The sequence below is a fragment of the Arthrobacter sp. GmRoot5-12 genome, assembly GCF_059739365.1.
On the sequence record NZ_AP046056.1, the window covers coordinates 1591752 to 1816198 of the forward strand.

The following is a 224447-nucleotide window of genomic DNA, read 5'->3' on the forward strand; positions in this document are numbered from 1 at the left end:
TCGGCGGCCAGGCGTTCGCTGGCCATGCCGAAGTTCATCACGTCGCCGGCGTAGTTGCCGTAGGTGAAGACGACGCCGGCGCCGGACTCGGCGGCCTTGGCCACCGAGTAGGCCTGCTGGGCGGAGGGCGAGGTGAAGATGTTTCCCACCACCGCGCCGTCGGCGAAGCCGGCGCCGACCAGCCCGGCGAAGGCGGGGTAGTGCCCCGAGCCGCCGCCGGCCAGGACGGCGACTTTGGGCTGCGCCGGCCGGTACCGGCGGACAGCGCCACCGGGAACCTGCCGAACCAGGTCGGAGTGGACGTCGCAGAAGCCTGCCAGGGCCTCCTCGGCAAACTCTGAGGGGTCATTGAAGATTTTGGTCATGGGGGTTCTCCGGCATCCGGGGTGGTCTGGGAGCTGTTGCTGCTAGTGGATGTGGCTGCCGCCGTTGATGTCGATGGTGGTGCCGGTGAGGTAGGCGGAGTCCTCGGAGGACAGGAAGGTGATGACGGAGGCCACTTCTTCCGTGGTGGCGTTCCGGCCCAGCGGGATGCCCGCGTTGATGGCGGCTTCCTGCTCCTCGGTGCTGCCCACGCGGATGTTGGTGTCCACGGCACCCGGGGTGATGGCGTTGACGGTGACGCCGGTGGCGCCCAGTTCGCGGGCCAGGGCCTTGGTGAATCCCAGGATGGCTGCCTTGGCGGCGGAGTAGGGGACCTTGCCAAAGACGCCGCCGCCGCGCTGGGCGGAGACGGAGGACATGTTCACGATCCGGCCCCAGCCGTTCTCGATCATTTCCGGCAGGAACGCCTTGGTCACCAGGTAGGTGCCGGTGGCGTTGACGTCCATGACCTTGTGCCACAGCTCAAGGGTGGTCTCCAGGAACGGAACCGGGGAGGTGATGCCGGCGATGTTGGCCAAGGCACCGACGGGCGGGAGGTTGCCGGCGGCCACCTCTGCGGCGACGGCGGCCTGGGCTGCGCTGACGGAGGCTTCGTTGGCGACGTCGATCTCGTGGCCGAAGGCGGGAACGTTGAATTCATTGCCGATTTCGGCTGCGACCTTGGCGGACTTCTCGCCGTCAAGGTCCAGGATGACGATGCCCCAGCCCTCACGGGCGTAGCGGCGGGCGGTGGTGATGCCGATGCCCCGGTCCGAAGTTGCTCCGGTGAGGACGGCGGTGCGCTGGATGGCGGTCATGGTGGTGCTCCTTGGGTTGTTCAGTTCAGATGAGGTCGGTGATGAAGCTTGCAGCCTTGGCGGCGGCGGCCGGGCGTTCGTCATGGGTGACGTCCCGGGTCTCCAGTTCCAGGGAGAAGTGGCCCGTGTAGCCGTCCGCGGCCAGCCGCTTCAGGCCGCCGGCGAAGTCGGCCTCGCCGTTGCCGATGCTGAGGTTGATGTTCCCCGGCACGGCGTCGCGCAGGTGGACATGGCTGATGCGGCCGGGGTGCCGGTCAAGATACGCCTGGACGTCCTCGCCGGCGGCGGTGATGTGGCTGAAGTCCATGACGATTCCGACGCCGGATCCGGCCAGCCGGTCGGCCAGCAGTCCCGCACGTTCCAGGTTCCAGCAGAACCGCAGGAAGTGCAGGGATTCGGTCCAGAGTTCGACGCCGAACTCTGCAGCGCGCCGGCCAGCAGCAGCGAGCTGCGCGGCAATGAGGTCCAGGTCTCCCTCGACGCTCCGGACCGGGTTGTGGTCCAGGGCGCCGCAGGGCAGCACCAGGGCTTTGGCCCCGATGTTGGCCGTGAGGGTGAGCAGGGCGTCCAGGTGGCGCCGCCTGGCGTCCTGCCCATCGGCGTCGAGGACTGCGTTCAGGTCCCCGATGTCGCCATTCACTGAACGGACCCGCACACCGGAGGCGACGACTTCCTGCGACACCGCCGCCACGGCGGCCCCGTCAAGTTCGTACGGCACGTGGTCGCAGACCCCGGGCAGGGCGCCCAGATCGATCTCCTCGAAACCAAGACCCTTCATGGTGCCCAGGGCAGTGCCCAGGTCCTGGTGCCGGAAGCTGATGGATGAGCACCCAAGTCTGGAATGGAACATCATTGATCCTTTGAATCGTGCCGAGCGGTAGTGATGGACACCACAGTAGTGGCGTTAACTGTCAACAGTCAACTCTGAAAGTCGACTGTTGACAGTGTAGATGATGTGCGTCACACTGGGTCGTACCAGTTTGTTAACAGTCGACAGCGGCGGACTTCTTCAGCCGCTTTTCGAAAGGGAACCACCATGAGCAAAGATGCTCTGACCATGCGCGGCCCGGTGCACGGCACCAAGGACGCCCGCCGAGTTGCCATCGGATCCGGCGTTGGGGCCGTCATCGAGACGTATGACTTCATCGGCTTCGGCACCGCTGCCGCACTGTACTTCGGCACCGCGTTCTTCCCCGGCAGCGATCCCGTCACCGGCACGCTTGCCTCCTTCGCCACCTTGGGCGTCGGCTTTGCGGCCCGTCCGCTGGGCGGCATCATCGGCGGCCACCTTGGTGACAAGGTGGGCCGCAAGCCCGTCCTGGTTGCCTCGCTGATCCTGATGGGCCTGGCCACGTTCGCCATCGGCCTGCTCCCCACCTACGCAGCGGTGGGGCTGCTTGCCCCCGCACTGCTCGTCTTCGTCCGCATCGTCCAGGGCCTGGCCTTCGGTGCGGAGTGGGGCGGCGCCATCCTGATGAGCTACGAGCACGCCCCCTGGAAATCAAAGGGCAAGTACACCGGGATCGTCCAGGCCGGCTTCCCCGTGGGCCTGCTGCTGGCCAACCTGACCTTCCTCTTCAGCGTCCAGCTCGGCAACGAACTCGCCTGGCGCATCCCGTTCCTCGCCAGCATCCTGCTGGTGATCGTGGGCCTCATCATCCGTTCCAAGGTTCCCGAGTCCCCGGTCTTCGATGAAGTCAAGGACAGCGGCACCATCGTCAAGGCCCCGATCGTCGAGGTCATCAAGACTGACTGGCGCAACATCGTCAAGGGCATCGGCCTGCGCATCGCCGAGACCGCCGGCTACGCCGTCTCCATCACCTACATGATTTCCTACATCAACAGCCAGCACCTGGCGGACAAGAGCCAGACCCTGATCGCCCTCTGCATCGCGTCGGCCATCGGCATCTTCGCCACCCAGGCCTGGGCAGCACTGACGGACCGCATCGGGCGCCGCCCCCTGTACGTCTGGTCCACCGCCTTTGCCGCACTGTTCGCCATCCCGATGTTCCTGCTGGTCAACACCGGCCTGTTCATTGCCATCATCATCACCATCGTGATCTCGTACGCTGTCTGCCAGAACTCGCTCGCCGGTGCCCAGGGCTCGTGGTTCCCCGAGCTCTTCCAGGCCCGCACCCGCGCCTCCGGCGCCAGCCTGGCCTACCAGATCTCCGCCATGGTCTCCGGCTTCACCCCGTTCATCACCACCCTGCTGTTCGTCAGCTTCGGCTGGATGGGCCCGGCACTGCTCTTCGGCGCCTACGCCCTGATCGGCCTCTGGGCCGCCATCGCCACCCGGGAAACCTGGGGCAAGCGCGAACGGGAGCTCGCCGACGAAGCCACCAAAAGCACCCCCAACACCGTCAACGCCTGAATGACCCGCACGCACCAAACGATCACGGAGCCAGTAATGCCTACAGATACAGTCCAGGACAACGCACTGCAGACCGCAGTGACCCCGGAACGTGTGGACAGGATCAGCGCCGCCGCCTACCGGATCCGGCACCACGCCCTGAACATGGGCGAGGTGCAGGGCCAGGGGTACGTGGGCCAGGCACTGGGCGCCGCGGACATGCTCGCCGCCGTCTACGGGGACCAGCTGAAATTCCGCGCGGATGACCCGCACTGGGAGGGCCGGGACCGGTTCCTGCTCTCCACCGGGCACTACGCCATCGGCCACTACGCCGCCCTGGCGGAGGCCGGCATCGTCCCGGTCGAGGAGCTGGAAACCTACGGCTCGGACGACTCGCGGCTGCCCATGTCCGGGATGTCCACCTACACCCCCGGCATGGAAATTTCCGGCGGCTCCCTGGGGCACGGCCTGACCATCGCCGTCGGCATGGCTTTGGGCCTGCGCTACCAGGGCTCAAGCGCCCGGGTGTTCAACTTCCTCTCCGATGGCGAGCTGGACGAGGGCTCCACCTGGGAAGCGGCCATGGGCGCGCACCACCACCAGCTGGGCAACCTCACCGCCATGGTGGACATCAACGCCCTGCAGGCCGACGGCAAGACCGACACCGTGCTCCGGACTGAGCCGGTCACCGAAAAGTGGGAATCGTTCGGCTGGTACACGCAGCGGGTGGACGGGAACGACGTCGGCGCGCTGCTGGCAGCGTTCGACAACGCAGCCGCCCAGGCCGCCGCCGTCGGACGTCCCTCCGTGATCCTGTGCGACACCAAGGTGGGCCGCGGCGTCCCCCTGCTCGAGGACCGCGAAAAGGCGCACTTCATGCGCATCGAAGAAAACGAATGGCAGACCTGCCGCGAGCAGCTCACCGCCGGATATGAAGGAAAGGCTTCAGCATGAGCACCACCACCGAGGCTCCCGATACCGCAGCCGCGGCCAAGCCGAAGCTGAAGACCTCGGCGATGATCGCATCCTTCGCGGACCCGGGACAGAAGACGTCCTCCGCGCCGTTCGGTCACGCCCTGGTCAAGGCCGCGCAGGAGAACGACAGGATCGTGGGCCTGACCGCGGACCTGGGCAAGTACACGGACATGCACATCTTCGCCAAGGCCTTCCCGGAGCGGTTCTTCCAGATGGGCATGGCCGAGCAGCTGCTCTTCGGCGCCGCCGCGGGCCTGGCCGAAACCGGCCTCGTTCCGTTCGCGTCCACCTACTCGGTGTTCGCCGCCCGCCGCGCCTACGACTTCCTCTGCCTGGACGCGGCCGAACCGAACCTGAACGTCAACATCGTGGGCGGCCTGCCCGGCCTGACCACCGGTTACGGCCCAAGCCACCAGGCCACGGAGGACATGGCGATCTTCCGCGGCATGCCCAACCTGACCATCGTGGACCCCTGCGACTCGATCGACATCGAACAGGCAGTGCCGCAGCTCGCCGCCTCCGAAGGACCCACCTACCTGCGCCTGCTGCGCGGCAACGTGCCCACCGTCCTGGACGAGTACGACTACACGTTCGAACTCGGCAAGGCCAAGGTGCTGCGCGGCGGCAACGACGTCGTCTTCATCTCCTCCGGCCTGATGACCATGCGTGCGCTGCAGGCAGCCAAGGCGCTGGCGGCACACAACGTGGACGTCGCCGTCGTGCACACCCCCACCATCAAGCCGTTCGACGCCGAAACCGTCCTCAAGGAGATCAACACCGACCGGCTCGCCGTCACCCTGGAAAACCACTCCGTGGTGGGCGGACTGTTCGAAACCGTCGCCTCCGCCGTCGTCACCGCGGGCCTGGGCAAGCGGGTGGTGCCCGTGGCGCTCCCCGACCAGTTCCTGGACGCCGGCGCCCTGCCCACCCTGCACGAGCGCTACGGGCTGGCCACAGACCGCATCGTCGCCAAGGTCCTGGCCGAACTCGGCTAAAGGCCAGGCACCAGATGGAAAATGCACGGCACCGGTCCTAAGCCGGTGCCGTGCATTCTGCCGTACTATCGAAACTACTACCGACTGTAAACAGTCGACTTATGACATTGAGGACAGAAGCCATGGCCGGACTGACCGCCCCCTTGCTGGGACTGGAAAAGAAGAGCCTGCGCGAGCAGGCGCTCTCGGCGCTGAGGACCGCCATCACCAGCGGAGAACTGGAACCCGGCCGCCACCTGGTGGAAACCGAGCTGTCCGAGATGCTGCAGATCAGCCGCGGCACCCTTCGCGAAGCCCTCCGCCAACTGGAGCAGGAGGGCCTGCTGTCCGCCGGCCCCCGCGGCAGGCTGTCCGTCCGGCACCTGGACGAAAAGGAAATCCGGGACATTTACTCCGTCCGCGCCGCCCTGGAGTCCCTGGCTGCCCGGACCCTGTGCGAACTGCCGGACCGGCAGCAGGTCACCGAATCACTGCACAAGGCCATTGACGCCATGGAGGCCGCGGCCAGCGGCAGCCTTGAGGCGCGGATCGAATCCGATCTCGAATTCCACCGCACGCTGTGCCGGCTCACCGGCAACGAAACACTGCTCCACTCCTGGGAATCCCTGGAGGGCTCCATCCGGATGTCCATCATGTTCGCCGGCCTGGAAAAAGGCGTCAGCAACATGAGCGTGGACCGGCACAAGGACATCGTCGCCGCCATCGACACCGGGGATGCCACCCTGGCCCGCAAGACCATCCTGGAACACATGGACACCGCGGCAGCCAACCTGGTGGCGTAGCTTTCGGCCTCTTTACCTTCCCGATTGGGAATCCCACGGCACTCCCAGCCGTTAACCTACTGCGCGGTAAATAACCGCGGCGTTAACGAGGGATGGTATGACCGCAAAGTTTGTGTCAGTTGAGGACGACGCCGGCAAGGTCACCCGGTATGCCCGCCACGACAACGGCGGCGGCCTCATTGCACCTGGAGCCATCGTGGCCGACAACGCCAGGATCGGCTCCATGAGCTATGTGGAACACGGGGCCAGGGTGGGTGCAGGCTGCCGGATTGGACACGGCAGCTGGATCGACCGGGACGCGACGATCGGTGACCGGACGGTGATCGGCGATGGCGTGCGCATTGGCCGGGGCACGGTGATCGGCAACCGGGTCCACATTGGCAGCCACTCAAGGATTGGTTCCAGCGTCCTGATCGAACACGGCGCCCACCTGGACAGCGACAGCACGGTGCCTGACGGCAGCGAGGTCCTCGCCGGGGCCCACTCACGCCTGGCACCGGCCCGGCACCGGCAGCACCGGAAAGTCAAAGGCGGGATAGCCGCCTAACCCGGGGCTGTAGGCTCGCGGGTTACTGGGTTACTGGGTGACTGGGTTAATGGGTCACGGGGCGGTGCTCCCGCGCACCACCAGTTCCGCCGGATAGATGACCGGTTCCGATGCCTCTCCGGGGTTTCCGATGGCGCTGACCAGAAGCTTTCCTGCCGCAGCAGCCATCTCCACCATGGGATGGGCCACCGTTGTCAGTCCCAGGCCGTTCGCCGCCTGGATGGAATGGTTATCGAAGCCGACAACCGCCACGTCGCCGGGCACACGGCGGCCCGCACTTCGAAGAGTGTCCACGACGCCAAGCGCCATGAGGTCGGACGCAGCGAATATCCCGTCCACCTCAGGCGCCGTGGACAGCAGGCGCTCCGTAGCCTCCGCACCGCCCGCCGTCGTGAAGTCCCCGTGGATGACGTGCCCGGGCTGGAGGCCGGCTTCCCGCAATCCCTGCAGCCAACCTTCCAGGCGGTCGACGGCGGCTGTCATGTCCGTAGGGCCGGCAACAGTTCCGAGCCTGGTGCGGCCGATGCCGGCCAGGTGCCGCGCTGCCAACCGGCCGCCCTCGAAGTTGTCCAGGTCCACGTAGGGAATCCCGGATGCCGTGTCCCACGGCCTGCCGATGAAGACGGTTGGCAGTCCGGTGGCTCCCAGGGTCTCCACCCAGTCGTCCGCCCGGTGATGGGACACCACGATCGCGCCGTCAACGTGACCGCCGCGCAGGTAGCGGATGGTCCGTGCAGAATCGTCCCCTGCCCGGGACATCAGCAGGACCAGCTGCAGGTCCGTATCGCGCAGTGCCTCGTTGACTCCCGTGATCACCGCAGCAAAATAAGGGTCCATCATGACCCTGGCATCAGGTTCAGGGATCACCAGGGCCACCGAACCCGCACGCCGGGTAACCAGGCTCCGCGCAGCACGGTTGGGCGTGTAGCCCAAAGCGACGATCGCGGCGTCGACGGCCGCTTTGGCTTCGGGACTCACCTTCAATCCGCCGTTGATGGCACGGGAGGCAGTAGAGCGGGACACGCCGGCGGCCGACGCCAGGTCCTCCAGCGTTGGACTTGGCCGCCCCGCCCCTGCCGGGGCCGGGCGGCTGGAGTTTGCGTTCATTACACCGACAATACGACACCTTGACCTGTTGCCGGCACGAGGTTGCTGGCCGCCGTCATGGCGTTGCCGGATGCCACCGCCGCGTACCACAAACCGCTCGCTTTCGGGACACGATTCTGGGTTGGATAGTCCACCCGGACCAGGCCGAAGCGCTGATGGTAGCCAAAGGACCATTCAAAGTTGTCCAGCAGGGACCATGCGAGATAGCCGCGGACATCCACGCCGTCTTCGATGGCCCCGTGGACGGCCTGGAGATGGGCTGCGAAGAACCCTAACCGGTCCTGGTCGTCCACGAACCCCGCTTCATTGGGAACATCATTGTAGGCGGCCCCGTTTTCGGTGATGTAGATGGGGATCCCGGCGGGGCCGGTGTAGTCTCCATGCAGCCGGTTGAGCAGGCGCCGCAGCCCCTCCGGCTGGACCTCCCAGCCCATGCCCGTCCTTGGCAGGCCCCTTGGAACCGACCGCGCCCCGTCGGCCGCCACGAAAGGGGAGGACACCGGGCGCGCTGCCTGCCCGGGGACCGACGTCGTCTCCTGCCCCGCCTGTTCCCCGGGGTCCGCCGGGTCCTTCGTGAGGGATTCACCGTGATAGTAGTTGACGCCCAGCAGGTCCAGCGGCGTGGAAATAAGATCCAGGTCACCGTCATGCACCAGGTCAGCCATTCCCAGGTGTGCGACGTCTGCCAGGAGATCGTCCGGATACTCGCCGCGGAACAACGGGTCAAGGAAAATCCTGTTGAACTGCCCGTCGATCCGCCTGGCAGCGTCCCGGTCGCCGGCGCTGCCGGGGTCCCTGGGATCGGCGACCGTCAGGTTCAGGGTAATGCCCAGGGACGTTGAAGCGTCTCGGCGCCGGAGTTCCCGGACCGCCAGGCCGTGACCCAGCAAAAGGTGGTGTGCCGCAGCAAGGGCTGAACGGGGCTCCTGACGCCCCGGGGCGTGGATGCCGGCAGCGTAGCCAAGGAAAGCCGAACACCACGGCTCGTTAAGGGTCGTCCAGATGCGGACCCGGTCCCCCAGCACGCTGTGCATCAGGGCCGCGTACTCGGCGAAACGGTATGCGGTGTCCCGGTTGGCCCAGCCGCCTTTCTCTTCAAGTGCCTGTGGCAGGTCCCAGTGGTAGAGGGTCAGCCATGGCGTGATCCCGGCGCCCAGCAGTTCATCCACCAGGCGGGAGTAGAAGGCGATCCCTTCCGGGTTGGGTGTGACGCCGTCGGGCACGCAGCGCGCCCAGGACGTGGAGAACCGGTACGCCTTCATGTGCAGCTTGCCCATGAGCGCCACGTCCTGCTTGTAGACCCGGTAGTGGTCGCAGGCCACGTCACCGTTGTGGCCGTCCGCGACGGCACCGGGCAGCCGGGCGAACACATCCCAGATGGAGTCCTCTCGGCCGCCGGTGTGTGCTGCGCCTTCGATCTGATAGGCAGCTGTTGCCGCGCCCCAGAGGAAACCCTCCGGAAATTCAAGTCGGGTGGGACTCATCCTTTGACTGCTCCTTGCATAATTCCAGATACGAGTTGCCGGCCTGCAGCGATAAAGAGGAGCAGGAGCGGGATGGTGGCCAGGACTGCGCCGGCCAGGACCACGGAGTAGTCCACGAAGTGGGCCGCCTGGAGCAGCTGCAGGGCCACCGGAAGGGTGGGGTTCGAAGGGTCAAGGACAATGAACGGCCAGAAGAAGTTCGTCCAGGTGGCCACGAAAGTGAACAACGCGAGCATGGCGGCAGCAGGCCTTGCCGCCGGGAATCCGACGTGCCAGAAGGCCTGGATCATGGAAGCACCGTCCATCCTCACAGCTTCAATCAGTTCATCCGGGAGGGCGTCGCGCAGGTACTGGGTCATCCAGAAGACGCCGAATGCGGTAACAACGCCGGGGATGATGACGGCCCAGAGGGATCCGGTCCATCCCAGTTTGGACATCAGGATAAACAGCGGGACTACGCCGAGCTGGGTGGGAACGGCCATGGTTGCGATGACAAACACCAGCAGCGCCTTGCTGCCGCGGAAGCGGAGCTTGGCGAAGGCGAATCCGGCAAGGGTGGAGAACACGACGACGGATGCCGCCGTCACGCAGGAGACCATAAGGCTGTTGCCCATTGCCTTCCAGAACGGAATGCTGTCAAAGACTTTGGCGGCGTTGGCCAGGAAGTTCCCGCCAGGCAGCAGCGGGATGCCGCGGCTCAGTGCGGTGTTGTCGTGGCTGCCCACCAGGAAGGACCAATATAGCGGAAAGAGGGACGCCAGGAGGACAGCGCCCAGGAAGCCGTAGGTGAGGAAGCCGGGCCGGCGGTCACTTCCGTGGCCCGACCTTTGTTTCCGGGTACCTGGCCCGCGCCGCGCTGCTGCCTTGGCCGCCCCTTTCCCGGCGGACTGTTCGATCATGGGAATGGAGCTCACTTGCGGCCTCCGTTGCTTGCGATGCGTTTGGTGATGAGGAAGTTGAGCAGGGCGATCAGCACGATGATCAGGAAGAGCAGCCAGGCCACGGCAGATGCCCTGCCGAAGTTGCGCTGGCCCCAGCCGAGTTCCCAGATGTACATGGTCAGCGTCTGCCACTGCCTGTCCGCTCCGCCCAGGCCGGACTGGTCGAAAACCCGCGGTTCGTCGAAAATCTGAAGACCACCGATGGTGGATGTGATCACCACGAAGATCACCGTTGGCCGCAGCATGGGAACGGTCACGGAAAAGAACTGCCGCAGCCTGCCCGCGCCGTCGATTGTTGCCGCCTCGAACACATCCCGGGGTATGGCCTGCATTGCTGCGAGGAAGATCAGCGCGTTGTAGCCGGTCCAGCGGAAGTTCACCATGGTGGCAATAGCCAGGTGGCTCGCAACGGACTCTGAATGCCACCGGACCGGGTCCAGCCCTGCCGCCGTCAACATCCCGTTAACCAGCCCAAACTGGTCCGCAAAGAGATTGTTGAAGATCAGGCCTACTGCCACCGGCGCCACGACGAAGGGGACCAGGACCCCCATCCGCCAGAACGTCCTCGCCCTCAGGTTCGCGTCCAGCACCGCCGCTATCACCAGGGCGATAACAACCTGGGGAACGGAGGACAGGATGAAGATGCTGAAGGTGTTGCCCACGGCGTTCCAGAAGTAGGGCTGGGCCACGATGAAGGCGTAGTTTTCCAGGCCCGTGAACTTCCCCTGGCCGCCGATGAGGTTCCAGTTGTGCAGGGAAACCCATGCCGTGTACACCAGCGGGAACAGACCGGTGACGGCGAACAGGATAAAGAACGGCGAGATGTAGAGGTAGGGGGACAGCTTTACGTCCCACCTGGAGACCTGCTGCGAGAAGGCCAGGCGCCGGACACTCTTCGCGCCCGCCGGACGCGGGGACTGTCCCCCGGCGCTTTGGGGCTTGACCCGGTCGGTGACAGTCATGCCTAGAGGGCTTTCACCGCGGCGGCGAACTTCTCCCAGGAGGAGGCGGCGTCGTCGGATTTGTCCACATCCACCCGGGTGAGGGCCTGCTGCATGGCGTCGTTGATGGCAAAGAACTTGGTTCCCTTGAAAGGCGTCACGTCAACGGCTTTGGCGCGTTCGGCGAAGATCCGGCCGGTGGGCGCACCGTTGAAGAACCCGTTCGTCTGGTCCAACAGTTCACTGCTTTCCAGGGCCTTCTTCTGGCTGGGGAAGGTGCCCTTGGCAGTGAATGCCTTGATCTGCTGTTCGGGTGCGGTCAGCCAGCCTGCCAGCTTCTTCGCCTCGGCCTGGTGCGCGCCCTGGGTGGGGACCGTCAGGTAGGACCCACCCCAGTTTCCGCCGCCGCCGGGGAAGACGTTGGCCACGTCCCAGCCGGCGACCCCCGCCGCGTTGCCCTCGATGACACCGAGCATCCAGCCCGGGCAAAGGGTGGTGGCGAAGGCGCCGGTCTGGAAACCGGACGCCCAGTCATCGCTCCACTGCTTGAGATGAGCTGACAGCCCGTCCTCGGTGGAGGCTTTGAGGACCTGGTTGTAGGTGTCCCTGACCTTCTGGTTCTCCGTGGCGATGACGGTGCCGTCTTCCTCCTCGTAGACCTTGTCAAGCTGGTTGCTCATGCCCTGGTAGATAGCCCCGGCGGAGTCGAACCAGGCGGACTCCGGCCTGGCGGCCTTGAATGCCTTCCCGGCTTGGAAGTAGCTGTCCCACGTGGTGCCCAGCAGTTTGGCAACTTCCTCACGCTGGGTGGGCAGGCCGGCCTTCTTGAACTGCTCAGCGTTGTAGCAGACGGCCTCAGGGCCGGAGTCGGTCCCGTAGCCAAGAAGCTTGCCGTCGGCGGTTGTGGCGGCCTCGGCCTTCCAGTCCAGCCAGCGACCTTCAACAGCGGGGTCGCTCAGGTCCGCGAAGCGGTCCGGATACTGCAGGAGTTCCGGGAGCCAATCCACCTCTACGGCCTCGATATCGGACAAGCCTGAGCCGGCAGCCAGGCGCGTCGTGAGGTTGTCCCGTGCTTCATTCGTGGTTGCCGCCTTCTTGTGCACAATGGTCACGTTCGGATTCAGGGCTTTGTATTCCTCAAAGAGCGCCTCATAGCCGAATTCGTTGAACGTGCCGACCGTGAGCGTTACGGGCTCGGATCCCGTTGCACCGTTGACTCCTGCCTTCTCGGGCGATGAGGAACCGCACGCGGTCAACGACAGGGCAAGGCACGCGGCGGCAGCCGAAAGCACGGAGAACTTGCTGGGGTTTTTCACAGGGGAAGACTCCTTCGTCAGAAATGCCCCATTGGTCCGATGGACGGTGGGGCTGGGGAGCGGTGGGGACGGGTCGGAGGCCGATCCGTGGTGGGAGCGCTCTCACCAAATGGTGTCCCATCTCACAGATGGTTGTCAAGGCGAGGTAGGAGCGCTCCCATATGCCCTTGTCGACACCCCGTTGCGGTGTTAGGCTTCCCCGACGAGAGCGCTCCCACGGCCGCGTCTTTTCGCCGCCCACATCCGTCTCGACGAATCCCACCGACGAACAGGACCAGCAATGCCGCTAGCCCACCTGCCCCAACCGCCGCGCGCCGAAAGGCCCAACGGCCCGCAACCGCGGCGAATGAAAAGCCCCCTCAGACACGTCACCGGCACGGCGGTCCTCCTGGCCGGCCTGATAGGCAGCGGAGGAGGAATGGCCGTCGCGTCGCCCGCCGCACCACAGGCATGGGCCCCGACCCAGGCAGCCGCGCCCCAGGCCCCCCTGCCGGCCGCGATCCCGGCTCCTCCACAGGCGACGCAACACCCCTTCGGACCCAATGTGTACGTCTTCGACCCCAGCATGCCGGTGGCCCGGATCCAGGCAACGGTGGACTCCATCGCGGCGCAGCAGGTGGACGACGAAATGGGGACCAAACGCTATTCCCTGTTGTTCAAACCCGGCACCTATGGAACCCCGGAGCAGCCGCTGATTGTCCAGGTGGGCTACTCCACGGAGGTTGCGGGGCTGGGTGCTGCACCCACCGACGTCACCATCAACGGGCACGTGGACGTCTACAACCGCTGCCTGTCCGCGGACAACTGCATCGCGCTGAACAACTTCTGGCGTTCGCTGTCCAACCTCACCATCAACGTCACCGGACTTGAAGGCTGCCGCAGCTCGGCGAACTTCTGGGCGGCTTCGCAGGCCTCACCCATGCGGCGGATCAACATCACCGGCGGCAACCTTTCCCTCATGGACTACTGCACGGCAGGGCCGCAGTACGCCAGTGGCGGCTTCATCGCGGATTCAAAGACGGGCGCCGTCATCAACGGCTCACAGCAGCAGTACCTGGTCCGCAACAGCAGCATCGGCAGCTGGTCCAACGGAGTGTGGAACCAGGTGTTCTCGGGCGTAAACGGGGCGCCTCCGCAGTCCTTCCCGAACCCGCCGTACACCACCCTGGCCGCCACGCCGATCAGCCGCGAGAAGCCGTACCTGACGTTGGATCAGGCCGGTCAGTACAACGTGTTCCTGCCCGCCGTCCGCCAGGACTCTGCCGGGACCACGTGGGAAAACGGTCCCACAGAGGGCCGCAGCATCCCCTTGGCCGACTTCTATGTCGCGAAGCCCGGCGATTCAGTGCAGGCCATCAACTCCCAGCTGGCCAGGGGAAAGCACCTCCTCCTGACCCCGGGGGTGTACGACGTTGACCAAAGCATCGAGGTCAAGCGGGCAGGAACCGTCGTTCTCGGGCTGGGCATGGCGACCCTCACCGCCGTCAACGGAGCGGTCCCCTTGACGGTGGCGGATGTCCCTGGTGTCGACGTCGCCGCCGTCACCATAGATGCCGGAGAGATGGAGTCACCTGCCCTGATGCGCGTCGGCAAGGCCCGCCAGGGCGCAGGGAGCGGGCCGGCCAACTCCGCCGCCCTCAGTGATCCGGTCAACCCCACCACGCTCCATGACGTGTTCTTCCGCATCGGCGGCCCGCATGTTGGCAAGGCTTCGGTCAGCCTGGAAGTCAACAGCGACAACGTCCTCCTGGACCACATCTGGGCCTGGCGCGCCGACCATGGGAACGGCGTCGGCTGGACCACCAACACCGGCGCGAACGGCGTGATCGTCAACGGCAACAACGTCACCGCCACGGGCCTGTTCGTGGAGCACTACCAGCAGTACAACGTCATCTGGAACGGCGACGGCGGCAAGACCGTCTTCTTCCAGAATGAGCTCCCCTACGACGCGCCCAACCAGGCAGCGTGGCAGCACGACGGCGTCCTGGGCTGGGCAGGTTACAAGGTGGCAGATTCCGTCAAAACCCACGAGCTGTGGGGCGGCGGCAGCTACGTGTACAACAACGTGGATCCAAGCATCCACGCCACCCGTGGCTTTGAGGTTCCGGTAACGCCGGGTGTGAGGCTGCACAGCCTTTTGACGGTGAACCTCGGCGCGGGAACGCTGGACCACGTGGTCAATGACACCGGCGCACCGGTGTCAACCGACGCCGTCGGAGTTCCCAGCTACGTAGCCGACTTCGGCTAAAGAACCCCCTCAGGACCACCGCAGGGCGCGGTGCGGCAGTCAAGGCCGCACCGCGCCCTGCTACGTGTTTCGAAGTGCCTTCCCTCGCAGCCCGGCCCCGCCCCACACGGCCAGGAGCAGCGCCACCAGCAGCAGGCCGGCGTCGCCCAGGTCGACGGACGCCAGCCACGCGGTCAGCGGATCCTCAGGGGCAAAGGCCGCGTGGAAGAACCCGGCCAAGGTAATCACCGAGATGAACAGCGCCGAGACCGCGGAAATGCCCGTTACCAGCGCGTTGAAGCCGAGCTTCCGCCGGGGATCATCCAACGCGGAGCGGTACATCCGCATCATGGCCATGCCGTTCAGCGAGTCGCACAGGGTCATCGCGGCAGCGAAGGCAAGCGGCAGCGCAAGCAAGGCGAAGGGCGGCACCCCGGCCAGCGAGGCCGCCGTCGCCATCATCAGCAGCCCGATGGTGGTGGCAGTATCAAAGCCCAGGCCGAACAGGAAGCCGATCACATAGATGCTCCCCGGCCGGCGCACCCGGGACAGCGGACGGGCGAGCAGCCGCGCCACCAGCCCCTGCGGCGCCAGGTCCCGGTGGCCAATGGTGGCGCCATCACGGGCGCGCCGGTAGGCAGAAAGTGAGCGGGTGAACGCGGAGCCGTTGAACAGTCCCATGGCCAGCAGGAACAGGCCGGACACACCACTGCCAATCAGGCCCAGGACCAGGTTTCCGGCCGTACCGTCCTGCATCAGTCCGCCCACCACGGACGCGCCGGCGATCACCAGCACGCCTGCCAGGGTCACCACTGAGCTGTGGCCCAGGCTGAAGGCGAAGCCCACGCTCACCGGGTCCTGCCCCTGGGCAACGAACCTGCGGGTGGAGTTGTCGATCGCTGCGAGGTGGTCCCAGTCGTAGCTGTGCTTCACGCCTGCGAGGTAAGCGGTGAGCACCAGCCCCGAGGACAGCGGCCGGCTTCCTGCGCCGAAGGTCCCGGCTAGCAAAAGGACGACGGCGGCGGCATGGAGCGCGGCTACCGCACCGAAAGTGAACAGCACCCGGGTCCGGAGCGGCAGCAGGTCCCGGTCACGGTAGAGGATGCCGATGCTGGTCATCAGTGCTTCCTCAGGTTTAGCGGGGCCTGGCCGTACCAGAGTCCGCGGAGCAGGTCCGTGCAGGAACGGAGCAGCAGGTTCAGTTCGTCGGTGCTGTGGGAGAGGCTCCGCAGCACCAGTCCGGTTGTGCCTGCCACGGTGCGGGTCAGGGAGATGCCGGTCAGCGATTCCCGGCCGGCGGTGAGGCCGTGGAGTTGGTCGGCGAGCGCCTGGTCCACCCGTGCGTCCACCACCACCAGCGACCCCAGGTGGCTGTATCCCTCCATGAAGCCGAGTCCGGTGACGTCGTGGAGTGGCGGCCGGATCAGCAGGTTGTCCAGTGCCAGCAGCTGCGGGTCACCATCAGCGGCCTCAATATGGATGTCGTTGCGCAGCCGGACTTCCTGGTACCGGAAGGCGGCTCCGTCGGGCGACCAGCCGGGGGTTACTACCTCGGCCATGACCAGGCTCGACGACGGCCGCAGGGTCACGGAGGTCCGCTGCCGGTAACTGGCCTGGCGGTAGGCGATGAGCTGGTCGGGCATGAGCTCCAGCCGCGCCCCCTCCCCCAGCCGCACAGTCATCCGCTGCTCTGCAAAGGACCCGGGAGTCCGGTATACCTTCGTGGCGGACTGGGTGGTCAGGAGAAGGTCGGCCCCATCCTGGACCTCAACATCAACAAGGAAGAGGTCAGCGCCAAGATACGCCCCGCCAGGATTCACGACGACATAACAAACCTGCCCGGAGTCATCGAGATAGTGAGGGCGCAGTACCCGAAGGGCCCCCTCATGGAACTGATGTGAGGCAAGGGACCGGCGGCCCCGCAAAGTGATGCCCAGCTCAAGCCGCCCCATAGGTGACTGTCCGTGGCTGGATCCGGCGGCTTCGCCGGATTTGGGCAAGTCCACGACTGCCATGTCTATTGCGCCAGGTCGAGCATCAGGACGTCGTGCCGGATCCAGTCGATGACCTTGTCCAGGCCCTCGTCAGTTTTCAGGTTGGTGAAGCAGAACGGTTTGTTGCCTCGGAATTCCTTGGAATCCCGCTCCATGACGGCCAGGTCAGCCCCGACGTGCGGCGCGAGGTCGGTTTTGTTGATGATGAAGAGGTCGGACTTGATCATGCCCTGGCCGGCTTTGCGCGGGATTTTTTCGCCCTGGGCCACGTCGATGATGTAGATGGAGAAGTCCACGAGTTCGGGGCTGAAGGTGGCGGAGAGGTTGTCGCCACCGGATTCGACGAAGATGACCTGCAGGTCGGGGTGGCGGGCTTTGAGTTCCTCGATGGCGGCGGTGTTCATGGAGGTGTCTTCGCGGATGGCGGTGTGGGGGCAGCCGCCGGTTTCGACGCCGATGATCCGGTCCACGGGGAGGATGCCGTTGGCGGCGAGGATCTTGGCGTCCTCGATGGTGTAGATGTCGTTGGTGATGGCGGCCATGGAGATCCCGCCGCTCATGTGCCGGGTGAGCCGCTCCACGAGCTGGGTCTTGCCGGCTCCCACGGGGCCGCCGATGCCGATCTTGATGGGTTCAGACATATGTCCTCCTTTGACTCAAAAGCACAGTATTTACAAGCACGGTCAGCTCATGAACATCCGGGCACGTTGGCGTTCGTGCCGCATTTGCGAGATTTCCAGCCCCGGACTGACGGCGCAGAAGTCGTCCAGCGTCAGGCGGGCGATGCTGTCGATGGCGGCAGCAACGTCGTCGTGCGCTTTCCGCAGCACCCGCTGCCCGGCGTTCTGCCCCAGGGGGATGGCGCGGACGGCATTCTGCGTCAGGGAGGTGGCGGTGGCAAAGAGGTAGGCGGCGAGCGCCTCCTGGAGCGGCACGCCCAGGGAGCGGGCGACGACGGCGAACGCCAGCGGCTGGTGCCCGGCGGCCCGGCCCGTGGTCACCAGGTCCCGGTACAGTTCCAGCGCAGGCGACGGAAACACCTCCGCCCCGATCTCCAGCAACCGAAGCCCCATTTTGATGCCCGCCTCCCGCACCTGCCGGGGCAACAGGGACGCAGAGAGCAAAGTATCCAGCTCCCCCACATCAACACCCCCGTAGAGAAAGCGGATGGCGAGCCCGTCAGAGTATGTCAGCTGCTGCCCGATGAACGCGCCGAGCCAGATACCGAAGGACTCTTCATCAGATACGAGCTCCCGCTCGATGTATGTCTCGAACCCAAGGGAGTGCGCAAACGCCCCGGTAGGCAAAGCGGAATCGACAAGCTGCTGAAGCGCCAGCTGATAGTTAGTGGCTGTGCTCAGCATGGCGGAAAGGTACAGGCATGACGCGTTCCTGGCGGGTGTAGGGGACGGCATTGTGGCGGAGGTAGTCCTCGACGGTGTGGTCGTAGGCGCACACCATGACGTCCGCCCCGTATTCGGAAGCGGCGTCGAAGAACTGGGCCTGGAGGTGGCGGTTGCCGAGGGAGTGCGCGGTGACGCCCATTTCGGAGATGGTGCGGGGTGCGATGACCAGGACGTCGGTGGGCAGCACGGACACCACGATCATGTTGGCCTCTTCCACGTGGAGGATGTCGCCGTCGCGGAGGTCCCCGGAGCCGGAGGGGAGGCGGATGCCGATTTCCTTTCCGTGGTCGGTGGTGGCGCGCTGGATGCGTTTGACCAGCTGGGAGCTGGGAAGCACCACCTTTTCCCGGTGCAGCCCGGCGTAGGTTTCGGGGTCCGGAAGGTCGTGCAGGTTGCCGAGGACTTTGTCGATGATCACGTGGGGGCTCCGGTGGGGTCTAGAACAGGAAATAACGCTGGGCCATGGGCAGGACGTCCGCGGGTTCGCAGGTGACGTCCTCGCCGTCGACGGTTACCTGGTACGTTTCCGGGTCCACCTGGATGTCGGGGGTGGCGTCGTTGTACTTGAGGTCGGCCTTGGTGAGGGTCCGGATGCCGGAGACGGCCCGGATGACCTTTTCCAGCCCCAGTTCCTGGGGTACCCCGGCGTCGATCGCGGCCTGGGACAGGAAGGTGATGGAGGACTGCTGCATGGCTTTGCCGAACGTGGCGAACATGGGCCGCATGGTGCGGGGCTGGGGAGTGGGGATGGAGGCGTTCGCGTCCCCCATCAGTGCGTAGGCGATCTGCCCGCCCTTGAGCACCAGCTCCGGTTTGACGCCGAAGAATGCGGGATCCCAGAGGACCAGGTCCGCGAACTTGCCAACCTCCAGCGACCCTACGGAGTCGGCGATGCCCTGGGCGATGGCGGGGTTGATGGTGTATTTCGCCACGTAGCGCTTGAGCCGGAAGTTGTCGCTGCCCGCGCTGCCATGGATTCCGGCGGTGGGATCTTCCAACACCCCGCGCTGCTTCTTCATCTTGTCCGCCACCTGCCACGTGCGGGTGATCACCTCGCCCACCCGGCCCATTGCCTGGGAGTCGGAGGAGGTGATGGAGAAGATGCCCAGGTCCTGCAGGACGTCCTCGGCGGCGATTGTTTCGGCCCGGATCCGGGAATCGGCGAAGGCCACGTCCTCGGGGATGTCCGGGTTGAGGTGGTGGCACACCATGAGCATGTCCAGGTGCTCTTCGATGGTGTTCCGCGTATAGGGCAGCGTGGGGTTGGTGGAGGCCGGCAGGACATTGGGCATGCCGGCAATCTTGATGATGTCCGGGGCGTGGCCGCCGCCGGCACCCTCCGTGTGGAAGGTGTGGATGACGCGGCCGTCGATGGCGCGGATGGTGTCCTCCACGAATCCGCACTCATTCAAGGTGTCGGTGTGGATGGCCACCTGGACGTCGTACTCGTCCGCCACCTTCAGGGAGGTGTCGATGGAGGAGGTGGTGGACCCCCAGTCCTCGTGGACTTTCAGCCCGATGGCACCGGCGCGGATCTGCTCGGCCAAAGGTTCGACGGCGGACGCGTGGCCTTTCCCGAACAGCCCGATGTTGATGGGCAGCCCCTCAGCCGCCTGCAGCATCCGCTGGATGTGCCACTTTCCGGGTGTGACGGTGGTGGCCTTGGTGCCTTCGGCAGGGCCGGTGCCGCCGCCGATCATGGTGGTCACCCCGCTGGCCAGGGCCGTGGGCACCTGGTCCGGGGAGATGAAGTGGATGTGGGTGTCGATTCCGCCGGCAGTGAGGATCTTCCGTTCGCCGGCGATGATTTCGGTGCTGGCCCCGATGACGATGTCCACGCCGTCGGTGATCTGCGGGTTCCCGGCTTTGCCGATGCGGAAGATATGCCCGTCCTTGAGTGCCACGTCCGCTTTGTAGATGCCGGTGTAGTCCAGGACCACCGCGTTGGTGATGACGGTGTCGGGAATGTCCTCGTCGCGGGTGGCCTGGCCGTTCTGGCCCATGCCGTCGCGGATTACCTTGCCGCCACCGAACACTACTTCCTCACCGTAGACGGTGAGGTCCTGTTCGATCTCGAGGAACAGGTCGGTGTCCGCCAGGCGGATCCTGTCACCGGCGGTGGGCCCGTACAGGTCCGCATACTGCCGGCGCGGGATCTCGAAGCTCACTGGACGTCCCCTTCCTGGCGGGTGCCGCCGTCGAGCTTTCCGTTGACCGCGTTGCTGAGCCCGAACACCTCGCGGCGCCCGGCCAGTTCGATCAGCCGCACGCTCCGGGAGTCGCCCGGCTCAAACCGCGCAGCCGTTCCCGCGGGAATGTCCAGGCGCCGGCCGTAGGCGGCGTCCCGGTCGAAGGACAAGGCAGCGTTGGCCTCAGCGAAGTGGAAGTGGGAACCCACCTGGACGGGCCGGTCGCCGGTGTTGGTCACGGCCACCTCGATCGCGTCCCTGCCCGCGTTCGCGGTCACGGGCTCCGGCCGGAGAACGTACTCGCCTGGGATCATTGCGGCTCTCCTTAGCGGATGGGGTTGTGGACGGTGACGAGCTTGGTGCCGTCGGGGAAGGTGGCCTCGATCTGCACGTCGTGGATCATTTCCGGCACGCCCTCCATGACGTCCTCGCGGCTGAGGAGGGTGGTGCCGTAGCTCATGAGATCGGCAACGGTCCTGCCGTCCCTGGCGCCCTCGATCAGTTCATAGCTGATGATGGCCACGGCCTCCGGGTAATTAAGTTTCAGGCCGCGGGACTGCCGGCGCCGGGCCAGGTCCGCGGCCACCACGATCATGAGCTTTTCCTGCTCACGCGGCATCAGATGCATGGATTTCCCTTCGACGGCCAACGGCGTGGGCTCCAGCGTAGACCCGGCACGTTTCCGCCAGGTTTCAGCAGCATCAGGCCGGTCTATCCGGAGCCTGTTTGCTGACCGGTGGGGCCTACTTGCTGAGCCCGGAAAGGATCTCCCCGCTGGACTGGACGGGCTGGCGGTAGGTAGCGGAAAGGATGCGAAGCATGTCGGCGGCGTCCTGGTCGGCTTCGGAGGCCATGGCGTCCCTGGCATACGTCACGCGGATGTTGTGCGCGAATGCATCGGCGGCGGTCTGGGCAATGCAGTTGTGGGTTGAGACGCCCGCGAGCACCACCTGGTCGGCTCCCCAGTTCCGCAGCCGGGCCAGCAGGTTGGTGCCCACGAAGGCGCTGTCGCGGGTCTTGTTCAGCTGGGGCAGGTCTTCGGTGATGAGCCCCGGCACGGACTGGGCCTGTTCACTGCCGCGGAAGATGAACCCCTGGTCGTCGTCGAGCATGCTGAGGGTCCAGGTGGATTTGTCCCGCTCGTGTTCTGTGCCCACCAGCAGCGCCTTGTGGCCGGCGGCCTTGAACCCTTCCAGCAGCCGGTTGCACTCGCTGACCACCCGTTCCCGCTGGGCTGCCAGTTCGGGGGTTTCGAAGAAAGCGTTCTGCATGCCGATGACCAGGAGGGCAATCATGGCGGCACCTTTCCGTCTCTTGAACCGGTGGCATAGGCGTACCCGCTTGCGGAGCAGGCGAAACCTGCCCGCCCGGAACTACGGCGCGGACTCGCGGATCTTTAGCTCGAACCCGGCCTCCACGTGCACGCCCGCCCCGGATGTCTCGCGCCCGGCGATCCGGTCCAGCAGCAGGCCAATGGACCGTTCCGCGATCTCGTCCATGCCCGGCGAGACGGTGGTCAGGGACGGGGACGCGAACCGGGCTTCGTCGATGTCGTCAAAGCCTGCCACGGCCACGTCCTGGGGCACCTTAACCCCGCGGATCAGGAGTTCGTGCAATGCGCCGAGTGCCAGCACGTCGTTCAGCCCGAAGACGGCGTCGAACTCCACGCCGGATGCCAGGAGGCCGGCCACGGCGGCGGCGCCGGTGTCGCGGCGCCACTCCGCAGGCACCACCAGGGCAGGGTCGAACGCGATGCCGGCTGCCTCCAGCGCCTTCCGGTATCCGTTCAGGCGCAGGCCCCCGCTGCCGGAGGTCTCCCCGGCGTTCGCCCCGATCACGGCAATGCGGCGGCGGCCGCCGGCCAGCAGGTGCGCCGTGAGCGCCGCCGCGGCTTCCCCGTTCTTCATCGTGACCAGGTCGAAGCGGGGATCCATGATGTGCTCGCCGAGCATCACCAGCGGCTTGCTGCCGGCACGCGCGGAAATGGCCTCCGCGTCAACCATCAGCGGCGTGAACAGCAGGCCGTCGGTGAGCTGCCGGAACGTCCCCTGCAGGGCGCCCAGTTCAGCGGCCGCTTCCGCGTCGGACTGCTCCACCAGCACCCGGTAACCCCGGCGGGAAGCGGCCTTCATCAGCCTGGACGCCAGCTCGGCGTAGTACGGGGCGGAGAGGTCGGACAGGACCAGCCCCAGCATGGAAGTCTTGCCGGACCGGAGGCTGCGCGCCGTGAGGTTGGCTTCGTAGCCCAGCTCCGCAATGGCATCCTGCACCCGCTGCTTGGTGGCCGGACGGATGAACTCGTAGTCGTTCAGGACGTTGGAAACGGTCTTGAGGGAAACGCCCGCCGCCCGTGCGACGTCGTTCATGGTGACTGCCATCAGCGTTCTTTTCCTGCTTTCGCCGCTGCTTTGGCGGCCTGCTTGCTGGCGCGCACTTTTGCCAGGGATTCCGGGTCCACGATGTCTGCCACTGACAGGTAGCTGCCGTCCTCACCATAGTGTCCCGCGGCTTCACGCCATCCCGGCGCATTCAGGCCGCGCTGCTTGCCCAGGAGGGCCAGGAAGATTTTCGCCTTCTGCTCGCCGAATCCGGGCAGGGCCTTGAGGCGGCGCAGCACCTCGGCCCCGTCCGGTGACCCTTTGGTCCAGATGGCCGCGGCGTCCCCGTCCCACTCGCTCTGGACGGCCTCGGCCAACGCCTGCACCCGGGCGGCCATGGAACCGGGGAAGCGGTGTACGGCGGGCCGTTCCTTGAACATCTCCACAAACGCCTGGGGGTCCTGCGCGGCGATGGCCTCCGGCTTAAGCGACCCGATCCGGCTGCGGATCTTCTCGGGCCCGGCAAAGGCCGATTCCATCGTCACCTGCTGGTCCAGCAGCATGCCGGTCAGCAGGGCGAAGTCGTCCTCGCTCAACAACTTGTCCGCGGCGGGATCGCCCGTGATGTGCAGTTCCATGCCGTCCATCCTCCCACCTGCGGCCCGCCGTCGTCATAAGGGCGCCCCTGCCCTCCCGCCCCCGGGGGGGTCAGCTGTCCACGGACAGCCGGATCATGGACCAGGACACGGCGGGGAGTTCGGCGGTGAGCCTCCCGCCGTCCACCTTCACGGTGCCGTTTTCCGATGGCAGGACGGAGGTGGAATCGTCGGCGCTGGCCTGCCAGTACGGGTCCTTGTTGGCGTAGGTCACCGCCTCCAGCAACCGGACATCGCCCAGCCCGGCCACGGCTGCGTCAAGCGTCAGTGCCTGGCCGGCGGACCGGTTGACGGCGAACACCACGGCTTCGCCCTTGTCCGCGTCATACGTGGCGACAGCGGACAGGGCGGCGACGTCAGTTGTCGTGCCGCCGCTGACCAGTGGGGATTCGACGGCGAGTTGCAGGACGGTGCCGGAGGCGTGCCGTGAGGTCAGGGCGAAGGGGTGGAAGGTGGTCTGCTTCCAGGCGCGGCCGCCCGGCTCGGTCATGATGGGGGCGATGACGTTCACCAGCTGCGCCAGGCTGGCGGAGTGGACGCGGTCCGTGTTGCGGAGCAGCGTGACCAGCAGGTCCCCCACGACGACGGCGTCCGCCACCGTGTAGGTGTCCTCCAGCAGGACGGGGGCCACGGGCCAGTCCTTGCCGGTGGGCACCTTGGACTCGTCGCGGCTCATGTGCCAGACGTTCCACTCGTCGAAGGAGATGTTCACCTGCTTGGAAGATTTCTTGACCGACTTCACATGGTCGATGTGGCTGACGAGGTCGCGGATGAAGGCCTCCATCTTGTGTCCCGCGGCGAGGTGTTCCTGCAGGTCGCCGAAGTCCTCGAAGTACTGGTGCGCCGAGATCAGGTCCACCAGCTCGTAGGTCTCCGTCAAAACCACGCGTTCCCACTCACCGAAAGTCGGCATGGTGGGCCCTGAACTGCCGCAGGCCACCAACTCCACGTCCGGCTGCATCATGCGCATGGCACGGGCAGTGTCGGCGGCCAGGCGGCCGTATTCCAGCGCGTTCTTGTGGCCGATCTGCCAGGGGCCATCCATTTCGTTGCCCAGGCACCACATCCTGATGCCATAGCCGTCCCGGGCACCGTTCGCCTGGCGCTGGCCGGCCAGCGCCGTGCCGGCGTCGATGTTGCAATACTCCAGGAGGTCCAGCGCCTCCTGGACCCCGCGGGTGCCCAGGTTCACCGCCATCATGGGTTCAACGCCGGCCTTGGCGGACCACGTGGCGAACTCGTCCACGCCCACCGTGTTGGGATCGGTGGAGTGCCAGGCCAGGTCCAGGCGCACTGGCCGCTGGTCAACCGGGCCCACCCCGTCCTCCCAGCGGTAGCCGGACACAAAGTTGCCGCCGGGGTAGCGGACGGTGGATACCCCCAGTTCGCGGGTGAGCGCGAGGACGTCCCTCCGGAACCCGTCGTCGTCGGCATCCGGGTGGTCCGGTTCAAAAATGCCGGTGTAGACGCACCGGCCAAGGTGCTCAACAAAGGCACCGAACGTACGACGGCGGACCGGCCCCACGGTGAACGACGGGTCGACGGTGATTTTTGCTGCGGCGGGTTCTGGCTGGGTCACGAAGGCATCCTCGGCTTGGTTTCTACAACGTTATAGAAACTATTGTTGGGGGGCCCGCCTCGGGAGTCAAGTGCTCCGTTGACCGGGCGGCAGCGCGGCCTCACCCCTGGGCCGCCAAGCGACCCGCTTCCCACCTGCGGCAACACGCCTGAGGGGTTTCCGCAGGGCGCGCCCAAGTACTCCCTAATCGGAAAAACAGGTACTGGTTACGCATCCACTGGGGGCTGGACGGCCATTAGGTTTTTCACAGAGACAAGACCTGTTCTGCTTTCCGGTACTTGGCTCACTAGGGGGTGTGAGACTGGCAATGCATGCACGACAGGTAAACCCAGGCTTCCCGGTTCATAGGACCCGGGTACTAAGCGGGGCCGGCGACGAGGAGTCCTTTGAGACCAAGGGCTCTCCCCCAGCCGTCGCCGGCCCTCTTTCCGCAGCGAACGCCCGCAGGACGCGCGTGCCCCATCCGGAGCCGCGCGGCCGTGAACGCGGTGCACCCCGAAACCCCGCCCTCGTGCTGGACCTGGTCAACGACGCCCAGACCCTCTCCGATTCCCTTAGGCTGCTGGTGGCCGCCTCGGCTGACCATGTGGCCGCCACCGCCGGGATTGACGTGGGCTGCGGCCTGGTGCTGCACCAGGCCAAGCGGACTCCTGCCATAACGGGCACCACCGGTGAAGTAGTGCGGATGCTGGACTGGGAACGGGAAATGGACGAGGGGCCGGTAACTGACGTCATGTCAGGCGGGCACCCCGTCGCGGTGCTCCAGCGGAACGGGGATTTCCGGTGGCAGCACTATTCGTCGCAGTTGCAGTTATCAGGGTTCGGCAGTGCCCTTGCCGTACGGCTCCGTCTGGAAGCGGACCCCGCGGAAGATGACCAAACGATCGGCAGCAGTGGCCCCGGCCGGACCGCCGCCGCACTTGCCTTCTTCGCGCACGACTCGAAGGCTTTCCCGCTGCGCGCCATCGCCGAGGCACGCACCTTTGCCGCCCTGGCAGCCAAGAGCCTGCAGATGGCCATCAACCTGCACTCCGCCCGCTCGCTGGCCACCGACCTCCGTTCGGCCCTGGACAGCCGCACCTCCATCAACGTTGCCTGCGGCGTGATCATGGCCCAGAACAGGTGCTCGTACCAGGAGGCCTTCTCCATCCTTGCCAAGGCTTCCAGCCACCGGAACATCAAGCTGCGCAAGGTGGCGGAGGAACTGCTGGAGCGGTTGCCGGAAGGTGCCCCGCACTCACACTTCGGCGGCTGACCGCGTCAGGATGACAGGGTGCCCCTGGCGATACTCACGCTGGAGTGCGCAGGATTGCCGTCCATCGGTTCGTCGGAAACATCCACCACCGGGTACTGGGAGAGGTCCAGGCCGCTGGGCACCTGGAACGTTCCGGATGTGGAGTTCATGACGCCCAGGCTGACCAGCCGGGAAAGGTCCGGCGCAATCAGCCACACCTCCTGGTAACCCTTGGCTTCATCCTTGTCCAGGCTGATTTCCAGGTTGCGGGAACCGTCGGGCGCCGTCACCACCTTGGCCGATCCTGCGGCGGAGTGCTGCGCCAGCGGCGCCAGCTGGGCAGAGGCCAGCTGCTGGGGCTGGGGCGGACGGGTCAAGGTCAACACCGCACCAACCACCACCAGGACGGCTGCGGCTGCAGCTGCCACCCACGTACCGGGGCGCTGCCACCAGGCACCTTTGGTCCGCCGGCGGACAGGGATGACGTTCGACGGCGGCGCGTCCGCAGGTGCGGCCGCCGGACCCGCGCTGTTTCCCTTGGCGGCGTCCGCCGCCAGCGGATCCTCCCGCACGGACCCCGAAAGGCCCAGTTCCCGGTGGATTCCAGCCCATACCTGTGGCCCGGGCACGGCCAGGCGGCTGGTGTCCGGTGCGGTCTTCACCGCGTCAACCGTGCGGCGCAGGGCGGCAAAATCGGCGGCGCACTCGGGGCAGGCAGCCAGGTGCTCCCGGGCACCCGGGTCCTCCCAGCCGTCGTAAAGTGCCAGGAGGCTCAACTGTTCCGGATCAAGATGCGGCATGGTCTACCTCCAATCTGCTTCGCAGGTGCGACAGGCTCCGGCGGATGTGGCTCTTGACCGTACCAAGGGGAAGGCCCAGTTTGCGTGAAATCTGCTCGTGGGTCAGGTCCTCGTAAAAGGCGAGCTTCATGATGGACCCCTGGGGCTCGCCCAGCCTCTCCAGTTCGCCGTCCAGGAGCAGCCTGTCCGCCAGCATTTCCGCCGCCTCTGTTCCCGTTCCGGCGTCTTCTCCCATACCGGCTCCGGCCGCGGCGTAGGCCTTGCGTGCTTCCCGGGCTGCCGCCGAATGGGCATCGGTGATGGCGTTCCGGGTGATTCCCACGATCCACGCCGGCAGCCTGGCCACTTGCGGGTTGAAGGTACTCCGCGAACGCCAGGCCCGGATGAAGACCTCCTGGGTCACGTCGTCCGCCGCTGCCCTGTCCGGCAGGGAACGCAGGGCAAGGGTGTGCACCAGGGGCGCGAACTCACGGTAGGCCGCTGCCAGGGCGTGCTCATCCCCGGCCAGGAAGGAGTCGGTCAGTGCGTCATCCCATCCGCGGAAAGCGTGCCCGGGAAGCGTCACAGGCAACTCCTTCCCGGCGTCGGCGCACGAGTTACATGGCTGGCCACCGGTGATGCAGAAACCAGGTTCATGCAGGAACTGCGGTGACAATGACATTGTCGCTGTAGTCCATCCGCTCGTCCAGCCATCGGCCGCCGCAGGTGACCAGCTTGAGTTCGTGCGGGCCGGACCGGCGGAACAGGGCGCCGCCGTCGAACTTGTCCTTTGCCATCAGTTCCACTCCCACCACCCGGTAGGCGAGCGGCGCGGCCCCATCCCGGCCCACGCGGATGAGGATTCCCGGCGAGAGGGACTTCAATGCCGAGAACGGTGCCCGGTCGGACGTGGTGTCGATATGGCCGGCGATGACGGCCGTTCCCTCGGCTGCTCCCGGGGCCGGACCGAATTTGTACCAGGCCGCCCGGTCGAAGGCGTCAGGGATTTCCATCGCTCCCCCGCCGGAAACTCCCCCGGGCACCACCGGCATGTCGATGGCAGTGCCCGCCACGGTCAGTGATGTTGGTGCCGGCGCCACCGCCGCGGCGGTTGGAGCCGCGGGCCGGACCGGGATGGCCCCGGTGGGAGGTACAGCGGAGCCGGCAGGGGCCGGCGCCCCCGGCGAGGGCGCCGGCTCGTGAGAGCCGGTTGCCGCGGCAACCGTGGAGGGGGCCGGCTGCCCGGCAGAACCGGTGGGACCCGCAGAACCAGTGTGACCGGGGGAACCAGTGGGACCGGCAGGACCGCAGCCGGACAAAACCAACGCGGCAGCCACCATCGCTGCGGCCGCGCCGCCTGCCGGATGGCGACGGCGGTACCCGGGTGCCGGCGTCGTGCCTGCCATCATGCCTGCCGCCTCCCTTCCATGTATGCCGGCCATTGGCGGGGCCGGTGCAGGGGCCCGTCCGTAGCCGGCCGGGCCCCTGCGGTGTGGTCCTTCAGCGGGCGTCTGGCCCGGTTACAGTTCCGCCCGCCGTGCGCGGACCGCGCGGGCTGCGCCCACCGCCCCCGCGAGGAGGGCCAGCGCTGCCAAGCCAAACCCGGCGGTGGCAACGGCAGGGCCCGCTCCACCGGCATCCGCGGACCCGTCAAGGGCACCTGGCACAGAGGCCGGTGCGGAATGCAGGCCCTCGATGGTCTGGACTGCAAGCTTCAGGTTCTGGTCGGCCAGGCTGCCCCAGGCGTAGACGATGGTGTGGGTACCTTCAGCCACCGCCACGTCGGCCGGGCCGATCACCGGGGTGGTGGTGCCTGCGGCAGCCACCGCGGCCGGGACGGTGCCGGGATCCAGGGTCAGGGTCTTTTCGTTCGGGTTGGCCAGGTTGGTGACAACGGCGGTGCCGCCTGCCAGGACATCGACGGCGGGGGCTGCGGCTGCGTGCCGGACCGTCAGTTTGCCCTTCCCGGCGGGAATTTGGGACACGTCGTTGGTGAACAGGCTGGCGGTGGGCTTGCCGTCGGCGCCGAGGTGGGCTGCGGCCGTGTAGTTTCCGTTGGCGGCAAGGGTGACGCTCACCGGACCAATGGCCGGCGCGGAGGCGTTGGCGGCATCGGCTGCCGTGATGGCGATTTCGTAGGTGCCGGCCGGAAGGGCCAGTGGCCCTGCAAGGCTTCCGGGGGCAAAGTCATCCAGGGTGCGGTCACCGTTGACCCAAACGTCCACGGTCAGTCCGGGAACGCCATGCAGCACGGACAGCTGGGCATCCCCGTCTGCTGCGTGGGCGGGACCGGCCAGAGCGATTGCGGCTGCAATGGCTGCTGCACCGGCACCTGCGGTGAAGATTTTGTTGCGCATGTCCATCTCCTTGAACGGCCCGGCTGACGGGCGTTTTCTGCTGACACTCCTACTACCGGCGCAGCCCCGGATTTGGATGCAGAATCATGGAGATTTTTTTGGCGCTTGGTGCCGTCCGCCTAGGCGCGCGCTGGAGCGGCGGTGCTGGCACGCAGGACCAGCTCCGGCGGGACCACAGTGGAGCTCACCGCGGCACCCGACTCGATTTCCTTCAGCATGATGTCCATGCAGCGGCGTCCCAGCTCCTCGAAGTCCTGGCGGACGGTGGTCAGCGGCGGCGTGAAGTACCCCGCCTCCGGCTGGTCGTCGAAGCCCACCACGGAGACGTCGTCGGGCACCCTGACCCCCGCCTCGGTGAACGCGCGCAGCAGGCCCAGGGCCATCTGGTCGTTTCCAACGAAGATGGCCGTGGCCCTGAGTCCGGAGGCCAGCTTGCGGCCGATCGCGTAACCGCTGCCCGCGCTCCAGTCCCCCTCAACCAGCAGGGAATCATCCAGGCCGGCATCCCGGAGGGCAGCACGCCACCCCTCCGCGCGCTCAGCGCCGTCCGTCCAGTCAGGCGGGCCGGCGATGTGCCCGATCTGCCGGTGCCCCTCACTGATGAGATGTTCGACGGCGAGCCTGGCGCCTGCACGCTGGTCCACCATCGCACCGCTGACGGAAGCGCTGCCGGCCGAGCCCACTGCCACCACGGGCACGGGAAGATTCATCTGCTCCAGCACTGCGAGGGTGTCCGAGTGCGGCACCAGCACGGCGATCCCGTCCACGGCCTGGTCCATGAAGTGGCCCACGGCGTTGGAGATGGCATCCCGGCTGATTTCCCGCAGGGCCGCGATACTGACAAAGTAACCGGCGTTGCGGGCGGCATGTTCAACCCCCAGCAGGGTGTTGGCCGGGCCGTACTGCGAAAGCTCGCTTGCCAGCACGCCAATGGTCTGCGAGCGCCGGGTGACCAGGCTCCGGGCCGCGGTGTTGCGCCGGTACCCCAGTTCGGCAATGGCGGCCTCCACCTTTTCCCGGGTCGCCTTGCTGACGTTGGGATGGTTGTTCACTACTCGGGAGACGGTCTGGTGGGAGACCCCCGCCACCTTGGCCACGTCTTCCAGGCGCGGCATCCGGCCCTTGCTGGTATTTGCCATGAGCCTATTGTGCCTGTTGCAGCCCCCCGCGGCGGCGTCCCCGGGCGCCGGCACAGCGCGCCTGAATCCTTGCGCGGCAGCGGAGCGATGGGAAGGATGAAGCTGATCGACTTGCCAACGAAGGAGCCGTGAGAATGACCAAATACCTGATCTCGTTTCCCAGCGGCGCCATGGACATCCCGGATGGTGGCCTGCAGGCCGTAGCGGACGCCGCGCATGCCGTGGTCCAGGAGGCGAAGGACGCCGGCGTCTGGGTGTTCGGCGGCGGCATCGACGAGAGCGTTCCGCCCGTGATGGTCGACGGCGACGGTACGGTGAGCGAAGGCACCTACCCCCAGACGGCGCAGATCGAAGGCGGCTACACAGTGCTGGAACTGCCCGGCTACGAAGCCGCACTGCACTGGGCCGCGAAGATCGCCGCGGCCTGCCGCTGCGCACAGGAAGTGCGCGCCTTCCAGTACGATCCCGCCAGCTGACCCATCAAGCCCCGCCAAACCATGCCTGCGGCGACCCCTGCGGACCTGGAGTATCCGTTCACCGGTCCCTGGCTGGTGCAGAATTCTCCCGCCAACCGGATCCCCAGCCACGGGACACGGCTTTTCGCCACGAGCCACGCCATCGACTTCACCCCGCTGGACCGGAACGGGCGGTCTGCGCCGGTCACCCTGGCGTCGCTGTTCCGGCCCGAGCCGCCGGAGCAGTTCGTGGGGTTTGGCAGGGCTGTGACAGCCCCAGCCTCCGGTATTGTCCTCGCCGCCCATGACGGGGAGCCGGACCATGCCGCCTTCCGCGGCTTTCCATCCATTCGTTACGCCGCTTCGCAGGCCAGGCGGGTGCGGGAGGGATGGCCGGGCCTTGCAGGCAACCACGTGATCATCGGGAGCGGCGCGGTGTTCATCGCCCTGTGCCACCTGCAGCGCGGGAGCGTCCGCGTCCGGCCCGGCCAGCCGGTTGAGTGCGGGGAGATGGTAGGCCGCTGCGGCAACTCCGGCAACAGCACGGAACCGCATCTGCATGTGCAGGCCATGGATTCCGCCGATCCAGCCCGGGCTTCCGGCGTTCCCCTCTCGTTCCGCGGCGGACTGCCGCGCAACGGGAACATCGTGCATGCCTGAGGCGGGGGTTACCAAGGGCCGGAGCAATGGATGGGACCGGTCAGGGCCCGGCGGTGTGGGATCCCTTGCCCGCACACCTGCTTTCCGAGCAGGATTGACGCATCGAACGGTTGGGAAAAGGCGGGGGTCATGCGCTTGGTTCAGGTCGCTCAACACGCCAGTGATCTGCAGCGGGCAGCGGAGTTTTACAGCGCCTTGCTTTCGGCAAGATACACGGCCGTGTTCGATCCGCCCGGGCTGCTGTTCTTCGACCTTGACGGCGTACGGCTGTTGCTGGAGCAGGGCGCGCCGAGTTCGCTTCTCTATCTTGGCGTTCCCGATGTGAAGCGCACTGTGGAGCAACTCAAGGGCCGGGGAGTGGAAATAGTGGCCGAACCGCGGGTGATCTTCAGCCACGACGACGGCCTGCTGGGGCCCGCCGGCACGGAGGAGTGGATGGCATTCATCCGGGACAGCGAGGGAAACACCCTGGGGCTGGTCAGCCAGATTCCCCCGGCATCGCCATCCCGGCCGTGAGGCACCCAAACGCTTGCAGGCCGGCCCGCGGACGCCCGCGCAATAGTTGGCCACGGCCCTGAAACCACCGGCAGGCCAGAGGCTGGATGCCTCTGGCCTGCGTAAACGGTGGGCCCTGTGGGGCTCGAACCCACGACCCACGGATTAAAAGTCCGATGCTCTACCAACTGAGCTAAAGGCCCCTGCCGGCCAGCCAAACACGCTGTGTCTGCCCATCCGGCCCAATCCATTTCTGGACGTTAATACTCTAACCCATGGTTCCGGCGGCTTCGCACATGGCCCAGGCGCCGTCGTCGGACGCTTTCATCCTCCTTTTGACGCCTCTTCCCGCAGGTGAAGCCGGGCGCCGCAGACGCTCGATTTCCGCCGCGGCACAGGAGTAGCGTGGGGGCATGAGCGAGCAAGCAGGAACCAGTCCTTACGGCGGCAGCAACCGGCACCACAAGCCCAAGCCTTTCGCCCCGATGGATTTCGAGCCCTTCGCCGGCGGGGCCGATCCCGCCCGCGTCTCGGAGGCCGCCCACCTCGCCGCGCAGGCCCTGGTCCGCCACGGCCGGGACAGCGATGATCCGGTGGTCACCGAACGCCTCGTGAAGCTTGCCGACGAACAGGGCCTGGAGGCCATCGCCGAGATGTGGGCCGAGAGCCCGGCCCGCTCCCTTCCCGGCGCCCTATGGCGGCTTTACGCGCTGCGCGCTGCCACGGTCCAGGATCCGGAACGCATCTCCGTGTATTTCCGCGCGGGCCGGGACACCGCGCAGGTCTCCAACGTGGTGGCCGGCGCGGCTGAACCACCCGGCGCGGAGGAAATGCGCACCATGGCCGACGCAATCCTTTCCGGCGCGTTCGACGGCGATTTCGACGTCGCGCTGGAACGGTCCGCCGCCTTCTGCCGGGTGGTGGCGCTGGGCCAGGCCACCCTTGCCGACGGCGCCGAACACGCCAACGAGGCACACGCCAGCAAGCTGACCCGCAACTCCCACCAGTTGGTCAAGACCGCCGAGGACCTGGAGCACGCCGCCAACGCGTGGCGCCTGGGCGAACTGGACTGAGTGGCCGCCGGGACCCGGTAACCGGCCGTACAGGGCTGGTTGCTTGAGCCTGCCCGGCACCCTCTGGCCCTTATTTTCGGGACGAACAAGGGCGCCGCTGTCAAGATTGACTTGGGCCGGGTGAAGTAGAAGACTGAAACCGGTGCCGAGCCGCGAAACCCCCGGGCTTCAACAATTAGCCGCCTAGAGCGGCCTACCGCCGAGAGGCGTATCCGGTTCGGCACCATTTTTCTGCCCTCTTCAGGGTGGACAATTCAGAGGTGCTCTTTCGGGCCGGTAGAGTAGGCGACAGTTGCGCGCCGGAGTCAAGTCACACGGCAGCGACCCCCGCCTTGATAAGTCCCCGGAGACCGGTAAACACGTGAAGCTGCGCCTTTTCCCCCAGGAGCCCGCAGGGCTGAACCTGCTCTCGCAGATGGCACAACAGATCGTGCTGGCCACCGCCACCCTGGCCGAAATCCTTGGCGTACCCGCGGACGAGCACGGCAACCTCGTGGAGGACATGCACAACCTCGAGGCCAAGTCCGCCGAACTGCATTTCGCCCTGCTGACCCACATGCGCACCAGCTTCGTGAACCCGCTCCCCCGCGAGGACATGTACGCCCTCTCCCGGTACCTCAACGAGGCCATGGAGAAAATGGATGCCGCCGCGGAACTGGTGGCGCTGTACAAGCTGGACCGCCTGCCCAAGCGCGCCGCGGACCAGCTGGAGATCATCAGCCGGCAGGCCGAGCTGACGGTCGACGCCATGTGCAGGCTCAACAACCTGGATGACCTTGAGGACTACTGGATCGAGATCCTGCGACTGGCCAAGCGTGCCGAGCGGACCCACCGGGTTTGGGTGGCGGACATGATCGCGGACATGAAATGGGCGCAGTACTCGCGCAACCGGGACATCGCCAACCAGCTGGTGGAGGTCACCAAGGACATGCGGCGGGTGGCCACCCAGGTAGGCAGCATCATCGTCAAGGAATCCTGAGGTGGCGGCAGTCATCTTCGCGGCGGTGGTCCTGCTGGCGGCGGCGTTTGCCTTCCTCAACGGCTTCCGCGATGCGTCCACCTCAGTGGCCCTTGCCGTCCGGAACCGGGCCCTCACCCCCAGCGTGGGCGTGCTCCTTGCCGCGTTCTTCAACTTTGTCGGCGCCCTGGTGAGCGCCCTGCTTGCCGTCGCCGCCAGCCAGACCTGGATCCATCTTCCCGCCGGGGCCGACGGGCTCACCATCCTGGTGGCCGGCCTGGCCAGCGCCTGCGCCTGGGGGCTGCTGATGTGGCGGCGGGGCATCCCCGCGTCCTCCACCCACGCCCTTGTGGGTGGTCTTGCCGGCGCAGGCCTTGCCAGCCTTGCCATCGGCGGCCCGGGGGTTGCCGGGGTGGACCAGTCGCTGCTGTTCCAAGTGGTGCTGCCCCTGGTGCTGTCCCCGCTTGTGGCCTACAGCGGTTCCTTCCTGCTGGTGTATCCGGCCACGTGGGTGGCCCGGTACACGCAGCCCAATGTGGTGAACCAGCGCTTTCGCAGGGGCCAGGCCGTTGCCGCCGGCGCGGTGGCCTTTGGCCACGGCCTGCAGGACGGCCAGCGCGTCAGCGCGGTACTGCTGCTGGCCCTCCTGGCGGCAGGCTATTCCGACGGCGGCATCCCCATGTGGGTGGCAGGACTCTCCGCAGTAATGATGACCGCCGGGACGCTCTTCGGAGGTTGGCGGATCTCGCACACCATCGGCTACAAGCTCACCAGGATCGACCCCCTGCGCGGATCGGTGGCCCAGACCTTCAGCGCACTGATGCTCTTTGTGGGCGCAATCGGGCTCCACTGGCCGCTCTCCACCACCCATACCGTCACCGCCGGGGCCCTGGGCGCCGGGGAGAACCAGAATTTTTCGGTAACGAACCGGAAGCTGGTGATCAGGATCCTGTGGCTCTGGGCCCTGACGCCCCTGGCCACCTGCGCCCTGGCCTTCGTGCTGGCCCTGGCCCTGTCCCCCGTTTCTGCCTAGTCCACCCCTGTCGAATCCACCCCCGGTGGGCCCTGGCAGCAGAGCGTGGAGCTCCCCTGTACAGGGGCACCCCCGTGACGTAGATTCGAAAAAAGCGCCCCGGGCCAAAGGTGCGGGGACCGGCGTCCGGGCCGCGTGCAGGGCCGCGGACGGGCAACCGCTGCAGCAACACGGCGGCTTGGATGCACAAAGCGGAAAAGAGCAGGCGTCATGTCTTCCCCGTATTTCCGGCGCCCCCTGCCACAGCCACGGCAACTTCAGTGCGAGGCCTGCGGAACCGGGCACCAGCTGACCATTCATGCCATCACGTCCATCGGCGCCGCCGGCGGGGACCTTGTCACGGTTTCCTACACCTGCAACGACTGCAACCTGTTCCAGGAACACAGTGCCTTCGCTGCCGACGTGGCGGCCGCCCTGAACCAGGTCCGCTGGATGGCGAAAGTGATCCTCTTCGGGGACGAGTACATCCACTGCGGCTACCCCATGGAGGAAGCGGAACACGAGGTTGAGCGGCTCTGCTATCGCAGCAGCAACACGGGCAGTGGCCTCAACGCGGTGTCCCTGCCCACCCGGGTCCTGCGCTGCCATTGCGGATTCCAGCTGGAAGTTCCGGAATAAGCCCGCCCGGGCCCGGGCGGGCGCCGGTCAGAGCTGGATGGCGGCCGGGCCATCGGTTTCGGCCATCAGGACGGCCGCGAGCTCCTCGGCGGTCAGGTTCGCCGCGGTGCAGAGTTCGTGGTGTGCCACTCCGGCCGCGGAGGCGTTGCGGACCGCCTGGTGCAGGGACTGCAGGGCGTTGTCCAGTTCCCACTGCATGCTTTCGAGGTGGGAGCTGGTGCGCCACACCTCCGACAGGACATCGCCCTCTTCCTCAAGGCCGGCCGCAGCCAGCCCGAGGTGTGGTTGAAGCTCAGGGGCCAGGGGGCCGGCGGCAAGGGGTCCTGCCAGGCCGGCGGCTGCGGCAAAGCCCTCCACGGGCAGCACGGCATCCCGGGCCGGTGCGCCCGGCCCGGGGACGGACACCGTAAGCTGTGGGCCCAGGGCGTTGCTGGCCGTCTGCGTCATGGCGAAACTCCTTTAGCTGACTTACTACTAGATTCAAAAGTATCTAGATGAGCGTACTAAACCGGCCAGTAGATCGCCAACGCTGGAGTGCCCTATCCAAAGCGGCCGGACACGTAGTCCTCAGTAGCCTTCTGGACGGGGTTGCTGAAGATCGTGTGGGTGTCGCCGTATTCGATCAGCTTGCCCGGCTTGCCGGTGCCCGCGATGTTGAAGAACGCCGTCCGGTCGGAAACCCGCGCGGCCTGCTGCATGTTGTGGGTAACGATCACCACCGTGTACTGGTCCTTGAGCTCATTGATGAGGTCCTCAATGGCCAGCGTGGAAATGGGGTCCAGGGCGGAGCACGGCTCGTCCATGAGGATCACCTGCGGCTCCACGGCGATGGCGCGGGCAATGCAGAGCCGCTGCTGCTGGCCGCCCGAAAGGCCGGAACCGGGCTTCTCCAGCCGGTCCTTGACCTCGTTCCAGAGGTTGGCGCCCTTGAGCGAGCGCTCCACCAGGACGTCGGCCTCACCCTTGGAGATCTTCTTGTTGTTCAGCTTGACGCCGGCCAGCACATTGTCGCGGATGGACATGGTGGGGAACGGGTTGGGGCGCTGGAAGACCATGCCGATCTGGGAACGCACGGTGACGGGGTCCACGCCGGGGCCGTAGAGGTTGTCGCCGTCCAGCAGGACCTCACCCTCGACGCGCGCGCCGGGGATGACCTCGTGCATGCGGTTCAGGGTGCGGAGGAAGGTGGACTTTCCGCAGCCGGAGGGGCCAATGAACGCGGTGACGGACTTGGCCTCGATGTTGATGCTGACGTCCTCCACGGCAAGGAAATCGCCGTAGTACACGTTCAGGTCCTTGACGTCGATGCGCTTAGACATGGAGTTCCTTCACTTACTGGGTATGGATTGAAGTCTAGGATCCGCCGCGGTATGGCGGAAGGGAGGGCCTGGTTACCGGCTGGCTTTGGGGGCGAAGATCCTGGCGATCAGGCGGGCCACCAGGTTCAGGACCATCACCAGGATGATCAGCACCAGCGCCGCGCCCCAGGCCCGCTGCGAGGACGGGTCCGGGTTGGAGGGCGAGGTGGGGTTGAGGATCTGGGTGTAGATGAACGTGGGCAGCGAAGCCATCCAGCCGCCAAAGACGTTCGAGTTGATGCTGGTGGCAAAACCGGCGGTGACCAGGATGGGCGCCGTCTCGCCGATGACCCGGGCAATCGCCAGGGTGACGCCGGACGCGATGCCTGAAATCGCCGTCGGAATAACCACCTTGAGGATGGTGCGCCACTTGCGCACGCCCAGGGCGTAGGCGGCCTCGCGGAGTTCGTTGGGGACGATCTTGAGCATTTCCTCGCTGGAGCGGACCACCACGGGGATCATCAGCACCGACAGCGCGACGGCGGCCACCGCACCGGTCTTGGTGCCCGGGCCCACCACCACGAAGAAGAACGCGGCAGCGAACAGGCCCGCCACGATGGAGGGGATGCCGGTCATGACGTCCACGAAGAACGTGATGGCCCTGGCCAGGCGGCCGTCGTGGCCGTACTCCACCAGGTAGATGGCGGTGAGCAGCCCTACCGGAACGGAAATTACGGTGGCAAGCAAGGTGATCTGCACCGTGCCCAGGAGGGCGTGGTAGATGCCGCCCATCACCGGGCCGCCGCTTTCCACGGCCTTGTTGTCATAGGCGCCCGTGACGCCGTTCATCGAGGTGGTGAGGAACCCGGGGTCCATAAGACCCGGGATGCCGTTCACCAGCACCGTCCAGATCACCGAAACCAGGGGCAGGAGGGCCACCAGGAACGAGCCCACCACCAGGCAGGTGGCCAGCTTGTCCTTGGCCTTGCGGGACCCTTCCACCACTGCGCTCCAGGACACCAGGCCGATGGCGAACAGGATCGCGGAGACCAGTCCCCAGCCGAACGCATTGAAGCCGACCAGGGCCAGGATGGCGGCGCCAACAATCAGGGCCGCAGCCAGGACGGCGTAGGGGGCATACTTGGGCAGTTGGCCCTTGGTGAGCGCCGACCGCTTGCTGCGGACGGGGGTAAGCGTGGAGGTCATTTAGTTGGCTCCCGAGAATTCTTTGTGCCGGGTGATGACCCAGCGGGCGATCATGTTCACGGCCAGGGTGATGACGAACAGGACCAGGCCGGCGGCGATCAGCGTGCTGACCCTGATGCCGCTGGCTTCCGGGAAGTTCAGGGCGATCTCGGCAGCGATGGTTTGGTTGCCGGACTGGATCAGGCTGGCCGTCAAAGCGCCGGAGGACAGGACCAGGGCAACGGCCATGGTTTCGCCCAGCGCGCGGCCCAGGCCCAGCATGACGGCGCTGATGATGCCCGGCCTGCCGAAGGGCAGCACTGCCATCTTGATCATTTCCCAGCGGGTAGCGCCCAGGGCCAACGCAGCTTCTTCATGCAGCTTGGGGGTCTGCAGGAAAATCTCGCGCGACAGCGAGGTGATGATCGGCAGGACCATGACCGCCAGGACGATGCCTGCGGTGAGGATTGTCTTGCCGGTGGTGGAGGCCGGACCCTGGAAGATGGGAAGCCAGCCCATGTTGGCCGCCAGCCAGACGTACGCCGGAGAGATTTCCTTTGCCAGGAACGCTGCACCCCAAGCACCGTAGACCACGGACGGAATGGCGGCGAGCAGGTCAACCACATAGCCCAGTCCGGAGGCAAGGCGGCGCGGTGCGAAGTGTGAGATGAACAGCGCCACGCCAATGGCGATGGGGGTGGCGATGACCAGTGCGATGACGGCCGCGATGAGAGTGCCGATCACGATGGGCCAGATGTAGGCGAAAAAGCCCTGGCCGCCCTGGATCTTGTCGGCGGGCGCGGTCAGGGCGGGAACTGCCTGGACAACCAGGAACAGTGCGACGCCGAAGAGGACGGCAAGGATCAGGCACCCGGCTGCCAGCGTGGCGCCGGAAAAGACTTTATCCCCGGCGCGTCCGGCGCCTTGGGTACTTGTCAGGGGGGTGGCGGTCATTCGACGGCCCTTCGAGTCGTTGCTGGATTGGGAATGCAGGGTGCAAAGCCAAGTTCCCCGCACTGCCTTCCGGCAGGCGGGGAACCCGGTTTCGCAGCGATGGCTAGGACTTGGCCTTGATCGAGTCGATCGCCTTGACAGCCTTGGCTGCGAGGTCCGAGGACAGCGGAGCGGACTTGGCCGAGTCTGCTGCGGCCTTCTGGCCTTCAGCGGAAACTACGTAGTGCTCGAAGGCCTTGACCAGGTCCACGGTCTCCTGCTTGTCGTACGTGGTGCACAGGACGTGGAAGGACACCAGGACGATCGGGTAGGCGCCTTCGATGGTGGTCTTGCGGTCCAGCTTGATGGACAGGTCGTTGGCGGCGCGGCCTTCAACCGGCTTGCCGGCGTCCACTGCCTTGGCGGCAGCATCGGCGGAGATCTTGGTGAAGGACTCGCCCACCTTGATCTGGGCCACGCCCAGCTTGCCGCTCACGGCGGAGTCGTCGGCGTAGGTCACGGCACCGGGGGTGTCCGTCACGGTCTTGACCACGCCGGAGGTTCCCTTGGCGTTCTCACCCTGCAGGCTGGCAGGCCAGACGCCGGCGGCCTTGTCGGTCCAGACGTCGGAGGCAGCGGCGGCCAGGTAGTCGGTGAAGTTCTGGGTGGTGCCCGAGTCGTCGGAGCGGTTCACCGGGGTGACCTTGAGGTCGGGCAGGGAGACACCGGCGTTCAGGGCGGCGATGGCGGGGTCGTTCCACTTGGTGATCTGGCCGCGGAAGATCTTGGCCACGGTGGTGGCGTCAAGCTTCAGGTCCGTGACGCCGGGAACGTTGAAGGCCACAGCGATCGGGGAGATGTAGACCGGGACGTTGATGGCGCCGTCGGGGCCGCAGACGGACTTGGAGGAGGCGTATTCGTCATCCTTCAGGTACGCGTCGGAGCCGGCGAACTGGGCCGAGCCGTCCAGGATGGCTTTGCGGCCTGCTCCGGAGCCGTCCGGGGAGTACTGCACGGTGGCGCCGGAGTTGGCGGAGGCAAAGTTGGTCTTCCAGGCGTCCATGGCGGCGCCCTGGGCGGAGGAGCCGATGCCGGTCAGCGTGCCGGTGACCTTGGTGCCGCCGGCGGACTGGCTGCCGGCAGGAGCGGTGCCCGTGGCATTGTCTGAACCGCAGGCGCTGAGCGCGAGTGCGCCGGCTGCGATGACAGCGATAGCCGCGTGGCGGCCGAAGCGGAGTGCCTTCACTTAGATGTACCCCTTCCAGGGTTATTCAGGTGCGGGACAGGGCCGGAGAACCCTGCTGCGCGATGCGTACGGTGTGTACCTTTCAGTAAGTTATGGGCTGCAGGTAACGGGATGGGCTGTCCAAAGTGAACGGAGGATTAACGACGGCGGGATATTGGCTGACAAATGCCGGGTCACCATTGCGCGGATCACAGGTCCGGCCGTAGTGGCCTGCCCGGGTGCTCCACCGCCACTGAATAGACTTGAACCCATGGCAATCGAAGCAGGACTCTCGGCAACCCAACGGTTCCTGCGCAGCCGCGTCCGGACCGGCCTGATCCGGAGCCGCAACTCGTTCGTCCCTGCCATCCAGATGACCGTCTGCGCGGTGGGCGCCTACGCCTTCGCGGAATACGTCCTGGGCCACTCCGGCCCGCTGTTTGCCGCCACCTCCTCGCTGATCGCGCTCGGGTTTTCGCGGGAACCGCGGCTGCGGCGCGTGATGGAAGTGGGCCTGGGCTGCACCATCGGGATCGCCGTTGGCGACCTGCTCCTGCACTGGCTGGGCGGGGAAATCTGGGTGGCCGCCGTCGTTCTGCTCTTCTCCATCCTGCTGGCGCGGTTCCTTGACAGCGGGAACATCTTCACCACCCAACTGGCCCTGCAGTCGCTGCTGGTGGTGCTGCTTCCGGCGCCGTCGGGCGGACCGTTCACCCGGAGCATCGATGCGGTGGTGGGCGGCCTGTGCGCCCTGCTGGTGACCATCCTCATGCCCAAGGACCCACGGCGGGAACCACGCCGCGACGTCCAGAAACTGCTGCACGAACTGGCGGAAGTGCTGCGGGAATGCGCCTCCGCGCTGGCCAACAGCGACTCTACCCAAGCGTGGCATGCGCTGATCCGCGGCAGGAACTGCCAGCCCCTGGTCGATGCCATGCGGCAGTCGCTGCGGGCCTCCGGGGAAGTTGCCACGCTGGCGCCCGCCTACCGCCGGCACCGGGATGAACTGGACCGGCTCAAGCAGTCGCTGGACTTCATCGACCTGGCCCTGCGCAACAGCCGAGTCTTTGCGCGGCGGCTCACCAGCGCCATCAACCACGCCGCCCTCTCGGACGAGGCCACGGACAGCATCGCGGAGGTGCTGCAGGAGACCGCTGCCGCGATTGATGAGCTTTCGCTGGGCCTTGCGGAATCGCACGACGGCGTCCGCCGCGCCCATCTGCGTACGGCCCGGCGCGACCTGAGCGAAATCGCCCTTCGCCTGCACCCCAAACTCCTGGAGGTGCAGCGGCTGGAGGGCGAAACGGTGGTGATGCTGTTCCGGCCACTGATGGTGGATCTGCTGGAGGCCACGGGGATGGACGCGGACGAGGCCAGGGACGTGCTGCCCGCACTGTAGGCGGGATGGGCCCGGGCCCAGCGCGGGGTGGGCCCGATGTCGGTGCCCGCCACTAGGGTTGGACGCATGGCAACAAAGACTTCCCGGGCCTCCAAGGCGCCCGCATACAAATGCGCCGAATGCGGCTGGACCACCGTGAAGTGGGTGGGCCGCTGCGGCGAGTGCCAGGCATGGGGCACGGTTGAGGAAACAGGCGCGGCGGTGGCGCGGACCACCGCGGCCACAACAGTCGTGGAGCCGGCGCGGCGGATCGCGGACGTGGACGCCACCACCGCGGCGTTCCTGCCAACAGGGGTGGATGAACTGGACAGGGTGCTGGGCGGCGGACTGGTTCCCGGCGCCGTCATCCTGCTGGCGGGTGAGCCCGGGGTCGGCAAGTCCACCCTGCTGCTGGACGTTGCCGCCAAGTTCGCGCGGACAGCCCAGGACGTCCTGTATGTCACCGGCGAAGAGTCGGCCGCCCAGGTGAAGCTGCGGGCGGAGCGGATCGACGCCGTCGCCGAATCCCTCTACCTGTCCGCGGAGACGGACCTTGGGCAGGCGCTGGGGCAGGTGGAGAAGATCGAACCGCGGCTGCTGATCGTGGACTCGGTGCAGACGCTCAGCAGCGCGGACGTGGACGGCAGTGCCGGTGGCGTGTCCCAGGTCCGGGAAGTGGCGGCTTCCATCATTGCCGCAGCCAAGCGGCGGAACATGACAACCCTGCTGGTGGGCCACGTCACGAAGGACGGTTCCATTGCCGGACCGCGGCTGCTGGAACACCTGGTGGACGTGGTGTGCCAGTTCGAAGGTGAGCGGCACTCCCGGCTGCGGCTGCTCCGTGCCGTGAAGAACCGGTACGGGCCCACGGATGACGTGGGCTGCTTCGACCTGAATGAAAACGGCATCGAGGGCCTGGCCGATCCCAGCGGGCTGTTCGTCAGCCGCACCAAGGATCCGGTTTCCGGGACCTGCATCACCGTCACCATGGAGGGACGCCGCCCCCTGCTGGCGGAGGTGCAGTCGCTGCTGGCGGAAAGCCCCAACTCTCAGCCGCGGCGGGCCACCAGCGGGCTGGACAGTTCCCGGGTGTCCATGCTCCTGGCCGTGCTGCAGCAGCGCGCAGGGACCCAGCTGCACAAGGACGATTCGTACGTTGCCACCGTGGGCGGGGTGAAGCTCAGCGAACCGGCAACGGACCTTGCGGTGGCCCTCGCCGTGGCGTCGGCCAAGGCCCGCAAGCCCCTGCCTGTCCGGCTGATCGCCTTCGGCGAGGTGGGGCTGGCAGGTGAAGTCCGGCCAGTACCAGGCATCAACCAGCGCATCCAGGAGGCGCACCGGCTGGGATTCACCCACGCCGTGGTCCCGGCCAGCCACACCGGCCCGGGCCCTGTGCCTGCAGGGTTTTCGGTCCGGGAAGTGGAACACCTCACGGAAGCGCTCAGCCTCCTGATCGGATAGCGGCAGGAGATTGCCGGCGCCCACGGAACGCCCTGCCTGGTTTCTGCAGGGCTTTCGGCGGGTACTGTTGGTGCAAAACCTTCTTGCAGACGGAGGCTTTTGGTTTCTGCGCGGGGGGATGCATGGCAATCAAGGAACAGCAGGGCACCGCCGACCGTGCGGGCCGCGCACGCATGGCACCTGTGCAGCCGGTTGTGTCGGACCGGATTGACGGACTGCTCGAAGGCCTGAGCATCCGGAAGCGCGTGGCCGCAAGCCAGCTGCCGGTCACGGCCACGGTTGCACTCGTGGTGATCGCCACGGCAATCTTCAGCCCGGAGACGTTCGACGACAACCTGTTCGTGGCGGCGCTGCTCTTCCACCTGGCAATTGCCGCGGCGTGCTTTGCAATACCCTGGGGCCGGCTCCCTGCAGGTGCGTTCGCCGTCATCCCGCTGCTCGACTGCCTGGCCATCGGGTTCACCCGTGAGGCGGGAGGCCCGCCCTTCAACGTCCTCAGCATCATGCTGGTGTTCCCCGTCATCTGGCTCTCCGTCCACGACCGGCCATACATGCCTGTCCTGGCCATGGCCGGGGCAGTCCTCAGTACCGTGGTTCCGTCTGTTATCCAGGGCTCCCCGGTGCTGGGGGGATCGATGATCAGGACCCTGATCCTTCCCCTGGTCCTGTCAGTCATAGCGGTGACCGCGCATGTGATGGCCACAACCATCCGGCGCCAGCGGATCAAGCTCATGGAAAACGAACTGCACCTGGGCCGAACACTCGGTGAAAGCGTCCGCCGGCAGGCCCTGCTCGACGCAGTGCTCAGGGCGGTTGGCGTGGGCGTTTGGGTGGTGGACGCCAAAGGGAACACGGTGCTGGCAAACAGGGCAATGCACGCGGACCCTGCCCTTGCCGGCGTCATCGGCCCGGCAGGGGGCCAGGCACCCCTGATGTCCGCCGACCGCTCCACTCCAGTGCCGGCAAACCTGCTTCCCGCTGCCCGCGCCGCAGCGGGAGAAGCCTTCATTGACGAGCTGTACTGGGCTGGCCCGGCGGACCGCCAGCGCGCCTATTCCGTGAGCTCGCACGGGTTTCCTCCGGCGGGCGGGCAGGAAGGCGGCGCCGTCATCACGTTTGTGGACGTCACCAGCCTGATCGGTGCGCTGGCGGCCAAGGACAACTTCGTTGCCACGGTTTCGCACGAGCTGCGGACCCCCCTGACATCCATCCTCGGCTACCTGGAACTGGTCCTGGACGAACCCGGGCATGAGGACATCCGCGACGAGCTCCTGGTGGTGCGCCGGAATGCCGAACACCTGCTGGGACTCGTCAACGACCTCATTGCGGTCGCCTCGGAACGCGTGGACCTCGCGCTGGAGCAGGCGGACCTTGCCCGGCTGGTGGCCCGGGAGGTGGACGCAGCTTCGCCCAAGGCTGCCGGCAACGGACTGCAGCTGGTGCTCGATGTGGAGCAGCCGCTTCATGCCAGGATGGATCCGGCACGGATCGGCCAGGTGATCCGGAACCTGCTTTCGAACGCCATCAAGTACTCCCCCAACGGCGGCCTGATCACCGCCCGGGCCTTCCGGACCCGGGAGGGCCTGGCCTGCTCCATCACGGACACCGGCTTGGGGATGACCGTGGAGGAGCAGGAACAGGCCTTCAGCAAGTTCTTCCGTTCGGCCCGGTCGCGTGAAACCGCCATTCCCGGCGCCGGACTGGGCCTGCCGGTGAGCAAGACCATTGTTGAGGGCCACGGCGGATCAATCAGCCTGGAGAGTGAACCCGGCCGGGGTACCAGGGCAACATTCATCCTGCCGGAATCCTGACCCCCCATCGCAGGGAGCTCCCGTGCTGCCCCTCGGGAGGAACCGCGCCGTCGGCAGGCGACGTGGGTCAGGAACCCGTGCCGGCCAGCCAGCTGGAAACGTCGCTGCGCAGCACGAGGAGGGGGCCCCCGGTGGCGCTCACGTTGCCGTTCACCACGTAATAGCCGCGGCCCGATCCGGCTCCCCCGGCGGCACGGTCCAGGGCATCCACCAGATGCCGCGGCAGGTGGCCCTGCGGCCCAAGGCTGCGGAGTTCATCGACTTCTTCGGGCGTAAGCCGCCCCAAAACCTCGGCAATGTTGGCCATGAGTGGTCCCGTCCCTTTCGACCAGAGTGCCTGGCAGAGTGCCTGAAGGAATAACCTAAAGCAGGGCCGTGAACTCCACGTTAACGGCGGACGGCAACTTCCTTTCCTGTTCCCAGCGGCTTTCTTGGAGGATCAATGCCCATTCGAAGCGCCGGCATCCTGCTGTACCGGCAGGACCCGGCCATGCCCGCCGGCGCCCGGGAGGGCCTGCAGGTGTGGATCGCCCACATGGGCGGCCCGTTCTGGGCCCGCAAGGACGCGCATGCCTGGTCGATTCCGAAAGGCGAATACAGCGAGGGCGACGACCCACGCGCTGCCGCGCTGCGCGAGTTCGCCGAGGAAATGGGCACCGCGGCCCCGGACGCCGAGTACCGGCTTCTGGGCGATTTCCGGCAACCGTCCGGAAAGCTCATCACGGTCTTCGCGGCCCAGGCCGACTTCGCCCCGGCCGTGATCAGCAGCAACACGTTTCCGCTGGAATGGCCCAAGGGGTCCGGCAGGATCCAGCATTACCCCGAAATCGACGACGCCCGCTGGTTCCCCGAGCAGGAGGCGCGGCTCAAGCTCGTGAAGGGCCAGCTGCCCATCCTTAGTGCCCTGGTCAGCGACGCCGCGCTGGCGTGAAGCCCCGACCCATTAAGAACGCACCCGTGCCTTCACGGCCAGCACCGGCCGGTCCGCCTGCATCAGGATCTGCTGGGCGTGGCTGCCGAGGATGAACTTGCCCACCTGGGTGCGGTGGCGGAGGCCGATCACGATCAGCGAAGCATCAACTTCCCTGGCCACGTCCAGGAACTCGTCCGCCAGGTCGTGCTCGTACGGCGGCTGGATGACGGTGGCATTGACTCCGGCGTCGGCCGCCTTTTTCGCGGCCTGGGCCAGGACGTCCTCCGGGGCCACGGACTTGTCCACCAGCGCCCCCTGGCGGGCGGAGTTCACGATGTACAGGTCCTTTTGCCGGAGCCGCGCTTCGGCGATCCCGGCGGCGAGGGCTGCCTCGCCGGCAGGCGTGGGGACGAACCCAACGATGATGCTCATACCTTCTCCTTGATGTTGTTGGTGCTGTCCGTGGCGGAGGCGACTGCCGCCGTCGTGCCCTTGCGCTTGGCCAGCATGCTGCGGAGGCCCGGCAGCACGGCCACCAGCACGAAGACCACCAGCAGTGTTGCCGAGATGGGGCGGGTGAAGAAGCCGGTGGCGTCGCCGCCGAAAACCAGCAGGGAGCGGCGCAGTGAGCTTTCCAGCAGCTCGCCGAGGACGAAGGCCAGAACCAGCGGACCGGGCTCGAAGCCGAACTTCTTCATCAGGTAGCCCACCACGCCGAAGAACACCACCAGGGTCACGTCGAACATGCTGTTGTTGATGGTGTAGGCCCCCAGCAGGGTGATCAGGGCGGTGACCGGCGCCAGGATGGCTGCCCGGACGCGGAGGATGCGGACGAAGATCCCCACCAGGGGCAGGCTCATGATCAGCAGCAGGATGTTGCCGATGTACATGGAGTTGACCACGCCCCAGAAGAGCTCCGGGTTCTGTTCCACCAGCTGCGGGCCAGGCGTCACACCCTGGATCAGCAGCGCGCCGAACATCAGCGCCATGGTGGCGTTGGCGGGAATGCCAAGGGTCAGCAGCGGGATGAACGACGACGTTGCCGCCGCGTTGTTCGCGGTTTCCGGGCCGGCCACGCCTTCCGGTGCGCCCTTGCCGAACCGCTCCGGCTGCTTGGCCCGTTTCTTCTCCATGGCATACGAGGCCATGGAAGCGATGGTGGCGCCGCCGCCGGGCAGAATGCCCAGGAAGAAGCCCAGGACCGAGCCGCGGGTAATGGCTCCCGATGCCTGCTTGAGGTCGGACCTGGAGGGCCAGACATTCGAGACCTTCGACGGCGCCTTGGCAGCCCGGTGCCGCTCCTCGAGGTTGTAGAGGATCTCGCCCAGTCCGAAGAGGCCCATGGCGATGGGCACGAAGTCGATCCCGTCCGCGAGCTGCAGGCTGCCGAAGGTGAAGCGGCTTTCGCCGGTAAAGATATCGCGGCCGACGGTAGCGAGCAGGAGTCCGACGGCGGCCGCGATGAGTGCCTTGGCCTTGGCGCCTCCGCTGATGGTTGCCACCAGCAGGATGCCCAGCAGCGCCAGCGCGGAGTACTCCGCGGGTCCGAAGTCGAGCGCGAAGCCCGCCACCACGGGAGCCAGGAAGGTCAGGCCGATAATCGAGGCGGTTCCGCCGATGAAGGACCCAATGGCCGCCAGGCCCAGGGCCGTGCCGGCCTTGCCCTGCCTGGCCATCTGGTACCCGTCGAAGACGGTGACCACGGAGGATGCCTCACCGGGAAGCCGGAGCAGGACGGACGTGATGGTGCCACCGTACTGGGCGCCGTAGAAGATGCCGGCGAGCATGATGATGGCGGTGACCGGCTCCACGCTGTAGGTCAGCGGAAGCAGGATGGCGATGGTGGCGGCCGGGCCCAGCCCGGGCAGCACGCCGATCAGCATGCCGATCACCACGCCAATCAGGCAGTAGAGAAGGTTCATTGGTTCCAGGACGACGGAAAAACCGTTGATCACAGGATTGAGGAAATCCACGGCGGTCTCCTAGAAGAGGTGGGGGATGGAAGTGCCCAGCGCCAGCACGAAGATCCCGTAGAAGGACGCGACGACGATGGCACTGATCACGAGGGTGGAACGCCAGGTCTCGCTGCCCAGGAACTTCATCCAGATGATGCACAGGATGAGGGCGGGAATCTCGAACCCGATCAACGGCATCAGCGCCACCATGGCGGCCAGCGTGGCCAGGCCAGTGAGGGGCGCGAAGGACATCCGGGTGAACTTCTCCGCGTCCCGGTTGTGCCGGCCCCACACCAGCTGGAAGATGGCCAGGGCCACCATCACGCAGCTGGTCAGGAAGGGCCACAGCCCCGGTTCGGGCTTCTCCGGAGTGCCAAGGCCCATGGAAACTGACAGCGCCAGGGCGGCGGTTCCGACGGCGAGCACCACCAGGGATGAGGCCGCGTTGGCGAGCGGGCCTGCAGCGGGAGGCTTTTCCTCCTCCCACTGCGCGGCCAGCTCTTCGGGGGTCAGGGCCTCGGGCAGGTCTTCCGGGCCGTCACTGCCGGGCGGAAGGGCGGAGCTGCCGCCCCGCCCGGCAGCCACTGCTGGAGTAGTCCCCATGGCCGTTACTTGTTCCCGTTGAGGCTGATGCCGTACTTCTCCACCAGGGACTTGTACTTCGCGGCATAGTCCTTCCACTGCGTTACCACTTCCTCGCCGGAGATCTCCTTGGGCGTCAGGAGGTTCTTCTTGTTGAACTCCTGGTAGGCGTCGGTCTTGAACGTGTCCTTGAATGCCGCGGCGAGCTTGTCCTTGACCTCCTGGGGAGTGCCCTTGGGAGCCGCGACCGCACGGTACTGTGCCACGGGAACGTCGTAGCCGGCTTCCTTGGCGGATGGAACGTCAGGCAGGAAGCTGTTGCGCCCTTCGGAGAAGACCAGCAGAGGGGTGACTTTTCCGGCCTGGATCTGTGCCATGGCTTCGCCCAGCTGGACAGTGGCCAGCTCCACCTGGTTGCCCAGGACGGCGGTCAGTGCCGGCTTACCACTGTCGAACGGCACATCGGTGCCCTGCACGTTGGCCTGCTTGAACAGGACGGTCTGGGCCAGCTGGCTGCCCGTGCCCACGCCGGTGGTCCCGAACGTGACGTTCCGGCCGGCGGCGGTGACGTCCTTGAAGCTCCTGAACCCGGAGCCCTGGCTGGCCACCAGCACGTAGTCGTCCTGCGAAAGTCCAGTGATGATGTCCAGGTCGTCGAGGTTCACTGCCTCGTCCTTGCTCACGGCAAGGGGGGTGATGGTGATCAGGGAGGCTGTGAGGAGTACCAGCTCCTGGCCGTCGGCCGTCTTGCCGGCAACTTCCTTGGTGGCGAGGGCGCCGTTGGCGCCCGGCTTGTTCACCACGGGCATCGGGGCTCCGAGGGTCTTGGCGGCGCCGTCTGCAAGCGCCCTGGCGATCAGGTCCGTGCTGCCGCCGGCGGCCTGTCCCACGGTCATTGTTACGGGCCCGGCCGGGTACTTGGACGGGTTGCCGGCTGCGGCTCCGCCGGCAACGTTGCCGCCGCAGGCTGTCAGTGCCAGCAGGGTGAAGGCCGACGCCGTTCCGAGAACGGCGCGGCGGGACGGGAAGTGCATCATTGGGACTCCTAGGTGCAAGCGCAGGTGCGGGCTGGGACGCCCGGTACATCTGTGAAGCGGGTCACCCCCGCCTCGCTGTGTTGAGTGTAGGGAGCAGTTATGATGCCTGTCTAAGCCCATATCTGCATCATTTGATACCCGGAAGGCATCATGTTCACTTTCGACCAACTGGCCGGATTCATCGCCGTAGCGGAGGAACTCCACTTCGGCAGGGCGGCAGAACGCCTGAATATGACGCAGCCGCCACTGAGCCGGCAAATCCAGAAACTCGAAAAGGCCGTGGGCGCCGAACTGCTGGAGCGGGACAACAGAAAAGTGGAGCTGACATCTGCCGGCCGGACGTTCCTGGACGAGGCCCGCCGGCTCATGGCACTCGCGGAGCGGGCACCTGTCACCGCACGCCGCATCGCTTCCGGCAAATCCGGCGTCCTGCGGATAGGCTTCACCGCGGCCAGCGGCTTCAGCATCCTGGGTCCGCTGCTGGAGGAACTCGCGGGCATCATCCCCGATGTGGACATCGAGCTGCAGGAACTGGTGACCGGAGACCAGTTGGCCGGGCTGCTGACGGGCGAACTGGACCTGGGGCTGGCACGGCCGCCGTTCGACCGGGAGACCTTTGACTCGCATCTCCTCTACCGCGAGTCCATGATGCTGGCCGTCCCCGAGGGGCACCCGCTGACGAAGCTGGAACGGAGCATTGCCGCGGACGATTTCAGCGATGAGCCCCTGATCATGCACTCGGCCACCCAGGCCCGCTACTTCTATGACCTGGTGGTGCGCATGCTCCCCATCCGCCACACCAACGTGGTGCACACGGTGAGCCAGATCCTCACCATGGTGTCGCTGGTGGCGGCCAAGCGCGGGCTGGCCTTCGTGCCCCACTCGGCCACCATGCTAGGTATCCGCGGCGTTGAATTCCTCCCGCTGGAGGGTGGCGACCACGAACAGGTGGAGCTGCATGCGCTGTGGAACCGGAGGGTCACCAATCCTGCGCTGTCGCGCCTCCTCCGGGACCTTGAGTTCGCCATGGAGTAATTGGCACTCCCGAGACGGTAATGCAGCAAAGGTATCAACGCATATAAAAATGCACTTAGACAGGCATCGAGGGCACTCCTACTGTGGGAACGGAAACATCAGCCTGCCGCCCGCGGCGCACACACCCAGAGGACCCACACCGTGGCAAAGTACACACCCCAGGAACTGGCGGACACGCTCAAGGAAGGCCTGCTGTCCTTTCCCGTGACCCCGTTCGATGCCCAGCTCCAGGTCGATGAGGAGAACTACCGCAAGCACCTGGCGTGGCAGGCGAGCTTTCCGGTGGCGGGCCTGTTCGCGGCCGGCGGCACCGGCGAAGGGTTCTCCCTGACTCCTGCCGAGTCGGAGCACGTGGTGCGGACAGCCGTCGACGAGGTGGGCAGCCGCATCCCCGTCCTTGCCTCCGCCGGTGGCTCCACGGCGCAGGCCATCGAAAATGCGAAGGCTGCCGAGGCTGCCGGCGCAGAAGGCATCCTCCTCCTGCCCCCGTACCTCACGGAGGCAGACCAGGACGGGCTCGTGGAACACGTCAGCGCGGTCTGCCGGGCCACCTCCCTGGGCGTCATCATCTACAACCGGGCCAACGCCATCTACCGGGACACCACGGTGGCAACCCTCGCCGAGCGGCACCAGAACCTGATCGGCTTCAAGGACGGTGTGGGCGACCTGGAACACGATGCCCGCGTTTACGCCAAGCTCGGCGACCGCCTCTTCTACCTGGGCGGCCTCCCGACCGCCGAGACCTTCGCCCTTCCCCTCCTGCAGCTCGGCATGAGCACGTACTCCAGCGCCATGTACAACTTCGTCCCCCAGTTCGCACTGGACTTCTACCAGGACGTCCGCAACCAGGACCGGGCCGCGGTGAACAGGAAGCTCAACGACTTCGTCATCCCCTACCTGGACATCCGCGACCGCGTGAAGGGCTACTCTGTTTCCATCGTCAAAGCCGGCCTTGATGCCGTGGGCCGTCCCGCCGGCCCGGTGCGGCCGCCGCTGCAGAACCTCAACGATCAGGACTTCGCGGACCTCAAAGCCCTGATCGCCACCGTTTCCTAGCCGTCGCTGCAGACACAGGAGCCCCACCATGACCCTTAACGGACATTCACTCATCGCCGGCCGGCCCGTTACCGGCGAAGGCAAAACCACCAGCGGGTTCAACCCGGCCACCAACCAGGCCCTGGAGCCCGCCTACTCGCTGATCACGGAAGAACAGTTGAAAGCCGCCACGGCAGCGGCCGCCGAGGCCTTCCCGTCCTTCAGCACCCTTGACCCGGAAACCCACGCGTCCTTCCTCGAAGCGATCGCGGACAACATCGACGCCCTGGGCGAGGAACTGATCATCCGCGCCGGCCAGGAAACAGGGCTCCCGGCGGCGCGGCTCACCGGTGAGCGGGCCCGCACCACCGGCCAGCTTCGCCTCTTCGCGGACGTGGTGCGGCAAGGCGACTTCCGCGGCGTCCGCATCGACCCCGCCCTCCCGGACCGGACCCCTCTCCCCCGGGCTGACATCCGGCAGCGGCAGCTCCCCCTGGGTCCCGTCGCCGTGTTCGGCGCCAGCAACTTCCCGCTGGCGTTCTCGACGGCGGGCGGAGACACCGCCTCGGCCCTCGCCGCAGGCTGCCCGGTGGTCTTCAAGGCCCACAACGCCCATCCCGGCACCAGCGAACTGGTGGGCCAGGCGGTGACCCAGGCCGTCAAGGACGCAGGGCTGCACCCCGGCGTGTTCTCCCTGATCTACGGTCCCGGTTCCAGCATCGGCCAGGCCCTCGTGGCGGACCCCGCCATCAAGGCGGTCGGCTTCACCGGCTCCCAGGCTGCAGGCATCGCCCTGATGAAAACCGCGGCCGCCCGCCCCGAGCCGATTCCCGTGTACGCGGAGATGTCGTCACTGAACCCGGTCTTTGTCTTCGAGGGCGCCCTCGAGGGCGACGTCGACGCCCTTGCACAGCAGTACGTCACCGCCGTCACCGGAAGTTCCGGCCAGCTCTGCACCTCCCCCGGACTCCTGTTCGCCCCCGAAGGCGAGGCAGGGGACAAACTCGCTGCCGCCGTCGGACGTGCCGTGTCCGCCTGCGCCGGTCAGACCATGCTCACCGAAGGCATTGCCAAGTCCTGGAACGCCGGGACGGAAAACCTTGGCGCGGCAGCCGGCGTCGAACTTATCGGCCAGGGCACTCCCGGCCCCACCGAGAACGCCCCGGCGCCCACCATCTTCGGCACGGGCGTCACCGAATTCACCAGCAACCACGTCCTGCATGAGGAAATCTTCGGCGCCGCGTCCCTGGTGATCCGCTACAGCTCCATCCAGGACCTCCTCCAGGCAGCCGGCCGGATGGAAGGCCAGCTCACCGCGTCCCTGCAGCTCACCGAACAGGACTATCCAACAGCGGCGCCGCTTATCCCCGTCCTGGAGCAAAAAGTGGGACGTATCATTGTCAACGGCTGGCCCACCGGCGTCGAAGTCGGCCACGCCATGGTCCACGGCGGCCCCTTCCCTGCCACCTCGGACTCGCGCACCACCTCCGTTGGAACCCTGGCGATCAACCGCTTCCTGCGTCCCGTGGCCTACCAGAACCTCCCCCAGGAACTGCTCCCGGCAGCCCTGCAGGACGCCAACCCCTGGCACCTCAACCGGCGCATCGACGGCGAAGTGGTTTCCGCCGCAGAGAAAGCAGAGAGCAACGCATGAGCAACCAGCCCACCATTGCCGCCATCGAAGTTGTACCGGTAGCCGGCTACGACAGCATGCTGATGAACCTCAGCGGCGCCCACGGCCCTTTCTTCACCCGCAATGTGGTGATCATTACCGACTCGGACGGCCGCACCGGCCTCGGTGAGGTTCCCGGCGGCGAAAAAATCCGCGGCACCATCCAGGAAGCCGGCGTCCTGATCAAGGGCAAGCCCGTGGCCCGGTACCGCTCCCTGCTGCGGGAAATCGCCGCGGGATTCGCGGACCGGGACGCCGGCGGGCGCGGGCTGCAGACGTTCGACCTGCGCACCACCGTCCACGCCGTCACCGCCGTCGAGTCCGCCCTGCTGGACCTGCACGGCCAGTTCCTCGGTGTTCCCGTCGCAGAACTGCTCGGCGACGGGCAGCAGCGGGCGTCCGTGCCGATGCTCGGGTACCTGTTCTTCATCGGCGACCACACGCGAACCGACCTGCCGTACCTGGTGGAGGAGTCGCCGTCGGACCGCTGGGAAAAACTCCGGCGCCAGGAGGCCATGACTCCGGAAGCCGTCGTCGCGCTGGCCGAAGCCGCCCAGGAACGCTATGGCTTCTCCGACTTCAAGCTCAAAGGCGGCGTGCTGTCCGGCGACGACGAAGTGGACGTGGTCACGGCACTCGCCAAGCGGTTCCCGGAGGCCAGGGTCACGCTCGACCCGAACGGCGGCTGGCTGCTGGAGGAGGCAATCCGGCTGGGCAAGCGGATGCAGGGCGTGGTGGCGTATGCAGAGGACCCCTGCGGCGCCGAAGGTCGGTTCTCCGGCCGCGAAGTGATGGCCGAGTTCCGCCGGGCCACCGGACTGAAGACCGCCACCAACATGATCGCGACGGACTGGCGCGAAATGTCGCATGCCATCCGCAGCAACGCCGTGGACATCCCGCTGGCCGATCCGCACTTCTGGACCATGCACGGCTCGGTCCGGGTGGCCCAGCTGTGCAACGAGTTCGGCCTCACCTGGGGCTCGCACTCCAACAACCACTTCGACATCTCGCTGGCCATGTTCACCCACACCGGAGCCGCCGCCCCCGGTGGGATCACGGCACTGGACACGCACTGGATCTGGCAGGACGGACAGGGCCTCACCAAGGAGCCGCTGCAGATCAAGGGCGGCGCCATCGAAGTCCCGGCGGCTCCCGGCCTGGGGATCGAGCTGGACCGGGACGCGCTGGACAAAGCGCACCAGCTGTACCTTGAGCACGGCCTGGATGCCCGTGACGACAGCATCGGCATGCAGTACTACATCGACGGCTGGTCCTTCGACCCCAAGCGGCCGTGCCTGGTCAGGTAACGGGCCAGACCACGACAGCAGGTAACGAAAGCCGGCAACCGCAAGTCCTGTAAGTTTCTCCAAGGCCCCCGCCTTGCCAACACCCCTCCCAAAGGAAACATTCAATGAAGTCTGTGGACAACGCCGTCCTGGACCTGGCATCTGCCACCAGGAAATTCTTCAAGCGCGTGCTCCCGGTCATGCTGGTCATGCTGGTCTGCAACCAGCTGAACCGCTCAAACATCGGCTACGCCCAGGACCACCTCCAGGCTGACGTGGGAATCGGCGCCGCCGCTTATGGTTTCGGTGCCGGCCTGTTCTTTATCGCCTATGCCATCTTTGAGCTCCCCAGCAACGTGATGATGGAAAAATACGGCGCCAAGGTCTGGCTGACCAGGATCATGGTCAGCTGGGGCATCGTCTCCTTCCTGATGGCGTTCGTGCAGAACGAGACCATGTTCTACGTCCTGCGGTTCCTCCTGGGCGCCGCAGAGGCCGGCTTCTTCCCGGCCGTCATCTTCTACTTCGCCCGCTGGGTTCCTGCCGGCCAGCGCGGGAAGGCGACGGCGGTCTTCATAGCCGGTTCCTCGGTTGCCGCGGCGATTTCCGGCCCCATCGCCGGCATGCTGCTGAGCCTCAACGGCGCCCTGGGAATGCGCGGCTGGCAGTGGCTCTTCGGGTTCGAGGGCATTCTGTCCGTCCTGGTGGGCGTCACTGTGTTCTTCCTGCTGGACGCGAAAATCGCCGACGCCAGGTGGCTCTCCCCCGCCGAAAAGGACGCGCTGTCCCAGGCCATCGATGCGGAGGACGCCGGGCACGCCAAGGCGGAGAGCGGAAAGGTCAACCGCTGGAAGATGCTGCTGAACCCGCAGATCCTGCTCCTGTGCGGCATCTACTTCGCCATCCAGCTGTCCATCTACGCCAACACCTTCTGGCTGCCAAGCATCATCAAGCGGATCCCCGGGACCACCGACCTCTCCGCAGGTTTCCTCTCCTCCATCCCCTGGATCTGCGCCGTGTTCGCGATGTACTTCGCGGCGAAGTGGCAGGACAAGGCCAGGTCCAGGAAGCCCCTGCTGGTGGTCGCGCTCCTGGTGGCAGCCATCGGTACCTACGCGGCGGCCGTGGCCTCGCCCGGGCTGGCGCTGGTGTTCCTGGCCGTAGCAGCCATGGGGTTCAAGAGCGCCTCACCGCTGTTCTGGACCATCCCGCAGTCCGGACTGCACCCGCTGGTGCTGGCTCCGGCCATCGCCATCATCAACTCGCTGGGCAACCTGGGCGGGTTCGTGGCACCTTTCGGTTTCGGCATCATCAAGGAGCAGACCGGCAGCGTCATTCCGGGACTATTCGCCCTGGCTGCGGCTTCGGCGGCGGCAGCCGGCCTGGTCTACTTCCTGAAGGAACGCCGCAGCGGGGCTGAGGCGTCGCCCGAGACGCCGGAACTGCCCAACACGGCGCCGCTCCCCAGCAGGGCCTAACCCGCGGTAAGCACCAGCGCCACGCTGTGGCCGCCAAAACCGAAGGCATTCACCAGCCCGGCCGGGGCATAACCCGGCGGAAGCTGGTGGGTGCCTTCGGTGAGGACGTTAAGGTCCACTTCCGGGTCCAGCGCTTCCACGTTCAGCGTCCCGGGGACCTTCCCGGTCCGCAGCGCTTCGAGGACCACGACGGCGGCCAGGGAACCGGCGCCGCCCAGCAGGTGGCCGGTATGCCCTTTGGTGGAAGTGACCGGCACGTCAGCGCCGAAGACGGCGTTGATTGCCTGGCCTTCCAGCCGGTCCCCCACAGGGGTGGAGGTGGCGTGCGCGTGGACGAATCCGATATCAGCCGGCCGCATGCCCGCCGAGTCCAGCGCCTTCTGCATGACCCGCCGCTGCATGGCGGGGTCCGCGGCCACGATGTCGTTCGCGTCGGAGGTCACGGCTCCGCCTGCCACGGCACCAAGGACGGCGGCGCCGCGGGCACGGGCGTGCTCCTCGCTCTCCAGCACCACCACGCCGGCGCCCTCTGCGAGCACAAACCCGTCGCGGCCGCCGTCGAACGGGCGCGAGGCCAGCTTGGGGTCATCCGACCGGGTGGACAGGGCACGGATCTGGGAGAAGCCGGTGATCACAAGGTCGTTGACGGAGGCGTCCACGCCGCCGGCAATCACGACGTCGGCTGCACCGGAGCGGATCATCTCGGCTGCCTGGACAATCGCCTCGGCCCCGGAGGCGCAGGCGCTGACAGGCGTCCGGGCGCCGCCACGGGCGCCAAGGTCGATGGACACCCATGCGGCCGGACCGTTGACCATGAGGCGGGTGAGGGTATGCGGCGAAACCTTCCGGGGGCCCGATTCGGCCAGCACCCGGTCCTGCTCGATGGTGGAACCGAGCCCGCCGTAAGCGGAGCCGATCACCACGGCGAACCGCTCCGGATCCACCTCGGGGGCGCCGGCCTGCGCCCATGCCTCGCGCGCCGCGATCAGCGCCAACTGGCCGCACCGGTCCATCCGCTTCATCTCGCGGGTACTGAGGTGCTCCGAAAGGTCTGCGGTGACCTGCCCTGCGATTTTGACGGGCAACTGCCCTGCCCAGTCCTGCTCCAGCGGCCCGATCCCGGACCGGCCCTCAAGCAGGGCCTCCCAGGTTTCCTTGACGCTGGAACCCAGCGGGTTGATGGTGCCGGCGCCGGTGACCAGCGCGCGTGGTTGTACTGCCGTCATGGTTGGCTACTTTGCGGGGTTATGGGTGCCGATGGGCACGAGCGTCAGGTCGGGGTGGTTCTTCTCGATCCGCCGGAGCGCCCAGACGTCGTTGAACAGGGCGAGGTATTCGCCGTCGGACCGCAGCAGCACCTCCGCGCCCGGGACGTTTGCCAGCGCGGGCATGGCATCCGCAGTCGAAATCCTGGCCAGGGAGTAGGGCAGGCGTTCCAGGCGCATGGGTGCGCTGAAGTCGTGCGCCATGCGGTCCTCCACCACTTCGAACTGCATGGGCCCGACGGCGGCAAGCACCGGCGCCTGGTCACCGCGGACGTCGGAGCGGAGCACCTGGATGACGCCCTCGTGTTCCAGCTGCTCAATGCCGCGGCGGAACTGCTTGAACTTGCTGGGGTCCTTGGACCGGGCCACCTGGAAGTGCTCGGGGGCAAACAGCGGGATGGCCGGGTATTCCACCGGGTTCTCAAGGAACAGGCTGTCGCCCACGCGCAGCGAGGACGCGTTGACCAGGCCCACCACGTCACCGGGGTAGGCCTCGTCAATGACTTCGCGTTCGCGGCCGAACACCTGCTGTGCGTACTTGGTGGCGAAGGACTTGCCGGTGCGGGTCTGGGTGACCACCATGCCGCGCTCGAAGACGCCCGAGCAGACGCGGATGAAGGCCACGTGGTCGCGGTGCGCCTTGTTCATGCCGGCCTGGACCTTGAAGACGAACCCGGAGAACGGGGATTCCACGGGACGGGGGTTTCCGTCCACGTCGGGGCGGGGCGCTGCCGGCGGGGCGAAGTCCACCAGCGCGTCCAGCAGTTCCTTGACGCCGAAGTTCAGCGCAGCGGAACTGAACAGGATGGGGGTTGCCCTGCCGGCGTGGAAGGCGTCGACGTCGAACTCCAGGTTGGACTCAATCACCAGCCCGGCCTCGTCCACCGCATCAGACCAGTTGCTGCCCTGGTTTTCCGCCGCTTCCTCGGGAGTGAAGTACTCGGTGATGGCGATCTGCGCTCCGGCGTTGTTGCGCTGGAACCGGGCGAAGCGGTCGTTGCGGAGGTCCCAGACGCCGCGGAAGTCACCGGAGATGCCCACGGCCCAGGTCAGCGGCATGGGCTGCAGCCCGGTGCGCTCGGTGATCTCGTCCATCAATGCCAGGGCGTCCAGGCCCGGGCGGTCCCACTTGTTGATGACCGTGATGATGGGCAGGTTGCGCTGCTTGCAGACCTCGAAGAGTTTCATGGTCTGGGTTTCCAGGCCCTTGGCGGCGTCCACCAGCATCACGGCGCAGTCGACGGCGGCGAGCACGCGGTAGGTGTCCTCGGAGAAGTCGGCGTGGCCGGGGGTGTCCAGAAGGTTGATGACGGTGTCCCGGTAGGAGAACTGCAGGGCCGCGGAGCTGATGGAGATGCCCCGGTCCTTTTCCATCTGCATCCAGTCCGAGACTGTTTCCTTGCGGTTGGCCTTGCCACTGGAAGCGCCCGCGGTGCCGATCACCTTTGCGTGCAGCGCCAGCGCTTCGGTGAGCGTTGACTTGCCCGCGTCAGGGTGGGAGATGACAGCGAAGGTCCTGCGGCGGCCAGCCTCTTTGTGGATACCGGAGATCCGGGCGGGGGTCAGGACATCTTGGGACACGGTGCTACTTTCGCTGCGGTTGTGGCTGCCCAGGTGTCTTTCGGGTACTGCGCTGCGACTCGAGGGCGGGGAAGGTGATTGGCAAACGGCCAAAGTACAGTTTATCGCAGGGCTGCAAACCGGACGGGTTCCGCTTAACGCGGGCGAAACCGGACGTTCAAGGCGGCGAAATGCGGGGCAGTTAGCTTTGGGCGCATGATGCATGGCGCCACTTTCACCGGCAACCTTTTTTTCGACCCCCTGGCCACCAACCTGGGCGCCAACGCGGGTGCGGTCCTTGGCACCGCCGCGGCCCAGCCGCCGGGTTCGGCCCTTCCTACCGGCCCGTCCCGGAAACGGGGAGTGCAAACAGCGGCTGAACACAAAGCACTCCGTGCCGCTTCACTGTCGAAAGTCAGCCGGGATTTGGAGCGGATGCTCAGGGACCGGAAGCGCTGACGTCCCCGCGGCGGCAAAACCTGGCAGGCATGGGGGTGCCCGGCAACGGATACCCGGCAACGGCATGATGGGTTCATGCGCAGCATCGAGTTGGTCTTTGACGGCCCCACCGAATCCCTGGTCAGGGCTGACTGGGCGCGGCTCACGGCCGCCGGCCTCCCCAGCCTGGCAGGGCATACCTCCCCCAGCAACAGCCCGCACATCACCCTTGCGGCAGGCACGGATCTGGTTGCCGCCCGGGAAGGTCCCTGGGAGGTGCTGCCCGTGGATGTCACCTTCTCCGGAGCGGTCGTCTTTCCCGCCGGCGCAGGAAAATATGTCCTTGCCCGCGCGGTGCTGCCGACTGCTCCCCTGCTGGACCTGCACGGAATCCTGCACCAGGGCCTGTCAGGGGCGCTGCCGCTGACGTGTCCGGGGGCCTGGACACCGCACGTCACCATCTCCCGGCGTATTCCCGGCCATCAACTCGGAACGGCGGTGGACCTGCTGGACCTGCGCCTCGAGGGCCGCTGCACGGGAGCGCGGCTCTGGGACAGCAGCACCAGAACAGTCACACCCCTGGGAGCCTCCGCCTGAGCAACCCGCTGAAAGGCAGAGCTAAGGCCGGGCAGGGTCAAAGCCGGGGCAGGGTTGAAAATGGCGGGGGTCCAAAGCGGCGAAAGTGGCTGCCCCGCAATGCCCCCAACCAGCGTTTTTGCCGCCGTTCCGGGCACCCCCTAATGGGGCACTTTGGGGCTTGCCCGTGCGGAAGTTGGGTTTCTTACCCCTATCATTGAGCTTGCGGGAATCAGTGCACTTTTTGATCCTGCCGGCAAACTGCGGACGCCGGCATTCCTGCGGGTGGCGGTCCGCACCTTTGAAGGGAAAAACCTATGGCGCGGAGCCCCGAAGAATCGCTGAGGGCCACTCTGGGCAGGGTTGCACCCGGAACGCCCCTCCGCGACGGCCTGGAACGGATCCTCCGCGGACGCACCGGCGCACTGATCGTCCTCGGCTCCGACCGCACCATCGATTCCATCTGCTCCGGTGGATTCGATATCGGCATCGAATTCTCGCCCACCCGGCTGCGCGAACTGGCCAAGATGGACGGCGCCATCATCTGCGACAAGGATGCCGGCAACATCCTGCGTGCCGCGGTCCAGCTGGTCCCGGACTCAAGCATCGAAACGCAGGAATCGGGCACCCGCCACCGCACGGCGGAACGGGTGGCCAAGCAGACCGGGGTCCCGGTCATATCCGTGAGCCAGTCCATGCAGATCATCGCCCTGTACGTCAACGGGTTGCGGCACGTCCTGGAGGGCTCGGAAAACGTCCTTGCCCGCGCCAACCAGGCCCTGGCCACCCTGGAGCGCTATGTTGCCCGCCTGGACCAGGTCACCAGTTCGCTCTCGGCCCTGGAAATCGAGGCAATGGTGACGGTGCGCGATGTGGCCGTGACCCTGCAGCGGCAGGAGATGGTGCGCCGCATCTCGGAGGAAATCTCGCAGTACGTCCTGGAACTTGGCGAAGACGGCCGGCTCCTCTCGCTCCAGCTCGACGAGCTCACCGTGGGCCGTGGACCGGGCAGCGACGTGATCATCCGCGACTACGCCAGCCCCAACGCCTCCGCGGAGGACATCGAAAAGGCCGTCAACGAACTGGTCAGCCTGGGCCCGACAGAGCTGATCGATCTCGGCAAGATCTCCGCGATCGTGGGGTTCGCGGGCGGCGAGGCAAACCTCGATGCCGTCGTCCAGCCCCGCGGATACCGGCTCCTGTCCGGCCTGAAGGCGGTTCCCAAGGCGGTAGCGGACCGGCTGGTGGACCATTTCGGTGGCCTGCAGTTCCTCATGGCGGCCACCATTGACGACCTCATGACCGTTGACGGCATCGGCGACCAGCGCGCCCGCACCGTGCGTGAGGGGCTCAGCCGGATGGCCGAAGCAAGCCTCCTGGACCGCTTCCTGTAACCCCAAGCCCCAACCCCACGGCCCGCTCCCACCATGCCGGCGGGATGCGTCAGTTCAGCTGGAAGACGGCCTTTGGACTGGCCCGCGAGCCAAGCTTGGCGGTGAAGATGTAGTAAGCGCCACCGCCGCCGGGTGCCGCCGCCACGGCCTTGCAGCCATCGGCACTGCGGGTCCGGTTCCATGGAAAGTTCGCGGTTTCGCTGGCGCCGGGCGCGATCACCTTCACCAGGTCCTCGCTGGACGCCTGGCAGTCCTTGGACGAGAAGATCCGGTCGGAACCGCTGGTCACCAGGAATTCCATTTGCGAGGTACCGATGTTGACCTCACAGGGGACGGTGCCGCCGTTGGTCACCTTCAGGGTGAGCATCGGGTTTTCCCCCGGCCCATAGGCGGGCTTGTCAGTGGACGCCGAAACAGCCACCAGGTTCTGGTTGCAGGAGGGGGCAGCGGAGGCAGTGGCCGACGGCGTGGCGGACGGGGTTGCCGACGCGGACGCAGAGGGACTGGCGGCAGCAGACGGGGAAGCCTGGGAGGTGTCCGGATCGGCGGAAGACGGCTGCGTGGAGGACGCCTGCTGCGAACCGCCCTTGAAGGCACCGGCCAGGGCAAAACCACTGATCACGAGCGCAATCACCAGCAGGAGCGCGCCGCCAACAACCAGGCGGCGGCGGCGGTACACGGCGGGGCTGGGCTTCCGGACGCTGCTGGAACCGGATGCCGTGCCGCGTGCTGGTGAATCGCCTTGCCTGCCCATCCTCCTAGGCTAGGGAACGCCGCCGGATCTGCACTGCCACCACGCCGCCGCAGGCCCATCGCACTGGTCACACCCCGGTTTTCAGCCCGCCCGAACCTATCCACTACAGTGTTGGCATCGACACTGAAACCTCCACCGCCGCCCGCGCCGCGGTCGCTCCCACCGGCCCTGCAGACCTGGAGTTGCTCCATCACCGGATCAACTCCTGGTTCGCCGGAATCGCCCGGGACCTGCCCTGGCGCGAACCTGGCTGCTCGCCGTGGGGTGTGCTGGTCAGCGAGATCATGCTGCAGCAGACCCCCGTGGTCCGGGTCCTCCCGGTCTGGCACGAGTGGCTCAAGCGGTGGCCCACGCCGGCCGGCCTGGCCGGCGAACCGGCAGGTGAAGCGGTCCGTTCATGGGGCCGGCTGGGCTACCCCCGGCGTGCCCTTCGCCTGCACGCCGCAGCCACAGCAATCGTCGAGGACCACGGCGGCCATGTCCCCGGCACCTACACGGAACTGCTGGCCTTGCCCGGAGTGGGCAGCTACACGGCCGCCGCGGTGGCCGCCTTCGCATATGGCCGCCGCGAGACTGTGGTGGACACCAACATCCGGCGGGTGCACGCCCGCCTGGTGTCCGGCGTCGCGCTCCCCGCGCCTGCACTGACCGCTGCGGAGATGCGGTTGGCCGCCGCCCTGTTGCCGGACGACGACGAAACCTCCGTGCGCTGGAACGCTGCGGTCATGGAACTGGGGGCGCTGGTGTGCACGGCCCGGGCACCCAAGTGTGCTGCCTGCCCGGTGAAAGACTCCTGTGCGTGGCTCGCCGCGGGTGAGCCCCCGCCGTCGTACGTTCCCAAAGGCCAGGCGTGGCACGGCACTGACCGCCAGGTCCGCGGTGCGGTGCTGGCCGTGCTGCGGCTGGCCGAAACTCCCGTGCCGGCCGACATGTTCCAGCGCGAGCCCGCCGACCTTGGGTTCACCGCCGAGGGCATCGGCGTGCCCCTCGCCGCGCTGCACCGGCTCAACTCCGCCCCCGAGCAGCTGGAGCGGGCGCTGGCGGGACTGCTGGCGGACGGCCTCGCCGAGATCCACGACGGCGGCTACCGGCTCCCCGCCTGACCTGCTGGACCCTCAAGGGCCAGGCCGGGATGGCATACTTCTTGGTGACCGGAACCGGGGGGAGCCATGAAAACCATTCTGTACATCGTGTGGGCATTGTTCGTTGCCGCCGCGATATTTTCGCTGGTCCGTGCGGCCCGCAGGACCAAGCGCCAGGAACAGCAGATGGCGGCCTGGCCCAAGGTACAGGCGACCGTCACCGGCAGCACCACCGGCTGGACCAGCGGCGTGGGCGGCGCCAACCGGAACCTCCGCCACTACCCCACCTACCAGTTCACCGATCCGCAGGGCACCCTCTTCATGGGCAAGTCGGAGATCTCCGGGGTGGAGCAGCCTGTGCCGGGAGCCCTCATCGAGGTGGCCTACAACCCGCAGAACCCCAACGAATCCCTGCAGGTTTCCTCGGAGCCGCGCACCGCCATGGGCTGCCTGATCGCGTTTTTCTCGGTCTTTGCCATCGCGCTGTTCTGGTTCATCGGCATCTTCCCGCTGGGTTAGGCCGTGGAGGCATAACAATGCTGCCTCCAATTGACGCCGATCCGGCCCTGCGCGGGCCCGCCCGACGTAGCCTGAAAGCATGCACAAGCCCGGACTGCTCCTGGCATTGACGACCGCGCTCATCTCCGCCCTTATCTCCGCCTGCGGGCCTGCCGGCAGCGCCTGCCCCGCGATCGCGCAGGCCACCGCCGTTTCCATCACCGTCAGCGCCGGCTACTCGCCGAAGGTGGCGGCGCTGCACGTCCGCGCCTGCCAGGACGGCACCTGCAAGGAGTCCGACGTCGAACTCCGCCCGGGCAGCACTTCCGTGGACGCGGGGTGCAGCCGCGAGGGCGCCTGTTCGGCCACTGCCTCGCCCGATGGCACCAAGACCGCTGTGCTGATGCTGGATACCCTGACCGAATCGCCCATGACGGTGACCGTGTCCGGTGCAGCGCCGGAGGGAACCGCACTGCCGGTACGCACCCTGGAATTCAGGCCGCAGGTGGCCTACCCCTTCGGTGAACAATGCGGCAAGGTCCTGTCTGCGTCCGTCGTCCTGGACGACGCCGGACTGCACCAGCAGCCTGCATCCCGGTAACTGGACCGGGCGGCACCGGACTAGAACAGCACGGGCTGGGTGAAGGTTTCGCCTTCGGCAGTTCCGGCCGCCGGACCGCCACCCACGGGCTGGGCGCTCCAATCGAAGCCGAGTTCGGCGAGCAGTTCCTCCACGGAGATTTGGCCGTCCAGCACTTCGATTTCCTGGGGGTTCTCTGCAAGCGGCCGTTCCATGCCATCGAGCTTATTCGCAGGAACCCGCCATCGGGCTTAGGGCTCGCCGAAGCCGGCCTGCACCAGGCCGCCGACGTACTCCACTGCCCGTTCCGCATCCGCCCCCCACGCTTCCACGTGCAGCACGGTGCCCTTGCCGGCGCCGAGGGTCATCAGCCCCGTCATGGACGCGCCATCCACCCCGTTGATGGTGACCTCGGCATCCAGCGAGGCCAGGCCCCCTGCCACTTTCGCGGCCGGCCGGGCGTGCATCCCGGCCTGGTTCACCAGTTCAAAGTCGCCGGTGGAATCCGGTGCGGCGCTGCTGACAGGTCCCTGCCCCGCTCCCCCGGTCCGTACGGGTTCCGGCCGGCGGGCCGGACCGCCTGCCGCTTCAGCCGCCGCCCGGACCGCCTGCACATCGGCTCCGCCCTGGGCGGCAACCGCAGCAGCCACCAAACCTTCCACCAGCGGCGCGTCGGCGAGCAGGACGCCGGCGGCATCCTCCAGGAACTCCAGCGCCGCTTCGGCCGTCATCACCGCTGATCCAAGGTCCGTCAGGATCACTGTGCCGTTCCCGCCGGGCTGCACTCCGGGCTGTTCCGCGCCGGCCTCTTGTGCATTGCGCTGTTTATCGCCGGCCCGTTCAAGGGCTGCGAGCACTTTCTCCAGGCTGGTGCCGATCCTGCCGTCGTCGGTGCCGCCGGCGGGCAGGATCACCACGTCGGGAGCCATCTGGGCGGCAAGCTCCACGGCGCCGTCGGCGATCTTTTCGCTGTGGGACACCACCACGATGCTTACGGTCACGCAGCCGCCCCAACGGCCGCACGCAGGATCAGCGCACTGGACACAGCGCCGGGGTCCCGGTGGCCGGCGCTGCGTTCGCCAAGGTAGCTGGCCCGGCCTTTCCTTGCGATGAGGGGATCGGTGGCCACTGCCCCGGCCTCGGCGGCTTCCGCGGCTGCCACCAGGACGCCAAGGACGTCCGTGCCGTCGCCGTCAGCCGCGGCCCGGGCCGCATCAACTGCCGGCGTCCACGCATCCACCATGGTCTTGTCGCCGCTCTCCGCCTTCCCGCGCGCCACGATCCCGTCCCGGGCAGCCTCCAGGGCAGAGGCCAGCCCTGCCGGATCAATCTCGGGCGCGTCGCCGAAGGCGGTGGCGGCGCGAAGGAACGCGGTGCCGTAGAGGGGACCGGCGGCTCCGCCCACCTTGGACATCAGGGTCATGGCCGTCATCTTCAACGCCGCCCCGGGCGTCTCCGGCGTGGATTCGCCCAGCTTGGCCAGGACGGCCTGGAAGCCGCGGTCCATGTTCTCACCGTGGTCCGAGTCCCCGATGGCACGGTCCAGTTCGATCAGTTCAACGCGGTGTTCAGCCATGGCCTGCGCGCACAGGGTCAGCCATTTCACGGCCCAGTTGGCGTCCAGGACCACGGTCACACGCCCCAGCGGAGGGCGGCGGTGTGCACGGGTGCATCCCACAGTTCCGTGAGCTCGTCGTCCAGCCGGAGGACCGAAATGGAGCAGCCCTGCATCTCCAGGGCCGTGATGTAGTTGCCCACCAGCGACCGTTCCACCGTGGCACCTGCTTCGGCGAGCACCTGCACGGCCCGCCGGTACACGATGTACAGCTCGCTCAGCGGTGTGCCGCCCATGCCGTTGACGAACAGCAGCACCCTGTCCCCCGAACTGATCTTCAAATCAGCCAGGACCGGTTCCAGCAGGCGGTTGGTGATGCTGTCCGCGTTTTCCATGGGGATGCGGTGCCTGCCCGGCTCGCCGTGGATGCCAATGCCGATCTCGATCTCATCCTCTGCGAGGTCGAAACTGGGCGTGCCCGCGTGGGGCACGGTGCACGCGGACAGGGCCACGCCCATGGTCCTGACATTGGCGTTGACCCGTTCGCCGATGGCAGCGACGGCGTCCAGGTCGTCCCCGCGCTCGGCGGCGGCTCCTGCGATCTTCTCCACCAGCACTGTGCCGCCCACCCCGCGGCGGCCGGCCGTGTACAGGGAGTCCTCCACGGCGACGTCGTCATTGACCAGGACGGTGCGGACGCTCACGCCCTCCGCCTCGGCCAGTTCGGCCGCCGTCTCAAAATTCAGGACGTCGCCGGTGTAGTTCTTGACGATGTGCACGACGCCGGCACCTGAGTCGACTGCCAGGGTGGCGGGAAGGATCTGGTCCGGCGTGGGTGAGGTGAACACCGCCCCCGGCACCGCGGCGTCGAGCATTCCCTTCCCCACGTAGCCGGCATGCAGCGGCTCGTGGCCGCTTCCGCCGCCGGAAACCAGCCCCACCTTGCCGGCCACCGGCGCGTCCTTGCGCCTGATGTAGATGGGGTCTTCGCTGACCGTCACCAGTCCGGCGTACGCCATGCCGAAGCCCTGGACAGCTTCCTGGACAACGGATTTTGGATCGTTGATGAGTTTCTTCACGGCGTTGCTCCTGGCTGTGCTCCTGAAGGGTGTGTTTTCCGACCCTACTACCGTCATCGCAGGTGGCGGTAGGTTCTTCCTGCCCGGGTTTGCCGCCCGCTTCCCGGAACCGCCGGCCCGGGACGCAGCAAAGGGACAGCCCCCAATGACTGTCCCTTTCCTGAGGCCCCCCACATACCGGCCTGCAGTAGTTTATCCATCAATTCGAGTAAAGCCAATACGGCAGTCCCCCGTGCTCCCGCGGTTGGCATTGAAGGGTGCGGAACAGCGTCAGAGGGTGCGGATCATCCGGGTGTTGCCCAGGGTGTTGGGCTTGACCCGGGCCAGGTCCAGGAACTCCGCCACGCCTTCATCATGGGAGCGCAGCAGCTCCGAGTACACTTCCGGGTCCACCGCCGACTGGTCCGCCATCACTTCGAAGCCGTGGCGCTTGAAGAAGTCCACTTCGAAGGTGAGGCAGAACACCCGGGAGACACCGAGGGCACGGGCCTCCTCCAGCAGGCTTTCCACCAGGACGTGCCCCACCCCTTTGCCGCGCCATTCGCCCGAAGCCGCGAGGGTGCGGATTTCCGCAAGGTCCTCCCACATCACGTGCAGGGCGCCGCAGCCGATCATTTCGCCGTCGCTGGACTCGGCAATGCGGAACTCCTGGAGGCTCTCGTAGTACGCCACCGTCTCCTTTGCCATCAGGATGCGCTCCTCTGCCAGGGGCGCCACCAGCTTCTTGATGGCAGGGACATCGCTGGTGCGTGCTGGGCGGATGTGGAAGGAGTCGGTCACAGAGCTATCCTACGAGGCGAAGGAGGCTGGGACATTTGCGTAGCTTGCGTCAAAGCTGGGCCCACGCTGGTGAGGGTCCCCGGCCGAGCTTGCGAGGCAGGGGGCCAGCGGGGAGGAACGAGCAGCAAGCGGCAAATGCCCCAGCCTCCGAGCCGGAGTATCCAACAGCTTAGAGTCCGAGTTCTGCCGGCAGTTCGATGTCCTTGCCCAGGACGTTCCGTGCCAGGAACCACTCCACCACCTGGTACCAGACCTTGGCGTGCTGCGGCTGGAGGACCCAGTGGTTTTCGTCCGGGAAGTACAGGAACCGGTGCGGGGTCTGCCCGTCCTGGTCCGCCGCGAGCCGGGACTTGGACAGCAGCTCGTACCAAAGCCGCAGGCCCTCGCCGATGGGCACCCTGTAGTCCTTGTCCCCATGGATCACCAGCATGGGCGTGCCGATGTTCTCCGCATGCAGGTGCGGCGAGTTCTCGAGTGCCATCTCCTCGGTCATTTCCTTCAGCCAGTACTGGGAGGCGTCCGTGGTGGGCCCGAACTGGTCCAGGGCCCACAGGCTGGCATGGGTGACAACTGCCTTGAACCGGTCCGTGTTGCCTGCAACCAAGTTGGCCATGTACCCGCCAAAGGAGCCGCCCATCGCCGCGGTCCGGGACTCATCGACGTCGGGCCGTTCCACCGCCGCATCGGTCACGGCCATCAGGTCGGTGAAGGGCGCCTTCCCCCATGAGCCCCAGCCCCGCTGGATGTACGACTGCCCGTATCCCGTGGACAACGCGGGATCCGGCAGCAGCACCGCATATCCCCGGGCAGCCAGAAGCCACGGGTTCCAGCGCCACGTCCAGGCGTTCCAGGATCCCAGTGGACCGCCGTGGATCCACAGGAGCAGCGGCGCCGGCTCACTTGCGGAGGCGCCCTCCGGCAGGGCCAGGTAGGCAGGCACCCGGGACCCATCGGCCGCGGCGGCCGCGATGCGTTCCAGCCGCCCCGGGAGGCTGGGACGTTCCGCAGGAGCCGGGAGGCGGGTTGTTTCCCCTGTGGCCAGGTCGATCCGGACGGCTTCGGCCGGAAATTCGTAGGAGCTGCGCAGGGCATACGCGCTCCGCCCCTCTGGAGAAATGACGACGTCGGAATATGCCGCGGCGTCCTGCGTCACCCGGGTGACGCCAACCTCAGCGGCAGCCGACGGAATGCTGACCCGGAAAACCGGCGACGCGCCGTCGTCGTCCGCTGTGACCAGGAGGGCAGAGCCATCGGGGAGCCACGCTGCAGGCTTGGGCCAACGGTCCCAGTCGTGGGCCAGGGGCTGCAGGCCCGCGGCGTTCCCGGCGGCCCCGCCGGAGACGTCCAGGAGGTGCATCTTGATGTCGGGGGCCTGCTGCGGGGTGGAGTCGCTTTCGCTGACCACCACCAGGGTCCGGCCGTCAGGGCTGACCGGACCCGGGAAGTAGCTCATTCCCTCCTGGTCCAACAGCACCTTGAGCCCGCCGGATGCCACATCCACCGCCACCAGGACGGACCTGCTGTCCGCCTTGGCCAGTGGTTTGGTGTAACTGCTGTAGATGGTCTTGCCGTCAGGGCTGACCACGGTCTCCGCTTCCCGCAGCCGGGGCCCGGCGTCCGGCGTCAGGTTACGCAGGACCAGCGGGGCGGTGGCGTCAACCGTTGCCGGTTTGCCGGGCGCCTTGTCCTCCCCCGCTTCCACCGCAAAGATCCGCGGCTGGCCCGGCCCCAGGTCCGCGTCCCAGTATCGGACCGGATATTCGCTGTGCAGGATGGCAGAGACTTTCCGGTCCTTGCGCGACTTGCGCCGGTCGGCGTCGTCTTCCTCGTCCGTTGACCCTGCCAGGACCTCGGCGGTGACGAACGCTGCGTCCGCGCCCCTGGCCGTCAGCACTTTGCTGATGCCGCCGGGCCGGCTGAGGGCCACCCTGGCTTCCCCGCCGTCCGCCGGAAGCACCCACAGGGCGTTCACCGGCTCCTCGTCGGGGCTGTCCGGGTCGGGACGCGCGGACGTGAAGTAGACGTCGCCGTTGGCCGAGAAAGCGGCACCGGCTTCGCCCTTGGCACTGCGCGTAATTCGCCGCGCATGCTTCTGCCCGGCCGGGTCCAGCTCCCACAGTGCAGTGGCGAACTCGGTGCCTTTGCCGTTCAGGGTGCTGACGGTGGTGACCAGCCGCGAGCCGTCCGGGCTCAGGGCCAGGCCGCTTACCCGCGGGATGGACAGGTAGTGGTCGAGGTCGTGGAAAGGGGTTAGTGGTTGCTCATCCGGGATCGCCGGTTCCAAGTTAGCCATGCCCCCGATTCAACACGTTTTGTGTCCTGGAGCACAGCCGCCACGCACTGCCCGGCTGCGCGCCCGGGTGCGTTTTCCGTGGCTGGGTTCGCTCCGGCCCCGGCGGCGGACCCAGCCAGGGATGAAAGCGCCGGACCCAGCCGGCGGAGGGGTGGTTAACAAGCGGAAGCCCCGCCGCTCCTTGCGGAGTGGCGGGGCTTTGGCTGTGGAGACTAGACGCTCGGGGCGATCTCCGGGATGCGCGGCTTGGCGTTGCCGGCGAAGGTGAACTTCGCGTCGTCGCCTTCGCCTTCGACATCCACCACGACGATGTCGCCGGGGTGGATCTCGCCGAAGAGGATCTTCTCGGAGAGCTGGTCCTCGATCTCGCGCTGGATGGTGCGGCGCAGCGGCCGGGCACCCATGGCGGGATCGTAGCCGCGGGTTGCGAGGAGCACCTTTGCGGCCTTGGTGAGCTCGATGCCCATGTCCTTGTCCTTGAGGCGCTTCTCCAGGCGGGTGACGAACAGGTCCACGATCTCGATGATCTCGTCCTGGGTCAGCTGCGGGAACACCACGACGTCGTCAACGCGGTTCAGGAACTCGGGACGGAAGTGCTGCTTGAGCTCCTCCGTCACACGGGCACGCATGCGGTTGTAGCCGGTCTGCGTGTCGGTGCCGGACTGGAAGCCGGTGGCAACGCTCTTGGAGATGTCCCGGGTACCCAGGTTGGTGGTCATGATGATCACGGTGTTCTTGAAGTCCACCACGCGGCCCTGGGAGTCGGTGAGTCGGCCGTCTTCCAGGATCTGCAGCAGCGAGTTGAAGAGGTCCGCGTGGGCCTTTTCCACTTCGTCGAACAGCACCACGGAGAACGGACGGCGGCGGACCTTCTCCGTCAGCTGGCCACCCTCTTCGTAGCCCACGTAGCCCGGAGGGGCACCGAAGAGCCGCGAGACGGTGTGCTTCTCGGAGTACTCGGACATGTCCAGGGTGATGAGGGCGTCCTCTTCACCGAACAGGAACTCCGCGAGTGCCTTTGCGAGCTCGGTCTTGCCGACGCCGGTGGGGCCGGCGAAGATGAACGAGCCACCGGGGCGCTTGGGGTCCTTGAGCCCTGCACGGGTACGGCGGATGGCCTGCGACAGTGCCTTGATGGCCTCGTCCTGGCCCACCACGCGCTTGTGCAGTTCGTCTTCCATCTTGAGCAGCCGCGAGGACTCTTCCTCGGTCAGCTTGAAGACGGGGATGCCGGTGGAGTTGGCCAGCACCTCGGCGATGAGATCCTCATCCACCTCGGAGATGTCGTCCATGCCGCCGGACTTCCAGTGGCGTTCCTTCTCCGCGCGCTCGGAAATCATCTTCTGTTCCTTGTCGCGGAGCGAAGCGGCGCCTTCGAAGTCCTGCGCGTCGATGGCGGATTCCTTCTCCATCTTCAGCTTGGCGATGCGCTCGTCCATGGCCTTGAGCTCCGGCGGAGCGGTCATGCGGCGGATGCGCAGCCGGGCGCCGGCTTCGTCGATCAGGTCGATCGCCTTGTCCGGCAGGAAGCGGTCCGAGATGTAGCGCTCGGCAAGGCTTGCAGCGGAGGCCAGGGCGCCGTCGGTGATGGTGACCCGGTGGTGCGCCTCGTAGCGGTCGCGCAGGCCCTTGAGGATCTCAATGGCGTGCGCCACGGAGGGTTCCTTGACCTGGATCGGCTGGAAGCGGCGCTCCAGGGCGGCATCCTTCTCGATGTGCTTGCGGTACTCATCCAGAGTGGTGGCGCCGATGGTCTGCAGCTCGCCGCGGGCCAGCATGGGCTTCAGGATCGAGGCTGCGTCGATGGCGCCTTCGGCGGCACCGGCACCCACCAGCGTGTGGATCTCATCGATGAACAGGATGATGTCGCCGCGCGTGCGGATCTCCTTGAGGACCTTCTTCAGGCGCTCTTCAAAGTCACCGCGGTAACGGGAACCTGCCACCAGGGAACCGAGGTCCAGGGTGTACAGCTGCTTGTCCCGGATGGTCTCCGGAACGTCGCCGCGGACAATCGCCTGGGCCAGGCCTTCGACGACGGCCGTCTTGCCGACGCCGGGCTCACCGATGAGGACCGGGTTGTTCTTGGTGCGGCGGGAAAGGACCTGCATGACGCGTTCCATTTCCTGCTCGCGGCCGATGACGGGGTCCAGCTTGTTCTCGCGCGCAGCCTGGGTCAGGTTGCGGCCGAACTGGTCCAGGACCACGGAACCGGCGGGTGCGCCTTCGGGCTGTCCGCCGCCGACGCCTGCGCCGGTGGTTTCCTTGCCCTGGTAGCCGGAGAGGAGCTGGATGACCTGCTGGCGGACCCGGTTGAGGTCGGCGCCGAGCTTGACCAGCACCTGGGCGGCGACGCCTTCACCCTCGCGGATCAGGCCAAGCAGGATGTGCTCCGTGCCGATGTAGTTGTGGCCCAGCTGCAGGGCTTCGCGCAGCGAGAGCTCCAGCACCTTCTTGGCGCGGGGGGTGAAGGGGATGTGGCCGGAGGGGGCCTGCTGGCCCTGCCCGATGATCTCCTGCACCTGCTCGCGCACGCCGTCGAGCGAAATGCTCAAGGACTCAAGAGCTTTGGCGGCAACGCCCTCACCCTCATGGATCAGACCCAAGAGGATGTGTTCGGTACCGATGTAATTGTGGTTCAGCATGCGTGCCTCTTCTTGGGCAAGCACAACTACGCGACGGGCACGGTCCGTAAATCGCTCAAACATTTCGCCACACTCCTAGCTACGACGTACTTTGATGCTACGTGGCCGGTCCGAAGTTGTGGAGCGTGTTCGCCACAGGGGAAACATGGGTCTTCCGGGAATATTGCCGCGCCCCCTTCCACGGACTTCGGCCGCCGGGCAGCAGCGGGCAAAGGAGCCCTCCAAGAAGCCCTTGTCCCGCGCCGGGTGATGGGCCATTCTTGGCCCTAACGGCGGCCTTGGCCGCTCCAGCGGGAGCAACATGGGCAGCGTGGATCAGCGGGGAGGGCGGGAACATGTCGCAGGTGGACCTGGAACGCGTAAGGCGCCCGGCGGGGGTTGCCCTCGCGGCCGGCGCGGTTTGGCTGGCCGGCATCAGCCCGGTGCCGGGGGTATACCTGGAGCCCGACGCTGCGCGGCGGCTGGACATGCTCCGGAAGGGGCAGCGCTGGTGGGTTGCGGGACAGCATGTGGCGGCGGCGGGAACGGCTGCCATGCCCGCGGCATTTGCCCGGCTGGCCCTGGCCCTCCCGCCCGGAAGGAGCAGGGCACTCGCCGGCACAGCCGCCGTCGCACTTGCCGCCGGGGCGCCGTTATTTGTGTCCGAACTTGCAATGCGTGCGTCGGACCTGGAGCGTTTCGCGGCGCGCCGCTTCCCGGCGTGGCCGTTCCACGCCTATGCGTGGCTGCATGTGCTCGCGCTCGGGTCCCTGTCCGGCACCCTGGCAACCTTGCCGCACCGGAAAAAGGAGGCGGCAGCGCTGGCCCTCGCCAGTGCCGGGTGTGGAGTGGTACTGGCGAAAACAGGCGATATTCCGCCTTTCGTGTTCTATGTCGCCGAGCAGTTTGCTGCCGGCAGCCTGCTGCGCCGTGAATCGCACAGCGGTGAATCCCCGGCTGCGGCGCGGGAGTAATTACGCCCGTACCGCTAAATACCTGCACCCAGCCAAAAAGCCCTGCCTCCCGAAGGTGGGAAGCAGGGCTTTTTAGTCAGGCCACGCGCGTACCTAGGAATTTGCCTTTTGGTAGGCTTCCTGGATTTCAGCCTGAATTCGGCCGCGGCTGTTAACGGTGTAGCCGTTATCCCGGGCCCATTGCCGGATTTGCGCCGAATCGTGGCTGCGGCCACCGGCCGGAGCCTTCGCCCGCTGGGCGGTGCGGCCTCCGGAAGCCTTGCGTGCAGCGTTGATGAACCTCTCCAGTGAAGACCGAAGTTCAGCGGCATTGGCTGCCGACAGGTCAATCTCGTAGTTGACCCCATCGAGGCCGAACTTAACATTCTCGTCTGCGGATCCCCCATCCAGATCATCAACGAGGATGATGTTTACTTTCTGTGCCATTAAAGGTCTTCCTCTTGGGTTTTCAGAAAAGCAGGATGTTTCCCAAAAAAATTATGACTCTTATCTTGGCAACGCGTCAAAGCGCCTATTGGTTCCTTGGGGATAAAACCGGAAAGAAGGGGGTTTATCTATTTGGATTCGGGGCCCGGGCGGTCCGTGGGCTGCACCGGCAGGGAATCCGCCTCAGCCTGCGCACGGGCCTCCGCCTGGCGCTCGGCCTTGTCCGCGTTGAAGATTGCCTTCATGGCGAACCAGAACAGCAGGCCCACCACCAGGGAGGGCAGGATAACCGCTACGTATTCCATGATCAGTGCCCTTCGGGCTTCAGCAGGGGGAACAGGATGGTTTCGCGGATGCCGGCGCCCGTGAAGAGCATGACCAGCCGGTCGATGCCCAGGCCGATGCCGCCCATGGGAGGGGCGCCGTATTCCAGGGCGCGCAGGAAGTCCTCGTCCAGCTGCATTGCCTCCACGTCACCGGCGGCTGCGTGCAGGGACTGCTCGGTGAGCCGTTCGCGCTGGATGACGGGGTCGATCAGCTCGGAGAAGGCGGTGCCGCGCTCCATGCCGCCGATGATCAGGTCCCAGGCCTCGATCAGGCGGCCGTCCTCGCGGTGCGGGCGGGCCAGCGGCTGGGCGGAGGGCGGGTAGTCGTAGACGAAGGTGGGGTTCAGCAGGGTGGGCTCCACGATTTCGCCGAAGAGTTCCACCGCCAGCTTTTCGGCGTCCCACTTGGGGTCCGCCTTGACGTCGTGCTTTTCCGCGATCTCCCGAAGCACCTCAACGGGCGTCTCCGGCGTGATCTCCTGCCCCACGGCGTCGGAAAGTCCGGGGTAGACGGCCAGCCAGCCCCACTCGCCGTCGAGGTTGATCTCCCCCGCCTCGGTCTGAAGGACGCGTCCGGCACCCACGGCGTCGGCGGCGTCGAGGATGATCTCCTTGATCCGCTCTGCCATCACGAACTGGTCCGCCCAGGCCTCGTAGCACTCAAGGGTGGTGAATTCGGGGCTGTGGGTGGAGTCCACGCCCTCGTTGCGGAACACGCGGCCCATGTCATACACGCGGTCGATGCCGCCAACAACGGCGCGCTTGAGGTACAGCTCGGTGGCGATGCGCAGCGTCATCTTCTGGTCGAAGGCGTTCATGTGGGTTTCGAACGGCCGGGCGAGGGCGCCGCCGTGGACCAGGTTCAGGATGGGGGTTTCCACTTCCACGTAGCGGTGCCGGAACAGCGTTTCGCGGATGGAGCGGGTGATGGCGGCACGGGTGTAGACCATTTCGCGGGCTTCGTCGCGGACCATCAGGTCGACGTAGCGCTGGCGGACGCGGGTTTCCTCGTTCAGGTCCGCGTGCAGGACCGGAAGCGGGCGCAGGGCCTTGGAGGCCATGGACCAGGAGTCCGCCATGATCGACAGCTCGCCGCGGCGGGAGGAGATGACCTCGCCCTTGATGAACACGTGGTCGCCGAGGTCAACCAGGGCCTTCCAGTCGGCGAGCGCCTCCTCACCCACGTTGGCCAGGCTCAGCATGGCCTGCAGGCGGGTGGCTTTGCCGTCGGTGCCGCCTTCCTGCAGGGTGGCGAAGCAGAGCTTGCCGGTGTTGCGGATAAAGACAACGCGGCCGGTGACGCCCACGGTGTCGCCGGTGGTGTCGTCGGCCTCGAGGTGGGCGTACTTTTCCCGGATCTCGGCGAGCGAATGCGTCCGCTCCACCCCCACGGGGTACGCCTCCGTGCCGCGCTCAAGAAGTTTGGCGCGCTTTTCCATGCGGATCCGCATCTGCTCGCTGGCATCAACGGGCTCCGGGGCGTTCTTGGGCGAGGGGGTGTTTTGGGAAGTCACAATCATCAAGTTTACCGGGCATTGGGTGCCAGGACTTGCAGCTGGCCCGCAGGCTCACACCCTGGGATGGACGGGTGAAAGAACGGGTACTTCCAGCGCACGACGGCGGCAGGCTGGCTTTGTACAGCTACGGCACCGAAGACGCGCCCGGGCAAAAGCGGGTGCTGCTGATCGGCGGCGCGTTCCTCACGGCCCTGATCTACCGCCAGTTCTCCATCGCCCTGGCGAAAGGCCTGGGAGAGGGCTGGGCGGAGCGGTGGCGCTGAACACCGTGCAGGAGTTCACCGGAACCGCAAAGGTCCGGACAGGCTTGCGGTGTACGACGCAGCAGTGAACATCGACGGCAGCATCGACACCGCGTGGCTGGACGGGTTCGAGGACGCCGTCAACGGCGGCAAGGTGGGCCACGCCCTGGCGCACATGAAGAAGGCCACCAGCCCGGGCTACAAGGAAACGGCGGAGCGGCTGCACCAGGCAGTTCCAGGCAGCACTTACCAGCTCTCCCCCAAGTGCTTCCACGGGTCCATTCCGGCGGCCGTCAAGGAGCTTGTGACCGACATCGCGGCGTATTTCACGGGCGGGCATCCGGACGGCGGAACCCGCCCGGATGCTGCCGGTACTATCCCCGCTCGCCGCGGCTGAACCCGGCCAGGGCCGCCTCCCCCAGGTCCCGCCACACGGTCCGCGGCTTCGGTTCCACGCTCCGGTCCGCCAGCCAATCACCCCAGGCCGTGATGTCCTTCCCGCCCGCAGCGGCAACCGCATCACAGGCGAACCCGACGGCGCTGGAACCGTCCGAAAGCTCCACGGATCCCAGGAGCATGGGTTCCGGGAGGGCGGCCAGGAACGTCCCCAGGGCCGCAGGGGACAGCAGCCACCGCTCCCCCACCAGTTCCGCGCCGTCGTCGGACCGGTAGACGCCTGGCTTTGCCGGCACCGTGTCCAGCGCCACCATGCGGTAGCGTGCGGCGGTCCGGACCGGACCATCCCACGAGGCCCCGAGTTCCTCCAGCTGCGGTGCCAGCGGCTGGCCCTTGAGGTGCGCACCCACCACCACCAGCGGCACGGCCGTTGCGCCCGCCGCCAAAGGCCAGGGCGTGGACGACGACGGGTGGGCGCCGGTGCGGCCAACTTCCGCTGCTGCGCCCGGAGCGAAGAGGGCGGGAGCGTCCGGGGTTAGCTCCAGGCGGCGGGCGATATCGGCCGCCACGGCATCGTCGAAGGTCCGGCCGACCACCGTGAGGCCGAACTGCGCGCCGTCCACTTCCCCGGCAGGGACAGCCACGGCACAGAGGTCGAACAGGTTACAGAAATTGGTGTAGGTGCCCATCAGCGAATTCACGCCTACCGGGTCCGCGGCCACCTCAGCCAGCGTGGGGTGGAAGGGCGCCGTGGGAACCAGGAGGGCATCGAAGCCGGCGATCCGGGCCAGCGCCCTGGTCCGCAGTTCCTCCAGCCGGGCGGTATCGGCAACGTACCGGGAGGCGGAAACGGTACCGGCCGCCCGGATGATGCCCGCCACGGTGGGATCGATGCCCGCCTGGCCGTCAGTGCCGGCGTCGTGCTTTGCCAGGAAGGCCCCCACCGCAGCGTGGCGTTCGGCCACCAGCGCGCCCTCGTACAGCAGCCGTGCTGCCTGCAGGAAGTCGTCGAATTCGATTGCTTCGGCATCCACCCCGCTGGACCGCAGGCGGTCAACCTGCCGCTGGAATTCCGCGGCCCACTCAGGGGGCAATGCGGGCAGGCTGGCGGGAAATGCCACGCGGGGACGTGCCGGCGCGGCCAGTTTGATGTCCGCAGGCCAGGACCGGGAGTTGCCGGCCATGAAGCCCATGGCCAGCTCGGCGGTGGACAGGTGCCGGGCAAAGATGGTGACGGCGTCCCAGGACCGGCAGGCGGGCACCACTCCCTCCGTGGAGACGGCGTTCAGTGTTGCCTTGATGCCCACGATGCCCTGCAGCCCGGCGGGCACCCGGCCGGAGCCCGCCGTGTCCGTGCCGATCGCGATGTCCACCAGTCCCAGTGCCACCGCCACCGCGGAGCCGGAGCTGGAACCGCCGGAAATGTACTCCGGCCGGCGCGAATCCCGGACGGCGCCGTAGGGGCTGCGCGTCCCCACCAGCCCGGTGGCGAACTGGTCCAGGTTGGTGGCGCCCAGGACCAGGGCACCGGCGGCGCGGAGGCGGGCCACCGCTTCCGCATCCTTTTCCGGCGTGTAGGCAAAGCCAGGGCAGGCTGCCGTGGTGGGGATGCCCGCCACGTCAACATTGTTCTTGACGGCCAAAAGCAGCCCGGCCAACGGCAGATCCGCGCCACCTGCCACGGCGGCGTCGATCGCGGCAGCCTCCGCCAGGAGGTCCTCGCCGCTGCGGACCGTGATCCAGATTTCAGGCCGGTTCACTGATTCCAGCGCCGCGAGTGCCGCCTTGGCGCGACTGGTGGCACTGCTGTTGGTTGCCGAGCTCATACTGCTGCCTCTTCCAGTTCCTGGGCGTCGTCTGCCAGTTCAAGGCCCAAGTCGGCGCCGAGGACCACTACCGCCTCGCCGGCCACCACCTGGGAGCCGGCGGCCGGCAGGACGCGGAGCACCACGCCCTCGCACGGCGCTTCGAGGACCGTTTCCATCTTCATTGCTTCCAGCGAGACCAGCGGCTGGCCCTTGGCGACACGGTCGCCGGCCTTGACGTCCACCTTCCAGACGCTGGCGGCGAACGGTGCGGAGATGAGCGATCCGCCGTCGGGAACCACCACGTCGTCAACAGCGGGGGCCACGACGGCGGCGAGCGCGTCCGCCCGGTCGAACTCGCCGGCGTCGGCCCAGGCCTGCCGTTCCACCGCGAACGCTGCGCCCTGCTTCTCCCGGAACGCGTCGATGGACTGGCTGTTGTCGGCAAGGAACTGTTCGTGCTCGGCGAGGGAGAACGTGCCCTCCTCGATCTCCACGCCGCGGCCGCGTCCTGCTGCCATGTCCGCGCGCAGGTCGAGGACTTCCTCGGGGCTGACGGGGTACCAGGAGATGCGGTCGAAGAACCGGAGCAGCCAGGGCGAACCGGGTTCGAACGGGGCCGAACCGGCGTACCGCGACCACACCTGGGTGGTGCGGCCGACGAACTGGTAGCCGCCGGGGCCCTCCATGCCGTAGATGCACATGTAGGCGCCGCCGATGCCCACCGCGTTCTCGGGCGTCCAGGTCCGGGCGGGGTTGTACTTGGTGGTGACCAGGCGGTGGCGGGGGTCCAGCGGGGTGGCCACGGGGGCGCCGAGGTAGACGTCGCCCAGTCCCAGGACCAGGTACTCGGCGTTGAAGACGGTGTCGAAGACGTCGCTGACGGAGTCCAGGCCGTTGATCCGCCGAATGAATTCGATGTTCCACGGGCACCAAGGGGCGTCGTCGCGGACGCCTGCCATGTAGCGTTCGATCGCTTCGCGGGTGGCCGGATCGTCCCAGGACAGCGGCAGCCGGACGGTGCGGCTGGGGACCACCAATTCTGAGCTGGCGGGCAGGGCGGCCTCGATTTCCTGGACCAGGTCCAGCAGCCGCCCGGTGGGGAGGACGGACGGGTCCACCTTGATCTGCAGCGACCGGATACCCGGGGTGAGGTCCACGATGCCGGGTACCCGGAGCGCTTCGATGTGCTGGTGCAGGGCGTGGACCCGGGCGCGCAGGCCCAGGTCCAGCACCATCTCGCCGTATTCCACCAGCAGGTTGTCGTCTCCGGAGCGGCGGTACGTGACCGCGGGCCGGTCGGAACCTTCCGGCACCCGGCCCAGCACGCCGTCGTCGCCGTCGCCGCGTACCGTGCGTGCGGGACGGCCGGCTGCCGGGCTCACCGCCGGGAGGTGCGCTGAAAGATTGCCGGACCAGCCGGCGTCGCCCGGGAGCACCAGCTGGCGGCCGGGTCCCAGGTCCCTGGCCGACGGCGCCTGGCTGGCTTTGATGGGCACGAAGCGGACTTTGTCCCCCGGGCGCAGCTGGCCGAGCTTCCAGCGTTCAGCCGTCACCACGGTTACGGGGCAGACGAAACCGCCCAGGCTGGGGCCGTCCGGGCCGAGCAGGATGGGGGTGTCGCCGGTGAAGTCCAGGGCACCCACCGAGTAGGCGGTGTCGTGGATGTTGGAGGGGTGCAGGCCTGCTTCGCCGCCGTCGGTGCGTGCCCAGCGGGGCTTGGGGCCGGTGAGGCGCACGCCGGTCCGGGCGGAGTTGAAGTGGACCTCGTACTCCGCGCTGTACAGTTCCTCGATGTCCTCACGCTGGAAGAATTCCGGGGCGCCGTGCGGGCCCTCGGCCACGGCCAGTTCCCAGGTGGAGGTGAGGGCGGGACGGCTGTCGAGGGGCACCGCTGCCGCGGCGGCTTCCTCGGGTGCGCCGGCGGCAGGCTTGACCGTCCGCAGCACATCGCCCGCGCGCAGGACCCGTCCGGCGTGGCCACCGAACTGGCCAAGGGTGAAGGTGGAGGCGCTGCCCAGGTACTCGGGAATGTCCAGGCCGCCCTGGAACAGGATGTAGCCGCGCAGGCCCTTGCCGGCTGCGGTGCCGGCGTCGAGCGTTCCGCCTGCCGGGACCGTCACGGGCGTCCAGGCGGGCACCTCCGTTCCGTCAACTGTCACAGCCACTTCGGCGCCGGTAACGCAGACGGTGGTGGCGTGGGTGAAGGTCAGGCTGGGGCCGGTCATGGTGAACTCGAGGCCCGGGGCGCCTTCGGGGTTGCCCAGCGCGGTGTTGCCAAGCCGGAATGAGAGATCGTCCATGGGGCCGCTGGGCGGAACGCCGATCTGCCAGAGGCCGGTGCGGCCGGGCCAGTCCTGCACGCTGGTCTGCAGGCCGGGCCGGCCCACGGTGATGCGCGGCTCCGGGTCCCCCACGTTGTCCAGGGTGCTGGTGGAGTGCTGAACGCTGCGAACCACCTCCAGGCCGGTGGCGGCGCGGAGCAGCCCTAAGTTGGTCTCGATGCCGTCGATCCGGGTGTTGCCCAGCGCTGCGGCGAGGAGGTCGAAAGCTTCGGTGCGGTCAGTGCCGGAGGTGATGATCTTGCCCAGGAGGGGGTCGTAGTTGGTGGAAACGTCGGTGCCGGTTTCCACCCAGGCGTCCACGCGTGCTTCTGCCGCCGTGGGGTAGGCGGCGTTGGTGACGGTTCCGGCGCTGGGCTGGAAGCCCCGGGCCGGATCCTCGGCGTAAACGCGGGCCTCCACGGCGTGGCCGGTCACGGGCAGGCTGTCCGGCACGTCCGCAAGGACTGCCTGGGCCTGGCTGCCGCCCTGGGCCAGTCGGAGCATCCATTCCACCAGGTCCACCCCGGTGACGGCTTCGGTGACGGGGTGCTCCACCTGGAGCCGGGCGTTGACTTCCAGGAAGGAGGCTTCCTTGCGGGCGGAGTCGTAGACGAACTCGACGGTGCCGGCGGAGCGGTAGTTAAGGGAGGCGCAGAGGGCCCGGGAGCTGCGGTGCAGTTCTTCGCGCAGTTCGTCCGGGAGGTCGGGTGCGGGTGCCTCTTCGAGGACTTTCTGGTGGCGGCGCTGCAGGGAGCAGTCGCGGTCCCCCAGGCTGACCACGCGGCCTTCGCCATCGCCAAAGATCTGTACCTCGACGTGCCGGGCGTTCTCCACGTACCGCTCGGCGAAAACCCCTGCGGTGCCGAAGCTGGCACCCGCCAGGCGGGCCACGCGGGGGAAGCTGTCCACAAGCTCGGCCTCGTTGCGGCAGACCGTCATGCCGATCCCGCCGCCACCGCCGGTGGCCTTGAGCATCAACGGGAAGCCAACCGCGGTGCTGGCCGCAACGGCGTCGTCCACGTCCTCAAGCAGCCCTGAACCGGCGATCATCGGCACCCCGGCTGCCCGGGCGGCGTCGCGCGCTGTGTGCTTGGTGCCGAAGATGCGCAGTTGCTCCGCGGTGGGGCCCACGAAGACAAGTCCCGCCGCTTCCACGGCCTCGGCGAAGGCCGCATCCTCGGAGAGGAAGCCGTAGCCGGGGTGGATGGCGCCGGCGCCGGTTTCCTTTGCCGCCGCCAGGATTGCGTCCACCCGGAGGTAGGATTCCTTGGCCGGCGCGGGCCCCAGCAGTACAGCCTCGTCGGCGAGCCGGACGTGCTTGGCGCCGCGGTCCGCCTCGGAGAAGACGGCAACGGTGCGCAGGCCCAGCCTGCGGGCGGACTCAATGATGCGGCACGCGATCTCGCCGCGGTTGGCGATCAACAGTGTGTCGAAGGTGTTCGGCGTGTCAAAGGGGTTCACAGCGCAGCCTCCGGCCGGGTGACGATCATGCGGACGGGGGTGGGGTTGAAGCCGTTGCACGGGTTGTTGATCTGCGGGCAGTTGGAGACCAGGACCAGGGTGTCCACCTCCGCCTTCAGTGCCACGCGCTTTCCGGGGGCGGACAGGCCGTCAACGATGCCCAAGGCGCCGTCCGGGTCCACCGGGACGTTCATGAACCAGTTGATGTTGGACACCAGGTCCCGTTTGCCCAGGCCCCAGCGCGAGCCCTCGATCAGGAAGTTCTCCACGCAGGCGTGCTGTTCGCGGGTGTGCTGGCCGTAGCGGAGGGTATTGGATTCCTGTGAGCAGGCGCCCCCGATGGTGTCGTGCACGCCCACTTCGTCTGCAACGACGGTCATCAGGGCAGCGCCGGTGTCGGCGCGCAGGACCGAACCGGTGGTGAGGACGATGGACTGCTGTGCGGCGATGGTGGCTGCCGCCGAGTAGCGCACCGTGGTGTCGGCCGCGGCGTACAGCAAGCAGTCAACCGCCTGGTTGCCTTCCAGGTCCACGATGGTCAGCACGTCGCCTGCTGCCACCACGGCAGACCAGGGGCCGCGGGCTTCGACGAACTCATCAAGTACAACGGCGCCAGGGGCCAGCGCGATGGCGGCGGCGTCCGGGATGGGCGTGGTGTCAACGGCAGTGTTCATCGGGCGTTCCTTGCGGCGAGGTCGTGTTCGGTGTTGCGGAGGGCCTGCAGGTGTTCCGGGGCCAATGGTCCGGCCAGGTAGCCGGCCTCCAGTGCCGCCAGGTCCTGCGGCGCGTGCCAGGCGACGATGTCGACGGCGGTCCCCGCAAAGTCAGCGCGCGGGTCCAGGGGGTGGGCGGTGTTGGCCAGTACCAGCACGGTGTCCAGCTGGAGCAGGAGTTCGACGGCGGCACCGGGCCCGGCGCTTCCGGTAAAGGTAATGCTGCCGGCAGGGTCGACCGTGATGCCTTTGAAGAAGGAGATGGACGGCGCCACGTCGCGGGTGCCCAGGCCGTTCTTGAGGGCGCCCAGGGTGAGCAGTTCGCGTGCTGCCGGGGAGGGGCTGTGGGCGGTTCCGGCGCCGTACTTGGCGGTGTTGCAGGCGAGGGTGGTGGCGCCGGTGAGTGCGTCATGCCGTGACGACGTGTCCGCCACGATCGTTGCCATCAGGCGGCCGGCATCGGACAGCAGCGGGTGCCCGGCGGCGGGGTAGGCCTGCCACGGGACCTTGACGGTGTCGGCGACGTTCAGTCGTTCGTGGGTGGCCCCGGCGCGGTACAGAAGTGCGTGCACGCAGGCGTCGCCTGCCGTGTCGGTGAGCCGGACCCGGGTGCCGCGCGCCAGGGACATGGTGGTGTAGCGGCCAAAGGCGACGGATTCCGCCCATGTGGGGGACGCGGCGTCGGCCCCGTCCACTCCGGGCAGTCCGGCCAGAAGGTGCGCGGGCGCGGACGCTGCCGGTACGTGGCGCATGGTCTCAGCGGTCCTGCCGTGCTGTTCCCGGGCATGGGCGCGGGCACCGGCCGTGGTGGCCGTCCCGGCGGCTGGCGTTTCGATGGTCTGTGTCATGTCAGTCCTGTAGGTCTTGGAAGCGTGGCTTGCGGAAGCGTGGTTTTTTGGATGCGGGGCCGCGGGTCAGGCCTTGGCGGCCAGGTTCCTGCTCCGGACCCAGATGCCCAGGAGCAGCACCGCGGTGACCATCAGCGGCGCGGACCAGAGAAGGAGGCCGTTCTCGCCTGTGGGGTCGTACACCTCGGGCCGGGGCCATGCCAGGTTGACCACCATGACACCGCCGTAGAGTACGGCGAGGATGTTGACTGGAAGGCCCCAGCGGCCCAGGGAGAAGAGGCCTGCCGGCATGGTCTGCCCCACCCGGTTCCAGTCGCCGCGGAGGCGGTTGACCAGCTGCGGGACGGTGACCAGGAGGTAGGCGAGGTAGACCATCACGATGCAGACGCTGCACAGGGTGGTGAACAGGGCGGCGTTGCCGACGTTGATGGCCAGCACGGCGACTGCAAGGGCGCCGATCACGATGGAGGGCCACATGGGGGTGCCGCGGGTGGGGTGCACGGAGGAGAGCAGGGCCGACGCCGGGAGCTTGCCGTCGCGGGCCATGGAGAAGACCAGGCGGGAACCGGCGGTCTGGATCGCCAGGGTGCAGACGAAGATGGCGATGGCGACATCCACCAGCAGGACCTTGCCCCAGAAGGTGCCCAGGACCGCGGTGAGGACGTAGGGCAGGCCTTCGGTGGCGAGGCGGCCGTCGTCGAGGCTGGGCGCTGCCATGAGGGCGGTGATGATCATCAGCGCGCCGCCGATGCCGGAGATGAGGAGGGCGGAAAGGATGGTCCGGGGTGCGGTGCGGCGCGGGTCCTTGGTTTCCTCGGACAGTTCACCGGCGGAGTTGAAGCCCACCATGACGTAGGCGGCCATCAGCCCCGAGACCAGGAAGGCTCCCACGGCGCCCAGGTCCGATCCCTGCAGCACGGTGGTGTCCGCAACCACGTCGGGTCCGCGCTGGGCGGCACTGACGAGGGCCAGGATGACGGCAGCGACGCCCACGATCTCGCAGGTGACACCCACGGAGTTGACGTGGGCCATCAGCTTCACGCCCAGGGAGTTGATGATGGTGGTGGCGACCAGGAGGACGGCGCCGAGGACCACGGCGTTGGAAGCGCCGGTCACCGTGTTGAGCGCGGAGTCGCCGCCCACCACCTGGAAACCGTCCCAGAGCTGGGGCAGGACCACCTGCAGGGCGATTGCGGCAGCAGCTGCGGTGACCACCTGTGCGATCGCCATGAACCAGCCGGCGAACCAGCCTACGCCTTCCCCGCCCACGCGCCGCGCCCACTGGTAGACGGCACCGGACAAGGGGTAGCGGGCCGCAAGTTCGGCGAAGTTCAGGGCCACGAGCAGCTGGCCCACCAGCACTACGGGCCAGGTCCAGAAGAAGGCCGGCCCGGCGAAGGAGTAGCCGAACGCGAAGAGCTGGAAGATGGTGGTGAGGATGGAAACGAACGAGAAGCCTGCGGCAAACGAAGCGTAGCGGCCGAGCTTCCGGTGGAGGGTGGGCTGGTAGCCAAGGGACGTCAGGTCTGCGTCGTCCTGGTGGACGGTAGGGAGAACGGTTGATGTCATCGGGAATCTCCGGGGCTGGAAAGGGATCTTGGGGGCGAAGCCTCCCGGCACTGCAGCGCTCGGCCGAAGGCTGCGGATTACCGGTCACTTGATAGTTTTCCAGCGGGATGTCCCCAAACAGTTTCGCCTCTGTAAAAGGCGGATAGACATCCTGTTTCCGGCAGATTTCCGTCCCCTCACAACGTCCGGGCGTCATTTCCGCCGCGCCCGGCAATGCAAGAATGGGGCCGTGACTTCAGCCGGACCGGGACGCCCCCGCCACCAGCAGCCCTCGCGGCCAGGTGCCACCGCCCGCGATGAAATCCTGGACGCCGCGGCGGAGCTTTTCACCACCCACGGCTTTGCCAGCACCTCCACCCGGTCCATCGCGGACGCGGTGGGCATCCGGCAGTCGTCCCTGTACCACCACTTCAAGACCAAGGACGACATCCTCGAGGACCTCCTCGAGGGGACGGTGTCCGGTGGGCTGACGTTCGCACGCTCGGTGGCCGCGCTTCCTGCCGACGCACCTGGAACCGAAAGTCCGGCTGGAAGCCGGCTGCACGCCGTCGCGCTTTATGACGGCACCCAACTGTGCAGCGCCCGGTGGAACCTTGGCGTGCTGTACCACCTGCCCGAGGTCCGGAGCACCCGCTTTGCCCGGTTCCTCAACAACCGCCAGGAACTCAGGCGGCTCTACGGGGAACTGGGCGCCGGGTTGTCAGCCTCCCCGCACGGACCCGACGGCGGCGACTTCACCTTCCGCCTGGTCGAATCCCTGATCTACCTCCGCGCGGACGGCGCGGCCAACGCCGAATCGGCACTGCAGGCCGCCGACGCCGGGCTGATCCTGTGCGGGCTCGGGGACCGGCTGCCGGCCATCCGCGCCGCGAGCCAGGCCATCATCGACCGCCTTGCCTGACCTCCGGGCCGCCGGTGGCCGGGATGCCCCGCCCGGCTTGCTCGGCTAGGCTCGGAACATGACGCGAGAGAACATCAGGACCCCCGACGGCGGCACTGTGGAGCTCTTCTCCACCGGCGCTGAGCTTGCTTCTGCCGGTTCGGGCGTGGTGGTTGTGCCGCCTTCCATGGTGACCGCCGCGGATTACACCAAGTTCGCCCAGAAACTGAGCGCCTCCCTGGGCCGGCCCGTACACACCTTCAACCGGCGCGGCCGCGGATCCTCGTCACCGCAGCCCGAGGACTACACGCTGGACGTGGACATCCGGGACCTGGACACGGTGATGAAGCACACCTCCAGCACCGACGTCTTTGGGCACAGTTTCGGCGGCGCCGTCGCACTGCACGCGGCCCGGACCCTTCCGGTGGAGCGGCTGGCCGTCTACGACCCCGCGGTCTCGGTGAACGGCAGCGTCACGGCCGACTGGATCGTGGAGTACGAGCGTGCCATCGCCGCAGGAGACCATGACCGCGCCCTCGCCGTGATCCAGCGCGGGCTGGAAGCCGGCGGCTCCTTCTCATCGCGCATGCCGCTGTCCATGCTGACCCTGGCCAACAAACTGACCGCCGGCACCACCGAGGGCAAGCAGCAGCGCGAGCTGATGCGCACCGGAGTCCGCGAGATCAAAGCCATCATTGCCGCCGACATGCCGGCCGAACCGTTCCAGGCGCTCCCCCTGGAGACGCTGATCGTGGTGGGCGAAAAGAGCCCCGCCTACTTCGGCATCGCCTGCGGCCAGATCCACGACGTGCTTTCCGGCTCCAGCTACACCATCCTGCCCGGGCTGGGCCACGACGGCGCCATCAAGGCCCCGGACAGGCTGATCAAGGAACTGAGCGACTTCTTCGCCGGCTAGCGCGGCCTGGGCTAATGTCCTGCGCCGTGGCCCGCGCCGGCGCCTTCGGTCTTGCGCATCATCGCTGAAAGCACGACGGCGGCAAGGGCTATGACGGTTGCCGTCAGGAAGGCGGCGCTCATCCCGGCGACGAGTCCCGACGTCGCGCTCACAACCGCGAAGATTGACACCAGCAGCGCCGTTCCAGCGGCACCGGCCACCTGCTGGGTGGTGCTCATGATCGCGGAGCCGTGCGAGTAAAGGTGCGGCGGGAGCGGGTTGAGCCCGGTGGTGAAGGCGGGGGTAAACAGCAGCGCGAGGCCGAAACTCAGCCCAACGTGCAAGGTGACGATCCACCACACCGCTGTTCCGGCGTCGAGCATTGAAAACTGCCAGAGGGTCACCACCATCAGGACGGACCCGGTAATGGTGAGCGGCAGCGGACCCACCTTGTCGAACGCCCGGCCGATGACCGGGCCCAGCAGGCCCATGGCCAGGCCGCCGGGGAGCAATGCCAGGCCGGTTTCCAGCGAACCCAGGCCCCGGACCTGCTGGAGGTAGAGCGGCAGCAGGATGACGCCGCCGAACAGGGCCATCATGGCCACCACCATCAGCAGGACGGAGACGGTGAACATCCGGAACTTGAAGGCGCGCAGGTCCAGCAGCGGCGCGGCTGCTTTCTGGAGGCGCACCTGGCGGAGGACGAAAACCGTCAGGGCGGCCACGCCGATGACCAGGGCTGCGATGGCGCCGGCACTGGGGCCGGCCTGGCCGCCATGGCCGCCGCCGATCTGGCTGAGCCCGTAGACCAGGCCGCCAAAGGCCGGGACGGTAAGGATGACGGACAGCACATCCAGCCTGGCCTTTTCAGGCTTCCCCACGTTGGTGAGGTATTTGGCGCCGATGGCCAGCGCCGCCAGGGCAACCGGCAGCACGAAGACGAACATGAAGCGCCAGGTGAAATGCTCCAGGATCAGGCCGGACACTGTGGGACCCATTGCGGGTGCCACAGAGATGGCAATGCTCACGTTGCCCATGACGGCGCCGCGCTTGGCCAGCGGGACCAGGGTGAGGATGGTGGTCATCAGCAGCGGCAGCATGATGGCGGTGCCGCCGGCCTGGACAATGCGCGCCAGGAGCAGGACCTCGAACCCGGGAGCCACCGCCGCAAGCGCCGTTCCACCCGCGAACAGGCCCATGGCCAGCATGAAGACGGCGCGCGTGGACAGGCTCTGGAGGATGAAGCCGGTAGTGGGGATCACCACCGCCATGGTTAGCATGAACCCCGTGGATAGCCACTGGACCGTGGGAGCGTCCACGCGAAGGTCCACCATGAGCCGCTGCAGGGCGACGTTCATGATGGTCTCGTTGAGGATCACCACGAATGTCGCCACCAGCAGCGTGCTGATGATGGTTACCGATTCACGGGACATCTTCTCCGGCGCTGCGGACTGGGTTCCTTTGCGGGTTTCAGCGCGTATTCCTTCGCCCTGAACGGGCTTGCCGCTGGCGTTCGGAGAGACTTCGGTAGACATGGGTGTTCCCTCAGGGGTTTTTGGAAGTGATGCACGGCCGGCGCCGCTGCAGATGCAAACACTCTACCCGCTGGAGTAATTCCTCCATACGGGTTTTTCAACCCTGAGGGAACATTGGGGGTCAGGCGGTCTGGCCCGCGTGCTGGCCTTCGGAGATCTCTTCCACCAGCTTGTTGTTGAAGGCCGGGAGGTCGTCCGGGTTCCGGCTGGTCACCAGGCCCTGGTCCACCACCACTTCCTGGTCCGTCCAGTTGGCGCCGGCGTTCTTCAGGTCGGTTTCAAGCGTGAAGTAGGACGTGACGTTCCGGCCCCTGATGACTCCCGCCTCGATCAGCAGCCAGGGTCCGTGGCAGATGGATGCCACGGGCTTGTGCTGTTCAAAGAAGCTGCGCGTGAAGCTCTGGGCATCCTTGTCCACCCGCAGGTGGTCCGCGTTGACGACGCCCCCGGGAAGCACCAGGGCGTCAAAGTCCGTGGCATTCGCCTCTGCCACGGTGAGGTCGACGTCGAAGGTGTCGCCCTTCTCGGTGCCGTTGTAGCCCTGCAGCTTGCCGCTCTTGGGTGCCACCAGGGTGGGCTCGCCGCCGGCATCCTTCACTGCCTGCCAGGGGCTGGTGAGCTCCACCTGCTCCACGCCGTCAGTGAGCAGGAATGCCACCTTCTTGCCTGCGATGCTGTGCTCTGACATTGATCCTCCTCATGCTTGCGGTTGCACGCTTTTGGCGCACAGGTCCCGCTTCGAGAGTTGTTTGCCTGACGCTTTCCAGCCTAGGAAAGTTGAAAGTCATAAGCAAGCTGACTATTTACTGTCCGGGGTACGTGCTTCGTTCGGTACGGCGGCTGCGCCGGCAAGGACGACGGCGGCACGGGGCTGCACGCTGGCGGGTTGTCTGCGGGCCTTCGGGTTCCTTCTGCGCACGGCATAGGGAGCCGTGAGTCCTGCGGATTGTGCCTTGGCGCCCTTTTCGCTGCGGATATCTTTTGGCGCTGCGCATCTTCCCTTTCGCGCGGCATATTTGGGGTGCGAAAAGGAATGTGCGTGTCGACAAGGCGTACGACGGCGGCACGGGGCTGGCACGCTCGCGGCACCTTGGCTGCGGCTGACGTTGGGGTACGGGCAGGAGCCTGGGGGCAGGGCTGGTCGGCAGGCCTGATTGTCAGTGCCTCGCTGGATGATGTGGGTATGGGAATCGGCACGGGTGTTGGGGTGGTGTTGGAGGGTGTTTCTGCCTCTGTTGCTGCCCTCGATGCTCTTACCCGTGAGGATCATTTCCTTGCCGCCGGGTCCGGTGTTGGTGCTGATGTCGATGTGCTGCGGCGGCGGTATGAGCTCCGGCTGCAACGGCTGGAGGCAGTCTCCCGGGTCGAGGCTCAGCTCGCGGCGGTGAAGGCCCGTGACGCGGCAGAAGCGGTCGAGATCCAGCAGGCACTGCTTGCCCCCGACGCCCCGGTGGATGAGCGCATGTTTTCGGAGATGTCCGCGGTGGAGGAGATCGCCGGAGTCCTGACAGTGAGTTCCGCGGCCGCGGGTGCTTTGGTGGAACAGTCCCGCCGGGTGTGTTCCCTGCCGCCGATGATGGCTGCCCTGTCAGCCGGTGCCGTGTCGTGGCAGCATGCCAGGATTGTCGCCGATGAAACCGAGGGGCTCACCCCGGACGGGGCTGCTGCCTTGGTGGCGCACTTCTTCGACCCCGACGCGCCCAACCCCGCCCGCGGCGCCGCGCCCGGTGAACTTGTCCCTGCCCGGTTCCGCGCGAAGGTCCGCGCCTGGCGGGAACGCCACCACCCCGAAACCCTCGAAAAACGCTACGCCAAAGGCGTCGCGGACCGGCGGATGGAATACACCCCGGACCGCGACGGCATGGCCTGGCGCTCGCTCTACCTCCCCGGTGACACCGCCTGCGCCATCTGGAACCGCACCACCGCCACCGCCCGCGGCCTCCAAGGCCCCACCGAAACCCGCACCCTCACCCAACTCCGCCCCGACATCGCAGCATCATTCCTCCTCGGCGCAGGAATCACCACGGCCACGGCCGAGGCTGCTGTGGGTGGGGCTGCACGGGCTACTGGTGATGCTGCGGGAACGGGCGCAGGCAGCGTTTCCGGCACAGGGAGCACTGGTGGTGTGGGCAAGGTTCCCACCCCTCGGGCCGATGTCCTGGTCACCGTCCCGGTCTTCGCCCTGCTCGGACTCACCGATGAGCCGGCGGCGCTGGACGGCCTGGGCCCGATCCCGGCGTCGATGGCGCGGAGGCTTGTCGCGGACGGGGCGGAGTCGTTCTACCGGGTCCTGGTCGACCCCCGCGACGGGGCACCACTGGAGATCGGACGCACCCGCTACCGGCTCCCCGAAACCATCAAACAATGGATCCGCATGCAGGACCGGAAATGCACCTTCCCCGGCTGCACCAACCACACCCCCGACAACCACACCGACCACCTCACCGCCTGGGACCACGGCGGCAGAACAGACGTCCGGAACCTGGCCCAGCTATGCCCCAAACATCACCGTTTGAAGCACGCCCGCGCCTGGAACCCGGATCCCGCGACGGAACACGGACCGCCCGGCTGGACCTCACCCACCGGCCGCCACTACAACCCCGAACACCAAGACCCCCAACCAACCCACTGGCCACAATGGCCCATGCCCGCTGCTGCAACCCCGGGTGGAGATCCCGGCCCGGAGCACCCACAGTGGGAACCAGACGACGACACCTTCATAGACCTCAACGACCTGTCACCCGAAGACCCCCTCTGGGCAGACTTCTACACCACGCCATTCGCGCCCTTTCCGGACCGCGTTGGCGCCGGGCAGCAGTAACTGTGGCGCCGGAGCAATGCATCGCGTCGTACCTTATGCCTCGCCTCGGACGCCTATGTCGCGTCAGGCGCTATGCCCGGTGGTGCTCGATGAGCCAGCGCGCCATCTGCTGGGCGCGCTGGGCGGCCTGGAGGTCACCCTCGGTGGCTGAAGTTATGGAGCCCTTCATCAGGATGTGCCAGGAACGCGAAAATTCCTCCGGTCGGGCCAAACCGGCTTCCTCCGCCAGCCCCCGGACGTGCCCGCGGACCTTCGCCAGGTAGTCGATGCTCGCCTGGCCCAGAGGGTGGGAGGGCCCCATCTCCAGCAGGACATTGATAAAGGCACTGCCTTCGAAATCGTCCTGCTGGAACCAGTCGCCCAGGACGTCGAAGATCGCCAATAGTTGCTCAACGGGAGTGCTTCCCTTGCTGCGGGCCTTGGAAATGATGCTGTCCTCCGTCCACTGCTTATCCCGCCGTTCCAGGAAGGCCAGGACCAGCGAATCCTTGGATGGGAAATGCCGGTAGAAAGTCGCCTTCGCTACACCCGAACGCTCGATGAGCTCGTTGACGCCCACAGCCCGGATCCCCCGGCGCGAGAAGAGCTCGTACGCCACGGACAGGATCCGTTCCTCCGGGCTCGACTGGCCGCTCGGCGAAGCCGGCGCCGCTGGGGGTGGCACTGGCGATTCCGGCCCTGACGATGCTGGGGACGATGAATTTTCGGGCTCCGGGTTCGTCACGTCCATGGGGTAATTCTGTCATGAGACAGACTTGTCTTCCCCGTTGTAGTGTTTGTCCTACGTGCAGTGCATTCGAACGTCGCGGTGGTTCCCCGGCCACTGCAGCTTGATGCAAGGAGGCCACTATGACCGTAGAGCGGTCGGTCCAAGGCGTGCCGTCGGCTCCCGAGCCGTGGATCCCCAGTGATACTCCTGTGGAGATCCGCCAGTTCGCCATCGAATCCCTGCGCTGGCAGGCGCAGGAGATTATCGACGAACAGCTTTCCAGCACGGATCCGGCCGAAGAACTCTCCAGGGCACGGCTTCGACAGTTCGTTGCACGCAACCCCGGCCGTCCGGAAAAAGCACTCCTGGAACAGCTGATGGCCAGCGAGGACGGGCTTGCCCCTTAACCCGCCATCCTCGTTCCCGGCGCTTCAGCCCGGCTGGAGGCCAGTGAAACAAGAAGTCAGGAACTGAGCGGCATATTGTCGATCAGCCGCACCGGGCCAACCTTGGCGGCGATGAGCGCCAGGGCCTCACCCCGGAAGGGAGTCTCGCGGCAGTTCTCGGCCAACGGTTCAAGGGTTCCCGGATCCACTACCTCGAAGTAGTCCAGTTCCACCAGTGGCTGGGACCTCACAAGCGCCAGCGCGGAGTCCAGGTCCAGCGGCTCATGCGCGTTTGCCCGCTCCTCCAGCAGCCGCAGGGCCCTGGACAGGACAAGCGCGGCCTCCCGCTCGGCGTCGGACAGGAAGCGGTTGCGGCTGGACAACGCCAAGCCGTCCTCCGCCCTGACCGTGGGCACGCCGACGATCTCGACCGGAAAGTTCAGGTCGGCAGCCATCCGCCGGACCAGGGCCAGCTGTTGTGCGTCCTTCTGCCCAAAGTAGGCCCGGTACGCCGGCAGGCCGCCTGCTTGTGAAGCCCCGTCAGTGGAACCGGAAGGAAGGCCCGCTGCCGGCATTCCGTAGTGCAGCAGTTTTGCCACAACGGTCAGGGCGCCGTCGAAGTGTCCGGGCCGGGAAGCGCCCTCCCACTTCTCCCCCAGGCGGCCGGAGGTAATCCGGACCAACGGCTCCCCACCGGGGTAAACCTCCTCCACGGACGGCGCGAACACCAGGTCAACACCCTGTTCCTCCAGCAGCGCAAGGTCGGCGTCCAGCGTCCTGGGATAGCGGTCCAGGTCCACAGCGTCGCCGAACTGCAGGGGGTTGACGAAGATGCTGGCCACCACAACGTCATTGTGCTCGACGGCGGTGCGCGCCAGAGCGGCATGGCCTTCGTGGAGTGCGCCCATGGTGGGCACCAGGCCCTGCGAGGTCCCGCGCCTGGCGCCAAGGAGCCTGGCGCTTTCCGCGTGCAGTTCGTGAACGGTTTTGACGAGTTGAATGGACATTCAGTCCTCCTTTGGATCGAGGGCCTCGTGCAGCCCCTTCAGCTGGTCAGGTTTCAGCAGTCCGCGTCCTTCTGCTCTGAGGGCAGTGGCCCGGGCCATCGCAAGGTAGGCCTCAAGCACATCACCGTGCCCGCCGCCGTCGAGCTCCCGCAGAGCTTCAGCATGGGCACGGACCGTCCCCACGTCCCCTCGGGCCACCGGGCCGGTCAGCGCAGACTCCCCTGAGGCCAGCGCGTTTTCCAGCGTGGCCCTCAGCAGCGGACCAAGCATGCGTTCGGGCGCCTCCACGCCAACCTCCCGCAGGAGCTGCGACGCCTGCGCCACCAGGGTCACCAAATGGTTGGAGCCGTGCGCCAGGGCAGCGTGGTAAAGCGTCCGGTCCGCCTCGGCGATTGCAACCGGTTCCGCCCCCATCTCCACTACCAGCGCCTGGGCGATGGGCAGCATGGCGGCATCGGCCGTCACCCCGAAGGTGCAGTCCAGCAGCCGGGTGAGGTCCAGGCTCATTCCGGTGAAAGTCATGGCCGGGTGCAGCGCCAATGGAATGGCACCGGCGGCGCGGACGGGATGCAGCACGCCGACGCCGAACCGACCGGAAGTGTGTGCCACAAGCTGGCCGGGCTGCCATGCCCCAAGCTTCGCCAGGCCCTCCACCAGGCCCGGGAGGGCGTCATCCGGCACTGCCAGCAACACCAGTTCCGCGCGCTCAACGATGTCCTGCACTTCCAGGATGGGCACGCCGGGCAGTAGCGCTTCAGCCCGTTCCCGGCTTGCGTCGGACACCGCCGACACCCCGACGACGGCGTGCTCGGCTGCGCGCAAAGCCGCGCCAAGCACGGCTCCCACCTTGCCGGCGCCGATGATTCCGACGCCGAGTCGTCCGGGCTTAGCCATGCTGCTGGCCTTCCTGTTGGTGGTGGGTGCGGGTTTCGCCGGCCGCCGCCTGGGACATCGGCGCGGCAGGGGTCGGCCCGGCGGGCAATTGCACGCCCAATTGCATGCCATCCGGCAGCGTGGGCGCAACTGCCGGAACAACCTGCCGCAACCATTGTTCGGTGGTTTGCCGCTTCCGGGCCAGCCGTGCGCGTGCTGACTGGTCGTCGAAGAGTTGCCTGGCTTCGTCCAGCCCGGCCTGCCTCAGGCGAGGTATTACCGGCCCGGCGGTTGTATGCAGGGCCAGGTCCGCCACCCGGAACCGGCGCGCCAGGGGCCCCTGGTGCAGGGCCAGCGACTGCGTCCGCTGATGGGGAACCAGCACCAGCAAACGCCACCACCGCCCGGAACGGATCAGGAGGGCCGTGTCCGTTGACGTGAACCCGTTCCGGCGCCACGCGAGGGGCGCCAGCAGCCGGGCCCGGCGCGGCGTGGTGACGAATCCGCCGTCGGAATCCCTGCCTGCAAGCCCGGCGGTGAACACCAGCTCCGGCCGGTCCGTCCCGGGGTCCGGCAGGACCAGCGACAGCATTGCCATGACGTCGGCAAGCTTGCCGACGGGCAGGAGGATGGTCCTGGTGTTGCCCTCGACGGCGTTGCCGGAAACCCCGTAGCCGGCCGCATTCACCTGCATCCGATACCAGCCGAACGGCCGCCACAGCGGAGGCTGGGCGATTTTCACCGCCTGGATCCGGCCGGGCGGAAGCGTCTGCGCCTGGGTGTCCAGCAGCCCGTACCGCAGCCGGATGCCGTCGGGCGAAACCGCTGCGGTGAAGTTGAATCCCTTGTTGAAATAGTTCCAGTAGCCGGCGGCAAGGCCCAGGGCCGCGGGCACCAGGTAGAAGTAGAACGCGCGGTTGTCCGTCAGTGCCGACAGAACCACCGACGCAATGCCGCCCACCACAATGAAGACGCTTTGCTCGCTGAGGATCAGCGATCCGAGAAGGCGCGACGGCGGCACGGCGAGGACAGTGATTTCCGGCGCCTCGGGTGCGGGTTGGGGAAAGCGTCCCGGCCCCTTACTATCCCCGGAAAAACCATCCGGGGCGGAACCAGCGCCGGCACCGGTATGGGAACCGGCGCCGGAGACTGCTCCGGAAGCCTGCGCCAGGATGGTGGCACGAAGCTGGCGGGCGTCATCGATCTTCAGGTAGGCCAGGCGCACCGCTGATTCGCCGGCGTCGGCCACCTCGAATTTGAGTTCGGCCAGTCCGAAGATCCGGGCCAGCAGGGGCTGCACGATGTCAATGGCCTGCACCCGGTCCAGCCGTGCCTGCCGGTGCTGGCGGAAGATGAGCCCGCTGTTGACCCGGACGTAGCCACCGGATACCTGGTACTTGGTGAAGTACCAGGTAAGCACGAATCCCAGCACCGCCACGGCCAGCACCACGGCCCCGCCGCCCAGCAGCCATGGGGCGCGCCTGGCGAACCCCTCCTCGAACACGGGCTGGCCCTGCAGTGTCCGCTCGAAGAGGTCCCGGCCGAAGAAGAACGTGATGGCTGCCAGGGCAACCCAGCCGCGGACGAACGGCGAGGCGGGATGCACGCGCAGCCATTCGCCGTCGGGCGTTCCGTTGGTTTGCGGGCCGGCCGCAGCAGGCGGAACCGCTGCCTGCCCGGGCAGCTGGCCGTCAGTGGTCACAGCCCTGCCAGCCTGGCTTCGCCGCGGGCGGCCAGCTGTTCCCGGAGCCGTGCGCCCTCCGCTGCCGGCAGGCCCGGGATGCGTGCGTTCGTTCCGGGTGACGCGGTGTGCAGCTTCACGGTGCACAGGCCCAGCGCGCGTTCCACGGGTCCGACGCCGATGTCCACGTACTGCATGCGGCCGTAGGGGACGGCCATGGTGCGCTGGAAGAAGATCCCGCCCCGGATCAGCAGGTCCTCGTCGCGCTCGGCGTAGCCGATGGCCCTGACCTGCCGCGGAATGAGCACCAGCCGCCACAGGGCAGCCAGGAGCGTGGCGGACGGAACAGTGATGGCGAGCCACAGCGGCGGCCACCGCCACCAGCCCAGGAGGACAAACAGCAGCGGAGCGGCCAGGACCACTACGGTGACAAGGTTGGCCACGGCCCATTCCACCAGGCGGACTGTGATGTATTTCGGTGAAACCCGCTGCCAGGCGATACCCGGCGGGTCAATCGCCTCGGTATGCATATTCGCCTTCCCCGGCGGCTTCCCCGCGGGCAGGGCGGCCCTTCTTCCCGTCGAGGCTGTTGGCGTCGCCGTCCTCCGGGGGGATCTTGCAGAAGCGCTCCACGAGGAGCCCCACCACGATCATCACCAGGCCGCCGCCGGCCATGGCCAGGGCCAGCCAGGTGATGCCCTGGTCGCTGCGCAGGCTCCAGATCCGCAGCTGGTCCAGGAAGATGCCCACGTGCCAGCCCAGGAGCACCGTTCCAGCGTAGGCGCACGCCTGTGCCAGAATCAGCGTCCGCGCGGCCAGAAGGGGGTCCAGCTGAGTCTTCGTGGCCGTGCTGTTGGGCTTGAGGCTGTTGCGCCACCGCAGCACCCGGATACCCAGAATCAGCGTGATGGCAACGATGACGCCCATGGTGGCCAGCGCTGTGGCGGGCAGGACAGGCGTGGCCATGCTGTACCGGCTGGTGACTACCGTGGCTGACCAGCCCGCCACGGCGAGGATCACGCAGATCAGCAGGAGGCGCAGCGGGTTGATCGGCTTCATCGCTCCTCCACCGCTCCCGCCGTGGGCATGCCGTCAAAGTCGCCGAACCCGTCGAACGGCGACAGGTCCTTGAAATCCTCTGCCCGGGCTGCCAGGGCGCTGATCCGTTCGCCGTCCAGCGTAGCGGCTGGTTCGATAAGCGACCAGGGGTAGAGGACGAAAGCCCGCGACGCGGCGCGCGGGTGCGGCAGGGTCAGCGCAGGATCATCGCTGCGGAGGTCACCGTAGGTGATGATGTCGACGTCGAGCGTCCGCGGCCCCCAGTGGACCTCGCGGACGCGGTGGTGCTTGTTCTCCACCGCCTGGCAGTGTTCCAGCAGTTCCTGCGGGCTCAGGCTGGTTTCCACCGTGATGACCATGTTCAGGAAGTCCGGCTGCCCGGCCGGGCCGCCTACGGCTTTGGTCTGGACTATGGGTGAAACGGCAAGGAGCCGGACCTCCGGCGGATCCACCAGGTCCCCCACAGCCTCGGTCAAGGTCTCGTTCCGTTCACCAAGGTTGCTGCCCAGGGCCAGCACGGCCTTGGTATAGGTCCCGTTCACGTCTGCACCCCGGCCAAGGCATGGCCAGCGGGGACCAGTGCCCGGTGGACGGTGACAGCCACGTCCCCGAAAGGAACCGCGATGGGAGCCTGCGGCTTGTGCACGGTGATGTCCACGGCCTGGAGCTTGAATTCGGACAGGAGGCTGTCGGCGATCCGCACTGCGAGTGCCTCGATGAGGTTGAGTGGTTCGCCGGTGATCCAGTCGGTGATACGCTGCGCCACCTCGCCGTAGTGCGCGGTGTCCCGCACATCGTCGGACTTTGCCGCTTCGGTGAAGTCCAGGTGGAGCACTGCGTCCACCACGAAAGGCTGGCCCTCCCGGCGTTCGAAATCAAAGACGCCGTGATGGCCGACGGCGGTCACTCCGGTCAGCGTAATCCTGTCCATGGGTCCCCCGGCCCTATTGGTTTTTGGGTACGGCTTGTGCCGTGGATGCTGCGGCCATGCGTGCAGCCACCTTGACGGCGTCAAGGCTGGACCCCACCTCGTGCACACGGACGGCCCAGGCCCCGCGGTAGGCGCTGATGGCTGTGATCGCCGCTGTGGCCCCGTCCCGTTCCTCCGGGGCGGCGGACTTGCCGGCCACCGTCAGCAGGGTGCCGAGGAAGCGCTTGCGGGAAGCGCCCACCAGGACCTTGTGGCCCAGGCTGTCCAGCTGGTCCAGGTTCTGCAGCAGTTCCCAGTTCTGGGCATCATTCTTGGCGAACCCCAGGCCGGGGTCGATGATGATCTGTTCCTGGCTGACACCGGCGGCGTAGAGCTTGTCGCGGACTCCTGCCAGCTCGGCCACCACTTCACCGGCAACGTCCGTGTACTCGGCGAGGGAGTTCATGGTACGGGCGTCCCCACGGCGGTGGGTGAGGACGTACGGCACCTTGGAGGCCGCCACGAACTCGGCCATTTCGGGCTCGATGCTCAGGCCGGAGATGTCGTTGATGATAGCTGCGCCGGCTTTTACCGCCGCTGCCGCCGTCGAGGCATGCGTTGTGTCGATGCTGACCAGTGCGCCGGCCTTCACCAGGGCCTCGATCACCGGCAGGACGCGGCGCTGTTCTTCTTCCGGGCTGACGTCGTCAGCGCCGGGCCGGGTGGATTCGCCGCCGACGTCGATGATGTCCGCACCCGCGTAAAACATCCGCAGGCCGGCGGCGATGGCGGTGTCCGCCGTGGCGTGCTTCCCGCCGTCGCTGAAGGAATCGGGGGTGACGTTGAGGATTCCCATGACCAGGGTGCGGTCGGTGGGCAGGCCTTCGAAGCGCGCGGCCGGGCGGGGCTTGCGCAGGATGGGCAGCGGGGAGGTTGCGGGCCCCGTTCCAGGGGCTGCAGCGAGTGAATCCATGGTCTGTAGTTACCTTCCGAGGATGAGGCTCATGGCTTCGGCACGGGTGGCCGGGTCATGAAGCTGCCCGCGGACCGCACTGGTGACGGTCTTCGCTCCGGGCTTGCGGATACCGCGCATCGACATGCACATGTGTTCGCATTCAACGACCACGATGGCGCCACGGGGCTTGAGGTAGCGGACCATCGCTTCGACGATTTCAGTGGTGAGGCGCTCCTGCACCTGCGGGCGGCGGGCGTAGATGTCCACCAGGCGGGCCAGCTTGCTCAGCCCGGTGACCTTGCCGTCGTGGGACGGAATGTACCCCACGTGGGCCACCCCGTGGAACGGCACCAGGTGGTGCTCGCAGGTGGAGTAGAACGGGATGTCCTTGACCAGGACCAGTTCCTCATGGTCCAGGTCGAAGGTGGTGGACAGCACGTCAGCAGGATCGTGGTGCAGTCCCGCGAAGACCTCGGCGTACGCCTTCGCAACCCGCTTCGGGGTGTCGCGCAGGCCGCCGCGGTCCGGGTCCTCGCCAATGGCAAGGAGGATCTCGCGGACGGCCGCCTCGATCCTCGGCCGGTCCACCTTTTCGCGTTTCGAATGGTGGGATCCGTCCTCCGCCAGGTGTACGGCGGAGGCGGGAACGTCGTCGTCGTCGAAAGAAGTCACAGGGAAAGCTTAGCCGCGAAGGGTGTCAGGCCCCGAGTCGGAGGTGCCTCCGTGAAACGGAGCGTCCTCCGGAACGCCCTGCGAGTGCGGCGGCTGGGCGTCCAAAGGCTCGTCCAGCCGGGCCTTCTTTGCCTCTTCCTGCGCCTCGCGTTCCGCCCTTTCCTGGCGGGACTCCACGGGGCCTGCCATCTGGACAGGACGGGTTTCCTTGGACAGCCACACTTCGCGGAAGTCGCGCTTGCGCACGTCGCGGAAGATGTCGGCAATCTCGGACTGGTTGAGGGTTTCGCGCTCCAGCAGCTCAAGGGCCAGGATGTCCAGGATGTCGCGGTTCTCGGTAAGGATCTCGTAAGCCTCGTCGTGGGCCTGCTCGATCAGCCGGCGCACTTCCTCGTCCACCACGTAGGCGATCTGGTCCGAGTAGTTGCGCTCGTGGCCGGCGTCGCGGCCCAGGAAGGGTTCGCCGCCGCCCTGGCCCAGGCGGACAGCGCCGACGCGTTCGCTCATGCCGTACTCGGTGACCATCTTGCGGGCGGTGCCGGTGGCCTTCTCGATGTCGTTGGAGGCGCCGGTGGAGGGGTCGTGGAACACGATCTCCTCGGCAACGCGCCCGCCCATGGCGTAGGCCATCTGGTCGAGGAGTTCGTTGCGGGTGATGGAGTATTTGTCGTTTTCGGGGACCACCATGGTGTAGCCCAGGGCCCGGCCGCGCGGAAGGATGGTGATCTTGGTGACCGGAGCCGAGTTCCGCAGGGCTGCCGCCACCAGGGCGTGGCCGCCTTCGTGGTAGGCGGTGATCTTGCGCTCGTGTTCCTTCATGACGCGGCTGCGCTTCTGCGGGCCGGCCATGACTCGGTCAATGGCCTCGTCCAGGGCGCGGTCGTCAATCAGGTTGGCGTTGGAGCGCGCGGTGAGCAGTGCGGCCTCGTTGAGGACGTTGGCGAGGTCTGCGCCGGTGTAGCCGGGCGTCTTCTTCGCCACACCCTTCAGGTCGACGCCGGGCGCCATCGGTTTGCCCTTGGCGTGCACCTGCAGGATCTGGTCGCGGCCAATGAGGTCCGGCGCCTCCACCGAAACCTGGCGGTCGAAACGGCCGGGGCGCAGCAGTGCCGGGTCCAGGACGTCGGGCCGGTTGGTGGCGGCGATGAGGATCACGTTGGTTTTGACGTCGAAGCCGTCCATCTCCACCAGCAACTGGTTGAGGGTCTGCTCGCGTTCGTCGTTGCCGCCGCCGATGCCTGCACCGCGGTGGCGGCCAACGGCGTCGATCTCGTCCACGAAGATGATGGCGGGCGAGTTGGCCTTGGCCTGTTCAAAGAGGTCGCGGACGCGGGAGGCGCCGACGCCGACGAACATTTCCACGAAGTCCGAGCCCGAGATCGAGAAGAAGGGGACGCCGGCCTCACCGGCCACTGCGCGGGCCAGCAGCGTCTTGCCGGTGCCGGGCGGGCCGTACAGCAGCACGCCCTTGGGGATCTTGGCGCCAACGGCCTGGAACTTGGCAGGCTCCTGCAGGAATTCCTTGATCTCCTGCAGTTCCTCGACGGCCTCGTCCGCGCCTGCGACGTCGGCGAAGGTCACCTGCGGCATGTCCTTGCTGACCATCTTGGCCTTGGACTTGCCGAACTGCATGATCTTGGAGCCGCCGCCCTGCATCCGGGTCATCAGGAACCAGAAGAGGGCACCCAGCAGGATGACGGGGATCAGGAGGGAGAGCAGGCCGGAGAACCAGTTGCTTTCAATCGGCTGGTCGGTGAAGCCCTGGGCCGGCTTGGCGTCGGTGACAGCCTTCACCACGTCCTGTGCGCGGGCGTCAACGAAGAAGAACTGGACGCTCTTGCCTTTGTCCTGCCCGTCCACCTGCAGGTTGTCCTTCAGCGTGAGGTCAACGCGGTTCTCGCCGTCGAAGATCTTGGCCTGCTCCACCTTGTTGCCGGAGAGCAGTTCCAGGCCCTTGTCCGTATCGATGCGGGCGGCACCGCCGGGGGCGAGCGTTGCAAAGGCCACCAGGAGCAGACCGACCACAACGACGATCCAGATGCCCGGGCCTTTGAAGAAGTTCTTAGCTTTCATCTGTTCGGGGGCTGGCCCCGTCCCTTCCGGTAGTGCTTCACGGCGAGTAGTCTGCGCGCGTGATGGTGCTGCGTCAGCTTCTAGCTATACACCGTCCGGAGTACATCACGCATAGCGAAAAGCAAAAGTTCCCTGTGGGCGTAGCAGTGCCGGGACAGCCCAGGAGTTGCCCACATGGCGCGGTTTTACCGGAGTACGGCGGCGGAGTGTGCGGCGCCGCTTACTCGTAGACGTGCGGGGCCAGGGTGCCCACGAAGTCAAGGTTGCGGTACTTTTCGGCGTAGTCCAGGCCGTAACCCACCACGAACTCGTTGGGGATGTCATAACCGACGTACTTGACGTCGATTTCCACCTTGGCGGCTGTGGGTTTGCGGAACGCCGTGCAGATCTCCACGGACGCGGTGCCGCGGGACTCCAGATTGGTCTTGAGCCAGGACAGGGTGAGGCCGGAGTCGATGATGTCCTCGACGATCAGCACGTCCTTGCCCATCAGGTCGGTGTCCAGATCCTTCAGGATGCGTACCACGCCGGAGGACTGGGTGCCCGAACCGTAGGAGGACACTGCCATCCAGTCCATGGAGATGTGGCTGTGGAGTGCGCGGGCAAGGTCAGCCATGACCATGACGGCGCCCTTGAGCACGCCCACCAGGAGGATCTCGCGCCCTTCGTAGTCCTTGTCGATCTGCGCAGCGAGCTCGGTGATCCGCTGCTGGATCTGCTCCTTGGTGTAGAGAACGTGCTTGAGATCTGCCTGGACGTCGTTTGAATCCACCAATGGCTCCTGTTTAGATGCGGGGTGCGACTATTTTGCGGGCGGTTTTTGGGACCGGAATACTAGCTTCCCACAGCGCGCCCGTTCGCGGGGAACAGAACCGGGGCCGCCCTGGGCACCCGGCACGCCGGCGTCCTTTGATCCCTCCAGCTGTGCCAGCGACAGCCGGTACACGCTGACGCCGCCGGGAAGCTCCACCGGACCCGCCGAACCCTGGCGCCGCAGCAGCGCTTCCGCCGCCAAAAGGCGCTGGTAGCTGGGCTGCTGGCCGCCGACGTCGGCCGCTGCCTTGGCGATCACACGGAACCTGATGGCCGGGGCCAGGGCACGCAACGCCTCCTCGGGCAGCGCCAGTGTGCCGCCGTCCCGCTCCACCAGGGAGGCGAAGGTGCTTTCCGCCACAGCCTCCAGGTAGTCGGCGTCAAGCTGCAGGATGGCGGCAGTCCGGGCCAGGGATTCGGCAACCCCGGGGCCCAGGTTCTCCTCGAGGTGCGGAAGGACCTCCACGCGGGTCCGGGAGCGTGCAAAGGCGGGATCGGCGTTGGTGGGATCGTGCCAGGGATCCAGGTCCTCCACCGCGCAGATCTCCTCGGTGTCCGCCCTGCGCAGGCCGAGGAACGGGCGCAGCAGGACACTGTTTCCGGCGCCTGCCCGGGACGGCCGCATGCCCGCGAGCGAGCGGGAGCCGGAGCCCCGGGCCAGGCCCAGCAGTACCTGCTCCGCCTGGTCGTCGAGCGTGTGGCCCAGCAGGATGGCGCCGGCGCCCTGTCCCGCCGCGGCGGCTTCGAGCGCGGCGTGCCGGGCTTCGCGTGCGGCGGCCTCTGGGCCCATACCGGCACCAGCCACCGTGACCGTGCGGATCTCAACCGGTGAAAGGCCCAGCTCCTCCAGGGTCTTGGCGGTGCGCGCGGCAATGTCGCCGGACCCCTCCTGCAGCTGGTGGTCCACCACCACGGCTCCCACGGTCAGCGGGCGTCCGTCCACATGCCCGCGCCGGGCAAAGTACGCAGCGACGGCGGCCAGCGCCAGGGAATCGGGGCCTCCGCTGCACGCCACGACGACGTGGCCGGGATATCCGGCATCGGCGAGCGCGTTTTGCAGCATCCTGCGCGCAGTCCCGACGACGGGCGCGAGCCTTCCGGGCCGGCGCCGTCCGCTGCGTGGCCCGGCGGTGCCGGCAGGCCACTCAGTCCCGGGTACAGGTGTGTCCGTCAATCAGTGACCCATCCGCTCAAGCCACAGCTTGGCGTCGTGGATTTCGGGCTCGGTAGGCAGGTGGTCCACGGACTCCCAGACTTTGTTGAAGCCGTCCATTCCGGCCACGTCCACCACGGCCCGGACGAAGCGGGCGCCGTCGGAGTACTGGCGCATCTTGGCGTCCAGGCCCAGGAGGCTGCGGATGAACTTCTCGATCACGCCCCGGTCCTTGCCGCGGTCGTTGAACCGCTGCCGGATGGTCTTCACGGACGGGACGATGCTGGCGTCGACGGCGTCCATCACCACGTTGGCGTGCCCTTCGAGGAGGCTCATGACGGCGGTGAGGTGCGAGATGGCGGCCTTTTCCTCCGGATCCTGCAGCAGGTCCAGGATGGCGCCGCGGCCGGGAGTGTTTCCGGTGGCGGAGCGGTCCTTCAGGGAGCGGGCAGCAGCGGTGGCGCGCTCCATCAGGGTGTCGACGTTGCCCAGCAGGTGGCCGCTGAGTTCGTCGATTTGTTCCAGCATGTGGTGCCGCAGCCAGGGGGCGGCCGCGAACTGGACACGGTGGGTTTGCTCGTGCAGGCAGACCCAGAGCCGGAAGTCCTCGGGCGTGACGTTGAGTTCCCGTTCCACCGACACGATGTTGGGGGCCACCAGCAGGAGCCGGCCGGCCGCGGGAGCCGTGGAGTTTTCTGCCAGCGCCGCGAAGGGATCGTACTGGCCCAGGACCTTGCTGGACAGGAAGGCAAGCACGGCGCCCAACTGGCTGCCGGTGATGGCGCCGCTGACCTGGGCGGCAGCGGGGCTGAGGCTTCCGCGGCGGCTGTCCAGCATCTTCTGCATGGCGGGTTTGAGCATCACCGCGAAACTCTGCGTGTTGGCTTTGGCCCAGGACGCGCGGTCCACCACCAGCACCGAGGAATCGCGAAGGTCGCGCGCCGCCTCCAGGCCGGTGATGTCGTGCACGTGCGGAACGGAAGCGTCCGCCAGCCGTCGAAGGCTGTCCACCGCTTCCCCGATGGCCTTTTCATCGAGCTCCGGCCCGGCGGGAGCCAGCCGCGCTGCGGCAGACGCAGCGAGGTCCCAGTTGATCAGGGACTGGGCTGTTGGGGACAACGTCGATGCGGATTCGCGCGCAGTGGACTCCATGGTTCCCATCAGAACACAGCAGGCTGGGGATCGTCCTTAAGTTCGCTGACCGGCGAACTTGCACAGCCCCGGCACAGGAGGCCAAAAGCGCCGTCCCAGTCCAGGCCCGCACGTTGGAAGTGCAGGAAGAATCCCCCTCATGGAGTACCAATGGCAGCCGTGCTAGCGGCAGCCGCAGCCCGCCAGCGCCGTGGCGGCCCGGTCCAGGGCTTCCTTGTTGCCGGCCGCGCCCGGGGTCAGGCCGTTGCCGATGAAGGAGAAGACCAGGAGCCGCCCGTCGGAGTCCACCACATATCCGCTCAGCGCCAGAACGGTGTTCAGTGTCCCGGTCTTGGCGCGAACCAGGCCGGCACCGCCGGACGTGGTGGCATCCCCGTAGCGGGTGTCCAGGGTTCCTGACAGGCCACCAACCGGAAAGCCGTCCAGGGCGGCCCGCAGCCTGGTGTCGGCGCCGGTGCTGATGGCCCGCACCACGTCTGTGAACTGGCGGGCCGCAACCTGGTTGCCCATGGCCAGCCCGCACACATCCACCAGCTTCACGGCGTCAGAGGGGATGCCCGCTGCCGCGAGTTCGGCCGCGACCACGGCCGTTGCACCGTCATTGCTTCCGGGCCGGCCGGTGGCCAACGCGGCCATCCGGCCCATGGTTTCGGCAAGGTAATTGTCAGATACCTGCAGCATCAGGTTCACCTGCTCAGCCACGGTGGCCGATTGCACGGCCGCCAGGGCTGGGGCGGCGGCTTGGGACGCGCCGGGTGAGCGTTCGACGCCGGCCGCCACGGTGAGGCCGGCCCCGGCACCTGCCGCACGGAGCCGGGCCGCGAACTCCTCCGCGGCGGTTATGGAGGAATCCTGGGGCCGGGGGCCGGTGGTGACGGCGGGGTCGAAGCGTGCAGAGTTGAGGGCCAGGGGGTACAGCGGCGCTATTTCGCCCGCTTCCACGTCGCCGCTCTGCCAGGCCGGATTCAACGCCGCGCCGGTGAAGAGGGAGTCATCCACCAGCACCTGGATGTCACCGGCAGTACCGGCGGCCTGCAGGGCCTGCACGGTGAGGGCTGCAAGCGTGGCCAGGCCGGCATGGCCCATCGCCTGGCCTGGCCGCGACTCCCCTGCGCCCAGGAGGACGTCGCCGCCGCCCACCAGGACCACCTGGCCGGGAGCAGGGCCCTCCACCACCTTCGTGCTGAACCGGTGCTCCGGCCCCAGGGTGCGCAGTGCGGCCACCGCCGTCAGCAGTTTAAGGTTCGACGCCGGCACCCGGCTTTCCGCGCCGCCCCGGTCAAAGAGGACCTGGCCCGTGAGCGCGTCCTGCACCATGCCGGTGAAGGTACCGCCGCCGTCGGCCTTCAATGCCGGGTCCACCTGGGCTGCCACCGCTGACGGAAGGGGCACTGGGGCGGACTGCTGAAGCGGGGCGAGCGCCTGCGGGGCGGACAGGGTGGCGGGGGCCTGCTGCCAGACGGGGGGCGCCGGGGCGGATTCGGGGGCTTCCGCACCAAAGACCCCGGCGCCAGAGACCCCTGGGCCCAGGAATCCGGGGGCCACCAGCAGGGCTCCCGGGAGGGCGAGGACAAGCAGGATCAAGGCCGCCAGGGCCAGCGGCCAGGGCTTGCGCGGCCCTACCGCGGGGGGCCGGCCAGGGCTGCCGGGGCGCCCGGACCGATGCGCGCGCAACGGTTCCTGGCCGGTTGTTTTGGTCATGCTGGTGCTGGTCCTCAAGTCCTGAAATTTCCCCACAAGTTCCTGATTCCAGGGCCTCTCGCTATATCCTCAATAGTAGTCGGCGGCACCGACACTCTTTTTTGTGGGCCCGTCAAGTGTGCCGCGCACCCCCTGCAATTGCCGAGGAGCATTCCATGAAGCACGACGTGACCATCGAGATCCCCAAGGGATCGCGCGTCAAGTACGAAGTTGACCACGAGACCGGCCGTGTCCGCCTGGACCGCGTCCTCTTCACCTCAATGCAGTACCCCACGCACTACGGGTACTTCGAAAACACCCTCGGCGAGGACGGCGACCCGCTGGACGCGCTGGTGCTCCTGCAGGACTTCGACCTGCACCCCGGCGTCATCGTCGAGTCCCGCCCCATCGGTGTCTTCAACATGACGGACGACGGCGGCGGGGACGCCAAGATCCTCTGCGTCCCCGTGGATGCCCGCTTTGACCACATCCAGGAAGTCAGCGACGTCAACGAATTCCTGATCAAGGAGATCGAGCACTTCTTCACCCGCTACAAGGACCTGGAGCCCGGCAAGTGGGTCAAGGCCGAGGGCTGGGGCGACCGCGCCGCGGCCGAAGCCGAGCTGGAAGCCTCCATCAAGCGTTACGTGCCTGCGTCGCACTAGTTCCACCGTCGCACTGGTTCCACCGGCGCACTGGTTCCACCGGCCACCGCCTTAGGGCGGCCAGGCCCTGAATCCCCGTCTGCCGGACAAGTCCCCGCTTCATGCAAGGGGGATAGGTCCGGAAGGCGGGGATTTGTCGTTGTCCCCACAAAGGTAAATCTGTGGAATCGTGGGGCTGTGAGTTCTGAGCCAGCACTGACTTCCCAGCTCTTGTTCCATCCGCCCTGCGGCCCTGTCGCCGGCTGGCGGGACGGCGAGGTTATCCGCGCCACAGGGATCCCGTACGCCGCGGCCGCACGGTTCCAGCCGCCCGTGCAGGTCCCGGACTGGACCGCCGAGCTGTCCGCCACATCCCTCTCCCCTGCCTGCCCCCAGGCTCCCGTGCCGTTCCTCGACGACGTCCTGGGCACCAGATACGGGGAGCTTCCGGGGAGCGAGGACTGCCAGAACCTTTCCATCACCATGCCCGGCGACGTCAGGCCGGACGAAAAACTGCCCGTCATGGTCTGGATCCATGGCGGCTCCTACACCACCGGCTCCGGGGACCTGGCCATCTTCGACCCCACCCGGCTGGTGGCCGAGAACCGCGTCATCGTGGTCTCCGTGACGTACCGGCTGGGGCTGTTCGGGTTCCTGGCCACACCCGCGGGACGTCCCGGCAACCTGGGGCTCCTGGACCAATTGGAGGCATTCCGGTGGGTGCAGCGGAATATCCAGGCCTTTGGCGGCGACCCCCGCCGGGTCACCGCATTCGGCCAGTCCGCCGGTGGTGACGCGATCGCCCACCTGATGGCCACACCCGAGGCGCCCACACTCTTCCAGCGCGCCATCATCCAAAGTGCACCGCTGGGCATCACCCGCGGGCGGGCCAAAATGAACCACGCCATGGGCATCGCCGCCGAATCGGTCACCGAACAGACACCGGCCATGGACGTGGTGGCGGTCGAGGAACAGGTCGCCCAGGTGGCCAAAAAGTTCGGCATGCTGGCTGCCATGCCCTTTGGCACACAGTACGGGCACGATCCACTCCCGGAGGAAGCCGGGATCGAAGCGGCGTGGGACCGGACGGCGCCCGCCATCGAGGTGCTGATCGGCCATACCTCGGAGGAGGCGCGCCTGTTCCTTCCCCGCAGCCCTCGACTGATGCGGCTGGCCGGGATCCCCTTGGTGGGTCAGCACGCCGTGCGTGCCATCGACTGGGTGGTCACCGAAACCGTGTACGGCCGGGCAACGCGCCGGTTCGCCCGGCGCCACGCCAAAGCGGGCGGAAACGCCCACCGGTACCTCCTGACCTGGCATGCCCCCGGCAATATCTTTGGCGCGGCCCACACCGTGGACCTGCCCCTGCTGCTCGGCACCAGGGAAACATGGGACGGGGTGGGACTGATCGCCGGCGCCCGCTGGGAGGACGTGGAGGCGGCTGGCCGGAAGATGCGGGCCCTGTGGGCCGGTTTCGCCCGCGGCGCCGACCTTGGGAAGTCCGGCGGCATCACCGGAGTCCTGCAGTATCAGGCAGCCTGAGAGCGTGAAAACGCTGGGCGTGGACCTGGCGGCGGCCACCAGGAAGACCGCCGTCGCGGTGATCGAGTGGGAGCCAGATACGGCCCGGCTCACCCACCTGGCCCTGGACGTGGACGACCAGGACATCGTGGAGCTGTTCGGCTCCTGCGACATGACCGGCGTCGACTGTCCGGTGGGCTGGCCCGACGCGCTGATCCCGTTCCTTACCGGGCACCTGAACTTCGACGCCGATCCCGTCCTCGAGTACGACGGAATTGCCGGCCGGAGGCTGCTCGCCTACCGGGACACCGACCGCTTCGTCACGCGCGAAACCGGGCTGATCCCGCTCAGCGTCTCCGCCGACCGGCTGGCCCATCCTGCCATGCGCTGCGCCGTGATCCAGGCAAAGATCGCCGCCCTGCACGGCCCACAGGCGCGTGACGGCTCAGGACGCCTGGCCGAGGTCTACCCGGCAGCATCCCTGAAGATCTGGGGCCTGAACGGGCGCGGCTACAAGGGCCGGGGCGTCCCGGAAGCCGAACGTCTCGGCCTCCTGCTGGCGGCCCTCGAAGAGCAGGCGCCATGGCTGGACATGGGCGGGCACCGGGGCACGCTGGCCGGTTCGGACGATCTCTTCGACGCCGTCATCGCTTCCCTGACCGCCCGGGCCGCCGCCCGTCGTCGTACGCTCTTGCCGGACGGTTCCCATGCGCAGGCAGCGCGCAGCGAAGGCTGGATCCACCTGCCCTCCTGCACGCTGGACGAACTCCGCAACTAGGTGGGGGTCAGCCGCCCAGCTTCCAGTTCCGGATCTCCTCCGGGTCCTCGCCGTGGGTGCGGGTGTGCTCGCGCGCCCGGTTGCGGCGGTCCTGCAGGTCCTGGCGCAGGAGCGAGTGCTTCTCAGCCAGGCCGGGTACCCGGTCGATCGCGTCGATAGCCAGCGTGAACCGGTCGATTCCGTTGAGCATGGCCATGTCGAACGGTGTGGTGGTGGTCCCCTCTTCTTTATAGCCGTGCACGTGGAGGCCCTGCTGGTTGGTCCGCCGGTAGGCCAGCCGGTGGATCAGCGCCGGGTAGCCGTGGTACGCGAAGATGACCGGCTTGTCGGCGGTGAAAATCCCGTCGAAGTCATGGCCGGGGAGGCCGTGCGGGTGCTCGCTGTCGTCCTGCAGCCGCATCAGGTCCACCACGTTCACCACCCGCACCTTGAGTCCGGGCGCGCCCTTCCGGAGCAGTTCGGCGGCCGCCACGGTCTCCACGGTGGGGACGTCACCGGCGCAGGCCAGGACGACGTCGGGCTCCTCGCCGGGCACCTCGGAACCGGCAAACGTCCAGATCCCCAGGCCGCGGCGGCAATGGTTGGCGGCATCGGCCGGACCGAGCCAGGCGGGTGAGGGCTGCTTCCCACTCACCACGATGTTCACGTAGTCCGTGGAGGCCAGGCAGTGCTCCATGACGGAGAGCAGGGTGTTGGTGTCCGGCGGCAGGTAGACCCGGATGACCTCGGCCTTCTTGTTCACGGCGTGGTCGATGAAGCCGGGGTCCTGGTGCGAGAAGCCGTTGTGGTCCTGCTGCCACACGTGCGACGACAGCAGGTAGTTCAGGGATGGCACCGGCTGGCGCCAGTGCAGCTTCCGGGAGACCTTCAGCCATTTGGCGTGCTGGTTGAACATGGAGTCGACAATGTGGACGAAGGCCTCGTAACAGTTGAAGACGCCGTGCCGGCCGGTGAGGAGGTACCCCTCCAGCCAGCCCTGGCACAGGTGCTCGCTCAGCACCTCCAGGACCCGGCCGGAGCGCGCAAGGTGCTCGTCGACGTCGTCGATCCTGTACTGCCACACCTTGTCGGTGACCTCATAGACGTTCTGCAGCCGGTTGGAGGCCGTCTCGTCCGGGCCGAACAGCCGGAAGTTATCCATGTTCTGCGCAATCACGTCCCGCATCCAGGATCCGAGCGTAACCATGGGGCTGACCCGCTCGGTGCCCGGGCTGGGAACCTCCACGGCGTGGTCGCGGTAGGAGGGCAGCTTCAGCGCGCGCCTCAACAATCCGCCGTTGGCATGCGGTGTGGCACTCATGCGGAAGTCGCCCGTGGGCGCACCTTCGGCGACGTCGGGCCGGAGCCGGCCGTCGCCGTCGAACAGTTCCGCCGGCCGGTAGGACTGCAGCCACTCCTCCAGCTGCTTCAGGTGCTCGCCGTTGGTGCGGACCTCGGACAGCGGCACCTGGTGCGCCCGCCAGGTGCCTTCCACCTGCAGCCCGTCAACCATGCGGGGTCCGGTCCAGCCCTTGGGCGAGCGCAGCACGATCAGGGGCCAGCGGTGTCCGCCCTCCCCCGCCTCTTCACCGGAAGCGTCCTGCCGGTGGGCATCCTGGATGGCCTTGATATCCGCCAGGCACCGGTCCAGGACGCCGGCGAAATCGCGGTGCGCCTTTTCGGTGTCGTCCGGGTCCGCCACCGTGACGAAGTACGGTTGGTGCCCGTATCCGCGCAGCAGCTGGTCCAGCTGGTCCTGGGGCATCCGGGCCAGGATGGTGGGGTTGGCGATCTTGTAGCCGTTCAGGTGCAGGATGGGCAGGACGGCACCATCCACGGCGGGATCCAGGAAGTTGTGGGAGTGCCAGCTGGCGGCCAGCGGACCGGTTTCCGCCTCGCCGTCGCCAATCACCACGGCGGTCACCAGCTGCGGGTTGTCGAACACCGATCCGTACGCGTGGGCCAGGGAGTACCCCAGCTCCCCGCCTTCGCTGATGGAGCCGGGGGTTTCCGGGGCCGCGTGGCTGGGGATTCCGCCGGGGTAGGAGAACTGCCGGAAGAGTTCGGCCAGGCCTGCCTCGTCATTGCCCACGTGGGCATAGATTTCGGAGTAGGTCCCCTCCATCCAGGCATTGGCGACGACGGCGGGACCGCCATGGCCGGGACCGGCGACGAAGAGCATCTCCAGGGAGTCGCGGCGGATCACGCGGTTCAGGTGGGCGTAGACGAAGTTGAGTCCGGGGGTGGTGCCCCAGTGCCCCAGCAGGCGGGACTTGGTGTCCTCTGCCTGCAGCGGTTCCCGCAGCAGGGGGTTGGACCGGAGGTAGATCTGCCCCACCGAAAGATAGTTGGCGGCCCGCCACCATTTGTCGACGAGGCCCAGGTCTTCCTGCCCCGGCCCCTCCTGCCGTGCGCCGCCCTGCTGCACGTCGTCCTGCTGCATCTCATCCTGCCCAGTGCTGCCGGCCATAACCATCCTCACGTCGGGTGTGCCGCTGCAGGCGGCCGTTCCCCCATGGCAACAGATGGAGGGGCAGGCAGGCAAGCCCCGCCGACGGGCTTTCCGCTCTTGCCACCCCGCGCCAGCCGGCATGGGCTCGCCTGGGCCGGGAAAATCTCCTGCCCAACCGGCAACCGGGCCCTGCAATCGGCCGTTCCGTAGTTCCTACTTCCGGGTAGTGTGGATCCAGAAATGTTCACGTTGACCATCAATCAGACGGACAGCCGGCGCGACGGCGACCAGGTGCCGCAGCTGCTCAAGGCGCTGCGGCACATCCCTGCGCGCCTGGACTTCGACCGGTCGGTGGAGGACGAAGTCCAGGGAATCGTCGACTGCCCGCACCAGGCCGTGGATGCCGCACTGATCGCACTTCGCAGCGGGCACTGGTACGTGGGGATCGGCGCGGGGCCGGTAAATGAGCCGCTGCCCAACCAGATCAAGGACGCCTCCGGCCACGGTCTGGTGTACGCGCGCCGGGCCGTGGACAGGCTCCGCAGCAGCAAGGAGCGGATCCCGGTGGCGGTGGAAGGACCGCTGGCCGATGTCGCCCACGACGCCGAGGCCATCCTCAGGCTGCTGGGCCATATCGTGCGTGACCGTTCCGATGCTGAATGGCGGGTGCTGGACCTGCTGACCCCCGGTGTCCGGGGGCAGCAAAAAGCCGTGGCGCAGGAACTGGGCATCACCACCCAGGCCGTCAGTAAAGCGGTGGCCCGGGCGCAGTGGAACGAGGAGCACGGCGCCCGGCCCGCAGCTGCCAGGTTGCTGGCACTGATCCTCGAAGCCCGGTAGCCAGCTGACTGTCCTGCCAGCTCTCTTTAGTTACCTTCAGGGCAGGCCTAGTTGCCGGCGGCTGCCATCACGGGCTCGCCGTTGAAGTACTCCAGTTTCCAGCCGTCCACCGCGTGGTGGTGCGCCAGGTTCAGCACCGCGTTGTCCACGCTCGCCAGGGTCTGGCCAATGGCCCGGCTGAGGCTCACGCGCAGCAGGGTGCCGTGGGTGACCACCAGCAGCCGCTGGCCGCGGAACTCCTCCGCCAGCGCCTCAAGTGCGGCAAGGCCGCGGCCGGCGGCCTCGTCTTCACTTTCCGCGCCCTTGAAGCCGCCCGGAATGCGCAGCGCGTCCAGCTCGGGTCCGGCCTGCATCCCTTCGGCCGGGCCGAAACTGCGCTCGGTGAGTTCCGGAACGCGTCGGGAAACCGCCAGCCCGAGCCCTTCGGCAATCAGGTCTGCGGTTTCCGCGGCACGGCTGAGGGGCGACGAAACGATTGCGTCCCATTCGTACGGGGCAAGGACGGCGACGGCGTCCCTCGCCTGGCCGCGTCCGACGTCGTTCAAGGGGATGTCGGTGGCTCCCTGCAACCGGCGCTCGGCATTCCAGTCGGTCTGGCCATGGCGGACGAGGGCGAACGTCGTAAGGGTCATGCTTCTATTCTGCCTTGACCCAGGACGCGGTCCGGAATCGGGACGGACGGAAGTACCCCGGCCTAGAGGAGGCTGCGCAGCACGTGGGCGGCGCCGTCGTCGTGCACTGAATGGGTGACCTCATCAGCGGCGGCCACCACCTCCGCCGGAGCCTGGCCCATGGCTACACCCCGGCCGGCCCAGGTGAGCATCTCGATGTCGTTCCGGCCGTCACCGACGGCGACGGTGAGGTGCTCTTCAAAACCAAGGCGGACCCGAAGGTTTTCCAGGGCGCTGGCCTTGGTCACCCCTGCGGCAGCGATATCCAGCCACGCAGTCCATCCCACCGAATAGGTCACTCCCGCCAGGCCCACGTGGTTGATGGCCTCGTTGAACTCCTCCGGCGTGTTTTCGGTGCTGAAGAGCACCACGCGGACGGCGGTGGCTTCCAGCATGGTGTGGAAGTCCACGCCCACGGCCTCCACCCCGAAGCTGGCGTCCTGGAACCGCTCGGTGGAGAGGAAATTGCCGTCGGCATCCTCGAGTGCGTACTTGGCGGACGGGAGGCGCTCCCGGAGCGCACGCAGGGCCGGAGCGGGATCGAACGTGGCCTTGTGGATCACTTCGTAGCCGTTTTCGAGTTCCGGGTGGAGCCGGAGCGTTACGCCGCCGTTGCAGCAGACGGCGTATCCGCGCTCGATTCCGATCTTCTCGATGATGGGAAGGGTGGCGTTCAGGGAGCGTCCGGTGGCGATCATCACCTCGTGCCCCGCTGCAACCACGGCCTGGGCGGCTTCCCGCACATCAGGGGACATGTGGCCGTCGTGGTTCACCAGGGTGCCGTCCACGTCCAGGGCGACCATGAACTTCTGGTCCACACCGGCGAAGCCGAGGGTGTTGGTGTTGGTGTTGTTGTTCGGATTGTTGTCTCGCCGGTCATCGTTGCCGGCGACTGAGGTTTCAGTCAGCGTTGTCATCCACATAGTGAACCAGACGTAACTGACACGCGCTAGGACGCAGGACACAGGTTTATTGAACTGTTGGTAAACACGGCGGATTCCCACATCCCGGCGATCCCTCGCGCAGCAGATCCCCCGGGGCGGACGAGTCCCCGTCTTCCCTGGACCAACAGTCCTCACCTCGTTCGCACATCCGTGCCTTCACGGTTCTGATTAGCGAACCAGCTTCTGATTCGCGGGCGAGGACGTGCCGCAGCCCGGGCGGAGTCCGGTTGCCAGGAGCGGGCGGAGTCCGGCTGCCAGGAGCTTGCACCGCAGCCGGCCGGGGTCCGTGAGGTCAGCCCATCGCCAGCGAACAAAGCCGTGGCCCAGCGCCCGGATCCGGTCCTCGCGGAGCTTCTCCCGATATACGGCCTCGTCAGCCGTCATCCCGTCACGCAGGGCGGCCTGGACGTACTTCCCCTTGCCGTCGAACTCACCCACCACCCCCTGGGAAGGCCACCAGAAATCGCTCCTGCCGATGAAGCCGTTGCCGTCCTTAAAGACGTGTTGAAGTTCGGGCTGTTCGAAACCAAGGAACTCAAAGATGGCCCGGCTGTACGACTCCCCAACGGACTCCGGCTCGGGGCTCGCCAGGGCAGCGACCCGCTCCGCGCGGCGCCGGGCAGCCGCAGACGGAAGAGCCGCTATGCCGGCGGCAATGCCCGGCACGGACAGAAGGCTGGCACCACGATCCACAAGGCCGTCGGCCAGGAGTTTGCGGGCGGCCCCGTCTGCGAGTACCAGTGCCTGGCTCAGGTTCGTGGAGGAAATGACATCCACGGTGGTCTCCATGAGTCCTGTGCAGAGGAACTCCCCATGGCGGACAGGTTCCAGCACGCTCTTGAGCCGGTACCTAAGCGGATAGGAACGCGTGCGGCGCACGTCTTGGGCCGTTCCGTCCCCGCCCAGGACCAACAGCGGCGATTTCCTGATGCCGCTTCGGCCGGGCAAGGCAGTCGCCAACTCCACGCACGGTGGCGTTCCCAGCGTCGGCAGACCGCTCGCCACCGCTGCCGTTTGCCCGCACAAAACGGCACCTTTGACCGATCTGGCGAGTGACGTCGTCGTCCATGCGAAGCGCCGGGACGGCAGCGCGTTGAGCCAGTCCTCGGTGGAGACGTAGAAGCCGCGCCGAATCCGCACCAATTGCCCTGCTTTGAAGGCGCGGTGCACGCCGTCGGTGCCGGCGCCCGTGCGGAGAATGGCGGCAGTATCAATCAGTCCGGGTGGCATGTCCATTCCAACAGGATGTTGGACCATGGAAGCGCGGTCACCGGTCCGCTGCCTGTATGTGGACAAGCGACCGTCAGGCCTAAGCATGTTCGCGGATCAGAACCATGAAGGTCCTGATCCGCGAACAAGCTTATGAAAGCTCCCTTAGAGAACCGGCAGGACCTCGAGGCCGCCCAGGTACTTCTGCAGCGCCTTGGGCACGTTGACGGAGCCGTCCGGGTTCTGGTGGTGCTCCAGCAGCGCCACGATCCAGCGCGTGGTGGCCAGGGTGCCGTTCAGGGTGGCCACTGCCCGGGTGCCCTTGGCGACACCCTCGGAGTTCACCACGCGCTCACGGATATTCAGGCGGCGCGCCTGGAAGGTGGTGCAGTTGGAGGTGGAGGTCAGCTCGCGGTAGGCGCCCTGCGTGGGAACCCAGGCTTCGCAGTCGTACTTGCGTGCGGCGGAGGTGCCGAGGTCACCGGCAGCGGTGTCAATCACGCGGTACGGCAGCTCGCACTTGGCCAGCATTTCCTCTTCCCATGCCAGGAGGCGCTGGTGCTCGGCGGCGGCCTCTTCAACAGTGGTGTAGATGAACATCTCCACCTTGTTGAACTGGTGGACGCGGATAATGCCGCGGGTGTCCTTGCCGTGCGAGCCGGCCTCGCGGCGGTAGCAGGAGCTCTGGCCGGCGTAGCGGATGGGGCCCTTGGAGAAGTCCAGGATCTCGTCTGCGTGGTACCCGGCCAGGGCAACCTCGGAGGTGCCCACCAGGTAAAGGTCGTCTTCGGCGAGTCGGTAGATCTCGGCGTCGTGCTTCACATCGAAGCCGGTCCCCTGCATGGTCTCGGGACGCACCAGCGTGGGGGTGATCATCGGGACGAACCCTGCCTCGATGGCCTGGTCCATGGCCATCTGCAGCAGGGCCATCTCCAGCCGGGCACCCACACCGCGCAGGAAGTAGAACCGGGCACCGGAGACCTTGGCACCGCGTTCCATATCTATGGCACCGATCAGCTCGCCAATCTCCAAGTGGTCGCGCGGCTCGAAGTCCGGGAATTCACGGGGGGTGCCGACGGTCTTGACCACCACGTAGTCGTCCTCGCCGCCCTCGGGCACGCCGTCCTCAATAAGGTTGGGGATGGTGCGCAGGAGTTCTTCCTGCTTGGTCTGCGCGGCATCGGCCTCGGCAGACGCAGCCTTAACCGAGTTGGCGAGCTCCTTGACCTCTGCCAGCAACGCCTGCTTCTCTTCACCCTTGGCCTGCGCCACCTTCTTGCCGAACACGTTCTGCTCGGCGCGGAGGTTTTCAAAGCGGATCAGGGCAGCGCGGCGGGCGGAATCCGCGGAGATGATCGCGTCCACCACTGATTCGTCCGCGCCACGGGCACGCTGGCTGGCACGGTATTTCTCCGGGTTTTCGCTGAGGTCTTTTACGTCGATCACCACACAAGGGTATCCAATACCGCGCACGACGGCGGGCGGCAGGGTGCGTGCCCCCACGCGCCGCCCGCACGGCTACTGTTGAAGCACCATGAGCGACTGGATTCTCTACCTGCTGATTGCGGTGGCGCTTGCCTTCGCCACGTCCAGCTGGTGGGGGGTGCGCCGCCTCAAAGCACTGCATATGCGCAGCACCGTGGCGGGGGAAGTTTACGACTCCGGGCTGGCGCAGCAGCGGGTGGCCGTGGTCCTGAATCCAATCAAGGCGCGGGCCGGGGAAGCGAGGGAAATCATCCAGCGCGCCTGCCTGGCAGCCGGGTGGGAGGAGCCTGTCTTCTTCGAGACGACCGCGGAGGACCCCGGCTTTTCCCAGATGCAGGCCGTCCTGGCCGGCAAGCCGGACGTCGTCCTTGCGGGCGGCGGCGACGGTACCGTCCGGGTGGTGGCCGAGGCCCTGGCGCACACGGACATTGCCATGGGTTTGATTCCACTGGGTACCGGCAACCTGCTGGCGCGGAACGTGGACCTGGATGTTAACGACCTTCACGGCAACGTCCAGACAGCACTGTTCGGCCGCCAGCGCTACATCGACACCGCACGGATGGCCATCGAGAACTCCCGGACCGGCCACTACTCCGAGCACATCTTCCTGGTGATCGCCGGGATAGGCATGGATGCCGAGGTCCTGGCCGACACCAATGACGGGTTGAAGAAGGCGGTGGGCTGGCTCGCGTACACGGAGGCGGGCGTACGCCACCTGCCGGGCCGGCGAAAGAAGGTTTCCATTGCGCTGGACGGAAACCCGGAGCAGGTAAGGAATATCCGCAGTGTGCTTTTCGCCAATTGCGGCCTTGTCCCCGGCGGCATCGACCTGATCCCGCAGGCCATGATCGACGACGGCATGCTCGACGTTGTGGTGATGAGCCCCCGCAGCGCGCTGGGGTGGCTGCTGATGTACGTGAAAATCATGTTCAAGCACAGCGGCAAGCTGCCCATCATGACCGTTTACCGGTCAGGCAGGGTGGTGATCAAGTGCCCCGAACCCATGCCCACACAGCTCGACGGCGACACCTCGGGTGAAGCCACGCAGCTCACCGTCCAGGTTCTGCCGCGGTCACTCCTGGTCCGGGTCAAGCGGGACGTCCATGGCAGCAGTGCCACGGCGGTGCGTTAGCAAAGGTGCGTTGACAAAAGAGCGCTGACAGCGCTGTTACGTGACAAAAGCAAGAGTGCTGCGCGGCTCAGGCGCTGGCCTGCTTCTTTGCATCGGCGGCCGCCTTGGCGGCAGCGTGGGCTTCAGACTGCTCGCGGATCATGGCCTGCTCTTCCTCGAAGCGCAGGCGGTCGGCGCGGTCAGCGTCATCCCCGTCCCAGTCCTGGTTGTCAGCGGCCGGCTTGGGGTTGACGATCATCCCCTGGCCGTCGTTCTCAGTGCTGCTGGTCATGACCCTCTCCCTTCGTCAGGGGCCATACCCCGTGTGGATCAAGCAAGCATACGCATTGTCCGCAGCCCGCGGAAGTAGTTCCCAAGCCATTTGCCTACGCTCTGGGCGAAGCTGCGGAACCGGTTTCACCTGCGAAGGATTCTGCATCGAGTATGGATTCAACCCATGATTGGGCCGCAGAGAACGCCGCGTCGGAGACATAGGCCGGGACCGGCGTCTGCTGCTTGTCTGCCCGGGCGTACGAGCCAAGGAAACGCGTCCCCGGGCTGATGCGGTGCAGCCCCGCCAGCGCGTCGGCCACCCTCGCCTCGCCTGCGTGGCCGTCGGCATCAATGCTGAAGAAATAGTGTCCCAGGTACTGCCCCGTGGGCCGGGACTCGATCCGGCTGAGGTTGACGCCGCGGCTGGCGAACTGGTCCAGGATCTCCATCAGGGCTCCGGGACGGTCCTCCGGAAGCGGCACCACAACCGTGGTTTTGTCCGCACCGGTCCGCGCCGGCAGGGCCCCTGGCAGGCTCACCAGGATGAAGCGGGTGACCGCACCCGGGTTGTCACCGATATCCTCCGCCAGCACGGACAGTCCGGCATGTTCGCTGGCCACCAGCGGCGCGCAGATGGCCGCGTCGTAGTGGCAGTCCGCCGCCAGCAACCCCACGGCCGCGGCGGCGGTCGAGGAGCCGGGAACGTATTCCGCATCGGGTATGTTCTTGTCCATCCACAGCCTGCACTGGGCCCAGGCGTGGCCGTGCGTGGAAACGCGCCGGACATCTTCCAACCGCGCACCGGGACGGGTTACCAGGACAAAGCTGATGGGAATCAGGACCTCGCGGATGATCCGCAGTTCCTGGCCGGTGGCGATGGCGTCCAGCGTGGCAGTGACACCGCCCTCCACCGAGTTCTCGATGGGGACCATGGCGGCGTCGGCCGCACCTTCACGGACCTTCCCAAGGGCGGAGTTGACGTTCGACGCCGGGATCCTCACCGCCTCAAGGGCATCGGGTACCTGGAGGAGGGCAGCCTCGGTGAAGGTGCCTTCCGGACCCAGGAACGTGTAGGTGCGGGAAGTACCGGCCACTAAAGCACCAACGGCTTGAGTCCGTTGTCCGAAACCAAAGGTTTGCCGGCCTCCAGCCACTGGTCCATCCCGCCCGAGACGTTGATGGCGGAATATCCCTGCCCCGTGAGCCATTGGGCAACGCGGAAGGAGCGGCCGCCCGTACGGCAGATGACATAGAGGTCCTCGTCCGGATCGAGCTCACCCAGCCGGGCCGGGATCTGGTCCATGGGGATGTGGAGTGCGCCGTCAGCGTGGCCGGCGACCCATTCGTAGTCCTCCCGGACGTCCAGGATCACCGCGTCAGCGGGAATGTCATGCACGGGGACGGTATCGAAGTCACTCATCGGAGTCCTGTCTTGGCGGATCAGATTCAGGTTTAAGCCTAGCTCTTCCGCCCCCTTCCACCGTGAACAGGTATGCAAAGAGCCCCGGGTTAGGCTGGTGAAGCCCAAGGAGGTTTTCATGTCCCAACAGCCCGCCGCCCTCCCCGCACCCCCGGCTCCGGCCGCCCGCACGGAACGGCCTGCCGGTGCGCAAACGGAGTCCCGGTTCCGTGACTGAACTCCATGAGCTTTCGGCACTGGCCCTGCGGGACCTCCTGCGGAGTGGAGCAGTGTCCGCCGCGGAGGCCGCCGCCCATTTCCTGGCCCGGACCGGCCAGCGGAACGCCCTTCTCGGCGCCTTCATCACCGTGACCGCGGAACAGGCCATGGACCAGGCCAAGGCGGCCGATGCCCTGCATGCCCGCGCCGACGCCGATGACCTGCCTGTGCTGCACGGCATGCCCCTTGCCTTCAAGGACCTGACGGACGTGGCCGGGGTGGTGACCACGCACGGCAGTGCCGCCCTTGACCACAAACCCGCCCCCGCCGACGCTCCGCTGGTGTCCCTCTTCAAGGATGCCGGCGTGGTTTCGCTGGGCAAGACACAGGTACCTGAATTCGGACTGACGGCCTACAGCGAAAACCGCATCGCACCGCCGTCGCGCAATCCCCATGCACCCAGCAGGAGTTCGGGAGGTTCGTCCGGCGGCAGTGCAGCGGCCGTGGCAGCGGGGCTGCTGCCTTTCGCTCCGGGGACCGACGGCGGCGGGTCAGTCCGCATCCCCGCGGCAGCATGCGGCCTGGTGGGCCTGAAGCCGGGCCGGGGGCTGGTGGCAGCCGGGGAAAGTGCCGGCGATCCCGCGCGGCTGGTGGTGCCCGGTCCCCTTGCCCACAGCACGGAGGACGCGGCGCTGATGATGGACGTCATGGTCCCGGGAAACCACTACCTCCGGGCAGTGCAACAAGACGAGCCGCCGCGGCTGCGGATCGGCGTCACCCTGGACAGCCCGTGGTCCGGCACGTTTCCCTTCACGCCCGAACAGGAAGCCCTGGACGCGCTCCGTGCCGGTGAGGCCCTCCTGGAACACGCCGGCCACAGCCTGGGTGATGCATCCGTCCGCTACGACAACCGTTACCCGGATGCCTTCACGACGGCGTGGACCGCCGGGGTGGGCGCAGCCAGGATCAGTCCGACGCGTGAAGCTCTGCTGGCCCCCTTGACGCGGACCTTCCGCCGTCGGGCACAGCAGCGCAGCCCCGCCAAGCTCGCGGAGGCACTGGCATTCCTGAGGCAGTTCCAGCATGACACGGTGGCGCAGTACGGGCAGTGGGACCTGATGCTGATGCCGGCCCTGGCGCAGACGCCGCGGCCGGTGGGATGGTTCACCGGCACGGCGCATGGCGGGGAGCGCTGGCCGTCGGCGCAGTGGCCCGGGGACGCCGACGGCGACTACCGGAAGCAGTGCGAATACGCCCCGTGGTCCTCCATGGTGAATGTGTGCGGCCTGCCGGCCATCACCGTTCCCGTGCACTGGACCGGGGGTAGCGCCGGCAGTGGACTTCCCATGGGAATCCAACTTGTTGGCCCCATGGGCTCCGAAGCCCTCCTCCTGCAGGTGGCCCACCAGCTGGGCTACTAGGGAAACTTCGGGAAGCTCCACGCCGGAGGGCAGATGTTGACCTGCTCCTAACACCGGCTTAATCCGCTGGTAACCCTGGCGGCGCACACTTGAAGGAGCACCTTTCAGCACCCTCCATTCGCCCTCCGCCCGATGAGGAGTTGCCCCACCATGAACGTTGAACACCCTGCCCCAGGCACCGAAGCCACCATAACGGCAGACGACGGACGTCCAGACATGAGCAACTCGAACGTCAGGGAAGACCTGGCGATGACCGGCCGGTGCGCGCTGGTCCACCTGCCCACGGGACGGACCTGCCTCCTCCCCCTCCGGCATCAGGGGCCCTGCGAGTTCCACCGCCCGCAGGAGGCACAGGACGTGGTTGACGGCGCCTGACAATCGCGGACATTGCTCCTGCGGCCGCTGAGGCCTCTGGTGCGTTCGTTGCCCCTGGACTGGGTTGGCGTATCGACTCCCCCGCCAATCAGGAGGACGATTAAAGGGCAGTCACCATGAGGAGGTCTGTGATGTGCTACGCATCGAACAAGGACTTCGGGTGGGGCGCCAGGAAAGAAACCAAGCGCCGGCCTGAAGCCGAAACGGAAGCCCCTGCGGAAACTCCGGAGGAGCCGGTCAAGGCACCGGACTTCACGTTCTGGGCCTTCCCCAACTGGCGCAGGATGCCTGCGCCCCGCACCCCCTCCGCCGAACGGAGCAAGGAGAGGGTCTGACCCAGGCGGTGAGACCCGGGCCGGGCTGACCGGACCGAAAATGGTCCGGCCAGACTGCCGGAAGGAGGGGTTCTCACGTGAGGGCCCCTCCTGGCCGACGGCTCCCCCGCACCCTTTTCCTGCGCAGGTCATTGCGCCGGTCATTGCGCCGGTCATGACGCAATTCCTAACGCAGGACGCGGTACCGGTCGTTGTGCCGCGTCAACCGGGGCGTCTATGGTTAGACAATAAGCATGCTTAGCATTTTGGGAAAGGGGACGGACATGAGCGCAGGACAGTACACGCCAGGGCCGGAAGGCCGGCAGGAACCGGATGCCACCACGCCGTCGAACGCAGCGCAGCCATCGGGAGACCGGGCCGCAACCTACGGCGGCGCGCCGTCCTACGCACCGGACGCGGGGGGAACAGTCGGAACAACGGGGACACCGGCCACCGGGACAGCGGCGACGGGCCGTGGAGTCCCTGAACGCAAGGTCACCCGCGCCGGAGTCATCTGGGCAGGTGTAGTGGCATCCTTGGTGCTCCTGATCCTGCTGATCGTCTTCATCCTGCAGAACCAGGACCAGGCCCTGGTCCGGTTCCTTGGTTTTGAGGGGTCCGTCCCGCTGGGGATGGCACTGTTCATCGCTGCCGTATCAGGCGGCGTCTTGGTGGCCGTGGCAGGCGGAGCGCGCATCCTGCAGCTGCGCAGGAACGCCCACCGGACCAGAGTCCAGTCCAGGAGGTAGTCCCTTGGCAGCGGGTGCCGCCCGCCGCCGCGGGCGCTTCCCGCCACTGAAAGGCTGACCGCGGTGGGCAAGGTGGTGGTGATGAACCATGTGACGCTCGATGGCGTCATGCAGGGACCGGGGCGCCCGGACGAAGATCCCCGGGGAGGATTCACCGGCGGCGGCTGGGCCGTTCCGCGTGCCGACCAGGCGACGGTCCAGAAGATGGGCGGGCGCATGGGCGCCGGCCACGCCTTCCTCTTTGGACGGCGCACCTACGTGCAGCTCCTGTCGTCATGGAACGCCCAGGGCGCTCCATTCAAGGACGCCCTGAACAACACGCCCAAGTACGTCGCCTCCGGTGACCCCGCCTTGAAGCTTGAGTGGCCAAACTCAACGCTCCTTCGGGGGGACGTTCCGGCGGCTGTGAAGGATCTCAGGGAAACCTTCCCCGGGAACCTCGTGATCATGGGCAGCGGAGTGCTGATCCGCAGCCTTATGGCGGCAGATCAAATCGACGAGTACCTGCTCATGATCCATCCCCTGGTGCTGGGCAACGGTCACCAGCTTTTCGCCGGGGGAACAAAAACGCCGCTGCGGCTCCTCGAAGCCGAACACACCGCCACGGGCGTCATTATGGCCCTCTACGTGCCGGACCATCCGTAGGAAGCGCCGGAACCGATACTCCGGCACCTCCCGGGCGTGCCCCACGACCAAGTGGCAACCGTCAGCTGCCGCCGAGGGATGCGAACTTCCGCGCCCGGGCAGCCACGAGTTCCGGCACGGGAACGCCGGCCACCGAGCCCAGCTCAAACTCAATCGCCCGGGCCATCCGGGTGCAGAATTCGCGCGGCTCCAGAGAAGCATCGTCCCGCTCATCCACAATGTGGTCCACCAGGCCGGTCGCGTACAGCGCGGCCACGTTCACTCCCTGCGCCTGGGCCATGGCCGGGGCGAACGCGGTGGTCCGGTGCACGATGGCGCTGGCACCTTCCGGAGGAAGCGGTGAGAGCCAGCTGTGCTGGGCGGCGATGGTCCTGTCCGCGGGCAGCAGTGCCAGCGCACCTCCCCCGGCGCCCTGGCCAAGCAGCACGGAGACCGACGGCGATTCCAGACCGATCAGTTCGTGCAGCGAGCGCGCAATTTCGCCGGCAAGTCCGCCCTCCTCCGCCTCCTGCGACAAAGCAGCGCCGGCGGTGTCGATCACGGTGAGCAGCGGCAGCCGCAGTTCCTCCGCCAGCTTCATGCCGCGGCGCGCCTCCCGCAAGGAACCCGGTCCCATCCCGGCGGCGTCCTTCCGAAGCGGGCGGGCGTGGCCCAGGACGATGCAGGACTGGGTGCCAAAGCGCGCCAGTGCCAGCAGCAACCCGGGGTCCTTCTCCCCCTGTCCGGTTCCGTTCAGGGGGAGAGCGTCGGTGGCGCCGACCTTCAGCAGCTGGCGCAGGTCCGGCCGCCGGGGACGCCGGGAGATCCCAATGGACGTCCAGGCGTCAACTGTTGAAGGCCGGACGTTGAGGGTCTCGGGAGGCGCAGGGCGGGCAGCCACCGGGCCCCCGGGAGAGAGGATGTCCAGTGCCCGGCCCACCAGGTCTGCAAGATCGCCGGGTTCCACCACGCCGTCGATCAGTCCCTTGTGGAAGAGGTTCTCCGCCACCTGCACGTTCTCCGGGAACGCCTCGCCGTACAGCGCCTCGTACACACGGGGACCCAGGAAGCCCAGCAGGGACCCAGGTTCCGCCACGTTGATGTGGCCCAAGGAACCCCACGATGCCATGACGCCGCCGGTGGTGGGGTGCCGCAGGTAGACCAGGTACGGCAGGCCGGCCTGGCGGTGCGCCCGGACGGCGCCGGTGATTTTCACCATGGACAGGAACGCGAGCGTCCCTTCCTGCATCCGGGTTCCCCCGGACGCAGGACCGGCCAGCAGCGGCAGCCCCTCCGCGGTGGCGCGTTCGACGGCGGCAACGATCCGTTGCGCCGCCGCGTGGCCGATGGAGCCGGCCAGGAAGGAGAATTCGCTGACGATCAGCGCAACGCGGCGGCCGCGGATGAGGCCGGCGCCGGTGACCACCGACTCATCGGCGCCGCTGCGTTCGCGCGCTTTTGCCAGGTCGCGGGCGTACTCGTCAGAGACGTCCGGCTGTTCCGGTTCGGTGTCCCAGGAGACGAACGAGCCCTGGTCCACCACGGCGTCCAGCAGTTCGGTTGCGGTCAGGTGCCGCACCTTTTCCTTCGTCGGCATGCTATTTGGCCCCCGCCGTTGCAGAAGCCAGGCCCAGCCACTCGCGGATTGCCGGCCCGTCCTCGTCCAGCAGCGGCGGTGCATCGTGCTGGGTGGGGGTGGTTTCGGCCGCATCCCCGGGAGCGAAGAACCGCAGCGGCGGGCCGGGCAGGCTCACTTTTCCGAGCAGCGGGTGGTCCACATCCACCACCAGCCCCTGGGATGCCACCTGCTCCCAGGCGTACACCTCGTCCAGCGAGCGGACCTTCCCTGCCGGGATCCCGGCGTCGTTCAGTTTCGCCAGCAGTTCCGCCGCACCGTAGCCGGCAAAGGCGCGTTCGACGGCGGCAATCACCCCCGCACGGTTCCGCACCCTTTCGACATTGCTGGCAAAGCCGGGGGCACCCGGCTCCAGGCCAAAGGCCGCAGCAAAGGACGCCCACAGCTTCTCGCTGCCGACGCTGATCTGTACGCTGCCGTCCTTGCAGTTGAACAGGCCGTAGGGGGCGATGGACGGGTGGTGGTTGCCCTGGGCCTGGGGAACTTCGCCTGCAACGGTGGTCCTGGTGCCCTGGAAGGCATGGACGCCGATCAGCGATGCCAGCAGCGACGTGCGTACCACCTTGCCCTGGCCGGTCCGGGTCCGCTCCACCAGCGCCGCGAGCACGCCGAAGGCGCCGTTCATCCCGGAAAGCAGGTCGGCAATTGGAACGCCGACGCGCTGGGGGTCGTCCGGCCCTGACCCGGTGAGGGACATGAGTCCGGCCTCGCCCTGCAGGATCTGGTCGTAGCCGCTGCGCTGGGACTCGGGCCCGTCGTGGCCAAAGCCGGTTATGGACAAGATCACCAGCCGCGGGTTGATCTCATGCATCGCCGCGGTGGAGAAGCCCAGCCGGTCCATGACCCCGGGCCGGAAGTTTTCGATCACCACGTCCGCCCGCTCCAGCAGGCCGCGGAGCACCGCCTGCCCGTCGCCGCTCTTCAGGTCCAGGCTGATGGACTCCTTGTTGCGGTTGCAGGACATGAAGTAGGTGGACTGGAGGTCGTCTTCGGGGCCGACGAAGGGCGGCCCCCAGCCGCGGGTGTCGTCACCGGTTCCGGGGTTCTCCACCTTGATGACGCGGGCGCCGAGGTCCGCCAGCATCATGCCTGCGTGGGGCCCGGCCAGTGCGCGGCTGAGGTCGACGACGGTGTGCCCGGCCAGGGGGCCTTGGCGGTTCTCGGTGCTCATGGTTTGGGTTTCCTTTCTGGAACGGGTGGCGGACGGCCGCCGGTGTGGGGCAGCGGCGGCTAGAGCCAGCCGGGCACCACCAGCGCCAGCCATGCCAGGACGGGGCCGGCCACGATCACGATGCCGCTGTAGCCGAGGATCCGCTTGTAGAACTGGTCCTTGTCCACGCCTTCCGGGGCATTGGCCAGAACCAGCGCGCCGTTGGTGGAGAACGGTGAGACGTCCACGATGGTGGCGGACACTGCGAGGGCGCAGATGACGCCGACGGCGCCGATCTCGCCGGTGGAGAGGAACGGAACCGCGAGCGGGATGAGCGCTGCAAGGATGGCGGTGGAGGAGGCAAAGGCGGATACCACGGCACCGATGAAGCAGATGATGAGGGCGGCCAGGAGCGGCATTCCCATTCCGGCAACGCCGCTGGAAACGAACTTGATGGTTCCAGCTTCCTCCAGCACTCCGACGAACGTCAGCATGCCGCAGATCAGCAGCACGGTGGACCAGCTGATCTTGTTGATGGCCCCCTTCTGGGCTGCGGGTGACACCAGGGCCAGCACAATGGCGATGGTGATGGAGACGAAGCCGACGTCCATCTTGAAGCCAAGGGCCACGACGGCCAGCACGATCAGGCCTGCAATGGTGACCAGCTGCGGAATCCGCTCTTTGCGCTCCTTGGTGGCCGCGACGCCGTCGCCTGCGGGGTCCCTGGGACCGTACATGCCGGAGCCGAAGCCCTTGAAGGGGACGTCGGCGCCGGCTTTGGCGCCGACGCTGACGGCCATCCGTGCCTCAGCTGCCTGCTCCACGAACTGTCCCACCTTGGAGGACATGAGGTTCCTGCCGCCGAGGACCACGAAGAGCACCAGTGCGATGACCAGGTTGAAGATGAAGCTGGACAGGAACAGCGCGGTGGGGCTGAAGGCAAGGTCCGTCTTGGCCAGGATGCCGTTGACGGTGACACCGTAGACGGCGATGGGCGAGAAGCCGCCCGCCTGGGCGCCGTGGATCACCATCATGCCCATGAGCAGCGGGCTGATCTTGTACTTGCCGGCGAAGCTCAGGGCGATGGGGGCAATGATGGCGACGGCGGCGGGAGACAGGGCGCCCACGGCGGTGATGACGGCGGTGATGGCGAACATGACCCACGGGATGAGGGCAACGCGGCTGCCCACCAGGCGGACTGCGCCGCGGACCAACAGGTCGATGGTTCCGTTGTTCTGCGCTATGGCGAACAGGTAGGTGACGCCGACGATGGTGAGGAAGAGGCCGCCGGGAAAGTTGGCCAGGATCTCGTTGGTGGACATGCCCAGCACCAGGGCGCCGAGCAGGAACGCGCCGACGAAGGCGAGCGCGCCCATGTTGAGGGGCAGGACGGTGGCGAGCAGGAACATCGCCGCGAGGATGATGATCGATAAGACAGGAGCGGACATCGTTGGTCCTCCGTTGGGGGAAAGAAAGAATGTGACGTGAGTTACTGGCTCACTGGACTAGCCTCTTAGACAGTGAGTCTATCTGTCAATAGACGAAGGAGGTATTCTGGTCCCTACGACCCCGAGGGAGGGCTTTGTGGAGAAGACAGCACGGCTGGGCCTGGAACGCGTCACGCGGCCCCGGCTGTACGAGCAGCTGGTGGAGCAGATCCTCGCCTACATCGAGTCCGCCCAGCTCCGGCCGGGCGATCTCCTGCCGGCGGAGCGCGACCTTGCCGAACGGCTTGGGGTTTCCCGCGCCACGCTGGCGCAGGCGCTGGTGGCCCTGGAAGTGCTTGGCGTCATCGACGTGCAGCACGGCACCGGCGCAGTCCTGGCCCGGCGGCCCAGCGTAGCCTCGGTCATCAAGGGCCTGCGCGAGCACCAAAGCCGGCTGCCCGAAATCGTGGAGGCGCGCAGCACCCTGGAAGTGAAGCTTGCCGCCCTCGCCGCCGAACGCCGGACCGGCCAGGACCTTGCCGCCATCGACGATGCCCTGGACGTCATGGCCAGGGAAATCAACGACGGCGACCGCGGCACCCACGGCGACGAACTGTTCCACCAGGCCATCACCGCGGCAGCACACTCGTCCGTCCTGGCACAGCTGATGGCCTTCATCGCCGAGATGATCCTGGAAACGCGGATGGAGTCGCTGGGGCAGCCCGGCCGGCCCGAACAGTCCCTGGCGTCGCATCGGAAAATCGCCGATGCCGTCCGGGCCCAGGACGCGGCGGCGGCCGCGGACGCCATGCTGGCGCACATCGAGCTTGTCTCGGACGTGGAGCTGCTCCGCTAGCCAGGCCGCGCGACACGCGGAGGCGTCTGGTTTCCCGGACAGCAGGACCCGGTTGCGGGTGTTGGCCGGCCGCCAAACCCGGTGTGATGGACCCTACGTTTCCATCACTGAGGAGTTAGGCCATGGCCGGAGGCAGTACCGCCGTTGAGGCACGATCGATCGACATGATCCCACCGGGCGAGCGGCACGGACACCCGCGCGGCCAGTTCACCCTGTGGTTTGGTGCCAATGCCCAGATCACCGCCATCGTGGACGGCGCCCTGGCCGTGGTGTTCGGCGCGGACGCCTTCTGGGCAATAGTGGGCCTGCTGGTGGGAAATGTGCTGGGCGGCGCGGTCATGGCCCTCCACTCAGCCCAGGGTCCCAAGCTGGGCTTGCCGCAGATGATCTCCAGCCGCGCCCAGTTCGGCGTCTACGGGGCCGTGATTCCGCTGGTGCTGGTCATCCTCATGTACGTCGGGTTCGCCTCAACAGGCACCGTCCTCTCGGGGCAGGCGATAAACCTCATGCTGGGAGTGGACGCGCCCGCCGTCGGAATCCTGGTCTTCGGTGCCGCAACGGCCCTGCTGGCCATCCTGGGGTACAAGTACATCCACGCGCTGGGCCGCATCGCCACCGTACTGGGCCTGGCAGGCTTCCTGTACCTGACCCTGGCGGTTGCCACCAAGTTCGACATCACCCAGGTGATGATGGTCAAGGGCTTTGAATGGCCCACGTTCCTCACCGCCGTTGCCCTGGGTGCCGGCTGGCAGCTCACCTTCGGCCCATACGTTGCCGACTACTCCCGCTACCTTCCCGCGGACACCTCGGAACGGAAGACCTTTTGGTACACCTTCGCCGGCTCGGTGGGCGGGGCGCAGTGGGCCATGACCCTGGGCGCCCTGGCCGGCGGACTCTCCGCCGCCAAGCTGGGCGGGGACTTCCTGAAGAACCAGGTGGGCTACATGGGCGATCTCGCCGGCGGCGGGCTGATCGCCATCTTCATCTACCTGATGATCGTCACCGGCAAGCTGACGGTTAACTGCCTGAATGCCTACGGCGCCTTCATGTGCGGCGTGACCATCAGCACCGCCGTCAACCGGAGGGATACCGTCTCCAAAGCCGTGCGGATTGCCTTCATCGTGGCGGTAATCGGCGCCAGCGTGCTCATCGCACTGTTCGCCAGCAAGGATTTCCTGAACCTGTTCAAGAACTTCGTCCTCCTGCTGCTCATGGTCTTCACGCCCTGGTCCGTGATCAACCTGGTGGACTACTACAAGGTCTCCCGGGACCGGCTGGACATCCCCGCCCTCTACAACCCGGACGGCCGCTACGGCCGCTGGAACGTGGCCGCCCTGGTTTCCTATGGAATCGGCGTCGTCATCCAGGTCCCGTTCCTGGCGCAGGCGCTGTACACGGGCCCCGTCACCAAGCTGCTGGGCGGCGCGGACATTTCCTGGCTGGTGGGAATCGTTGCCACCCTGGCCGTCTACTACCCCTGGGCCAAGGCCACCAACCGCGCGCCGGCGGAGACCATTTACCCCGGGTATCCGGTAGAGGTGCCCGCCACCGCAGCAGTCAAGGGGTAAGGCACGACGGCGGCAGAAGGCACGACGGCGGCACGGGCGCAGGTGCCCGGCCGCCGTCGCCGTGCTTTCCCAGCCGGCCAGGGCTAGAAGGTGCCCGTATTGGAACCGGCGGTGCCGGCGATCGCCAGGCCGATGATGAGCAGCAGCCAAAGGGCGCCGTAGCCCAGGAGGCACAGGTAGCCCAGCACCAGGCCGGTGATGGACATCCCCCTGCCGGAGGGTTCGCGCCGGAGGGCCAGGTGGCCGGTGATGATGGCGGCAAACTGCGGAAGCAACAGCCAACCCGTGATGACCGAGGCGATGCCGCAGACCATGCTTGCGATGCTCAGGGTCTTCGCTTCCACCGGCCGGCCATAGTAGGACGGCTGGCCGAGATACTGCGGCTGGCCGTACTGGCCCTGGTTGTAGGAGCCCGGGTTGTACTGGGGCTGGCCGTACTGTCCCTGCCCGTACTGTCCCCGTCCGTACTCGGCCGGCGGCCGGTAGCTGGGCCACGGCGAACCGTCACGCTGGTAGTCAGGCCCCTGGGATTGCTGGTTACTCATGGTTTCTCCCCTGCGGATCTCGGCTCCAGCCTACTTCAGTGCAGGACCAGGCGGATGGCCAGGGCCAGCATCAGCACACCGATGGCAGCATCAATCCAGCGCCACGTTCGCGGGCTGCCGAGCACTCCAGCCAGCGCGCGTGCCCCATACCCCAGGGCGGAGAACCACAGCACGCTTCCGGTGACTGCGCCTGCGGCAAAGACCCAGCGCAGATCGGCTCCCTGCTGGTTGGCGAGGCTGCCCAGCAGCACCACGGTGTCCAGGTAGACGTGCGGGTTCAGGAAGGTCAGGGCGGCCGTGGTGGCGATCACCGAGTTCTTCGACTTGGGCGCCTGCTCCGCCAGGGTGGAGGGTTTAACCGCCGCCATGAAGGACCGCGCGGCGAACCACAGCAGGTACGCGGCGCCGGCCCAGCGCAGGACTTCCAGCGCCTCGGGGAACCGGGTGACCAACGCCCCGATGCCGGCCGTGCCACCGACGATGAGCAAGGCGTCGCCGGCCACGCAGACGGCCACCACCGCCCCGATGTGCTCGCGCCGGATGCCCTGGCGCAGCACGAAGGCGTTCTGGGCGCCGATCGCCACGATCAGCGCCATCCCGGTGAGCATTCCCGTTATTCCGGCAGTCCACATACCTACTGACAGTAGGATCCGCATGGTATACAGGCAAATGAATGATTCTTGGTATTCATTAGGATGTCTTCATGAATCTTGAGCACCTGAAGGCCCTCGTGGCTGTCATCGACGAAGGAACGTTCGAGGCAGCGGCCGATCTGCTCCGGATCACGCCGTCCGCCGTGAGCCAGCGGATCAAGGCACTGGAAGCGTCGGTAGGCCAGGTCCTGGTCCGCCGAAGGCTGCCCTGCACGGCCACCGACGCCGGCGCGCTGCTGCTGCGGATGGCCCGCCAGGTGCAGGTGCTGGAAGCGGAGACGGCGGCGGCACTGGGCGCAGGGTCGCCGGCCCGGGCCCAGCTGCCGGTGGCCGTCAACGCGGACTCACTGGCCACGTGGTTCGTCCCCGTCCTGCATCAGGCCGCCGCGTGGGAGGACTCAGCCCTCGATCTCCATGTCGAGGACCAGGGCTACAGCAGCCAGCTGCTCCGCGAAGGCGAGGTCATGGGAGCGGTGACGTCGGACCCTGTCCCGGTGAGCGGGTGCAGGGTGGAACTGCTGGGCTCCATGCGGTACGTTCCGGTGGCCACCCCCGGGCTGCGCCGGCGGTTCTCCGTGTCCGGCGGCGTGGATTGGGCGGCAATACCGGTCCTGAAATTCAACACGAAAGACAACCTGCAGGAGCAGCTGCTTACGGCCAGGAGCCTGCGGCAGCTTCCCCCAACGCACACCGTCCCTTCGTCCCAGGGATTCCTCGCGGCAGTCAAAGCCGGTTTGGGCTGGGGGATGATTCCGGAGCTCCAGCTCACGGACGAGCTGGAGTCCGGCGCCCTGGTGCGGCTCGAGGACGGCCCCCACCAGGACGTGGCCCTGTACTGGCAGGCCTGGACCCTGGACTCGGAACGGCTCAACCGGATGACCGGAGCGGTCCGCGCGGCCGCAAAAGACCGGCTGCTGCCAGGAGATGCGCCGGAGGCTAGCGGCCCAAGTAGGGCAGGATATAGACGGCAAAAATGACGAAGGCCGCCAGCAGGGCAAGCTTCCCTCCACTGGTGCCGCCATGCTGCTGCGCTTTGCCGTTCCTGCCGCGGCGCGCCGATCCCGCCGACGCCCCGGTCCGCGTTCCGGCCGGCGCTCCCGCCCTGTGCCCTGTGGGTTGTCCTGCCTTCGTTCCGCGCGGGGGGAGGGCCCGCCCTGCGGGGTGCCGGGATGCACTTTGGCTGCGGCCCGTTTCGTCCGGGGAGCCGGGCTTCCCGCGGGGATTTGCTGCGGGGCCGGCCGGGGGCAATGCTCCCGCCGGGCGCACCACGGTTCCCGGCCGCACGCTGCGAAAAGCGGTGATGCCTGGTTCCTGTTCATGGGTGAGCTGCTGGCCCAGGTGCGCGTACAGGCCCACCACTGTTTGCTGGTCGAGCACGGCCGGCAGCGCTTCGATGGCTCCCACCACCCGATGGGAACCGGCCACGGCAACGTCGGATTCAGTCACCCCGAAAAGGTCGGGCTGCGCGGACATGCAGATGAGTGGACGCACCAGGCGGCGGTGCGGCGGAGTCAGCACCGAGGCCACGGCAGCACACTGGGCCAGGGCCCCTTCCACTGCCTGGGTCCGCGCAAAGCGGCCCTGCCACAGCACCCCGGAAGCCACCCGCACCTCACCGGTCCAGTTCTTCGAGTCGATCACCACCACGCCGCCGGGGCCCACCAGGACGTGGTCAAGGTTCGCTTTGGGCCGGCCGGGCCAGTGGACATCGTGGAGGACGTACCAGCCGCGCGGGACCAGTTCGCTGAGCTTGTCGGCCACCACCCGCTCCCCTGCGGCGCCGGCATCCCACGCCTTCGTGGAACGTTCGGCCTGGTCGAGTTGGCGCTTCAGCCTCGCAACGCGCTCGGCAGCCAGCCTGGACTGCTCCGCTGCCCCGTCTCCTGCCCCCATTGGACGTCCCCGTTTCCTAGCCGGACAGGACTCCGGCGGCGGCCCGCCGTCGTCCGTCCCTTTCCCTTGTTTCCTGGAATTTTTTGAAAGGTAGCAGGGCGTCAAAGGGCCGGTATATAGGTACTTTCCGGGCCGGGTACTCAGGTGGACTACTTGGTTTGACGAGCACATTGCGCGTCACAGGGTCCGGATTATGGGCGGGTCGTTTGGACTCCTGCCAGGTTCTGGCATGCTGGAGCCATGGCTAGCCGCGCGGGTACAGTTGCCCAACCCCAGGACCTTGTTGACATCACTGCGCTTCTTGACGCGTATTACGACGTTGCGCCGGACCTGGGTGATCCCGGCCAGCGCGTCGTCTTTGGCACCTCCGGGCACCGGGGCTCCAGCCTCAAGGCCTCGTTCAATGAACAGCACATCGTTGCCATCACGCAGGCAATCGTGGAATACCGGGCTGCGCAGGGCGTCACCGGCCCGCTGTTCCTGGCCAAGGACACCCACGCACTGAGCGAGCCCGCGCAGAACTCCGCGCTGGAGGTGCTCGCCGCGAACGGCGTCCAGGTCCTCGTCGACGCCAGGCACGGCTACACCCCCACCCCGGCGCTGAGCCACGCCATCCTGACCTACAACCGGAAAGCCGCACCGGGCGCCCCGCAGGCCGACGGCATCGTGGTGACCCCCAGCCACAACCCGCCCGGCGACGGCGGCTTCAAGTACAACCCCCCGCACGGCGGCCCGGCGGACTCGGATGCCACCGGCTGGATCGCCAACCGCGCCAACGAGCTGCTGGAGAACGGGCTGCGCGGCGTGAAGCGGATCCCGCTGGCGGACGCCCAGGCCGCAGACACCACCGGCAAGTTCGACTTCCTGAGCAGCTACGTGGACGATCTTCCGTCCGTACTGAACCTGGACGCCATCCGCAATGCCGGGGTCCGGATCGGTGCCGATCCCATGGGCGGCGCGTCCGTGGACTACTGGGGCGAGATCGGCGAGCGCCACCACCTGGACCTGACCGTGGTGAACCCCACGGTGGACCCGCAGTGGGCCTTCATGACCCTGGACTGGGACGAGAAGATCCGCATGGACTGCTCTTCGCCGTCGGCCATGGCGTCGCTGATCCAGCGGATGTCCGACGCCGCCGCCTCCGGCCAGCCCGCATTCGACGTGGCCACGGGCAACGACGCCGACGCCGACCGCCATGGCATCGTCACCCCGGACGGCGGGCTGATGAACCCCAACCACTACCTGGCCGTCGCCATCGACTACCTCTACCGCAACCGCAGCGGCTGGAACCCCGCCTCGGTGATCGGCAAGACGCTGGTGTCCTCCTCCATCATCGACCGCGTGGCCGAGAGCCTGGGCCGCAAGCTCGTTGAGGTGCCCGTTGGCTTCAAGTGGTTCGTTCCCGGCCTGCTCTCGGGTGAAGGGGCGTTCGGTGGCGAGGAATCCGCCGGTGCCTCCTTCAACAAGCTGGACGGCAGCGTCTGGACCACGGACAAGGACGGCATCCTGCTGGCACTGCTGGCCTCGGAGATCACCGCGGTCACCGGCAGCTCCCCGTCCCAGCTGTACAAGGGGCTGACGGACCAGTTCGGCGCCCCCGTCTACGCCCGGATCGACGCCGCCGCCACCCGCGAGCAGAAGGCTGCACTCGGCAAGCTGTCGCCGTCGGACGTTACCGCCACGGAACTGGCGGGCGAGACGATCACCGCCAAGCTCACCGAGGCGCCAGGGAACGGCGCGCCCATCGGCGGCCTGAAGGTGGTCACCGAAAACGCCTGGTTCGCGGCCCGCCCGTCCGGCACGGAGGACGTGTACAAGATCTACGCCGAGTCCTTCAAGGGCGAGGAACACCTGAAGCAGGTGCAGGCGGAGGCCAAGGCGCTGGTGGACAGCGTCATCGCCTAGTACTGCGAAGGTTCCTGGCTCCACAACCGGAGGATGCGCCTGATGGCGTGGTCGCCGCCGGGCGCCATGTCCACCAAAGCCACGCGGTCAAGCACGACGGCGTCGCCCCGGTGGAGGCGCTTGGCGTCCGGGCCTGGGGTGGCCTGGTGGGAGACGTGCGGCCGGTAGCCGGACAACGTGTGGCGCGGCGTGAGGATCCTGCCGCCCGCGTCCACCACCACCTGCACCAGCCGCTCATGCAGTTCCTGCAGGGCGGGGTGCGGCTCCACCAGGTTGACGGGGACGGACCCGTTGCGGCCAAAGGCGGCGTCCTCCCCCACGGTCAGCTCCGCGCCAAGCGCTGCGTTGGCCGGCCCATCTGCAAGCGCGGCGATGCTTTGGGCGACGTCGGCACCGTCCGTGGCGGCGGCGTCGAACCTCACCAGGGTGACGTGCAGCGGCCACTCCGTCCGCAGAAAAACTTGGCCGTCCGCCACCGGTTCCACGAAGGCCACAAAAATGAGGTTCCGCATCGGCATACGCCCAGTCTCCCACCGGCCCACCTCCACGCCTCTGAACGCCCCATCACATCCCGCCCAAAAAACCCAAACGCCCCATCACCAGGTGATGGGGCGTTTGGAGAAAAGACGCAGGAAGTGATGGGGCGTCAGACGGTGCGGACAGCCTCGTCGTAGGAGAATTTGGGCTTTGCCTCGCCCCAGGCGTCCTCGCCCGGCTGGCCGATGTTGACCACCAGGAAGCTCTTCTGGTCGCCGGCCGGGAAGAAGGCGGCGTCGATGGCGTTGAAGTCAGCGCCGGTCATGGGGCCGGCGGCGAAACCGAGCGAACGGACGGCCAGGATGAAGTAGCCGGCCTGCAGGTGGGCATTGTTGTTGCCCGTGGCTGCGGCGAGCTGCGGGTCGGCGTCGTACATGGCCTTGGGGGCGTTGTAGCCGGGGAGGAAGTCGTCCCACTTGCCGGCCCAGTCGGTGTCGTAGCTGAGGATGGCCACCAGCGGGGCGGAAGCCGTCTTGGCCTGGTTGCCGCGGGACAGGGCATCCACCAGGGTGGCGCGGGCCTCAGCCGAGCGGACATAGGTGACGCGCAACGGCTGGGAGTTGAACGCGGTGGGGCCGAACTTGGTGAGCTCGTAGATGGCCTGGGCCTGCTCCTCGGTCACCTCGCCGGTGAAGGAGTTGGCGGTGCGGGCCTGGGCAAAGATGGCGTCCACGGCTGCCGAATCGATAACCGCTTCTTCGTGGGCAATGGTCATTGGCTTACCTTTCGCTGCGCCGCCCGCCTGCAGGGGTGGCCTCTGATGCTTTCCATAGTTGCAACTTCAACTGCTTTCCTCCTCTTCCCGTGACGCCGGGTGACCTTGGCCACAGCGGGCCCGCACAAACACTTGGCGGTATTCTGGAGCGAGTTGATCTTCGCCCCCTCGCGGCACCCCCTGAAAGGCATTCCTTCCCATGAGCATGCTCGGAATCAAATGGAAGCTGCACGGCACCGGCAAAACCATCAAGCCCGGCCAGGTGGTGGCCCCGGATGAGCGGCTGGCGTGGCCCCTGACCATCGGCGTGGGCATGCAGCACGTGGTGGCCATGTTCGGCGCCACCTTCCTGGTTCCCATCATCACCGGGATGCCGCCCGCCACCACGCTGTTCTTTTCGGGGATCGGCACGCTGCTGTTCCTGGTGGTCACCAAGGGCCGGGTGCCCAGCTACCTGGGTTCAAGCTTTGCCTTCATTGCGCCCATCACCGCCTCGCAGGCGCAGTTCGGCATCCCCGGCGCCCTGGGCGGCGTGGTGCTTGCCGGCGTCACCCTGGCCCTGGTGGGGGCCGTGGTGCAGAAGTTCGGCGCCGGCTGGATCAACCGGTTGATGCCGCCCATCGTCACGGGTGCCATCGTGGCACTGATCGGCCTGAACCTTGCCCCCGCCGCCAAGCAGAACTTCGACGCCGCCCCGATTACGGCCCTCATCACACTGGTCACCATCATCCTGGTCAGCGTCCTGTTCCGCGGAATCCTGGGCCGGCTCAGCATCCTGGTTGGCGTTGTGGTGGGCTACCTGGTGGCCATGCTCCGCGGCGAGGTGAAGTACGACAAGATGGACGCCGCAGCCTGGGTTGGGCTGCCGCATTTCCAAACCCCCGAGTTCCACATCGGCGTCCTGGGCCTGTTCGTCCCGGTGGTCCTGGTGCTGGTGGCAGAGAACATCGGCCACGTGAAGTCCGTTGCCGCCATGACAGGACAGAACCTCGACGGCGTCTCCGGACGCGCGCTGATGGCAGACGGTGCTGCCACCGTGCTGGCCGGCCTGGGCGGCGGATCGGGCACCACCACGTACGCGGAGAACATCGGCGTCATGGCGGCCACCAAGGTGTATTCGACGGCGGCCTACTGGGTGGCGGGCATGTTCGCCATCCTGCTCAGCTTCTCGCCGAAGTTCGGCGAACTGATCGCCACCGTCCCGGCAGGCGTGCTGGGCGGCGCCGCCACGATGCTGTACGGCATGATCGGCATCCTGGGCGTGAAGATCTGGGTCCAGAACAAGGTGAACTTCTCCAACCCGGTCAACCTGACCACTGCCGCAGTGGCCCTGATCATCGGCATCGCGGACTACACCTGGACCATTGGCGACCTGAAGTTCACCGGCATCGCCTTGGGTTCTGCTGCCGCCCTGGTGATCTACCACGGCATGAAGGCCGTCGCGAAGGCGCGCGGAACGGTGGCCGAACCCGAAACCGAGCAGGGCGTACTGCCTCCGGCAGCGAAGGCCGCGATGAAGGCCGCGGCCAAGCGCTCCCCCAGGAAGCGCTAAGCCACCCTGCCGGTTTCCACCCCGGGGTCCACTCCAGGCTGTCCGTCATAATCCGGTCCGGAGGTCCTGGCCGCGGGATGTCCGGGCGGGAAGGGACCGGGACGGCCAAGGCCGAACACCGGGACCGGCTGCGGCCGCTTGGCCGCCAACCCGCTGACCTGGTGGGGCCGCATCCGCTTCAGCACCCACGGCACAAAGTACTGCTTGGCCCAGACCAGGTCTTCGGCCCGGGCCTGCGTCCAGCCGTGCGCGGGAAGCGGCCGCGGCTGCAGCGGCCTGAGCGTATGCGGTACGCCCAGGGCGTTGAGGGTGGCCACCGCTACGGAATGGTGGCCCAGCGGGGACAGGTGCAGCCGGTCCGGGTCCCACATCAGCGCATGCTGCAGCTCCGGCAGGCACCAAAGGTCAACCATGATGGCGTGGTGCCGGGCCCCGATCCTGTGGAGATGTTCGTTGTAGACCGCCACGCGGCCGCGGATCTTGCCGAAGACCGGCGTGTTCCCCCAATCGGGACCTGCATACAGCAGGATGGTGGCGCCCGTGTCAGCCAGGATACCCACGGCCTCGTCGATCTTTTCCGCCAGCTTGTCCGGGTCGCCGTGGCGGAACACGATGTCGTTGCCACCGCCGGACATGGCAATCAGGTCGGGCTTCAACGCCAGGGCCGGTGCCAGCTGCCCGTCGAGGATTTGCCGCAGCAGCATGCCGCGGATGGCCAGGTTGGCATAGGCGAAGTCCGGCTGGCTGTCCGCCAGTTCCTCCGCCACGCGGTCAGCCCAGCCCCGGAGGCCGCCCAGGCTGTGCGGCTCGGGATCGCCGATCCCTTCGGTGTAAGAGTCCCCCAGGGCGACGAACCGGTGCCAGGGGTGCCTGCCCGGTCCTTCCGTGATGGAGCGCAGTTCCTGTTTCCCGATGGTCATGCTGTCCTCCCTTCCGCAGCAGGCGGGGGTTCCGTCCCCGCCGCAGCGTCCTTGCGGGCCGACCTTCCGGTTGGAAAGTCCCGCCCCGCCGGCGACGGCCGCGGGAGCTCCGCCACGCCGTCGTACGTTTCCTGCCGCAGCCCCGACGGCTGCCCAACCCCGAGGTCCATCCCTGCGGGGGCCACAACGTTCAATGCCACGTCCCGGAGATCCAGCTCGTGGTGCAGCGCCTGCGTCTGCAGGAACCGCAGCGCACCCTCCCGGGTGAGTCCGTATTCGTTCATCAGGCTGCGCACGGCGAGGTCCACCAGGACCAGGGAGCTTTGGACGACGGCGAGACCCGCCGTCGTTTCCGCGCGTTCGGCCACCCGGACCACAACATGCATGGCCCGCGCCACCTCACGGGCATAGCTTTGGCTGCGCACCAGGTCATCGCTGGTGAAGGCGTGCGGGAAAGGCGCGTAAAGATTGATGGCGGCACTGGTCCCGCCTTCGGTGAGGATGGGGACGGAGAGCAGGGACTGCACCCCATGGGCCGCGGCAGCGCTGGAATACCCCGGCCAGCGGCGGTCCCGGCTCAGGTCCGACACCAGGACGAATTCTGCGGTGCGCATGGCTTCCATGACCGGTCCGTCAGCGAACGAGCATTGCTCCCGGTCCGCTTCGCGTGCCTGCTCCGTACTGGCTGCGATGGTCCGCGCCGTGCCCAGGCGGAAGAGGGTGGCCGCCCAGCTGATGCTGCGGCGCTCACCTTTGATACCCGCCATGAAGTCGCGGGTGACGTCCCGGAGGTAGTCTTCGACGTCCTTGCTGTCGAAAACCGGCTCCGGGGTAACTGGAAGCGGTCCCCAGCCAACCTGCCCCGTGGGTTCAGCGGCCATGCTCCAGCCCTGCTATCAGCGCACCGGGCCCACTGCAAAACCTTGCTCTAAGAATACGACCGCTGGCCGCCATAGTGGGCAAAGTTGGCGAAACAAGGGGGAAAGGGGGATTCGCAGAATGGGGCAGGCGTGGGTAGGCTTCAGGCGCACCCCAGCATCGGTCTGCCGGAGAGGAGCCGCTTTGGACACCCGGAAACTGAAGTACTTCCTGGCGGTGGTAGACCACGGTGGATTCAACCGCGCGGCAGAGCACCTGCTGATCGCCCAGCCGTCCCTGTCGCAGACCATCGCCGGACTGGAGAAGGAGCTGGGCGTGCCCCTGTTCCACAGGATCGGCCGCCGGGCTGTCCTCAGCGACGCCGGCAGGGAGTTGGTGGGTCCAGCGCGTCTGGTAATGCGGGACCTGGCCGCGGCACAGTCCGCGGTGCAGGCTCTTCGCGGCATCCGAAGCGGGCAGCTGGACATCATCACCATGCCCTCACCGGGAATTGAACCACTTACCTCAATGATTGCCGCCTTCACCCAGACCTACCCGTCGGTCCGGCTGAACGTTGGGGCCGCGTTCACGCCGGAGGAAGTGGTGGAATCCGTGCGCAGCGGCAGCACGGAAATAGGACTGGCCGGTTCCCCCACCGCCATCCGCGTTCCCGGCGTCGAAGTATTGGCGCTGGAGCGGCAGCCCCTGATCCTCATCGTTAACCCGCAGGCGGACACTTTTGGTTCCGGTGACTCGATTGTGCGGGAGGACCTTGGCGGCCAGCGCATCATCGCCAGCCAGCGCGGTTCCCTGATGCGCTGGCTCGTGGACGATGCGCTGGCCCAGGGCATCGAAGCCGAGATTGTGGTGGAGGTGGCCCACCGCACATCCATCCTCCCCCTCGTTCTCGCCGGCGTGGGGCATGCGGTGATGCCTTCCTCGTGGGCACCCACCGCGCACAAGGCCGGCCTGCGGACGCTCCTGATCGAACCGGTCTCGCACCTGGAAGTAGCCATCCTGAGCCGCAAGGACGACCTCACCCCTGCGGCGTCCGCCTTTCTGGAAGTCGCCAGGCAGCACGCGGAGTAGCCGCGGCACAACCCATCGGCGGCTCCGGCAGCGCAGTTTAGGGCTCAAAAGGGCGTTATCGGAGCATTGATCACTGGATCGATAGGCGGTTCCTATCAGCTGGATCGAATCTTGGTCTTGGACGCTGATGGAGCGGGCCGCGTCTACTTGAGGAGGAAGAAAAGCAGCGTGATCCCGGCAACAGGACACACTGCCCACACTCAACGAGGAGGTAGCCACATGGGCGCCAACCAGACATTCAACATCGCTTCGATCCCCGCGGACGGCGTAGGCAAGGAAGTGGTCGCCGCTGGCCGCCGCGTCCTGGATGCGCTGGCCGAAAACTCCAACGGCAGGTTCGCTTTCGATTGGACCGAGTTTCCCTGGGGCTCGGAGTACTACGCCAGGACCGGACAGATGATGGACCCCAAGGGCCTGGAAGCCCTGAAGGACTTTGACGCCATCTACTTCGGCGCCGTCGGCTGGGAAAACGTCCCGGACCACATCAGCCTCTGGGGGCTGCGCCTGAACATCACCCAGAACTTCGACCAGTGGGCCAACATCCGCCCCGTTAAGTTCCTCCCCGGCGTGCAGTCCCCGCTGCGCAAGGCAGACAACACCGAACTCGACTGGGTTGTGGTACGCGAAAACAGCGAGGGTGAATATGCCGGCCTGGGCGGCCGTAACCTCAGCGGCCGCGGCCCCGGCAACGAGGTGGCGCTGCAAACCGCACTGTTCACCGAAAAGGGCTGCGAGCGCATCGTGCGCTTCGCGTTCGACCTGGCCCGGACCCGCACCGTGAAGAAGGTTTCCTCCGTCACCAAGTCCAACGCCCAGCAGTACGGCATGGTCCTGTGGGACGAGGTCTTCAACCGCGTGGCCCTTGACTACCCGGACGTCCAGACCGAAAGCGTCCTGGTGGACGCCATGAGCGCCAAGTTCATCCTCAAGCCCGAGGACCTGTCCGTGGTGGTGGCCTCCAACCTGAACGCCGACATCCTCTCCGACCTCGGCTCCGCACTGGCGGGCAGCCTGGGCCTGGCAGCCAGCGCCAACCTGAACCCGGAGCGCCGCTTCCCGTCCATGTTCGAACCCGTCCACGGCTCCGCTCCGGACATCGCCGGCCAGGGCATCAGCAACCCGATCGGCGCCATCGCCAGCGCCGCCCTGATGCTGGACCACTTCGGCCTGCACGGGGAAGCACGCCGCGTTGAAGCCGCCATCGAAGCGGCCACCGGCGCGGGCCACCTGACGCGCGACGTGGGCGGCACTGCAAACACCGAGGACGTCACCGAAGCCATCATCAAGGCCCTGACGCTCACTCCGGCAGCTGTCTAGGCAAGCAGTAACCTCCGGCGCCGCCATTCGGTCGCCGGTGCCACGCCCGGGGCGGGCGGTGAAGCAGCGCTGCCGCCCGCCCCGCAGCAATCTCTTCCCCAGAACATCCTCCAGCGACATTCCAACAATGAGGTAGGAATCATGGACCACAACAGCACCGCCGCAGCTGCAACAGCGGCCCCGAAAACCCGGTGGTACCGGCAACTGTACTTTTGGGTACTGACAGCGATCGTCATCGGCATCCTGGTGGGCTGGCTTGCCCCGGCAACCGGTATTGCCATGGAACCGATCGGCATCACGTTCGTCAACGCAATGAAGATGCTGATCGGACCCATCGTCTTCCTCACGATCGTGGGCGGCATCGCCAGCGTCGCCGACCTGAAGAAGGTGGGCATGACCGGGCTGAAGGCGCTCACGTATTTCCAGGTCGGCACCATCTGCGCCCTGGCATTCGGACTGGTGGCCATCAATATCTTCCGGCTCGGCGAAGGCGTGAACGCCGACCCCGGCGCCATCAAGACTTCCGACTCGGCCGCCAAGCTGATCGACGCCGGCGCGCACCAGGAATGGTGGCAGTTCATTACCAACATCATCCCCACCAGCGTCGTCCAGCCCTTCGTCGTGGGCGACATTCTGCAGATCATCTTCATTGCGGTTGTCTTCGGGATCGCCCTGAACGCCATGGGCAAGGTGGGCGCCCCGGTCCTTGACGGCGTCCAGCGCCTCACCGCTGTGATGTTCAAGATCCTCAGCTTCATCATGAAAGCGGCGCCACTTGGCGCATTCGGTGCCATGGCCTTCGCGGTGGGTAAGTACGGCGTCTCATCCCTGACCAGCATGGGCGGCCTGATCGCGCTCTTCTACGCCACTTCCATCCTCTTCGTGGTGGTGGTCCTCGGCTCGGTCATGGCCTTCCTGAAACTGAACATCTTCAGCATGATCCGGCACCTCAAGGAGGAATACCTGCTCATCCTAGGCACCTCCACTGCCGAGCCTGCCCTGCCGGGGCTGATGCGCAAGCTCGAGCACGCCGGCGTCAAGAAGGAAACGGTGGGCCTCGTAGTCCCCACGGGCTACAGCTTCAACCTGGACGGCGCCGCCATCTACCTGTCCCTCGCGGCCCTCTATATCGCCCAGGCCACCAACACCAGCCTGACCATCGGACAGCAGCTGGGCCTGCTCGCCGTCATGCTGCTGACCTCCAAGGGCGCAGCCGGCGTGGCGGGCGGCGGCTTCATTGCCCTGACCGCCACACTGGCCACCATCGGTACCATCCCGGCGGCCGGCATCATGCTCATCTTCGGCATCGACAAGTTCATGTCGGAGTGCCGTGCCCTGGTCAACTTCACCGGCAACGCGGTGGCCACCCTGTTCATCGCCTGGTGGGACCGCACGCTCGACGCCGACCGTGTCCGCCGCGTCTTTGCGGGCGAAACCGTGGAACCTGTGCCCGCGCAGACTCAGGCTCAGGCTCAGGCTCAGGAACTGCATGCCGGGGCCGGCCCCAACGACGACGACCTCCACCAGGTGCCTGCCCCAGGGAAGGATTCGGCCGGCGTCGGGCATCCCCTCCCTGCCGACCGCCGCCCCGCCTACTCCGAGACCGTCTGACATGTCCACTTCCACCCCCTCCCTCCGCGCCCTCATCGCGCCCGACAAATTCAAGGGCAGCCTGACCGCCCATGAGGTGGCACACGCCCTGGCGGCCGGACTCCGGTCCGTCGCCGGGGCCCACCGAACCATCCAGTGCGACCTGCTCCCCCTGGCCGACGGTGGAGACGGCAGCGTGGACGCCGCCGTCTCGGCAGGGTTCGCGCGGCACACCTGCCAGGTCACCGGGCCGACGGGGCAGCAGGTGCAGGCATCCATCGCCTTCGACGGAGTCACCGCCGTCGTGGAAGTGGCCAACACCTGCGGGATCTCGCTCCTGCCCCACGGCACCCTTGACCCGCTCAACTCCTCCAGCCGCGGATTCGGCGAAGCCATCCGCTTCGCCCTCAGCCTTGCCCCGGCACGAATCGTGCTGGCGCTGGGCGGCAGTGCCAGCACAGACGGGGGCACGGGGATGCTGTCCGCCCTGGGCTACACCTTCACCGACACCGATGGCCACCGCCTTGAAGGGACAGGGCGCAGCCTCTTCCGGATCCGCTCCGTCCAAGGCTCCCCCCTTCCAGGCCTGGTGGCGGCTGAACTGATCGTTGCCAGCGATGTCTCCAATCCGCTATGCGGTCCTGCCGGCGCTGCTGCCGTCTTCGGGCCCCAAAAGGGGGCGGTGCCGGCCGATGTGGCCAGCCTGGACGCCGGGCTGGTGCACTTCGTGGCAAGGATGGAAGGCGCGGGATTTGCTTCCGCCCGCGAACTGGCCGGACACGAGGGAGCGGGCAGCGCCGGCGGATTGGGCTTCGCCTGCCTGCTGCTGGGCGCGCGGCAGGTATCGGGAGCGGACTTCTTCCTGGACCTGCTGGACTTCGATGGCCGCAGGGACAACTGCGACCTGGTCATCACGGGCGAAGGCAGCATCGACTTGCAGACCCTCGCCGGGAAGCTCCCGGCTGCCGTGGCCCGCCGGTCCGGCACCCGGCCCATCATCGCCGTCGCCGGCCGTTCCCTGCTTCCCCGCGAACGCTGGGCGGACCTGTCCCTGGCACGGGTGTACGCCCTGGCCGACTACACCAGCCGGGACTCCGCCAAAGACCCAGGGTTGTCCACCGCCCTCCTCCAGCAGATTGGCCGGGACATCGGACAAAGCATCCACTAGCCCAGGCACGTTTGTCCCCTCCACCGGCTCCGCTGAGCAGTAGCATCGGGAGAGGGAACGCCGAATACTCCCTGTTGCCCTGGGTACGTTTCCTTGGGCAAGGGGTCTTGGAGCATCCATGCCAGCACGGAAACGAGCAATGGAAAGAGGAGCTTATGCCTGAGCCGGGCACCAGCGGGAACACTTCGGAAGCGGATGCAGCCGCCCCCATAGGGGAAGTGGAAGCGGGCGCTGCGGAGCCGTCAACGGAACTGGACGTCAATTTCGACGAGCAGTTCTTCGCGGCCAGGCCAAAGGCGCTGCGGCCCATCGCGCGCCGGCGCCAGTTCGTCGGCAGCAGGCCGTCCTTTGAATTCGACGGGCGGAACGCGGCGTACGTGGACTGGCTCCGCAACCAGGCGATGCTCGGGGATGCGAACACGCTGGCCCGGCAGCTGTCCGGCCAGGCCAGCATGTGGCAGAACTCGTACGCCCATCCCAACCCGCGGGCCGCCGTCGAACGCGCCTCCGTGTGGTTCACCGCCTACCCGCTGTCCTTCATCACCCCGTCCGGCCAGTCATTCCTTTCGGCCCTGGGCGATCCGGCCATGTGGAAGGCGTTCCGCGAAATCGGCATCCGCGGAATCCACACCGGGCCCGTGAAGCTCGCCGGCGGCATCAGCGGCTGGTCCCACACACCCAGCGTGGACGGGCACTTCGACCGCATCAGCATGGCGATCGACCCTGTTTTCGGCACCGAGGATGAGTTCCGGCGGATGTGCGAGGTGGCCGCCGAGCACGACGGCACAGTCATCGACGACATCGTCCCGGGCCACACCGGCAAGGGCGCGGACTTCCGCCTGGCCGAAATGAACTTCCGGGACTACCCCGGCATCTACCACATGATCGATATTCCGGAGGAGGACTGGAACCTGCTCCCGGACGTCCCGGAGGGGGCGGACTCGGTCAACCTCAGCCCCGACTCCGAGCAGGCGCTGCAGAAGGCCGGCTACATCATCGGCAGGCTGCAGCGGGTCATCTTCTACGAACCCGGGGTGAAGGAAACCAACTGGAGCGCCACGCGGCCCATCGTGGATACCACCGGCAAGACCCGCCGCTGGGTCTACCTGCACTACTTCAAGGCCGGCCAGCCCTCCATCAACTGGCTGGACCCCACCTTCGCCGGAATGCGCCTGGTGGTGGGCGATGCCCTGCATTCGCTGGTGGACCTGGGCACGGGGGCGCTGCGCCTGGACGCCAACGGCTTCCTGGGCGTGGAGAAGAGCGCCGAAGAACAACCCGGCTGGTCCGAGGGGCACCCACTGTCCGAGGCAGCCAACCAGCTCATCGGCTCCATGATCCGCAAGGTGGGCGGGTTCTCCTTCCAGGAGCTGAACCTGACCATCGACGACATCAAGGCAACCTCCGATGCCGGCCCCGACCTGTCCTACGACTTCATCACCCGGCCTGCGTACCACTACTCCCTGGTCACGGCCGATACCGAGTTCCTGCGGCTGACCCTCCGGCTGTCGCTGGAAATCGGCGTGGACCAGGCATCGCTGGTGCACGCCCTGCAGAACCATGACGAACTCACCTACGAGCTCCTGCACTTCGCCGCCGGGCACCGGGACGAGATGTTCGAGCTCAACGGCGAGGAACTCACCGGGGCGCAGCTGGCCGAACAGGTCCAGCAGACCCTGCGGGAACGGCTCACCGGCGAAAACGGGCCCTACAACGCCGTCTTCACCACCAACGGCATTGCCTGCACCTCGGTGAGCTTCATCATGGCGGCCCTGGGCATCAAGGACCCGTCCACCACCACCCCGGAGCAGGAAGCCCAGATCCGGGACGTCCACCTGCTCCTGGCCATGTACAACGCCCTGCAGCCGGGCGTCTTTGCCCTTTCCGGCTGGGACCTCACGGGCATCCTGGCCCTGGACCGGAGCAGCGTCCGCGAGCTCACCTCGCAGGGCGATACCCGCTGGATCAACCGCGGCGCCCACGACCTCATGGGAACCAGTCCGGACGCCACCACCTCGTCCGCCGGGATGCCCCGGGCCCGCAGCCTGTACGGGCCGCTGCCCGAACAGCTCAAGGACCCGAACTCGTTCGCGCGCCGGCTGCAGCGGATCCTCGCCGTGCGGGAAGAGAACGGGATCGCCACCGGCACCCTGCTCGACGTCCCGGACGTTTCCAACCGCAGCGCACTGGTGCTGGTCAACCGGCTGAAGGACGGCAGCCTGCAGGTCACGGCGCTCAACTTCTCCGGGCAGGACATCGCCGGCAGCATCCAGTCCAACGAGCTGCCGTCCGGCGCCAACGTCAAGGATCTGTTCAGCGGCGAGACGGTGGGGCAGGTGGATGACCTGCACAGCTTCTTCCTGGAGCTGCCCGCGTACGGCGGCACGGCACTGATCCTGGCCGAAGCGCCCGAGCCGGAGGCGGAGGCGTAGAGCCCACGCCGGGTAGGCCGGGGATTCCCGGCTTTACCCGGCGATGGCGCCTGCCAGCGTGGCTTCGATGACGGCCGGCGAGAGGACGTACTGGGTGACCAGTTTGCTTGCGCCAAGGACCGCCGCCTGGCTCCCGGCGCGGGAGCCGTTGATGCGCAGGTGCGAGGTGGCCAGCGGCGGGGAGCGCCGGTACACCACCTCGCGGATGCCGGCCACCAGGTGCTCGCCCGTCTCGCCAACGCTGCCGCCCACCACAATCACGGACGGATTGAGCAGGTTCACCACGGTGGCCAGAACCTCGCCGATGTCCCGGCCGGCCTGGCGCAGCGCCTGGATGGCCTGCAGGTTGCCGTCGGCGGCGAGCCGGAGCACGTCCGAGCCCTTTGCCACGTCCAGTCCCTGGTCCCGGAGGGAGCGCACGACGGCGGGACCGGACGCCAGCGCCTCCAGGCACCCATAGTTTCCACAGGCACACAGGACATCCGCGCCGCGGGCCACCTGGACGTGGCCCAGGTCGCCTGCCGTGCCGTTGGCGCCACGCTGCAGTTCCCCGTTGCTGATGATGCCGGAGCCGATGCCGGTTGCCACCTTCACGAAGAAGAAGTTGTTGTGTTCGGGCCAGTGCGCGGACTGCTCCCCCAGCGCCATGATGTTCACGTCGTTGTCCACCAGCACGTGGACGGGCAGGGAGCGCTGGACGTAGCTGACCACGTCGAACCCGTCCCAGCCCGGCATGATGGGCGGCTTGACGGGCTTGCCGGTGTCATGTTCCACGGGCCCGGGCAGCCCGATGCCGATCCCGGCCAGTTCCGCAACGGTCCGTCCGGTGGACGCCAGCAGTTCCTTGCCCTGCGCTACCACCTGGTCCAGCACGGCTTCCGGCCCGTCGGCCACCTGCTGCGCCAGCCGGTGTTCGGCCAGGATGTTTCCGCCGAGATCCGTCACCGCAACGATGACGTGCGTGGCGCCCACGTCCACGGCCAGCACCAGGCGGGCTGACGGGTTGAAGGCAAAGCGCGACGGCGGCCTGCCGCCGCTGGAGAGCGCCTCACCCGCGGGACCCACCAGGCCGGACAGCATCAGCGCATCGATCCGCGAGGCGACGGTTGAGCGGGCCAGACCCGTGCTCAGCGCAAGCTCGGCGCGGGTGCGGGCCCGGCCGTCACGAAGCAGTTGGAAGAGGTCCCCGGCGCGCGACAGGCTGCCGACATCGGACTCTTTTCCGGCCTGCTTACCTGTCACTGAAGTCATGTCTAAGTCATAACACTCTTACTTTCTGCTGTCACCAATCAGAAGAATGACGCGCAACAAACAACTTTTGCTTGACGTGCGTCAAAAGTAGTTCTACGTTGTGACTCAAGGCACATTCGCGGATCCGATGGTGAACATCAGCCGCACTGATTCCGGCACCGTAATCCGCTTACACCCCCAGAGTCCGCTTACAAAGAGGTAACTGACCTTGTCCCAGCAAGCAGCGTCCCAGCACGCAGCGCCGGCAGACCGGCCGCTCCTCGGCGTCGGCATCCTCGGCGCCGGGCCCGTCACGCAGGCCATCCACCTCCCGGCACTGGCCCGCCTCCAGGACATCCTGGAAGTACGGCACATCATGGATGTGGATGCCGCCGTGGCCTCGTCGGTGGCGGCCCGCGTTGGCGCCACGGCCGGCACCAGCATGGCTGCCCTGCTGGACGATCCCGCCGTGGACGTCGTGGCAATCTGCAGCCCCCACCAGTTCCACGCCGACCAGGTCATCGCCGCCTGCAGGGCCGGCAAGAAGGCCGTCCTCTGCGAAAAGCCTTTCGCCATGAACGCCGAAGAGGCCGCCCGCATCTCGGCCGTCAGCTCCGAAACCGGGGTCCCAATCGTCGTCGGGGCCATGCACACCTTCGACCCCGGCTGGCTCGCGGCCGAACAGAACTGGGGCGACCTTCCCGGGCAGGTCCACACCATCCGTTCCTCCATCGTCCTGCCGCCCAATGCCCGCTTCGAGGACTTCGCCACCGAGATCGTCACGCGGCCGGCCGCAGGCCGGCCCGACTACTCGGACCCGGACGTCATCAAGTGCGCGCTCCGGGGCGGGATCATGGGCCTGGCCATCCACGACCTGCCGCTGGTCCGCCGGTTCACCCCGGACTTCACGGACCTCGAAGTCCTCCAGGTGTTCCACGTCCGCCCGTTCGGCTATGCCGTTTCGCTGCGCACCCCAACCCGCGTCATCGAACTGCGTGCCGTCATGAACGGCACCTGGAAGCCCGAGTGGACCTTCGAGGCCATCGGGGACGATGCGGCCCTTCACATCGACTTCACACCGTCGTATGTCCAGGCCGGCTCCGCAGTGGCCACCCTCACCCGCGGCAACGGCAGCGATACCCGCACGTTCGGCCCGTACGGCCACAACGGTTATGAGGGCGAATGGCGTGAACTTGCCGGGCTTGCCCGGGGAACCCGCCAGGCACCCGCCGCACAAACCCTGATCGACGACCTCACCTTTGCCCTCGCCATCGCCGACGCCACGGCAGCAAGCGCCGGGGCGGGGCATGCCGGTGCCGCGGAAAAAGCAGGAGTTACGCCATGAGCGGCCAGTACACGGTCTCGGCATCACCTGCCGCGCGGGAAGAGGGCGCGGTTACCCAAACGGTGGCCTCACTGCCTGCAACCTTCGGCCCGGCTCCGGAGAGCCGGCAGGGCACGGCCGACGTCCTGGTGGTCGCAGGCGGACCCGGCTGGACCACCGAAGCCCTTCACGCCGTTGCCGCCGGCGCCCGCGGCGTTGTGGTGGCCAACCCGGCGCCCGAGGACACCACGGAACTGGCCGCCGCGGTTGACGCCGCAGGAACCGCCGTCGTCCTGGACCTCCGCTGGGCCTCCAACCCCGCCCTGGTGGCGGAAGGCAGCACCCCGGACGCCCGCGACGCAGTGCGCAGTACCCTGGGCAGCGCGTCCCTGCTGGACAGCGTTGCGACGGCGGCCCCCGGCACCGACCCGCAGCGGCTCCTGGGCGAACACCTCGCCGCGCTGCTGGCCGTCAGCGGACCGCTCGACGGCGTAAGCCTCCTCCGCAGCGACGCCACGGGATACACGGTGGCCGGCAGGCTGGCCAACGGCGCGCCCTTCACCGCCCAGGGCGTGCTGACCGCTGCCCGCCCGGCCGCCATCGACATCCGCCTCTACACCGCCGACGGCGGGGTGTACGTCCAGGTCCCGGATCCGGACGCCGCCTGGCCGGCCGAAGTCCGGGTCACCGGAGCCCATGGCGAACTTTTGCTTCCCACGCTTTACGAATCCGCCCACCGGTCAGCGTGGCGGCGCCTGAAGGACCATCTTGGCGCCGGCACCCGGCCGGACGATCTGGCCGGGTTCGCCCGGCTGACCGACCTCTACGCAACCCTCGCTGCCACGTAACCAGACCCACCGATACGCAACCTAAACAGCAGTCCAGTCCCACCTCCACTCTCGACGATGAGCAGGACCGCACCAACGGCGCACTGCGCCGGCCGGTCCCGAAAGGACACATCATGAACGCAACTTCCGAACAGCGCCGCCCCTTCTCCCGGCGCGGTTTCCTGGGCCTGACGGCTGCCGCCGCCGCAGCACCCCTCCTCGCCGCCTGCGGCGGCGGCTCGGCATCGCAGGGCGGCGGAGGCGGCGCGGGCGGAACGGTCAAGTTCTGGGACATGCCGTGGGCAACGCCCGCCTACAACGACGCCGCCAAGGGCATCGCGGAAGGTTTCTCCGGAGCCAACGGCGCCAAGGCCTCGTACCAGATCATCCAGTGGAACAACTTCTACCAGACCTTCTCCTCCGCGATCGCCTCGAAGACGGGCCCGGCTGTCTCCACCGGCGGGGGCTTCCAAGCCTTCCAGTTCGAGCAGCAGGGCCAGATCGCGTACGCGGACAAGGCGATCGAGAAGCTGAAGGCCAATGGCCAGTTCAACGACTTCCTGCCCGGCGTGCTGGACCCCTTCAAGTCGGACAAGGGCTACGTGGCCGTCCCGTGGCAGCTGGACATGCGCGTCTTCTGGTACCGCAAGTCGCTGTTCGAGAAGGCAAACGTTGCCCTCCCCACGGACTGGCCGTCCCTGCTGGAAGCGGGCAAGGCCCTGAAGAAGGTGGGCGCATTCGGCTTCACCACCGGCGCAGGCGCGGGCAACAACTACGCCAACCACTCCATGATCATGATGATGGTCAACAACGGCGGCGGTGTCTGGAACAAGGACGGCGAGCTGGACCTGATGAACGACCGCAACGTGGAGGCCATGGAGTTCGTCCTGGAACTCGTGTCCAACGGCATCGTCGACCCCGCCGCGGTCAGCTACACCACGGACAACATGTCCGCCCAATGGAAGGACGGCAAGGCAGGCTACGGCCTGTTCCAGGTCAACGTTCCGCAGCGTGTGGGCGATACCTCGGGCGACCTGCTGGTGGCTGACCCCATCAAGGGTCCGCACGGCGACAAGGCAACGATCGTCTTCCCGAACAACATCATGATGTACACCAACACCCCGTCGCAGGAAGCCTCGGAGGAGTTCCTGGTGTACTACCTGGGCCAGCTCAAGCAGCTGTGGCAGAAGAAGCTGATGTCCGCCCTGCCGGTCTTCAAGTCGATCACGGAGATCCCCGAGTTCGCCAACGACCCCAACAACGTCAAGATCGTCAAGGACTGGCAGCCCATTGCCAAGACCTTCGCCGCCCAAGGCAGCCGGCTCAATGCGAACCTGGCGGCCCTCGACGGCGGCCAGGCACTGAACCAGTTCAGCCAGACCATCATCACCGGCAAGGCCGACGCCAAGACTGCCCTGCAGACTTTCCAGTCCGGCCTCGAGTCGGTCCTGAAGAAGTAGGACCGAGCGCCCATGTCCAGCACTACCACCCAGTCCGGCCTGTCACGGGCCCGCCGGGGACTCGCCCCCGGCGGGTCTGGGTCCGCCCCCGGTAAACGCAGGAGCAAGCTCTCCGCGCAGGCCACCAAGACGTTCTTCTGGCTCCTGCTTCCCTCCGTGGTCCTGCTTGTCCTGATCCACGGCTACCCGCTGATCTACGCCGCCGTCCAGGCCACGCATGACGGGGACCTGCTCCAGACCGGCAACTTCGTGGGCGCGCAGAACTTCGCCACCGTCCTCAGTTCGCCGGCGTTCTGGAAGGCCGCCCAGTTCACGCTCTGGTTCACCATTGTGGGCGTCTTCGGATCCTGGCTTGTAGGCCTGGGCCTCGCCCTGCTCCTGCGTACCAGGATTCCGGCCGGCAACACCTTCAAGGTCCTGCTCCTGCTGCCCTGGGTGGTGCCCGTCGTGGTGTCCTCCACCGCCTGGAACTGGCTGGTGGCCACCCCGGACAGCCTGGTTCCGTCCCTGTTCCGGAACCTGGGCCTGGGCACACCGCTCTTCCTGGCGGACCCCACCCTGGCCTCGGTCACGGTGATGGTGTTCAAGGTCTGGGTCAGCTTTCCCTTCATGATGATGATGATCTCCGCGGCCCTGGCCTCCGTGGACAGCACCGTCTACGAAGCGGCCAGCATGGACGGGGCCAGCCGCTGGCAGCAGTTCAGCCAGATCACCCTGCCCCTGATTGCCCGCTCCAACTACATCAGCTGGATCCTGATGACCATCTTCTGCGTCAACGACTTCCCCACCATCTACCTGCTCACCGGCGGCGGCCCGGTCAACGCCACCACCTCCCTGGTGGTCCTGGCGTACCGGACCGTGTTCCAGGACTTCGCCACCGGCCCCGGCGTGGCCATCGCCTTCCTCATGACCATGACCCTGGTGGTCATCTCGGTCATCCTGTACCGCCAGATCCGAAAGTCGAGCGTCGAATAATGAGCGCAGTACTCCACGCCCATCCCGAATCCGGCCCCACGCTCGGCGTCGATGCCGGCAAACGCCGCAGGGTCCTCTCCGAGGCGGGGCAGCGCGGCCGCTGGTGGCGGTTCGCCGCGATCCTCATCATCACGGGGATCGTGCTGGTGCCCATCATGGTCACCATCCTCCTGGCCTTCACGCCCGGACCGAACAGCACGGCCACCGGCCTGACCTTTGAAAACCTCGGCAACGTCTTCTCCAAGACCCTGGCCGCCACCTGGCTGAAGAACAGCCTGATCACCACCCTTTCCACGGTGGTGGTGTCCGTGGCGGTGGCCGCACCTGCCGGCTACGTCCTCTCCCGGGGCCGCAGCAAGGCAGTTTCCGGATATTCACTGCTCCTGTTCGTGATGCAGTCGCTGCCCATCATCACGTCCGTGGTGCCGCTGTTCATCCTGTTCGCCGGCATGGGCCTGGTGGACAACCTCCTGGGCCTGACCATCATCTACGTCGGCTCCACCATGACGGTTGCCACCTGGATGATGGCCGCCTACTTCGATTCCATCCCGATCAGCCTGGAGGAGGCGTCCTGGATCGATGGCTGCTCCGTTTTCGGCTCCTTCACCAAGGTGGTCCTGCGGAACTCCCTGCCCGGTGTCCTTTCCACCGCGATCTTCGCCTTCCTCCTGGCCTGGAACGACTACCTGGTGGCCATCGTGTTCCTGCGTTCGAATGAAATCTTCACCCTTGCCATGGGCGTGCAGTCCTTCTTCCAGCAGAATGCAACGGACTGGACCTCGGTCATGGCCCTGGCCGTGGTCATGATGCTCCCGCCCGTCATCGTGTTCGCCGCCCTGAACAAATACTTCAGCGTGGGCGGCATCGGCGGCTCGCTCGCCGGCCGCTGACCCCAACCCCAACGACCTCTACAGAACCGCTAAGGAAACCCATGTCCTACTCACTGCAGCTTTACACGCTCCGCAACGCCATTTCCGAGGATCTTCCGGGGACCATCAGGAAGGTGGCGGAGATCGGCTTCACCCAGGTTGAGCCGTACAACTTCGTGGCCACCGCCAAGGAACTCGGCGCCGCCCTGAAGGAGTACGGCCTCACCGCGCCGTCCGGCCACGCGCCCCTGATGAGCCAGGACCAGGACGAAATCTTCGCGGCGGCCAAGGAACTGGGCATCACCACCGTCATTGATCCTTTCCTTCCCGCCGAGCACTGGCAAAAGGCCGAAGACATCCAGGCCACCGCCGAAAAGCTCAACGCGGCCGCCAAAAAGGGTGCTGAATACGGCATCCGCGTGGGCTACCACAACCACGCCTGGGAACTGGAGTCCACCATCGAGGGCCGCACGGCCCTGGAGTACTTCGCATCCCTGCTGGACCCGGAACTGGTCCTGGAGGTGGACACCTACTGGGCAGCCGTGGGCGGCCAAGACCCCGTGGAACTCCTGGCCAGGCTGGGCGACCGGGTCAAGTTCATCCACATCAAGGACGGCCCCCTGAACAAGGACAATAAGGCCCAGCAGCCCGCAGGCCAGGGCAAAGTGCCCGTGATGGAGGTCATCGCCGCAGCAAAGTCGCTGGAGGTGGGCGTGGTGGAGTTCGATGACTATGCCGGCGACATTTTCGATGGCATCGCCCAGAGCCTTGCCTTCCTGAACAGCGACACCGACAGCAACACCGCAGCCGAAGGAGCCAACGCGTGAGCACCCCCGCAAGCAAGCCGGCCCGCACCGGGCCGGTGGGCGTTGGCGTCATCGGCGCCGGCGTGATCAGCAAGCAGTACCTGGACAACCTGACCGCGTTCCCGGACCTCAAGGTCCACGTGATCGCCGACCTCTTCGAGGAAGCCGCCGAGGCCCGGGCCAAGGAGGACGGCGTCCCGGAGTGGGGCGGCGTGGACAAGGCCCTGAACCACCCCGACGTCGAGATCATCGTCAACCTCACCATTCCCGCCGCCCACGTGGAGGTGGCCACCGCCGCCGTCAACGCCGGCAAGCACGTCTGGACGGAAAAGCCGTTCTCCCTGGACCGCGAATCCGGGCTGGGCCTGCTCAAGACCGCCGACGCCGCCGGGATCCGCCTTGGCTGCGCCCCGGACACCTTCCTCGGGGCCGGCATCCAGACGGCCCTGCGCCTGATCCAGCGCGGCGACATCGGCACGCCGCTGACGGCGATGACCACGTTCCAGACCCCCGGCCCGGAATCCTGGCACCCCAACCCCGCGTTCCTCTTCCAGCACGGCGCCGGCCCGCTGTTCGACATGGGCCCGTACTACCTCACCACCCTGGTCCAGGCCTTCGGCTCCATCCGCAAGGTGGCCGCCGTCGGGTCCAAGGCCAAGGATGTGCGCGTGATCGGTTCCGGGCCCAAAGCCGGCGAGGAGTTCACCGTCGAGGTGCCCACCCACGTCTCCGCGATGGCGCAGTTCGAATCCGGCGCCTCCTCACACAGCGTCTTCTCCTTCGAGTCGCCCCGGACCCGGATGGGATTCGTGGAAATCACCGGGACCGAAGCCACCATCTCGCTGCCGGATCCCAACTACTTCACGGGCGACATCAAGCTCTGGCGCGCCGGCGACGAGGACTGGACCACCGTTCCGGCCACCGGGCCCGCCAACGGCCGCGGCATGGGCGTGCTGGACATGGCACGCTCGCTGCGGGCAGGAACAGCCCACAGGGCCACCGGCGAACTGGCGTACCACGTCCTGGACACCATGGTCTCGATCTCCGAGTCCATCGATGCGGGCACATTCGTGAACGTCGAAAGCTCGGCCCCGGTATCCCCCGCCCTCCCCGAGGACTGGGCACCGGAAACCGCCACCCTCTAAATCCAGCACGTAGTCCAGCCAGCAGGAAGCACGCAGGAACGCATCATGACCACACCCGCACACCCGTCCGAACCTTCGGCCTCCCAACCGGCTCCCCGCCCGCTGGGTGTAGCCGCGATCGGTTACGCCTTCATGGGCAAGGCCCACTCCAACGCGTGGCGGAACGTGGCCAGCTTCTTCGACGTCCCGGCCTTCGAGCAGAAGGTCCTCGTGGGCCGGGACGCCGGCGCCGTCGCCGAGGCGGCGGCCAAGTACGGCTGGGCAGAATCAGCCACCGACTGGCGCACGGTGATCACCCGGGACGACATCGACATCGTCGACATCTGCGCCCCGGGGTGGATGCACGCCGAGATCGCCATCGCCGCCCTGGAAGCAGGCAAGCATGTCCTGGTGGAAAAACCCCTGGCAAACACCCTCGCGGAGGCCGAGCTCATGACCGCCGCCGCGGCCAAGGCCCGGGCCAAGGGCGTGCAGTCGATGATCGGCTTCAACTACCGGCGCGTCCCGGCACTGGCACTGGCGAAGGAGCTCATCGCCGAAGGCCGCCTGGGCACGGTCCGGCACGTCCGCGCCGCGTACCTGCAGGACTGGCTCGCCGACGCGCAGGCCCCCATGACCTGGCGGCTGCGGAAGGAAACCGCCGGATCCGGCGCGCTGGGGGACATCGCCAGCCACGCCATCGACCAGGTCCTGTTCCTCCTGGGCGACCAGGTCACCGAGGTCAGCGGCCGGCTGAACACCTTCGTGGGCCGCCGCCCCGGCACGAACGGCATCGAGGACGTCACGGTCGACGACGCCGCCTGGGCCACGCTGTCCCTCACCTCCGGGGCGGTCGCCTCAGTCGAGGTCTCCCGGGTGGCCACCGGCAGGAAGAACTCGCTGCAGATCGAGGTGTACGGGGACAAGGGCAGCCTCCTGTTCGACCTGGAAAACCTCAACGAACTCGGCTTCCTGGATGCCACCGTCCCGGTCCGCGAACAGGGCTTCCGCCGGATCCTGGTCAACGAGCCGGAGCACCCGTACCTGGACGCGTGGTGGCCGCAGGGCCATATCATCGGCTGGGAACACACCTTCACGCACCAGGTCCGCGACTTCCTGCTGGCCATCCGGGACGGAAACCAGCCCTCGCCGTCGTTCGAAGAAGGACTGAACGTCCAGTACGTCCTGGACGCTGTGGAGGAATCCGCCGCCAACAAGAGCACCCTCACCGTCGTCCGCCACTAGCACCCCCGTCTTCCAAGGAGCCCTGCATGCCCCGCCCGTTCACCCTGTTCACCGGCCAGTGGGCCGACCTGCCCTTCGAAGAAGTCGCCCGCCTGGCCTCCGGCTGGGGCTACGACGGCCTGGAAATCGCCGTCTCCGGCGACCACCTGGACGCCTGGCGCTGGGACGAACCCGGCTACGTCGAGTCCAAACTCGAAATCCTGGACAAGTACAACCTCAAGGTCTGGGCCATCTCCAACCACCTCAAAGGCCAGGCCGTCTGCGATGACCCCATCGACTTCCGCCACCAGGCCATCGTCGGCTCCAAAGTCTGGGGCGACGGCGACCCCGAAGGCGTCCGCACCCGCGCCGCCGAGGAAATGAAACACACCGCCCGGCTCGCCAAAGCCCTCGGCGTGGACACGGTCGTCGGGTTCACCGGCTCCTCCATCTGGCAATACGTGGCCATGTTCCCGCCCGTCCCGGAAAAAGTCATCGACGCCGGCTACCAGGACTTCGCCGACCGCTGGAACCCCATCCTGGACGTCTTCGACGAATGCGGCGTCCGCTTCGCCCACGAAGTCCACCCCTCCGAGATCGCCTACGACTACTGGACCACCGTCCGCACCCTCGAAGCGATCGGGCACCGGGCAGCGTTCGGCCTGAACTGGGATCCCTCGCACATGATGTGGCAGGGCATCGATCCCGTCTCCTTCATCTGGGACTTCAAGGACCGGATCTACCATGTGGACTGCAAGGACACCAAGATCCGCCAGACCGGCCGCAACACCGTCCTGGGCTCCCACCTGCCCTGGGGCGACCCCCGCCGCGGCTGGGACTTCGTCTCCGCCGGACGCGGCGACGTCCCCTGGGAAGCCTCCTTCCGCGCCCTCGCCGCCATCGGCTACAACGGGCCCATCAGCATCGAATGGGAAGACGCCGGCATGGACCGCCTCCACGGCGCCCCCGAAGCACTCACGGCCCTGAAAAAATACGACTTCCCCGCCTCCCAAACCAGCTTCGACGCCGCCTTCAGCAGCAAGGACTAGGACGAACTGACGTGGTCCGCACCCTTCAACCAGGCCAGCGCTGCGAGGTGTGGACCGCGTCGGTCACCGGCGAATCCTCGCTGGTCTTCCGCACCGGGGACATGCTGCTCGAGGCGCCCAACTGGACCCTCGACGGCCGGGCGCTGATCCTTAACGGAAACGGGGAACTGTGGCGGCTCAACCTGGCGGCCGGTTCGCTGGAGCCCCTCCCACTGACCGGCGCCCCGGACCTCAACAATGACCACGTCCTGGACCCTGACGGCAGCAGCATCTTCCTCTCGGGCGAGGACGGCCACATCTACCGCGCACCACTGGCAGGCGGGCGGGCCACCAGGATCACGGACGACGACGGATCCTTCCACTTCCTCCACGGCGTCAGTCCGGATGGGCGCAGGCTGGCGTACGTGGACATTGCGGCGGGAGACTTCACGCGGCCCGGCCGGCTGCGCACCATCCCCGCTGGCGGAGGCCCGCCCTGGGACGTGGAGGTGGGCGGGGGACACTGCGACGGGCCCGAGTATTCACCCGATGGCGACTGGCTGTACCTCAACACGGAGTCGTTCACCACGGCACCCGGCCATGCCCAGCTTGCCCGGGTCCGCCCGGACGGCAGCCAGTTCGAGCGGCTCGTCAGCAGTGACACCGTCGACTGGTTCCCGCACCTGTCCCCCGACGGGCGCCTGGCCAGCTATGTGCGCTTTCCCGCTGGAACCCGGGGCCACCCCGCAGACCTGCCGGTCGACGTCGTCCTTGTCTCCACCGGCGACTGGACCGCGCCGCTGCACACCTGGCCGGCGTTCGGCGGCCAGGGCACGCTCAACGTCAACAGCTGGGCGCCGGATTCGAAGCGGTTCGCGTATGTGGCCTACCCGCTGGACACCGCGCAGGGCCACTAGGGCCTGGTCACACAGCGTCCTCGTTCAGGACCACGTCGTACGCCTCTACCCGCCGGTCCGTCACGGTCGTGGGCGATTCAAGGTGGACCGCGCCGGACGGCAGGATCCCGGCCCCGCCGTACCGTTCCATCACCTGCCACTGCGCCACCACGTCCTCCCCGGCGTGGTCTGCAGGCAGCGTGCTCCAGAAACGGAAGCCGCCGGCGTCGTCCAGCGCCTCCCTGCGGTAGAGCACACAGCCGCCCAACCAGGCCACGTGGTAGGGCACCCACTCGCCGGGCTGCAGCGACAGCTCCGCGCTGACGTGGCTGAGGTTGGCGGCGCTGTGCAGCGGCCAGCGTTCAAAACCCGGGGCACCCGGACGGATGCGCTCCGGAGCCACCGGTCTGTTCCAGGCCTGGAAGGAGGCCGTCTGTTCCGGCCTGCGGTCGTCCAGGAAGGACAGGCCCTGCGGTGCCATCCCCACGAAACCGCACTGGAGCTGGTCCAGTGCACTGCTCAGCCGTTCCACGGCACCAGGCTCCAGCCAGACGTCGTCGTCCAGGAAGAGGCACTGATCCGCGGTGGACTGGTCCAGCAGGAACTGGCGGTGTTCGGCCAGTCCGCGCCGCGGAAGGTGCCGCAGCAGCGTGACGGGCCGGCCCTGCGCCTGCAGCACCCGCACCATGGCGGCGGCAGCGGGATGGTCCCAGGCCGGCTGTCCGGCTGACTGGTCGCTGATGACGACGGCGAACGCGGGCTCGGACTGTGCGGCCAGTCCCGCGAGGGTGACGGCGAGTTCGGCAGGCCGGTTGCAGGTGGGCACCAGGACGTCCACCGCCACCTTGTCCGGCCGGTCCTGCGGCCGCGCCCACTGTTCGGAAGATCTCCTGCCCACAGTCCACCTTCCTGGCGTTGACGTTGGTGCCGGCGGCAGCGCAGGCTGCTTGCTGCTGCCTGCCGACGGGATGGGGTTCCGCGTGTTCCGTACCCCGAGGGACGGGATGTATTCGCCTTGGCGGAACCGCAAAGGCCCCCGCTTCCACTGCCCGGGGGCAGCGGAAACGGGGGCCTTTGGTCAGGAGGCTTTATCCGGCGTCGAAGCTCTCGTCGTCGTCATTGGGCGACTCTTCCTTCGGAAGGTCGTTTCCGCTGCCGTCCGGAAGGCCCGTCGCTTCCTGGCCCGACTCCGAGGACACCGGCGCCGACCCCTGGGAATCGTCATTGGACTCGTCGATCTCGGCCGCGCTGGACGGAAGATCCATGTCGTGCGGGACGGGAGCCTGGCCCGCGCCCGACTGCGGTTCGTTCGTGTCCGCGCCGGCCGTGGACGCGCCGCCGCCGGACTGCTGGCCACCCTGCGTGCCTGCCGCCTCCTGCTCGGCCGTGGGGGTGCCGTAGCCGCCCGGAGCCGTCTCGGGTTCAGCCTGCTGGTTTTCCTGCGTCATGCTTCCTCCTGTTGTTCGTTGCCGATATTGCTGGTCTGGTGATGCCGGCCTGGATGCCCCAGCGGGTGGGACCCCCATTAAAGCCCCTTGCCGCCCGTGACCGGGAGGACTGCACCGGAAATGTAGGACCCGTCCTCGGATGCGAGCAGCACGTACGCCGCGGCAAGCTCGGCCGGCTGCCCCGCGCGCCCCAGCGGCGTGTCCTGCCCGAAGGAGGGGAGCTTGTCCGGCCATTCGGTGGCCGGGATCAGCGGTGTCCAGATGGGGCCCGGGGCCACGGCATTGACGCGGATCCCCTTGGGACCCAGTTCCTGGGCCAGGGCCTTGGTGAACGCCACCTGCGCCGCTTTGGTCATGGCGTAGTCGATGAGCCCGGGTGACGGGTTGAAGGCCTGGATGGAGGCCGTGGTGATGATCGAGGCACCCGCCTTCAGGTGCGGCACGGCCGCCCGCGCGGACCACAGCAGCGAGTAGAGGTTGGTGCGGAAGACCCTGTCGAACTCCTCGGTGGGGAGCGTCTCGAGGCTCTCGCGGTTCTTCTGGTACGCGGCGTTCAGGACCAGGATGTCGAGGCGGCCGAATCCGGAGACCGTCTCCTCCACGATGCGGGTGCTGAACTCCTCCTCACGTCCGTCACCGGGAAGCAGGAGCGCGCGGCGGCCGGTTTTCCGGATCCATTCCGCCGTGTCCTGCGCGTCGTCTTCCTCCTCAGGCAGGTACGAGATCGCGACGTCGGCCCCTTCCCGGGCGAAGGCGATGGCGGCAGCCTTGCCGATGCCTGAGTCCCCGCCCGTGATGAGGGCTGCCTTGCCGTCGAGCTTGCCGTGCCCCTCGTAGCTGCGCTCCCCGTGGTCGGGTTTGGGGTCCATGGGGCCGGTCAGCCCGGGCTGCTTCTGTTCCTGCTCGGGAAACGGGTCCGAGTGGTAGCCGCCGCGCGGATCCTTCGGCTGGTCTGTCTGCTTGTCGGTCTCGCTCATAGTCCGCCTGCCTGTGTCGGTTGACCTGTGTCGGTGCGAAGGGCCCGCCGTGCTCCGGCCCTTCGAAGCTATCCCGGGCGGAGGACCAAGTCCACCGCCCAAGACTAATAATCAGTAAACTTATCAAATGTAGGAGCACGCGCAACGGCCTGCCTTGTTTCTGGGTACGGGAGGAGTAGAAAGAAAGCCTGGGCCGCGGCCGGAGAGGAAGGAGGGCCGATGTCTGAGGTTGAGGACTACACGGGCCGGACGGGACGCAATGAAACCCGCGAGGAGCAGCTTGACCGCAACTGGGCGGAACTCCTGCAGGAGCTCCGCGTACTTCAGACCGGGGTGCAGATCCTGGCCGGCTTCCTGCTGACGCTGCCGTTCCAGCAGCGGTTCGAAAAGCTGGACGGCTGGGAGGTTGGCCTGTATCTCGTCAACGTCGTCATCGCCGCGCTCACCACGGCCTTCATCCTCCTCCCGGTCAGTGTGCACCGCCGGCTTTTCCGCAAGCGGCTCAAGGAAACACTGGTCTCCAGCGCCGACAGCATCACCAAGATCGCACTGGGCGGCATCGCCCTGCTGAGCGCCGGAACAGCCGCCCTGGTGTTCGATGTTGCCGCCGGGCGGTCTGCCGGCGTCACGGCCGGGGGTGCACTCCTGGGCGTCATGGTGGTCATGCTGGTTTTCGTTCCGCTCCGCCTGAACAAGCGGGCTACAGGCAGGATCCTCCCGCCAGCATCGGACAAGGAGTAAGACATGCGCAAATGGGCAAGGGAACATGGCCTGCTGCTGGCCAACCTGGGCTGCTTCCTGGCGTTCTTCGTGGGCATGATCCTCTCCGGAGCCGCTTCCTACAGTGAAGACCAGCAGGCCCACGGGGAGCCCGCCGTCTCGGTCCTGGAGTTCCTGGGCACGGGCGCCTTCGTCGAGGCCACCTTCGAGAACTGGGAATCGGAGTTCCTGCAGATGGCCATGTACGTGGTCCTCACCGTGTTCCTGTTCCAGAAAGGCTCATCCGAATCCAAGCCAATGGGCAAGGAGGCGCCGCAGGATGAAGATCCCCGCCAGGCGGCCCTGCGGAAGGCCACGCCCTGGCCGGTGCGGCGGGGCGGAGTGGTGCTCAAGGTGTACGAGCATTCACTGTCGATCCTGCTGTTCTCCCTGTTCCTTGGCTCGTTCTTCCTGCACGCCGCCGGCGGTGTGGACGAGTACAACCAGGACCAGCAAAGCCATGGCCAGCCCGCCATCACGTACCTGCAGTACCTGGGCACCAGCCGCTTCTGGTTTGAGTCCTTCCAAAACTGGCAAAGCGAGTTCCTGGCCGTCGCGGTCCTGGTGGGCGCGTCGGTCTACCTCCGGGAGAAGGGGTCCCCGGAATCGAAGCCAGTTGCCGAACCCCACTACGAGACCGGGACCTGAAGGCCCGGCCCACCTGGCCGATCCAACACCCGGCCCAATCCAGCCGGCAATCCAACCAGCCCCACCCAAGTGGCCGTGGGCTAGGCCCCTTCGAGTACCTGGCTTGTTGCCCAGGCCAGGTACTTGCCGGCGTTCGCCACAGCGTCCTGTGGGCTGGATGCGACGTCCAGCAGCTGCGCCGCGGAAACCACGCCGTGCCCGGCAAGGTCCTCAAGGGTCACCAGGATCCTGCCGGCCACCACGATGACGGGAATTCCACGTTCCCGGGCTGCGTCCGCGAGCGCGATCGGCGCCTTGCCGGTGAGTGACTGGGAATCCATGGATCCCTCACCGGTGATCACCAGGTCTGCCTGGTCCAGCTGCGCGGCCAGGCCGGTCAGTCCGGCCACCAGTGCGAAGCCGCCTTCCAGCGTGGCGTCGGTGAAGGCAAGGAACGACGCCGGGAAGCCGCCGGCGGCGCCGGCGCCTGGGACGTTCACGTCCCGGCCCGTTGCTTCCCGCAGCACTGACGCCCAGTTGCGCAGCCCGGCGTCGAGCATTTCCACGCTGTCCTGGTCCGCGCCCTTTTGGGGGCCGAAAACGTGCGCGGCACCGGATGGCCCGTACAGCGGGTTGCGGACGTCGACGGCGATGCGGAACGTGGTTGCAGACAGCCGCGGGTCCAGCCCGGTGGTGTCCAGGGCGACGATGTCCGCCAGGGAACCGCCGCCCAGGGGCACCACGTTCCCCGCGCCGTCCAGGGGCTTCAGGCCGAGGGCGCGCAGGGCGCCGCTGCCGCCGTCGGTCATGGCCGAGCCGCCCAGGCCCAGGACGATCTCGGTGGCGCCCGCATCCAGTGCGGCAGCAATGAGCTGGCCGCAGCCATAGCTGTGGGCACGCAGGGCGTTGGCGGGCGTTGGTTCCATGTCCGCCAAACCGGAGGCCTGGGCCGTTTCGATCACTGCCGTAACCTTGCCGTCCCCGGCCTTGTGGATGGCCCAGGCAGCGCCCAGCGGGGCAAGGATGGGCCCCACCACGGCGTTCAGCCGCTCTTCGTAGCCTGCGGCCACGGCCGCCTCAAGGGTGCCCTCGCCACCGTCGGCAATGGGGAACTGCGTGACGACGGCGTCCGGGTACACCCGCAAGGCGCCTTCCGCGATGGCAGCGGCAGCCTCGGCCGCCGTCAGGGACCCCTTGAACTTGTCCGGAGCGATAAGAATGCGCATGCGCTCCATCATGCCAGCAAGCCGCCGGAAAGCGCTTGCCAGATCCGCGATATGGACTCTGTGACTGCCCCACGCTCAGGAGAACAGCCAGCGACAGGCACCAGGGGCCTACGCTTCGCGCCAGTCGTTGCTGGTGATGTGCGATCCCGCCTGCGGACCCATCTGGAGCATCCCGCCGTCGACCACCCACGCCGCACCGGTCACGTAGCTGGAGGCAGGCGAGGCGAGGAAGGCGATGACGTCGGCGATCTCCCGGGCCTGCCCGGGCCGGCCCAGCGGCACCCCGGGGCGCTTCGTCGTCGTCGGGTCCTGGTCCTCCTGCCCCGTCATTGGCGTGGCAATCTCCCCCGGCGCCACCGTGTTGGCGGTGATGCCGTACTGGCCCAGCTCCAGGGCGAGCGTCTTCATCAGGCCGCCCAGGCCGTGCTTGGACGCATCATAGGCAGACGATCCGACGCGCGGCTGGAACTCGTGCACGCTGGACACCGCCACCAGCCGGCCGCCCTTTCCGGCCTTGACCATGCGCTTTGCTGCCGCCTGCAGGCAGACGAACGCGCCGTTGAGGTTCGTGTCCAGGATCCTCATCCAGTCATCGATCCCCATGTCCAGGAACTTTGTGCTCGCACCCGTCCCGGCATTGTTCACGAAGACATCCAGGCCGCCCAGCTCCCCGGCGAGTTCATCGATCACGCCGGCAGCGGCGTGGAGCTCGGTGGTGTCCAGCTGCCGGACCACGGCCTTGCGCCCCAGGCCGCGGATTTCTTCGGCGGTGCCCTCGGCGCCTGCCTTATCCGAATGCCAGGTGACACCCACGTCCATGCCGGTGCGGGCGAGCGCCACGGCGGTGGCCTTGCCGATTCCTGAGTCTGAAGCGGTGACGATGGCGGTGGTGGGCGTGAAGTTGCTGGTATCCGGCATGGCGGGGCCTTTCGTCAGGTCTGGCGGGTCTTGTCAGGGCGGCTCTGGTTCGGGCAGGGCGGCTCTGGTTCGGGCAGGCCGGCTCTGTTCAGGCCGGGCGGCGGAGATCGGGCTGGTAGGACTCGTCGGCGGCGGTGGCCGGGCTGCCGCCGGCTTCCCGGGGCTCCGGCTGCGGTTCGGGCACGGCCATCAACGGAACCGCGAAGGTCACCACCGGCCGGGCACCGCCGTCGTCCGCCGACCTGATGGTCAGGCTCCTGGTGCCGGGCGGCACCGACGGGGTAAACACCTGCAGGTTGCGGGAACCGACGGTGGCCGATTCCTGCAGGGTATATTCCGTGCCGAAGTGGTCCTCCACGATGAGGTGCGGTTCAGCCGCGTCATCCGAGGGAAGGTGGATGTTGACCACCAGGCCGGATGCCCAAACCTCCACTGAGAGGATAGTGAACTCCGTGGCGGAGGTGACGTGCCGCCCATAGGTGGGAGGAAGGAGCATCCGGCGCAGGGCGCCGGATGGAATGAAGTTGCTCATGATGGTTCCTGTAGGTCTTGCGCCGGCGGTCGGGTGGCGGCGCCGGAGGGTGATCCGGTGGCGGCCGAACGTGGTGGCGCGGGTGCGGCTTAGGCGTCTTCGCGGTCCGCGGCATCCGCATCGCGGATCCGGTTGCCTTTATCTCCTGCCATGGCAGTCTTCCCTCCATCCCCAGCTAACTAGTAAGTCTACTTACCATAGAGCCTCCGGATCCGGCCCCTGTCAAGGGGATGGAAGGCAGCCTGCGGCCGGGCTGCGGGGATATGCGTGAAGTCTGCGGAATCAGTTCGAACACCCCACTGCCAGGGCTACCGGCGGGGGCGGACCACCGCGTAATACCCGGGCACCCTGTCCTGGCCCGGCACGCCGGTCACCGGGTTGGTTTCGATGGCCACATGGCCATCCTCAAGGAGTTCCCAGTCCGACGCCGGGAACGCACGTTCGCGCTCTTCCGGCCCGAAGTGCCCCGGCATGGGAAGCCCGCGGATGGCCAGCTCCAACGGCGCCGGAATGCCATGCGTGCTTGCCCCAAGATGGGTGACGTACTCCAGCGGGTTTCCCTGGAAGTTGGTTTCCGCCATGAAGACCGCCCCGCGGCCGCCCACCAGGATCCGCAGGTTGTCGACCATCGCCGTTTGGTGGGCCGGATCGAGGACATGCAGCACGCCGCGGATAAAGACGTTGGCGCCGTCAGGGTTCAACTGGAAGGACTCCGCCAGTTGCCCGGCAGCACCCTCCGCCGTCATGTCCCTGGCTTCAAAGGCGGCGTTTGCGATTCCTGCGGACTCCGCCCGCGCCCGGGCAACAGCATGGGGTGAGACGTCCACGCCGATGACCTGTGGAAAGATCCCGGCGAGCGCGCGGGTGAAGCTGCCGTGCCCACAGCCGGTGTCCACAACGGGAAGCGCAGGGTCCAGGTAGCGAAGGAGGCTGTCCTGGTAGCCCTGGAACTCATGGTTGCTCCCCGAGTCCCACAGGACCTCGCCGCCCGGACCGGTGGAAGTAATGCCGGCCCAGTACCGGTCCCACGCCTTATGCCGGTCCTTGGGGGCGCTGCGTGAGAGCCTGATGAGCTTGGGGATCATCAGGTACTTCTGCCAGGTGGACCGTGGCGACTTTGTTGGAGACACGGCTCAAATATATGGTCCTGCCCGTCCCGGTGGCGGACCTTCGGCAACATTACGGCGTGCCACAACTCCCTGGCAGCGCGGAAAGCGGGGGTAAGGGTGCGCACGCCGTGGACCCGCTTCGCCCGCATCCCCCTAGAATGTAGTCAACTGGGAGGGAAGGGAGCACTGTGACGGCTGTCCCGAGTGACGCGCGCCTGCCCCGCACGGCCGTCGTGGCCGATCCCGACGCAGGCCGGAGGGCCCGTAACGCCCACGCGCTGCGCGACGCCGGATACACCGTCCTCGAAGCCACCGACGCCGGCAGCCTCGCCGCGGTGCTGGACGGCGGTGAACCGTCAGTCGTCGTCGCCGATGCCTTCCTCTCCGGCGTCCTGTCCACCACCACGTCCGCTGCCCCGGTCCTGGTGATGGTGGACCTGGACAGCCCCGCGGAGATCGCAGCTGCCAACCCGCCAGGTGTCCACGACTGCATCACCAAGCCGCCTGCACCCCAGGAGCTGGTGCACCGCGCGTCCGTCCTCATCGACCAGGTATCCCGCCGCCGCGCCTCCAGGCAGGAAGCCGAAGCGCTCCGGGAGCAGTTGCGTGAAGTCTCTGCCGCGGTGCGCGCCACCAACGACCCCCAGGAAATCGCCAACCACGTCGTCGCGGGATTCGGCCGCACCTTCAAGGCCGACCACGTTGTCCTGGCAACCTTCGAGGATCACCGCGTCCCCGTAATCACGGCCACGTGGCACAGGCGGGGCCTCGCGGAGCTGCCCGCTGACGCCCTTCCACGCGAGGAAGAGGCCCGTGCCACGGCGGACATGCTCTGGGCCGGGACCGAGACGCTCTCCGCCGACGGAAACGAACCGGCCGCCCGCAGCGAGGCGAGGCCCGGCCCCGGTCCCGCCATCGCTGGAGCCGCCTCAACCCTGGCGGTGCCCATCGGCGAAGGAAATTCCTCCCTGGGCATCATCTGGATCGCCATGATGGACCGGCCCCGGACCTGGTCCAGCGCTGAACTGGGGCTGATCCAGCACGTGGCCGGCAACGCCGCCTACGGCCTCATCCAAAGCCACCTGATCAGCAGCCAGCAGCAGGTGGTCAAGCAGCTGAGGGAACTCGACAAGGCCAAGACTGACTTCCTGGCAACGGTGAACCACGAGCTGCGGACGCCGCTGACCTCGATCATGGCGTACCTGGACATGATCCAGGAAAGCACCGAGCATCCGGTGTCCCGGGAGGTCCACCAGATGCTGGACATCGTGGTCCGCAACACCGAACGCCTCCGCACGCTCATCGAGGACATGCTCAGCGTCTCCCGCGGCGGGCTGGACAACGCCGCGATGCAGCTGGCACCCGTGCGGCTGGGTCAGACCCTGGATCTGGTGGCCGCGGCGCTCCGTCCGCTGGCCACGCTGCAGAACGTCACCATCGACGTGGACCCCGTTCCGGAGGATCCGGAGATACTCGCGGACGAAGTGCAGCTGCAACAGGTCTTCACCAACCTGGTGTCCAATGCCATCAAGTTCACGCCCAGTGGTGGACGGATCGAGGTGGGCAGCGAGTCCCATGCCGCCGCGGACGGCTCCAAATGGGCCACCGTGCGCATCGCCGACACCGGCATCGGCATCTCGAGCGATGAAATCAACCACGTATTCACCAGGTTCTACCGCGCCTCCAACGCGATGAACGGCGCCATCCCGGGAACAGGCCTGGGCCTTGCCATCTCCAAGGACATCGTGGACCGCCACGGCGGCCGGATCGACGTCGCCTCCACCCTGGGCTCCGGGACCACTGTCACCGTCAGCCTTCCCCTCGGCACCGACAACGTCCAGGCCAACTAGGCGCCGAAGGAGGACCTGCCATGTTTGCCGACGACGATCCCCGGCTTTCGCAGCTGCTGGAAGGTATTGTCCGGCTGGCTTCCGGGGACCTCAGCTCACGGATCGAGGTCTCACCCGCCCGGGATGAACTGGACGCGATCATCATGGGCACCAATCTCCTGGCCGAGGACCTGCAGATCATCTACGAGGAGCTCGAGCAGCGGGTGCAGGTCCGGACCCAGCTGCTGCACGAGGCGCACCTTGAGATGCAGAAGATGGCAATGCAGGACCCGCTGACCGGCCTGGCCAACCGGTCCGCACTGATCGAAGCACTGCGCACCGCCCTGGAAGCCCGCACCGCGGCCGGCGGCGAGCCGGCGGATGAAGGCCCCGCCATCTTGCTGATGGACCTGGACGCGTTCAAATCCATCAATGACAGCCTGGGACACACGGCCGGCGACCAGGTCCTGGTGACTGTGGGCGAAAGGCTCCGGACCGCGGTCCGCGCGGCGGACGTCGTCGCCAGGCTGGGTGGTGACGAGTTCGCGATCGTCATGCCGTCGGCGTCGGCAGACCAGGCCGCCATCGTGGCGCACCGCATCCTGGCCGCGCTCACCGAACCCATCGAACTGCCCGGCCGCAGCGTGCGTTGCGGTGCCAGCATCGGGCTCAGCGTGGGCAGTGAAGGCCACAGCCCGGAGGACATGCTGATGGAGGCCGACGTCGCCATGTATGCCTCCAAGGCCGAAGGGCAGAACAGGCTGCACCGGTTCGAGCCGGCCCTGCTGCTGATGCGGCGGCTCCGCAGCCAGCTGGTGGACGACCTGCGGGCCGCCATCAAGGATGACGCGCTGACGCTTTACTACCAGCCCGTGGTGGAGCTCGCCACGGGACGGATCGAGGGCGTGGAGGCACTGGTCCGCTGGAACCACCCCACCCGCGGCTTCATCATGCCGGACGAGTTCATTCCCCTTGCCGAGGAGGCGGGACTGATCTCGGAACTGGGCCTGTGGGTGCTCAGGACGGCTGTGAGGCAGCTCCGGGCCTGGATCGACGCGTGCCTGCTGGACAGCACGTTTTCCGTGCGCGTCAATATCTCCGCCACGGACCTGCAGAGCCTGCAGTTCATCGAGGACGTGCGGAACGTGCTCCAGGAGACCGGGGTCAGGCCCGACCAGGTGGTCCTCGAATTGACCGAAGTGGCCATCGTCAAGGGCAATGAACTGGACCGGTACTCGCTGGGCGGGCTGCGCGGCCTGGGCGTGGGCATCGAAATTGACGATTTTGGCACTGGCTACTCTTCCATCAGCTACCTCCGCCGGCTGCCCGTGGACCGGGTCAAAGTGGACAGAACGCTGATTACCGGGCTGGAGACCGATCCCAGCCAGCCCGCCCTGGTGGCCGCCGTGCTGCAGCTGGTACGGGCGTGCGGGCTGGAAGCCGTATGGGAAGGCGTGGAAACCGCTGAGCAGGCGGAAATCCTGCGCGGGCTTGGCTGCCGCAGCGCGCAGGGCTACTACTTCAGCCGTCCGGTTCCGCCGGACCAGATACCCCAACTGCTGGCTGACCAGCAGGAAAGCGCTAACCAGTAACGCAAAACTACTGCGCTTTTGTGGCCGCCGTTATACGATCAGCGTGCGGTGTCTGGTTTTTCGCCGCCGCGAAATTCAGGTCTGGCAACACCGTACTTTAATAAGGCGTTTGGAAATTTGAACATTATTGGGCCATCGGGTCATTACTTCGTCAACTGGGGGCGTTGCTAATGTCGGTTCGGGTACAGGCATGGGGAATTATCGCTGCCGTGCTGGCGGATACGGATCCTGCGGGAGCCGCTGTCCGGCAACGGCTGAGCAGGAGCCTCGACGAGAATCCAGGCGTGCCGGAACGCGCTTTGCTGGAGTATCTCCTGGAGACCCGGCGCAGCGATGCCAACACCGTGGAAACACTGGAAGCGGCCAGGGACATGCGCCTCACAGCGCCCACCCTGCCGCCGCAGTTCGCTGAGCAGCTGGACGCCATCCGCAGCATCTCACGGATCAGCGCCCTGCTCGAGAACCAAATGCTGATGACCGCATTCCAGCCCATTTACGGCCTGGAAGGAAAAACCGTGGTCGGCGCGGAAGCCCTCTCGCGCTTCGTCAGCGATGACGGTGCCGCTGCAGAACTGTGGTTCGCCGAGGCCGCGGCCGTGGGCCTGGGCGCAAACCTGGAGTTCTCGGCTTTGGGATCCGCCGCGGCGGCAGCCCGCGACCTGCCGGACAACCTTTATGTGTCCCTCAATATTTCGCCCACCTCCTGCATGGACCCGCGGCTGCCGGAACTGTTCGACCATATTGAACTCCCCATCGACCGCATAGTGCTCGAATTGACCGAGGACATTCCGGAAGAGGAATATCTGCAGTTCATTTCCGCGATCAATCCACTGCGGGAAAAGGGCCTGCGGATTGCCGTCGATGACACCCACACCGGGGCCGGCGCCCTCAGCCGCATGATCCACCTGCGTCCAGACTTCCTCAAGGTGGGACGCAACGTGATTGGCGACGTCGACAAGGACGGCCTCCAGCGGGCACTGTCGGCCTGCCTGGTGGACTTCACCGACCAGATCGGCACCATCCTGGTGGCTGAGGGGATCGAAACGGTGGGCGAACTCAAGGTCCTCACCGAACTTGGCATCAGCGCCGGCCAGGGTTACCTGCTGGGGCGGCCGTCAGTGCGGCCCCAGGATTGGGCCAACTGGAACACGCGGCTGGACGTGGACGGCCTGGAGCGCCATTTGGCGGGACCAGGGGAGTCGCGGGGCCGCCATGGCAAAGAGACTTCCTGACACACACCACGCTCACACCTAAGGCGAGCAGCGCGGCGCATGGCATGACGCCAGGCGCCGCGCCTGCCATTTGACCGCTATTCGGAGTGGCCCTGGTCCCGGCTCATCTGGTCCTCTGCCGGCGGCGTCTCTCCCGGGGGCACTCCCCCGCCCGGTTCCAGCCCGGTGACATTGCCCTCCGCCGGGTCGGGGTTTGGCGAACCGGCCGCCTCCCTGCTGCGCTGCTCCGCCAGGTGCGGCTGGGCGGCGCCAACGTCTTCCTTCCCCGGGCGGTCGGGGTTCGCGGGGTCATTCTCCGGATGGTAAGTGCTCATGCTGGTCTTCCTTCCTCTCCGGCTGCGGTCCGATTCCCCAGCACTGGACTAATTGTAAGCATGCTGATAATTCTGGAGGAGTAGGGCCGGTATGCCGCTGGGCGCCGGCACGCAATGTCGGAAGGAGCAGTCAGATGGGAATCGGCGACAGCATCGGCAAGGCAGCAGAAAACGCCATGGAGGACCTGGCCGGAACATCCAAGCCGACGGAGAAGATGGATGTGCCCGACCCCACGAACCCCAATGACGACGTGGAAGTCCACTCGTCCCTGAGTGAAGGTTCAAATGCCATGGAGGCGGAGAAGCAGAAGGCGCCCGGCCTCAAGACAGGGGCTGCCCCGGCACCGGTCTCCAACCGTCCCCTGGGCGGTGACACCGACGAAACTGACCCTGGCCAGGCGGACCGCGACGGCCTTACCGGCGACGCCACCGCGCCGTCCGGAGGCTAGGAACCCGGCGCAGGCGGGTGGCCCTGCGGCCACTCCCCGCGCTCCATGAGCACTTCGCGAAGCAGGTCCGCGCGGTCCGTGACGATGCCGTCCGCGCCCAGGTCGAGGAGGCGGTGCATTTCCGCGGCATCGTTGATGGTCCAGACGTGCACCGCCAGGCCAAGGGCGTGGGCGCGGCGGATGAACCCGGCGGTGACCACAGGGATCCGTCCATAGCGGACGGGGACCTGCAGCGCATGGACGTCCCTGAGCACCCGGCGCATGAGCCGGTGGAACACCGGGCGTGGAAGCACGGGGCCCAGCAGGGTGAAGAGGGCATTGGAGGACACGCCGGCGGAGGAGGCAACCGGCCGGCTGAGCAGTTTCAGCACCGCCCGCCGTCGACGGTCCGAAAAACTGGTGACCAGCACCCGCTGGTGCACTTGGTGCCGCTCGATGGCGGCGGCCGTGCTGTGGACGGAGCCCCAGTCCTTGACGTCCAGGTTCAGCCGGGCGTGTGGCAGCTGGGTCACCAATTCATCGAACGTGGGGATGGGCTCGCGGCCGTTGATCCTGGCCTTGGCGACGTCCGCGGCCGGCAGGTCCGCCACGCGGCCGCTGCCGTCGGTCAGGCGGTCCAGGGCTTCATCGTGGAAGAGCAGCAGCACGCCGTCGGCCGTGGTGTGCACGTCCGTTTCCAGGTACCGGAAGCCCAGTTCGACGCCGGAGCGGAACGCGGCCATCGAGTTTTCCAGCCCCTCAGCCGAGAACCCGCGGTGGGCCATGGCGATGGGTAGCTGCCGCCCGGCGTCGTCCTTGTGCTCGAAAAAGGGCAGGGTCACAATGTGAGCGTACCCGAGCCGCGCGGGGTTGGGGCCGGCGGGTCAGTCAGCGCAGTCGGTTTCCCCGCATGGCACAATGTCCACCCCGTCGCCGCAGTGCAGGAGCGTCCGGCCGCGGCCCCCGTCCAGGTGGACCCAGACTGCCGTGTGGTCGGCGGTGATGGTGTCCACCACGCCGCCCGCCTCAAAACCGGGAGAAAGCAGGACGCGGACCCGGTCGCCCTGGCGCAGCTGCTTCCAGTGCGGAGCCGGGGTTGCTGGCCGGTGCGGCCCATCGGCCATGTGCTGTTTGACGTTCCTTGCCATGGTTGCCCCCTATGAGCCGGCGTAAGTAGTGCCCGCTTTCCATGGTTCACGCTAGGGGGCGAAGGTAAACGCCAGGTGAGCGGCAGCTGTGAATACGGGGGCTGCTGCGGTCAGGAAAACTGGACGCCCAGGGAGGCGAGCCGCGCCTCCAAAACCTGGGCCACGCCGTCGTCGTCAAAATGCGGTGCCTGCTGCCCCGCCGCGCGGATGGCCTCCGGATGGCCGCTGGCCATGGCATAGCCGTGACCCGCCCACCGGAGCATCTCGATGTCATTGGGCATGTCGCCGAAGGCCACCACATCCGCGGCGTCAATGCCCAGCCCCGAAGCGTACTCGGCCAGGGTAACGGCCTTGTTGACCCCCGGCAGGGAGAGTTCCAGCATGGCAACGCCGGGCGAGGAGTGGGTCGTCGCGGCCAGGTGCTCGACGGCGGGTGCCACCTCGGCGAGGAAATCATCGGGTGTGCCGTCGCGGACGATGGCAAGGAATTTGACCACCGAATCGTCACTGGTGAGCGTGTCCTTCAGCGGGGCCGGGGTGAATTCGGCCAGCAGCTCGCTGGATTCATTTTCGATGAAGCCCGGTTCCAGATGGAATCCGGTGAGCGTTTCCGCTGCGAACAGGGCCGCGGGGCGGAGCGCCTTGATGATGCCGCGGACCTCCAGGACGGTGTGGATCGCCAGGGTGCGGGCGGAGACCAGGCGGTCCGCCTCCAGGTCCCAGACCACGGCACCGTTGGAGCAGATCACCCGTCCCGTGTGGCCCAGCTGCTCCTCGAGGGGGTGCAGCCAGCGCGGCGGACGGCCCGTGACAAACACGAGCTCGACGCCGGCATCGCGGCAGGCGTGGAAGGCGCGGATGGTGCGGGGGCTGATTTTTCCGTCGTGCCCAAGGATCGTTCCGTCAATATCGCTTGCTACCAGCCGCATGATGCCAGTCTACGTGGGGGTTTGTGCACCGTCGCCGCCGGGGCGGCCGCTTCGGGTCCGCGGGCTGTCCAGGGACGGCCGGGGTGGTGCCGTTGTCAGCCTCCGGGTCTACACTGAAACTATCGAACATATATTCGAATAAAAGGTGTGTTGTGGGCGTTATTATCGGTCCCCGCGTGATAGATGCGGGCGCCTCGTTGTTCTCGGTGCTGATCTCCCCCGTGGCGGTGGCGGCAGGGTTTCCGTCTCCTGCGCAGGACTACTTTGACGGGCGGATCGACTTGAACGCGCACCTCATCAAGGACATCACCAGCACCTTCGTGGTCCGGGTCACCGGGGACTCCATGGAGGGCGCCGGCATCAGCGACGGTGACGAACTGATCGTGAACCGGGCACTGGAGCCGAAGGACGGGTGTGTGGTGATTGCGGTGCTGGACGGGGAGCTGACGGTTAAGCGCCTCCGCATCACCGGCACCGGCGTGGTGCTGCAGGCGGAGAACCCCAAATATCCGGATATCCACGTCCCCGCCCTGTCCGAGCTGACCATCTGGGGTGTCGCCACCAGGTGCCTGCACCATGTCTGAGATATTCCACGTTTGAGGAGCAGCATGCCTAAGCCGGTGCTCATGCGGCGGATGCCGCAGATCGCCCACGTGGATGTCAACTGCTTCTACGCCTCCGCGGAGCGCGCCTTCGACCCCTCCCTGGAGGGCCGCCCGCTGGTGGTGCTGTCCAACAATGACGGCTGCGCGGTGACGCGCTCCCCCGAGGCGAAGGCCCTGGGCATCGCCACCGGCGAGCCCTGGTTCAAGCTCGCGCCGCGGGCCAAGGAGTGGGGCCTGGTGGCGAAGTCCAGCAACTATGAGCTCTACGGGGACATCAGCTCCCGGGTGATGGAGCTGCTGGGCAGGTACTCGGCGTGGCTGGAGGTTTACAGCATCGACGAAGCGTTCCTGGGCGTGAAGGGAAAACCCGACGAGCTGCTGGCCCTGGGCCGCAGGATGAAAGAGGCCGTGCGGCGGCACGTGGGGGTGCCGGTCTGCGTGGGCATCGCCCCCACCAAGACCCTGGCAAAGCTCTGCAACAAGTGGGCCAAGAACAACGCCGCTTTTGGCGGGGTCTGCCTCTGGGAGTCGGTCCCGGCCGACGTTCGCGAGGCCCTCATGGGCCGGTTGCCGGTGGACGAGGTGTGGGGCATTGCCGGGCGGCTGATGAAGCGGCTCAACGTGTTGGGCATCTTCACCGTGCTGGACCTGGTCCGGGCGGATCCGGTGGCGATCAGGGACAAGTTTTCGGTGGTGCTGATGCGCACCGTCCTGGAACTGCGCGGCACCCCGTGCATTCCCATGGAGGAGGAGCGCGTCGGCCGCGACCAGCTGATATTTTCCCGTTCCTTCGCCACTCCCGTGACCACCGCCGCCGGCCTGCGCGAGGTTCTGAGCATCTACGGGCAGCAGGCGAGCGCCAGGCTGTCCAAGCACGGACTGCAGGCGAAAGTGCTGACGGCCTTCGCTGCCACGTCCCCCTTCAGGGATTACGAACAGGCCTACCCTTCGGTCTGCGTCTCCTTGCCCATGCCCACCGCGGACCCACTCCTGCTCACCAAAGCCGCCCACGCGCTGCTGCCCAATATCCGGGATGGACTGAAATATGCCAAAGCGGGCCTGATGCTCACCGACCTGCGGCCCACGGGAAACCAGCCCCCGCTCGAACTGTTCGAGAACCGGCACGAGGAACGCGGCATCGGGCCATTGCTTGAGGATGTGAGCCGCCGGTTTGGACGGGGGTCCATCGGGCTGGGGCATGCGGGCATCAAGTCGGGCCTGGACTGGACCATGAAGCGGGACATGCGTTCGCCCCGTTACACCACGCACTGGGACGAGCTCCCCCTGGTGAAGGCCGCGTAGGGGCACCAGGAGGGCCGAATCAAGACGCTCCGCGACGATTTTTAACGCCCTGCTACGCCGCATTGAGGCTTCGCGTCTCCCCGTGAACCACTGCGACACGAATGATTGTGGGGCCGCCGGGCGCTCCGTAATCTCGTCTCAGCATCAGCCCCAGCAAAGGATTTCCCCATGGCAAACCCGCAGGACAAGAGTCCGCAAAACCAGCAAGCATCCACCCGCATCGTCGCCGGCGGGTCAGCCAAGCCCCAGCGCCCGCTCGGCCTCAAAATCGGCATCGCGGCAGCCGCGCTGGCCCTGATCGGCGGGGGTGCCGCCGTCGCCTCCGCCGTCAACAACGGCACCGCTGCACCGGCAGCCGACGTGGCGCCCGCCGGCAACCCGGCGGCCGAGCTGAAGCTTGGCTACTTCGGCAACGTCACCCACGCCCCCGCCCTGGTAGGGGTCAGCAAGGGCTTCATCGCCGATGAACTGGGCAGCACCAAGCTCAGCACCCAGGTGTTCAACGCCGGCCCCGCAGCCATCGAAGCGCTGAACGCCGGCGCCATCGACGCCACCTACATCGGCCCGAACCCGGCCATCAACTCCTTCGTGAAGAGCCAGGGCGAATCCGTCAACATCATCGCCGGTGCCGCGGCCGGCGGCGCACAGCTGGTGGTCAAGCCGGAAATCGGCTCCGCTGCAGACCTGAAGGGCAGGACGCTCGCGTCGCCGCAGCTCGGCGGCACGCAGGACGTCGCCCTCCGGGCCTGGCTTGCCACCCAGGGCTACAAGACCAACGTGGACGGCAGCGGGGACGTGGCCATCAATCCCACCGAGAACGCCCAGACCCTAAAGCTGTTCCAGGACGGCAAGCTCGACGGCGCGTGGTTGCCTGAACCGTGGGCGTCACGGCTGGTGCTGACGGCCGGAGCGAAGGTCCTGGTCGATGAAAAGGACCTGTGGGATGGCACACTGTCCGGCAAGCCGGGCGAGTTCCCCACCACCATCCTGATCGTGAACCGGAAGTTCGCCGCCGACCACCCGGACACCGTCAAGGCGCTCCTGAAGGGGCATGTGAAGTCGGTCGAGTGGCTGAACGCGGCACCGGCCAACGAAAAGGCAACTGCCATCAACGCCGCGCTCAAGGAAGCCGCCGGGGCCGAACTGAAGGCCGACGTCATCGACCGTTCACTGAAGAACATCGTCTTCACCGTGGACCCGCTCGCCGGAACCTACCAGAAGCTCCTGGCCGACGGCGTGACTGCCGGCACCACCAAGCAGGCGGACATCAACGGCATCTTCGATCTGCGGGCCCTCAACAGCGTCTCGGACGGGAAGACCTCGGCAGCGGGGCTTGGCAAGGAGTAGGCCCTCCCTCCATCGGTTGCTCCGCAGGTGTCCTTTTGAGTCCTCAGAGCGGCACTTGCGGAGCAGCCGATTCGACTCCTAACCCTCTTCGCCAGTTCCCAGCCGGTCCATCTCAGCCCGCGTCGGCGGGTTGGCGCCGGGCCGCGACACCGTGACAGCCGCTGCACGGGCAGCATGCGCAAGGAGTTCGGCCAGCCCTTCGGCGGGCAGGTCGCGCAGCGCCCCGCGGTTCTGCGCGCCGTCCAGGTCCCGGTCCACCAGGCCGGACAGCAGCGCCGCCATGAAGGAATCCCCAGCCCCCACGGTGTCCGCCACGTCAACTTTCGGTGCGGGAACGGACGCTTCGCCGGCGCGGCACACTCCCCACGGCCCATCCGCGCCCCGGGTCACCACCACAAGCGCCGGCCCCTCCGAGCCTCCCAGGGCCAGCCACTTCCGCGCCGAGTCCAGGACGTCCTGCCCCGGATAAAGCCATTCCAGGTCCTCGTCGGAGGCCTTGACCACGTCCGCCAGGGTGACGAACTTCTCCGCCTGCCGCCGCGCGAAGTCCACGTCGGTGATGATGCTGGGCCGGCAGTTGGGATCGAAACTGATGGTGGCCGAGGGGTGGGCGTACTCGACGGCGGCCAGGACTTCGGTGGCACCAGGCATCAGCATCGTGGCTATCGAACCCGTGTGCAGCAGCGTGGTGCCCTGCAGCATGAAGCCGAGCCGGTCCGCGAGGCCCGGGAGCTCCCAGGTGAGGTCGAACGTGTAGGTGGCGGCGCCGTCGTCGTCAATCAACGCGGTGGCCACGCTGGTGGGCAACTCATCCGGCGGTACCGGCAGCATGACGGAACTGGCGCGCAGGTGGGCAGCCACCGAATCGCCGTACGCGTCCCGGCCGTAGCGGCCGATGAACTGCACCGGATGGTCCAGCCGGGCCAGGCCCACGGCAACGTTCAGCGGGCTGCCGCCCACATGGGCCTCAATTCCGGAGGCGCGCTGGACAACGTCAACAAGGCCTTCGCCGATCACTGTGAGCATGGTCATACTCTGCCAGAAAGCGGACCGGTCAGCAGGTCGTGTCAGCGGAGCAGCCGGCCCACCAGTTCCCGGCACGTGAGATACGCCTCCGCCGTGACGTCGATCAGGGCGAAGTGGTCCCCCGGCACCCTGACCAGCTGTGCCGGCACGGGTCCGGCCTGGCTGGCCTCAACATAGGTGGTGGACATGCTGAGGGGGACGTCGTCGTCCCCCAGCGCGTGGACGGCATAGACGGGAATGTCCAGCGGCAGCGCGGCCATGGGGTCGGCCATGCGGTGGCGTCCGGGAAATTCCGACGACGGCCCGGCCAGCAGGTTTGCCACCGCACCATCGCTGAGGCTGAGCCGCTCGGCCCCGCCCAGGTTGAGGACCCCCGACTGGCTCACCACCCCGGTGAAACGGACGCCGTCGGTGCTGTTTTCCACCTGGCTGCCCTCTGCGGGTCCGAGCCCGTCCAGCCTGTTCCTGCCTGCCGCCCACACCGCCAGGTGCCCGCCGGCGGAATGGCCCAGCGCCACTACTCTGCCCAGGTCCAGCGCGTGCGGTGCTGCCAGGTCGGCCAGCTTGTCGATGCCGGCCAGGATGTCCTGGAAGGTGCCCGGCCAGCCGCCGCCGTTGCCGGCACGCCGGTACTCGAGGTTCCAGGCCGCCATGCCGTGTTCCGCCAGGTCCTTGGCCAGCGGCTCCCCCAGTTCGGCCCCGTAAGTGGAGCGCCAGTACCCGCCGTGGATGACCACCACCACGCCCCGGTGCCTCCCGCCAACCGGAAGATCGGGAAGGAAGAGTTCGCCCCACTGGCTGGGGTCGTCGCCGTAGTCATGGCGGTAGCGTCGCGTCACACTGGCCCACTTTAGCGGCCCGGATCGCCGGAAGAGCCCCGTGTTTCCGCGGCCAGGCCCATCAAAACTGGGCCAGAAGCGCGCGGTGCCGCCGTGCCCTGCCGTTTAGCCCCTCACTTTTCTGGGCACGGTCCCTGGCATGGAGGAACCTGCAGTGACCACCCAAGGGTCAACGGTGGAAGATTGGACGCGCGCGCTGGCGGAATCCACGGGCTCACCCGGCGGAGGGGCGGGGACAGGGCTGATGCTCGCCGTCGCCGCCTCGCTGACGTCCATGGTGGCCGGCTACAGCGGGGACGACGGCGGGGAGCCGGCCCGGATACGCGCCCGGGCGCACGCACTGCGCCAGGAAGCCCTGCGGCTGGCAGATGACGACGCGTCCGCTTCCAAGGCGTTCGGCGCCGCCTTCCGGCTGGACCCGGGCCCGGAGCGGGACGAGGCGATCCGTTCCGCGTCGCTGGAAGCCGCGGCGTCCTCCGCCCTCTTGGGCGAACGGGCCATCGGGGCCATCGACGACCTGGGCTGGCTGGCAACCAACGGCAACCGGTCGCTGGTGGCGGATGTCGTGGTCGCGTTTGGTGCCCTTCGGGCTGCCGTTGCCGGGGCACGCACCAACGTCAGCTTTGACCTCGGGTCCCTGCGGTCCGCCGGTGCAACCCTGGACCAGGTCCGCGAACAGCATCCGGACCTGTGGGCCGCCGTCGAGAAACTCAACGGAGCCATGGAGCGCATCGACGAACTGACAGCTGCGATTGACCACCGCGCCGCCCCCACCGACGCCGCCTGACACCGGGATACTGGTACAAACCCAGGAACCAGGGAGGGCCGCGCATGGCACGCGTTTTCATCACCGGATCCACCGACGGGCTTGGCCTGGCCGCGGCGGAGACGCTGCTGCAGGACGGCCACGACGTGATCGTGCATGCGCGGTCCTCCCGGCGCGTCCCCGCGGTGCAGCACCTGCTGGACCGCGGGGCGCACTGCGTCACCGGTGACCTCGCGGTTGCACAGGAAGTCCGGCAGATCGCGGACCAGGCCAACGCGATCGGCGGCATCGACGCGGTCATCCACAACGCGGGCGTACTCAACGGTGCGGCCCTGCTCCCGGTGAACGTGGTGGCCCCGTACCTGCTCACCGCCCTCATTCCCGGCCCGCGCCGGCTCATCTACCTGAGCAGCGGCATGCACCGCGGCGGCAGCACCGGCCTGGACGGCCTGGACTGGGCAGGACGGACGACGACGGCCTCCTACTCCACAACGAAGCTGCACGTCACTGCGTTGTCGGCAGCGCTGGCCCGCCTTGTCCCGCATGTCGCCAGCAACGCCGTCGACCCCGGCTGGGTACCCACGCGGATGGGCGGCCGGTCAGCTCCGGATGACCTGGAATTGGGGCACCGGACCCAGGAGTGGCTGGCCACCAGTGATGATCCCGGGGCCCTGGCCAGCGGGGGCTACTGGTACCACCAGCACCGGCAAACGCCGCATCCGGCGGCCACCGACCCCCGGTTCCAGGACGCCCTCCTGGCCCGCCTTGCGGACCACACCGGGGTCACCCTCGACGCGCTGGCCTAGCCCTTCACGCGGGGGCCGCCAGTTCCCGGATGGTGATGCCGGAAAAGATGGCCGGGCCGCCGTCGGTGTACAGCGAGATGCCGGTATCGCCGTCCGCAAAGTGCACCTGCTGCGACAGCACAGTGTGGCCGGCGTTAACGAACACTTCCACGCTCTGGGTATCCACCAGGACGCGCAGGTGGACGGACTTGGCGTTGAGGTCGATGGGCGCCGCCGCCCGTGTGTAGGGCACCAGCGAGTAGCCGGGGAGGTCCGAGGGCGCCCGGTCAACGTACAGTTCGGCCCCATACTTGCCGATGTTCGTGTGGCGGGTCCCGTCCGCCGAGCGGCCAACGGAGACCCCCACATTCGTGGCCGCCTCCCATGAGATGTCGAGCTCCAGCTCGTAGGCGCGGCCGTTCCAGGGCAGGACGGCACTCCCCTCCACGGTCCGGTCCGGGAGCCCGGTGGTGGCCGTGGCATAGCCGGCGAGCGCCCTGACGGGGCTGCTCAGCAGGCTGTACCAGCCCCCTGCCTGGCGCTCCAGGCGCAGTTCGCGCACCACCGAGTTCTGTCCGTTGTACCCGTCCGTGGCATCGGTGGGGACATCCCGGGCGGCGTACTTCCAGTTGTTCATCCAGGCAACGGCGTAGCGGCGCGTCTCCGGTGCTTCGGCCGCAGGCCAGGTCACCGCCGCGTACCAGTCCCAGCCCCAGTCCAGCCATTGCGGATTGTCCACGTCGTCGGCAAGGAACTGGTTACCGTCCCAGGTTCCCGTCCAGTAGGCGTAGGTCATGGGCAGCCCGATGCTGTACGCATCCATGCTGGCGCCAAGCACCCAATGCCAGGTCCCGTCGTCGGCCTTCATCTGGAACAGGTCCGGGCACTCGATGCCGCCCAGCGCGTGGTTGGGGTAGTCGAAGTTGCGCTTCAGCTGCCAGTCCCGCAGGTTCACCGACGTGTAGAAGGCAGCGTAGCGCGCCCGGCCAATCACGCACACCCACTCCCCGCGGGCCGCGTCCCAGTGGATCTTCGGGTCGCGGAACCATTCCGCATTTTCAATTTCCGCCTGGGTAACGGCCGTACGCCCGTCGGTGTTGGCAATGACCGGTTCGGGCAGGGAGGTGAAGGTGTAGCCGCCGTCCGTTGACCAGTAGAGGTACTGCTCCTGGTACTTGCGGATGCCGCCCGTGGGCTGCGTTGCCAGCACAACGACGGCACCGGTTCCGAAGCCTGCGGTGTTGGCGGTGTCCACCACCGCGGAGCCGGACCAGACAGGAAAGTCCGGCTGCAGTGGAAGGGCAACCCCGTGGTGCGTGAAGGCCACACCGTCCGCGGTGGTGGCGTGGTCCCAGCCGCCGGGGCCGTTGTTCTGCTCGGAATGCAGGTAGTAGAGGTGGTAGGTGCCGTCCAGGTGAACCGGACGCTGCGGGTCGCAGAGCCAGCCCGACGGCGGAGTCATGTGGTAGGCGGCCCGCAGTGAGGTTTGGGCGCGCGCGGGGACGGTCAGTCCGTTGCCCAGGAACAGTGCGAGCGCGCCTGCTCCTGAACCTTGCAGGACGTGGCGGCGGGACAGGGCGTGGGTCATCGTTGACTTCCTCTCATGGCCGGCGTCATCGCCGGGGCGCTCGACGGCGCCGGGACCCTCGTCAGCCCAGGACTCACCGCCGTGCTTAAGCGCTTTAGCAGGAGAGGGTAATGTCCATCCACTCGACTGGTCAAGCGTTTCAGCAAAATGGCGCCCGTCACAATGCGGCCGAAAACGACCGGGGAAAGTATTTTTGCTAAAACGCTTGATCAAGTGGCGCATTCCACGCTACCTTCGTGGTGATCAAACGCTTTAGCAGAAATGGACATCACCGCTGATGAGCTATCCCGTCTTCTTCCAGCCCGCCGATGCCTGGGTTGGAGACCTTATCCCCTTCCAGAAGGACGGCGAGTTCTGGCTGTTCTACCTTCACGAAGTCCGGGCCGAACCCAAGCCGGGCACCGCCTGGAACCTGGTGACCACCAAAGACCTCACCCAGTTCCAGGACCACGGGGTGGCCCTCCCCCACGGAACAACGGAGGAGCCGGACTTCAACTGCTACACCGGCAGCATCGTGGCCGACGGGTCTGGGGTGCACCACCTGTTCTACACCGGACAGAACCCCGCCAACCTCGGCACCGACGGGCTGCCCCTGCAGCTGGTCATGCACGCCACCAGCACGGACGGCATGGACACCTGGACCAAGCACCCCGGGCTCACCTTCGGGGCACCCACCGGGTATGAATCCGCTGACTGGCGGGACCCCTTCGTCTTCCGCGACGAAGCCGCCGGCCTGTGGCGGATGCTGCTCGCCGCCCGCCACTCCGACGGGCCCGAGCGGCGCCGCGGCGTCATCGCCCAGTGCGTCTCCACCGACCTGATGACCTGGACGCACACGGACCCGTTCTGGGACCCCCGCCGCTACATCACCCACGAGTGCCCGGACGTCTTTGAATGGAACGGCTGGTGGTACATGGTCTACTCGGAATTCTCCGAAACCTTCACCACCAGGTACCGCATGGCCAAGAGCCCCACCGGCCCGTGGACCGTCCCCGCCCTGGACAGCGTGGACGGCCGCGCCTTCTACGCCTCCAAGACGGCAGAGCGGGACGGCCGGCGGTTCTTCTTCGGCTGGATTGCCAGCAAGGAAGGGAATTCCGACGACGGCGCCTGGCAGTGGGCGGGCACCATGGCGGTCTTGGAGGCGCGGCAGAACCCGGACGGGACTTTGGCGTTCGGGTTCGCCGACGAGCTGGTGGACAGCTTCTGGGACGACGTGCCGCTGGAGCTTGAAACCGGGCTGCCCTTCCGGCTGGACGTGCCGGACGGCTACGGCGCCGCCGTCGCCACCAGCAACCTGCCCGCCCAGTTCCATGCCAGGGCGGTGTTCGATATCCAGGCCGGAACCACCGAATGCGGAATGCTGCTCCGCTCCAGCCCGGACGGTGACCGCTCCTACGTCCTCCGCCTCGAACCGAAGCGCGGGCGCCTGGTGTTCGACCGCTGGCCCCGGACCATCACCGGCGACGCCCAGTGGCACGTGTCCGGCGATGTTCCCTTCGCCATCGAACTCGAACGCCCCTGCAACCTTCCACCCGGCCGGCACACGCTGGAAGTGGTGGTGGACGGGGACCTCTGCGTCGCCGTCGTGGACCGCCAGGTGGCGCTCAGCACCCGGATCTACGACCTTCCCGCCGGCGCAATCGGCGTGTTCGCCGGCGAAGGATGCGTTACCGTCACCGACCTCGAAGTACGCAAGCGCACCGACAACTGAATACCACTCCTCCGTTCCACCTGACCCGTTCCACATGATCCACTCCAATCAAGGGAGATTGCCGCAATGAAGAACCTGTTCCGCGCTGCCGCCGTCGCAGCAGTCACCGCCCTGGCCCTGACCGGCTGCGGGGGCGGAAGCTCCACCAGTTCCACCAACGTCGCCCCCACCGGCGAGATCAAGCCCCGCGAAATTTCGTGGCTGCTGTCCCGCCCGGCCGACGGCGCGGTCATCAACATCATGAAGAAGCTGGCCGACGACTACGGCAAGGACCACCCGGGCTTCAAGCTGAACCTGATCACCACCCCGGACCGCCCCTCCTACATCCAGAAACTCGAAACCCTGGCGGCGGCCAACAAGCTGCCCGAACTGTTCGACACCGACGCCACTCCGTTCGCGCAGCAGCTGGCGAAGCAGGGCAAGATGCTGGACGCCGAGAAGCTGCTGAAGACACTGGACATCTACGACAAATACCGCCCCGGGGCCCTGGACTACCAGCGGTTCGACGACGGATCCCTGTACATGATCCCGTTCCAGTACGAGCTGGAATACATCTGGTACAACAAGGCGCTGCTGGCAAAGGCCGGGGTGGCCGTGCCCAAGTCCCTGGACGACATTCCCGCCATGTGCACCGCCCTCCGCGGCGCCGGCATCACGCCGATTGCCATCGACGGCCAGGACCAGTGGCCGCTGGAACGGTACGCCGCCTACCAGCCCTTCCGGGCAGCCGGACCGGAGTTCGTCCAGAAACTGAAGAAGGGCGAGGCCAAGTTCACCGACCCCGCAGGACAGAAGACCGTCAACTGGCTGGCGGAACTGGGCAAGGCCAAGTGCTTCCAGGACGGGTTCTCCGCGCAGGGCTATTCAGACGCGCAGAACCAGTTCACCTCCGGCCAGGCCGCCATGTACAACATCGGCACCTGGGAATTGCCCAGCCTGGCCACGGACAAGCTCAACCCTGCCGTGCGCGACGACATCGACTTCTTCACCCTGCCCACCACAGCCGGCTCGGTGACGACGGCCAACGAGTTCGTGTCCCCGTCGGGCATCGGCATGGCGGTCAACGCCAAGACCTACGATCCGCTGGTGAGCGACTTCCTTAAGTTCGCCCTGCAGAAGTACCCCGCTGAATACGCCGCCACCGGGGCACTCTCCCCCACCACCGACGTCGAAACCGCCATTCCTGCCAACGCCACGCCGCTGTACCGGAAGGCGCTGGACCAGGCCAAGGATCTGGGCGCCAAGCAGGCCATGCCCTGGGACACCCAGCTGGACCCCACCACCAACGGGCGGCTGCAGCAGGAGCTCGTCCTGCTGGTCCAGGGCGAAATCACGCCCCAGCAGTTCACGGAGACCATGGACAGCACCATCGCCCAGAACGCCCCCAAGTTCTTCAAGTAAAGGCCAGCCATGCTCCCCAACAGGATGCTTCCCAACAGATCGAGGACCTCAGTCCTGGTCTTCCTGCTCCCGCCGCTGCTGCTGTACGGCGCGGCCGTCCTCTTCCCCATCCTCCAGTCCCTGTTCCTGAGCTTCTTCTCCTGGAACGGCATCAGCGACATGGAATTCGTGGGACTGGAGAACTACCTCCGCATGTTCACCGCGGACGACATCTTCTGGCGGGCGTTCCTGAACGCCCTCCTCTACCTGGCCATCTGCCTGGTCCTGCAGCTGGGAGGTGCCCTGGTGGTGGCCAGCCTCCTTACCTCCCTCCGCCGCGGACGGGAGCTCATCAAGACCCTGTACCTGCTGCCTGCCGTGATCTCCACCGCGGCCATCGCCTTCCTCTTCGTGCGGATCTACTCGCTGGAGCCGGTAGGCCTGCTCAACCAGCTCCTGCACTGGATCGGGCTGGGCAGCCTGGAACGGCCCTGGCTCTCGGACGTCAATACCGTCCTGGCGGCCGTGTCCGCGCCGGAAGGCTGGCGCTTCACCGGGCTGTACATGCTCATCATCTACGCGGCGCTGCTGGCGGTGCCCAAGGAGCTGGAGGAAGCCGCGGTCCTTGACGGCGCCTCCCGGTGGACCCTGTTCACCAGGATCCGTTTCCCGTACATCCGCCCGGTGTGGATCACCACCACGATCATGGCCACCACCTACGGGCTGCGCGGCTTCGACATCCCCTACCTGATGACCAACGGCGGTCCGGGCCAGTCCTCGGAACTGCTCACCACCTACATGTACAAGACCGCGTTCACCAGCACGGACTTCGGCTACGCCAGCACCATCTCGGTGTTCATCGTGGTGGAGTGCCTCGTGGCCGTCGGCCTCATCCTGTTCCTGCTCAAGCGGAAGGCAGACGCATGATCACCCAGGCAGCCCCGCCCACCCGGCCCGCCGCCGTCGTCCCGCCCACGCCGGCCGCACCACGCCGCAGGCGCCGGCCGGACCTGTTCCGGACCCTGTCCCGCGTGCTGATCATGCTGATCGTGATCGTGCAGGTCTACCCGCTCGCGTGGCTGTTCCTCACCAGCCTCCGCACCGAACACGACTTCGCCACGGGCGACCCCTTCGCCCTGCCCGGCGCCCTGACGTGGGACAACTACGCCAGGGCATTCGAAACAGGCGACCTGGGCCGGAACATCCTCAACAGCTTCGTGGTGACCATGGGCGCCAACATCCTCATCGTCCTGCTGGGCATGATGGCCGCCTACGCCATCCAGGTGCTGGGCTTCCGGCTCAGCAAACTGGTCCGCGGGCTGTTCCTGATCGGCATCATCGTGCCGGTCCAGATCGCCCTGGTCCCCCTGTTCATCGACTACTCCACGGTGAACCTGCTGGACACGTACCAGTCCATGATCATCCCGCTGGCCGGGTTTTCCCTGCCCATGTCCGTGTACCTGTTCTGCTCGTTCTACGAGTACATCCCCAAGGAAACCTATGAGGCGGCCTCCCTGGACGGCGCCGGGCCCTACCGGATCTTCGGGCTGATCACCCTGCCGCTGTCCCTGAACACCGTGGTCACGGTGGTGCTGGTCAACAGCATCTTCATCTGGAACGACTTCATCTTCGCCAACACGTTCGTCCTGTCCGAGGAGCTGAAGACCATTCCGCTGGGCCTGCAGAACTACATCGGCGCCATGGGCAAGGTGGACTGGACGGCAACCTTCGCCGCCGTGTGCGTCACCATCACGCCGCTGCTGCTGGTGTTCCTGGTGCTCAACAAGGCCATGATCCAGGGCCTCGAAAGCGGGGCGACCAAGGGATGACGGCCACGGCAGGCAGATATACTCCAGACGGAGGCCAGAAGATGTCAACGGAGAACAAGCCAGGCGGGCCGGCGCCCACCGCCCAACCGCCGCGGATGCCAGAACGCGCCCATCCGGTGACCCTCCGCGAAGTGGCCGAAGCCGCCGGAGTCTCCACGGCCACCGTGTCCCTGGTGGTCAACAAGAAGAAGAGCGCCAGGATCGCCGAGGAGACCCGGCAACGCGTCAAGGACGCCATCCGCACCCTCGGGTACCGGCCCAACGCCATGGCCAAGACGCTGGTCAGCGGGACTTCGAAGTTCATCGGGCTCGTGGCCGACGGCGTGGCCACCACCCCCTTCGCGGGCCAGATCATCCACGGCGCCCAGGACGAGGCGTGGAAGCACGGGTACGCCCTGCTCATCGCCAACACCGAGGGCAACGGCGAACTGGAACAGGACGCCATCAAGATGATGCTCGAGTACAAGGTGCGCGGCATCCTGTACTCCACCTGGTTCCACCGGCAGACCGAGATCCCGGAGCCGCTGCGCGAAGCCGAGTTCGTCCTGGTCAACTGCTTCTCCGACGAGCCCGGCACCCGCGCCGTGGTTCCGGACGAGGTCCAGGGCGGCCGCTCCGCCACCGAAATCCTGCTCCGGAACGGCCACCGCCGCATCGCCTTCATCAACGCCACCATTCCCGCTCCGGCCAAGGACGGACGCCTGGCCGGCTACCGCGAAGCCCTCGAGGATGCCGGGGTGGCGTTCGATCCCGGGCTGGTGATGGAGGCCTATCCGGACCAGGAGGGCGGCTACGCGGCAACCGCGGAACTCCTCAAGCGCGACGTGACGGCGGTGTACTGCTACAACGACCGGATGGCCATGGGCCTGTACGACGGCCTGCGGGAGCGGGGCCTGTCCATCCCGGACGACATGGCGGTGGTGGGCTTCGACAACCAGGAGGTCATCGCCGCCCACCTTCGCCCGCCGCTGTCCACCGTGTCCCTGCCGCACTATGAGCTGGGCGCGGCCGGTGTGCGGACCCTCCTGGGCATCGACGCCGCCACAGACGGGGCCGCCAAGATCCACTGCCCGCCAGTGGAGCGGGCCTCGGTCCGGGCCCAGGCAAGGGCCTAGCCTCACCGGCTGGCCCCGCCGGCGGCGTCAGGACGCGCGGAGGCGGCGTTCGACGTCGGCCGTGTCCGGGTACGCTGCCTGGGTCCCTTTGCGGGTGGTTGCCAGGGCCGCGGCAACGGAGGCGAAGGCGGCGGCATCGGCGAGCGCATCCCCCGCCGCAAGCCGCACGGCAACTGCTCCCGTGAACGCGTCCCCGGCACCGGTGGTGTCCACCGCGTGCACCTGGGTGGGTTGAACGGACGTCACGCGGGAGCCGGGAGACGCCAGCGAGTCCAGCACCACGGAGCCCTGCGAACCGAGCGTCACCAGCACCTGCTGGATGCCCCGGGCGGCAAACCGCTCCCGCGCCGCTTCCCACTCGTCGGCTGGCGCGCCGGCACCCGGCACGGAAACACCAAGGAACAGCGCGGCCTCGTGGGCGTTGACCAGCAGCACGTCAGCCAATCCGGCCAGGGCTGACGGAATCTCCGCGTAGGGCGAGAGGTTCAGCAGGACCGTTGCGCCGGCGTCGTGCCCTGCCCGGGCTGCGGCCAGCACCGTGTCCATGCCGACCTCAAGGCAGAGGCTCACCACGGCGGCCTCCTCCAGCACGTCCCCGGCGTCCGCGACGTCGGCCGGGGACAGAGTGCCGTTGGCCCCGGCGGAGATGATGATGTTGTTCTCGCCACGGGCGTCCACGGCGATGACCGCGACGCCGGTGGGCTCAGTGGAGGTCCGCACGTGCCCCACATCCACGCCGGCCCCTGCCACCGAGGCCTCGAGCATGGCCCCGTTGGCGTCCTTTCCCACGGCACCCACCAGGCTGACGTGGCCGCCCAGTCGGCCGGCGGCCACCGCCTGGTTGGCGCTCTTGCCGCCCGGGTTCACGGCAAATCCGTTGCCCTGGACGGTTTCGCCCGGCTGCGGCAGGCGTTCGCAGTAGATGGTGAGGTCGGCGTTGAGGGAGCCGACGACGACGATCCGGCCCGTGCTGCCGGCCGCGGTACTCACGGGGTCACCTCAGCTTCAACCGGCTTGGGGATCAGCAGGGACGCGGCGAAGGCGGCGACGGTCAGTGCCAAGCCGGCGACCACGACGGTGAGGTAGGAGGCCTTCGCGTCGCCAAGTACCGACGTCGCCACCAGCACGGCCGGCAGGATCAGGAAGCTGAGGCCTGCGCCCAGGTTGAACGCGCCCGCGTTCATGCCGGGCAGGAAGCCGGGGTTTCCGGCGGGCGAGAGGACAACACCGAGTCCGTTGAGCATGATGTTGACCGTACCGGCGTACATGATGCCCAGCAAGACCGTGCCGGCGATCATCAGGGGCAGGCTGTCCAGGCCCAGGAAGGCAATCAGCGCCAGTGCGGCGATGCTGCCCAGGAGGCCGATCCGGAGCACCCTGGTGTAGCCAAGGACCGGAGCCAGTTTTCCGCTGATCGGGCCCACCAGCCAGCCCAGCAGGGCGTACGGGGTGAGGATGATCAGCGACATTTCGGTGGGGCCCACGCCGAACCCGGGGTTGGCGGCCTGGACGTAGGCGGGAACGATGCCGTTGATGACGGCGAAGATGCCGGTCATGGTCAGCGTGGTGGTGAGCAGCGGAGCCCAGGTGGAGCGCTGGCGCAGGTGCACGGTTTCCACCATGGGCTGCGCGGCGCGCTGTTCGGTGCGCCAGAAGGCGAAGAACGCGACGGCGGACACCAGTACCAGCGCCAGGCTCAGCATCAGCGTTGTGGCGGAGAAGCCGCCCACCAGCTTGGAGGCCTCGTTCAGTGCGGTCAGCAGGGCGCCGACGGCCACCACGATGAAGAACACGCCCAGCCAGTCCATCCGGGTGCCGGCGGCAGGCTTGCTTTCCGCCGCGAGGACCATGATCAGGGCGGTGGCGGCGGCGGCCAGCACCACCATGAGCCAGAAGATGCTGCGGAAGCCGAAGTGCTCCGCGAAGTAGCCGCCCACGAAGGAGTCCACGCCGGCCACGCCGCCGTTGACCGCGGTGATGAGGCCCATCAGGGTGCCGTATTTCCGCGGGTTGCTGACCGCAGAACGCAGCATGATCAGGCACAGCGGCACGGTGGGTCCGCTGACGCCCTGGATGATGCGGCCCACGAAGAGCCACGTGACGTCCGGGGCGAGCGCCGCGATGACGGACCCCGCGGCCATCAGCACCATCATGCCCACCAGGACCTTCTTGCGGCCCACGATGTCGCTGAGCCGGGGCAGGAACAGGGAGAAGAGGGCGGCGGCGGTGAAGAACCAGGTCTGGGAGAGGCCGATGACGGCCTGGTCGGTGTTGAGCTCCTCGCCCATGGTGACCAGGGCGGGGCTGAGCATGGAGGCGTTGAGCTGGAAGGCCACGCAGGCTGCCAGCAGTGCGGTCATGAGGGCGGCGACGTTGCCGCGGCCGGTCTTGGTTTCGGTCATCGTGGCAGTCATTTACTTGACCCCTCCGGCGGTGAGGGAGGCACTGGCCTGGCGTTCGACGTCGGACGCGTTGCCTTTGGTGATTGGCTCGCCGATGCGTTCCAGCGCGTCGGTGACCAGGTCCCAGAAGCGCGCGTGGTCCAGGTCCACGGCCACACTGGTGTGGCAGTCGGCGGGGGCGGGGGCGCGGAAGTCCGCCACGGTCATGCCGAGCGTGAGGGCGCCCTGCAGTTCGATGTTGACCGGCACCTTGCGGGTGCTGACGATGCTGGGGTCGATCACGTAGGCCACGGCGCACGGATCATGGACCGGCGGGTGATCGAAGCCCTGCGCGTCCTTGTAGGTGTGGGCGAAGAAGTCCATCAGCTCGGTGACGAATTTGGCCGGGGTGGTGCCGATGGCGGCGATCTTTTCCACGACCTCGGGGGTGGCGAGCGCCTGGTGGGTGAGGTCAAGACCCACCATCACCACCGGCCATTTTTCATTGAAGACGATGTGCGCGGCCTCGGGGTCGATGATGATGTTGAACTCCGCCACGGCGCTCCAGTTGCCCACGTGGTAGCCGCCGCCCATGAGGACCACTTCCCGGACGCGTTCCACGATGCGCGGTTCCTTGCGGGCGGCCATGGCGATGTTGGTCAGGCCGGCAGTGGGGACCAGGGTGACGGTGCCGGGCTCGTGCGCCATGACGGTGTCGATGATGAGGTCGACGGCGTGGCGCGGGTCCAGTTCGATGGTGGACTCCGGCAGTGCGGGGCCGTCCATGCCGCTTTCACCGTGGATGTCCGGCGCGGTTTCGATGCTGCGGACCAGGGGCCGCGGGCAGCCGGCGGCGAAGGGGACGCCGGTGATCCCGGCGATGGTGCCGACGGCCAGGGCGTTGCGGGTGACCTTTTCAAGGGTCTGGTTGCCCACCACCGTGGTGACGGCCAGCAGTTCAATGTTCGGGCTGCCGTGCGCCAGCAGCAGGGCCACGGCGTCATCGTGGCCGGGGTCGCAGTCCAGGATGATCTTCCGGGGCTTTGGGTGGCTGTCTACGGGCCGGGGATCTAGTTCCACGATGGTTCTCCACGTCATTGGGGCCTGCCGGGGAGGCAGGGATTCAGTATTCCGGGAGTGATCATGGCAGGCTTTTGCGGCTGACGTCAAACGCTTAACGTTGGGAGGTGTTGCCGCACGTCAAACGCTTGATGCGTTGCTGCCCCTGGTGTTCCCTGCGGCGGATAGGATCGAAGTATGGATTCCGGGGAACAGGTGCAGCAGCGGGCGCGGCCCCGGCGGGTGACGGCAGCCATGGTGGCGGCGCGGGCCGGCGTCTCCGTGGCCACGGTGTCCTTGGTGGCCAACGGCAAGACGGCGGGCCGGGTGTCCGAGGACAACATTTCCCGGGTGCGGGAGGCCATCGCCGAGCTGGGGTACGTGGTGGACGGCATCGGGAGCTCGCTGGCCAAGGGCGTCAGTTCAATCGTGATCCTGGTGGCGCCGGACATCTCCAACCCGTTCTTCGCCAAGGTGATCGGCGGGGTGCGGGAATCCCTGGGGCCCAACTACCAGCTGCTGCTCTCCGTCACCGATTCGGGCGAATTCCCCAAGGCCGACGACGTCCGGAAGCTGATGTCCCTGCGGCCGGCAGGGCTCCTGGTTGACGCACCGAACGCGGACTTCCTGGCCGATCTGTCCGTGGCCGGGCCCCTGGTCCTGCTGGACGCACCCGGCCTGGAATCGGTTGCTCCCGCGGTCAATCTGGACGTCGCGCAGGGCGCCCGGGAGTTGGCCGCCCACCTCGCCGGGGCCGGGCACCGGCGCGTGGCCTACCTGGACAGCGTGACCGGAACCGAAACTTTTGCCATCCGCCGCGAGGCGTTCCTGGCCGAAGCGGCCGCCCGGGGCATGGCGGTGGATCCGCAGCATATCCCTGCCACCACCATCGACGTTGGCGAGGCCGCGGCGGCCTTTGCCGCAGCGTGGCCGGACTGGCAGCGCCAGGGGGTGACCGCCGTCGTCTGTGCCACGGACACCCACGCCTACGGTGTGCTGCAGGAAGCCCGGGTGGAAGGGGTCCGGATTCCGGAGGAGTTGGCGGTTGCCGGCTTCGACGACCTGCCGTACTCCGCTACCAGCAGCCCGGGCCTGACCAGCGTGCACCTGCCCGCGGCGCTGCTGGGCCTGAAGGCCGGGGAGCAGCTCCGCCGCCTGATGGAAGGCCGGCCGCTGGAGCAGGAGGAACTCATCCTCGAGAGCTCCCTGGTGGTGCGCGGGTCCACGTCGGCCGCCGAAACGTAGGGGGCCCAAAGGCTTCCTGTCGGACCCCCGCCGTAAGCTGGGACCATGCCGAGTAACTGGGAAAACCTGGACGAGCCGCTGCGTGAGTCGGTGCAGCACAACGTGGAGATCTATGAGCGCGTCCGGCCTGCCCTGAAGCTGGTTACCCGGGACGTTTTGCTGGTTCTGCGGGACATGCTGAAGGACAGCGAGGTCACGCCGCTGTTTGTCACCGGCCGCACCAAGACGGTGGAATCGTTCAAGGAGAAGATCTCCCGCACGGAAGAGCCGCTGGAACCCGGCGGCCGGCGGCTCCTGAAGTTTCCGGACCCGTTCCGCACGCTGAATGACATGGTGGGCATCCGGGTGATCACCAAGCTGCCGGCCGAGAACGCCGCCGTGGCCAACATCATCAAGCGCCAACGGCAGCTGTTTGACTGCCGCGGCGACCGCGAGAAGGACATCGGCTCCATCGAGAGCGGCACATACGGGTATTCCAGCCGCCACCTCATCCTGCGCACCATCCAGAACGAGGCCGTCAAGGAATACCAGCAGGTCTTCAACCCGGACCTGCAGCCCAACGGCAGCTACTTCTTCGAGTGCCAGATCCGCACCATCTTCGCCCACGCATGGAGCGAGATCGAGCACGACATCCGGTTCAAGGCCGAGGACCCTCGCGCCTGGACCCCGCACTTCGACCGGCAGTTCACCGCCACCGCGGCCATGCTGGAAACCGTGGAGACGGCCTTCGCCGACCTGCACGAACGGTATGAGGAAGTCCGCAGCTTCTGGGACGTGGACGGCGAAGGGGCCGCCCCGCTCACGCCCAACCGGATCCGGGACGTGTGGCGCACGCTGCTCCCCCACGTTGACCGCAAGGTGGACGACGACTGGGGCTGGGCCGCCGAACTCCTCGCCGCGCACGGCCTGAACCAGACCATGCAGCTGGCCGGGCTGCTCAGTGCCAACCGCATCACGGAGGTCCGCAAGGCCCTGGACCACCGCTACTCCCCCGGGCCGGACCGGCTCCTGGACGACCTCCTCCTGTGGCAGTACGGCACCAAGCACATCGACCTCACCGCGGAAGGGCCCGACGCCGTCCCGCACCCGCGGCGCGACAGCCTCCTGCGGCGGCTGCGGCAGATCGAACGGTATCGGATGACGAAGAAGTAGGGGTAGGTACCTTGACGGCCGTTTATATGGATCGAACCCGCGACCTGAACCAGATTCCCTGAACGATTGGGAGGTTATTGGGAAGGCACGGCAGCTAATCCGAGAAGTCGACAGCACTCCTCTGGTCCACCTGACGCCGTTCTTTTACCAGCACGCCTATGGAGCTGAGGATGACCACCCTTGACCTTCTTCGTATGTTGGGACAAGAGGCCGACGGACGCAGCAGACTCTGATCAAGGCCTAAGGGCCGATAGTTGATCTTGTGTAAAGCTGGCGCTGAGAGGGGTCCCCGCGCCCCTCCCCGGCGGTTCAGGAAAGGCTGTGGATTGCCCCGGCCCAGCGGGGGCCCGAGACGGCCCGGCGGACCGCCCTGGCGCGGGTGTGGAAGTCGATTTTTGGCATGCGCGGGGAATCGTCAGTTTGACTGCCGGGGTCAGTCCAGGTGGCCGGCGGTGCCGCATTTGTGGTTGTTGTGCTGTGGTCGGTGATCAGTCCCATGCCGGCATATTCGCGCACGGCGGCGATGCCGGCAACGGCGTCGGTCTTGGTATCGAAGGGCTTGGACACTGCCATGACAGTTCCATCTGGTGCTGTGAGCCGGAACCTGAACGCAGATTCGGTGTCGATAAATAGTTCGAACATTCCTGCCATTCCGATCCTTTCGTCTGCGGGATCTTGTGGCGGCATCTTTGCCGCCAGACAGGAGCGGCGGCATCGTTGCCTCCGTTTTCCCTGGTATCCCGCCGTCCAAATTTTCATCAATTCAGCGCGCGTTCCTCGAGTTTCTCGTGGGACCGCTTGCCGGCGCAAGATGTCGCCCGGCATCCAACAGAAGTGATCACCTGCTCTCGGGTGTCCAGTCCACGCGCACGTTCCTCGTGGGTTCACGAGACAGCCTCAGTGCTCGGCAGGTCGTCAACATATGTTGACCCACCCCCTGGCGTCAACTAATGTTGACGCATGGAGGTGGATCGGATGAAGACTTTGGTTGCATCCATGGACGGGAAAGGACCGGCTGAAGCCCTGCAGGCGGTCGCCCAGCTGCAGAAGGAAGTCGGGCGAACAGAAGCGTCACTGGTCAGGAAGGCCCGGCAGGCCGGCCTTTCCTGGGAAGCCATCGCGCTGTGCCTGGGCGCGAGCAAGCAAGCCGTCCACCGTAAATACGGAAAGCGCTAGGTGCTGCTTCCGATCCTGGGCTGCGACCGCCCAGGATCGGAAGGCAGCCACTCCCCTGCCTCGGCTAAGAAAACGTCTCTGACCGATAGCCGACGTTATGTCAAGTAGAGAACGGCGTACTGCATCAGTTGCATCATTTTGGGACTTTGTGCACTGGCCGTCGGCCGCCCGGTTCTGCCGTTTCCGGGGCTCAGCCTTCGCACTCGATGCAGTACCACTGGCCATTGCTTTGCCGTGCCAGCTGGGACCGGTGACGGACCAGGAAACAGGATGAGCAGGTGAACTCGTCCGCACCCTGCGGGATGACCTGGACGATGAGCTCCTCGGAGACGATTTCCCCGCCGGGAGTCAGCCCTTCGTCCAGGGCGTCCGCTTCATCGAGCTCGGTGACGACGCTGCGGGCATCCGGAGCGCTGGCGGACTTCAACGCCTCCAAGGAACTCTCCTGAGATTCCTTGACGTCGGAGCGGACTTCGTCGTAGTCGGTAGCCATGTTTGGCGGTTCTCTTCTCTGTTCTCTGTCGGCTTCCTGTCTGACCAGAGAGCAACGTACACCATGGCGGCGTTGTTTCCCGGGAAGAGCGTCCCGACACGTGCATCAGCGGCGATGGCTTTGCCGTGCCGCCCGTGGACAATCCACCGGGTGCGAGCCGGTCCGCCTGCGCGGAAGTCTTGACGTGTTTCCTTGCCCGAGCTGACACTCGTTCATACCTAAGGGTTGGAGGCCGGCGAGCATGGACAGCGAATCGGTTACGTGCGGGTCAACACGCTTGACCAGAATGAGCGACGTCAGCTGGAGGGCGAGGTCCTGGACCGGCTGTTCACCTACAAGGCCTCCGGCAGGGACACCGCGCGGCCGCAGCTGAACGAGCTGCTGCGGTTCGTCCGGGACGGGGACACCGTTGTTGTGCACAGCATGGACCGCCTAGCCCGGAACCTCGACGATCTGCGCGCACTGGTCCAGGGACTTACGTAACGAGGGGTGCAGTTGGAGTTCCTCAAAGAGCATCCTGTCTTCACCGGCGAGGACTCCCCCATGGCGAACCTTATGCTGCCGTCATGGGTGCCTTCGCCGACTTCGAGCGGGCCCTGAGCCGGGAACGCCAGCGCGAAGGCATTGCCTTGGCCTAGCAGCGCGGCGTCCACAAGAGCCGGAAGAAGACGCTCACACCGGAGCGGGCGGCCGAACTCGTCCACCCCGCCGGCAATGGCATCCCGAAAGTCGTCCTTGCACGTGACTACGGAATCAACAGGGAAACCGTCTGCCAATACCTCCGTCAAGCAAGAGTGGAGTAAGCCCGTCTCCTCCCCCGCGGAAAGCTTCTCTGCTCCAAGCAAATTCTGCGCCCAACGATGGAACGAATTCATTTACTGCCTTGAGCTTATATCTGCCTGCTCGCAATCCATCCCCTGGGTCGATACCCTTGGCACGATGACAAATCCTGAAGACTGGATGGACATCAAGGTTTGCGCAAATTGTCCTCTTGGAGCCTGGAAATCCGCGCTGTCGGTGCTTGTATCTAGGATGATGAAGCACACGTATTCTTGGTTCAAGGTGGGGGAATGGCGCAAGAGTTCATCGCTGGTCGGTACGCGGAAATTATTGGTAGTCGGCGGCAGGGTGGACAGGGTGACGTTTTCAAGGCTGTCGACCTTGTCGACAACGGACGATTTGTTGCCGTCAAGGTAATCCCAGGAACGCAAGACCCTATAAATACTGTCTTCTTTCATAGGGAGACGGATGCCCTCGCCAGGCTCGATCACCCGAATATCACCGGTCTTCTCGATAAGGGTTTCGACGCCTCGTTGGGCGTTTACTACATCGTGCTCGAGTGGATTCCGAGCACCTTGGTCGATTGGCTAGCGGCTCTCGATGAGCCCCCTGGGTGGGACGATTTGTGCGAAAATGTCGGGCTTCCCCTCTCACATGCCCTGGCCCACGCGCACGCTCAGAATGTGCTCCACCGGGACATCAAACCAACAAACATTCTTTGGGACGGGAGCAAGCCGCTTCTGGCTGACTTTGGTATCAGCAAGATCAAAAGCCAAGTTGCAGCTCCAGGTGATGCAACAGTTGTCGATCATGCTTCAACTCCCTTTGCACCACCTGAGCGAGTAACGAAGGCAGCTTCGAATAGGGATGTTCATGGACTGGCGGCAACCCTTTTACGCTGTCTTGTTCCTTTCGAGTTAAAGACGTATTCGGACATCGACAGGGCACTTTCGGATAGTCGCGACGGCATTGACGTCCCCGACCGCGCCATGGATCTCCTGAAGCGCTGCCTGAGCAATGACCCGAGCGTCAGGCCGAAGGACGGCCAGATTTTAGACTTCGAGCTGCGGAAGATGCACACCGATAGAAGCAGGAAATGGCGCGCCCAGACCCAGCTGGTGCTGACGCTTGCACCGCAAGCAAGAGCGCAACTGCAACGTGAACGTCTGGACCTAAGCCCCGAGCAAACTGTCGAAACCCTTATGGGTAGTGCGACGTACGCCGTGCCCCGCAGGTCCGTGTCGATGCCAGGGCCGGGGGCACCTCTTACACCCGATGAATTTGATCTTGTAGGAGACGAGCTGCTTCTTCATGTGCAACACACGAGTCAGGGCATGGTGTGCAATCGAGCAGGCGTCCGTGACTTTTACGAGTTGGAGCGCCGCCGGCGAATGCCCGGAGCAGTACTCCTTCCGTCGGACGAATACATCTGGACGGCACGACCACCAAGGCAGCAGCTTGCTGCAATTCAAGCGGCCAGGGCATTGCGTAGCCTTCTGAGCCAAGCCATCCAGGATGCTGAAGACCGTGAAAGTGAACGATTTCGCCAAGCGCGGCTCGACGGGTGGTCACGGCTCATCGAGGCTAAGGAGGAATTGGACCGGAAGCTGGAAGACCCGGTCGGTTACAGCCTTGAGTCCCGTTCATGGAACACTGCGAAACTGCGATTGACCAACGAACCTCGCGAGGACATCGTTGACCAGGATCTGCTGGCCCGCGATAACTCACGTCCATCCACGATCAACGTGCCCTGCAACGTGGAGGAGGTTGACGGTGATGAAGCCCTCGTCCGAATAAATGGAAATCCTGACGATTTTCCCGAGGACGGTCTCCTCGTCCGCAACCGCACTGCCTCTACCTCGGCTGTGCGACGGCAACGAGAAGCACTCGGCGCCATCCGAGACGAACGAAGCCTCCGCACGGATCTACGGAGTCTCGTATTAGATCCATCAGGAAGTTCCCCTTCTCGTCCGGTCGAATTTGCATCCCAGCACGTGAACCTCGACGATGACAAGCGCGTGGCGGTGGCAAACGCCCTCGGTGCCCCGGATCTCTTTCTGGTGGAAGGTCCCCCGGGAACTGGTAAGACCTCTTTTATATGTGAGCTGGTTGCACAGCATCTTCAGGCCCGGCCAAACGACCGAATCCTGCTCGTAAGTCAGATGCACGTTGCGTTGGACAACGCAGTAAGTCGCTTAGACAAAGCCGGTGTATCTGGCATCGTCCGTCTTTCCACACGTGAGGATCGGGTTGCCGTAGACGCGGCTCACCTACTGCTACCGAATAAGTTGCGGGCTTGGATCGCGGAGGTCAGGCAGCGGGCTGCGCAGGGACTCGAACAACTCGTTGCTTCGGCTGGGGTCTCAGCCCCACGCCTCCACCTTGCCTTCGCTGCTGAGGAAGCTGCCGCCGCATTAAGACTGAAGGACCGCCGCCAAGAGGAGCTCGAAGCATTCGACTCCGCGACAGGCGACGATGACGTCGCGGACGAACTGCGGGATCGGCTCACGAGAGCTGAGCAGGCCGCTGATGCGGCAGTAGAGGCAGTTCAGGCCCACGTGGAAAGGCAGGGTGTAAGAGTCGATGTACCGCTTAGCATAAGTGGGCTCACACAACTGTCCACATCCTGTTTGGACGGCCAGGCGGAGGCCGAAAATCTGAGGGACATCATGCATGCCCAAGCAGATTGGCTCGCCAGTCTCCAGGATCCCCGTTCAGCTGAATTGCTCTTCTTACCTAAACAATCTGTTATCGCTGGCACTTGTATGGGCTTCCTTAGCAACCAGAACGTCCGCGACATCGACTTCGATCTTTGTATCGTCGACGAGGCTTCCCGAGCGACGTCGACTGAACTCTTCGTGCCGATGGTCCGTTCAAGGCGGTGGGTTCTCGTTGGCGATACTAAGCAACTCCCACCCATGCGCGAAGAGGTCATGGATTACCCTGAAATTGTCGAAGCCTATGATCTCAACGAACTCCTTGGAACTGATTCCCTCTTTAGTATCTTGGTGGCTGAATCACCCCAAGAGTGTCGGGCCAGCCTCATCACTCAGCACCGAATGGCGCTTCCCATAGGGAATTTGATTTCCAAGACCTTTTACGGCGAGCAGTTGGTGCATGACCCACATCCCTCCCTAGACGGACATGCGCTTCGTGACCAATCTCGGGTCGTTTGGTATTCGACTAGCAGACGAGAGAAACGATATGAGGACTCGTCACAGGTTAGAAGTTCCTCTAACTCAGTCGAGGTTGATATCGTGTGCGACCGCCTCCGCCAGCTCGACGAAAAGGTCGCCAAAGGTGAGGTCCGACGACTTGACGGAGCCTCCGTCGAGGTTCTAGTTCTCACGGGATACCAGCGACAGCTTCTAATGCTGGATCGCGCGATCCGAAGTCTCCGGCTTCCCCACCTCGAGGTCAAAGTAAAGACAATCGACGCGGTGCAGGGACAGGAGGCCGACGTCGTCATTTTCTCCGTCACCCGGAGCAATGCTCGTCTCGAGATGGGGTTCCTAGCTGAATCCTTCGGCGAAGGACGCATCAACGTGGCGCTCTCTCGGGCGAGGGAACTTCTGTGGGTTGTAGGAGACTCGGAGTTCTGCGCTGCCAAGGATGGGCCACTCAAGAGAGTGCTTGAACACATCAGCAATGCCAAGGGCTGTGGAATGGAGTTTGTGTGACTGACGCACTGGTTCGAGCAGCCCGCCGACACGCCCACGCAATTCCCGGCCACCTCCTCGTGGCCGCCGAGCCCTGCGCTATCCCGGCTTCCGTACTTACCGTCGACGTGTTGGCAGAGCGAGCAACTGACCTTGGCGTGGCGGAGCGATACACCCTACTGGCGGTCTCAAAGGGAATAAACACCCTAGAAGAGCTTTCCTGGTTCTTAGGCCTTGAGAGTACCGACACGGCCAACGTAATCAGTTCTTTGCTGCAACTCGAGATGATCGATTACCGGGCACAGGACAACAAGCAGCGCAACATTCAACTATTGCCTCCTGGGCTGGACGCCGTGGACGGCGTAGTAGCCGCAGCTCCCAAAGTTGTCACCCTGTCGGTCATGTTCGATCGGATTACCCGCACTCCTGTCGCGTGGACAAAGAGATCCCTTACACGTGAGTGGGACGCGAGGAACACGGAAGGCCTCTTTAGGCTGCCGCCGGCGACAGGTGAGCCGGTAACTATAGACGAACTCTCTCCAGCAAACCTTGGCCCTATCTTGGCGGGCAGGAACCAGGTCAACAGGATCCTTGGCGCGCTAGGCGTCACGGAGAACCGGAGGTATTTTAAGGAAGCCACTCTGCTGATCTATAAGGGGATTGATAATGATTCAATTCGTCTTGGCATCGACATTGACGGCATTTGGAGCCCGGACCACGAAGTAGCTCTTGAAAGGATGGGCGTCGCCGAACGACTCGGTATCCGAGTTGAGGGGCCGCAGCCCTTGCCACCGAGCGACCTTTCCCTCGGCTTCCCTGAGCCTGCCAAAAAGTTGGGGCGTGACGAGGTTCTCCGACTACAAGCCCTGGCCGATACGGTGGAACAAGCGACGGACGGGGCTAGTGCTACAACTGACGACCAGCTTGAGGCTGGGAAAACCATTGAATCAGCGGCAGTCCGGTGGTTAGGAACATACGAGCATCCGCTCATTCTCGATGAGGCTTTGACGAAGAGCCGGAGGCGGCTGCTCATCATCAGTCCATGGATAACGAGTGCGGTGGTAACGAAAGAGTGGATCCGCCAGCTTGAGAGGCTGGCACACAGGTGTCCAGTGACCATTGCTTGGGGTTACGAGGACAACCCGAAAATCGACTCGGCTTTGGCCGGCCTTCACGCAGCAGCCGGCAGAAAGAATCAATTGGCAGTAGTGAGGTTGAAAAACACTCATGCCAAAGTTCTAGTCGGCGATGACTTTTACGTAACCACAAGCTTCAACTGGCTTTCATTCAGGGGTGATAGCAGCCGGCGCTATCGGATGGAGGAAGGGACTCTAATTCGCGATCGAGCTCTTGCTGATCAAGCTTACGAGAGGTACCTGGACCAGATCCGACAGCAGGCCATAGAGGTAGTTGGAGACCTTCCCGAGCCTCGGGGAAGGTCTGCTTCTCGCGCCGCACCAATGGTCCCGCCTCAAACGGCTGCGAATCATACTCGAAAGAATCGGGAGGGCGTGGAAAAGCCTTCGGTGGCTAGGAAGCAGCGAAGAACCCCAAATGAGGAAGATTGGTCGCGGCTTAAGGTCGGAAGCACCATCGCGGGAACAGTCAAGAACCTCACGAACTTTGGAGTTTTCGTAACTCTTGGAGATGGAATCGACGGACTAATTCACAACTCTCGACTGCCACAGACAATGAATGGGAACCAAGTGAGCAAGTTTGAAGTTGGGCAAAGTATTTCCGTGAAGATTCTTGAGATCCAGCCCGAACGTAACCGGGTCTCGCTCGGGATGGCGTAGCGGCCAAACGCGCAAGGAGTCGCAACCTTACAGAATCTCCATTATCGGCGTTAGGGCACTCGCTCGTTCACTGTGAACGGCCTCCTAATGATCCCATGCGACCGGCCTCGGTCACGGCATCACAGCTCAAAGCCCCTGTGGGCTGCACTTAGGCCTTGCTGAGATCTGCCGTCAGCTCGGCCCGCAGCAGCCCCGCAGTTTTTGGAATCTGCCCAAACAGCGCCAGGGACGCGATTCCCGTCCATGGCCGCGGGCTAACTGGCTGTGGCATCTTTTGCTGCTTGAAGGGTCTTGCCTATGGCGGCAGAGTGTTGTGGCGCGTCGACAATTCGGCCAGCACGTCCGGCCCGACAGGACCACCTATGCATGGGATCGAAGGTCCACTCGATGTCGATAGAAGCGTCCCGTGCGTCGAAGCGTCAGCCGCCCCCGTTGGCGGTGTAGCCCTCGGCGATCAGATCGTGGAGATGATGGAGCGATGAATCATCAGCTAGGGCGGCCCCCCGGACCCAGCTGAACGCTAGTGCGGCGAGGAAAAGGTCGCGGCCACGCACCGAAGGGGATGCCTTGCCGTCACGCTGGGCGGCGGCCAAGAACTCGTCGGTGTACTCAATAAATCCATAGCAGGTCGTCGCGAGTGGATTTTGTTCTTCCAGCAACGCGTTGCGCAACGGCTCAGGAAGGCCGTCAAAGGCAGCGAAGTAGCTCTCGAGGGCCGCCAGCCAGAGCTTGAGCGCGGCGCCGCTGTCGGCGAGCGTTTTAATGCGGGCGCGTTCGCCATCGAGCCGAGTGTTACGGTCCTGCAGGAGTTCGGCGAGCAGGTCATCTCTCGTGGGAAAGTGACGATACAGGGTGGCCGAACCCACACCTGCACTGCGCGCGACTGTTTCCAGTGAGGCATTCACCCCATGGTTGCTGAAATGCTTCTCAGCTTGGTTGAGGATCTCCGAACGGTTCCGCTCCGAATCAGCACGGGGACGTCGGCTTTGCACTCCGCCAGCATAAATCACAGGGCTCGCCTCTCATCCAATCCGCACACCGCATTAGAGCGCATTCTGTACGTCGACAGCCTGCTCGCGCGGGAGCACTGCCGTCTACCAACCTCAAAACTATACGCCCTGTAACCGCAGGCGTACGCGGTAGGGCGAGCGGCACGAGAGCCACCCCAGGGGCGGGCCAAGCAATTGCTGACTGCACGCCGGACGGGTTCGGTGGCCATTTTAGGATGCCCCGCCATGCAGTGCCCTGCTCGTGCATTAGCGATGATCCTTTCGCTGGCGGCGAAAGCGGCATGTACGTAACTTGCTAAACGGGGCATGACTCCGTTTACATATATGGGGGCACCCCCCGTTTATAGCCGGCCAAGAGATCGGCGCGGAAGGTAACCCGTTCAGGAAGCGAGCACCCGCATGACCACAAGCGTCACCTCATCCGTTCCGGGCTCGGAACCGGACCCCATCGTCCCGTCCGAGACTGCTGCAGCTCCACCGGTTAGCGAGGAGGTTCGCACGAGGACGGGCCTTTCCCGCGGGGACAAGCTCGTCCTAGGCATCCTGATGGCGTCCGCCTTCATCGTCCTTACCAACGAGATGCTGCTCGGAGTCGCAATCCCGACCCTCATCACGGATCTAGGCCTAACCGCGTCCACGGCTCAGTGGCTTACAACCGGCTACCTGCTGGTGATGGCGGTGCTGATACCAACCACCGGCTACATCATGCGCTCGTTCCACTTACGGACGATCTACCTGACATCGATGTCGCTGTTCATACTTGGGACTGCCCTCGGCGCCGTCGCACCCGGATTCGGCCTGCTTTTCACCGGCCGGATCGTCCAGGCCATCGGAAGCGCGGTGTTCCTCCCCCTGCTCATGTCGACCACGATGCGACTGGTCCCCGTGGAGCGCCGCGGTCGGTTCATGGCAATGGTCGTCGTGATCACCTCCGCCGGCCCGGCTCTGGCCCCGGGCATTTCTGGCCTGGTCCTATCCCAGCTTGGATGGCGGGGGCTCTTCTTCGGCATGCTTCCACTGGCACTGCTCGTGCTCGTGCTCGGTGTACTCAGGCTGAAAAACGTCACCACCCCCGAACAGGGCAAGGTGGACGTTTTTTCCGTCATGCTGTCGGTTGTCGGATTCGGGGCTCTCATCTACGGCTTGGCAACTATGGGCGAGTCGATCGGCGGCCACCCTGTGGTTCCGCTCTTCGTGCCGATCGCCGTCGGGGTCATGGGGATAACGGGATTCATCGTTCGCCAGGCGATCTTGCAGCGCAGTGGTGAGCCGCTGCTCGACCTCCGCATCTTCCGCGCCGGCGGCTTCGTCCTTCCGCTCGCAGCGATGCTCGGACTGACCCTCACCGGTTTTGGTAGCGGAGTAATCTACCCACTGGTCCTGACCAGCATCCGCGGACTCGAGCCGCTCAACATCGGTTTCCTCCTCATCCCCGGAGGTGTGACTGTAGCCATTGTCTCGGCCATCGGAGGGCAGGTCTATGACCGTGTCGGGCCTCGTCCGCTTGTTATCTCCGGTGCGCTCATCGTGGCCGCGTCATTCGCCATGATGATGCAGGTGACTTCCGAGACCACAACTGGATTCATTGTGGCTGCGAACATCATCATGTTCGTTGGGCAGGCATTGATGTGGACCCCCCTGACGACGGCCGCCTTGTCGGCGCTCACACCAGCCCTTTATCCCTTCGGCAGCGCCGCATTTGGAAGCATCCAGCAGCTCGGTGGCGCCGTCGGAACTGCAGTGCTCATCTCCGCGTACTCCCTGGGAGCAGGGTCCAGCCATACGGGTTCGTTGACTCTCGCACAGGCGGTTTCAGCAGCGCAGGCTGCATTCACTGCCGGGCTCGTCATCGCCTGCCTCAACTTCTTCGTTGTCCTGTTCGTCCGCCGGCCCGCCCCGATGCAACGCAATACTGACCGGAACCTGGCGTAGGTTCCGCCTGTCGCTTTGCCCTTTCGAAAGGAATTCCTCATGACCATCCTTGTCAGCGGCGCAAGTGGCCGCCTTGGCCGCCTCATCCTCGAGCGCCTTATTGCCCGCGGTGTTGCGGCCTCGGACCTCATCGCCGGTGCACGCTCCCTGGGAAAGCTGGAAGACCTGCGCGCGCGGGGCATCCGGACCGTCGTCTTCGACTACGATGTTCCGGCGACACTGAGTAAGGGGCTAAAGGGTGTCGATCGATTTGTCCTCGTGTCGGTCTCCCAACCTGACACACCTGTGACACAGCATGATGCGGTCATTCGGGCTGCAGCCGCGGCGGAGGTCAGCGCACTTGCCTACACCAGCGTTTACCGCGCCTCTGAGAGCACGCTTCCGCTGGCTCCCATACACGCCGCTGCAGAGCGAGCCATCACCGCTACAGGTCTTCCCGCCGTGATTTTGCGGAACAACTCCTACACGGAGCTCTATCTCGGACCCGTCATCCGAGCACGAGAGACGGGCGTCATTACATCCGCAGCTGGCGGGGGCGCATCGCCGCAGCAACGCGCCCCGACTTCGCTGAGGCCGCTGCCGTTGCCATCACCGACGACGCATATCTCGGTCGAACCCTTGAGCTCTCGGGCGACACGGCATTCACCCACGCAGATCTGGCAGCGGCAGCTGCGGAAATTTGGGAGCGCGAGGTCACGTACCGGGCGCTGTCCGAGGAACAACTGATTGCCGAGTTCTCCACCATGGGACTCGACGCGAAGACCGCGAAGCTCCTCGCCGCGATCGATGCTTCAATCGCAGCCGGGTACCTGGACTCCTCTGACCGCACCCTGAGCGAAATGATCGGCCGCCCGACCACATCCCTGATAGACGCAGTGCGCTCCGGTCTCTGATCCGACTGCCGGAGCCGTCGTGCCAGTCATCCGCAGACTTGCAGGAACCCCCAACCAAAACAGGAGTACACCATGTCCCAACGCACCGACCGACCCCCCGTTGACCCCGCTCTCCAGGAAGTCCTCACGGCTCTTGCCGAACAACTGCCGGCATCAATGACCGAGGAAATGATCCCAATGATGCGCGCCGGCTCACCGGCAGATGTCATGCCGGAGACAATCGCCGCGCACAATCTCGTGCAACGTGATACCACGATTGACGGCTACGAGGGAGGGCCAATCGTCGTCACAACCATCGCCCGGTCTGATCACGCCGGACGCGGCCCGGGCTTCCTTCATGTCCATGCTGGAGGGATGGTGGCCGGCACTCGGACGACCGGCCTGGCGCCAATACTTCCTTGGATTGTGGAGCATGATGCGGTGATGGTAACCGTGGAATACAGGCTCGCTCCGGAGTTCCCCGACCCGTACCCGGTCGAAGACAGCTACTCCGCACTCGTATGGATGGCCGAGCACGCAACCGATCTCGGCATCGACCCTGACAGGATCATGATCATCGGAGCCAGCGCAGGAGGCGGAATTGCCGCCGGGACGGCGCTGCTCGCACGCGACCGCAGCGGCCCGAACCTGACCGGCCAACTGCTGATCGGCCCCATGATCGACGACCGCGATAGGACCATCTCCACCGAACAATACGACGGCATGCCACCCTGGGACCGGAAGACCAACCGTATGGGTTGGAAGGCTCTGCTCGGTGACCGCAGCGGAACAGACAACGTCTCCATCTATGCCGCACCCGCCCGGGCCACAAACCTCACCGGACTTCCGCCCACCTACATCGACTGCGGATCCGCCGAAGTGTTCCGGGACGAGGACGTCGCCTACGCCAGTGCACTCTGGGCGGCCGGCGTGCAGACAGAACTCCACGTCTGGGCCGGAGGCATCCACGGCTTCGACTTCGTGGCACCGGACGCCGCAGTCTCCCGCGCAGCTCGCGCAGCACGCACTGCCTGGGTGGCTCGACACCTAGGAGACAAGTAGCCCGGCGGCCCCGCACCTTCAAAGGGTGCCGGTCCGATCTTCACCCGGACGGACGAATTGCCAGATTCGTTGTTTTCCTCGCCGATGAAAACCAGGCCTCGCATATCACCGGACAGGTCTGGTTCGTCAAAGCCGATCGGTGGGTTAGCGCAGCAGGCGGACCATCGCCGCGCGCCGCGGGATGAGCAAAGTGGCGCCAGAAGCTCCCGGCCGGCTCGCCGCCCCTAGGTGTAGGTTGACTCGCGAACCCTGCCAAGGCCGCGTCTGTTGTCACCCCGGTGCGAAGGGCCGGCGCCCGCCCATTGAACCAAGATCTGGTTGAAAAGGTGTCGCCGCCAACGCCCCACGGTCGGCACGAGGATCGTTCGGATCTACAGGCTGTGTCCCTCCGCCGCCGTCAGGCTGGCCACGCCTGCATCGAGCCGTCAGCCGTCTAGAGGCCCGGGACTGTCGCAGCCCTTCGTGATCGGATTGCGGAGGTGACGAAACGATGAGTCTTCAACTCCGGGCCGGCACCGAGGGGGAGTCCCTTTTCTTAGTCTGAGTTGCCCCTGGGGGTTCGGGGGCGTGTTCGGTGAAACCGCAGTACCTCGCCGCGCTCGTACTTTTCCGGGCACGCGGTCGCACCTCAAATTAGGAGCCTCTTTTACACACGCCCAAGGGCTAATCTCAGTCGAAGAAGGGGGTTGCTATTTTATTCAAATAGCACCCTATTTTCTGTTCAGCCTGAAATGGTGTAGCAGCATCGCTACGTCATGCTCTGACGAGTCTGTCAGGAATCGTCCACGCCCTCACACTTTAGCGATCCAAGGGAGCATCGTTATGAAAGAAGCAAAGACCCGCGCCAACCGCGCATTGATTGGGTGCATCCTTCTAGTTTCAATGAACTTCGGCACCTTCATCGTGCTCTCGAACTACATCGGCGGGCTATCCGTGCAGTTCAGCGCAACGGTCGGCCAGATTATCTTGCTATTTTCTATCTCATCGATTGGCAGCTTAATCGCAAACCTCAGCCTTGCGCCCATGTTCCGACGCATGAGAATCCGCTCAATTCTCCTGATCGGAATCTCCTGCTATGCGGCCTTCTTCCTCCTTATGGCTTTCTCGACCTCGCTTCCGCTGCTCTATGTCGCTGCCCTGCTCTTCGGGATGGGTGTGGCTGGCTGCGGATTCGTCGTAGCCCAGGCCGTCATCATGTGGTGGTTCGTTCGCGGTGTTGGGAAGAAGATCAGCTATCCCTCCATCGCCTACCCGCTGGTTTCCCTTGCTCTCTCCCCGGCGATTGCCTGGGGTATTGAGTCGGCTGGTTTCACTCCGACACTCTTGGTGCATGGGCTCGTTTGCGTTGCGGTGATGCTGTTTGCTGCTCTTGCGCTCATCCCTGAGCGACCCGAATTCTACGGACTGACCGCGTACGATCCCGCACCGGGAACGAGGCTTGATGCCTCCTCGGCCGAAGTTCGGGAGGCCATCCGGGAGGCATCTGGAACAGGAGCGGAAGCACCTTCCAACTCTGTCGTCAGCATGCCATCAGTGGAATTACCGGCAGGCATGACACTCAAACAAGCATTGAGGACGCCTTCGTACTGGTTGGTGAGCATCGCCGTATTCTTGATCGTCGGTGTGGCCACGGGGTTCGGTGGACAAGCGGTCGTAATCTTCGAGACCGCTGGCGGCGTTACAGCCATCGCTGCCGCTTTTATTCTTTCCGTGAAGAACCTCGCTGCAATGGCCTGGAACTTCGCTTATGGTGCTCTGGCTGACCGTATCGGCGGTAGTTCCGCCGGTCTTCTCTTCGGCCTGGGCGTCATGGTCTTCAGTTCAATTGCGGTATTCGTATCCGGGACGGGGGGAGCGATCTTCATCGCCGCAAGCCTCGCGATCACGCAGTTCGGGGGAATGTACGCCGCCATAATTCTCCCCCGGATGTTCGGGCTGAAAGAGTTCGGAAGCATTCTTGCTTCAATCAATGTGAGCGCAGCACTCGGTGGCGCCGTCGTCGGAGCTCTCGGTGGTCTTATCTACGACGCCACGCTCAGCTACACAATGTACTTCATCTTTTTCGCAGCAGCGGCAGCAGCTATGGTGGTCCTCCAGGTCATGGCTACACGCCCGCGAGCCCTGAATCGCCTTGCGGAGACAGCTGCCGCGGAGCCAATCGAGGAGCGAATCACAACCTGACTTCCTGAAGGAATGGCCACGTGGTCGCCGAGCAAACCTGAAGATCTCTAAGACAAGCCGGATCGATACGTCGCTTCTTTGAGAACCCCGCGAAAGTCGTAAGTATCTGCGAGGACTGAGCCTCAAGCCGAACCCGCTTCGTCCGAATGACCGGGGATTTGCGCACGTTGACCCGCCCACGACGAACGCTTCGGCTGAACGCCTTCTTACGCCTCGTCGCGCGCTGTTGCGATGCTTCAACACGAGCACCTTCCGAGGCAGGTGCTCGTGTTGAAGCACTGGCGTATGCGGCTGTTATGCCCGGCCGCACGCAGGCAATACTTCTTCGCGATCCGAAGTTCAGGGCGGGCACATGCAGATACCAACCTGGAATTCAACCGAGTAGCCGCCCGCGAGACCCACTTCGGAAAATGCAGGCCTACACGCGCAAAAGGGTCGGGTCCTGACCGGACTGGTCGAGCGGGCCGGTGGGCGCCTATGAGTTGCGGAATGCATTGGCAGAAAGGTGGATTTTCCACCGGGCCACCTGTTGAACTGCCGGCGTGGCAACGTGCGAGCCGCGGCAAACGACGACGCCCACGTCGAACGGGCGAACTGGCCCCTGGGCGCGAGTCCTCGGTTACCGAGGTTACGACAGGGCGAGCTCAGCTGGGGCGGCCCAGATTTCCAGATCTAGCTCGAACGCAAAGGTTTATTGCGGTCGGTCGAACCCGCGGTCCCGCCCGCAACTAGTCGGAACCCGTTCTGATCCGGCAGTGATTCGGGAAATCGCTGAGGCCCATCCGCCTTGGCCCAATCCGAGCCATCACGACGCAATGGCAATCGTATCGCGCATGCAACTTGCAACTTACCGCACGGCAACGACTTGGTCCTGAAACCACGTGATCTGAAACCCATCAGCGAGGGCGAGATCACTTCGAGAGATCCTGCCGTGTCAACCTCCTCGCGATAGCGATCCGAGTGTTGCCCCTCTTCCCTATGGCCCTGAGACTGTTCGTGTCAGCGCTGGTCGAAAAATGAGCCATTTCGTGGGCGTTTCATCTCTGCCAATTGCAACTCCAAAACGCTCAGGTGTTTGCAACGACTGCTAGACGCCAAGCCGTCACAATGGCTCACTTTTCAATCGTCACCGACAGTTCGCCCCCTACCTCCGCCAACAAGGTATCCATAGCAGGAACGGCATAATTGCTGGCCTCAATGCTGAGGCGCGGGCAGCACGATGGATCCCGGCAGAACCTTGCTGCGGTGCCTAGGGGTGGCCAGCTGCAGCAATTCGCCGTCCCAAGGGCTGCCACCCTCAGGACGATCCCTAAGGGAGGTCCTCCGGCATCCTTCACTAACGCATCAGTTCACGACGCATTTATTACCCCGGTGGGGCTGAAATTCTGCATCACGGCGGTAAGCCCCCGGCCGACCGCCAGCAGTCCGGATATGCGACGGACCGCGTGTCAGCGGAGCCCATAGAGGACAGGCCTTCTTCCTCTGAAAATACGAGAAAAGGACCCGCACCACCGAGCGGTACGGGTCCTTCCTGGTTTTGCTGAGGCCGACCTCGTCCTGTTGAAGGAGAAGGACGAGGTCGCTCGGATGAGCTAGGAGGTAAAAGGGGCTTCAAGGTCATCCAGGAGATTGGGCGGCTCAGCAGCGTCCGGGAGGTAATAGGACTCCTCCATGTAGTGGATAAACCGCCATTGGCCATCGTCGTCAAGCTGGAGCACCGCAGTGACGCGGGCAGCAGCGACTCGCGGTTGGTCGGATTCGATGCTGCGAATGCGCCATTTCACGACGAAGATCGCGAGCATCGTGTCCGGCGCAATTTCACGAATCCAGGATCTGGGGATGGAGACGGAAGCGTCGACGATCCTGGAACGAGTGCGCGCCAGGTGACCTGCGATGCCAGTCCAACCTGACAGAATGTCGTCCAATTCCGGGGCCATGTAGGTGGTATCCGCAGATCGCGCCCACAGACTGGCCAGCGCGTCCCATTGCAGGGCTTCCCAAAATTGCTCGAATCGCTGGAGCACGGTCTGAACGTCGGATTTTTTAGTGGTCAGGGGCATGGAGGGATCTTTCGACATCAGTAAGGTGAGTTCATTGTCGCGAAGCGAGCTTCGGCGCCTGAAGCCTTCAGCTGTTGATCAATTCCTGCAGCTACGAGTCGTTCCCCGTTGGCAAGAGTGAGCATGGTGAATCCGAGTTCGCGGAAGGTGTGGGCGAGCGTTGCATCCCCTGCATGAAGGGCTGCAATTTTCCTCGTCCGCTGTGCGGCGCTGGCGATGAGGCTGAGTGCGGCTCGCATGGGCTCGGACGGTGGGAACTGGTTTGCGCCGTGTCCCAGAGCGATACCGAGGTCGGTTGGTCCTACGTAGCAGCCGTCGATGCCGTCGACGTTGAGGATCGCTTCGGCATTGTGTAGCCCGCTTTCGGTCTCGATCATGGCGAGGATGGTGACTCTCGAGTCGAGCTCGGACACGTCGCGGCTAAGCCATGTCGAAACAGGCCCGTAGCTTCGTTCTCCCCGGGGAGGGTAGTGGGCTGCTCGAGCAATCATCTGTGCCTGCTCCACAGAGTTGACCATTGGGACGATGATGCCGTCCGCACCAAGGTCGAGGGCGTATCCGATTTTCTGTGGGCTTGAGTCAGCCACACGAACGTAGCGGGGAACGCTGCTGGGTACTTCGAGCATTCGGCGAAGGGTGTGGTCCTCGATGCCATGTTGGCAGTCAATGCCGACGAAGTCTGCGGTGCTGCGTTCGATGGCCCTCAGCACTCCGATGTCATCGTTGGCGACCCAGAAGCCGTCGGTGGTCTTCCCGGGCGGGATGTCAGTGGACATGATTAGCTTCTGCGCTGTGATTCGGAGCAGCCGCCGCTGCGGTGGAAGCTGTCTTGTTGTGCCGAAGTACGCGAGCTGCAATGCCGGTGAGAACTAGCAGGATAAGGCCGGCAGAGGCGAGGACGGTGAAGCCGGTGACATACGCCCCGGGGGCAGCCAGTGTTTTGTCCCCCAGGGTGACAGTCTGTGAGGCAAGGATTGCTGAGAACATGAGGGGCCCGGCGGCGAGTCCGACGGACTTCATCACCTGGTTGACGTTGCCGGCTTCGCTTGTGCGTTCGACCGGGACGCCGGTCATCAGCAGGATTGGGATTGCGGCATAGAGGAAGCCTGACCCGATAATCGCGATTCCGCCTCCGACGGCCAGTAGGAGGGGTGAGACCACGGGTGACAGCAGCAGAATCAGAGCTCCTGCCAGGACGAAAAAGCTTCCTGTGCCGAGCGCCGTGGGGACGCCGAATCTCCGAGTAAGGATTGAGGACAGTGGGCTGGCAAGGGCACCGCCGAGAATGCTGGCGGCACCCATGACTGCGGCGGTTGCGGCTGCGCCGAGACCCATACCAAGTCCTGCACCCGGCGGTGACTGTAGAGCGACCACGAGGACAAGCCAGAAGGCCAGCACGCCGAAAGCCATCACCAGCATCATAGTGTGGGCGACGGCTACCCGGCCGTCCTTAAACGTACGGAAGTCGACTGCCGGGTGCGGGCTACGAAGCGAAAGAACGACAAATGCGGCGAGGGCAACGGCACCCGCCATGATGAGTGCGATGACTACTGCTCCGTTGGCCTTACCGATGAGGGTGATTCCCAGGAGAATGGCGGCGACGGCGGCGGCAAAGATCAACCCGCTTCCCAAGTCGACGTCGCGGAGCTTGCCTGAGGCCGGGCTCGCGGGGAGCAGAATCCATACGAGGATCACGGTAAGTGCCGCGAGGCCGGCGCTGAAGGCGAAGATCGCCCGCCACCCGACCCCGTCGATGAGGAGGCCGGCTACAAACTGGCCTATGGGCCCGCCGATGAGGGCTGTACCCGAGAGCAAAGACAGCACCATGGGCAGGTTGCGATCACCGAGCCGCTCGCGGGCGATGCCGAAGGCGAGCCCGAGGATGGCCCCGGTGGTTCCCTGGATCGCCCGGCCCAGAATGATGCTGGGGAGAGTCGGCCAGAGGAGAGCAACCATTGATCCCGCGGTGCCGAGAAGCAAAGCGGCGATCAGCACACGCTTTCGTCCCAGCACGTCTCCGAGCCTGCCCGCGGTTGCGGCGGTGGCCGCTGCGACCAGAGCATATCCGGTTATCGACCATCCGACAGTGACGGGATCGCCGAAGTCGGCATAGAGGTGCGGCAGGGCGAGCTGAATCATGTTCTGCTCGAACGCGTGATTCATCTCCGCCAGCATCAACAGACCGATCAGCACGGGAGCGCTGACTTGTGTCCACGCGCGAGTTTCGCTCATTCTTTGACTCCTTTGTCTGCGAAACGGTGTAGACATGGGCTGATGTCCACGTCTGGGCAAGGGGTCGTGAAAGGTGAAGGACCGAGCTGCAGCCCTCCACCTTTCACGGGGATCGTTCAGAGGTCGAGGACAAGCCGGCCCGATGCGCATCGGGATACACAGATAGCCATCGTGCGGTCTTCATCGTGCTGCTCGGGAGACTTTGCCGAGTCAAGGTGCACGGGTGTGCCACTGACTACGCGCGTTTCGCACGTGCCGCACATCCCTTCTTCACATGAGGTAAAGACCAGAACGCCGGCCTCGCGGGCGACATCGACGATCGTCTGATCTTCCGGAACGGTGAGCACAAGTTCGCTTTCGACCAGCTCAATCTCGAAAGTCCCTGTTGGTCGACTGTCACTGACATCGCGCGCAACGAAGCGTTCCAGGTGCAGGTCACGGGCTGGCTTGCCCACGGCATCGAAGGCCCCCACTACGGCATTTAACAATGGCTCGGGTCCGCAGGTATAAACGAGTGCCTCACCGCTCTCGGCCAAGACGTTCTTGAGCGGAATGAATCCTCTCTCGTCCTCGGGATAAATGTTGACCCTCTCGCCATATGCCAGCAGCTCCTCAAGGAACGCCATTGATGAGCGGGTACGGCCCCCGTACCAGAGTGACCAGTTGGCACCGTTCGCTTCGGCGGCACGGATCATCGGCAATAGAGGAGTGATGCCGATGCCGCCAGCCACGAACACATAAGTTTCCGAGTTGCGGAAGGTGAAGTTGTTCCTGGGCCCGCGGATGCGTATCTCTCCACCGGCCGACAGTGAGCCGTGAACCTCCAGGGAGCCTCCGCGACTGTTCGGGTCGAGCAGGACGCCGAACCGATATTGGCTGCGGTCGCCGGGGTCGCCGGCGAGCGAGTACTGTCGCACTAATCCGGATCCAAGGATGAAGTCGACGTGGGCGCCGGGAGTCCACTCTGGCAGCAGCGAGCCGTCCGTTGCCGACAACCTGATTTCGGCGACGCCATCGGCGGCAGCCCGTTTCATGGTGATCGTGGCATCGATCTCGGTTTCGAGTGACGTTGCCGTGCTGGATGTTGAGATGCTCATGGTTAGCTTCCGGTGATTGCCTGAGCGCCGATGGCGTTCAGGGCTGCGGTGTTCCCGAGCGCACGGAGCCGAGGCTCGTAGAGATCGGCGGCATTCCGGGACAGGATCCGCTCCCGGCCCTCTCTGGAGAGCCCGCTGGGCAGATCGGCCGGGCTCATCGAGGACCAGTGCGGGTAGTTACTGCCGTAGATCAGGAGCTCTTCAGCCCGACTGACTTCCAGCCATGCCTTCTCTGATGCCTGGTCTGTCGGGGCTTCGAAACGGCTTGTGCGGAAGCGGAAATGGTCCAGGTGCTCGGACGGCGTGTCGCTGACCCAGGGGGTTTCATGCCGGGAGATCCCCCAGTCCCCGTCCATCCGCCACAGGAACGGCATAAGCAGGTCGAAGGCACCGTCCCCGAATACGACGCGGAGGTCCGGAAGGCGGTCAACAACTCCTTCCAGGATGAAACTGGCCAGGTGGTACAGGCCGGAGATGTTCTCCTGGGAAGCGTACTCGATGTGCTTGGTGGGATAACCGGCCATGGTCGGCTTGTAATTCGCCGCCGCACCGCCGTCCGCATGTATGACAACGGGAAGCTTCAGTTCCGCAGCAGCCTTCCAGATCGGAAAGTAGTTGCGGTGGCCGTAGGGGCGCCACGCGTCCAGCGGAACCCCGACCTGCACCATACGTGGATGGTCTGCCCACTTCTCGATTTCTGCGACCGCCTTATCGGGGTCTGTTGGGTTGACGCGGATGGTGCCCAGGAACCGATCCGTGGACTCGGGCGCGTCCAGCCAGGATTTCGCAAGCCATTGGTTGGTGGCGGTGCACAGTTCGGTGGCCATGTCGACGTCCGGTTGCGGACCACGGGTAAGGGGAGACAGCACGCCGACGCGGGCGTTGTCCCGGTCCAGTTTCGCCAGAATCTTGGCAGGACTAGACCCGGGAAGCGCTGACGCGTCGTCTTCCGGACGAGCCTCCTCAAGGTATTCCCCATAGGGTGCGCTACCGGTAGGGGCGGTGTACATCTGACGAAGCACACCGGGCATGTGTCGCTTACTTGCCCAGGGCTCGGACATCCACAGGTGCGGCTCGACCTCGGAGCGCCAGAAGGGTGTCACGCAGGTGTCGATGATGGGTGCGTTTTCGGACATTATTATGCAACTCCAAGCAGAATCACGTAGCCGTCCTCGACGACCACTTCGTAGCTTCGGACCTTTACTTTCGCGGCGGCGGCTTGCCCGGATTCGAGTTCGAACTCCCACCCGTGCCAGGGGCACTTGATGAACTCGTTCTCGCGCGAGAATTTTGACGAGTAGGGCTCCTCCCCTGCCGTCGTTTCACCGGTGAGCTGCCCGACACACATCGGACCGCCCCGGTGCGGGCAGTAATTAGCGATTGCCGACAGCTTGCCGTCGATGTTGTAGACACCGACGCCGAACTTGCCGACGGGCACGACGACCATTGACCCGGGCAGAAAGTCTTCGATCTTGGCAACGACAGTGCGCGAGCCGACTGTTGTGGAGTTATTTGCTGACATCAGTCGGACCCCACAAATTCGTGCATGACCTGGAGCGTGTTGACCTGGGAGATGACGTGCCCCGAGCTGTCGACCTTGTTTTGGTTCACGCCGTGGCTGTACCGCGTCATGGGGTCGGCGGTGAGGTCGAGTTCGTCGACGGGTCGGAACTCCGGCAGGTTGTACAGTTCACGGGCGTTCTCGAACAGCACCTTGTCCCGCCAGCTGGCCGGGAGGCGTCCGGCAATGAAGCGCGGGTCGTCGTAGTCCCAGTGTGGGTAGTCGCTCGAGAACATCAGCATGTCCTGTAGTCCGCCGGCTTCGATCAGCTTGATTACGTCCCGGGGGTTCTTTGGCTCCTCGAACGGTTGGGTGGTGATCCGAATCTGTTGGCGGATGGAGTCGCTGGGGCGGCGCTTGACGTTGGGAACCTCAGCGCCGAGCTCTTGCCAGTAGCGGTCGAACCGCCACATTGCCGGTGTGAGCCAACTGAAGCCGCCCTCGACGAAGACCACACGCAGGTCGGGAAGCTCGTCGAAGACACCGTCGAAGATGAGGCTGGCGAGGTGGTTGACGTAATAGTGCGACCACGAGCCCATGACTTCGATGTGGTAGGAGCTGTAACCGACGGGAGTCATCGACTGCATCGAGCCTTCGCGCGTGATGTGCATCGCGATGGGCAGACCGAGGCGGGCAGCCTCCCGCAGGACCGGGCGGTACAGGGGATGCCCGATGGGATGCACGAGCGCCTCCGGTGCGAACTGAACCTGGGGAAAAAACCCGTGCCCGACCCATTTGTTCATCTCGGCGATCGCTCCGGCCGGGTCACCGGGTGAGATGCGGATACCTGCGCGGTAGCGACCGTGCGAGTTGTTCGCAGACCCCAGCCAGTCGGCAGCAATGTACTCATTGATGCCAGTGCAGCGGGCAGTTTCCCATTCGGCGTCCCACCACTTTGCTCGGGTCAGGGGAAGAAGCATCGCGTAGTCTGTGCTGGATTCCTGGAAGACCTGTTCGGCGTAGAGCTGCTTGTCTTCACCGGGACGCATGCCCGTAACCAGCGCGTCAGTCCGTGCGGGGGTCGGGGACGCGTAGAAAAGGCGGGCATTCTCCACGTCCGCGGCCCTGTTGGTGTAGTACCTGGACCGCCACGGCTCCGGGATGTAATCGATCATCTCGTGCATGGGGACGTCCGGGTGCGTGTCCGCGTCGATCGTGGCGACGCGCTTCTGGTCGCCGATCTTCAGGTCGCTCGTTTCTTTCGTCATTGAGGAACCTCCTTGTCCGTCAAATAGGAGCCTATTTCCAGCCACTCGGGCCGTTGTAGTTGATGAATCTACGCGTGATACTGGTCATAAATAACGTCCTATTTAGGAGGTCAGAGATGATCGGAACGGGTGAATTCGACAAGGCCGGCGCAGTGACAGCCGAAAGGATCCAGAACTGGATCAGCAATGAGGGCTGGCCGATTGGGTTGCGTTTGGGAACCGAGCCGGACCTGATGGCCCGCTTCACTGTGAGCAGGGGGGTGTTGCGGGAGGCTCTCAGGATGCTTGAGCAGCAGGGCGTGGTTGAAACCCGGCGCGGACGGGGAGGTGGGGTGGTGGTTTCTCAACCCTCAACAGATGCGGTTGTTGAAGCGGCCATTCCTTACCTCCGGTTCCGCGGGGTTCGGACGAATCACACCTTTGAGGCGCGTCGTGCGCTCGAACTGTCGATGGTGCCGCTGATCATCGACCGCATGAACAATGACAACGCCCGCACCCTGGAACAGTTCCTGGAATGGGAAGGGACACTCGCCAAGGCACCAGACGAATTCTTCGAACGAAAACACACAGCCTTCCGCGGATTCCACACCATCCTCGCAGCGCTGACCGGCAACCCGGCACTTGAGTTGTTCGTCCACGTCCTGGAGTCGCTCACGTTCGCCGCTTACCGCCGAAACCGGGATACGGGGCAGATCCAGTTGGAAGACAACACGATCTACGAGCGGCACTGCGCCGTAGCAGCGGCACTCATCGCAAAGGACGCAGACCGCGCCCTGCGCGAGCTCGACGAAGCGATGGCTTTGGCGCGGGACCTTTACGGGGAACCGGACCCTGTCGAACGTTTGAAGACCCGGGCGGCCAGCATCCTGCTACCCGATAAATAGGACACCATAACGCTCGTCAGCTAGTGCCAATGTTGTCCATGCAGTCCGCACGGGCTGTTCGGCTACGGAGCCTTGATACTCGGCTCCTCTAAACAAAAATAGGAGCCTCCAACGATGACGATGGCGAGCAACCCGGCAGAGTTGACGATCATGTCTGACCAGCCAAAAGAAAACGAAGCGTGGTCCAACTGGGCCCAAAACTTCACTTCGAACCCGGCGTTGACTTTTTACCCTGATTCCGAGACCGGAGTGGCCGATGCCGTCCGAGTGGCACTGCGCGAGAACCTCACCCTGCGCACGGCGGGCAGTAGCCTCTCCTTCTCTCCGCTGGTGACAACGCAGGGCGTTCTGCTGCACCTCGACAAGCTCACGGGCATCACTTCCATTGACGAGACGAAGCAGCGCGTTCGGGTCCGGGCGGGTACAACGATCAAAAACCTCGCGGCGGAATTGTGGGAGCGCGGCTGGTCGCTGAGCAACCAGGGCATCATTTGGGAACAAGCAATTGCTGGTGCTTTGAACACCTCTACGCACGGAACGGGCAGGGGCCTTCGCGGATTCTCCTCGATGCTGACCTGGGTGCGTCTGGTCGACGGCCGCGGCGAGATCATCGAGATCGGTGAAGATGACCCCCGCCTCCACGGCGTTCAAACCGGCCTCGGACTCATGGGCGTGTTCCTTGAAGTTGAGCTCAACATTGTCCCGCGCTTTTTCCTGGAAGAAAAGTTCCAGTTCCCGCACTGGGATGTCGCAGCGAATGCGTGGGAGAACGAGGTTGCGAATAACCGTAATCACGGCCTGATGTGGCTCAAAAGCGACACCTCAGCTCAGGAATACAGCCTTCCGTCTCCTGACGGCGAGAGTATGGCGAACCGGACTGTCTACTTCCAGGCCAACGAGATTGACCAGATTCCAGAAAATGAATGGTCCGATGTGCTTGGTGCCCGCCGGGGCCCCGCATACCGCGTGCTGTCGGCGCCCATCGGCGAGGGCGCCAAATTGTTCTACGAACTCGAATACGCCGTTCCGTACGAGGACGTCCTCGAAGCAGTGGCCCTTGTTCAGCGCCAGAGCGAGGCCCACCCAGAGCAGAACCACCCGATCTTCATGCGGGTAATAGAAGCCGACGACTCGTGGATGTCGCCGTTCTACCAGCGGAAATCAGCCACGATCTCGGTAGCTGGAATGCCGGGCACCGACTACTGGCCTTTTCTGCGCGCCGTACATAACACGCTGCTGCCGTTTGCACCCCGGGCCCACTGGGGCAAGCTCCATCTCATGACCCGCGAGCAGCTTCAGAGCGCCTATCCCAAGTTTGACGACTACGTCGCACTCCGACGTGAGCAGGATCCAAACGGCATCTTCCTCAACGACCACCTGCGGCCCCTATTCGGATAAATTCCCGCGGGGCCGGAGCAGCATTAGGACGCGCCGGCCCCATCTGGCCAAGGTCCCCAGATATCCACAGGTCGGCACCTTTTGAACCCAGAAACGATATCGTGCACGCCCTGCTCACCGCCGCCGCCGCAAACATGAAAGCAGATAAAAGTGAACAGAATGACCGGTAAAGGAGCTGTTGTTACCGGGGCAGGCTCTGGGCTCGGACGGGCCGCCAGTATGGCACTGGCGAGGGAAGGCGCAGCCGTGCTCCTCGTCGACATTGACGCTGCGGGGCTACAAGAGACCGCTGAAAACATCCAGGCGGCAGGCGGGAAATCCATCGTCTTCATAGCTGACGTTTCCAACGCCCAACAGGTGCGTGACTACGTGACCTGCGCACAACAGGAATTCGGGACCATCGACGCGTTCTTCAACAACGCTGGAATCATCGGGCCGCAAGCGCCCCTGGTTGAGTACCCCGAAGACGGTTTCGATAAAGTCATGGCCATCAATGTCAAAGGCGTCTTCCTCGGCCTCAAGTACATGCTGCCCGTCATGATGGCCCAAGGGTCCGGGGCCGTCGTCAATACCGGCTCTATGGCTTCCGCAGGCGCTTTACCCGGCAGTACAGCGTACGCGGCAGCCAAACATGCAGTCATCGGGCTGACCAAGACCGCTGCTGTCGAGACGGCCACGACCGGCGTACGCGTTAACGCAATCCTTCCGGGCAACATCAAAACAAAGATGGCACTGGCCGGCGCTCCCGGGCAGACGATAGCTGAAAAAGAAGCCATCCTTGGTGCAACGGTTCCCCAGGGACGGGCGGGTCAGCCCGAGGAAATCGCAGAGGCGGTTTTGTTCCTTGTCTCCGACCAGGCCCAGCACATAACAGGGGTTCAGCTGCCTGTAGACGGAGGAATTACCGCGCAGGTCTACCCCAGGGCCACGACTTCCCGCGCAACGTCTCTGACCTGAACACCAGGCTACAAAATTCCTTACTCCGTACCAGGAAGCCAAAGTCCGAGCACCAGATTTCCCAACCGGAGAAATCAGTCAGCGCACTGCCGCGCCACCCGGCACGGCGTCCAACGCACAACACAAAGAAGGAATCACAATGCGAACACTCCGCCTGCATGGCCCCCGAGACGCTAGGATCGAGGACGTAGAACGACCCGACCTACGACCCGGAACGGTCCGTATAGATGTCTCCTACGCCGGCATTTGCGGATCCGACTTGGCCCTCTACCAAGACGCGCCGGTTCCGCGGGACTACGCAAACCCAATAATTGGGGAAACGGGCCCTCACAGCCTCGGCCATGAATTCGCTGGCTACGTCGTCGAGGTCGCAGCCGATGTCGAATCGCTCACGATAGGTGACCTCGTCGCGGTGCAACCAAACTTTGCCGACGGGACGTGCCCATCCTGCCTGTCGGGGCACCCCAACATGTGCGACAACTACGCCTTTATTGGAATCCACGGCTGGGGCGGCGGTTTCAGCGAGTCGCTTGTCGTGCCGGCGGACCACGCCTTCAAGCTGCCGTCCGAATTTGCGCCCGAAATTGCTGCGCTCATTGAGCCCTTGGCGGTCGCATGGCACGCGGTGAACACCGCTGTCCTACCCGACGGCGGAACGGCCCTTGTGGTCGGCGCCGGACCCATCGGATTGAGTCTGCTGCTTTGCCTTAAGGCCCAAGGCGCTGGAACGGTCATCGTCAGTGAACTCAGCGAGGTGCGCAAACAGCTCGCGCTGGAGCTCGGCGCAGACCTAGTCATCGACCCACGCGAGGAAGACGTCGCACAAGCCGTATTGCGGGTCACGCACGGACGCGGTGCCGACGCTTCGTTCGACGCCTCCGGAGTCGGAAAGGCGAGCCTTCAGGTCGCAGTAGATTCACTCGCACCCGCCGCTCGAGCAGTTATCGTTGCAGGATTTCATCACGACGTACCCCTGGACGTCATGCCTTTCCTCTTCAAGGAAAAGATCCTGACCGGCTCGTTCGCCTACACCGCACAAGAATTTGAGGCAGTGCGCGATGCCATCGTCGACGGCCGGATTAAACCGGAACGCCTCATCAGCAGCACGATCAGCCTCTCCGAAGTCGTCGAAAAGGGCATCAAACACCTGCTAGGAGACGGACGCTCCTCAGAAGTCAAAATCCTGGTTAAGCCCTAATATGCCAAACCCGCTGGATCCGCATTACACGTCAACCACCAGTGCAGCGTGCAATGCGGATCTCCGCGTCCTGCACAAATGGCCCATGCGGCGGAGTCCCCGTGGACTTGGGCAGTCATACCCGTTGATTCATCATGTATCCAGGGCAGCTTAGGAAGCGACATGAGTTCAGCAGCACCATCTGGAACTCCGTGGATGCCGAAAATTGTTCCTCAAGATTCTCGGTTCCGAACGAGTTATACACACCAAGTCCATGACTGGTCCGACCTCCGAGGGGCAACTGTGGAAGTTCGACTTGAGGGAACATATCTCAGAACCGGTTGCGTGGAAGAAGCAACCGCCGAAATGCTATGGCTGGCGCAGGATGGCGTCGAATCGAGAATGCTTATTGATAAATTCAATGGCTACGAACTCTGGATCGATCCCCAGCAACTTCCCTTCTTAAAACGCAGAGGATAGGACCCGAGCCGGTCCTTAACTGGCTCTTCAGAATTGAGAGTGTAATCGGCGCTGCCGCGTGAGAAGTCCGGGGCGGGGAGGTTGTTTCGGCTGGGGTGAGGGCCTTGGGAGAGAATCGGATTGTCTAGATCGTGATTTTTCTACCGCAAGGCCCTCGTGTTTAACGCTACCTTCCAAAGCCCTGACCTGACCACATTCTGCCGCCTCGACGGACTCGGACTCGAAGTGACCGGGCAGCATGTCCGCCCGGGCCGCGCCGTCCTTGCCTGCCGTGTTGTTGATCCTGATGACTGGTGCCGGAAGTGCGGGTGCCAGGGCGTTCCCCGTGACACGGTGACCCGTCGGCTGGGCCATGAACCCTTCGGGTGGCGGCCGACCACACTGCTGGTCAGCATCCGCCGCTACCGCTGCGCCGGGTGCGGGCACGTCTGGCGGCAGGATACTTCCAAGGCTGCCGAGCCGCGGGCGAAACTCTCCCGCCGGGGGCTGCGCTGGGCGTTGGAAGGCGTCGTCTGCCAGCACCTCACGGTCGCCCGGATCGCCGAAGGACTCGGCGTCACCTGGAATACCGCGAACAAGGCCGTCCTGGCCGAAGGACGGAGGGTCTTGATCGATGATCCGCACCGCTTCGACGGGGTCAAGGTCATTGGTGTTGATGAGCATGTGTGGCGGCACTCCCGCCGCGGAGACAAGTACGTCACCGTCATCATTGACCTGACCCCAATCCGCGATGGCACGGGCCCGTCCCGCCTGCTGGACATGGTCGAGGGCCGCTCGAAACAAGCCTTCGCGACCTGGCTCCAGGAACGCCCCCAAGAATGGCGGGACGGGGTTGAGGTCGTGGCCATGGACGGGTTCTCCGGGTTCAAGAGCGCCGCGGCCGAGGAACTCCCCGACGCGGTCCCGGTGATGGATCCCTTCCACGTCGTCCGGTTGGCCGGCGATGCCCTTGATTCGTGCCGGCGGCGGGTTCAGCAGCAGACGTGCGGGCACCGCGGACGGGCCGGGGACCCGCTGTATTCGGCTCGCCGGACCATCCACACAGGCGCGGACCTGCTCACCGAGAACCAACGCCAACGCCTGGAAACCCTGTTCACCGCTGATACGCATGTTGAGGTCGAAGCCAGTTGGGGCGCCTACCAGCGCATGGTTGCCGCTTACCGGGAACCAGACCGGGCCAAAGGTCAGCAGATGATGCAAGCCGTGATTGACTCCCTCAGCAGCGGCGTCCCCACCGCGCTGACCGAGCTCCGAACTCTCGGGCGCACCCTCAAACGACGGGCCCAGGACGTGCTGGCATACTTCGAGCGACCCGGCACATCAAACGGCCCAAGTGAAGCGATCAATGGGAGACTCGAACACCTACGAGGATCTGCCCTCGGCTTCCGGAATCTCACCAACTATGTCGCCAGATCGCTGCTGGAATCCGGCGGATTCAGACCGAAACTACACTCTCAATTCTGAAGAGCCCCTTAACTGCTTGATGACCATCTCGAGAATTCCGGTCTGTTGCAGTGCCAGGTAAGTGACGGAGACGTAGGCCAGAAGAGAGGAGCCGGGCAGTTCGTCTTGCCGCGATGCCGGCGCCTTAGGGAGCACCGATACAACGCAGGCTGCGCCGCACTGTGCGACGGCAGGATATCTGGCTCACGCATACCAGCCTCTAAATAGGGCCCTCTTTAATGGCAGCACAGAGGCTAGCATTTTCTTCCGTGCATGGCCTGTCAGAGGCCAGAGAACTTATATAAATGCCTATTTTTAGGCGAAGGAGACATCACCATGGCACGGTTCACAGGGAAAGTTGCACTCGTAACGGGAGCGGCATCCGGTATCGGAGAAGCGATAGCGAGGAGGCTCCACGCAGACGGGGCGACAGTCATCATCGCCGATGTCTCCGAGGCCCGCGACGAGATCGCGGAATATTTGGGCGAAAGGGCCATCGCACGAAGGCTCAATGTCGCAGATGAGGCAGACGTGCGCGCCACGGAGAAATGGATAATGGCGGAGTACGGGAAGCTGAACATTCTTGCCAACAACGCCGGCATCGGCGGAGCACAGGCTCTGACGCATGAGTATCCGGTTGAAGAATTCGACAAAGTGATGGCGGTCAACGTCCGCGGACAGTTCCTGGTCCTCCAGGCCGGACTACGACTGATGCTGGCCAACGACGGTGGCGCTATCGTGAATACGGCGTCCGTCGGCGGTTTCCGCGCCACCCCGACCTCGATTGCGTACATAGCTTC

General features: G+C 66.2%; 213 protein-coding genes, 1 tRNA gene and 2 pseudogenes (2 of these 216 cut by a window edge). 99 read left to right on the forward strand and 117 right to left on the reverse strand.

All coding sequences use genetic code 11. The annotated features are described in order from the left end of the window. The 3 genes in view from AC6JAM_RS07190 to AC6JAM_RS07200 are tightly spaced (at most 42 nt apart) and all read right to left on the reverse strand, a layout consistent with a single transcriptional unit that may run on beyond the window. Positions 1-365 carry the beginning of a dihydroxyacetone kinase family protein gene (locus AC6JAM_RS07190; RefSeq protein WP_268002455.1) on the reverse strand. The gene continues 1384 nt to the left of window position 1, outside the view, so 365 of the gene's 1749 nt are visible here — the first part of the coding sequence; it begins with the start codon at positions 363-365; its stop codon lies off the left edge, out of view. 42 nt (positions 366-407) lie between these two features. Further along, positions 408-1181, reverse strand: coding sequence for an SDR family NAD(P)-dependent oxidoreductase (locus AC6JAM_RS07195; RefSeq protein WP_018770888.1), 774 nt, complete (start codon positions 1179-1181; stop codon positions 408-410). A 25-nt stretch (positions 1182-1206) separates the two neighbouring features. Beyond that, on the reverse strand, positions 1207-2031 hold the full coding sequence (locus tag AC6JAM_RS07200) for a sugar phosphate isomerase/epimerase family protein (protein ID WP_056388308.1): 825 nt from the start codon (positions 2029-2031) through the stop codon (positions 1207-1209). 186 nt (positions 2032-2217) lie between these two features. Between AC6JAM_RS07200 and AC6JAM_RS07205 the strand changes: the two genes are divergently transcribed. The 5 genes from AC6JAM_RS07205 to AC6JAM_RS07225 all read left to right on the forward strand — a co-directional run bounded on the left by AC6JAM_RS07205 (position 2218) and on the right by AC6JAM_RS07225 (position 6833). Next, positions 2218-3555, forward strand: coding sequence for an MFS transporter (locus tag AC6JAM_RS07205; protein ID WP_018770890.1), 1338 nt, complete (start codon positions 2218-2220; stop codon positions 3553-3555). 36 nt (positions 3556-3591) lie between these two features. Further along, positions 3592-4488: a transketolase gene (locus AC6JAM_RS07210; protein WP_134165267.1), complete on the forward strand. Its 897-nt coding sequence runs from the start codon at positions 3592-3594 to the stop codon at positions 4486-4488. After that, the gene (locus tag AC6JAM_RS07215) at positions 4485-5504 is read left to right on the forward strand and encodes a transketolase family protein (RefSeq protein WP_018770892.1); all 1020 of its coding nucleotides are present in this window, start codon (positions 4485-4487) and stop codon (positions 5502-5504) included. The genes AC6JAM_RS07210 and AC6JAM_RS07215 overlap by 4 nt, the downstream gene beginning before the upstream one ends. Positions 5505-5626: 122 nt before the next feature. Further along, entirely contained in the window at positions 5627-6286 is a 660-nt protein-coding gene (locus tag AC6JAM_RS07220) for a GntR family transcriptional regulator (protein WP_018770893.1), read from the forward strand. Between the two features lie 97 nt (positions 6287-6383). Continuing rightward, positions 6384-6833: a DapH/DapD/GlmU-related protein gene (locus tag AC6JAM_RS07225; RefSeq protein ID WP_497934379.1), complete on the forward strand. Its 450-nt coding sequence runs from the start codon at positions 6384-6386 to the stop codon at positions 6831-6833. Positions 6834-6887: 54 nt separating this feature from the next. Here AC6JAM_RS07225 and AC6JAM_RS07230 read toward each other — a convergent pair whose 3' ends face one another. Genes AC6JAM_RS07230 through AC6JAM_RS07250 form a run of 5 tightly spaced genes read right to left on the reverse strand, consistent with a single transcriptional unit; the run spans position 6888 to position 12622 of the window. Beyond that, on the reverse strand, positions 6888-7940 hold the full coding sequence (locus tag AC6JAM_RS07230) for a LacI family DNA-binding transcriptional regulator (RefSeq protein ID WP_497934380.1): 1053 nt from the start codon (positions 7938-7940) through the stop codon (positions 6888-6890). Then, on the reverse strand, positions 7940-9424 hold the full coding sequence (locus tag AC6JAM_RS07235; protein ID WP_497934382.1) for a glycoside hydrolase family 1 protein: 1485 nt from the start codon (positions 9422-9424) through the stop codon (positions 7940-7942). The genes AC6JAM_RS07230 and AC6JAM_RS07235 overlap by 1 nt, the downstream gene beginning before the upstream one ends. Continuing rightward, a complete protein-coding gene (locus tag AC6JAM_RS07240) occupies positions 9421-10338 on the reverse strand; it encodes a carbohydrate ABC transporter permease (RefSeq protein WP_497934383.1) in 918 nt (305 codons plus the stop codon). Before AC6JAM_RS07240 ends, AC6JAM_RS07235 begins: the two co-directional genes overlap by 4 nt. Next, on the reverse strand, positions 10335-11327 hold the full coding sequence (locus AC6JAM_RS07245) for a carbohydrate ABC transporter permease (protein WP_056388319.1): 993 nt from the start codon (positions 11325-11327) through the stop codon (positions 10335-10337). Before AC6JAM_RS07245 ends, AC6JAM_RS07240 begins: the two co-directional genes overlap by 4 nt. A gap of 2 nt (positions 11328-11329) precedes the next feature. Beyond that, positions 11330-12622, reverse strand: coding sequence for an ABC transporter substrate-binding protein (locus tag AC6JAM_RS07250; protein WP_018770899.1), 1293 nt, complete (start codon positions 12620-12622; stop codon positions 11330-11332). Positions 12623-12968: 346 nt separating this feature from the next. On the opposite strand from AC6JAM_RS07250, the gene AC6JAM_RS07255 reads away from it, so the two are divergent. Next, positions 12969-14870 (forward strand): pectate lyase-like domain-containing protein, encoded by a 1902-nt coding sequence (locus AC6JAM_RS07255; protein ID WP_497934384.1) that lies wholly within the window; start codon positions 12969-12971, stop codon positions 14868-14870. 60 nt (positions 14871-14930) lie between these two features. Here the strand turns inward: AC6JAM_RS07255 and AC6JAM_RS07260 are convergent, their stop codons facing one another. The 12 genes from AC6JAM_RS07260 to arfA all read right to left on the reverse strand — a co-directional run bounded on the left by AC6JAM_RS07260 (position 14931) and on the right by arfA (position 24991). Continuing rightward, a complete protein-coding gene (locus AC6JAM_RS07260; RefSeq protein ID WP_268002450.1) occupies positions 14931-15968 on the reverse strand; it encodes a HoxN/HupN/NixA family nickel/cobalt transporter in 1038 nt (345 codons plus the stop codon). Further along, the gene (locus tag AC6JAM_RS07265) at positions 15968-16801 is read right to left on the reverse strand and encodes an urease accessory protein UreD (RefSeq protein ID WP_497935936.1); all 834 of its coding nucleotides are present in this window, start codon (positions 16799-16801) and stop codon (positions 15968-15970) included. Before AC6JAM_RS07265 ends, AC6JAM_RS07260 begins: the two co-directional genes overlap by 1 nt. Positions 16802-16866: 65 nt before the next feature. After that, entirely contained in the window at positions 16867-17484 is a 618-nt protein-coding gene (gene ureG / locus AC6JAM_RS07270; protein WP_488315225.1) for an urease accessory protein UreG, read from the reverse strand. Between the two features lie 42 nt (positions 17485-17526). Next, positions 17527-18207: an urease accessory protein UreF gene (locus AC6JAM_RS07275; protein WP_497934385.1), complete on the reverse strand. Its 681-nt coding sequence runs from the start codon at positions 18205-18207 to the stop codon at positions 17527-17529. Next, a complete protein-coding gene (gene ureE, locus AC6JAM_RS07280; protein ID WP_018770905.1) occupies positions 18188-18667 on the reverse strand; it encodes an urease accessory protein UreE in 480 nt (159 codons plus the stop codon). The genes AC6JAM_RS07275 and ureE overlap by 20 nt, the downstream gene beginning before the upstream one ends. 19 nt (positions 18668-18686) lie before the next feature. Further along, positions 18687-20417 (reverse strand): urease subunit alpha, encoded by a 1731-nt coding sequence (gene ureC / locus AC6JAM_RS07285; protein ID WP_497934386.1) that lies wholly within the window; start codon positions 20415-20417, stop codon positions 18687-18689. Next, on the reverse strand, positions 20414-20752 hold the full coding sequence (locus AC6JAM_RS07290; protein WP_018770907.1) for an urease subunit beta: 339 nt from the start codon (positions 20750-20752) through the stop codon (positions 20414-20416). Before AC6JAM_RS07290 ends, ureC begins: the two co-directional genes overlap by 4 nt. Before the next feature lie 11 nt (positions 20753-20763). Beyond that, entirely contained in the window at positions 20764-21066 is a 303-nt protein-coding gene (locus AC6JAM_RS07295) for an urease subunit gamma (protein ID WP_026266013.1), read from the reverse strand. Between the two features lie 115 nt (positions 21067-21181). Continuing rightward, positions 21182-21733, reverse strand: coding sequence for a cysteine hydrolase family protein (locus tag AC6JAM_RS07300; protein WP_497934387.1), 552 nt, complete (start codon positions 21731-21733; stop codon positions 21182-21184). Between the two features lie 78 nt (positions 21734-21811). Next, positions 21812-22816 carry a LacI family DNA-binding transcriptional regulator gene (locus AC6JAM_RS07305; protein WP_018770910.1) on the reverse strand — a complete coding sequence of 335 codons (1005 nt, stop codon included), beginning with the start codon at positions 22814-22816 and terminating at the stop codon, positions 21812-21814. Beyond that, on the reverse strand, positions 22816-23403 hold the full coding sequence (locus tag AC6JAM_RS07310; protein WP_018770911.1) for an HhH-GPD-type base excision DNA repair protein: 588 nt from the start codon (positions 23401-23403) through the stop codon (positions 22816-22818). Before AC6JAM_RS07310 ends, AC6JAM_RS07305 begins: the two co-directional genes overlap by 1 nt. A gap of 61 nt (positions 23404-23464) precedes the next feature. Beyond that, complete coding sequence (gene arfA / locus AC6JAM_RS07315) at positions 23465-24991, reverse strand: arabinosylfuranosidase ArfA (protein WP_018770912.1); 1527 nt, start codon at positions 24989-24991, stop codon at positions 23465-23467. A gap of 454 nt (positions 24992-25445) precedes the next feature. On the opposite strand from arfA, the gene AC6JAM_RS07320 reads away from it, so the two are divergent. After that, positions 25446-26246 carry a GAF and ANTAR domain-containing protein gene (locus AC6JAM_RS07320; RefSeq protein ID WP_497934388.1) on the forward strand — a complete coding sequence of 267 codons (801 nt, stop codon included), beginning with the start codon at positions 25446-25448 and terminating at the stop codon, positions 26244-26246. 5 nt (positions 26247-26251) lie between these two features. Here AC6JAM_RS07320 and AC6JAM_RS07325 read toward each other — a convergent pair whose 3' ends face one another. The 5 genes from AC6JAM_RS07325 to AC6JAM_RS07345 form a co-directional block, all read right to left on the reverse strand. Then, positions 26252-27025, reverse strand: coding sequence for an anti-sigma factor (locus tag AC6JAM_RS07325; protein ID WP_268002444.1), 774 nt, complete (start codon positions 27023-27025; stop codon positions 26252-26254). Next, on the reverse strand, positions 27012-27590 hold the full coding sequence (locus AC6JAM_RS07330; protein ID WP_497934389.1) for an RNA polymerase sigma factor: 579 nt from the start codon (positions 27588-27590) through the stop codon (positions 27012-27014). Before AC6JAM_RS07330 ends, AC6JAM_RS07325 begins: the two co-directional genes overlap by 14 nt. 67 nt (positions 27591-27657) lie before the next feature. Further along, positions 27658-28413: a sortase domain-containing protein gene (locus AC6JAM_RS07335; RefSeq protein ID WP_495635127.1), complete on the reverse strand. Its 756-nt coding sequence runs from the start codon at positions 28411-28413 to the stop codon at positions 27658-27660. Positions 28414-28524: 111 nt separating this feature from the next. Further along, positions 28525-29361: a DUF4397 domain-containing protein gene (locus AC6JAM_RS07340; protein WP_144600967.1), complete on the reverse strand. Its 837-nt coding sequence runs from the start codon at positions 29359-29361 to the stop codon at positions 28525-28527. Positions 29362-29480: 119 nt separating this feature from the next. Continuing rightward, entirely contained in the window at positions 29481-30500 is a 1020-nt protein-coding gene (locus AC6JAM_RS07345) for a LacI family DNA-binding transcriptional regulator (protein ID WP_018770918.1), read from the reverse strand. Between the two features lie 134 nt (positions 30501-30634). On the opposite strand from AC6JAM_RS07345, the gene AC6JAM_RS07350 reads away from it, so the two are divergent. From AC6JAM_RS07350 to AC6JAM_RS07360, 3 genes are all read left to right on the forward strand, one after another. Next, positions 30635-30976: a YciI family protein gene (locus AC6JAM_RS07350; RefSeq protein WP_056388341.1), complete on the forward strand. Its 342-nt coding sequence runs from the start codon at positions 30635-30637 to the stop codon at positions 30974-30976. 21 nt (positions 30977-30997) lie between these two features. Beyond that, positions 30998-31615, forward strand: a complete 618-nt coding sequence (locus AC6JAM_RS07355) for a M23 family metallopeptidase (protein ID WP_056388343.1) — start codon at positions 30998-31000, stop codon at positions 31613-31615. Between the two features lie 129 nt (positions 31616-31744). Next, positions 31745-32131 (forward strand): VOC family protein, encoded by a 387-nt coding sequence (locus AC6JAM_RS07360; RefSeq protein ID WP_018770921.1) that lies wholly within the window; start codon positions 31745-31747, stop codon positions 32129-32131. A gap of 109 nt (positions 32132-32240) precedes the next feature. Here AC6JAM_RS07360 and AC6JAM_RS07365 read toward each other — a convergent pair. Then, positions 32241-32313, reverse strand: a tRNA-Lys gene (locus AC6JAM_RS07365). A gap of 210 nt (positions 32314-32523) precedes the next feature. Here AC6JAM_RS07365 and AC6JAM_RS07370 point away from each other — a divergent pair. From AC6JAM_RS07370 to AC6JAM_RS07385, 4 genes are all read left to right on the forward strand, one after another. Continuing rightward, positions 32524-33183: a hypothetical protein gene (locus tag AC6JAM_RS07370; RefSeq protein WP_018770922.1), complete on the forward strand. Its 660-nt coding sequence runs from the start codon at positions 32524-32526 to the stop codon at positions 33181-33183. Between the two features lie 361 nt (positions 33184-33544). After that, positions 33545-34162 (forward strand): DUF47 domain-containing protein, encoded by a 618-nt coding sequence (locus AC6JAM_RS07375; protein WP_018770923.1) that lies wholly within the window; start codon positions 33545-33547, stop codon positions 34160-34162. Position 34163: 1 nt separating this feature from the next. Then, positions 34164-35174, forward strand: coding sequence for an inorganic phosphate transporter (locus AC6JAM_RS07380; protein ID WP_142069482.1), 1011 nt, complete (start codon positions 34164-34166; stop codon positions 35172-35174). Between the two features lie 210 nt (positions 35175-35384). Further along, positions 35385-35792: a hypothetical protein gene (locus AC6JAM_RS07385; RefSeq protein ID WP_018770925.1), complete on the forward strand. Its 408-nt coding sequence runs from the start codon at positions 35385-35387 to the stop codon at positions 35790-35792. 27 nt (positions 35793-35819) lie between these two features. Here the strand turns inward: AC6JAM_RS07385 and AC6JAM_RS07390 are convergent, their stop codons facing one another. From AC6JAM_RS07390 to pstS, 5 genes are all read right to left on the reverse strand, one after another. After that, on the reverse strand, positions 35820-36239 hold the full coding sequence (locus AC6JAM_RS07390) for a hypothetical protein (RefSeq protein ID WP_018770926.1): 420 nt from the start codon (positions 36237-36239) through the stop codon (positions 35820-35822). Between the two features lie 92 nt (positions 36240-36331). Continuing rightward, complete coding sequence (pstB, locus tag AC6JAM_RS07395) at positions 36332-37111, reverse strand: phosphate ABC transporter ATP-binding protein PstB (protein ID WP_018770927.1); 780 nt, start codon at positions 37109-37111, stop codon at positions 36332-36334. A gap of 72 nt (positions 37112-37183) precedes the next feature. Continuing rightward, entirely contained in the window at positions 37184-38296 is a 1113-nt protein-coding gene (gene pstA / locus AC6JAM_RS07400; RefSeq protein ID WP_497934391.1) for a phosphate ABC transporter permease PstA, read from the reverse strand. Then, complete coding sequence (gene pstC / locus AC6JAM_RS07405; RefSeq protein ID WP_018770929.1) at positions 38297-39229, reverse strand: phosphate ABC transporter permease subunit PstC; 933 nt, start codon at positions 39227-39229, stop codon at positions 38297-38299. A 103-nt stretch (positions 39230-39332) separates the two neighbouring features. Continuing rightward, on the reverse strand, positions 39333-40454 hold the full coding sequence (pstS, locus tag AC6JAM_RS07410) for a phosphate ABC transporter substrate-binding protein PstS (RefSeq protein ID WP_018770930.1): 1122 nt from the start codon (positions 40452-40454) through the stop codon (positions 39333-39335). A 250-nt stretch (positions 40455-40704) separates the two neighbouring features. On the opposite strand from pstS, the gene AC6JAM_RS07415 reads away from it, so the two are divergent. From AC6JAM_RS07415 to AC6JAM_RS07425, 3 genes are all read left to right on the forward strand, one after another. After that, positions 40705-41832 carry an FUSC family protein gene (locus AC6JAM_RS07415; protein ID WP_018770931.1) on the forward strand — a complete coding sequence of 376 codons (1128 nt, stop codon included), beginning with the start codon at positions 40705-40707 and terminating at the stop codon, positions 41830-41832. 66 nt (positions 41833-41898) lie between these two features. Further along, the gene (radA, locus tag AC6JAM_RS07420) at positions 41899-43272 is read left to right on the forward strand and encodes a DNA repair protein RadA (RefSeq protein WP_497934392.1); all 1374 of its coding nucleotides are present in this window, start codon (positions 41899-41901) and stop codon (positions 43270-43272) included. 122 nt (positions 43273-43394) lie between these two features. Continuing rightward, the gene (locus AC6JAM_RS07425; RefSeq protein ID WP_497934393.1) at positions 43395-45083 is read left to right on the forward strand and encodes a sensor histidine kinase; all 1689 of its coding nucleotides are present in this window, start codon (positions 43395-43397) and stop codon (positions 45081-45083) included. A 67-nt stretch (positions 45084-45150) separates the two neighbouring features. Here the strand turns inward: AC6JAM_RS07425 and AC6JAM_RS07430 are convergent, their stop codons facing one another. Then, the gene (locus AC6JAM_RS07430; protein WP_018770934.1) at positions 45151-45390 is read right to left on the reverse strand and encodes a hypothetical protein; all 240 of its coding nucleotides are present in this window, start codon (positions 45388-45390) and stop codon (positions 45151-45153) included. Positions 45391-45525: 135 nt separating this feature from the next. Between AC6JAM_RS07430 and AC6JAM_RS07435 the strand changes: the two genes are divergently transcribed. Next, positions 45526-46014 (forward strand): NUDIX hydrolase, encoded by a 489-nt coding sequence (locus AC6JAM_RS07435; protein ID WP_497934395.1) that lies wholly within the window; start codon positions 45526-45528, stop codon positions 46012-46014. 12 nt (positions 46015-46026) lie between these two features. Here the strand turns inward: AC6JAM_RS07435 and AC6JAM_RS07440 are convergent, their stop codons facing one another. From AC6JAM_RS07440 to AC6JAM_RS07455, 4 genes are read right to left on the reverse strand one after another with little or no spacing between them, the layout of a single operon-like run. Beyond that, on the reverse strand, positions 46027-46428 hold the full coding sequence (locus tag AC6JAM_RS07440; RefSeq protein WP_497934396.1) for a universal stress protein: 402 nt from the start codon (positions 46426-46428) through the stop codon (positions 46027-46029). Further along, a complete protein-coding gene (locus tag AC6JAM_RS07445; RefSeq protein ID WP_018770937.1) occupies positions 46425-47969 on the reverse strand; it encodes a tripartite tricarboxylate transporter permease in 1545 nt (514 codons plus the stop codon). Before AC6JAM_RS07445 ends, AC6JAM_RS07440 begins: the two co-directional genes overlap by 4 nt. A 9-nt stretch (positions 47970-47978) precedes the next feature. Beyond that, positions 47979-48554, reverse strand: a complete 576-nt coding sequence (locus tag AC6JAM_RS07450; protein ID WP_051081421.1) for a tripartite tricarboxylate transporter TctB family protein — start codon at positions 48552-48554, stop codon at positions 47979-47981. 5 nt (positions 48555-48559) lie between these two features. Next, positions 48560-49570: a tripartite tricarboxylate transporter substrate binding protein gene (locus AC6JAM_RS07455; RefSeq protein WP_497934398.1), complete on the reverse strand. Its 1011-nt coding sequence runs from the start codon at positions 49568-49570 to the stop codon at positions 48560-48562. Positions 49571-49720: 150 nt separating this feature from the next. On the opposite strand from AC6JAM_RS07455, the gene AC6JAM_RS07460 reads away from it, so the two are divergent. The 5 genes from AC6JAM_RS07460 (at position 49721) to AC6JAM_RS07480 (ending at position 56076) form a co-directional block, all read left to right on the forward strand. Beyond that, positions 49721-50605: a LysR family transcriptional regulator gene (locus tag AC6JAM_RS07460; RefSeq protein ID WP_056388362.1), complete on the forward strand. Its 885-nt coding sequence runs from the start codon at positions 49721-49723 to the stop codon at positions 50603-50605. 141 nt (positions 50606-50746) lie between these two features. Further along, a complete protein-coding gene (kdgD, locus tag AC6JAM_RS07465) occupies positions 50747-51661 on the forward strand; it encodes a 5-dehydro-4-deoxyglucarate dehydratase (RefSeq protein ID WP_377204385.1) in 915 nt (304 codons plus the stop codon). 28 nt (positions 51662-51689) lie between these two features. Beyond that, complete coding sequence (locus AC6JAM_RS07470) at positions 51690-53294, forward strand: aldehyde dehydrogenase (NADP(+)) (RefSeq protein WP_377204384.1); 1605 nt, start codon at positions 51690-51692, stop codon at positions 53292-53294. After that, positions 53291-54619, forward strand: coding sequence for an enolase C-terminal domain-like protein (locus tag AC6JAM_RS07475; protein WP_377204383.1), 1329 nt, complete (start codon positions 53291-53293; stop codon positions 54617-54619). The genes AC6JAM_RS07470 and AC6JAM_RS07475 overlap by 4 nt, the downstream gene beginning before the upstream one ends. A 104-nt stretch (positions 54620-54723) precedes the next feature. After that, positions 54724-56076, forward strand: a complete 1353-nt coding sequence (locus AC6JAM_RS07480) for an MFS transporter (RefSeq protein WP_134165293.1) — start codon at positions 54724-54726, stop codon at positions 56074-56076. Here the strand turns inward: AC6JAM_RS07480 and AC6JAM_RS07485 are convergent. Both AC6JAM_RS07485 and AC6JAM_RS07490 read right to left on the reverse strand, forming a co-directional pair. Further along, the gene (locus tag AC6JAM_RS07485) at positions 56073-57302 is read right to left on the reverse strand and encodes a beta-ketoacyl-[acyl-carrier-protein] synthase family protein (protein ID WP_018770945.1); all 1230 of its coding nucleotides are present in this window, start codon (positions 57300-57302) and stop codon (positions 56073-56075) included. The two genes, AC6JAM_RS07480 and AC6JAM_RS07485, sit on opposite strands and share 4 nt — an antisense overlap. A gap of 6 nt (positions 57303-57308) precedes the next feature. After that, positions 57309-58922: a peptide chain release factor 3 gene (locus AC6JAM_RS07490; RefSeq protein WP_134165294.1), complete on the reverse strand. Its 1614-nt coding sequence runs from the start codon at positions 58920-58922 to the stop codon at positions 57309-57311. 195 nt (positions 58923-59117) lie between these two features. Here AC6JAM_RS07490 and AC6JAM_RS07495 point away from each other — a divergent pair, with 195 nt between their 5' ends. The 3 genes from AC6JAM_RS07495 to disA all read left to right on the forward strand — a co-directional run bounded on the left by AC6JAM_RS07495 (position 59118) and on the right by disA (position 61309). Continuing rightward, positions 59118-59360 (forward strand): hypothetical protein, encoded by a 243-nt coding sequence (locus AC6JAM_RS07495; protein ID WP_056388374.1) that lies wholly within the window; start codon positions 59118-59120, stop codon positions 59358-59360. Between the two features lie 75 nt (positions 59361-59435). Continuing rightward, a complete protein-coding gene (locus tag AC6JAM_RS07500; protein WP_497934399.1) occupies positions 59436-59936 on the forward strand; it encodes a 2'-5' RNA ligase family protein in 501 nt (166 codons plus the stop codon). Between the two features lie 296 nt (positions 59937-60232). Continuing rightward, entirely contained in the window at positions 60233-61309 is a 1077-nt protein-coding gene (disA, locus tag AC6JAM_RS07505) for a DNA integrity scanning diadenylate cyclase DisA (protein WP_018770949.1), read from the forward strand. A 49-nt stretch (positions 61310-61358) separates the two neighbouring features. Here the strand turns inward: disA and AC6JAM_RS07510 are convergent, their stop codons facing one another. Further along, positions 61359-62063 carry a hypothetical protein gene (locus AC6JAM_RS07510; RefSeq protein ID WP_497934400.1) on the reverse strand — a complete coding sequence of 235 codons (705 nt, stop codon included), beginning with the start codon at positions 62061-62063 and terminating at the stop codon, positions 61359-61361. A gap of 176 nt (positions 62064-62239) precedes the next feature. Here AC6JAM_RS07510 and AC6JAM_RS07515 point away from each other — a divergent pair, with 176 nt between their 5' ends. The 3 genes from AC6JAM_RS07515 to AC6JAM_RS07525 all read left to right on the forward strand — a co-directional run bounded on the left by AC6JAM_RS07515 (position 62240) and on the right by AC6JAM_RS07525 (position 64244). Further along, positions 62240-63166, forward strand: a complete 927-nt coding sequence (locus AC6JAM_RS07515; RefSeq protein WP_043425267.1) for an iron-sulfur binding domain-containing protein — start codon at positions 62240-62242, stop codon at positions 63164-63166. Positions 63167-63232: 66 nt separating this feature from the next. After that, positions 63233-63664: a DUF3592 domain-containing protein gene (locus AC6JAM_RS07520; protein WP_134165297.1), complete on the forward strand. Its 432-nt coding sequence runs from the start codon at positions 63233-63235 to the stop codon at positions 63662-63664. A 79-nt stretch (positions 63665-63743) separates the two neighbouring features. Continuing rightward, complete coding sequence (locus AC6JAM_RS07525) at positions 63744-64244, forward strand: hypothetical protein (protein WP_056388378.1); 501 nt, start codon at positions 63744-63746, stop codon at positions 64242-64244. Between the two features lie 20 nt (positions 64245-64264). Here the strand turns inward: AC6JAM_RS07525 and AC6JAM_RS07530 are convergent, their stop codons facing one another. From AC6JAM_RS07530 to AC6JAM_RS07560, 7 genes are all read right to left on the reverse strand, one after another. After that, a complete protein-coding gene (locus AC6JAM_RS07530) occupies positions 64265-64438 on the reverse strand; it encodes a hypothetical protein (protein WP_018770954.1) in 174 nt (57 codons plus the stop codon). 36 nt (positions 64439-64474) lie between these two features. Next, the gene (locus AC6JAM_RS07535; protein ID WP_497934401.1) at positions 64475-65224 is read right to left on the reverse strand and encodes an HPr family phosphocarrier protein; all 750 of its coding nucleotides are present in this window, start codon (positions 65222-65224) and stop codon (positions 64475-64477) included. After that, positions 65221-65853 carry a dihydroxyacetone kinase subunit DhaL gene (gene dhaL, locus AC6JAM_RS07540; protein WP_026266016.1) on the reverse strand — a complete coding sequence of 211 codons (633 nt, stop codon included), beginning with the start codon at positions 65851-65853 and terminating at the stop codon, positions 65221-65223. The genes AC6JAM_RS07535 and dhaL overlap by 4 nt, the downstream gene beginning before the upstream one ends. Positions 65854-65855: 2 nt before the next feature. Then, positions 65856-66857 carry a dihydroxyacetone kinase subunit DhaK gene (gene dhaK / locus AC6JAM_RS07545; protein ID WP_497934402.1) on the reverse strand — a complete coding sequence of 334 codons (1002 nt, stop codon included), beginning with the start codon at positions 66855-66857 and terminating at the stop codon, positions 65856-65858. 270 nt (positions 66858-67127) lie between these two features. Further along, positions 67128-67637, reverse strand: a complete 510-nt coding sequence (locus tag AC6JAM_RS07550; RefSeq protein WP_018770958.1) for an amino-acid N-acetyltransferase — start codon at positions 67635-67637, stop codon at positions 67128-67130. A gap of 169 nt (positions 67638-67806) precedes the next feature. Next, the gene (locus AC6JAM_RS07555) at positions 67807-69930 is read right to left on the reverse strand and encodes a S9 family peptidase (RefSeq protein WP_497934403.1); all 2124 of its coding nucleotides are present in this window, start codon (positions 69928-69930) and stop codon (positions 67807-67809) included. 212 nt (positions 69931-70142) lie between these two features. Next, on the reverse strand, positions 70143-72635 hold the full coding sequence (locus AC6JAM_RS07560) for an ATP-dependent Clp protease ATP-binding subunit (protein ID WP_026266017.1): 2493 nt from the start codon (positions 72633-72635) through the stop codon (positions 70143-70145). A 272-nt stretch (positions 72636-72907) separates the two neighbouring features. On the opposite strand from AC6JAM_RS07560, the gene AC6JAM_RS07565 reads away from it, so the two are divergent. Then, positions 72908-73525: a hypothetical protein gene (locus AC6JAM_RS07565; protein ID WP_142069538.1), complete on the forward strand. Its 618-nt coding sequence runs from the start codon at positions 72908-72910 to the stop codon at positions 73523-73525. Between the two features lie 93 nt (positions 73526-73618). Here the strand turns inward: AC6JAM_RS07565 and AC6JAM_RS07570 are convergent, their stop codons facing one another. From AC6JAM_RS07570 to lysS, 3 genes are all read right to left on the reverse strand, one after another. Then, on the reverse strand, positions 73619-73951 hold the full coding sequence (locus AC6JAM_RS07570) for a histone-like nucleoid-structuring protein Lsr2 (protein WP_018770962.1): 333 nt from the start codon (positions 73949-73951) through the stop codon (positions 73619-73621). 128 nt (positions 73952-74079) lie between these two features. Beyond that, positions 74080-74256, reverse strand: coding sequence for a hypothetical protein (locus AC6JAM_RS07575; RefSeq protein WP_018770963.1), 177 nt, complete (start codon positions 74254-74256; stop codon positions 74080-74082). Between the two features lie 2 nt (positions 74257-74258). Continuing rightward, a complete protein-coding gene (gene lysS / locus AC6JAM_RS07580) occupies positions 74259-75797 on the reverse strand; it encodes a lysine--tRNA ligase (protein WP_497934404.1) in 1539 nt (512 codons plus the stop codon). 68 nt (positions 75798-75865) lie between these two features. On the opposite strand from lysS, the pseudogene AC6JAM_RS07585 reads away from it, so the two are divergent. Beyond that, positions 75866-76433, forward strand: a pseudogene (locus AC6JAM_RS07585) (hypothetical protein). On the opposite strand, the gene atzF reads toward AC6JAM_RS07585, so the two are convergent. The 5 genes from atzF to AC6JAM_RS07610 form a co-directional block, all read right to left on the reverse strand. Continuing rightward, positions 76411-78258, reverse strand: a complete 1848-nt coding sequence (atzF, locus tag AC6JAM_RS07590; protein WP_497934405.1) for an allophanate hydrolase — start codon at positions 78256-78258, stop codon at positions 76411-76413. The pseudogene AC6JAM_RS07585 and the gene atzF sit on opposite strands and share 23 nt — an antisense overlap. After that, positions 78255-82022 (reverse strand): urea carboxylase, encoded by a 3768-nt coding sequence (gene uca, locus AC6JAM_RS07595; RefSeq protein WP_497934406.1) that lies wholly within the window; start codon positions 82020-82022, stop codon positions 78255-78257. The genes atzF and uca overlap by 4 nt, the downstream gene beginning before the upstream one ends. Continuing rightward, the gene (locus AC6JAM_RS07600; RefSeq protein ID WP_134165304.1) at positions 82019-82696 is read right to left on the reverse strand and encodes an urea amidolyase associated protein UAAP2; all 678 of its coding nucleotides are present in this window, start codon (positions 82694-82696) and stop codon (positions 82019-82021) included. The genes uca and AC6JAM_RS07600 overlap by 4 nt, the downstream gene beginning before the upstream one ends. Then, entirely contained in the window at positions 82693-83583 is an 891-nt protein-coding gene (locus AC6JAM_RS07605) for an urea amidolyase associated protein UAAP1 (RefSeq protein ID WP_497934407.1), read from the reverse strand. The genes AC6JAM_RS07600 and AC6JAM_RS07605 overlap by 4 nt, the downstream gene beginning before the upstream one ends. A 66-nt stretch (positions 83584-83649) precedes the next feature. Next, positions 83650-85152 (reverse strand): amino acid permease, encoded by a 1503-nt coding sequence (locus AC6JAM_RS07610; RefSeq protein ID WP_134165306.1) that lies wholly within the window; start codon positions 85150-85152, stop codon positions 83650-83652. 229 nt (positions 85153-85381) lie between these two features. Here AC6JAM_RS07610 and AC6JAM_RS07615 point away from each other — a divergent pair, with 229 nt between their 5' ends. Beyond that, a complete protein-coding gene (locus AC6JAM_RS07615) occupies positions 85382-86053 on the forward strand; it encodes a TetR/AcrR family transcriptional regulator (RefSeq protein WP_056388396.1) in 672 nt (223 codons plus the stop codon). 58 nt (positions 86054-86111) lie between these two features. Then, positions 86112-86948: an alpha/beta fold hydrolase gene (locus AC6JAM_RS07620; protein ID WP_018770971.1), complete on the forward strand. Its 837-nt coding sequence runs from the start codon at positions 86112-86114 to the stop codon at positions 86946-86948. An 11-nt stretch (positions 86949-86959) separates the two neighbouring features. On the opposite strand, the gene AC6JAM_RS07625 is transcribed toward AC6JAM_RS07620, so the two are convergent. After that, a complete protein-coding gene (locus tag AC6JAM_RS07625; RefSeq protein WP_144600985.1) occupies positions 86960-88462 on the reverse strand; it encodes an MDR family MFS transporter in 1503 nt (500 codons plus the stop codon). Positions 88463-88583: 121 nt separating this feature from the next. Further along, positions 88584-89150 (reverse strand): type 1 glutamine amidotransferase domain-containing protein, encoded by a 567-nt coding sequence (locus tag AC6JAM_RS07630; RefSeq protein WP_134165307.1) that lies wholly within the window; start codon positions 89148-89150, stop codon positions 88584-88586. Between the two features lie 495 nt (positions 89151-89645). Here AC6JAM_RS07630 and AC6JAM_RS07635 point away from each other — a divergent pair, with 495 nt between their 5' ends. Continuing rightward, positions 89646-91283 carry an HNH endonuclease signature motif containing protein gene (locus AC6JAM_RS07635; protein WP_497935938.1) on the forward strand — a complete coding sequence of 546 codons (1638 nt, stop codon included), beginning with the start codon at positions 89646-89648 and terminating at the stop codon, positions 91281-91283. A gap of 70 nt (positions 91284-91353) precedes the next feature. On the opposite strand, the gene AC6JAM_RS07640 is transcribed toward AC6JAM_RS07635, so the two are convergent. Then, a complete protein-coding gene (locus tag AC6JAM_RS07640; protein ID WP_026265928.1) occupies positions 91354-91947 on the reverse strand; it encodes a TetR/AcrR family transcriptional regulator in 594 nt (197 codons plus the stop codon). Between the two features lie 185 nt (positions 91948-92132). Between AC6JAM_RS07640 and AC6JAM_RS07645 the strand changes: the two genes are divergently transcribed. After that, positions 92133-92399 (forward strand): hypothetical protein, encoded by a 267-nt coding sequence (locus AC6JAM_RS07645; RefSeq protein WP_018770249.1) that lies wholly within the window; start codon positions 92133-92135, stop codon positions 92397-92399. Between the two features lie 56 nt (positions 92400-92455). Here AC6JAM_RS07645 and AC6JAM_RS07650 read toward each other — a convergent pair whose 3' ends face one another. From AC6JAM_RS07650 to dacB, 14 genes are all read right to left on the reverse strand, one after another. Continuing rightward, entirely contained in the window at positions 92456-93385 is a 930-nt protein-coding gene (locus AC6JAM_RS07650) for a 4-phosphopantoate--beta-alanine ligase (RefSeq protein WP_018770250.1), read from the reverse strand. Beyond that, positions 93386-94279 carry a Rossmann-like and DUF2520 domain-containing protein gene (locus AC6JAM_RS07655; protein WP_497934408.1) on the reverse strand — a complete coding sequence of 298 codons (894 nt, stop codon included), beginning with the start codon at positions 94277-94279 and terminating at the stop codon, positions 93386-93388. Next, complete coding sequence (locus AC6JAM_RS07660) at positions 94272-95960, reverse strand: PH domain-containing protein (protein WP_497934409.1); 1689 nt, start codon at positions 95958-95960, stop codon at positions 94272-94274. Before AC6JAM_RS07660 ends, AC6JAM_RS07655 begins: the two co-directional genes overlap by 8 nt. Beyond that, positions 95957-96469: a PH domain-containing protein gene (locus AC6JAM_RS07665; protein ID WP_018770253.1), complete on the reverse strand. Its 513-nt coding sequence runs from the start codon at positions 96467-96469 to the stop codon at positions 95957-95959. Before AC6JAM_RS07665 ends, AC6JAM_RS07660 begins: the two co-directional genes overlap by 4 nt. After that, positions 96450-96998 (reverse strand): DUF3180 domain-containing protein, encoded by a 549-nt coding sequence (locus AC6JAM_RS07670; protein ID WP_134165310.1) that lies wholly within the window; start codon positions 96996-96998, stop codon positions 96450-96452. The genes AC6JAM_RS07665 and AC6JAM_RS07670 overlap by 20 nt, the downstream gene beginning before the upstream one ends. Continuing rightward, positions 96995-97540: a 2-amino-4-hydroxy-6-hydroxymethyldihydropteridine diphosphokinase gene (folK, locus tag AC6JAM_RS07675; RefSeq protein WP_018770255.1), complete on the reverse strand. Its 546-nt coding sequence runs from the start codon at positions 97538-97540 to the stop codon at positions 96995-96997. Before folK ends, AC6JAM_RS07670 begins: the two co-directional genes overlap by 4 nt. Next, positions 97537-97929, reverse strand: coding sequence for a dihydroneopterin aldolase (folB, locus tag AC6JAM_RS07680; RefSeq protein WP_056388411.1), 393 nt, complete (start codon positions 97927-97929; stop codon positions 97537-97539). Before folB ends, folK begins: the two co-directional genes overlap by 4 nt. A 13-nt stretch (positions 97930-97942) precedes the next feature. Further along, entirely contained in the window at positions 97943-98881 is a 939-nt protein-coding gene (gene folP, locus AC6JAM_RS07685) for a dihydropteroate synthase (RefSeq protein ID WP_018770257.1), read from the reverse strand. A gap of 9 nt (positions 98882-98890) precedes the next feature. Then, positions 98891-99535, reverse strand: coding sequence for a GTP cyclohydrolase I FolE (gene folE, locus AC6JAM_RS07690; protein ID WP_018770258.1), 645 nt, complete (start codon positions 99533-99535; stop codon positions 98891-98893). Positions 99536-99544: 9 nt separating this feature from the next. After that, positions 99545-101608: an ATP-dependent zinc metalloprotease FtsH gene (gene ftsH, locus AC6JAM_RS07695; RefSeq protein ID WP_018770259.1), complete on the reverse strand. Its 2064-nt coding sequence runs from the start codon at positions 101606-101608 to the stop codon at positions 99545-99547. A 220-nt stretch (positions 101609-101828) separates the two neighbouring features. Continuing rightward, positions 101829-102380: a hypoxanthine phosphoribosyltransferase gene (gene hpt, locus AC6JAM_RS07700; RefSeq protein ID WP_018770260.1), complete on the reverse strand. Its 552-nt coding sequence runs from the start codon at positions 102378-102380 to the stop codon at positions 101829-101831. 30 nt (positions 102381-102410) lie between these two features. Further along, complete coding sequence (gene tilS, locus AC6JAM_RS07705; protein WP_018770261.1) at positions 102411-103484, reverse strand: tRNA lysidine(34) synthetase TilS; 1074 nt, start codon at positions 103482-103484, stop codon at positions 102411-102413. A gap of 111 nt (positions 103485-103595) precedes the next feature. Next, the gene (locus AC6JAM_RS07710) at positions 103596-104726 is read right to left on the reverse strand and encodes a zinc-dependent metalloprotease (protein ID WP_026265930.1); all 1131 of its coding nucleotides are present in this window, start codon (positions 104724-104726) and stop codon (positions 103596-103598) included. 162 nt (positions 104727-104888) lie between these two features. Then, positions 104889-106427, reverse strand: coding sequence for a D-alanyl-D-alanine carboxypeptidase/D-alanyl-D-alanine endopeptidase (dacB, locus tag AC6JAM_RS07715; RefSeq protein ID WP_497934411.1), 1539 nt, complete (start codon positions 106425-106427; stop codon positions 104889-104891). 155 nt (positions 106428-106582) lie between these two features. Here dacB and AC6JAM_RS07720 point away from each other — a divergent pair, with 155 nt between their 5' ends. The 3 genes from AC6JAM_RS07720 to AC6JAM_RS07730 all read left to right on the forward strand — a co-directional run bounded on the left by AC6JAM_RS07720 (position 106583) and on the right by AC6JAM_RS07730 (position 109349). Then, positions 106583-107071 carry an inorganic diphosphatase gene (locus AC6JAM_RS07720; protein ID WP_018770264.1) on the forward strand — a complete coding sequence of 163 codons (489 nt, stop codon included), beginning with the start codon at positions 106583-106585 and terminating at the stop codon, positions 107069-107071. 177 nt (positions 107072-107248) lie between these two features. Then, complete coding sequence (locus AC6JAM_RS07725) at positions 107249-108592, forward strand: carboxylesterase family protein (RefSeq protein WP_497934412.1); 1344 nt, start codon at positions 107249-107251, stop codon at positions 108590-108592. A gap of 4 nt (positions 108593-108596) precedes the next feature. Beyond that, the gene (locus AC6JAM_RS07730) at positions 108597-109349 is read left to right on the forward strand and encodes a DUF429 domain-containing protein (RefSeq protein WP_497934413.1); all 753 of its coding nucleotides are present in this window, start codon (positions 108597-108599) and stop codon (positions 109347-109349) included. Between the two features lie 7 nt (positions 109350-109356). Here the strand turns inward: AC6JAM_RS07730 and AC6JAM_RS07735 are convergent, their stop codons facing one another. Then, entirely contained in the window at positions 109357-111798 is a 2442-nt protein-coding gene (locus AC6JAM_RS07735; RefSeq protein ID WP_497934415.1) for a phosphoketolase family protein, read from the reverse strand. Positions 111799-112020: 222 nt separating this feature from the next. On the opposite strand from AC6JAM_RS07735, the gene AC6JAM_RS07740 reads away from it, so the two are divergent. Further along, on the forward strand, positions 112021-112620 hold the full coding sequence (locus AC6JAM_RS07740) for a hypothetical protein (protein WP_056388417.1): 600 nt from the start codon (positions 112021-112023) through the stop codon (positions 112618-112620). A gap of 47 nt (positions 112621-112667) precedes the next feature. On the opposite strand, the gene AC6JAM_RS07745 is transcribed toward AC6JAM_RS07740, so the two are convergent. The 4 genes from AC6JAM_RS07745 to serS all read right to left on the reverse strand — a co-directional run bounded on the left by AC6JAM_RS07745 (position 112668) and on the right by serS (position 116890). Further along, complete coding sequence (locus AC6JAM_RS07745; RefSeq protein ID WP_018770269.1) at positions 112668-113252, reverse strand: histidine phosphatase family protein; 585 nt, start codon at positions 113250-113252, stop codon at positions 112668-112670. Between the two features lie 62 nt (positions 113253-113314). Continuing rightward, positions 113315-114208 (reverse strand): HAD family hydrolase, encoded by an 894-nt coding sequence (locus tag AC6JAM_RS07750; RefSeq protein ID WP_497934416.1) that lies wholly within the window; start codon positions 114206-114208, stop codon positions 113315-113317. Between the two features lie 195 nt (positions 114209-114403). After that, positions 114404-115471, reverse strand: a complete 1068-nt coding sequence (locus AC6JAM_RS07755) for a hypothetical protein (RefSeq protein ID WP_488315257.1) — start codon at positions 115469-115471, stop codon at positions 114404-114406. A 138-nt stretch (positions 115472-115609) separates the two neighbouring features. Next, complete coding sequence (serS, locus tag AC6JAM_RS07760; RefSeq protein ID WP_026265933.1) at positions 115610-116890, reverse strand: serine--tRNA ligase; 1281 nt, start codon at positions 116888-116890, stop codon at positions 115610-115612. Between the two features lie 88 nt (positions 116891-116978). On the opposite strand from serS, the gene AC6JAM_RS07765 reads away from it, so the two are divergent. Beyond that, positions 116979-118061, forward strand: coding sequence for a diacylglycerol/lipid kinase family protein (locus AC6JAM_RS07765; protein ID WP_018770273.1), 1083 nt, complete (start codon positions 116979-116981; stop codon positions 118059-118061). 67 nt (positions 118062-118128) lie between these two features. Here the strand turns inward: AC6JAM_RS07765 and AC6JAM_RS07770 are convergent, their stop codons facing one another. The 3 genes from AC6JAM_RS07770 to AC6JAM_RS07780 all read right to left on the reverse strand — a co-directional run bounded on the left by AC6JAM_RS07770 (position 118129) and on the right by AC6JAM_RS07780 (position 119733). Beyond that, the gene (locus AC6JAM_RS07770) at positions 118129-118332 is read right to left on the reverse strand and encodes a hypothetical protein (protein ID WP_018770274.1); all 204 of its coding nucleotides are present in this window, start codon (positions 118330-118332) and stop codon (positions 118129-118131) included. 94 nt (positions 118333-118426) lie between these two features. After that, positions 118427-119407, reverse strand: coding sequence for a prephenate dehydratase (pheA, locus tag AC6JAM_RS07775; protein ID WP_018770275.1), 981 nt, complete (start codon positions 119405-119407; stop codon positions 118427-118429). Further along, a complete protein-coding gene (locus tag AC6JAM_RS07780) occupies positions 119407-119733 on the reverse strand; it encodes a rhodanese-like domain-containing protein (protein ID WP_056388424.1) in 327 nt (108 codons plus the stop codon). Before AC6JAM_RS07780 ends, pheA begins: the two co-directional genes overlap by 1 nt. Positions 119734-119942: 209 nt before the next feature. Here AC6JAM_RS07780 and AC6JAM_RS07785 point away from each other — a divergent pair, with 209 nt between their 5' ends. The 5 genes from AC6JAM_RS07785 (at position 119943) to AC6JAM_RS07805 (ending at position 123435) form a co-directional block, all read left to right on the forward strand. Beyond that, on the forward strand, positions 119943-121352 hold the full coding sequence (locus tag AC6JAM_RS07785) for an amidase (RefSeq protein ID WP_134165319.1): 1410 nt from the start codon (positions 119943-119945) through the stop codon (positions 121350-121352). Between the two features lie 150 nt (positions 121353-121502). Then, positions 121503-121727 (forward strand): hypothetical protein, encoded by a 225-nt coding sequence (locus tag AC6JAM_RS07790; RefSeq protein ID WP_018770278.1) that lies wholly within the window; start codon positions 121503-121505, stop codon positions 121725-121727. Between the two features lie 131 nt (positions 121728-121858). Continuing rightward, the gene (locus tag AC6JAM_RS07795) at positions 121859-122062 is read left to right on the forward strand and encodes a hypothetical protein (RefSeq protein WP_018770279.1); all 204 of its coding nucleotides are present in this window, start codon (positions 121859-121861) and stop codon (positions 122060-122062) included. Positions 122063-122325: 263 nt separating this feature from the next. Beyond that, positions 122326-122790 (forward strand): LapA family protein, encoded by a 465-nt coding sequence (locus AC6JAM_RS07800; protein ID WP_018770280.1) that lies wholly within the window; start codon positions 122326-122328, stop codon positions 122788-122790. An 81-nt stretch (positions 122791-122871) separates the two neighbouring features. Next, positions 122872-123435: a dihydrofolate reductase family protein gene (locus AC6JAM_RS07805; RefSeq protein ID WP_497934418.1), complete on the forward strand. Its 564-nt coding sequence runs from the start codon at positions 122872-122874 to the stop codon at positions 123433-123435. A gap of 61 nt (positions 123436-123496) precedes the next feature. Here the strand turns inward: AC6JAM_RS07805 and AC6JAM_RS07810 are convergent, their stop codons facing one another. From AC6JAM_RS07810 to AC6JAM_RS07820, 3 genes are read right to left on the reverse strand one after another with little or no spacing between them, the layout of a single operon-like run. Beyond that, positions 123497-125011, reverse strand: coding sequence for a carboxyl transferase domain-containing protein (locus AC6JAM_RS07810; RefSeq protein ID WP_497934420.1), 1515 nt, complete (start codon positions 125009-125011; stop codon positions 123497-123499). A gap of 1 nt (position 125012) precedes the next feature. Beyond that, positions 125013-126221, reverse strand: coding sequence for a CaiB/BaiF CoA transferase family protein (locus AC6JAM_RS07815; RefSeq protein WP_478222544.1), 1209 nt, complete (start codon positions 126219-126221; stop codon positions 125013-125015). Between the two features lie 59 nt (positions 126222-126280). Beyond that, positions 126281-127648, reverse strand: coding sequence for an SLC13 family permease (locus AC6JAM_RS07820; RefSeq protein ID WP_018770284.1), 1368 nt, complete (start codon positions 127646-127648; stop codon positions 126281-126283). A gap of 136 nt (positions 127649-127784) precedes the next feature. On the opposite strand from AC6JAM_RS07820, the gene AC6JAM_RS07825 reads away from it, so the two are divergent. Next, positions 127785-128483, forward strand: a complete 699-nt coding sequence (locus AC6JAM_RS07825; protein WP_488315262.1) for a FadR/GntR family transcriptional regulator — start codon at positions 127785-127787, stop codon at positions 128481-128483. 122 nt (positions 128484-128605) lie between these two features. Continuing rightward, on the forward strand, positions 128606-130051 hold the full coding sequence (locus AC6JAM_RS07830) for a purine-cytosine permease family protein (RefSeq protein ID WP_488315263.1): 1446 nt from the start codon (positions 128606-128608) through the stop codon (positions 130049-130051). Positions 130052-130134: 83 nt separating this feature from the next. On the opposite strand, the gene AC6JAM_RS07835 is transcribed toward AC6JAM_RS07830, so the two are convergent. Beyond that, entirely contained in the window at positions 130135-130596 is a 462-nt protein-coding gene (locus tag AC6JAM_RS07835; RefSeq protein WP_478222546.1) for a DUF4190 domain-containing protein, read from the reverse strand. Between the two features lie 35 nt (positions 130597-130631). Then, positions 130632-131228, reverse strand: a complete 597-nt coding sequence (locus AC6JAM_RS07840) for a LysE family transporter (RefSeq protein ID WP_026265934.1) — start codon at positions 131226-131228, stop codon at positions 130632-130634. A 71-nt stretch (positions 131229-131299) separates the two neighbouring features. Between AC6JAM_RS07840 and AC6JAM_RS07845 the strand changes: the two genes are divergently transcribed. Continuing rightward, complete coding sequence (locus tag AC6JAM_RS07845) at positions 131300-132226, forward strand: LysR family transcriptional regulator ArgP (protein ID WP_018770289.1); 927 nt, start codon at positions 131300-131302, stop codon at positions 132224-132226. On the opposite strand, the gene AC6JAM_RS07850 is transcribed toward AC6JAM_RS07845, so the two are convergent. Next, the gene (locus AC6JAM_RS07850) at positions 132186-133142 is read right to left on the reverse strand and encodes a nuclease-related domain-containing protein (RefSeq protein WP_018770290.1); all 957 of its coding nucleotides are present in this window, start codon (positions 133140-133142) and stop codon (positions 132186-132188) included. The two genes, AC6JAM_RS07845 and AC6JAM_RS07850, sit on opposite strands and share 41 nt — an antisense overlap. A 240-nt stretch (positions 133143-133382) precedes the next feature. On the opposite strand from AC6JAM_RS07850, the gene pgm reads away from it, so the two are divergent. After that, the gene (gene pgm, locus AC6JAM_RS07855) at positions 133383-135047 is read left to right on the forward strand and encodes a phosphoglucomutase (alpha-D-glucose-1,6-bisphosphate-dependent) (RefSeq protein WP_018770291.1); all 1665 of its coding nucleotides are present in this window, start codon (positions 133383-133385) and stop codon (positions 135045-135047) included. Here pgm and AC6JAM_RS07860 read toward each other — a convergent pair. Both AC6JAM_RS07860 and AC6JAM_RS07865 read right to left on the reverse strand, forming a co-directional pair. Further along, a complete protein-coding gene (locus AC6JAM_RS07860; protein WP_018770292.1) occupies positions 135044-135559 on the reverse strand; it encodes a 2'-5' RNA ligase family protein in 516 nt (171 codons plus the stop codon). The two genes, pgm and AC6JAM_RS07860, sit on opposite strands and share 4 nt — an antisense overlap. Before the next feature lie 134 nt (positions 135560-135693). After that, the gene (locus AC6JAM_RS07865) at positions 135694-136299 is read right to left on the reverse strand and encodes a malonic semialdehyde reductase (protein WP_018770293.1); all 606 of its coding nucleotides are present in this window, start codon (positions 136297-136299) and stop codon (positions 135694-135696) included. Between the two features lie 199 nt (positions 136300-136498). On the opposite strand from AC6JAM_RS07865, the gene AC6JAM_RS07870 reads away from it, so the two are divergent. Beyond that, the gene (locus AC6JAM_RS07870) at positions 136499-137851 is read left to right on the forward strand and encodes a uracil-xanthine permease family protein (protein WP_056388450.1); all 1353 of its coding nucleotides are present in this window, start codon (positions 136499-136501) and stop codon (positions 137849-137851) included. Here AC6JAM_RS07870 and AC6JAM_RS07875 read toward each other — a convergent pair. Both AC6JAM_RS07875 and AC6JAM_RS07880 read right to left on the reverse strand, forming a co-directional pair. Beyond that, positions 137848-138771, reverse strand: a complete 924-nt coding sequence (locus AC6JAM_RS07875) for an SGNH/GDSL hydrolase family protein (protein WP_056388452.1) — start codon at positions 138769-138771, stop codon at positions 137848-137850. The genes AC6JAM_RS07870 and AC6JAM_RS07875 overlap by 4 nt on opposite strands. Continuing rightward, a complete protein-coding gene (locus AC6JAM_RS07880; protein ID WP_018770296.1) occupies positions 138768-139652 on the reverse strand; it encodes a GAF domain-containing protein in 885 nt (294 codons plus the stop codon). The genes AC6JAM_RS07875 and AC6JAM_RS07880 overlap by 4 nt, the downstream gene beginning before the upstream one ends. Positions 139653-139833: 181 nt before the next feature. Here AC6JAM_RS07880 and AC6JAM_RS07885 point away from each other — a divergent pair, with 181 nt between their 5' ends. The 5 genes from AC6JAM_RS07885 (at position 139834) to treS (ending at position 147225) form a co-directional block, all read left to right on the forward strand. Continuing rightward, positions 139834-140718, forward strand: coding sequence for a LysR family transcriptional regulator (locus AC6JAM_RS07885; protein WP_224084198.1), 885 nt, complete (start codon positions 139834-139836; stop codon positions 140716-140718). A gap of 219 nt (positions 140719-140937) precedes the next feature. Further along, entirely contained in the window at positions 140938-142035 is a 1098-nt protein-coding gene (locus AC6JAM_RS07890) for a tartrate dehydrogenase (protein WP_224084197.1), read from the forward strand. 141 nt (positions 142036-142176) lie between these two features. Then, positions 142177-143646, forward strand: a complete 1470-nt coding sequence (gene dctA / locus AC6JAM_RS07895) for a C4-dicarboxylate transporter DctA (RefSeq protein WP_224084196.1) — start codon at positions 142177-142179, stop codon at positions 143644-143646. A 1-nt stretch (position 143647) separates the two neighbouring features. Further along, positions 143648-144793, forward strand: coding sequence for a glycerate kinase (locus tag AC6JAM_RS07900; RefSeq protein ID WP_224084195.1), 1146 nt, complete (start codon positions 143648-143650; stop codon positions 144791-144793). A 155-nt stretch (positions 144794-144948) separates the two neighbouring features. Further along, complete coding sequence (treS, locus tag AC6JAM_RS07905; RefSeq protein ID WP_497934421.1) at positions 144949-147225, forward strand: maltose alpha-D-glucosyltransferase; 2277 nt, start codon at positions 144949-144951, stop codon at positions 147223-147225. Positions 147226-147258: 33 nt separating this feature from the next. On the opposite strand, the gene AC6JAM_RS07910 is transcribed toward treS, so the two are convergent. Then, on the reverse strand, positions 147259-148476 hold the full coding sequence (locus AC6JAM_RS07910) for an ROK family transcriptional regulator (protein WP_018770298.1): 1218 nt from the start codon (positions 148474-148476) through the stop codon (positions 147259-147261). A gap of 208 nt (positions 148477-148684) precedes the next feature. Here AC6JAM_RS07910 and AC6JAM_RS07915 point away from each other — a divergent pair, with 208 nt between their 5' ends. The 10 genes from AC6JAM_RS07915 (at position 148685) to AC6JAM_RS07960 (ending at position 159009) form a co-directional block, all read left to right on the forward strand. Further along, positions 148685-149800, forward strand: coding sequence for a Gfo/Idh/MocA family protein (locus AC6JAM_RS07915; RefSeq protein WP_497934422.1), 1116 nt, complete (start codon positions 148685-148687; stop codon positions 149798-149800). Beyond that, positions 149797-150627 carry a hypothetical protein gene (locus AC6JAM_RS07920; protein ID WP_497934423.1) on the forward strand — a complete coding sequence of 277 codons (831 nt, stop codon included), beginning with the start codon at positions 149797-149799 and terminating at the stop codon, positions 150625-150627. The genes AC6JAM_RS07915 and AC6JAM_RS07920 overlap by 4 nt, the downstream gene beginning before the upstream one ends. Positions 150628-150740: 113 nt before the next feature. Then, positions 150741-152066, forward strand: coding sequence for an ABC transporter substrate-binding protein (locus AC6JAM_RS07925; protein WP_497934424.1), 1326 nt, complete (start codon positions 150741-150743; stop codon positions 152064-152066). 12 nt (positions 152067-152078) lie between these two features. Next, positions 152079-153041 (forward strand): carbohydrate ABC transporter permease, encoded by a 963-nt coding sequence (locus AC6JAM_RS07930; RefSeq protein WP_223993356.1) that lies wholly within the window; start codon positions 152079-152081, stop codon positions 153039-153041. Next, positions 153041-153931, forward strand: a complete 891-nt coding sequence (locus tag AC6JAM_RS07935) for a carbohydrate ABC transporter permease (protein WP_497934426.1) — start codon at positions 153041-153043, stop codon at positions 153929-153931. The genes AC6JAM_RS07930 and AC6JAM_RS07935 overlap by 1 nt, the downstream gene beginning before the upstream one ends. Positions 153932-153972: 41 nt before the next feature. Beyond that, on the forward strand, positions 153973-154737 hold the full coding sequence (locus tag AC6JAM_RS07940; RefSeq protein WP_497934428.1) for a sugar phosphate isomerase/epimerase family protein: 765 nt from the start codon (positions 153973-153975) through the stop codon (positions 154735-154737). Then, the gene (locus tag AC6JAM_RS07945; RefSeq protein ID WP_497934429.1) at positions 154734-155861 is read left to right on the forward strand and encodes a Gfo/Idh/MocA family protein; all 1128 of its coding nucleotides are present in this window, start codon (positions 154734-154736) and stop codon (positions 155859-155861) included. Before AC6JAM_RS07940 ends, AC6JAM_RS07945 begins: the two co-directional genes overlap by 4 nt. Before the next feature lie 45 nt (positions 155862-155906). Next, a complete protein-coding gene (locus AC6JAM_RS07950; protein WP_495635094.1) occupies positions 155907-157085 on the forward strand; it encodes a Gfo/Idh/MocA family protein in 1179 nt (392 codons plus the stop codon). A gap of 26 nt (positions 157086-157111) precedes the next feature. After that, the gene (locus AC6JAM_RS07955) at positions 157112-158113 is read left to right on the forward strand and encodes a sugar phosphate isomerase/epimerase family protein (RefSeq protein ID WP_495635093.1); all 1002 of its coding nucleotides are present in this window, start codon (positions 157112-157114) and stop codon (positions 158111-158113) included. An 11-nt stretch (positions 158114-158124) separates the two neighbouring features. After that, positions 158125-159009, forward strand: coding sequence for a TolB family protein (locus AC6JAM_RS07960; protein WP_497934430.1), 885 nt, complete (start codon positions 158125-158127; stop codon positions 159007-159009). A 7-nt stretch (positions 159010-159016) separates the two neighbouring features. Here the strand turns inward: AC6JAM_RS07960 and AC6JAM_RS07965 are convergent, their stop codons facing one another. The 3 genes from AC6JAM_RS07965 to AC6JAM_RS07975 form a co-directional block, all read right to left on the reverse strand. Continuing rightward, positions 159017-159886 carry a glycosyltransferase family 2 protein gene (locus AC6JAM_RS07965; protein ID WP_497934431.1) on the reverse strand — a complete coding sequence of 290 codons (870 nt, stop codon included), beginning with the start codon at positions 159884-159886 and terminating at the stop codon, positions 159017-159019. A 190-nt stretch (positions 159887-160076) separates the two neighbouring features. Then, positions 160077-160436, reverse strand: a complete 360-nt coding sequence (locus AC6JAM_RS07970; protein ID WP_056388472.1) for a hypothetical protein — start codon at positions 160434-160436, stop codon at positions 160077-160079. A gap of 77 nt (positions 160437-160513) precedes the next feature. After that, positions 160514-161413 carry an SDR family oxidoreductase gene (locus AC6JAM_RS07975; protein WP_056388474.1) on the reverse strand — a complete coding sequence of 300 codons (900 nt, stop codon included), beginning with the start codon at positions 161411-161413 and terminating at the stop codon, positions 160514-160516. 219 nt (positions 161414-161632) lie between these two features. Between AC6JAM_RS07975 and AC6JAM_RS07980 the strand changes: the two genes are divergently transcribed. After that, entirely contained in the window at positions 161633-162154 is a 522-nt protein-coding gene (locus AC6JAM_RS07980; protein ID WP_018770312.1) for a DUF6328 family protein, read from the forward strand. A 3-nt stretch (positions 162155-162157) separates the two neighbouring features. Then, entirely contained in the window at positions 162158-162820 is a 663-nt protein-coding gene (locus AC6JAM_RS07985) for a DUF6766 family protein (RefSeq protein ID WP_134165340.1), read from the forward strand. Positions 162821-162900: 80 nt separating this feature from the next. Here the strand turns inward: AC6JAM_RS07985 and AC6JAM_RS07990 are convergent, their stop codons facing one another. The 4 genes from AC6JAM_RS07990 to AC6JAM_RS08005 form a co-directional block, all read right to left on the reverse strand. After that, positions 162901-164025: a glycerate kinase gene (locus AC6JAM_RS07990; RefSeq protein ID WP_056388612.1), complete on the reverse strand. Its 1125-nt coding sequence runs from the start codon at positions 164023-164025 to the stop codon at positions 162901-162903. Between the two features lie 108 nt (positions 164026-164133). Then, the gene (locus AC6JAM_RS07995) at positions 164134-164943 is read right to left on the reverse strand and encodes an SDR family oxidoreductase (RefSeq protein ID WP_497934433.1); all 810 of its coding nucleotides are present in this window, start codon (positions 164941-164943) and stop codon (positions 164134-164136) included. A gap of 88 nt (positions 164944-165031) precedes the next feature. Further along, positions 165032-165475 carry a hypothetical protein gene (locus AC6JAM_RS08000; RefSeq protein ID WP_018770316.1) on the reverse strand — a complete coding sequence of 148 codons (444 nt, stop codon included), beginning with the start codon at positions 165473-165475 and terminating at the stop codon, positions 165032-165034. 308 nt (positions 165476-165783) lie between these two features. Continuing rightward, positions 165784-166560 (reverse strand): class I SAM-dependent methyltransferase, encoded by a 777-nt coding sequence (locus tag AC6JAM_RS08005; RefSeq protein ID WP_497935939.1) that lies wholly within the window; start codon positions 166558-166560, stop codon positions 165784-165786. A gap of 212 nt (positions 166561-166772) precedes the next feature. Here AC6JAM_RS08005 and AC6JAM_RS08010 point away from each other — a divergent pair, with 212 nt between their 5' ends. The 3 genes from AC6JAM_RS08010 to AC6JAM_RS08020 all read left to right on the forward strand — a co-directional run bounded on the left by AC6JAM_RS08010 (position 166773) and on the right by AC6JAM_RS08020 (position 171237). Then, positions 166773-168434, forward strand: coding sequence for an ATP-binding protein (locus AC6JAM_RS08010; protein WP_497934434.1), 1662 nt, complete (start codon positions 166773-166775; stop codon positions 168432-168434). Between the two features lie 20 nt (positions 168435-168454). Continuing rightward, positions 168455-170005 carry a putative bifunctional diguanylate cyclase/phosphodiesterase gene (locus tag AC6JAM_RS08015; protein ID WP_056388484.1) on the forward strand — a complete coding sequence of 517 codons (1551 nt, stop codon included), beginning with the start codon at positions 168455-168457 and terminating at the stop codon, positions 170003-170005. A gap of 170 nt (positions 170006-170175) precedes the next feature. Then, positions 170176-171237: an EAL domain-containing protein gene (locus AC6JAM_RS08020; protein WP_026265935.1), complete on the forward strand. Its 1062-nt coding sequence runs from the start codon at positions 170176-170178 to the stop codon at positions 171235-171237. A 77-nt stretch (positions 171238-171314) separates the two neighbouring features. Here AC6JAM_RS08020 and AC6JAM_RS08025 read toward each other — a convergent pair whose 3' ends face one another. Further along, positions 171315-171551, reverse strand: a complete 237-nt coding sequence (locus tag AC6JAM_RS08025) for a DUF6480 family protein (protein WP_018770321.1) — start codon at positions 171549-171551, stop codon at positions 171315-171317. A gap of 134 nt (positions 171552-171685) precedes the next feature. Here AC6JAM_RS08025 and AC6JAM_RS08030 point away from each other — a divergent pair, with 134 nt between their 5' ends. Further along, positions 171686-172000, forward strand: coding sequence for a hypothetical protein (locus AC6JAM_RS08030; protein WP_134164780.1), 315 nt, complete (start codon positions 171686-171688; stop codon positions 171998-172000). Here AC6JAM_RS08030 and AC6JAM_RS08035 read toward each other — a convergent pair. The 3 genes from AC6JAM_RS08035 to AC6JAM_RS08045 form a co-directional block, all read right to left on the reverse strand. After that, complete coding sequence (locus tag AC6JAM_RS08035; RefSeq protein ID WP_134164781.1) at positions 171997-172821, reverse strand: glycerophosphodiester phosphodiesterase family protein; 825 nt, start codon at positions 172819-172821, stop codon at positions 171997-171999. The genes AC6JAM_RS08030 and AC6JAM_RS08035 overlap by 4 nt on opposite strands. A 42-nt stretch (positions 172822-172863) precedes the next feature. Next, on the reverse strand, positions 172864-173127 hold the full coding sequence (locus AC6JAM_RS08040; RefSeq protein WP_018770324.1) for a hypothetical protein: 264 nt from the start codon (positions 173125-173127) through the stop codon (positions 172864-172866). A gap of 110 nt (positions 173128-173237) precedes the next feature. Next, positions 173238-174056 (reverse strand): Cof-type HAD-IIB family hydrolase, encoded by an 819-nt coding sequence (locus AC6JAM_RS08045; protein ID WP_056388493.1) that lies wholly within the window; start codon positions 174054-174056, stop codon positions 173238-173240. Between the two features lie 152 nt (positions 174057-174208). Between AC6JAM_RS08045 and AC6JAM_RS08050 the strand changes: the two genes are divergently transcribed. The 3 genes from AC6JAM_RS08050 (at position 174209) to AC6JAM_RS08060 (ending at position 177310) form a co-directional block, all read left to right on the forward strand. Next, positions 174209-174640, forward strand: coding sequence for a LexA family protein (locus AC6JAM_RS08050; RefSeq protein ID WP_018770326.1), 432 nt, complete (start codon positions 174209-174211; stop codon positions 174638-174640). Between the two features lie 24 nt (positions 174641-174664). Continuing rightward, positions 174665-175963, forward strand: coding sequence for a Y-family DNA polymerase (locus AC6JAM_RS08055; RefSeq protein WP_186447809.1), 1299 nt, complete (start codon positions 174665-174667; stop codon positions 175961-175963). A gap of 168 nt (positions 175964-176131) precedes the next feature. After that, entirely contained in the window at positions 176132-177310 is a 1179-nt protein-coding gene (locus AC6JAM_RS08060) for an ABC transporter substrate-binding protein (protein ID WP_056388496.1), read from the forward strand. Between the two features lie 78 nt (positions 177311-177388). Here the strand turns inward: AC6JAM_RS08060 and AC6JAM_RS08065 are convergent, their stop codons facing one another. After that, positions 177389-178336, reverse strand: coding sequence for a carbohydrate kinase family protein (locus tag AC6JAM_RS08065; RefSeq protein ID WP_495635087.1), 948 nt, complete (start codon positions 178334-178336; stop codon positions 177389-177391). A gap of 41 nt (positions 178337-178377) precedes the next feature. After that, on the reverse strand, positions 178378-179175 hold the full coding sequence (locus AC6JAM_RS08070) for an alpha/beta hydrolase (protein WP_497934435.1): 798 nt from the start codon (positions 179173-179175) through the stop codon (positions 178378-178380). A gap of 139 nt (positions 179176-179314) precedes the next feature. On the opposite strand from AC6JAM_RS08070, the gene AC6JAM_RS08075 reads away from it, so the two are divergent. Then, positions 179315-179962 (forward strand): cyclodeaminase/cyclohydrolase family protein, encoded by a 648-nt coding sequence (locus AC6JAM_RS08075; RefSeq protein WP_497934437.1) that lies wholly within the window; start codon positions 179315-179317, stop codon positions 179960-179962. Positions 179963-180006: 44 nt separating this feature from the next. Next, the gene (locus tag AC6JAM_RS08080; protein ID WP_495635085.1) at positions 180007-180747 is read left to right on the forward strand and encodes an SDR family NAD(P)-dependent oxidoreductase; all 741 of its coding nucleotides are present in this window, start codon (positions 180007-180009) and stop codon (positions 180745-180747) included. A 4-nt stretch (positions 180748-180751) separates the two neighbouring features. On the opposite strand, the gene AC6JAM_RS08085 is transcribed toward AC6JAM_RS08080, so the two are convergent. Further along, positions 180752-182314: a glycoside hydrolase family 32 protein gene (locus tag AC6JAM_RS08085; protein ID WP_497934438.1), complete on the reverse strand. Its 1563-nt coding sequence runs from the start codon at positions 182312-182314 to the stop codon at positions 180752-180754. A 277-nt stretch (positions 182315-182591) separates the two neighbouring features. Between AC6JAM_RS08085 and AC6JAM_RS08090 the strand changes: the two genes are divergently transcribed. From AC6JAM_RS08090 to AC6JAM_RS08110, 5 genes are all read left to right on the forward strand, one after another. Then, entirely contained in the window at positions 182592-184028 is a 1437-nt protein-coding gene (locus AC6JAM_RS08090) for a family 43 glycosylhydrolase (protein ID WP_497934439.1), read from the forward strand. A gap of 66 nt (positions 184029-184094) precedes the next feature. Then, positions 184095-185429: an ABC transporter substrate-binding protein gene (locus AC6JAM_RS08095; protein WP_497934440.1), complete on the forward strand. Its 1335-nt coding sequence runs from the start codon at positions 184095-184097 to the stop codon at positions 185427-185429. Positions 185430-185453: 24 nt separating this feature from the next. After that, on the forward strand, positions 185454-186335 hold the full coding sequence (locus tag AC6JAM_RS08100) for a carbohydrate ABC transporter permease (protein WP_497935941.1): 882 nt from the start codon (positions 185454-185456) through the stop codon (positions 186333-186335). Then, positions 186332-187237 carry a carbohydrate ABC transporter permease gene (locus AC6JAM_RS08105; protein ID WP_018770337.1) on the forward strand — a complete coding sequence of 302 codons (906 nt, stop codon included), beginning with the start codon at positions 186332-186334 and terminating at the stop codon, positions 187235-187237. The genes AC6JAM_RS08100 and AC6JAM_RS08105 overlap by 4 nt, the downstream gene beginning before the upstream one ends. Before the next feature lie 41 nt (positions 187238-187278). Next, complete coding sequence (locus tag AC6JAM_RS08110; RefSeq protein ID WP_497934441.1) at positions 187279-188352, forward strand: LacI family DNA-binding transcriptional regulator; 1074 nt, start codon at positions 187279-187281, stop codon at positions 188350-188352. A gap of 27 nt (positions 188353-188379) precedes the next feature. Here the strand turns inward: AC6JAM_RS08110 and AC6JAM_RS08115 are convergent, their stop codons facing one another. From AC6JAM_RS08115 to uriH, 3 genes are read right to left on the reverse strand one after another with little or no spacing between them, the layout of a single operon-like run. Beyond that, on the reverse strand, positions 188380-189342 hold the full coding sequence (locus AC6JAM_RS08115; RefSeq protein ID WP_018770339.1) for a ribokinase: 963 nt from the start codon (positions 189340-189342) through the stop codon (positions 188380-188382). Further along, positions 189339-190766, reverse strand: coding sequence for a uridine transporter UriT (uriT, locus tag AC6JAM_RS08120; protein ID WP_497934442.1), 1428 nt, complete (start codon positions 190764-190766; stop codon positions 189339-189341). Before uriT ends, AC6JAM_RS08115 begins: the two co-directional genes overlap by 4 nt. Then, complete coding sequence (uriH, locus tag AC6JAM_RS08125; protein ID WP_056388509.1) at positions 190767-191831, reverse strand: uridine-preferring nucleoside hydrolase UriH; 1065 nt, start codon at positions 191829-191831, stop codon at positions 190767-190769. A gap of 216 nt (positions 191832-192047) precedes the next feature. Between uriH and AC6JAM_RS08130 the strand changes: the two genes are divergently transcribed. Together AC6JAM_RS08130 and AC6JAM_RS08135 are read left to right on the forward strand one after the other, a co-directional pair. Beyond that, on the forward strand, positions 192048-193037 hold the full coding sequence (locus AC6JAM_RS08130) for a LacI family DNA-binding transcriptional regulator (protein ID WP_186447859.1): 990 nt from the start codon (positions 192048-192050) through the stop codon (positions 193035-193037). Between the two features lie 45 nt (positions 193038-193082). Further along, on the forward strand, positions 193083-194189 hold the full coding sequence (locus AC6JAM_RS08135; RefSeq protein WP_018770343.1) for a GTP pyrophosphokinase: 1107 nt from the start codon (positions 193083-193085) through the stop codon (positions 194187-194189). A 309-nt stretch (positions 194190-194498) separates the two neighbouring features. Here AC6JAM_RS08135 and AC6JAM_RS08140 read toward each other — a convergent pair whose 3' ends face one another. Then, entirely contained in the window at positions 194499-194840 is a 342-nt protein-coding gene (locus AC6JAM_RS08140) for a YegP family protein (RefSeq protein ID WP_144601453.1), read from the reverse strand. 309 nt (positions 194841-195149) lie between these two features. Between AC6JAM_RS08140 and AC6JAM_RS08145 the strand changes: the two genes are divergently transcribed. Then, complete coding sequence (locus AC6JAM_RS08145; RefSeq protein ID WP_144601454.1) at positions 195150-195365, forward strand: AsnC family protein; 216 nt, start codon at positions 195150-195152, stop codon at positions 195363-195365. A gap of 190 nt (positions 195366-195555) precedes the next feature. On the opposite strand, the gene AC6JAM_RS08150 is transcribed toward AC6JAM_RS08145, so the two are convergent. Next, positions 195556-195858 carry a DUF4193 domain-containing protein gene (locus AC6JAM_RS08150; protein WP_223993254.1) on the reverse strand — a complete coding sequence of 101 codons (303 nt, stop codon included), beginning with the start codon at positions 195856-195858 and terminating at the stop codon, positions 195556-195558. Positions 195859-196083: 225 nt separating this feature from the next. Between AC6JAM_RS08150 and AC6JAM_RS08155 the strand changes: the two are divergent. The 3 genes and pseudogenes from AC6JAM_RS08155 to AC6JAM_RS08165 all read left to right on the forward strand — a co-directional run bounded on the left by AC6JAM_RS08155 (position 196084) and on the right by AC6JAM_RS08165 (position 202093). Then, positions 196084-196661 (forward strand): annotated as a pseudogene (locus AC6JAM_RS08155) (recombinase family protein). A 267-nt stretch (positions 196662-196928) separates the two neighbouring features. Next, a complete protein-coding gene (locus tag AC6JAM_RS08160; protein ID WP_223993252.1) occupies positions 196929-200318 on the forward strand; it encodes a serine/threonine-protein kinase in 3390 nt (1129 codons plus the stop codon). Then, on the forward strand, positions 200315-202093 hold the full coding sequence (locus tag AC6JAM_RS08165; protein ID WP_223993250.1) for a S1 RNA-binding domain-containing protein: 1779 nt from the start codon (positions 200315-200317) through the stop codon (positions 202091-202093). Before AC6JAM_RS08160 ends, AC6JAM_RS08165 begins: the two co-directional genes overlap by 4 nt. Positions 202094-202512: 419 nt before the next feature. Here the strand turns inward: AC6JAM_RS08165 and AC6JAM_RS08170 are convergent, their stop codons facing one another. Next, the gene (locus AC6JAM_RS08170) at positions 202513-203085 is read right to left on the reverse strand and encodes a TetR/AcrR family transcriptional regulator (protein WP_497934445.1); all 573 of its coding nucleotides are present in this window, start codon (positions 203083-203085) and stop codon (positions 202513-202515) included. A gap of 417 nt (positions 203086-203502) precedes the next feature. Here AC6JAM_RS08170 and AC6JAM_RS08175 point away from each other — a divergent pair, with 417 nt between their 5' ends. The 5 genes from AC6JAM_RS08175 to AC6JAM_RS08195 all read left to right on the forward strand — a co-directional run bounded on the left by AC6JAM_RS08175 (position 203503) and on the right by AC6JAM_RS08195 (position 209150). Continuing rightward, positions 203503-205035 (forward strand): MFS transporter, encoded by a 1533-nt coding sequence (locus AC6JAM_RS08175; RefSeq protein ID WP_497934446.1) that lies wholly within the window; start codon positions 203503-203505, stop codon positions 205033-205035. Positions 205036-205074: 39 nt separating this feature from the next. Then, on the forward strand, positions 205075-205761 hold the full coding sequence (locus AC6JAM_RS08180) for an NAD(P)H-binding protein (RefSeq protein WP_497934447.1): 687 nt from the start codon (positions 205075-205077) through the stop codon (positions 205759-205761). A 17-nt stretch (positions 205762-205778) separates the two neighbouring features. Further along, positions 205779-205928 (forward strand): hypothetical protein, encoded by a 150-nt coding sequence (locus AC6JAM_RS08185; protein WP_497934448.1) that lies wholly within the window; start codon positions 205779-205781, stop codon positions 205926-205928. Between the two features lie 72 nt (positions 205929-206000). Continuing rightward, complete coding sequence (locus AC6JAM_RS08190; RefSeq protein WP_497934449.1) at positions 206001-206969, forward strand: alpha/beta hydrolase fold domain-containing protein; 969 nt, start codon at positions 206001-206003, stop codon at positions 206967-206969. An 822-nt stretch (positions 206970-207791) separates the two neighbouring features. Continuing rightward, positions 207792-209150 (forward strand): MFS transporter, encoded by a 1359-nt coding sequence (locus AC6JAM_RS08195; protein WP_497934450.1) that lies wholly within the window; start codon positions 207792-207794, stop codon positions 209148-209150. Positions 209151-210742: 1592 nt separating this feature from the next. On the opposite strand, the gene AC6JAM_RS08200 is transcribed toward AC6JAM_RS08195, so the two are convergent. From AC6JAM_RS08200 to AC6JAM_RS08230, 7 genes are all read right to left on the reverse strand, one after another. Beyond that, positions 210743-211210 carry a YybH family protein gene (locus AC6JAM_RS08200; protein ID WP_497934451.1) on the reverse strand — a complete coding sequence of 156 codons (468 nt, stop codon included), beginning with the start codon at positions 211208-211210 and terminating at the stop codon, positions 210743-210745. Positions 211211-211227: 17 nt separating this feature from the next. Then, positions 211228-211986, reverse strand: coding sequence for an HpcH/HpaI aldolase family protein (locus AC6JAM_RS08205; protein WP_497934452.1), 759 nt, complete (start codon positions 211984-211986; stop codon positions 211228-211230). Beyond that, a complete protein-coding gene (locus AC6JAM_RS08210) occupies positions 211976-213442 on the reverse strand; it encodes an MFS transporter (RefSeq protein ID WP_497934453.1) in 1467 nt (488 codons plus the stop codon). The genes AC6JAM_RS08205 and AC6JAM_RS08210 overlap by 11 nt, the downstream gene beginning before the upstream one ends. Before the next feature lie 116 nt (positions 213443-213558). Further along, positions 213559-214539: a PDR/VanB family oxidoreductase gene (locus AC6JAM_RS08215; protein WP_497934454.1), complete on the reverse strand. Its 981-nt coding sequence runs from the start codon at positions 214537-214539 to the stop codon at positions 213559-213561. 2 nt (positions 214540-214541) lie between these two features. Further along, on the reverse strand, positions 214542-215675 hold the full coding sequence (locus tag AC6JAM_RS08220; RefSeq protein ID WP_497934455.1) for an amidohydrolase family protein: 1134 nt from the start codon (positions 215673-215675) through the stop codon (positions 214542-214544). Positions 215676-215677: 2 nt separating this feature from the next. Further along, the gene (locus AC6JAM_RS08225; RefSeq protein WP_497934456.1) at positions 215678-216061 is read right to left on the reverse strand and encodes a Rieske (2Fe-2S) protein; all 384 of its coding nucleotides are present in this window, start codon (positions 216059-216061) and stop codon (positions 215678-215680) included. Further along, positions 216061-217308 (reverse strand): amidohydrolase family protein, encoded by a 1248-nt coding sequence (locus AC6JAM_RS08230; RefSeq protein WP_497934457.1) that lies wholly within the window; start codon positions 217306-217308, stop codon positions 216061-216063. Before AC6JAM_RS08230 ends, AC6JAM_RS08225 begins: the two co-directional genes overlap by 1 nt. Positions 217309-217424: 116 nt before the next feature. Between AC6JAM_RS08230 and AC6JAM_RS08235 the strand changes: the two genes are divergently transcribed. The 7 genes from AC6JAM_RS08235 to AC6JAM_RS08265 form a co-directional block, all read left to right on the forward strand. Next, entirely contained in the window at positions 217425-218192 is a 768-nt protein-coding gene (locus AC6JAM_RS08235) for a FadR/GntR family transcriptional regulator (protein ID WP_497934458.1), read from the forward strand. 114 nt (positions 218193-218306) lie between these two features. After that, the gene (locus AC6JAM_RS08240; protein ID WP_497934459.1) at positions 218307-219590 is read left to right on the forward strand and encodes a D-arabinono-1,4-lactone oxidase; all 1284 of its coding nucleotides are present in this window, start codon (positions 218307-218309) and stop codon (positions 219588-219590) included. A gap of 159 nt (positions 219591-219749) precedes the next feature. After that, a complete protein-coding gene (locus tag AC6JAM_RS08245; protein ID WP_497934460.1) occupies positions 219750-220547 on the forward strand; it encodes an SDR family NAD(P)-dependent oxidoreductase in 798 nt (265 codons plus the stop codon). Between the two features lie 139 nt (positions 220548-220686). Then, positions 220687-221745: a 2,3-butanediol dehydrogenase gene (locus AC6JAM_RS08250; protein WP_497934461.1), complete on the forward strand. Its 1059-nt coding sequence runs from the start codon at positions 220687-220689 to the stop codon at positions 221743-221745. A 162-nt stretch (positions 221746-221907) separates the two neighbouring features. Then, entirely contained in the window at positions 221908-222204 is a 297-nt protein-coding gene (locus tag AC6JAM_RS08255) for a hypothetical protein (RefSeq protein WP_497934462.1), read from the forward strand. Between the two features lie 156 nt (positions 222205-222360). Next, complete coding sequence (locus AC6JAM_RS08260; protein ID WP_497934032.1) at positions 222361-223668, forward strand: ISL3 family transposase; 1308 nt, start codon at positions 222361-222363, stop codon at positions 223666-223668. A gap of 315 nt (positions 223669-223983) precedes the next feature. Continuing rightward, on the forward strand, positions 223984-224447 hold the 5' portion of the coding sequence (locus AC6JAM_RS08265) for an SDR family NAD(P)-dependent oxidoreductase (RefSeq protein WP_497934463.1). It continues 277 nt past the right edge of the window; only the first 464 of its 741 coding nucleotides appear in the window; the start codon lies at positions 223984-223986; its stop codon lies off the right edge, out of view.

What these genes read in the sequence shown, in the direction of transcription:
- AC6JAM_RS07195 (WP_018770888.1), bottom strand. Translation starts at nt 1,181, where the DNA reads ATGACCGCCATCCAGCGCACCGCCGTCCTCACCGGAGCAACTTCGGAC.
- AC6JAM_RS07200 (WP_056388308.1), bottom strand. Translation starts at nt 2,031, where the DNA reads ATGTTCCATTCCAGACTTGGGTGCTCATCCATCAGCTTCCGGCACCAG.
- AC6JAM_RS07205 (WP_018770890.1), top strand. Translation starts at nt 2,218, where the DNA reads ATGAGCAAAGATGCTCTGACCATGCGCGGCCCGGTGCACGGCACCAAG.
- AC6JAM_RS07210 (WP_134165267.1), top strand. Translation starts at nt 3,592, where the DNA reads ATGCCTACAGATACAGTCCAGGACAACGCACTGCAGACCGCAGTGACC.
- AC6JAM_RS07215 (WP_018770892.1), top strand. Translation starts at nt 4,485, where the DNA reads ATGAGCACCACCACCGAGGCTCCCGATACCGCAGCCGCGGCCAAGCCG.
- AC6JAM_RS07220 (WP_018770893.1), top strand. Translation starts at nt 5,627, where the DNA reads ATGGCCGGACTGACCGCCCCCTTGCTGGGACTGGAAAAGAAGAGCCTG.
- AC6JAM_RS07225 (WP_497934379.1), top strand. Translation starts at nt 6,384, where the DNA reads ATGACCGCAAAGTTTGTGTCAGTTGAGGACGACGCCGGCAAGGTCACC.
- AC6JAM_RS07230 (WP_497934380.1), bottom strand. Translation starts at nt 7,940, where the DNA reads ATGAACGCAAACTCCAGCCGCCCGGCCCCGGCAGGGGCGGGGCGGCCA.
- AC6JAM_RS07235 (WP_497934382.1), bottom strand. Translation starts at nt 9,424, where the DNA reads ATGAGTCCCACCCGACTTGAATTTCCGGAGGGTTTCCTCTGGGGCGCG.
- AC6JAM_RS07245 (WP_056388319.1), bottom strand. Translation starts at nt 11,327, where the DNA reads ATGACTGTCACCGACCGGGTCAAGCCCCAAAGCGCCGGGGGACAGTCC.
- AC6JAM_RS07255 (WP_497934384.1), top strand. Translation starts at nt 12,969, where the DNA reads ATGAAAAGCCCCCTCAGACACGTCACCGGCACGGCGGTCCTCCTGGCC.
- AC6JAM_RS07260 (WP_268002450.1), bottom strand. Translation starts at nt 15,968, where the DNA reads ATGACCAGCATCGGCATCCTCTACCGTGACCGGGACCTGCTGCCGCTC.
- AC6JAM_RS07265 (WP_497935936.1), bottom strand. Translation starts at nt 16,801, where the DNA reads ATGGGGCGGCTTGAGCTGGGCATCACTTTGCGGGGCCGCCGGTCCCTT.
- ureG (WP_488315225.1), bottom strand. Translation starts at nt 17,484, where the DNA reads ATGTCTGAACCCATCAAGATCGGCATCGGCGGCCCCGTGGGAGCCGGC.
- AC6JAM_RS07275 (WP_497934385.1), bottom strand. Translation starts at nt 18,207, where the DNA reads ATGCTGAGCACAGCCACTAACTATCAGCTGGCGCTTCAGCAGCTTGTC.
- AC6JAM_RS07290 (WP_018770907.1), bottom strand. Translation starts at nt 20,752, where the DNA reads ATGATCCCAGGCGAGTACGTTCTCCGGCCGGAGCCCGTGACCGCGAAC.
- AC6JAM_RS07295 (WP_026266013.1), bottom strand. Translation starts at nt 21,066, where the DNA reads ATGCATCTGATGCCGCGTGAGCAGGAAAAGCTCATGATCGTGGTGGCC.
- AC6JAM_RS07300 (WP_497934387.1), bottom strand. Translation starts at nt 21,733, where the DNA reads ATGATTGCCCTCCTGGTCATCGGCATGCAGAACGCTTTCTTCGAAACC.
- AC6JAM_RS07305 (WP_018770910.1), bottom strand. Translation starts at nt 22,816, where the DNA reads ATGGCAGTCACCATGAACGACGTCGCACGGGCGGCGGGCGTTTCCCTC.
- AC6JAM_RS07310 (WP_018770911.1), bottom strand. Translation starts at nt 23,403, where the DNA reads ATGGACGGCATGGAACTGCACATCACGGGCGATCCCGCCGCGGACAAG.
- AC6JAM_RS07325 (WP_268002444.1), bottom strand. Translation starts at nt 27,025, where the DNA reads ATGCCGCATCTTGATCCGGAACAGTTGAGCCTCCTGGCACTTTACGAC.
- AC6JAM_RS07335 (WP_495635127.1), bottom strand. Translation starts at nt 28,413, where the DNA reads ATGATGGCAGGCACGACGCCGGCACCCGGGTACCGCCGTCGCCATCCG.
- AC6JAM_RS07340 (WP_144600967.1), bottom strand. Translation starts at nt 29,361, where the DNA reads ATGCGCAACAAAATCTTCACCGCAGGTGCCGGTGCAGCAGCCATTGCA.
- AC6JAM_RS07345 (WP_018770918.1), bottom strand. Translation starts at nt 30,500, where the DNA reads ATGGCAAATACCAGCAAGGGCCGGATGCCGCGCCTGGAAGACGTGGCC.
- AC6JAM_RS07350 (WP_056388341.1), top strand. Translation starts at nt 30,635, where the DNA reads ATGACCAAATACCTGATCTCGTTTCCCAGCGGCGCCATGGACATCCCG.
- AC6JAM_RS07355 (WP_056388343.1), top strand. Translation starts at nt 30,998, where the DNA reads ATGCCTGCGGCGACCCCTGCGGACCTGGAGTATCCGTTCACCGGTCCC.
- AC6JAM_RS07360 (WP_018770921.1), top strand. Translation starts at nt 31,745, where the DNA reads ATGCGCTTGGTTCAGGTCGCTCAACACGCCAGTGATCTGCAGCGGGCA.
- AC6JAM_RS07370 (WP_018770922.1), top strand. Translation starts at nt 32,524, where the DNA reads ATGAGCGAGCAAGCAGGAACCAGTCCTTACGGCGGCAGCAACCGGCAC.
- AC6JAM_RS07385 (WP_018770925.1), top strand. Translation starts at nt 35,385, where the DNA reads ATGTCTTCCCCGTATTTCCGGCGCCCCCTGCCACAGCCACGGCAACTT.
- AC6JAM_RS07390 (WP_018770926.1), bottom strand. Translation starts at nt 36,239, where the DNA reads ATGACGCAGACGGCCAGCAACGCCCTGGGCCCACAGCTTACGGTGTCC.
- pstB (WP_018770927.1), bottom strand. Translation starts at nt 37,111, where the DNA reads ATGTCTAAGCGCATCGACGTCAAGGACCTGAACGTGTACTACGGCGAT.
- pstA (WP_497934391.1), bottom strand. Translation starts at nt 38,296, where the DNA reads ATGACCTCCACGCTTACCCCCGTCCGCAGCAAGCGGTCGGCGCTCACC.
- pstC (WP_018770929.1), bottom strand. Translation starts at nt 39,229, where the DNA reads ATGACCGCCACCCCCCTGACAAGTACCCAAGGCGCCGGACGCGCCGGG.
- AC6JAM_RS07415 (WP_018770931.1), top strand. Translation starts at nt 40,705, where the DNA reads ATGGCAATCGAAGCAGGACTCTCGGCAACCCAACGGTTCCTGCGCAGC.
- radA (WP_497934392.1), top strand. Translation starts at nt 41,899, where the DNA reads ATGGCAACAAAGACTTCCCGGGCCTCCAAGGCGCCCGCATACAAATGC.
- AC6JAM_RS07425 (WP_497934393.1), top strand. Translation starts at nt 43,395, where the DNA reads ATGGCAATCAAGGAACAGCAGGGCACCGCCGACCGTGCGGGCCGCGCA.
- AC6JAM_RS07430 (WP_018770934.1), bottom strand. Translation starts at nt 45,390, where the DNA reads ATGGCCAACATTGCCGAGGTTTTGGGGCGGCTTACGCCCGAAGAAGTC.
- AC6JAM_RS07435 (WP_497934395.1), top strand. Translation starts at nt 45,526, where the DNA reads ATGCCCATTCGAAGCGCCGGCATCCTGCTGTACCGGCAGGACCCGGCC.
- AC6JAM_RS07440 (WP_497934396.1), bottom strand. Translation starts at nt 46,428, where the DNA reads ATGAGCATCATCGTTGGGTTCGTCCCCACGCCTGCCGGCGAGGCAGCC.
- AC6JAM_RS07450 (WP_051081421.1), bottom strand. Translation starts at nt 48,554, where the DNA reads ATGGGGACTACTCCAGCAGTGGCTGCCGGGCGGGGCGGCAGCTCCGCC.
- AC6JAM_RS07455 (WP_497934398.1), bottom strand. Translation starts at nt 49,570, where the DNA reads ATGATGCACTTCCCGTCCCGCCGCGCCGTTCTCGGAACGGCGTCGGCC.
- AC6JAM_RS07460 (WP_056388362.1), top strand. Translation starts at nt 49,721, where the DNA reads ATGTTCACTTTCGACCAACTGGCCGGATTCATCGCCGTAGCGGAGGAA.
- AC6JAM_RS07470 (WP_377204384.1), top strand. Translation starts at nt 51,690, where the DNA reads ATGACCCTTAACGGACATTCACTCATCGCCGGCCGGCCCGTTACCGGC.
- AC6JAM_RS07475 (WP_377204383.1), top strand. Translation starts at nt 53,291, where the DNA reads ATGAGCAACCAGCCCACCATTGCCGCCATCGAAGTTGTACCGGTAGCC.
- AC6JAM_RS07480 (WP_134165293.1), top strand. Translation starts at nt 54,724, where the DNA reads ATGAAGTCTGTGGACAACGCCGTCCTGGACCTGGCATCTGCCACCAGG.
- AC6JAM_RS07485 (WP_018770945.1), bottom strand. Translation starts at nt 57,302, where the DNA reads ATGACGGCAGTACAACCACGCGCGCTGGTCACCGGCGCCGGCACCATC.
- AC6JAM_RS07495 (WP_056388374.1), top strand. Translation starts at nt 59,118, where the DNA reads ATGATGCATGGCGCCACTTTCACCGGCAACCTTTTTTTCGACCCCCTG.
- AC6JAM_RS07500 (WP_497934399.1), top strand. Translation starts at nt 59,436, where the DNA reads ATGCGCAGCATCGAGTTGGTCTTTGACGGCCCCACCGAATCCCTGGTC.
- disA (WP_018770949.1), top strand. Translation starts at nt 60,233, where the DNA reads ATGGCGCGGAGCCCCGAAGAATCGCTGAGGGCCACTCTGGGCAGGGTT.
- AC6JAM_RS07510 (WP_497934400.1), bottom strand. Translation starts at nt 62,063, where the DNA reads ATGGGCAGGCAAGGCGATTCACCAGCACGCGGCACGGCATCCGGTTCC.
- AC6JAM_RS07520 (WP_134165297.1), top strand. Translation starts at nt 63,233, where the DNA reads ATGAAAACCATTCTGTACATCGTGTGGGCATTGTTCGTTGCCGCCGCG.
- AC6JAM_RS07525 (WP_056388378.1), top strand. Translation starts at nt 63,744, where the DNA reads ATGCACAAGCCCGGACTGCTCCTGGCATTGACGACCGCGCTCATCTCC.
- AC6JAM_RS07530 (WP_018770954.1), bottom strand. Translation starts at nt 64,438, where the DNA reads ATGGAACGGCCGCTTGCAGAGAACCCCCAGGAAATCGAAGTGCTGGAC.
- AC6JAM_RS07555 (WP_497934403.1), bottom strand. Translation starts at nt 69,930, where the DNA reads ATGGCTAACTTGGAACCGGCGATCCCGGATGAGCAACCACTAACCCCT.
- AC6JAM_RS07560 (WP_026266017.1), bottom strand. Translation starts at nt 72,635, where the DNA reads ATGTTTGAGCGATTTACGGACCGTGCCCGTCGCGTAGTTGTGCTTGCC.
- AC6JAM_RS07565 (WP_142069538.1), top strand. Translation starts at nt 72,908, where the DNA reads ATGTCGCAGGTGGACCTGGAACGCGTAAGGCGCCCGGCGGGGGTTGCC.
- AC6JAM_RS07570 (WP_018770962.1), bottom strand. Translation starts at nt 73,951, where the DNA reads ATGGCACAGAAAGTAAACATCATCCTCGTTGATGATCTGGATGGGGGA.
- AC6JAM_RS07575 (WP_018770963.1), bottom strand. Translation starts at nt 74,256, where the DNA reads ATGGAATACGTAGCGGTTATCCTGCCCTCCCTGGTGGTGGGCCTGCTG.
- lysS (WP_497934404.1), bottom strand. Translation starts at nt 75,797, where the DNA reads ATGATTGTGACTTCCCAAAACACCCCCTCGCCCAAGAACGCCCCGGAG.
- atzF (WP_497934405.1), bottom strand. Translation starts at nt 78,258, where the DNA reads ATGAGCTCGGCAACCAACAGCAGTGCCACCAGTCGCGCCAAGGCGGCA.
- AC6JAM_RS07600 (WP_134165304.1), bottom strand. Translation starts at nt 82,696, where the DNA reads ATGAACACTGCCGTTGACACCACGCCCATCCCGGACGCCGCCGCCATC.
- AC6JAM_RS07605 (WP_497934407.1), bottom strand. Translation starts at nt 83,583, where the DNA reads ATGACACAGACCATCGAAACGCCAGCCGCCGGGACGGCCACCACGGCC.
- AC6JAM_RS07610 (WP_134165306.1), bottom strand. Translation starts at nt 85,152, where the DNA reads ATGACATCAACCGTTCTCCCTACCGTCCACCAGGACGACGCAGACCTG.
- AC6JAM_RS07620 (WP_018770971.1), top strand. Translation starts at nt 86,112, where the DNA reads ATGACGCGAGAGAACATCAGGACCCCCGACGGCGGCACTGTGGAGCTC.
- AC6JAM_RS07625 (WP_144600985.1), bottom strand. Translation starts at nt 88,462, where the DNA reads ATGTCTACCGAAGTCTCTCCGAACGCCAGCGGCAAGCCCGTTCAGGGC.
- AC6JAM_RS07630 (WP_134165307.1), bottom strand. Translation starts at nt 89,150, where the DNA reads ATGTCAGAGCACAGCATCGCAGGCAAGAAGGTGGCATTCCTGCTCACT.
- AC6JAM_RS07635 (WP_497935938.1), top strand. Translation starts at nt 89,646, where the DNA reads ATGGGAATCGGCACGGGTGTTGGGGTGGTGTTGGAGGGTGTTTCTGCC.
- AC6JAM_RS07645 (WP_018770249.1), top strand. Translation starts at nt 92,133, where the DNA reads ATGACCGTAGAGCGGTCGGTCCAAGGCGTGCCGTCGGCTCCCGAGCCG.
- AC6JAM_RS07650 (WP_018770250.1), bottom strand. Translation starts at nt 93,385, where the DNA reads ATGTCCATTCAACTCGTCAAAACCGTTCACGAACTGCACGCGGAAAGC.
- AC6JAM_RS07655 (WP_497934408.1), bottom strand. Translation starts at nt 94,279, where the DNA reads ATGGCTAAGCCCGGACGACTCGGCGTCGGAATCATCGGCGCCGGCAAG.
- AC6JAM_RS07665 (WP_018770253.1), bottom strand. Translation starts at nt 96,469, where the DNA reads ATGCATACCGAGGCGATTGACCCGCCGGGTATCGCCTGGCAGCGGGTT.
- AC6JAM_RS07670 (WP_134165310.1), bottom strand. Translation starts at nt 96,998, where the DNA reads ATGAAGCCGATCAACCCGCTGCGCCTCCTGCTGATCTGCGTGATCCTC.
- folB (WP_056388411.1), bottom strand. Translation starts at nt 97,929, where the DNA reads ATGGACAGGATTACGCTGACCGGAGTGACCGCCGTCGGCCATCACGGC.
- folP (WP_018770257.1), bottom strand. Translation starts at nt 98,881, where the DNA reads ATGGATTCACTCGCTGCAGCCCCTGGAACGGGGCCCGCAACCTCCCCG.
- ftsH (WP_018770259.1), bottom strand. Translation starts at nt 101,608, where the DNA reads ATGAAAGCTAAGAACTTCTTCAAAGGCCCGGGCATCTGGATCGTCGTT.
- tilS (WP_018770261.1), bottom strand. Translation starts at nt 103,484, where the DNA reads ATGCTGCAAAACGCGCTCGCCGATGCCGGATATCCCGGCCACGTCGTC.
- AC6JAM_RS07710 (WP_026265930.1), bottom strand. Translation starts at nt 104,726, where the DNA reads ATGGAGTCCACTGCGCGCGAATCCGCATCGACGTTGTCCCCAACAGCC.
- dacB (WP_497934411.1), bottom strand. Translation starts at nt 106,427, where the DNA reads ATGACCAAAACAACCGGCCAGGAACCGTTGCGCGCGCATCGGTCCGGG.
- AC6JAM_RS07720 (WP_018770264.1), top strand. Translation starts at nt 106,583, where the DNA reads ATGAAGCACGACGTGACCATCGAGATCCCCAAGGGATCGCGCGTCAAG.
- AC6JAM_RS07735 (WP_497934415.1), bottom strand. Translation starts at nt 111,798, where the DNA reads ATGGCCGGCAGCACTGGGCAGGATGAGATGCAGCAGGACGACGTGCAG.
- AC6JAM_RS07740 (WP_056388417.1), top strand. Translation starts at nt 112,021, where the DNA reads ATGTTCACGTTGACCATCAATCAGACGGACAGCCGGCGCGACGGCGAC.
- AC6JAM_RS07745 (WP_018770269.1), bottom strand. Translation starts at nt 113,252, where the DNA reads ATGACCCTTACGACGTTCGCCCTCGTCCGCCATGGCCAGACCGACTGG.
- AC6JAM_RS07750 (WP_497934416.1), bottom strand. Translation starts at nt 114,208, where the DNA reads ATGACAACGCTGACTGAAACCTCAGTCGCCGGCAACGATGACCGGCGA.
- AC6JAM_RS07755 (WP_488315257.1), bottom strand. Translation starts at nt 115,471, where the DNA reads ATGGACATGCCACCCGGACTGATTGATACTGCCGCCATTCTCCGCACG.
- AC6JAM_RS07765 (WP_018770273.1), top strand. Translation starts at nt 116,979, where the DNA reads ATGAGCGACTGGATTCTCTACCTGCTGATTGCGGTGGCGCTTGCCTTC.
- AC6JAM_RS07770 (WP_018770274.1), bottom strand. Translation starts at nt 118,332, where the DNA reads ATGACCAGCAGCACTGAGAACGACGGCCAGGGGATGATCGTCAACCCC.
- AC6JAM_RS07780 (WP_056388424.1), bottom strand. Translation starts at nt 119,733, where the DNA reads ATGAGTGACTTCGATACCGTCCCCGTGCATGACATTCCCGCTGACGCG.
- AC6JAM_RS07790 (WP_018770278.1), top strand. Translation starts at nt 121,503, where the DNA reads ATGAACGTTGAACACCCTGCCCCAGGCACCGAAGCCACCATAACGGCA.
- AC6JAM_RS07795 (WP_018770279.1), top strand. Translation starts at nt 121,859, where the DNA reads ATGTGCTACGCATCGAACAAGGACTTCGGGTGGGGCGCCAGGAAAGAA.
- AC6JAM_RS07800 (WP_018770280.1), top strand. Translation starts at nt 122,326, where the DNA reads ATGAGCGCAGGACAGTACACGCCAGGGCCGGAAGGCCGGCAGGAACCG.
- AC6JAM_RS07805 (WP_497934418.1), top strand. Translation starts at nt 122,872, where the DNA reads ATGAACCATGTGACGCTCGATGGCGTCATGCAGGGACCGGGGCGCCCG.
- AC6JAM_RS07810 (WP_497934420.1), bottom strand. Translation starts at nt 125,011, where the DNA reads ATGCCGACGAAGGAAAAGGTGCGGCACCTGACCGCAACCGAACTGCTG.
- AC6JAM_RS07815 (WP_478222544.1), bottom strand. Translation starts at nt 126,221, where the DNA reads ATGAGCACCGAGAACCGCCAAGGCCCCCTGGCCGGGCACACCGTCGTC.
- AC6JAM_RS07820 (WP_018770284.1), bottom strand. Translation starts at nt 127,648, where the DNA reads ATGTCCGCTCCTGTCTTATCGATCATCATCCTCGCGGCGATGTTCCTG.
- AC6JAM_RS07830 (WP_488315263.1), top strand. Translation starts at nt 128,606, where the DNA reads ATGGCCGGAGGCAGTACCGCCGTTGAGGCACGATCGATCGACATGATC.
- AC6JAM_RS07835 (WP_478222546.1), bottom strand. Translation starts at nt 130,596, where the DNA reads ATGAGTAACCAGCAATCCCAGGGGCCTGACTACCAGCGTGACGGTTCG.
- AC6JAM_RS07840 (WP_026265934.1), bottom strand. Translation starts at nt 131,228, where the DNA reads ATGTGGACTGCCGGAATAACGGGAATGCTCACCGGGATGGCGCTGATC.
- AC6JAM_RS07845 (WP_018770289.1), top strand. Translation starts at nt 131,300, where the DNA reads ATGAATCTTGAGCACCTGAAGGCCCTCGTGGCTGTCATCGACGAAGGA.
- AC6JAM_RS07850 (WP_018770290.1), bottom strand. Translation starts at nt 133,142, where the DNA reads ATGGGGGCAGGAGACGGGGCAGCGGAGCAGTCCAGGCTGGCTGCCGAG.
- pgm (WP_018770291.1), top strand. Translation starts at nt 133,383, where the DNA reads ATGGCTAGCCGCGCGGGTACAGTTGCCCAACCCCAGGACCTTGTTGAC.
- AC6JAM_RS07860 (WP_018770292.1), bottom strand. Translation starts at nt 135,559, where the DNA reads ATGCGGAACCTCATTTTTGTGGCCTTCGTGGAACCGGTGGCGGACGGC.
- AC6JAM_RS07865 (WP_018770293.1), bottom strand. Translation starts at nt 136,299, where the DNA reads ATGACCATTGCCCACGAAGAAGCGGTTATCGATTCGGCAGCCGTGGAC.
- AC6JAM_RS07870 (WP_056388450.1), top strand. Translation starts at nt 136,499, where the DNA reads ATGAGCATGCTCGGAATCAAATGGAAGCTGCACGGCACCGGCAAAACC.
- AC6JAM_RS07875 (WP_056388452.1), bottom strand. Translation starts at nt 138,771, where the DNA reads ATGACCATCGGGAAACAGGAACTGCGCTCCATCACGGAAGGACCGGGC.
- AC6JAM_RS07880 (WP_018770296.1), bottom strand. Translation starts at nt 139,652, where the DNA reads ATGGCCGCTGAACCCACGGGGCAGGTTGGCTGGGGACCGCTTCCAGTT.
- AC6JAM_RS07890 (WP_224084197.1), top strand. Translation starts at nt 140,938, where the DNA reads ATGGGCGCCAACCAGACATTCAACATCGCTTCGATCCCCGCGGACGGC.
- dctA (WP_224084196.1), top strand. Translation starts at nt 142,177, where the DNA reads ATGGACCACAACAGCACCGCCGCAGCTGCAACAGCGGCCCCGAAAACC.
- AC6JAM_RS07900 (WP_224084195.1), top strand. Translation starts at nt 143,648, where the DNA reads ATGTCCACTTCCACCCCCTCCCTCCGCGCCCTCATCGCGCCCGACAAA.
- treS (WP_497934421.1), top strand. Translation starts at nt 144,949, where the DNA reads ATGCCTGAGCCGGGCACCAGCGGGAACACTTCGGAAGCGGATGCAGCC.
- AC6JAM_RS07910 (WP_018770298.1), bottom strand. Translation starts at nt 148,476, where the DNA reads ATGACTTCAGTGACAGGTAAGCAGGCCGGAAAAGAGTCCGATGTCGGC.
- AC6JAM_RS07920 (WP_497934423.1), top strand. Translation starts at nt 149,797, where the DNA reads ATGAGCGGCCAGTACACGGTCTCGGCATCACCTGCCGCGCGGGAAGAG.
- AC6JAM_RS07925 (WP_497934424.1), top strand. Translation starts at nt 150,741, where the DNA reads ATGAACGCAACTTCCGAACAGCGCCGCCCCTTCTCCCGGCGCGGTTTC.
- AC6JAM_RS07930 (WP_223993356.1), top strand. Translation starts at nt 152,079, where the DNA reads ATGTCCAGCACTACCACCCAGTCCGGCCTGTCACGGGCCCGCCGGGGA.
- AC6JAM_RS07935 (WP_497934426.1), top strand. Translation starts at nt 153,041, where the DNA reads ATGAGCGCAGTACTCCACGCCCATCCCGAATCCGGCCCCACGCTCGGC.
- AC6JAM_RS07940 (WP_497934428.1), top strand. Translation starts at nt 153,973, where the DNA reads ATGTCCTACTCACTGCAGCTTTACACGCTCCGCAACGCCATTTCCGAG.
- AC6JAM_RS07950 (WP_495635094.1), top strand. Translation starts at nt 155,907, where the DNA reads ATGACCACACCCGCACACCCGTCCGAACCTTCGGCCTCCCAACCGGCT.
- AC6JAM_RS07955 (WP_495635093.1), top strand. Translation starts at nt 157,112, where the DNA reads ATGCCCCGCCCGTTCACCCTGTTCACCGGCCAGTGGGCCGACCTGCCC.
- AC6JAM_RS07970 (WP_056388472.1), bottom strand. Translation starts at nt 160,436, where the DNA reads ATGACGCAGGAAAACCAGCAGGCTGAACCCGAGACGGCTCCGGGCGGC.
- AC6JAM_RS07975 (WP_056388474.1), bottom strand. Translation starts at nt 161,413, where the DNA reads ATGAGCGAGACCGACAAGCAGACAGACCAGCCGAAGGATCCGCGCGGC.
- AC6JAM_RS07980 (WP_018770312.1), top strand. Translation starts at nt 161,633, where the DNA reads ATGTCTGAGGTTGAGGACTACACGGGCCGGACGGGACGCAATGAAACC.
- AC6JAM_RS07985 (WP_134165340.1), top strand. Translation starts at nt 162,158, where the DNA reads ATGCGCAAATGGGCAAGGGAACATGGCCTGCTGCTGGCCAACCTGGGC.
- AC6JAM_RS07990 (WP_056388612.1), bottom strand. Translation starts at nt 164,025, where the DNA reads ATGCGCATTCTTATCGCTCCGGACAAGTTCAAGGGGTCCCTGACGGCG.
- AC6JAM_RS07995 (WP_497934433.1), bottom strand. Translation starts at nt 164,943, where the DNA reads ATGCCGGATACCAGCAACTTCACGCCCACCACCGCCATCGTCACCGCT.
- AC6JAM_RS08000 (WP_018770316.1), bottom strand. Translation starts at nt 165,475, where the DNA reads ATGAGCAACTTCATTCCATCCGGCGCCCTGCGCCGGATGCTCCTTCCT.
- AC6JAM_RS08005 (WP_497935939.1), bottom strand. Translation starts at nt 166,560, where the DNA reads ATGATCCCCAAGCTCATCAGGCTCTCACGCAGCGCCCCCAAGGACCGG.
- AC6JAM_RS08015 (WP_056388484.1), top strand. Translation starts at nt 168,455, where the DNA reads ATGTTTGCCGACGACGATCCCCGGCTTTCGCAGCTGCTGGAAGGTATT.
- AC6JAM_RS08020 (WP_026265935.1), top strand. Translation starts at nt 170,176, where the DNA reads ATGTCGGTTCGGGTACAGGCATGGGGAATTATCGCTGCCGTGCTGGCG.
- AC6JAM_RS08025 (WP_018770321.1), bottom strand. Translation starts at nt 171,551, where the DNA reads ATGAGCACTTACCATCCGGAGAATGACCCCGCGAACCCCGACCGCCCG.
- AC6JAM_RS08030 (WP_134164780.1), top strand. Translation starts at nt 171,686, where the DNA reads ATGGGAATCGGCGACAGCATCGGCAAGGCAGCAGAAAACGCCATGGAG.
- AC6JAM_RS08040 (WP_018770324.1), bottom strand. Translation starts at nt 173,127, where the DNA reads ATGGCAAGGAACGTCAAACAGCACATGGCCGATGGGCCGCACCGGCCA.
- AC6JAM_RS08045 (WP_056388493.1), bottom strand. Translation starts at nt 174,056, where the DNA reads ATGCGGCTGGTAGCAAGCGATATTGACGGAACGATCCTTGGGCACGAC.
- AC6JAM_RS08055 (WP_186447809.1), top strand. Translation starts at nt 174,665, where the DNA reads ATGCCTAAGCCGGTGCTCATGCGGCGGATGCCGCAGATCGCCCACGTG.
- AC6JAM_RS08060 (WP_056388496.1), top strand. Translation starts at nt 176,132, where the DNA reads ATGGCAAACCCGCAGGACAAGAGTCCGCAAAACCAGCAAGCATCCACC.
- AC6JAM_RS08065 (WP_495635087.1), bottom strand. Translation starts at nt 178,336, where the DNA reads ATGCTCACAGTGATCGGCGAAGGCCTTGTTGACGTTGTCCAGCGCGCC.
- AC6JAM_RS08075 (WP_497934437.1), top strand. Translation starts at nt 179,315, where the DNA reads ATGGAGGAACCTGCAGTGACCACCCAAGGGTCAACGGTGGAAGATTGG.
- AC6JAM_RS08080 (WP_495635085.1), top strand. Translation starts at nt 180,007, where the DNA reads ATGGCACGCGTTTTCATCACCGGATCCACCGACGGGCTTGGCCTGGCC.
- AC6JAM_RS08085 (WP_497934438.1), bottom strand. Translation starts at nt 182,314, where the DNA reads ATGACCCACGCCCTGTCCCGCCGCCACGTCCTGCAAGGTTCAGGAGCA.
- AC6JAM_RS08090 (WP_497934439.1), top strand. Translation starts at nt 182,592, where the DNA reads ATGAGCTATCCCGTCTTCTTCCAGCCCGCCGATGCCTGGGTTGGAGAC.
- AC6JAM_RS08095 (WP_497934440.1), top strand. Translation starts at nt 184,095, where the DNA reads ATGAAGAACCTGTTCCGCGCTGCCGCCGTCGCAGCAGTCACCGCCCTG.
- AC6JAM_RS08100 (WP_497935941.1), top strand. Translation starts at nt 185,454, where the DNA reads ATGCTTCCCAACAGATCGAGGACCTCAGTCCTGGTCTTCCTGCTCCCG.
- AC6JAM_RS08105 (WP_018770337.1), top strand. Translation starts at nt 186,332, where the DNA reads ATGATCACCCAGGCAGCCCCGCCCACCCGGCCCGCCGCCGTCGTCCCG.
- AC6JAM_RS08110 (WP_497934441.1), top strand. Translation starts at nt 187,279, where the DNA reads ATGTCAACGGAGAACAAGCCAGGCGGGCCGGCGCCCACCGCCCAACCG.
- uriT (WP_497934442.1), bottom strand. Translation starts at nt 190,766, where the DNA reads ATGACTGCCACGATGACCGAAACCAAGACCGGCCGCGGCAACGTCGCC.
- uriH (WP_056388509.1), bottom strand. Translation starts at nt 191,831, where the DNA reads ATGACGTGGAGAACCATCGTGGAACTAGATCCCCGGCCCGTAGACAGC.
- AC6JAM_RS08130 (WP_186447859.1), top strand. Translation starts at nt 192,048, where the DNA reads ATGGTGGCGGCGCGGGCCGGCGTCTCCGTGGCCACGGTGTCCTTGGTG.
- AC6JAM_RS08135 (WP_018770343.1), top strand. Translation starts at nt 193,083, where the DNA reads ATGCCGAGTAACTGGGAAAACCTGGACGAGCCGCTGCGTGAGTCGGTG.
- AC6JAM_RS08140 (WP_144601453.1), bottom strand. Translation starts at nt 194,840, where the DNA reads ATGGCAGGAATGTTCGAACTATTTATCGACACCGAATCTGCGTTCAGG.
- AC6JAM_RS08145 (WP_144601454.1), top strand. Translation starts at nt 195,150, where the DNA reads ATGGAGGTGGATCGGATGAAGACTTTGGTTGCATCCATGGACGGGAAA.
- AC6JAM_RS08150 (WP_223993254.1), bottom strand. Translation starts at nt 195,858, where the DNA reads ATGGCTACCGACTACGACGAAGTCCGCTCCGACGTCAAGGAATCTCAG.
- AC6JAM_RS08160 (WP_223993252.1), top strand. Translation starts at nt 196,929, where the DNA reads ATGGCGCAAGAGTTCATCGCTGGTCGGTACGCGGAAATTATTGGTAGT.
- AC6JAM_RS08175 (WP_497934446.1), top strand. Translation starts at nt 203,503, where the DNA reads ATGACCACAAGCGTCACCTCATCCGTTCCGGGCTCGGAACCGGACCCC.
- AC6JAM_RS08180 (WP_497934447.1), top strand. Translation starts at nt 205,075, where the DNA reads ATGACCATCCTTGTCAGCGGCGCAAGTGGCCGCCTTGGCCGCCTCATC.
- AC6JAM_RS08185 (WP_497934448.1), top strand. Translation starts at nt 205,779, where the DNA reads ATGGGACTCGACGCGAAGACCGCGAAGCTCCTCGCCGCGATCGATGCT.
- AC6JAM_RS08190 (WP_497934449.1), top strand. Translation starts at nt 206,001, where the DNA reads ATGTCCCAACGCACCGACCGACCCCCCGTTGACCCCGCTCTCCAGGAA.
- AC6JAM_RS08195 (WP_497934450.1), top strand. Translation starts at nt 207,792, where the DNA reads ATGAAAGAAGCAAAGACCCGCGCCAACCGCGCATTGATTGGGTGCATC.
- AC6JAM_RS08200 (WP_497934451.1), bottom strand. Translation starts at nt 211,210, where the DNA reads ATGCCCCTGACCACTAAAAAATCCGACGTTCAGACCGTGCTCCAGCGA.
- AC6JAM_RS08205 (WP_497934452.1), bottom strand. Translation starts at nt 211,986, where the DNA reads ATGTCCACTGACATCCCGCCCGGGAAGACCACCGACGGCTTCTGGGTC.
- AC6JAM_RS08210 (WP_497934453.1), bottom strand. Translation starts at nt 213,442, where the DNA reads ATGAGCGAAACTCGCGCGTGGACACAAGTCAGCGCTCCCGTGCTGATC.
- AC6JAM_RS08215 (WP_497934454.1), bottom strand. Translation starts at nt 214,539, where the DNA reads ATGAGCATCTCAACATCCAGCACGGCAACGTCACTCGAAACCGAGATC.
- AC6JAM_RS08220 (WP_497934455.1), bottom strand. Translation starts at nt 215,675, where the DNA reads ATGTCCGAAAACGCACCCATCATCGACACCTGCGTGACACCCTTCTGG.
- AC6JAM_RS08225 (WP_497934456.1), bottom strand. Translation starts at nt 216,061, where the DNA reads ATGTCAGCAAATAACTCCACAACAGTCGGCTCGCGCACTGTCGTTGCC.
- AC6JAM_RS08230 (WP_497934457.1), bottom strand. Translation starts at nt 217,308, where the DNA reads ATGACGAAAGAAACGAGCGACCTGAAGATCGGCGACCAGAAGCGCGTC.
- AC6JAM_RS08235 (WP_497934458.1), top strand. Translation starts at nt 217,425, where the DNA reads ATGATCGGAACGGGTGAATTCGACAAGGCCGGCGCAGTGACAGCCGAA.
- AC6JAM_RS08240 (WP_497934459.1), top strand. Translation starts at nt 218,307, where the DNA reads ATGACGATGGCGAGCAACCCGGCAGAGTTGACGATCATGTCTGACCAG.
- AC6JAM_RS08245 (WP_497934460.1), top strand. Translation starts at nt 219,750, where the DNA reads ATGACCGGTAAAGGAGCTGTTGTTACCGGGGCAGGCTCTGGGCTCGGA.
- AC6JAM_RS08250 (WP_497934461.1), top strand. Translation starts at nt 220,687, where the DNA reads ATGCGAACACTCCGCCTGCATGGCCCCCGAGACGCTAGGATCGAGGAC.
- AC6JAM_RS08255 (WP_497934462.1), top strand. Translation starts at nt 221,908, where the DNA reads ATGAGTTCAGCAGCACCATCTGGAACTCCGTGGATGCCGAAAATTGTT.